The organism is Pseudomonas aphyarum, assembly GCF_028657055.1.
In the GTDB taxonomy this organism is placed as follows: Bacteria; Pseudomonadota; Gammaproteobacteria; order Pseudomonadales; family Pseudomonadaceae; genus Aquipseudomonas; species Aquipseudomonas aphyarum.
On record NZ_JAMDGS010000015.1, the window covers coordinates 1 to 230,686 of the forward strand.

187 protein-coding genes, 2 tRNA genes, 2 pseudogenes and 1 riboswitch (1 of these 192 cut by a window edge) are annotated in these 230,686 nt (G+C 61.0%); of the genes and pseudogenes, 85 read left to right on the forward strand and 106 right to left on the reverse strand.

Going from position 1 to position 230,686, the window contains the following annotated elements; all coding sequences use genetic code 11:
- Positions 1–188 precede the first annotated feature (188 nt).
- The 14 genes from M5G18_RS23070 (at position 189) to ureC (ending at position 13,697) form a co-directional block, all read left to right on the forward strand.
- A complete protein-coding gene (locus tag M5G18_RS23070) occupies positions 189–977 on the forward strand; it encodes an ABC transporter ATP-binding protein (protein ID WP_273897084.1) in 789 nt (262 codons plus the stop codon).
- A complete protein-coding gene (locus tag M5G18_RS23075) occupies positions 974–1,921 on the forward strand; it encodes an ABC transporter substrate-binding protein (RefSeq protein WP_273897083.1) in 948 nt (315 codons plus the stop codon). Before M5G18_RS23070 ends, M5G18_RS23075 begins: the two co-directional genes overlap by 4 nt.
- Positions 1,918–2,928: a FecCD family ABC transporter permease gene (locus M5G18_RS23080; RefSeq protein ID WP_273897082.1), complete on the forward strand. Its 1,011-nt coding sequence runs from the start codon at positions 1,918–1,920 to the stop codon at positions 2,926–2,928. The genes M5G18_RS23075 and M5G18_RS23080 overlap by 4 nt, the downstream gene beginning before the upstream one ends.
- Before the next feature lie 205 nt (positions 2,929–3,133).
- On the forward strand, positions 3,134–4,399 hold the full coding sequence (urtA, locus tag M5G18_RS23085) for an urea ABC transporter substrate-binding protein (RefSeq protein WP_007950596.1): 1,266 nt from the start codon (positions 3,134–3,136) through the stop codon (positions 4,397–4,399).
- 329 nt (positions 4,400–4,728) lie between these two features.
- Complete coding sequence (gene urtB / locus M5G18_RS23090) at positions 4,729–6,231, forward strand: urea ABC transporter permease subunit UrtB (RefSeq protein ID WP_273897081.1); 1,503 nt, start codon at positions 4,729–4,731, stop codon at positions 6,229–6,231.
- Positions 6,231–7,310: an urea ABC transporter permease subunit UrtC gene (gene urtC / locus M5G18_RS23095; RefSeq protein ID WP_085667741.1), complete on the forward strand. Its 1,080-nt coding sequence runs from the start codon at positions 6,231–6,233 to the stop codon at positions 7,308–7,310. The genes urtB and urtC overlap by 1 nt, the downstream gene beginning before the upstream one ends.
- Positions 7,307–8,176: an urea ABC transporter ATP-binding protein UrtD gene (urtD, locus tag M5G18_RS23100; RefSeq protein ID WP_007950599.1), complete on the forward strand. Its 870-nt coding sequence runs from the start codon at positions 7,307–7,309 to the stop codon at positions 8,174–8,176. The genes urtC and urtD overlap by 4 nt, the downstream gene beginning before the upstream one ends.
- 13 nt (positions 8,177–8,189) lie before the next feature.
- Positions 8,190–8,888, forward strand: coding sequence for an urea ABC transporter ATP-binding subunit UrtE (gene urtE, locus M5G18_RS23105; RefSeq protein ID WP_007950600.1), 699 nt, complete (start codon positions 8,190–8,192; stop codon positions 8,886–8,888).
- 43 nt (positions 8,889–8,931) lie between these two features.
- Positions 8,932–9,771, forward strand: coding sequence for an urease accessory protein UreD (locus tag M5G18_RS23110; RefSeq protein WP_273897080.1), 840 nt, complete (start codon positions 8,932–8,934; stop codon positions 9,769–9,771).
- Positions 9,772–10,106: 335 nt separating this feature from the next.
- Positions 10,107–10,409 (forward strand): urease subunit gamma, encoded by a 303-nt coding sequence (gene ureA / locus M5G18_RS23115; RefSeq protein ID WP_007950602.1) that lies wholly within the window; start codon positions 10,107–10,109, stop codon positions 10,407–10,409.
- 9 nt (positions 10,410–10,418) lie between these two features.
- Positions 10,419–10,952, forward strand: a complete 534-nt coding sequence (locus M5G18_RS23120; protein WP_273897079.1) for a GNAT family N-acetyltransferase — start codon at positions 10,419–10,421, stop codon at positions 10,950–10,952.
- Positions 10,953–10,957: 5 nt separating this feature from the next.
- Positions 10,958–11,491: a GNAT family N-acetyltransferase gene (locus M5G18_RS23125; protein ID WP_273897078.1), complete on the forward strand. Its 534-nt coding sequence runs from the start codon at positions 10,958–10,960 to the stop codon at positions 11,489–11,491.
- Positions 11,491–11,796: an urease subunit beta gene (locus M5G18_RS23130; protein WP_007950605.1), complete on the forward strand. Its 306-nt coding sequence runs from the start codon at positions 11,491–11,493 to the stop codon at positions 11,794–11,796. The genes M5G18_RS23125 and M5G18_RS23130 overlap by 1 nt, the downstream gene beginning before the upstream one ends.
- A 200-nt stretch (positions 11,797–11,996) precedes the next feature.
- Positions 11,997–13,697, forward strand: a complete 1,701-nt coding sequence (gene ureC / locus M5G18_RS23135) for an urease subunit alpha (protein WP_085685440.1) — start codon at positions 11,997–11,999, stop codon at positions 13,695–13,697.
- Positions 13,698–13,731: 34 nt separating this feature from the next.
- Here the strand turns inward: ureC and M5G18_RS23140 are convergent, their stop codons facing one another.
- Complete coding sequence (locus tag M5G18_RS23140) at positions 13,732–20,775, reverse strand: NEL-type E3 ubiquitin ligase domain-containing protein (RefSeq protein ID WP_273897077.1); 7,044 nt, start codon at positions 20,773–20,775, stop codon at positions 13,732–13,734.
- 179 nt (positions 20,776–20,954) lie between these two features.
- Here M5G18_RS23140 and M5G18_RS23145 point away from each other — a divergent pair, with 179 nt between their 5' ends.
- Complete coding sequence (locus M5G18_RS23145; RefSeq protein WP_273897076.1) at positions 20,955–22,082, forward strand: sensor histidine kinase; 1,128 nt, start codon at positions 20,955–20,957, stop codon at positions 22,080–22,082.
- 4 nt (positions 22,083–22,086) lie between these two features.
- On the opposite strand, the gene M5G18_RS23150 is transcribed toward M5G18_RS23145, so the two are convergent.
- Together M5G18_RS23150 and M5G18_RS23155 are read right to left on the reverse strand one after the other, a co-directional pair.
- Entirely contained in the window at positions 22,087–22,392 is a 306-nt protein-coding gene (locus M5G18_RS23150) for a chaperone modulator CbpM (protein WP_007950609.1), read from the reverse strand.
- Positions 22,393–22,415: 23 nt separating this feature from the next.
- Entirely contained in the window at positions 22,416–23,366 is a 951-nt protein-coding gene (locus M5G18_RS23155; RefSeq protein ID WP_007950610.1) for a DnaJ C-terminal domain-containing protein, read from the reverse strand.
- A gap of 293 nt (positions 23,367–23,659) precedes the next feature.
- Here M5G18_RS23155 and M5G18_RS23160 point away from each other — a divergent pair, with 293 nt between their 5' ends.
- The gene (locus M5G18_RS23160) at positions 23,660–24,934 is read left to right on the forward strand and encodes an Hsp70 family protein (protein WP_207984882.1); all 1,275 of its coding nucleotides are present in this window, start codon (positions 23,660–23,662) and stop codon (positions 24,932–24,934) included.
- A gap of 114 nt (positions 24,935–25,048) precedes the next feature.
- Here the strand turns inward: M5G18_RS23160 and M5G18_RS23165 are convergent, their stop codons facing one another.
- From M5G18_RS23165 to M5G18_RS23175, 3 genes are all read right to left on the reverse strand, one after another.
- Positions 25,049–26,062, reverse strand: coding sequence for an AI-2E family transporter (locus M5G18_RS23165; RefSeq protein ID WP_273897075.1), 1,014 nt, complete (start codon positions 26,060–26,062; stop codon positions 25,049–25,051).
- A gap of 321 nt (positions 26,063–26,383) precedes the next feature.
- Positions 26,384–26,689, reverse strand: a complete 306-nt coding sequence (locus M5G18_RS23170; protein ID WP_007950613.1) for a PsiF family protein — start codon at positions 26,687–26,689, stop codon at positions 26,384–26,386.
- A 63-nt stretch (positions 26,690–26,752) separates the two neighbouring features.
- Positions 26,753–27,547 carry an AraC family transcriptional regulator gene (locus M5G18_RS23175; RefSeq protein WP_273897074.1) on the reverse strand — a complete coding sequence of 265 codons (795 nt, stop codon included), beginning with the start codon at positions 27,545–27,547 and terminating at the stop codon, positions 26,753–26,755.
- Between the two features lie 98 nt (positions 27,548–27,645).
- On the opposite strand from M5G18_RS23175, the gene M5G18_RS23180 reads away from it, so the two are divergent.
- Positions 27,646–28,539: a DMT family transporter gene (locus tag M5G18_RS23180; RefSeq protein WP_273897073.1), complete on the forward strand. Its 894-nt coding sequence runs from the start codon at positions 27,646–27,648 to the stop codon at positions 28,537–28,539.
- On the opposite strand, the gene M5G18_RS23185 is transcribed toward M5G18_RS23180, so the two are convergent.
- From M5G18_RS23185 to M5G18_RS23195, 3 genes are all read right to left on the reverse strand, one after another.
- Positions 28,536–29,426 carry an esterase/lipase family protein gene (locus M5G18_RS23185; RefSeq protein ID WP_273897072.1) on the reverse strand — a complete coding sequence of 297 codons (891 nt, stop codon included), beginning with the start codon at positions 29,424–29,426 and terminating at the stop codon, positions 28,536–28,538. The genes M5G18_RS23180 and M5G18_RS23185 overlap by 4 nt on opposite strands.
- Positions 29,427–29,517: 91 nt before the next feature.
- Entirely contained in the window at positions 29,518–29,823 is a 306-nt protein-coding gene (locus M5G18_RS23190) for a DMT family transporter (RefSeq protein ID WP_011332220.1), read from the reverse strand.
- Positions 29,824–30,462: an FMN-dependent NADH-azoreductase gene (locus M5G18_RS23195; protein WP_273897071.1), complete on the reverse strand. Its 639-nt coding sequence runs from the start codon at positions 30,460–30,462 to the stop codon at positions 29,824–29,826.
- Between the two features lie 119 nt (positions 30,463–30,581).
- Between M5G18_RS23195 and M5G18_RS23200 the strand changes: the two genes are divergently transcribed.
- Together M5G18_RS23200 and M5G18_RS23205 are read left to right on the forward strand one after the other, a co-directional pair.
- Positions 30,582–31,484 carry a LysR substrate-binding domain-containing protein gene (locus M5G18_RS23200; RefSeq protein ID WP_273897070.1) on the forward strand — a complete coding sequence of 301 codons (903 nt, stop codon included), beginning with the start codon at positions 30,582–30,584 and terminating at the stop codon, positions 31,482–31,484.
- A 98-nt stretch (positions 31,485–31,582) separates the two neighbouring features.
- On the forward strand, positions 31,583–32,113 hold the full coding sequence (locus M5G18_RS23205; RefSeq protein ID WP_064379129.1) for a ferritin-like domain-containing protein: 531 nt from the start codon (positions 31,583–31,585) through the stop codon (positions 32,111–32,113).
- A gap of 101 nt (positions 32,114–32,214) precedes the next feature.
- Here M5G18_RS23205 and M5G18_RS23210 read toward each other — a convergent pair whose 3' ends face one another.
- Positions 32,215–34,290: an AsmA family protein gene (locus M5G18_RS23210; RefSeq protein WP_273897069.1), complete on the reverse strand. Its 2,076-nt coding sequence runs from the start codon at positions 34,288–34,290 to the stop codon at positions 32,215–32,217.
- Between the two features lie 382 nt (positions 34,291–34,672).
- Between M5G18_RS23210 and M5G18_RS23215 the strand changes: the two genes are divergently transcribed.
- From M5G18_RS23215 to M5G18_RS23245, 7 genes are all read left to right on the forward strand, one after another.
- Entirely contained in the window at positions 34,673–35,179 is a 507-nt protein-coding gene (locus M5G18_RS23215) for a hypothetical protein (RefSeq protein ID WP_273897068.1), read from the forward strand.
- Between the two features lie 171 nt (positions 35,180–35,350).
- On the forward strand, positions 35,351–35,983 hold the full coding sequence (locus tag M5G18_RS23220) for a TetR family transcriptional regulator (RefSeq protein WP_007950628.1): 633 nt from the start codon (positions 35,351–35,353) through the stop codon (positions 35,981–35,983).
- A gap of 204 nt (positions 35,984–36,187) precedes the next feature.
- Positions 36,188–36,688: an urease accessory protein UreE gene (gene ureE, locus M5G18_RS23225; RefSeq protein WP_085746523.1), complete on the forward strand. Its 501-nt coding sequence runs from the start codon at positions 36,188–36,190 to the stop codon at positions 36,686–36,688.
- Positions 36,685–37,359, forward strand: a complete 675-nt coding sequence (locus M5G18_RS23230; protein ID WP_273897067.1) for an urease accessory protein UreF — start codon at positions 36,685–36,687, stop codon at positions 37,357–37,359. The genes ureE and M5G18_RS23230 overlap by 4 nt, the downstream gene beginning before the upstream one ends.
- 22 nt (positions 37,360–37,381) lie before the next feature.
- Positions 37,382–37,996 carry an urease accessory protein UreG gene (gene ureG, locus M5G18_RS23235; RefSeq protein ID WP_007950645.1) on the forward strand — a complete coding sequence of 205 codons (615 nt, stop codon included), beginning with the start codon at positions 37,382–37,384 and terminating at the stop codon, positions 37,994–37,996.
- Between the two features lie 27 nt (positions 37,997–38,023).
- Positions 38,024–38,596 (forward strand): HupE/UreJ family protein, encoded by a 573-nt coding sequence (locus tag M5G18_RS23240; protein WP_064379124.1) that lies wholly within the window; start codon positions 38,024–38,026, stop codon positions 38,594–38,596.
- 199 nt (positions 38,597–38,795) lie between these two features.
- Complete coding sequence (locus M5G18_RS23245; RefSeq protein WP_273897066.1) at positions 38,796–39,923, forward strand: AGE family epimerase/isomerase; 1,128 nt, start codon at positions 38,796–38,798, stop codon at positions 39,921–39,923.
- Between the two features lie 30 nt (positions 39,924–39,953).
- Here the strand turns inward: M5G18_RS23245 and M5G18_RS23250 are convergent, their stop codons facing one another.
- The 9 genes from M5G18_RS23250 to amaB form a co-directional block, all read right to left on the reverse strand.
- Positions 39,954–40,859 (reverse strand): cation diffusion facilitator family transporter, encoded by a 906-nt coding sequence (locus tag M5G18_RS23250; RefSeq protein ID WP_273897065.1) that lies wholly within the window; start codon positions 40,857–40,859, stop codon positions 39,954–39,956.
- A 129-nt stretch (positions 40,860–40,988) separates the two neighbouring features.
- A complete protein-coding gene (locus tag M5G18_RS23255; RefSeq protein WP_007950653.1) occupies positions 40,989–41,753 on the reverse strand; it encodes an SDR family oxidoreductase in 765 nt (254 codons plus the stop codon).
- A gap of 739 nt (positions 41,754–42,492) precedes the next feature.
- A complete protein-coding gene (locus M5G18_RS23260; protein WP_007950655.1) occupies positions 42,493–43,209 on the reverse strand; it encodes an ABC transporter ATP-binding protein in 717 nt (238 codons plus the stop codon).
- On the reverse strand, positions 43,206–44,078 hold the full coding sequence (locus tag M5G18_RS23265; protein WP_007950657.1) for an ATP-binding cassette domain-containing protein: 873 nt from the start codon (positions 44,076–44,078) through the stop codon (positions 43,206–43,208). Before M5G18_RS23265 ends, M5G18_RS23260 begins: the two co-directional genes overlap by 4 nt.
- Positions 44,075–45,376 carry a high-affinity branched-chain amino acid ABC transporter permease LivM gene (livM, locus tag M5G18_RS23270; protein WP_115076361.1) on the reverse strand — a complete coding sequence of 434 codons (1,302 nt, stop codon included), beginning with the start codon at positions 45,374–45,376 and terminating at the stop codon, positions 44,075–44,077. The genes M5G18_RS23265 and livM overlap by 4 nt, the downstream gene beginning before the upstream one ends.
- Before the next feature lie 3 nt (positions 45,377–45,379).
- The gene (locus tag M5G18_RS23275) at positions 45,380–46,294 is read right to left on the reverse strand and encodes an ABC transporter permease subunit (RefSeq protein WP_007950661.1); all 915 of its coding nucleotides are present in this window, start codon (positions 46,292–46,294) and stop codon (positions 45,380–45,382) included.
- A gap of 229 nt (positions 46,295–46,523) precedes the next feature.
- Positions 46,524–47,657, reverse strand: a complete 1,134-nt coding sequence (locus M5G18_RS23280) for an ABC transporter substrate-binding protein (RefSeq protein WP_192563309.1) — start codon at positions 47,655–47,657, stop codon at positions 46,524–46,526.
- 364 nt (positions 47,658–48,021) lie between these two features.
- On the reverse strand, positions 48,022–49,305 hold the full coding sequence (gene amaA / locus M5G18_RS23285) for an L-pipecolate oxidase (protein WP_273897064.1): 1,284 nt from the start codon (positions 49,303–49,305) through the stop codon (positions 48,022–48,024).
- Between the two features lie 167 nt (positions 49,306–49,472).
- On the reverse strand, positions 49,473–50,963 hold the full coding sequence (gene amaB / locus M5G18_RS23290; protein WP_127796763.1) for an L-piperidine-6-carboxylate dehydrogenase: 1,491 nt from the start codon (positions 50,961–50,963) through the stop codon (positions 49,473–49,475).
- Positions 50,964–51,124: 161 nt separating this feature from the next.
- Between amaB and M5G18_RS23295 the strand changes: the two genes are divergently transcribed.
- The 3 genes from M5G18_RS23295 to nadE all read left to right on the forward strand — a co-directional run bounded on the left by M5G18_RS23295 (position 51,125) and on the right by nadE (position 54,193).
- On the forward strand, positions 51,125–52,030 hold the full coding sequence (locus M5G18_RS23295) for a LysR family transcriptional regulator (RefSeq protein ID WP_007950669.1): 906 nt from the start codon (positions 51,125–51,127) through the stop codon (positions 52,028–52,030).
- Positions 52,031–52,137: 107 nt separating this feature from the next.
- Positions 52,138–53,361: a nicotinate phosphoribosyltransferase gene (gene pncB / locus M5G18_RS23300; RefSeq protein ID WP_085685119.1), complete on the forward strand. Its 1,224-nt coding sequence runs from the start codon at positions 52,138–52,140 to the stop codon at positions 53,359–53,361.
- A 4-nt stretch (positions 53,362–53,365) separates the two neighbouring features.
- Complete coding sequence (gene nadE / locus M5G18_RS23305) at positions 53,366–54,193, forward strand: ammonia-dependent NAD(+) synthetase (RefSeq protein ID WP_273897063.1); 828 nt, start codon at positions 53,366–53,368, stop codon at positions 54,191–54,193.
- 55 nt (positions 54,194–54,248) lie between these two features.
- Here nadE and azu read toward each other — a convergent pair whose 3' ends face one another.
- Positions 54,249–54,695: an azurin gene (gene azu, locus M5G18_RS23310; protein ID WP_064593127.1), complete on the reverse strand. Its 447-nt coding sequence runs from the start codon at positions 54,693–54,695 to the stop codon at positions 54,249–54,251.
- Positions 54,696–55,036: 341 nt separating this feature from the next.
- Here azu and M5G18_RS23315 point away from each other — a divergent pair, with 341 nt between their 5' ends.
- Together M5G18_RS23315 and M5G18_RS23320 are read left to right on the forward strand one after the other, a co-directional pair.
- Complete coding sequence (locus tag M5G18_RS23315) at positions 55,037–55,624, forward strand: LOG family protein (protein WP_192563304.1); 588 nt, start codon at positions 55,037–55,039, stop codon at positions 55,622–55,624.
- A 68-nt stretch (positions 55,625–55,692) separates the two neighbouring features.
- The gene (locus M5G18_RS23320) at positions 55,693–55,872 is read left to right on the forward strand and encodes a hypothetical protein (protein WP_007950694.1); all 180 of its coding nucleotides are present in this window, start codon (positions 55,693–55,695) and stop codon (positions 55,870–55,872) included.
- Positions 55,873–55,936: 64 nt separating this feature from the next.
- Here M5G18_RS23320 and M5G18_RS23325 read toward each other — a convergent pair whose 3' ends face one another.
- From M5G18_RS23325 to rnr, 11 genes are all read right to left on the reverse strand, one after another.
- Positions 55,937–56,827: a transglutaminase family protein gene (locus M5G18_RS23325; protein ID WP_007950695.1), complete on the reverse strand. Its 891-nt coding sequence runs from the start codon at positions 56,825–56,827 to the stop codon at positions 55,937–55,939.
- Positions 56,827–59,313 (reverse strand): circularly permuted type 2 ATP-grasp protein, encoded by a 2,487-nt coding sequence (locus tag M5G18_RS23330; RefSeq protein WP_273897062.1) that lies wholly within the window; start codon positions 59,311–59,313, stop codon positions 56,827–56,829. The genes M5G18_RS23325 and M5G18_RS23330 overlap by 1 nt, the downstream gene beginning before the upstream one ends.
- 88 nt (positions 59,314–59,401) lie before the next feature.
- Positions 59,402–62,677, reverse strand: coding sequence for a transglutaminase family protein (locus M5G18_RS23335; RefSeq protein WP_273897061.1), 3,276 nt, complete (start codon positions 62,675–62,677; stop codon positions 59,402–59,404).
- 440 nt (positions 62,678–63,117) lie between these two features.
- Entirely contained in the window at positions 63,118–65,421 is a 2,304-nt protein-coding gene (locus M5G18_RS23340) for a YgiQ family radical SAM protein (protein ID WP_007950699.1), read from the reverse strand.
- Between the two features lie 112 nt (positions 65,422–65,533).
- Positions 65,534–66,931, reverse strand: a complete 1,398-nt coding sequence (gene dnaB, locus M5G18_RS23345; RefSeq protein ID WP_179692852.1) for a replicative DNA helicase — start codon at positions 66,929–66,931, stop codon at positions 65,534–65,536.
- A 120-nt stretch (positions 66,932–67,051) separates the two neighbouring features.
- Positions 67,052–67,498 (reverse strand): 50S ribosomal protein L9, encoded by a 447-nt coding sequence (gene rplI, locus M5G18_RS23350; RefSeq protein WP_003186385.1) that lies wholly within the window; start codon positions 67,496–67,498, stop codon positions 67,052–67,054.
- A 19-nt stretch (positions 67,499–67,517) separates the two neighbouring features.
- Entirely contained in the window at positions 67,518–68,408 is an 891-nt protein-coding gene (locus tag M5G18_RS23355; protein ID WP_273897060.1) for a YybS family protein, read from the reverse strand.
- Between the two features lie 36 nt (positions 68,409–68,444).
- A complete protein-coding gene (rpsR, locus tag M5G18_RS23360) occupies positions 68,445–68,675 on the reverse strand; it encodes a 30S ribosomal protein S18 (RefSeq protein WP_002551829.1) in 231 nt (76 codons plus the stop codon).
- Between the two features lie 28 nt (positions 68,676–68,703).
- Entirely contained in the window at positions 68,704–69,132 is a 429-nt protein-coding gene (rpsF, locus tag M5G18_RS23365; RefSeq protein WP_007950702.1) for a 30S ribosomal protein S6, read from the reverse strand.
- A gap of 306 nt (positions 69,133–69,438) precedes the next feature.
- Positions 69,439–70,206, reverse strand: coding sequence for a 23S rRNA (guanosine(2251)-2'-O)-methyltransferase RlmB (rlmB, locus tag M5G18_RS23370; protein ID WP_007950704.1), 768 nt, complete (start codon positions 70,204–70,206; stop codon positions 69,439–69,441).
- The gene (gene rnr, locus M5G18_RS23375; protein ID WP_273897059.1) at positions 70,203–72,833 is read right to left on the reverse strand and encodes a ribonuclease R; all 2,631 of its coding nucleotides are present in this window, start codon (positions 72,831–72,833) and stop codon (positions 70,203–70,205) included. The genes rlmB and rnr overlap by 4 nt, the downstream gene beginning before the upstream one ends.
- 225 nt (positions 72,834–73,058) lie before the next feature.
- Between rnr and M5G18_RS23380 the strand changes: the two genes are divergently transcribed.
- The 4 genes from M5G18_RS23380 to M5G18_RS23395 all read left to right on the forward strand — a co-directional run bounded on the left by M5G18_RS23380 (position 73,059) and on the right by M5G18_RS23395 (position 76,181).
- Positions 73,059–73,145: transfer RNA gene (locus tag M5G18_RS23380), tRNA-Leu, on the forward strand.
- A gap of 181 nt (positions 73,146–73,326) precedes the next feature.
- A tRNA-Leu gene (locus M5G18_RS23385) sits at positions 73,327–73,413 on the forward strand.
- A gap of 192 nt (positions 73,414–73,605) precedes the next feature.
- On the forward strand, positions 73,606–74,616 hold the full coding sequence (locus tag M5G18_RS23390) for an iron ABC transporter substrate-binding protein (protein ID WP_273897058.1): 1,011 nt from the start codon (positions 73,606–73,608) through the stop codon (positions 74,614–74,616).
- Positions 74,616–76,181, forward strand: coding sequence for an ABC transporter permease (locus M5G18_RS23395; RefSeq protein ID WP_273897057.1), 1,566 nt, complete (start codon positions 74,616–74,618; stop codon positions 76,179–76,181). Before M5G18_RS23390 ends, M5G18_RS23395 begins: the two co-directional genes overlap by 1 nt.
- 41 nt (positions 76,182–76,222) lie before the next feature.
- On the opposite strand, the gene M5G18_RS23400 is transcribed toward M5G18_RS23395, so the two are convergent.
- The 12 genes from M5G18_RS23400 to M5G18_RS23455 all read right to left on the reverse strand — a co-directional run bounded on the left by M5G18_RS23400 (position 76,223) and on the right by M5G18_RS23455 (position 91,214).
- Complete coding sequence (locus M5G18_RS23400) at positions 76,223–78,157, reverse strand: methyl-accepting chemotaxis protein (RefSeq protein WP_273897056.1); 1,935 nt, start codon at positions 78,155–78,157, stop codon at positions 76,223–76,225.
- A gap of 140 nt (positions 78,158–78,297) precedes the next feature.
- On the reverse strand, positions 78,298–79,587 hold the full coding sequence (locus M5G18_RS23405; protein WP_273897055.1) for an adenylosuccinate synthase: 1,290 nt from the start codon (positions 79,585–79,587) through the stop codon (positions 78,298–78,300).
- A gap of 54 nt (positions 79,588–79,641) precedes the next feature.
- On the reverse strand, positions 79,642–80,829 hold the full coding sequence (locus M5G18_RS23410) for an ATP phosphoribosyltransferase regulatory subunit (RefSeq protein ID WP_007950716.1): 1,188 nt from the start codon (positions 80,827–80,829) through the stop codon (positions 79,642–79,644).
- 312 nt (positions 80,830–81,141) lie between these two features.
- Complete coding sequence (gene hflC / locus M5G18_RS23415; protein WP_007950723.1) at positions 81,142–82,011, reverse strand: protease modulator HflC; 870 nt, start codon at positions 82,009–82,011, stop codon at positions 81,142–81,144.
- On the reverse strand, positions 82,011–83,180 hold the full coding sequence (hflK, locus tag M5G18_RS23420; RefSeq protein WP_039766653.1) for an FtsH protease activity modulator HflK: 1,170 nt from the start codon (positions 83,178–83,180) through the stop codon (positions 82,011–82,013). Before hflK ends, hflC begins: the two co-directional genes overlap by 1 nt.
- Before the next feature lie 96 nt (positions 83,181–83,276).
- Positions 83,277–84,578: a ribosome rescue GTPase HflX gene (hflX, locus tag M5G18_RS23425; protein WP_007950725.1), complete on the reverse strand. Its 1,302-nt coding sequence runs from the start codon at positions 84,576–84,578 to the stop codon at positions 83,277–83,279.
- 12 nt (positions 84,579–84,590) lie between these two features.
- A complete protein-coding gene (hfq, locus tag M5G18_RS23430; protein WP_007902656.1) occupies positions 84,591–84,851 on the reverse strand; it encodes an RNA chaperone Hfq in 261 nt (86 codons plus the stop codon).
- Positions 84,852–84,944: 93 nt separating this feature from the next.
- Positions 84,945–85,916 carry a tRNA (adenosine(37)-N6)-dimethylallyltransferase MiaA gene (gene miaA / locus M5G18_RS23435; protein WP_011332183.1) on the reverse strand — a complete coding sequence of 324 codons (972 nt, stop codon included), beginning with the start codon at positions 85,914–85,916 and terminating at the stop codon, positions 84,945–84,947.
- Complete coding sequence (gene mutL / locus M5G18_RS23440; RefSeq protein ID WP_273897054.1) at positions 85,916–87,823, reverse strand: DNA mismatch repair endonuclease MutL; 1,908 nt, start codon at positions 87,821–87,823, stop codon at positions 85,916–85,918. Before mutL ends, miaA begins: the two co-directional genes overlap by 1 nt.
- Entirely contained in the window at positions 87,820–89,205 is a 1,386-nt protein-coding gene (locus M5G18_RS23445) for an N-acetylmuramoyl-L-alanine amidase (protein ID WP_371857334.1), read from the reverse strand. Before M5G18_RS23445 ends, mutL begins: the two co-directional genes overlap by 4 nt.
- Before the next feature lie 51 nt (positions 89,206–89,256).
- Positions 89,257–89,727: a tRNA (adenosine(37)-N6)-threonylcarbamoyltransferase complex ATPase subunit type 1 TsaE gene (gene tsaE, locus M5G18_RS23450; protein WP_273897053.1), complete on the reverse strand. Its 471-nt coding sequence runs from the start codon at positions 89,725–89,727 to the stop codon at positions 89,257–89,259.
- Positions 89,715–91,214: an NAD(P)H-hydrate dehydratase gene (locus tag M5G18_RS23455; RefSeq protein WP_273897052.1), complete on the reverse strand. Its 1,500-nt coding sequence runs from the start codon at positions 91,212–91,214 to the stop codon at positions 89,715–89,717. The genes tsaE and M5G18_RS23455 overlap by 13 nt, the downstream gene beginning before the upstream one ends.
- Positions 91,215–91,277: 63 nt before the next feature.
- Between M5G18_RS23455 and queG the strand changes: the two genes are divergently transcribed.
- A complete protein-coding gene (gene queG / locus M5G18_RS23460; RefSeq protein WP_273897051.1) occupies positions 91,278–92,339 on the forward strand; it encodes a tRNA epoxyqueuosine(34) reductase QueG in 1,062 nt (353 codons plus the stop codon).
- Between the two features lie 87 nt (positions 92,340–92,426).
- Here queG and M5G18_RS23465 read toward each other — a convergent pair whose 3' ends face one another.
- The 6 genes from M5G18_RS23465 to orn form a co-directional block, all read right to left on the reverse strand.
- Positions 92,427–97,196 (reverse strand): RHS repeat domain-containing protein, encoded by a 4,770-nt coding sequence (locus tag M5G18_RS23465; protein WP_273897050.1) that lies wholly within the window; start codon positions 97,194–97,196, stop codon positions 92,427–92,429.
- Positions 97,197–97,295: 99 nt separating this feature from the next.
- Positions 97,296–98,237: a hypothetical protein gene (locus M5G18_RS23470; RefSeq protein ID WP_273897049.1), complete on the reverse strand. Its 942-nt coding sequence runs from the start codon at positions 98,235–98,237 to the stop codon at positions 97,296–97,298.
- A gap of 363 nt (positions 98,238–98,600) precedes the next feature.
- Complete coding sequence (locus M5G18_RS23475) at positions 98,601–101,108, reverse strand: leucine-rich repeat domain-containing protein (RefSeq protein ID WP_273897048.1); 2,508 nt, start codon at positions 101,106–101,108, stop codon at positions 98,601–98,603.
- Positions 101,109–101,294: 186 nt separating this feature from the next.
- The gene (locus M5G18_RS23480; RefSeq protein WP_273897047.1) at positions 101,295–102,329 is read right to left on the reverse strand and encodes a hypothetical protein; all 1,035 of its coding nucleotides are present in this window, start codon (positions 102,327–102,329) and stop codon (positions 101,295–101,297) included.
- A 180-nt stretch (positions 102,330–102,509) separates the two neighbouring features.
- Positions 102,510–103,121 (reverse strand): trimeric intracellular cation channel family protein, encoded by a 612-nt coding sequence (locus tag M5G18_RS23485; protein ID WP_064593093.1) that lies wholly within the window; start codon positions 103,119–103,121, stop codon positions 102,510–102,512.
- Positions 103,122–103,204: 83 nt separating this feature from the next.
- Positions 103,205–103,747 carry an oligoribonuclease gene (gene orn / locus M5G18_RS23490; RefSeq protein WP_197869922.1) on the reverse strand — a complete coding sequence of 181 codons (543 nt, stop codon included), beginning with the start codon at positions 103,745–103,747 and terminating at the stop codon, positions 103,205–103,207.
- Positions 103,748–103,854: 107 nt separating this feature from the next.
- Here orn and rsgA point away from each other — a divergent pair, with 107 nt between their 5' ends.
- Complete coding sequence (gene rsgA / locus M5G18_RS23495; protein WP_273897046.1) at positions 103,855–104,886, forward strand: small ribosomal subunit biogenesis GTPase RsgA; 1,032 nt, start codon at positions 103,855–103,857, stop codon at positions 104,884–104,886.
- Positions 104,887–104,942: 56 nt separating this feature from the next.
- Here the strand turns inward: rsgA and motB are convergent, their stop codons facing one another.
- Both motB and motA read right to left on the reverse strand, forming a co-directional pair.
- Positions 104,943–106,022: a flagellar motor protein MotB gene (gene motB / locus M5G18_RS23500; protein ID WP_273897045.1), complete on the reverse strand. Its 1,080-nt coding sequence runs from the start codon at positions 106,020–106,022 to the stop codon at positions 104,943–104,945.
- 3 nt (positions 106,023–106,025) lie between these two features.
- On the reverse strand, positions 106,026–106,877 hold the full coding sequence (gene motA, locus M5G18_RS23505) for a flagellar motor stator protein MotA (protein WP_007952169.1): 852 nt from the start codon (positions 106,875–106,877) through the stop codon (positions 106,026–106,028).
- 166 nt (positions 106,878–107,043) lie between these two features.
- On the opposite strand from motA, the gene M5G18_RS23510 reads away from it, so the two are divergent.
- Genes M5G18_RS23510 through asd form a run of 3 tightly spaced genes read left to right on the forward strand, consistent with a single transcriptional unit; the run spans position 107,044 to position 110,316 of the window.
- Entirely contained in the window at positions 107,044–108,582 is a 1,539-nt protein-coding gene (locus M5G18_RS23510) for an HDOD domain-containing protein (protein ID WP_273897044.1), read from the forward strand.
- A 39-nt stretch (positions 108,583–108,621) separates the two neighbouring features.
- On the forward strand, positions 108,622–109,437 hold the full coding sequence (locus M5G18_RS23515; RefSeq protein ID WP_064379082.1) for a rhodanese-like domain-containing protein: 816 nt from the start codon (positions 108,622–108,624) through the stop codon (positions 109,435–109,437).
- 18 nt (positions 109,438–109,455) lie between these two features.
- The gene (gene asd / locus M5G18_RS23520; RefSeq protein ID WP_064379081.1) at positions 109,456–110,316 is read left to right on the forward strand and encodes an archaetidylserine decarboxylase; all 861 of its coding nucleotides are present in this window, start codon (positions 109,456–109,458) and stop codon (positions 110,314–110,316) included.
- Between the two features lie 60 nt (positions 110,317–110,376).
- Here the strand turns inward: asd and M5G18_RS23525 are convergent, their stop codons facing one another.
- A complete protein-coding gene (locus M5G18_RS23525) occupies positions 110,377–110,778 on the reverse strand; it encodes a lectin OAA family protein (RefSeq protein ID WP_007952165.1) in 402 nt (133 codons plus the stop codon).
- Positions 110,779–110,998: 220 nt separating this feature from the next.
- Between M5G18_RS23525 and M5G18_RS23530 the strand changes: the two genes are divergently transcribed.
- Positions 110,999–112,753, forward strand: a complete 1,755-nt coding sequence (locus M5G18_RS23530; RefSeq protein WP_273897043.1) for a molecular chaperone — start codon at positions 110,999–111,001, stop codon at positions 112,751–112,753.
- A 39-nt stretch (positions 112,754–112,792) separates the two neighbouring features.
- On the opposite strand, the gene serB is transcribed toward M5G18_RS23530, so the two are convergent.
- Positions 112,793–114,007, reverse strand: a complete 1,215-nt coding sequence (gene serB / locus M5G18_RS23535) for a phosphoserine phosphatase SerB (protein WP_007952163.1) — start codon at positions 114,005–114,007, stop codon at positions 112,793–112,795.
- Between the two features lie 134 nt (positions 114,008–114,141).
- Here serB and M5G18_RS23540 point away from each other — a divergent pair, with 134 nt between their 5' ends.
- Positions 114,142–115,650 (forward strand): AhpA/YtjB family protein, encoded by a 1,509-nt coding sequence (locus M5G18_RS23540; RefSeq protein ID WP_085608487.1) that lies wholly within the window; start codon positions 114,142–114,144, stop codon positions 115,648–115,650.
- Positions 115,651–116,036: 386 nt separating this feature from the next.
- Here the strand turns inward: M5G18_RS23540 and M5G18_RS23545 are convergent, their stop codons facing one another.
- The 9 genes from M5G18_RS23545 to M5G18_RS23585 all read right to left on the reverse strand — a co-directional run bounded on the left by M5G18_RS23545 (position 116,037) and on the right by M5G18_RS23585 (position 125,343).
- Positions 116,037–116,747 carry a PqiC family protein gene (locus M5G18_RS23545; protein WP_007952202.1) on the reverse strand — a complete coding sequence of 237 codons (711 nt, stop codon included), beginning with the start codon at positions 116,745–116,747 and terminating at the stop codon, positions 116,037–116,039.
- Positions 116,748–116,924: 177 nt separating this feature from the next.
- On the reverse strand, positions 116,925–119,189 hold the full coding sequence (gene parC, locus M5G18_RS23550) for a DNA topoisomerase IV subunit A (RefSeq protein WP_273897042.1): 2,265 nt from the start codon (positions 119,187–119,189) through the stop codon (positions 116,925–116,927).
- Positions 119,190–119,196: 7 nt separating this feature from the next.
- Positions 119,197–119,721 (reverse strand): retropepsin-like aspartic protease family protein, encoded by a 525-nt coding sequence (locus tag M5G18_RS23555; RefSeq protein ID WP_273897041.1) that lies wholly within the window; start codon positions 119,719–119,721, stop codon positions 119,197–119,199.
- Positions 119,718–120,707, reverse strand: coding sequence for an esterase-like activity of phytase family protein (locus M5G18_RS23560; RefSeq protein ID WP_273897040.1), 990 nt, complete (start codon positions 120,705–120,707; stop codon positions 119,718–119,720). Before M5G18_RS23560 ends, M5G18_RS23555 begins: the two co-directional genes overlap by 4 nt.
- Positions 120,707–122,614, reverse strand: a complete 1,908-nt coding sequence (parE, locus tag M5G18_RS23565) for a DNA topoisomerase IV subunit B (RefSeq protein ID WP_273897039.1) — start codon at positions 122,612–122,614, stop codon at positions 120,707–120,709. Before parE ends, M5G18_RS23560 begins: the two co-directional genes overlap by 1 nt.
- A gap of 42 nt (positions 122,615–122,656) precedes the next feature.
- Positions 122,657–123,265 (reverse strand): YqiA/YcfP family alpha/beta fold hydrolase, encoded by a 609-nt coding sequence (locus M5G18_RS23570; RefSeq protein ID WP_273897038.1) that lies wholly within the window; start codon positions 123,263–123,265, stop codon positions 122,657–122,659.
- Positions 123,266–123,361: 96 nt separating this feature from the next.
- Entirely contained in the window at positions 123,362–124,177 is an 816-nt protein-coding gene (gene cpdA, locus M5G18_RS23575; protein WP_273897037.1) for a 3',5'-cyclic-AMP phosphodiesterase, read from the reverse strand.
- A 105-nt stretch (positions 124,178–124,282) separates the two neighbouring features.
- On the reverse strand, positions 124,283–124,735 hold the full coding sequence (locus M5G18_RS23580; protein ID WP_007952222.1) for a DUF1249 domain-containing protein: 453 nt from the start codon (positions 124,733–124,735) through the stop codon (positions 124,283–124,285).
- The gene (locus M5G18_RS23585; RefSeq protein WP_007952223.1) at positions 124,726–125,343 is read right to left on the reverse strand and encodes an NUDIX domain-containing protein; all 618 of its coding nucleotides are present in this window, start codon (positions 125,341–125,343) and stop codon (positions 124,726–124,728) included. Before M5G18_RS23585 ends, M5G18_RS23580 begins: the two co-directional genes overlap by 10 nt.
- A gap of 221 nt (positions 125,344–125,564) precedes the next feature.
- On the opposite strand from M5G18_RS23585, the gene M5G18_RS23590 reads away from it, so the two are divergent.
- The gene (locus M5G18_RS23590; RefSeq protein WP_273897036.1) at positions 125,565–126,311 is read left to right on the forward strand and encodes an RsiV family protein; all 747 of its coding nucleotides are present in this window, start codon (positions 125,565–125,567) and stop codon (positions 126,309–126,311) included.
- Here the strand turns inward: M5G18_RS23590 and cytX are convergent.
- The gene (gene cytX, locus M5G18_RS23595) at positions 126,280–127,572 is read right to left on the reverse strand and encodes a putative hydroxymethylpyrimidine transporter CytX (RefSeq protein ID WP_273897035.1); all 1,293 of its coding nucleotides are present in this window, start codon (positions 127,570–127,572) and stop codon (positions 126,280–126,282) included. The two genes, M5G18_RS23590 and cytX, sit on opposite strands and share 32 nt — an antisense overlap.
- A gap of 181 nt (positions 127,573–127,753) precedes the next feature.
- Positions 127,754–129,643 (reverse strand): phosphomethylpyrimidine synthase ThiC, encoded by a 1,890-nt coding sequence (gene thiC / locus M5G18_RS23600; protein ID WP_011332157.1) that lies wholly within the window; start codon positions 129,641–129,643, stop codon positions 127,754–127,756.
- 146 nt (positions 129,644–129,789) lie between these two features.
- A riboswitch (TPP riboswitch) is annotated at positions 129,790–129,895 on the reverse strand.
- Positions 129,896–130,091: 196 nt separating this feature from the next.
- On the opposite strand from thiC, the gene M5G18_RS23605 reads away from it, so the two are divergent.
- Entirely contained in the window at positions 130,092–131,525 is a 1,434-nt protein-coding gene (locus M5G18_RS23605; RefSeq protein WP_179692872.1) for a TolC family outer membrane protein, read from the forward strand.
- A 155-nt stretch (positions 131,526–131,680) separates the two neighbouring features.
- On the opposite strand, the gene M5G18_RS23610 is transcribed toward M5G18_RS23605, so the two are convergent.
- From M5G18_RS23610 to M5G18_RS23635, 6 genes are all read right to left on the reverse strand, one after another.
- Positions 131,681–132,604 carry a hypothetical protein gene (locus tag M5G18_RS23610; protein ID WP_273897034.1) on the reverse strand — a complete coding sequence of 308 codons (924 nt, stop codon included), beginning with the start codon at positions 132,602–132,604 and terminating at the stop codon, positions 131,681–131,683.
- 7 nt (positions 132,605–132,611) lie between these two features.
- Positions 132,612–134,519, reverse strand: a complete 1,908-nt coding sequence (locus M5G18_RS23615; protein ID WP_273897033.1) for an ORC-CDC6 family AAA ATPase — start codon at positions 134,517–134,519, stop codon at positions 132,612–132,614.
- Positions 134,516–135,745 (reverse strand): metallophosphoesterase family protein, encoded by a 1,230-nt coding sequence (locus tag M5G18_RS23620; protein WP_273897032.1) that lies wholly within the window; start codon positions 135,743–135,745, stop codon positions 134,516–134,518. The genes M5G18_RS23615 and M5G18_RS23620 overlap by 4 nt, the downstream gene beginning before the upstream one ends.
- Entirely contained in the window at positions 135,738–136,547 is an 810-nt protein-coding gene (locus tag M5G18_RS23625) for a DNA adenine methylase (RefSeq protein ID WP_273897031.1), read from the reverse strand. Before M5G18_RS23625 ends, M5G18_RS23620 begins: the two co-directional genes overlap by 8 nt.
- Positions 136,548–136,738: 191 nt before the next feature.
- A complete protein-coding gene (gene waaA, locus M5G18_RS23630; protein ID WP_273897030.1) occupies positions 136,739–138,025 on the reverse strand; it encodes a lipid IV(A) 3-deoxy-D-manno-octulosonic acid transferase in 1,287 nt (428 codons plus the stop codon).
- A gap of 11 nt (positions 138,026–138,036) precedes the next feature.
- Entirely contained in the window at positions 138,037–138,939 is a 903-nt protein-coding gene (locus tag M5G18_RS23635) for a LysR family transcriptional regulator (RefSeq protein ID WP_273897029.1), read from the reverse strand.
- A gap of 102 nt (positions 138,940–139,041) precedes the next feature.
- Here M5G18_RS23635 and M5G18_RS23640 point away from each other — a divergent pair, with 102 nt between their 5' ends.
- The 4 genes from M5G18_RS23640 to M5G18_RS23655 all read left to right on the forward strand — a co-directional run bounded on the left by M5G18_RS23640 (position 139,042) and on the right by M5G18_RS23655 (position 142,488).
- Positions 139,042–139,374, forward strand: coding sequence for a DMT family transporter (locus M5G18_RS23640; RefSeq protein ID WP_085608473.1), 333 nt, complete (start codon positions 139,042–139,044; stop codon positions 139,372–139,374).
- Positions 139,375–139,503: 129 nt separating this feature from the next.
- Entirely contained in the window at positions 139,504–140,679 is a 1,176-nt protein-coding gene (locus M5G18_RS23645) for an NAD(P)/FAD-dependent oxidoreductase (protein WP_273897028.1), read from the forward strand.
- Positions 140,676–141,488, forward strand: coding sequence for an aldo/keto reductase (locus M5G18_RS23650; protein WP_039766580.1), 813 nt, complete (start codon positions 140,676–140,678; stop codon positions 141,486–141,488). The genes M5G18_RS23645 and M5G18_RS23650 overlap by 4 nt, the downstream gene beginning before the upstream one ends.
- 31 nt (positions 141,489–141,519) lie before the next feature.
- Positions 141,520–142,488, forward strand: coding sequence for a hypothetical protein (locus M5G18_RS23655; RefSeq protein WP_007952240.1), 969 nt, complete (start codon positions 141,520–141,522; stop codon positions 142,486–142,488).
- A gap of 66 nt (positions 142,489–142,554) precedes the next feature.
- Here M5G18_RS23655 and hldE read toward each other — a convergent pair whose 3' ends face one another.
- Complete coding sequence (gene hldE / locus M5G18_RS23660) at positions 142,555–143,979, reverse strand: bifunctional D-glycero-beta-D-manno-heptose-7-phosphate kinase/D-glycero-beta-D-manno-heptose 1-phosphate adenylyltransferase HldE (protein WP_273897027.1); 1,425 nt, start codon at positions 143,977–143,979, stop codon at positions 142,555–142,557.
- 188 nt (positions 143,980–144,167) lie between these two features.
- Positions 144,168–145,970 carry a lipid A export permease/ATP-binding protein MsbA gene (msbA, locus tag M5G18_RS23665; protein WP_273897026.1) on the reverse strand — a complete coding sequence of 601 codons (1,803 nt, stop codon included), beginning with the start codon at positions 145,968–145,970 and terminating at the stop codon, positions 144,168–144,170.
- Positions 145,971–146,124: 154 nt separating this feature from the next.
- Here msbA and M5G18_RS23670 point away from each other — a divergent pair, with 154 nt between their 5' ends.
- The gene (locus M5G18_RS23670) at positions 146,125–147,987 is read left to right on the forward strand and encodes a bifunctional O-antigen ligase/aminoglycoside phosphotransferase family protein (RefSeq protein ID WP_273897025.1); all 1,863 of its coding nucleotides are present in this window, start codon (positions 146,125–146,127) and stop codon (positions 147,985–147,987) included.
- Entirely contained in the window at positions 147,987–149,204 is a 1,218-nt protein-coding gene (locus M5G18_RS23675) for an acyltransferase family protein (protein WP_273897024.1), read from the forward strand. The genes M5G18_RS23670 and M5G18_RS23675 overlap by 1 nt, the downstream gene beginning before the upstream one ends.
- 18 nt (positions 149,205–149,222) lie before the next feature.
- Here the strand turns inward: M5G18_RS23675 and M5G18_RS23680 are convergent, their stop codons facing one another.
- From M5G18_RS23680 to M5G18_RS23760, 17 genes are all read right to left on the reverse strand, one after another.
- Positions 149,223–150,107 (reverse strand): glycosyltransferase, encoded by an 885-nt coding sequence (locus tag M5G18_RS23680; protein WP_273897131.1) that lies wholly within the window; start codon positions 150,105–150,107, stop codon positions 149,223–149,225.
- A 14-nt stretch (positions 150,108–150,121) separates the two neighbouring features.
- Entirely contained in the window at positions 150,122–151,276 is a 1,155-nt protein-coding gene (locus M5G18_RS23685; protein ID WP_273897023.1) for a glycosyltransferase family 4 protein, read from the reverse strand.
- On the reverse strand, positions 151,273–152,718 hold the full coding sequence (locus M5G18_RS23690; protein WP_273897022.1) for a PIG-L deacetylase family protein: 1,446 nt from the start codon (positions 152,716–152,718) through the stop codon (positions 151,273–151,275). The genes M5G18_RS23685 and M5G18_RS23690 overlap by 4 nt, the downstream gene beginning before the upstream one ends.
- 8 nt (positions 152,719–152,726) lie before the next feature.
- Positions 152,727–153,623: an antimicrobial resistance protein Mig-14 gene (locus M5G18_RS23695; protein WP_273897021.1), complete on the reverse strand. Its 897-nt coding sequence runs from the start codon at positions 153,621–153,623 to the stop codon at positions 152,727–152,729.
- Positions 153,623–154,753, reverse strand: coding sequence for a glycosyltransferase (locus tag M5G18_RS23700; RefSeq protein WP_192563260.1), 1,131 nt, complete (start codon positions 154,751–154,753; stop codon positions 153,623–153,625). The genes M5G18_RS23695 and M5G18_RS23700 overlap by 1 nt, the downstream gene beginning before the upstream one ends.
- On the reverse strand, positions 154,737–156,494 hold the full coding sequence (locus M5G18_RS23705) for a carbamoyltransferase family protein (RefSeq protein WP_085608464.1): 1,758 nt from the start codon (positions 156,492–156,494) through the stop codon (positions 154,737–154,739). Before M5G18_RS23705 ends, M5G18_RS23700 begins: the two co-directional genes overlap by 17 nt.
- Before the next feature lie 225 nt (positions 156,495–156,719).
- Entirely contained in the window at positions 156,720–157,538 is an 819-nt protein-coding gene (locus M5G18_RS23710) for a DUF3800 domain-containing protein (protein WP_273897020.1), read from the reverse strand.
- Entirely contained in the window at positions 157,517–157,852 is a 336-nt protein-coding gene (locus M5G18_RS23715) for a YceK/YidQ family lipoprotein (RefSeq protein WP_273897019.1), read from the reverse strand. Before M5G18_RS23715 ends, M5G18_RS23710 begins: the two co-directional genes overlap by 22 nt.
- A gap of 159 nt (positions 157,853–158,011) precedes the next feature.
- Positions 158,012–159,463, reverse strand: a complete 1,452-nt coding sequence (locus tag M5G18_RS23720) for a lipopolysaccharide kinase InaA family protein (RefSeq protein WP_273897018.1) — start codon at positions 159,461–159,463, stop codon at positions 158,012–158,014.
- Positions 159,463–160,215 carry a lipopolysaccharide kinase InaA family protein gene (locus M5G18_RS23725; protein ID WP_273897017.1) on the reverse strand — a complete coding sequence of 251 codons (753 nt, stop codon included), beginning with the start codon at positions 160,213–160,215 and terminating at the stop codon, positions 159,463–159,465. Before M5G18_RS23725 ends, M5G18_RS23720 begins: the two co-directional genes overlap by 1 nt.
- Positions 160,212–160,946 (reverse strand): lipopolysaccharide kinase InaA family protein, encoded by a 735-nt coding sequence (locus M5G18_RS23730; protein ID WP_273897016.1) that lies wholly within the window; start codon positions 160,944–160,946, stop codon positions 160,212–160,214. Before M5G18_RS23730 ends, M5G18_RS23725 begins: the two co-directional genes overlap by 4 nt.
- Positions 160,946–161,752 carry a lipopolysaccharide core heptose(I) kinase RfaP gene (gene rfaP / locus M5G18_RS23735; protein ID WP_085608461.1) on the reverse strand — a complete coding sequence of 269 codons (807 nt, stop codon included), beginning with the start codon at positions 161,750–161,752 and terminating at the stop codon, positions 160,946–160,948. Before rfaP ends, M5G18_RS23730 begins: the two co-directional genes overlap by 1 nt.
- Positions 161,753–162,874, reverse strand: a complete 1,122-nt coding sequence (locus tag M5G18_RS23740; RefSeq protein WP_085685321.1) for a glycosyltransferase family 4 protein — start codon at positions 162,872–162,874, stop codon at positions 161,753–161,755.
- Positions 162,874–163,935, reverse strand: coding sequence for a lipopolysaccharide heptosyltransferase I (waaC, locus tag M5G18_RS23745; RefSeq protein ID WP_273897015.1), 1,062 nt, complete (start codon positions 163,933–163,935; stop codon positions 162,874–162,876). Before waaC ends, M5G18_RS23740 begins: the two co-directional genes overlap by 1 nt.
- A 1-nt stretch (position 163,936) precedes the next feature.
- The gene (gene waaF / locus M5G18_RS23750) at positions 163,937–164,971 is read right to left on the reverse strand and encodes a lipopolysaccharide heptosyltransferase II (RefSeq protein ID WP_039766536.1); all 1,035 of its coding nucleotides are present in this window, start codon (positions 164,969–164,971) and stop codon (positions 163,937–163,939) included.
- Positions 164,972–165,022: 51 nt separating this feature from the next.
- Positions 165,023–167,962: a bifunctional [glutamate--ammonia ligase]-adenylyl-L-tyrosine phosphorylase/[glutamate--ammonia-ligase] adenylyltransferase gene (gene glnE / locus M5G18_RS23755; protein ID WP_273897014.1), complete on the reverse strand. Its 2,940-nt coding sequence runs from the start codon at positions 167,960–167,962 to the stop codon at positions 165,023–165,025.
- Positions 167,959–168,084 carry a hypothetical protein gene (locus tag M5G18_RS23760; protein WP_255261909.1) on the reverse strand — a complete coding sequence of 42 codons (126 nt, stop codon included), beginning with the start codon at positions 168,082–168,084 and terminating at the stop codon, positions 167,959–167,961. The genes glnE and M5G18_RS23760 overlap by 4 nt, the downstream gene beginning before the upstream one ends.
- A gap of 262 nt (positions 168,085–168,346) precedes the next feature.
- Here M5G18_RS23760 and aceE point away from each other — a divergent pair, with 262 nt between their 5' ends.
- From aceE to msrA, 5 genes and pseudogenes are all read left to right on the forward strand, one after another.
- Positions 168,347–170,992 carry a pyruvate dehydrogenase (acetyl-transferring), homodimeric type gene (gene aceE, locus M5G18_RS23765; protein WP_007952295.1) on the forward strand — a complete coding sequence of 882 codons (2,646 nt, stop codon included), beginning with the start codon at positions 168,347–168,349 and terminating at the stop codon, positions 170,990–170,992.
- 11 nt (positions 170,993–171,003) lie between these two features.
- Positions 171,004–172,965 (forward strand): dihydrolipoyllysine-residue acetyltransferase, encoded by a 1,962-nt coding sequence (gene aceF, locus M5G18_RS23770; RefSeq protein ID WP_273897013.1) that lies wholly within the window; start codon positions 171,004–171,006, stop codon positions 172,963–172,965.
- Positions 172,966–173,243: 278 nt separating this feature from the next.
- Positions 173,244–174,641, forward strand: a pseudogene (locus M5G18_RS23775) (alkaline phosphatase D family protein).
- Between the two features lie 238 nt (positions 174,642–174,879).
- Positions 174,880–177,576, forward strand: a complete 2,697-nt coding sequence (locus M5G18_RS23780; protein WP_273897012.1) for a putative bifunctional diguanylate cyclase/phosphodiesterase — start codon at positions 174,880–174,882, stop codon at positions 177,574–177,576.
- A gap of 104 nt (positions 177,577–177,680) precedes the next feature.
- Complete coding sequence (msrA, locus tag M5G18_RS23785) at positions 177,681–178,346, forward strand: peptide-methionine (S)-S-oxide reductase MsrA (protein ID WP_273897011.1); 666 nt, start codon at positions 177,681–177,683, stop codon at positions 178,344–178,346.
- A 125-nt stretch (positions 178,347–178,471) separates the two neighbouring features.
- On the opposite strand, the gene M5G18_RS23790 is transcribed toward msrA, so the two are convergent.
- The 5 genes from M5G18_RS23790 to putP all read right to left on the reverse strand — a co-directional run bounded on the left by M5G18_RS23790 (position 178,472) and on the right by putP (position 184,885).
- Positions 178,472–179,311: a 23S rRNA (adenine(2030)-N(6))-methyltransferase RlmJ gene (locus M5G18_RS23790; protein ID WP_007952304.1), complete on the reverse strand. Its 840-nt coding sequence runs from the start codon at positions 179,309–179,311 to the stop codon at positions 178,472–178,474.
- Positions 179,312–179,812: 501 nt separating this feature from the next.
- Positions 179,813–180,130 (reverse strand): hypothetical protein, encoded by a 318-nt coding sequence (locus M5G18_RS23795; RefSeq protein WP_273897010.1) that lies wholly within the window; start codon positions 180,128–180,130, stop codon positions 179,813–179,815.
- Between the two features lie 330 nt (positions 180,131–180,460).
- Positions 180,461–181,168, reverse strand: a complete 708-nt coding sequence (locus tag M5G18_RS23800) for a DUF4123 domain-containing protein (RefSeq protein ID WP_420793303.1) — start codon at positions 181,166–181,168, stop codon at positions 180,461–180,463.
- Positions 181,158–183,173, reverse strand: coding sequence for a type VI secretion system Vgr family protein (locus tag M5G18_RS23805; protein ID WP_273897009.1), 2,016 nt, complete (start codon positions 183,171–183,173; stop codon positions 181,158–181,160). The genes M5G18_RS23800 and M5G18_RS23805 overlap by 11 nt, the downstream gene beginning before the upstream one ends.
- 227 nt (positions 183,174–183,400) lie before the next feature.
- Positions 183,401–184,885, reverse strand: coding sequence for a sodium/proline symporter PutP (putP, locus tag M5G18_RS23810; protein WP_273897008.1), 1,485 nt, complete (start codon positions 184,883–184,885; stop codon positions 183,401–183,403).
- Positions 184,886–185,342: 457 nt separating this feature from the next.
- Between putP and putA the strand changes: the two genes are divergently transcribed.
- Together putA and M5G18_RS23820 are read left to right on the forward strand one after the other, a co-directional pair.
- Positions 185,343–189,296, forward strand: coding sequence for a trifunctional transcriptional regulator/proline dehydrogenase/L-glutamate gamma-semialdehyde dehydrogenase (gene putA, locus M5G18_RS23815; protein WP_007952309.1), 3,954 nt, complete (start codon positions 185,343–185,345; stop codon positions 189,294–189,296).
- Between the two features lie 142 nt (positions 189,297–189,438).
- Positions 189,439–191,241 carry an acyl-CoA dehydrogenase gene (locus M5G18_RS23820; protein WP_273897007.1) on the forward strand — a complete coding sequence of 601 codons (1,803 nt, stop codon included), beginning with the start codon at positions 189,439–189,441 and terminating at the stop codon, positions 191,239–191,241.
- 233 nt (positions 191,242–191,474) lie between these two features.
- Here M5G18_RS23820 and M5G18_RS29110 read toward each other — a convergent pair whose 3' ends face one another.
- The 4 genes and pseudogenes from M5G18_RS29110 to M5G18_RS23835 all read right to left on the reverse strand — a co-directional run bounded on the left by M5G18_RS29110 (position 191,475) and on the right by M5G18_RS23835 (position 194,042).
- Entirely contained in the window at positions 191,475–192,320 is an 846-nt protein-coding gene (locus M5G18_RS29110) for a methyl-accepting chemotaxis protein (RefSeq protein WP_476453941.1), read from the reverse strand.
- 21 nt (positions 192,321–192,341) lie between these two features.
- A pseudogene (locus M5G18_RS29115) lies at positions 192,342–193,412 on the reverse strand (cache domain-containing protein); the annotation flags it as partial.
- A gap of 100 nt (positions 193,413–193,512) precedes the next feature.
- A complete protein-coding gene (locus tag M5G18_RS23830; protein ID WP_007952314.1) occupies positions 193,513–193,815 on the reverse strand; it encodes a cell division protein ZapA in 303 nt (100 codons plus the stop codon).
- A complete protein-coding gene (locus tag M5G18_RS23835) occupies positions 193,812–194,042 on the reverse strand; it encodes a hypothetical protein (protein WP_064592964.1) in 231 nt (76 codons plus the stop codon). The genes M5G18_RS23830 and M5G18_RS23835 overlap by 4 nt, the downstream gene beginning before the upstream one ends.
- 278 nt (positions 194,043–194,320) lie before the next feature.
- Between M5G18_RS23835 and M5G18_RS23840 the strand changes: the two genes are divergently transcribed.
- The 4 genes from M5G18_RS23840 (at position 194,321) to selO (ending at position 203,057) form a co-directional block, all read left to right on the forward strand.
- On the forward strand, positions 194,321–195,946 hold the full coding sequence (locus tag M5G18_RS23840; RefSeq protein ID WP_207984811.1) for a methyl-accepting chemotaxis protein: 1,626 nt from the start codon (positions 194,321–194,323) through the stop codon (positions 195,944–195,946).
- A gap of 468 nt (positions 195,947–196,414) precedes the next feature.
- On the forward strand, positions 196,415–198,157 hold the full coding sequence (locus M5G18_RS23845) for a potassium/proton antiporter (RefSeq protein ID WP_039766498.1): 1,743 nt from the start codon (positions 196,415–196,417) through the stop codon (positions 198,155–198,157).
- A 34-nt stretch (positions 198,158–198,191) separates the two neighbouring features.
- Positions 198,192–201,545 (forward strand): mechanosensitive channel MscK, encoded by a 3,354-nt coding sequence (mscK, locus tag M5G18_RS23850; protein ID WP_273897005.1) that lies wholly within the window; start codon positions 198,192–198,194, stop codon positions 201,543–201,545.
- Between the two features lie 48 nt (positions 201,546–201,593).
- Positions 201,594–203,057 (forward strand): protein adenylyltransferase SelO, encoded by a 1,464-nt coding sequence (gene selO, locus M5G18_RS23855; RefSeq protein WP_273897004.1) that lies wholly within the window; start codon positions 201,594–201,596, stop codon positions 203,055–203,057.
- A gap of 125 nt (positions 203,058–203,182) precedes the next feature.
- Here the strand turns inward: selO and M5G18_RS23860 are convergent, their stop codons facing one another.
- Both M5G18_RS23860 and M5G18_RS23865 read right to left on the reverse strand, forming a co-directional pair.
- The gene (locus M5G18_RS23860) at positions 203,183–203,584 is read right to left on the reverse strand and encodes a helix-turn-helix domain-containing protein (protein ID WP_039766491.1); all 402 of its coding nucleotides are present in this window, start codon (positions 203,582–203,584) and stop codon (positions 203,183–203,185) included.
- Positions 203,581–203,877, reverse strand: a complete 297-nt coding sequence (locus M5G18_RS23865; RefSeq protein WP_007952335.1) for a type II toxin-antitoxin system HigB family toxin — start codon at positions 203,875–203,877, stop codon at positions 203,581–203,583. Before M5G18_RS23865 ends, M5G18_RS23860 begins: the two co-directional genes overlap by 4 nt.
- A gap of 195 nt (positions 203,878–204,072) precedes the next feature.
- On the opposite strand from M5G18_RS23865, the gene trxC reads away from it, so the two are divergent.
- Complete coding sequence (trxC, locus tag M5G18_RS23870) at positions 204,073–204,507, forward strand: thioredoxin TrxC (RefSeq protein WP_064592954.1); 435 nt, start codon at positions 204,073–204,075, stop codon at positions 204,505–204,507.
- A gap of 7 nt (positions 204,508–204,514) precedes the next feature.
- On the opposite strand, the gene M5G18_RS23875 is transcribed toward trxC, so the two are convergent.
- Complete coding sequence (locus tag M5G18_RS23875) at positions 204,515–205,285, reverse strand: ParA family protein (RefSeq protein ID WP_207984806.1); 771 nt, start codon at positions 205,283–205,285, stop codon at positions 204,515–204,517.
- Between the two features lie 369 nt (positions 205,286–205,654).
- Here M5G18_RS23875 and M5G18_RS23880 point away from each other — a divergent pair, with 369 nt between their 5' ends.
- The 21 genes from M5G18_RS23880 to M5G18_RS23980 are packed head-to-tail and all read left to right on the forward strand — an operon-like array spanning position 205,655 to position 224,105.
- Positions 205,655–206,380 (forward strand): beta-ketoacyl synthase chain length factor, encoded by a 726-nt coding sequence (locus M5G18_RS23880; RefSeq protein ID WP_273897003.1) that lies wholly within the window; start codon positions 205,655–205,657, stop codon positions 206,378–206,380.
- Entirely contained in the window at positions 206,356–207,165 is an 810-nt protein-coding gene (locus tag M5G18_RS23885) for a lysophospholipid acyltransferase family protein (RefSeq protein ID WP_273897002.1), read from the forward strand. Before M5G18_RS23880 ends, M5G18_RS23885 begins: the two co-directional genes overlap by 25 nt.
- Positions 207,146–207,406: a phosphopantetheine-binding protein gene (locus M5G18_RS23890; RefSeq protein ID WP_007952344.1), complete on the forward strand. Its 261-nt coding sequence runs from the start codon at positions 207,146–207,148 to the stop codon at positions 207,404–207,406. Before M5G18_RS23885 ends, M5G18_RS23890 begins: the two co-directional genes overlap by 20 nt.
- 9 nt (positions 207,407–207,415) lie before the next feature.
- On the forward strand, positions 207,416–207,670 hold the full coding sequence (locus M5G18_RS23895; protein ID WP_007947135.1) for an acyl carrier protein: 255 nt from the start codon (positions 207,416–207,418) through the stop codon (positions 207,668–207,670).
- Positions 207,667–208,212, forward strand: a complete 546-nt coding sequence (locus M5G18_RS23900) for a COG4648 family protein (RefSeq protein ID WP_007952346.1) — start codon at positions 207,667–207,669, stop codon at positions 208,210–208,212. The genes M5G18_RS23895 and M5G18_RS23900 overlap by 4 nt, the downstream gene beginning before the upstream one ends.
- Complete coding sequence (locus M5G18_RS23905; RefSeq protein WP_273897001.1) at positions 208,209–209,888, forward strand: acyl-CoA synthetase family protein; 1,680 nt, start codon at positions 208,209–208,211, stop codon at positions 209,886–209,888. The genes M5G18_RS23900 and M5G18_RS23905 overlap by 4 nt, the downstream gene beginning before the upstream one ends.
- Positions 209,881–210,615, forward strand: coding sequence for a glycosyltransferase family 2 protein (locus M5G18_RS23910; protein ID WP_273897000.1), 735 nt, complete (start codon positions 209,881–209,883; stop codon positions 210,613–210,615). Before M5G18_RS23905 ends, M5G18_RS23910 begins: the two co-directional genes overlap by 8 nt.
- Complete coding sequence (locus M5G18_RS23915; protein WP_039766474.1) at positions 210,612–211,559, forward strand: LpxL/LpxP family acyltransferase; 948 nt, start codon at positions 210,612–210,614, stop codon at positions 211,557–211,559. Before M5G18_RS23910 ends, M5G18_RS23915 begins: the two co-directional genes overlap by 4 nt.
- Positions 211,540–213,084 carry an HAL/PAL/TAL family ammonia-lyase gene (locus M5G18_RS23920; protein WP_273896999.1) on the forward strand — a complete coding sequence of 515 codons (1,545 nt, stop codon included), beginning with the start codon at positions 211,540–211,542 and terminating at the stop codon, positions 213,082–213,084. Before M5G18_RS23915 ends, M5G18_RS23920 begins: the two co-directional genes overlap by 20 nt.
- Positions 213,077–213,502 (forward strand): acyl-CoA thioesterase, encoded by a 426-nt coding sequence (locus M5G18_RS23925; RefSeq protein WP_273896998.1) that lies wholly within the window; start codon positions 213,077–213,079, stop codon positions 213,500–213,502. The genes M5G18_RS23920 and M5G18_RS23925 overlap by 8 nt, the downstream gene beginning before the upstream one ends.
- Positions 213,499–214,101 carry an outer membrane lipoprotein carrier protein LolA gene (locus M5G18_RS23930; protein WP_273896997.1) on the forward strand — a complete coding sequence of 201 codons (603 nt, stop codon included), beginning with the start codon at positions 213,499–213,501 and terminating at the stop codon, positions 214,099–214,101. Before M5G18_RS23925 ends, M5G18_RS23930 begins: the two co-directional genes overlap by 4 nt.
- Positions 214,085–216,424: an MMPL family transporter gene (locus M5G18_RS23935; protein ID WP_273896996.1), complete on the forward strand. Its 2,340-nt coding sequence runs from the start codon at positions 214,085–214,087 to the stop codon at positions 216,422–216,424. Before M5G18_RS23930 ends, M5G18_RS23935 begins: the two co-directional genes overlap by 17 nt.
- Positions 216,421–217,581 (forward strand): cation:proton antiporter, encoded by a 1,161-nt coding sequence (locus M5G18_RS23940; protein ID WP_273896995.1) that lies wholly within the window; start codon positions 216,421–216,423, stop codon positions 217,579–217,581. The genes M5G18_RS23935 and M5G18_RS23940 overlap by 4 nt, the downstream gene beginning before the upstream one ends.
- Positions 217,568–218,815, forward strand: a complete 1,248-nt coding sequence (locus tag M5G18_RS23945) for an NAD(P)/FAD-dependent oxidoreductase (protein ID WP_273896994.1) — start codon at positions 217,568–217,570, stop codon at positions 218,813–218,815. Before M5G18_RS23940 ends, M5G18_RS23945 begins: the two co-directional genes overlap by 14 nt.
- Positions 218,812–219,537, forward strand: coding sequence for a class I SAM-dependent methyltransferase (locus M5G18_RS23950; RefSeq protein WP_273896993.1), 726 nt, complete (start codon positions 218,812–218,814; stop codon positions 219,535–219,537). The genes M5G18_RS23945 and M5G18_RS23950 overlap by 4 nt, the downstream gene beginning before the upstream one ends.
- A complete protein-coding gene (locus M5G18_RS23955) occupies positions 219,537–220,019 on the forward strand; it encodes a hypothetical protein (protein WP_273896992.1) in 483 nt (160 codons plus the stop codon). The genes M5G18_RS23950 and M5G18_RS23955 overlap by 1 nt, the downstream gene beginning before the upstream one ends.
- Positions 220,016–221,212, forward strand: coding sequence for a beta-ketoacyl-[acyl-carrier-protein] synthase family protein (locus tag M5G18_RS23960; protein WP_273896991.1), 1,197 nt, complete (start codon positions 220,016–220,018; stop codon positions 221,210–221,212). The genes M5G18_RS23955 and M5G18_RS23960 overlap by 4 nt, the downstream gene beginning before the upstream one ends.
- Positions 221,209–221,688, forward strand: a complete 480-nt coding sequence (locus M5G18_RS23965; RefSeq protein ID WP_007952360.1) for a hotdog family protein — start codon at positions 221,209–221,211, stop codon at positions 221,686–221,688. The genes M5G18_RS23960 and M5G18_RS23965 overlap by 4 nt, the downstream gene beginning before the upstream one ends.
- A complete protein-coding gene (locus M5G18_RS23970) occupies positions 221,681–222,409 on the forward strand; it encodes a 3-ketoacyl-ACP reductase FabG2 (protein WP_273896990.1) in 729 nt (242 codons plus the stop codon). The genes M5G18_RS23965 and M5G18_RS23970 overlap by 8 nt, the downstream gene beginning before the upstream one ends.
- Positions 222,409–223,644, forward strand: coding sequence for a beta-ketoacyl-ACP synthase (locus M5G18_RS23975; protein ID WP_085611127.1), 1,236 nt, complete (start codon positions 222,409–222,411; stop codon positions 223,642–223,644). The genes M5G18_RS23970 and M5G18_RS23975 overlap by 1 nt, the downstream gene beginning before the upstream one ends.
- Before the next feature lie 20 nt (positions 223,645–223,664).
- Positions 223,665–224,105 carry a hypothetical protein gene (locus M5G18_RS23980; protein ID WP_007952363.1) on the forward strand — a complete coding sequence of 147 codons (441 nt, stop codon included), beginning with the start codon at positions 223,665–223,667 and terminating at the stop codon, positions 224,103–224,105.
- Between the two features lie 48 nt (positions 224,106–224,153).
- Here the strand turns inward: M5G18_RS23980 and M5G18_RS23985 are convergent, their stop codons facing one another.
- Positions 224,154–224,441: an addiction module antidote protein gene (locus M5G18_RS23985; RefSeq protein WP_011332089.1), complete on the reverse strand. Its 288-nt coding sequence runs from the start codon at positions 224,439–224,441 to the stop codon at positions 224,154–224,156.
- A gap of 170 nt (positions 224,442–224,611) precedes the next feature.
- Here M5G18_RS23985 and M5G18_RS23990 point away from each other — a divergent pair, with 170 nt between their 5' ends.
- Positions 224,612–225,049 carry an excinuclease gene (locus tag M5G18_RS23990; protein WP_273896989.1) on the forward strand — a complete coding sequence of 146 codons (438 nt, stop codon included), beginning with the start codon at positions 224,612–224,614 and terminating at the stop codon, positions 225,047–225,049.
- On the opposite strand, the gene M5G18_RS23995 is transcribed toward M5G18_RS23990, so the two are convergent.
- Positions 225,050–225,946 carry a LysR family transcriptional regulator gene (locus M5G18_RS23995; RefSeq protein WP_039766450.1) on the reverse strand — a complete coding sequence of 299 codons (897 nt, stop codon included), beginning with the start codon at positions 225,944–225,946 and terminating at the stop codon, positions 225,050–225,052.
- Between the two features lie 118 nt (positions 225,947–226,064).
- On the opposite strand from M5G18_RS23995, the gene M5G18_RS24000 reads away from it, so the two are divergent.
- On the forward strand, positions 226,065–227,339 hold the full coding sequence (locus M5G18_RS24000; protein ID WP_273896988.1) for an MFS transporter: 1,275 nt from the start codon (positions 226,065–226,067) through the stop codon (positions 227,337–227,339).
- Between the two features lie 71 nt (positions 227,340–227,410).
- Here M5G18_RS24000 and hemE read toward each other — a convergent pair whose 3' ends face one another.
- The 3 genes from hemE to gltB all read right to left on the reverse strand — a co-directional run.
- Positions 227,411–228,478: a uroporphyrinogen decarboxylase gene (hemE, locus tag M5G18_RS24005; protein ID WP_007952372.1), complete on the reverse strand. Its 1,068-nt coding sequence runs from the start codon at positions 228,476–228,478 to the stop codon at positions 227,411–227,413.
- A 254-nt stretch (positions 228,479–228,732) separates the two neighbouring features.
- Positions 228,733–230,151: an FAD-dependent oxidoreductase gene (locus M5G18_RS24010; protein ID WP_007909438.1), complete on the reverse strand. Its 1,419-nt coding sequence runs from the start codon at positions 230,149–230,151 to the stop codon at positions 228,733–228,735.
- Between the two features lie 33 nt (positions 230,152–230,184).
- Positions 230,185–230,686 carry the 3' portion of a glutamate synthase large subunit gene (gene gltB, locus M5G18_RS24015; protein WP_273896987.1) on the reverse strand. It continues 3,944 nt past the right edge of the window, so the window shows 502 of its 4,446 coding nt (coding positions 3,945–4,446); the start codon falls outside the window, past its right edge; it ends in the stop codon at positions 230,185–230,187.

The window sequence follows — 230,686 nt, forward strand, 5'->3', positions numbered from 1 at the left end:
GGGGGGGGGAGGGGAGGGGGTTGGGGGGCTTTTTTAAACCGGGGGGTGAAAGCGGGGCTCCCGGTGGGTCGACAGAAGAGCAGAAACGCCGCCCCTTCCCCCCCCCCCCCCGGGGGGGGAGAGGGCTGGGGTGAGGGGGATGGATCTACCGGAAAAAACACAGAAATCGAGATCACACTGAACGCTCTATGACATCACTCACCCTCACCCATCTCGCCTGGACACCTCTGGGCCACGGCCACTGCCATCACCAGTTCCAGCTGCGTGACGCCTCGTTGCAAGTGGCCGCCGGTGAGTTCGTCGGGCTGATCGGGCCCAATGGCAGCGGCAAGACCAGCCTGTTGCGCTGCGCCTACCGTTTCAGCCAGCCGGAACACGGTGAGGTCAGACTCGATCACCACAACGTGTGGAAGCAATCTTCACGCTGGTGCGCGCAACGCATCGCCGTGGTGCTGCAGGAATTCCCCGACGCCTTCGGCCTGACCGTCGAAGAAGTGGTCGCCATGGGCCGCACGCCACACAAAGGCCTGTTCGACGGCGACACGCTGGAAGACCGTCAGCTCGCCACCCAGGCACTCAAATCCGTGGGACTCGACGGCTTCGAAGACCACGCGTTCGCCACCCTGTCCGGCGGTGAAAAACAACGCGTGATCCTCGCCCGGGCCCTGACCCAGCAACCGCAACTGTTGATCCTCGATGAGCCGACCAACCACCTCGACCCGCGCTATCAGCTGGAACTGCTGCAACTGGTCAAGCGTTTGCAGATCGGCACCCTGGCAAGCATTCACGACCTGAACCTCGCCGCCGCGTTCTGCGACCGTTTGTATGTGATCAACCACGGTCGCATCATCGCCAGCGGCACGCCGCAAGAAGTCCTGACCGTCGAACTGCTGCGCGACGTGTTCGGCGTCGAAGCATTGATCGACCCCCACCCCCTCCACGGCTACCCGCGAATCACCTGGATAACCCGACCATGACTGTGCGCTCCCTGCTTTGCCTCGCTCTGCTGCTGGGCACCACCCACGCCTTTGCCGAGGCCACCAAGTACCCGCTGACGATCCAGAGCTGCAACCGTGAAGTCACCTTCAAGGAAGCGCCGAAGCACGCGGTCAGTCACGACATCAACATGACCCAGATGATGCTCGCCCTCGGCCTCAAGTCGAAGATGGCCGGCTACAGCGGCGTCAGTGGCTGGAAGTCGGTAACGCCTGAAATGCAGAGCCTGCTCGACGGTCTGCCGGAACTGGCAGCCAAGTACCCGTCGGTGGAAACCCTGCTCAACGCCAACGTCGATTTCTTCTTCGCCGGCTGGGACTACGGCATGCGCGTCGGTGGCGATCTCACGCCGCAGACCCTGCAACCGCTGGGCATCAACGTCTATGAACTGACCGAGTCCTGCGCCTTCGTGATGAAGCGCCCCGCCGCCACGCTGGACGACACTTACAACGACCTGCGCAACCTCGGAAAGATTTTCGACGTGCAGGATCGCGCCAACGCGCTGATCGCCGACATGCAAAGTCAGGTCGCCGAAGTCCGCAAAGACCTGCCCGCCGAGAAACCACGGGTGTTCCTGTACGACAGCGGCGAAGACCGCGCCATGACCTCCGGCCGCCTCGGCATGCCGCAAGCGCTGATCGACGCCGCCGGCGGGCGCAACATTCTCGATGACGTCGAAGCGAGCTGGACCCGGGTCAACTGGGAAACCGTGGTCGAGCGCAATCCGCAGGTGATCGTGATCGTCGACTACAGCGAAATCACCGCCGAGCAGAAGATTGAATTCCTGCTGAAGAACAAGGCGCTGCAATCGGTGGACGCGATCAAGAACCAGCGCTTCATCGTCATCCCTTACGTGCAGGCCACGCCGGGGATCGACAACGTGCTGGCAGTTGAAACCTTGGCCAAAGGTTTCCACGGCGAATGATCAATCGTCGTTACGGCTGGCTGCTGATTGCCCTCGGCGCGGTGTTGCTGGTGTCGTGCGTGGTGTCGCTCGGTTTCGGCCCGGCGCGGGTGCCGGTGGACGTGGTGTGGCGGATTCTGCTGCACAAACTGTTCGGCCTCGGCGTACCGGACTGGAGCGCCGGCCAGGAACACATCGTCTGGCTGATCCGCGTGCCGCGCATGTTGCTCGGTGCATTGGTGGGCGCCGGGCTGGCGTTGATCGGCGCGGTGCTGCAAGCAGTCACGCGAAATCCGCTGGCCGATCCGCACCTGCTCGGCGTCACCTCCGGCGCCACCCTCGGCGCGGTGATCGTGGTGCTGCACGTCGGTGAAATCGTCGGCCTGCTGACCTTGCCGATTGCCGCGTTCATCGGCGCATTGCTGAGCATGTTTCTGGTGCTGGGCATCGCCAACCGGCAGGGTCGGCTGGACAGTGATCGTCTGCTGCTGTGCGGTGTGGCGGTGTCGTTCGTGATGATGGCGATCGCCAATCTGCTGTTGTTCATGGGCGATCACCGCGCCAGTTCGGCGGTGATGTTCTGGATGCTCGGCGGCCTCGGTCTGGCACGCTGGGAATTGCTCGCGGTGCCGGCGCTCAGCGTGTTGCTCGGGTTGATTTTGCTGCTGGGCCTGGCCCGGCCATTGAACGCCTTGATGGCCGGCGAACAGACCGCCGTCACCCTCGGCCTGGATGCCCGGGCGGTGCGTCTGCGGGTGTTCGTGATTGCTTCGCTGATGACCGGGGTGCTGGTGTCGATCAGCGGCTCCATCGGTTTTGTCGGGCTGATGGTGCCGCACATTGCCCGGCGCCTGATCGGTGCCGAGCACCGGCGTCTGCTGCCGGTGTGCGTGTTGCTCGGCAGCGTCTTTCTCGTCTGGGTAGACGTCGCCGCACGCACGTTGATAGCCCCCGAAGACCTGCCCATTGGCGTCGCCACCGCAGCCCTCGGTGGCCTGTTCTTCATCGGCCTGATGCGCCGCCGCTGAATCCTCCGGGTGCGCCCCAATCTGGCGCACCCCGCTGCACCTTTGCATGCAACACGTCCTCTCATGGTGCGCCGACTCTGTGCGCAACCGCTCTAAACCGACATTTCCCTGCCCAAACCCGACCGGGCACAGCCCTTGCAAAACAGCCTTCAGTCGTTCGCATCTGCCAACCATAAAAAACTTTAACGTTCATGGAGATCGCACAATGAAGCGTCGCAGTTTGATCAAGGCTTTCACACTCACGGCATCCATTGCCGCGATGGGCATGACCTGGACCGTACAGGCCGCCGAGACCATCAAGGTCGGGATTCTGCATTCGTTGTCCGGCACCATGGCGATCTCCGAAACGTCGCTCAAGGACATGGCGTTGATGACTATCGACGAGATCAACGCCAAGGGCGGAGTGAACGGCAAGATGCTCGAACCGGTGGTGGTCGACCCGGCGTCGAACTGGCCGTTGTTCGCGGAAAAGGGCCGGCAGTTGCTGACGCAGGACAAGGTCGCGGTGGTGTTCGGCTGCTGGACCTCGGTGTCGCGCAAATCGGTGCTGCCGGTGTTCGAAGAACTCAACGGCCTGCTGTTCTATCCGGTGCAATACGAAGGTGAAGAGATGTCGCCGAACGTGTTCTACACCGGCGCCGCGCCAAACCAGCAAGCGATCCCGGCGGTTGAATACCTGATGAGCGAAGAAGGCGGCAGCGCCAAGCGCTACTTCCTGCTCGGCACCGACTACGTGTATCCGCGCACTACCAACAAGATCCTGCGTTCGTTCCTGCATTCCAAAGGCGTAGCGGATAAAGACATCGAAGAGGTCTACACCCCGTTCGGCCACAGCGACTATCAAACCATCGTCGCCAACATCAAAAAATTCTCGGCCGGCGGCAAGACCGCTGTGATCTCCACCGTGAATGGCGACTCCAACGTGCCGTTCTACAAAGAGCTGGCCAACCAGGGCCTTAAGGCGACCGACGTACCGGTGGTGGCATTCTCGGTGGGTGAAGAAGAACTGCGTGGCATCGACACCAAACCGCTGGTGGGCAACCTCGCGGCGTGGAACTACTTCGAATCGGTGGATAACCCGGCGAACAAGAAATTCGTCGCCGACTGGAAAGCCTACGCGAAGAAACACAACCTGCCGGGCGCCGACAAAGCGGTGACCAACGACCCGATGGAAGCCACTTACGTCGGCATCCACATGTGGGCGCAGGCGGCGGAGAAAGCCAAATCGACCGACGTCGACAAGGTCCGCGAAGCGCTCGGCGGCCAGACCTTCGCCGCGCCGTCCGGCTACACCCTGACCATGGACAAGACCAATCACCACCTGCACAAACCGGTGATGATCGGCGAGATCCAGAGCGACGGTCAGTTCAACGTGGTGTGGCAGACCGAGGGGCCGATTCGGGCGCAGCCCTGGAGTCCGTTCATTCCGGGTAATGACAAGAAGCCGGAGTATGCGGTGAAGAGCAACTGAGTCAGGTCTGGAGTGAGGGAACGGCTTGAGATCCATCCCCCTCACCCCAGCCCTCTCCCCAAGGGGGCGAGGGGGAAAGGGAGCCGATCTTCAAGCCTTTCAAAGCCTGAGTTCGACTCGAATCTGCAAGTTGCAGCACATCGCTCAAGCACCTCGGTCAGTCCCCTCTCCCTGAGTGAGAGGGGAAAGGGAGTAGATCTTCAAGCTTTTCAAAGCCTGAGTTCGACTCGAATCTGAAGGTTGCAGCACATCGCTCAAACACCTCGGTCAGTCCCCTCTCCCTCCGGGAGAGGGTTAGGGTGAGGGGGCGGTTGAACAGGACACCACCAATGCCAACTGCCATCTACCGCTTTATCTGCGCCATCGCACTGCTGCTGCCGATGGCCGTCCATGCTGGGGATGCGGAAGACTTCGTCGCCGCCAACCCCACCCAACAGGCCAAACTGCTGGAAGCCTGGGCCGCGCAGCCCGATCCGGCCCGCATCGAACTGATCAACGCCCTGCAACAAGGCGAACTGACCGTCGACGGCCAACCCAAAACCCTGCGCCTGAACAATCGCCTGCGGGGTCTGATCGACACCGCACTGGCCAGCCACCAATTGCTCGCCGCCGACGCCAAAACCCGTCTGACTGCCGCGCAGCAATTGCAGAAAAGCGCCAAACCCGCGCAGCTGAAATTCCTCGACCAGCAACTGGCTGGCGAAACAGATGAAAGCGTCCACGCGGCCCTGAGCCTGGCGCTGGCCAATCTGCAACTGGTCGACACCGACCCGGCGGTGCGCCTCGCGGCCGTGCGTCTGCTCGGTGAAACCGGCGACCCATTGGCTCGTACTCGCCTCGAAGGCTTGCTCGAACCCGGCGTAGAAACCGACGCCAACGTGCGCACCGCCGCCGAAACCAGCCTCGCCCAGGTCAAGCGCAAACTGCTGGTTGGCGAACTGCTCGGCCAGGCCTTCAGCGGCATGTCCCTCGGTTCGATTCTGTTGCTCGCGGCGCTGGGGCTGGCGATCACCTTCGGCCTGCTCGGTGTGATCAACATGGCCCACGGCGAAATGCTGATGCTCGGTGCTTACTCGACCTACGTCGTTCAGTTGATGTTCCAGCGCTACGCACCGCAGGCCATCGAGTTCTATCCGCTGATCGCGCTGCCGGTGGCGTTCTTCGTCACCGCCGCCATCGGCATGGCCCTGGAGCGCACGGTGATCCGTCATCTCTACGGCCGCCCACTGGAAACCCTGCTCGCCACCTGGGGCATCAGCCTGATGCTGATTCAGCTGGTGCGCCTGGTGTTCGGTGCGCAGAACGTTGAAGTGGCGAACCCGGCGTGGCTGTCCGGCGGGATTCAGGTGTTGCCGAATCTGGTGCTGCCGTACAACCGCATCGTGATCATCGCCTTCGCCCTGTTCGTGGTGGTGCTGACCTGGTTGCTGCTGAACAAGACTCGCCTCGGTCTGAACGTGCGCGCCGTCACCCAGAACCGCAACATGGCCGCCTGCTGCGGCGTGCCTACCGGTCGCGTCGACATGCTCGCCTTCGGCCTCGGCTCGGGCATCGCCGGACTCGGTGGCGTGGCCCTGAGCCAGATCGGCAACGTCGGCCCGGACCTCGGCCAGAGCTACATCATCGACTCGTTCCTGGTGGTGGTGCTCGGCGGTGTCGGCCAACTGGCCGGCAGCGTGTTCGCCGCGTTCGGCCTGGGCATCGCCAACAAGATTCTCGAACCGCAGATCGGTGCGGTGCTCGGCAAGATCCTGATCCTCGCGCTGATCATTCTGTTCATCCAGAAACGTCCGCAAGGCCTCTTCGCACTGAAAGGACGGGTGATCGACTGATGAACCAGCCTCTACTTGTCACGGCCACACAAAAGGCCGGCCCCAAAGTCACCCTAGCCATCGGCGCGGTGGTTCTCGCGTTGCTGATCGCCCTGCCGCTGCTGTCGCTGTTGCCGGCGGACAGTGCGCTGCACGTTTCCGCTTACACCCTGACGCTGGTCGGCAAGATTCTCTGCTACGCCATCGTCGCCCTCGCACTGGATCTGGTCTGGGGTTACGCAGGTCTTTTGTCGCTGGGTCACGGTCTGTTCTTCGCCCTCGGCGGTTATGCGATGGGCATGTACCTTATGCGCCAGGCTGCCGGCGATGGTTTGCCGGCGTTCATGACCTTTCTGTCTTGGACGGAATTGCCGTGGTACTGGAGCGGCACCGGCAACTTCCTCTGGGCGATGTGCCTGGTAGTGTTGGCGCCGGGATTGCTAGCGCTGGTGTTCGGTTTCTTCGCCTTCCGTTCGCGGATCAAGGGCGTGTATTTCTCGATCATGACCCAGGCCCTGACCTTCGCCGGGATGCTGCTGTTTTTCCGCAACGAGACCGGCTTCGGCGGCAACAACGGTTTCACCAATTTCCGCACGATCCTCGGTTTCGGCATCACCGAACCCGGTACTCGCGCGGTGCTGTTTCTGGCGACGGTGTTGCTGCTGGTGGCGAGCCTGTTCATCGGCTGGCGCCTGGCCCGCAGCAAGTTCGGCCGGGTGCTGACCGCGTTGCGCGATGCGGAAAACCGCCTGATGTTCTGCGGCTACGATCCGCGCGGTTTCAAGCTGTTCGTCTGGGTGTTGAGCGCGGTGTTGTGTGGTCTGGCCGGCGCGCTGTACGTGCCGCAGGTGGGGATCATCAACCCGAGTGAAATGTCGCCGACCAACTCGATCGAAGCCGCCGTGTGGGTGGCCCTTGGCGGGCGCGGCACGCTGATCGGCCCGCTGCTCGGCGCCGGTGTGGTCAACGGCATGAAGAGCTGGTTCACCGTGGCCTTCCCCGAATACTGGCTGTTCTTTCTCGGCGCGCTGTTCATCGTCGTGACGTTGTACCTGCCCAAAGGCGTGATCGGTCTGCTGAAGAAACGAGGTGAATCATGAGAGTCACGGCGAGCGCTGAATTCATGCTGGAACCGGCGTTTTTCCCGGTGGAGCCGAACAAGGACGAAGGCACCAGCCGCGACTCGATCGGCCTCGGGCAACGCGTCGGTCCGGGCCTCGACACCCGTCACGGCACGATCCTGACCCTGGAAGACATCAGCGTCAGCTTCGACGGTTTCCGGGCGCTGAACAATCTGAACCTGTACATCGGCGTCGGCGAACTGCGCTGCATCATCGGCCCCAACGGCGCGGGCAAGACCACGCTGATGGACGTGATCACCGGCAAGACCCGCCCGAGTCATGGCAAGGCGTGGTTCGGCGAAACCCTCGACCTGACGCAGATGAGCGAAGTGCAGATCGCCCAGGCCGGCATCGGTCGCAAGTTCCAGAAACCCACAGTGTTCGAAGCGTTGAGCGTGTTCGAGAACCTGGAACTGGCGCAGAAAACCGACAAGTCGGTGTGGGCCAGTCTGCGGGCAAAGTTGAGCGGCGAGCAGAAAGACCGGATCAGCGAAGTGCTCGACACCATTCGCCTGACCACTTCAGTCAACCGTCCGGCGGGGCTGCTGTCCCACGGGCAGAAACAGTTTCTGGAAATCGGCATGTTGCTGATGCAGGACCCGCAATTGCTGCTGCTCGATGAACCGGTGGCGGGCATGACCGACGCCGAAACCGAGTTCACCGCCGAGCTGTTCAAGTCGCTCGCGGGCAAGCACTCGCTGATGGTGGTGGAACACGACATGGGTTTCGTCGGCTCGATTGCCGACCACGTCACGGTGTTGCATCAGGGCAGCGTGCTGGCCGAAGGATCGCTGGAACAGGTGCAGGACAACGAGCGCGTGATCGAAGTCTATCTCGGCCGCTGAAGAGGAATTGAACATGCTGCAAGTCGACAAGCTGCACCAGTACTACGGCGGAAGCCACATCCTGCGTGGCCTGAGCTTTGACGTGAAGGTCGGCGAAGTGACCTGCCTGCTCGGGCGTAACGGCGTGGGCAAGACCACGCTGCTCAAATGCCTGATGGGCCTGTTGCCGGCCAAGGAAGGCGCGGTGAACTGGGAGGGCAAACCGATCACCACGTTCAAGCCGCATCAACGGGTGCACGCCGGGATCGCCTACGTGCCGCAGGGTCGGGAGATCTTCGGCCGGCTGACTGTGGAAGAGAATCTGCTGATGGGTCTGTCGCGATTCCCCGGCAGCGAAGCCAAGGAGGTTCCGGCGTTCATTTACGAGCTGTTCCCGGTGCTGCTGCAAATGAAACAGCGGCGCGGTGGTGACTTGTCCGGCGGTCAGCAACAGCAGCTCGCGATTGGCCGCGCACTGGCCAGCCGTCCGCGACTGCTGATCCTCGACGAACCCACCGAAGGCATCCAGCCGTCGGTGATCAAGGAGATCGGCGCGGTGATCAAGAAGCTCGCGGCCCGTGGCGACATGGCGATTCTGCTGGTGGAGCAGTTTTACGATTTCGCCGCGGAACTGGCCGATCAGTACCTGGTGATGTCCCGGGGCGAGATCGTGCAGCAGGGCCGTGGCGAAAATATGGAAGCCGAAGGTGTACGCGGGCTGGTGACTATTTGAGGTTACGGTCTAATCTGTAGCGTCCTAACGATAATCAGAAAACATGAACTTACCTGTTGCGACTGCCCTGTTTACCCCGAGCTGGCACGCCGAGCTGGAGCTGGCCTACGCCCGCTTCGGCGATTGCACGCGGCCGACCCGACGCCGGCACCTCGGCCCGCTGCGGGTGCAAAAGCATCTGTACGCCGAAGGGCCTGAGGTCTGTCAGCACATCATCGTCCACCCGCCGGGCGGGATTGCCGGGGGTGACCGGCTGGACATCAGCGCTCGCGTCGAACAAGGCGCCTGGGCGCAGATCACCAGCCCCGGCGCGGCCAAGTGGTATCGCGCGGCGGGGCCCGCTTATCAGTCGCTGAACCTGCATGTCGCCGATGGCGCGACACTGGAATGGCTGCCTCAGGAGACCATCGTCTACAGCGCCGCCCAGGCTGAACTCACGACTGCGATCGAGCTTGAAGGCGATGCGCGGCTGTTCTACTGGGACGTGGTGGCACTCGGGCGTCCAGCCAGTGGCGAGCGCTTCGATCTTGGGCATTTCCAGGCGCATCTGGATATTCGCCGTGATGGCCGGTTGTTGTGGCATGAGCGCCAGCGCATCGTCGGCGATGACGGTTTGCTTGATTCGCCGATCGGGCTGGATGGCAATCCGGTTTTTGCGACGTTGCTGGTGACCGGTGAAGTCGATGCTGAATTGCTGGAGCGCTGCCGCTCGCTGGAGCACGACGTGCGCGGGGATCTGACGCAGTTGCCCGGTCTGTTGGTCGCCCGTTGCCTGGCCAGTGAAGCGTTGCTGGCGCGTGGGTGGTTGATCGATCTGTGGCGATTGCTCAGGCCTGCGCTGCTCGGCCGTGAAGCTCAGCCGCCGAGAATCTGGAGTACTTGAGGGCCAGCCCCTCACCCCCCGCCCTCTCCCCGGAGGGGAGAGGGAGCCTGACCGAGGAGCCTGAAAAGAATTTGTTAACTCAAGAATGTTGCTGACTGACCCGGCCATGACAAAAAACCGAAATCAGTCCCCTCCCCCAGAGAAAGAGGGAGCCTGACCGGGGTGACCGCTGGAAATGTTTCAGACACAAGAATTCAACTGACTGAACTGGCCATTGAAAACGACCGAGTTCAGTCCCCTCTCCCTCCGGGAGAGGGCTAGGGTGAGGGCTGGGTCTGACTGACACCCCTCAAACCGAAAGAACCACACAAATCTGCCCAAATGGATTTCAAACGATGGACCTGACCCCACGCGAAAAAGACAAGCTGCTGATCTTCACCGCCGGCCTCGTTGCCGAGCGGCGACTGGCCCGTGGCGTGAAACTCAACTACCCGGAAGCCATGGCTTTCATCTCGGCGGCGCTGCTCGAAGGCGCCCGTGACGGCCAGACCGTGGCCGAACTGATGCACTACGGCACCACCCTGCTGACCCGCGATCAGGTGATGGAAGGCATCCCGGAAATGATCCCGGAGATCCAGGTCGAAGCGACGTTCCCCGACGGCACCAAACTGGTCACCGTCCATCAACCGATCGTCTGAGGCCGCGCCATGACTTACACCATCCGCGATGCACTGCACGCCGACCTGCCGGCGATCCGCGACATCTACAACGACGCCGTGCTCAACACCACGGCGATCTGGAACGAATCCCCGGTCGATCTCGGCAACCGTCAGGCGTGGTTCAGTGCGCGCCAGGCCCAGGGTTATCCGATCCTGGTGATCGTCGACGCCGACAACACCACCCTCGGCTACGCTTCGTTCGGTGACTGGCGGCCGTTCGACGGTTTCCGCCACACCGTCGAGCATTCGGTCTACGTGCGCAGCGACCAGCGCGGCAACGGCCTCGGCCCGCAACTGATGACCGCGCTGATCGAACGCGCGAAGACCTGCGACAAGCACGTCATGGTCGCCGCCATCGAAAGCGGCAACGCCGCGTCGATCCGCCTGCACGAGCGCGCCGATTTCATCACCACCGGGCAGATGCCGCAAGTCGGCACCAAATTCGGCCGCTGGCTCGACCTGACCTTCATGCAACTGACCCTCAATCCTGGCGCGGAGCCGCCGCCCGCCCACAAGGAGTGACACCGATGAACCCCGCCCAACTGCGACGCGTCAATGCTGAAAGTTTTGCGCACTATCGTCAGGGCCTGATCGACCTGCTGCTCGACGCCGTGGGTTATGGCGCCAGCGTCGGCTTCATGGCCGATCTCGATGCCACACAGGCCCGCGCTTATTTCGACGATGTGCAGGACAACCTGAACAAGGGCAGCGTCTTGCTGTGGGTGGTGGTCAAGGACGAACAGGTGCAGGCCAGCGTCCAGTTGAGCCTGTGCCAGAAGGCCAACGGCCTGAACCGCGCCGAGGTGCAAAAACTGCTGGTGCGCGAACACGCCCGGCGGCGCGGCCTCGGCCAGCAGTTGATGGAAGCGCTTGAGCTGGCAGCCCGCCAATACAAGCGCGGCATGCTTTACCTCGACACCGAGGCCGGTTCCCCCGCCGAAGATTTCTACAAGGCCCTGGGTTACACCCGCGCCGGGGAAATTCCCGACTACGCCTGCGACCCGAACGGCACCTATCGCCCGACGGCCCTCTACTACAAAGTCCTGCAAGGAGCGAACTGATGATTCCCGGCGAGTACAAAATCCAGCCCGGCGACATCGAACTCAACGTCGGTCGTCGCACCGTCAGCCTGAAAGTGGCGAACAGCGGCGACCGGCCGATCCAGGTCGGCTCGCACTATCACTTTTTCGAAACCAATGACGCCCTGACCTTCGACCGCGCGGCCAGCCGTGGCATGCGCCTGAACATTCCGGCGGGCACGGCCGTGCGCTTCGAGCCGGGACAAAGCCGCGAAGTGGAACTGGTGGATTACGCCGGACATCGCCGGGTGTTCGGGTTTGCCGGGCGGGTCATGGGGGACCTCTGAGTCCGCGTGTACCGCTGCCCCTCACCCCAGCCCTCTCCCAGGGGAGAGGGAGCCGATTGGGGGCATTTCAAACCCTGAGCTCGACTCGACATCTCAGGTCGATGTATGTCGAAAGAAACACGCGATCAGTCCCCTCTCCCTCCGGGAGAGGGTTAGGGTGAGGGTCAATGGCTCACCGCGATTTCTCTGAAGGACGCTAGATGAAGATTTCCAGACAAGCCTACGCCGACATGTTCGGCCCCACCGTCGGCGACAAGGTGCGCCTGGCCGACACCGAGCTGTGGATCGAGGTCGAACAGGACTTCACCACCTACGGCGAAGAAGTGAAATTCGGCGGCGGCAAAGTGATCCGCGACGGCCAGGGCCAGAGCCAGTTGCTGGCGGCCGAAGTGGTCGACACCGTCATCACCAACGCGCTGATCATCGACCACTGGGGCATCGTCAAAGCCGACGTCGGCCTCAAGGACGGACGCATCGCCGCCATTGGCAAGGCCGGCAACCCGGACGTGCAGCCCGGCGTGACCATCGCCATCGGCGCCAGCAGCGAAGTGATCGCCGGCGAAGGCATGATCCTCACCGCTGGCGGCATCGACACCCACATCCACTTCATCTGCCCGCAGCAGATCGAAGAAGCGCTGATGAGCGGCGTCACCACCATGATCGGCGGCGGCACCGGGCCGGCCACCGGCACCAATGCAACGACCTGCACTTCTGGGCCGTGGCACCTGGCGCGGATGCTCCAGGCCGCCGACGCGTTCCCGATGAACATCGGCCTCACCGGCAAGGGCAACGCCAGCCTGCCGGAGCCTCTGATCGAGCAGGTCAAGGCCGGCGCCATCGGCCTCAAGCTGCACGAAGACTGGGGCACCACCCCGGCGAGCATCGACAACTGCCTGAGCGTCGCCGACCAGTACGACGTGCAAGTGGCAATTCACACCGACACCCTCAACGAGTCCGGTTTCGTCGAAACCACCCTCGGCGCGTTCAAGGGCCGCACCATCCACACCTATCACACCGAAGGTGCCGGTGGCGGCCATGCGCCGGACATCATCAAGGCCTGCGGTTTCGCCAACGTGCTGCCGAGTTCGACCAACCCGACCCGGCCGTTCACCCGCAACACCATCGACGAACACCTCGACATGCTGATGGTCTGCCACCACCTCGACCCGAGCATTGCCGAAGACGTGGCGTTCGCCGAAAGCCGCATCCGCCGCGAAACGATTGCCGCCGAAGACATCCTCCACGACCTCGGCGCGTTCTCGATGATCAGCTCCGACAGCCAGGCCATGGGCCGCGTCGGCGAAGTCATCACGCGCACCTGGCAGACCGCCGACAAGATGAAAAAGCAGCGCGGCCCACTCGCGCAGGACGGCGAAGGCAACGACAACTTCCGCGCCAAACGCTACATCGCCAAGTACACGATCAACCCGGCGATCACCCACGGCATCAGCCATGAAGTGGGTTCGGTGGAAGTCGGCAAATGGGCCGATCTGGTGCTGTGGCGCCCGGCATTCTTCGGCGTGAAACCGACGCTGATCCTCAAGGGCGGCGCCATCGCCGCCAGCCTGATGGGCGACGCCAACGCGTCGATCCCGACGCCACAACCGGTGCACTACCGCCCGATGTTCGCCAGTTACGGCGGCTCGCTGCATGCCACCAGCCTGACCTTCATCAGTCAGGCGGCGCAGGCGTCGGGACTGCCCGAAGCGTTGGGTTTGAAGAAGAAAATCGCCGTGGTCAAAGGTTGCCGCGACGTGCAGAAGACCGACCTGATCCACAACGATTACCTGCCCAACATCGACGTCGACCCGCAGACCTACCAGGTCAAGGCCGACGGCGTGTTGCTCTGGTGTGAACCGGCCGAAACCCTGCCGATGGCGCAGCGTTACTTTCTGTTCTGAAGTGAAGCCCCGGTCGCCCCGGGGCTATCGCTGACTAGAGAGAAGAGCTGTCCATCAGATACCGCGAAGGCCCAGGCTGATTGCCATCGAGTCCGACCGTCGCCGGCTCGCCGGTTTCCAGACGCGACAAGGCAATCAGCTGCTGATTGCGCGCGATGCTGCGCTCAACCTCAAGCATCTGCACCGCCTCGTGATACGCCGTGCTGGTGAGGTCCTCGTGCTCGTCCTCCAGCCGTTCGAGTTGCACGTCAGCACTGCGCTTGAGCGCGCCGATTTCGTCCGGGTATTTCTCGGTCAGGTACTGCACCCAGTAATCACGACTGATCAACTCCTCATAGAACCGCTCACTTTTTTCGGCCTGTACCACTGCAGCACGGGCGGTTGCCAGTTCATCGCCGCGGATGGGTCGGGCAAAGCGCATGTGGCTTGGTTGCCCCGGCAACTGCAGTCCATCATCCCAGCCTGAGGTCAGGCCGATTCGATATTGCAGGCGCACCTCCGCAGGATCAGCGTGACGCTCCATGCTGCGCGCGGCGAGTTTTTCCACCTCGCCCAGTCGGAACAGTTGTCGCGACAGATCAAGCAACACGCGACCGCGCTGGGCAAGCCCCGGCTGCAGGTGACGCAGCGCGTTGTACTCGAACACCTTGACCTCGATTTCACTGAGCGCCAGGGTTCGCCCGTCGACGCAAGTGGTGTGGGTGGTGGCCATGGAAAACAGCGTGTCGCGCAGTTCCTGACTGCCATCGGCAGCCTCGACAATTTCCCAGACCCGCCGCGTCAGATCGGCGCGAAACACCCGGAACTCTTCACTGTCCGGCATTCGCGACAGCAGATGGAAGAACGCGCCATTGTCAGGTTCGCCGGCCAATCGCTGCCACATCGCCCGATAGCGTACGGCGTCCTCCGGCGCGATGTTTTCGATCCACGGCGTCGCCTGCTGTTCGAGGACATCTTCGGCGAGTGTCGGCACCACCTCATCCGGTTCCAGCTCACTGTCTACAGGCTCGATATCACTGTCAGTGCTGCTGTCCAGGTCGTCGATCATCCGGTCGATATCGGCATACGTCAGGCCCAGCACATCGCGTCGTCCATGCGCGTCGGCGTAGTCACGCAGAGCGGCCAGGCTGAGTTGGGATATTTCGTAGTTTTCCGCAAGATTGCTGCCGGCGAGCAATGCTGCGTAGGCAGGGTCATACAGCTGCGCGGGAATCGACGAAATTTCATTGTTGCTCAGGTCGATGGCTCGCAGGTGCGCCGATTGCAACGAGCCATCAGGCCATTGCGTCAGCAGGTTATCCCGTAGATCCAGGCGTTCCAGACGCCCGAGTCGGGTGACACTGAACGTGCGCAGACTGTTATGGCTCAGATCCAGCCATTGCAACTGCGCCAGACCTTCCAGCGTCGGATACAGCGGTGCGACATCGGTCAGACCGGTAAGCGCCATTTCCAGCCGTTCCAGCGAGTGCATCTGTGCCACCGGTTCGGGGATCGTCTGCAAATGATTGCCGCTGAGGTTGAGTCGGCGGACCCGGGTAAAGGACTTCAGAAAACCATTGGAACCGCTGGCCGACAGCTTGACTCCAGCCAGGTTGAGATTGCTCACTGCCGGCATCGCTTCGCCCAGTTCCGGCAAGTCGCCCACTTGCAGGCCGTCGAGGCTCAACTCGCGGTCGGTGAGGCCGTTCCAGTCGATCGTGCCGTCGCGCCAGCATTCGATGATGCGTTGCGCAGCCAACTGACGAGTACGCGATGACACCACCCAGTCCATGCCCCGGGTCTCATGCGTGAACAGCCAATTGTTCAAGCGCCGCGTCAGCGACTCGAATGAACGTTCCCAGTGCTCGATCCGCTCGCCAATCTGTGCCGGGCTCAACCCGGCGTCCTGCATACGCTCAATGCTTGTCTGCGCGCGCACTTGATCGTATTCCGGGCGCAGACGCTGGATCCGCCGCACCTGGAGCAGCGCGTCTTCTCCCACCGGCAACGGCGGTAATGGCAACAAGCGCCGCGCGATGACCGAGCCGCTTTCTGCGGGCGGTGTGCGATGGCGCGGCTCCTCCAGGGCAAAACGCTGCAGCGAGCCTGAGCCCAGACCCAGCGTGTTTTCAACCCGCTGTCGTGCAGTGGCAAGGGCCGTTTCGCTCTCCTCGCTCAGCGGGTTGCCCGTCAGACTGGTATCGAGCAGCCGCGTGTCACGCGTCAGCAGCGCCTGTGGCAACGAGGTGAGTTGGCTGTCACTGAGATCCAGCCAGGTCAACTCGGGCAAATCCTCGACCCCGCTCGGCCACTCGCGCAGCGCGGTCGCGCTCAGGTCCAGCGCCTTCAGGCGATTCATGCCACGCACGTCGACACGGGTCAGCGGGTTGTTGTGCAAGTTCAGGCTTTCGAGTGCCGGCAGGGCATTGGCGTCCAGTGGCAGTTCGTTCAAGCCACAATGGCTGAGGTCCAGGGTATCGACCGCTGAAAAGGTACTGATGAAGCCGCGCAGCTGCTCGACAGGAGCCTGCAACCCTGCCAGATGCAGACTTCTGACATGGGTAAAACCTTCGGCGGATAAAGCCGGCAAGGTCTCAATAGGAGTACCGAGAATATCCAGCACTGAAGCATCGTTGGGCAGGCTGACATACAGGTTGAAAAACACGCTTTCGGTGCGCGCGCCATACCGCTGGAACAATCCGCCGCGCCAGCTCGCCTTCAAGGCTTCAGCCACTGCCGAGCGCGCGTCGCCGCCGTTGAGCACGGTTGGCTGGGGACCGACCCACTCGTCCAGCCGGTTGAGCTCGCTGAATTGCTCGCTCAAGGTTTCTATCGCCGTGAGCCGGCTGCCGACGTCCGTCCACTGCGCCCTGAACCCGGTGCTCAAGACATCGAACAGACTCGGTTGCATGCCGACAAACCGCTTGAGTTCACCGCGGCAGTAGTCGCTGACCATCTCGTCCAGATCGATCAGGTGTCGCGGCTGACTGCGCACGAACTCGTAGATCGGCTTGAACACCCGACGCGGGAATTTCGACCAGTCCAGCGACAGGCCCGACAACAGGCGCTGGTGGCCTTCGTAGATCTCCATCGGCAGGGTATTGATCGATGTCCTGCGCAGATTCAAGCGCTCAAGCCTGGGCAAGTCCAGAACGCCGCGCGGCCACTGTTGCATCTGCACACTGACGACTTCGAGCTTGCGCAACTGGCGCATGCCACTGACATCAAGCGTCACGGGAACCACCGGATTCATGCCGCTGCTGGTGCAGTGCAGCTCCAGCTCTTCGAGTCGCGTCAGATCCCGCAGCCTGGAAGCGACCTGGCCGGTAATGGGCGTCGAGAGCTTCAGGCGGGTCATCTGCCGCAGCGACTTCAGCAGGGTGAGTACCTTGTCGAATTCCGAGGCGCCGGCGCTGAGAGACAGCTTCTCGACGTTGGGAAACCCGGCGAGTGTGTCGGCGACCATCGGGGCGCGGAGCGTCAGCTCGCGCACGTGGGCGAAGTTGGCCGTCAACGGCGGCAACGGTGTATCACTGATGATCGAGAGGCGCGCCGCGTGTGCGCTGTGTTCGGCCAATGGCGCGTTGCGCCAGCAATCCTTGATGTTCTGCACCACGCCGACGAACTCGTCACGGGCAGCGCGCAGGCGCAGGTTCTGCGACATCAACCATTGATCAAGCGTTGTTTCCAGCTCTCGCCATTCGCTCAATCGATTGTTGAGCAGATGAAAGATCTGTTGGTCAGTCTTGCCCAGCCGCCATTGCTCAAGAATGAAGCCCCGGGCCTGGACGTCGGTCAGCCCCGGATAGACGTTCTGCACGTGCCCGGTCAGCACCGGATCCGGCCCAGGTCCATCGCCGCTGGCGCGATAACCGAACAGTCTGGGGGCAATGCGTTGCGGCGGTTTGAACCATGGTTTTTCTGCGGCGCCTGAACTCAGGATCCGCGCCGACTGACTGCGTTCGGCGAGCGCCCGGTCAATGATCGCGTCACGCAACTCGATGCTCTGCCCGACATTCGGCCAACCCAGCGCATGACGTGCCTGATCGGGCAAGGCGTGCATCAGCGAAGCGAAAAAATTGTCGCCACTGACCGGAACACTGTTGAGCGGCTCGCCACGCTCATTGGCGGCTTGATAGGCGTCACCGTACTTGACCAGATACTTGTGCGTGGAGGCCGTTTCACTGCCGATGGCGTCCAGCATCGGACCGCTGATACTGCCCTCGCGGATTTCCAGACGCACGTCATCGGACCAGCCCGGCAGTCGCCCCAGCGTTTGCAACGCGAGATGGTCGCTGTCGGCAGAAGCCATGGTTTCACTGCGCAACCCGGCCAGGGCCCGGCTCAAGCGCCCTGCCTGACCATACCAGCGACCGAGTTCCTGCAAATGCGACGGGACCTTGGCCGCGCTGTCCAGCCGCGCCAGTTCCCCAGCATCGGCTTGTCCCAACACGGCGGCTGCCGCCCGCTCGGTCAGGCCTGGGACGACTCGTTGCAGCTTTGCTGTCCGGTGATCGACAGGTTCGGTTCCCTTGAGAAGGCTGTCGAATAACGCGGGCTGATGCGCGCTGGCGAAGTCGGCGATCTGTCGGGAGAACTCCTGCGCCCGGGCCGATCGGATGCGTGCAGGCTCGCCACCCAACAGGCGAACCGTCTCCGCTTCATCCAGCGCCGCGAGTATGCGCGTCGGCAACTCACCGTTCAGCACCTCGGCCCGGCTGATCCGGATCGGTGCCTTGCCGCCGCGCTTCGTCCCATAAGCGAGTGCCTTCCCCGAGAGGTCAGGGCTGTCGTGGATCTGCAGCTTGCGCCCGAACGGCCAGCGTGGCATCTCGGGCAGCAGCGGCAACAGATGCATGAATCGACTGTCGATTGCCTGGGTACCTGCGGCCTGCTCGACGATCAGTCCGGCATCCCGTTCAGCACTGAACAGGCGCATGGCATCCGCCAGTTCCGGCGGCGGCAAAGCGTTGTCCAGGTGCATCTTGCGCAAGGCGTTGTCGCTGACACCGGCGACATCGGCCAGCGATAGCAGCTGCGTGTCACCGAAGGATTCGGTGCTGTGGCCGATGCGCCGCAACAGGGTCAATCGATCCCAGTCCTGCGGACGCTCCAGGGTATGCCGCCATGCGCCGGCGCCGTTGTGCGTCAGGGCCGGCTGATAGGCGTGCGGATCGCTCGGATGCTGGATGCGCCAGGCCTTGAGCGACTCGTCGTAAGTCTTCTGGTAGGTCTTGCCGTCGAGCCGGATGCAGGTTCCTTGTCCGGCCTCGTATTGCCCCAGTGCATTCGGCATAGCGTGCGGATCCGGTGTGACCGGGCTCTCGTAGCCACTCAGGTCAGGCTTCCACAAGCGGGTCGTGCCGTCGGGCATTTCTACCTGATGCAGGTTTTCGATGACCGGCACCGGTCTGGCAGCCATCAGTCGAGCGAGCCCCTTACCGGCCCCCGCCATCAAGGCAATCAACGCAAGATTTTGCGCGACATCGATCAGATGTGCCTTGGCAGCCTTGCGATCACCTTCGCTCCACTCGATGGCACCTTCAAAGGTTTCTTCGAACAGTTGCCCGGCCATCACCACCGTCATCACTTCGCCGAGCACCGGCACGAACATCGAGACGCCCATCAGCACCAGCATGCCGATGTTCAACAACGCGGCGAGTTTCTCCGAACGGGCTTTGGCGTCGACATCCGCCGTGGGCACTGCGTGGCTGCGGGCGTCGGCGATCAACCGGTCGCGATGCTGCTCGAAGTGATAGCTCCACAGGTCAATATTGTCCGACCAGATCCCGCCACCCTTGCGAGCCATGGGGAGCGGATTCAGATAGGGGTCAGTATTGGGCACCTGTTTGATCGGCGGCGGGGGCGGCAACTCGCGGATGCCGGTCAGCGCCGCGTTGATCGGGTTGAGCGCCTTGAGAAATTCGTTGAACAGCGGTTCGTAGGGCGCCAGCCTCTGTATGAGCGTGCGGTCTGGTGTGTCGTCGGTGAACTGGCCGAAGTAGCGCGGCCGGTCGGCATACGCGACGAACTGGCTGAAGAACCGTTGGTAGGCGTTCGGCTCGGCAGGATGAGCCTGAGTGGCATCGGGCGTGGTGAAGCGCTGCTTGAACATTGCGGCGATTTCCCGGCCCTTGTAGCGTTTGAGCGGATGGTGGGGATCACCCGGGATGTACAGGATCGAGTCGTCGCTGTAGCGATACTTCTCGCAGATCGTGAACATCACGCAGCCGTTCATGCGCCGACCCATCAGGCCCAGGTCACGGAACCAGATCTGCCGATGGCCCTGACGCGGCGCCAGTTCGCCGTTGAGGATCGAGCGAATCGAGGCGTAGTCTTCGCGCCCGATATCGCCTTTGACCAACGCCAGTTCGGCCGCCGCACGCAGCGCGGTTTGATGCGCGTCGATGAATTTTTCGCGCAATACCTGTTCGGCCACCGCGTCCTTGGGGTGCAGGAAATCCTCGAGGTAAGCCTGATATTTCGCCCCGATGTCCAGCGATCGGCACAGACCGGTGAATTGCTCGACGGTCAGGGCCGTGCTCAGCGGTGCAAGCGTGCCGGGTTTCAAGGTTTCACTGCGAAATCCCGAGGTTTCATGAAAGGCGCCACTTTTACATTCACGGGCTTCGAAGTTGTGCAGAGCCGCTTGCAGCAAAGGCAGCTTCAAGACTTCGAAAAAATCGATGTCGATGGCAAAAATCCCCATCTCCACCGGTTTGTTCAGCAACAGCCAGGTCTTGTTGACGTCCAGCGTCACGTTGAAGCGATCCTTGAGGGCTTTGGCCAGCAACGGCGCGGCAAAGCTGTCGATGTCCTGGAAGGTCGACATGGCCTTGTCCAGACGAGCCTGGGCGGTGAGGCTGGCGGTGACTGCATCGCCCACCGCCTTGCGTTGATCGCGCGTTGCAAGCCTGTACCAGTCCGGAGCGGCGGTATCGGCACTTTTCAACGCTTCGCGCTGGTGAGCCGGTGCGTTGATCAACCACCCAGGGCTGACCTGCTGAAGAAAATCGGCGTGCAGACTTTGCGTCACGACCCGCCCTGGCGGCGGTGCAAGATTATCTGGCGAAGACGAGGTGACAGAGATTTCGGGCATGGTTTCGCTCCTTGAAAGGGAGCAAAAGCAGACCATGGCGAACCCCCGTGGCTGCGGTACATATATCTCGCAGCACGGCGTCTCGTCAGCGAAAGTTTCAGGCCCGAGCGGCGCTTTCTTTCCCGCCCAAACGGACTACTATTCGACACGCCCCGCCTTGATTTTTCAGGAACCCGGTCATGCGTTTATCCGACTTCATCAGGCAACACGCGGATCACATCGTCGAGGAATGGGAGCAGTTCGCCCGCACGATCACGCCGGCGGCCGACACCATGGATCAGGCCGCACTGCGCGACCATGCCAAGGCCATCCTGCTGGCCGCCGCGCGGGACATGGACACCGCACAGACCGCCCGCGAGCAAATTGCCAAGGCCAAGGGCGAAGGCCCGGAAAAAACCCCGAGCCTGGACAAGGCCGGTGCCAGCCATGGCGAGCTGCGACACACCGTCGGTTTCGACCTGGTACAGATGACCTCGGAATTCCGCCACCTGCGGGCCTGCGTGATTCGCCTTTGGGTCAACAGTCTGGAATCGCCGGACATGGCGTACTTTCAGGACATGATCCGCTTCAACGAAGCCATCGATGAAGCCCTCGCCGAATCGACGGCTGCCTACGCCGAGCAGGTCAATCGCTCGCGCGACATTTTCCTCGCGATCCTCGGTCACGACCTGCGCGCACCGCTGCAAGCGGTCAGCATGTCCACCGAATTGCTGATGCGCAAAACAGCGCTTGAAGGCGATGCGCTGACCTGCGCTCTGAACATCAAGCAAGGCGCGCGGCACATGGCGGCGATGGTCAGCGACCTGCTGGAACTGGTGCGCAGCCGCCTGGGCAAGAGCCTGCCGATCGAACCGGCACCGATGGATCTGGCCGACGCCGCGCGAGCAGCCATCGCCGAAGCCTGCGCCGGCAATCCTGAGTGTGATCCGACCCTGAAAACCGAGGGCGACACCCGTGGTGCCTGGGATGCCGGACGAATCGATCAACTGCTGCAGAACCTGATCGGCAATGCCTTGCAGCATGGCGCCGATCCGCGCGAAGTGAACGTGACGTTGAAGGGCGAAGCCAGGCACGTGCTGCTGACCGTGCACAACTACGGCAACCCTATCCCCGAAGAGACCATCGGCACGATTTTCGATCCATTGGTGCGCAGTGCCGACGAAGAACTCGGCCAGCCGTCGACCAGCCTCGGTCTGGGCCTGTTCATCGTCAAGGAAGTGGTGACCGCCCACGGTGGGGCGATCGAAGTCAGTTCAAGCGAAGCCGACGGAACGCTGTTCAGCGTGACGCTGCCCAGACAGGTTTGAAGCGCTACTCGACCACCAGCCGCGCCAGACGCTGACGGAGCATGCGGTTCTCGGCCCGCAGCTCCTGCACTTCTTCCAGCAGGTCCAGCGCCAGGGCGACGCCTTCCCATTCCAGATCAAGGTCGCGCCGCAGCTTGGCGGCGCGTTTGGCCAGGGCCAGTTCGTAGTCGGTGAAGCGCCATTCCCGGGGCTGCGCGCCCTGAGGTTCGAGGATGCCGTGTTCGACGATTTCGATCACGTAGACGTCCGACAGGTCGGCCGCCTCACAGAATTCTGCCATGTCCAGTTGAACGATCAGGGGGCTGCTCATGATGGGCTACTCCGTCGTCAGTATCAGAAGTTCTCTCGCGGGTTGAAGGCGGCCTTCTTCGCCAGTTCCTGCCACAGCGCCTTGACGTCATCGCCGTTGGCTTTCGGCATCACGGCCTTCAGCTGGACGAACAGATAACCGCGCTCGCCGGCCTTGTTCTGCAAGCCGTGACCCTTGGCACGCATGCGCTGGCCGTTCTGGCTGCCGGCCGGCACCTTGAGGTTGATCTTGCCGGTCAGGGTCGGCACGGCCACTTCGGCGCCCAGCGCCAGCTCCCAGGGAGCGAGCGGCAAGGTGATGATCAGGTTTTCGCCTTCGACGTCGAATTTCGGGTGCGGCGCGAAACGGATGGTCAGGTACAGATCGCCATTGGCGCCGCCACCGATGCCCGGTGCGCCCTGGCCCTTGAGGCGGATACGCTCGCCGTCGGTCACGCCCGCCGGGATCTTCACGTTCAGGCTCTTGCTGGTGTTGCTGACGTGCTGGCCCGAACCGTTGTATTGCGGCACCTGGAAGCTGATCTTTTTCGATTCGTTCGAAAGCGTCTCTTCCAGAAAGATCGGCAGTTCCAGTTCCACGTCTTGCCCTCGCCGTCCGGCGCTGCGGGATTGCCGGCCGGCGCCGCCACCGAAACCGGGGCCGCGATTGCCGAAAATCGAACTGAAGAAGTCCGAGAAGTCACCGGTGTCACCACCGCCGCCGCCAAAACCGCCACGGCTCTGCCAGCCCGGTGGGCCCTGGAACGGCTGACCGTGCTGGCCATAACGGCGCAAGTCGTCGTATTCGGCGCGTTTGTCAGCGCTTTTCAGCGCTTCATAGGCTTCCGAGGCGTCCTTGAACTTGGCCTCGGCGTCTTTTTCCTTGCTGACATCGGGGTGGTATTTGCGCGCCAGCTTGCGATAGGCAGCCTTGATTGCCTTGTCGTCAGCCGTCGGCTCCACGCCGAGTATCTTGTAATAGTCTTTGAAGTCCATCGAAGGAGTCACCATCCGTTATCGATTTCGCGCCGCCGTCAGCCTGCGCCGATTCGCGCGAGCCGGGTTGACCGATCTCAAGGTTGTGACCGGGTGGCGCAGCAGAAGTTTATCGGCAGTGGACGGCGGTTCTTGCGACCGCCGGTATGTCTGCCGGCCCATGCCAGCAAGTTTGGGGCAAAGCGGCGAGTTTCAAGCAAGCTTAGTCGTGAAATAGCAGATGACCGGCCTTCGAATCTGTCGCGCACTGACATACACTGCGCGGCCGTTTTTTTGACCGGAACCGAAAGACCATGAAAGACGCCTCTCCAGCCCGTGCCTGCGGCATCGACTTCGGCACGTCCAACTCCACCGTCGGCTGGCTGCGCCCCGGCGTGGAAACGATGATCGCGCTGGAAGACGACAAGATCACCCTGCCGTCGGTGGTCTTCTTCAACATCGAGGAACGCCGCCCGGTTTACGGCCGTCTGGCGCTGCACGAGTACCTGGAAGGCTACGAAGGCCGGCTGATGCGCTCGCTCAAGAGCCTGCTCGGTTCCAAGCTGATCAAGCACGACACCAGCGTCCTCGGCACCGCGATGCCGTTCAAGGACTTGCTCGGGCTGTTCATCGGCCAGCTCAAGAGCCGCGCGGAAACTGCCGCCGGTCGTGAGTTCGAGCAAGTGGTGCTGGGCCGTCCAGTGTTCTTCGTCGACGACGATCCACTGGCCGACCAGGAAGCCGAAGACACCCTGGTGGAAGTGGCGCGCAAGCTCGGCTTCAAGGATGTTTCGTTCCAGTACGAGCCGATTGCCGCGGCCTTCGACTACGAGTCGACCATCGAAAAGGAAGAACTGGTACTGATCGTCGACATCGGCGGTGGTACGTCGGACTTCTCGCTGGTGCGCCTGTCGCCCGAGCGTCGCGGTGTGGATAACCGTCACGACGACATCCTCGCCACCGGCGGCGTGCACATCGGCGGGACCGACTTCGACAAACAGTTGAGCCTGCAAGGCCTGATGCCGCTGTTCGGCTACGGCAGCCGCATGAAGAGCGGCGCGTTCATGCCGACCAGCCACCACATGAACCTGGCGACCTGGCACACCATCAACTCGGTGTACTCGCAGAAATCGACCCTGGCCCTGGGCAGCATGCGCTACGACATCGAAGACACCGGCGGCATCGACCGTCTGTTCAAGCTGATCGAACAGCGCGCCGGGCACTGGCTGGCGATGGAAGTGGAAGAAACCAAGATCCAGCTGACCCACAACGACAGCCGCCATGTGCCGCTGGATCGCATCGAGTCGGGCCTGAGCGTGGAACTGACCCGAGCGTTGTTCGAGTCGGCCATCGAGTCGCAACTCGAGCGCGTGCGCGGCAGCGTCACCCAGTTGCTGGCGGACGCCAACGTGGCGGTGGGTCAGGTCGATACGGTGTTCTTCACCGGTGGTTCGAGCGGTATTCCGGCACTGCGCAACAGCGTCTCGGCGATGCTGCCGAACGCGCGGCATGTGGAAGGGAATATCTTTGGCAGCATTGGTAGCGGTCTGGCGATTGAAGCCATGAAACGCTATGGCTCGGTGAACTGATCCAAAATTGGCGGTGCGCCCTTCGCGAGCAAGCCCGCTCCCACAGGTTCAGTGTGATCCTGTGGGAGCGGGCTTGCTCGCGAAAGGGCCGGTTCAGACGCTACGAAGTCTGGATCAAACCATCCCGCCCAGCTTCAACTCACTCTTCAGATACGCGTAATAAATCGGCCCCGCCACCACTCCCGGCAGGCCGAACGCGGCCTCGAACACCAGCATTGCCAGCAGCAACTCCCAGGACTTGGCACTGATCTGCCCGCCGACGATGCGCGCGTTGAGAAAGTATTCGAGCTTGTGGATAAAGATCAGGTAACCCAGCGCCGCAATCGCCACCCAGATCGACAGCGACAGGCCGACGATGGTGATCAGCGTGTTCGACATCAGATTGCCGATCACCGGCAGCAGACCGAGCAGGAAGGTCAGCACGATCAGGGTCTTGGTCAGCGGCAGCTTGATCCCGAACATCGGCAGTATCACCGCCAGGAAGATCCCGGTGAAGAAGGTGTTGAGCAGGGAAATCTTGATCTGCGCGAACACGATGTTGCGAAAGGCCTGAACCAGCAAGTGGAGACGGTCGAACAGCGCGGCGGCCAACGGCTTGCGCTTGGTGACGTCCGGCACGCGCTGCAAGGCGATGATCGCGCCCAGCACCATGCCGATCAGCAGCGTCACGAACATGTGCGCCGCGTCTTTGCCCACCAGTTGTAGGTCGGACAGGTGTTTGCTCATCCAGTCGCCGATGGCCACCCGGAATTCGGCAGCGCTGGCCGGCAGGTAGGCGTCGATAAACGGCGGCAACTGCCCGCGCGCGCGGTCGACCACGCCCATGAATTTGTCGAGGGAAGCACCGGGATTTTCCGCCTCATGCAGCAGGAAACTGATGGCACCGGCGAAAATCAGCGTCAGCACACTCACCACCAGCGTGCCCAGCAGCGCCACCGCCAGCCAGCGCGCGCGACGACCTTCGATCAGCCGTTGCAGTTGCGGGGTGAGCATGTTGACCAGTTCGAACACCAGCAGCCCGGCCAGCAGGCTGGGCAGCAGACGCAATGGCAACACCAGCAACAGACCGCCGAAAATGATGATGCAACTGACCCAGAACACTACATGACGCTCAGAAAACGTTGGCATACAGCCTCAAAACGAACGGCGTAAAAGGATTGGCAGTCTGCCAGCGATCCTTGGGGAGCACTAGGGATATGCGGTGTTTGCGGGTTTGGGGCTTGGCTTGAGAACCACCCCTCACCCTAACCCTCTCCCGGGGGGAGAGGGAACTGACCGAGTAGATTTGGAGAACTCCCGCAACCTGAAAGACCTGGTCGATTCCGGATTCAGCACCGCTCGTTCAGGTCGGCGCAAATAGCAGCCATCCCCGAATCGGTCCCCTCTCCCCCTGGGAGAGGGTTAGGGTGAGGGCCGGTTCTCGAGTCGAGCCCATCCCGCGGCGTCACCTCATTTCTTCTTCAGACAATCACTCATGAACGTCTTGCGCGCATCGCCCGTCAGCGCCTTGGTCTTGGCATCGGCATTACAGGTTTTCATCTTTTCCTGCTGCGGGGTCAAAGCCTTCGCATCGTTGGCCGCCGGCGCTGCCTTCAGGCAAGTGCTCATGAAAGTCTTGCGCTCGTCGCCCTTGAGGCTCTTGGCCGTGGCGTCGGCGTTGCACGTGGTCATCTTGTTCTGTTGCGCCGTGGCGGCGAAACCCTGGGAGCACAGCAGCAGACCGATCATCAACAAAGGGACACGCAGCATCTTCATGGAGTTTTCTCCTTGGCGCCGCCTCGATGGAGGCGGCCTCCGGCTGAGTGTAGTCAAAGCTTGTTACACCTTCCTGCCTTCAAGGTGGCTGCGCCGGTATTGTTCGGGGGTACATCCAGCCTGCCGGGCGAACATGGCGATGAAGGCCGAGCCGCTGCTGTAGCCGAGATCGAAAGCGACTTCCTGCACGCTGCGCGCCGACTCCAGCGCCTCGATCGCCGCGAGATAACGCAGCCGCTGACGCCACTCGCCGAAACTCATCCCCAACTCCCGCACGAATTGCCGGGCCAGGGTGCGCTCGCTGACATGCACCTGCGCCGCCCAGTGCGCCAGCGGCTCGTTGTTGCCGGGCTCGGCCTGCAGGGTTTCGAGAATGGTCAGCAATCCGGGGCTGCTGGCGTAGGGCAAATAGCATTGGTGAACCTGCGCCTGGCGCAATTGATCCACCAGCACTTGGGCCAGACGCTGGTCGGCTTCGAACGCGGGGATCTTCACATCGCGAGCGGCGAAGTCCTTGAGGATCGCCTTGAGAATGTCGCTGATCGCCAGGGTACAGGCCTGCGCCGGCAAGTCAGAACAGACATCGGGCGCCAGGCACACCGCCCGATAATTGACCGGCTGATGACTGTAGAAACTGTGCTCGACCTGCGGCGGCACCCACACCGCGTATTGCGGCGGCGACATGAAGCGGCTGCCGTCGACATCCATGTGCAGCACGCCGTGGGCCGCGTATTCCAGAGTGCCCCACGGATGGCGGTGCGGCGCGGCGTATTCATGAGCGTTGAAGTCTGCATAGCGGAAATACACCGCTGACGGCAATTCGCTGAAATCCAGCAGATCGATGTGTTTACTGTTCATGCTGTCCGGAATCAGGGGCGGGTTGTCCGGTTCGCAGTATAGGCCTGCATCCAGACAGGGGATAATCACCGTTCATCAACGTACTGGTTTCTCCTCCCATGCAATACGCGTTTCCCCTGCTGGCGATTTTCATCTGGGCCGGCAACACCGTGATCAACAAGCTGGCCGTTGGCGCGATCTTCCCCGCCGAGATCGGCTTCTACCGCTGGCTGCTTGCCGGCCTGCTGTTCACGCCGTTCATGCTCAAGAAGGTGATCGCGCACTGGCCACAGATTCGCCCGAACCTGGGCAAGATTTTCATCCTTGGCGTGCTCGGCATGGCGGTCTATCAGAGCCTGGCCTACTTCGCCGCGACCATGACCAGCGCCACCAACATGGGCATCATCCTCTCGCTGATGCCGTTGATGTCGCTGGCCATGGCGATCATCAGCCTCGGCCAGCGCCTGACCGCCGGTGCGCTGGTCGGTGCGGTGCTGTCGTTCGCCGGTGTGCTGGTGGTGGTGTCGTCCGGCAGCCTCGGCGCACTGCTGCAACACGGGGTGAACCTGGGTGACGCGATGATGCTGATCGCCACCCTCGCCTACGCGATCTACAGCACCCTGCTGAAAAAATGGCAGCTGCGCCTGCCACCGCTGGTGTTGCTGTATTTGCAGGTGCTGGTGGCGGTGGTGGTGCTGTTTCCGCTGTACGCCGCGTCGCCGAAAACCGGCCTGACCCTGCAGAACATTCCGCTGGTGCTGTACGCGTGCCTGCTGGCCTCGATGCTCGCGCCGCTGGCCTGGATGCAGGCGGTGCAGCGCCTGGGCCCGAGCCGGACCACGCTGTTCTTCAACCTGCTGCCGTTGATCACCGCACTGATTGCAGCGGTGGTATTGAAGGAGCAACTGGCGATGTATCACCTGGTCGGTGGCTTGCTGACGCTGGGCGGGGTGATTCTTTCCGAGCGCTGGACCACCGTCCTCGGTCGCTCCCGCACCCCGAGCGCCGCCTAGACTCCGGCGGCTTTCAACCGCGCGGCATGCTCGACGAACAGCCGCACCGGGTCCGCGCCTTTGCCGACCAGTCCCAGCGACTGGTTGACGATGTCGAAGTGATCCATCGGGTAGTCATCGCCGATGACCGTGCCCAGGTGCGAGCTGTAGCGTCCGACCATGCCGTCGCACTGCCCCGGCTCGCGCACGAAGGTTTTGGCGAACAACCGGCAACTGCGGTTGGTGCCGTCGAACAGGTTGCCGCCGCGATCGGTCTTGCCCGGCTGCAAGGTCCCGGACCACGAGTAATACCGCACCCCGTTGACCTCTTCCGGCCCGTGCCCGCCCCAGGCATCAGGCAAGCCCTGTGGATAACGCTGGTTGAACAGCGCCACGCCTTCGGTGGTCAGGGAATGGTGCGAAGCGTGGATATCCACCGGCAGTTTCGGCCCGTGGTAACCGGTCTCCATAAGCGCCATCAGCCAGCCGACAAAACGTAACAGCGCTTCCAGAATACGACCCCGAGCGCTGTCCGCCGGATAGTGTTTCGCCAGATAGTCGGCCAGTTCCGAACCATGATTGGGCCCGGCCACCGACGTGACTGAAGCCACCAGATCCGGTCGCTTGGCCGCCGCATAACGCGCCGTCAGCGAGCCCTGGCTGTGGCCGAACAGATTGACCTTGGCCGCGCCGGTCTCACGCAGGATTTCATCGATGCGCGTCAGCAACTGCTCGCCGCGCACTTCGGTGGAATTGAGCGGCGACACCTGCACCGCAATCACCGTCGCACCACCCCGGCGCAACGCTTTGATGATCCCGTACCAGTACGGGTACAGCACCAGACGGATGAAACCGAGCATTCCCGGCACCAGCACCAGTGGATAACGTGTGGCCGAATCTTGCGACATGGGCAAACATCCTTGTGGTCGGTGAGTGGATGCAGGGCGTGCAAAACGCCCGCCAAGCATCCTCCTCGATGATGACAACTCCACGACCAGCCTACTTCAGCCCCACCACGCCCGCCACAATCAGCCCCACCGACAACAACTTCACCAGCGTCAGGCTCTCGCCCAGCAGCGCGAAACCGAGAAACACCGTGCCCAATGATCCGATGGCGGTCCAGATCGGATAGGCGATGCTCACCGGCAACTCGCGCATCGCCAGAGTCAGGAAGTACACCCCGCCCACCGCAGCGACGACCGTAATCAGCGACGGCCAGAGCCGGGTGAAACCTTCGGCGTACTTCATGCCCATGGCGAAGGTGACCTCGAACCCGGCCGCGATCAGCAGAAACAGCCAGGCCACCTAGAACTCCCGGGCCAGGTCGAGCAAGCGCTGCTCGGCCGCGGCCACCGACACCGCGAAGGTGCGCTCGGCGGATTCCTCGCCCTCGGCGGCGACCACCGTGACGTCGTTGATGCCGATAAAACCCAATGCCGTGCGCAACCATGGATCGGCGTGGTTAAGCGCCTCCAGCTCACCGCCCGGGCCGAACCCGAAACCGCCGCGACTGGTGACAATCAGCGCCTTCTTGCCGTGCAACAGCGGTGTGTATTGGGCGATGCCGTTGTCCAGGGTGTGGTCGAACGTCAGGCCCAGACGCACGATCTGGTCGACCCAGGCCTTGAGGCCGCTGGGCACGTTGAAGTTGTACATCGGCGTGGAAATCAGCAGCAGATCGTGATCGAACAACTCGCCCACCAGTTGATCGCTGAGCGCCAGATCGGCCTGCATCGTCAGCGGTCGTGCCTCGGGCTCCGGATAAAACGCCGCCGCGACAAACGCTTCATTCACTGCCGGAATCAACGCCCGCCCCACTTCACGGCGAGTAACCTGAGCCTGTGGATGACCGACTTGCCAGGCGCTGAGAAAACTTTCCGCCAGACGACGCGAATGGGAGCGTTCACCGCGTGGGCTGGCATGGATCGCAAGAATCTTGCTCATCTGAATCTCCTTGGGACTAGACTTGAGTGACTGTGTGGCGCCAGATTGCTGCCATTCAGTCGTCGCCTCAAATGAGCAAAAATCAGTCGGGATGAATTAATTTCATCCGTGGAGTTTTCATGTTCGCTTCATTGCCGCTGACCGCCCTGCGCGCGTTCGAATCCGCCTCACGCCTGCTGAGCTTCAAGGCGGCCGCCGAAGAACTGGCGGTGACGCCGACGGCGATTTCCCATCAGATCCGCTCGCTGGAGGACTGGCTCGGCGTGGCGCTGTTCGAACGCCTGCCGCGTCAGGTGCGCCTGACCGAGGGTGGTGAGCGGTTGTTCCGCAGCCTGCACGGCGCGCTGCTGGAAGTGGCGCAAAGCGTCGACACCCTGCGCCCGCAACGCAGCGGCAGCAGCCTGACGCTGTCGACCACCGCTGCTTTTGCCGCGCTGTGGCTGGTGCCGCGACTGGGGCGGTTTTACGCGAAGCATCCGAACATCAATGTGCGACTCGACACCCATTGCGAAGTGATCGACCTGCATCAGGACGCCAGCGTCGATCTGGTGCTGCGCTACAGCCTCGACGATTACCCGAACCTCTACGGGTTGTGCCTGTTCGATGAATCGTTCGGCGTGTACGGCTCGCCGGAACAGGTGGCGCTGGCCGCCCGCCGCACCCCGGCGTTGATCAGCGTGCGCTGGCACAACTCGAAACTGTACGCCCACGGCTGGGAAGCCTGGTGCGCGCAGTCAGGCGAGAATTGGTTGAATCAGCATCCGGCCGTCCGCGAATACGACGAAGAGCATTACGCGCTGCAAGCGGCCATCGCAGGGCAAGGGCTGGTGCTGGCGAGCAATATTCTGGTGTCGGAGAGCGTCGCCAGCGGTTTGCTGGTGCCGTACAAGGGCGAAGTGCAGGTCGACGGCGCCGGTTACAGCGCGCTGTGTGTGCCGGGCCGCGAGCGGCATCCACCGGTGAAAGCGTTTTTTGCCTGGCTGCGCGAAGAGGCGCTACTTTCCGGGCATGTCCCGCGCTGAATCCGACAAAACTTTTTGCAGCGTTCATCACTCACAACCTGGTAACGATCACGTCAGCAGAACGTGACGCCAATCGGATTAGCCTCCAGGAGACTGAAATGAGTGACCTGCATTTGTCTGATGTTCAAACCCTGCGCGAGCGCGCACGCCAGCACGTGGAAAACGGCGCGGTGACCGAAAGCTACAGCGCCAACCGTGAAGAAGTGCTGCGCCTGCTCAACGAATCGCTGGCCACTGAGCTGGTCTGCGTCTTGCGCTACAAGCGCCACTACTTCATGGCCAACGGCCTGAAAGCCAACGTCGCCGCCGACGAGTTCCTCGAGCACGCCACTCAGGAAGCCGAACACGCCGACCGTCTCGCCGAGCGCATCGTGCAACTGGGCGGCGAGCCCGAATTCAACCCTGACCTGCTGTCGAAGATGTCCCACGCGCAATACGTGGCCGGCAACACCTTGAAGGAAATGGTCTACGAAGACCTGGTGGCCGAGCGGATCGCCATCGACAGCTACCGCGAGATCATCCAGTACATCGGTGAAAAGGATCCGACCACGCGCCGGATCTTCGAAGACATCCTGGCTCAGGAAGAAGAGCATGCGGATGACATGGCCGACATTCTGAAAGACCTCTGAGTCTTCCAGATCCAATCGCGGGCAAGCCCGCTCCCACAGGATTTCACTGAACCTGTGGGAGCGGGCTTGCCCGCGATTGCTTTCTTGTAAACGCTAGAAAATCATTTGGTGGGTTTGACGGTCACCGGTGCCTTGCCCGCCTTCATCTGCTCCAGCAATGGCGCGCACTGGCTAGGCTCGCCACCACTCGGCGCCACCAGCGCCAGCAGTCCCGCCGCCGGTGCAGCGATCACGCCCAGCGCCACCATCCCCGCCCCGCGCAGAATCAACGGCACCGCTTTGACCCCGGCATCCGGCTTGATGAACTTGCCACGCACGTACAGCGGCGAACGCAGGGAAATCAAACGCCAGCCCTTGGATTCCGGGGTCACCGTCAGATCCAGTTGCTCAGTGGCCATGTTCGCCGTGCCGTCGATGTAGATGATTGCGTTCTCGGTATCGAACACAAACAGCCGCGTACTCGCCAGGCCGGTCTTGATGTCAAAGTCCGCGGCCGCGCAGTTGATCTTCACTTCCTTGTCGCCAAAGATCTTGCCGACCACGTAGTTGCCGACGTTGAGCCCTGCCAGCTCCATCAACTCGCGGCTGATGGCGCCGTCGTTGATCAGCATCTTCAGATTGCCGTTGGCGCCGCCCAGCAGTTTGGCCACCGAGTTGCCGCGTCCGGCGATATCGGCATCGCCGTTGAGCTCGCCGAAACTGGTCTTCATCGGTTCGAAGGTCGGGAACAGCTGTTTGAGCTTGAACTTGCGCGCGGTCAATTTGGCCCGGCCTTCCAGCGGCTCGGTGCGTCCGTTGAGGCGAATCTGCGCGTCGAGGTTGCCGCCGGCCACTCCGAAGCGCAGCGGCTCCAGGCTCAGTTCGCCGTCGTTGAGTTTGAGGTGGGTATAGAGGTCGGTGAACGGCAGTTCTTCGCTGTGGACGATGCGCTTGCCGGTGAATTCGACGTCAGCGTCCATGTCGCGCCAGCGCTCGGTCTTGAATTCTTCCACCGGCAACACCTTGTCCGCCGGCTGCTTGCTCTCGCCGCCACGGGCCTTCTGCTTGGCATTGGAGTCGGCACCGATCAGTGGCGCGAGGTCGGCGAACAGCAGTTGGTTGGACAGCAGCGCGCCACTCAGCTTGGGCCGTGGCTGACTGGCGACGTAAGCCAGATCACCATGGATGTCGCTGCTGCCGATTTTGCCGTTGAACTGTTCATAGCGAAATTGCGCGCCGCCCGGCTCATGCAGCTTGGCGATCAAATGGCCGTCGGTGGCATAAGGCGGGGTGTCCGGCAGGGTCACGCCGGTCAGCGGATACAGATTGCCGAGGCTGGCGCCCGCCAGTTTCAGGCGCAGGTCGAGGGCGCCGAGATTCAGCGGATCGGTCAGGGTGCCGGCGAGTTCGACGCTGGTATCGCCGATCTTCGCCTGGGCCTGCAACGGGAACGGTTTGCTCGCGTCCTGCAGGGCCAGAAGGCCGCCGATCTTGCCCTGGCCAGCGAGTTTCTGGCCGTGGTACTGGCCGGTGACTTTCAGGCCGAAGGCGTAATCCTGGGGTGCGCCGCCCTTGTCCTGCGCAGTTTTCGCGGCTTTGTCGCCGACGATGTCGCTGAACGGAATTGGCTTGCCCAACGGATCGATCAGCAGATCGAGGTTGGTCTTGAGGGTCTGGTCATCCAGGGTGACGTGGCCCTTGTCGAAGCCGATGGCGCCGATGTCGACCACCCAGTTCGAGGGCTCGGCATTCGGGTCCTTGGGATCGAACTTGAAGGTCCAGTTGGCGCGGCCGTCGGCCAGGCGCTGCAATTGCGCGTTGGGTTCGGTCAGGTCGATCCGTGGAATCGTCACCCGTTGCGCCAGCAAGGCCAGCGGCGAAATGCGCAGCTCGACCCGTTTGAGGGTGACCATCTGCGGCTGTTTCGACCAGTCGGGATTGCCCAGCGTCAGGTCTTCGGCCACCACGTGCGGCCACGGCACCCAGGCGCGCCAGCCGCCCTCGTCGAGTTCACGCCGCCAGACCACCGACAGGTTGCCGTTGATGGCGAACGGTCGATGCAGTTCTTCCGAGACTTTGGCGTTGAGCGGCGGTTTGATCCGGCTCCAGTCGAAGAACACGATGATCAACACCAGAACTGCCAGAAGCAGCACGAGGGTGGCGAAGGTCCAGGCGAAGATTTTACGCGTGCGCGTCATTGCACAAAGCTCCTGAAGACGACTGCATCCATTGGCACGACGCAGCTGAAACGGCGGGCCGTGATGGCCCTCATGAAATCTGTGACTGACAAACAGCCCGCAGGTTTAATCCAAAGCCCCATCGAGGGGAAAAAACGGTCGCTATTCTGACCGATCGGTCGAGTTGGCGTTACCGGACCCGCACTTTTGCGGGGCGCGAGTGGGTGGAAAATACCCACCGCAGTGCAAAACCGCCCGCCTGAAACGCCCGAGCTAGAGCCTCCCAAGCGAACAATCAATTCTGTTGATTATTACCATTGTGTTTATGAACTTTTATATCGACTTATCGAGAGTAGCATTGCCCTCGTACCCACTTTATCGCCCTCCCAAGGAGCAACCCATCATGAAACGCCAACTTCTGTTCAGTCTTACCCTCTCGATGCTGGCCAGCACCGCTTTCGCCCTGCCAGCTGCCGAACAGGCTACCCCGCAAGTGAAATCCAGCCACTCGGTGTTCAGCCAGACTGTTGCCGCTGATGGCTCGGACCGCACTCCACAAGGCCAGACCCTGGCTGAAAACGGTCGTAACCGTCTGGAAGAAAAAGGTCTGGTTCAAGATGGCTATGACAAAACCCCACAAGGCCAAACCGTAGCTGAAGGCGGCCGTGATCGTCTGGAAGAGAAAGGTCTGGTTCAAGACGGTTCGGATCGCACTCCACAAGGTCAAACTCTGGCATCTGATGGTTCCGATCGCACCCCACAAGGCCAGACTCTGGCTTCTGACGGCGGCGACCGTACCCCACAAGGTCAAACCCTGGCTGCTGACGGCTACGACAAAACCCCACAAGGTCAAACTCTGGCCGAAGGTGGTGGTGACCGTGTGATCGAACGCAACAGCGCTTTGAGCTAAGCCCATGGCGGCCTGGAAAAAAAGCCCAATCCCCGGATTGGGCTTTTGACTTTTCAGCAGCCTCTATAAAGAAGTCGCGATTCCCCGCTGTAATCCCCGCTGCCGTTCGACGCCGACAAAGCCGATTTGCTAGAGTGCGGCGCTTGTCTTGCCTAAGAACACACCCTTGCGATGCTGCCCCGCGCCGAACAGAAACAACAGACCCGCAACGCCCTGATGGACGCTGCCCGCCACTTGATGGAAAGCGGCCGAGGATTCGGCAGCCTGAGCCTGCGTGAAGTGACGAAAACCGCCGGCATCGTGCCCACCGGTTTCTATCGGCATTTCGCCGACATGGACGAACTCGGCCTGGTACTGGTCAGCGAAGTCGGCCAGACCTTCCGCGAAACCATCCGCCTGGTGCGCCACAACGAATTCGTCATGGGCGGCATCATCGATGCGTCGGTGCGGATCTTCCTCGACGTGGTCAGCGCCAACCGTTCGCAATTCCTGTTTCTGGCCCGCGAGCAGTACGGTGGATCGTTGCCGGTGCGTCAGGCCATTGGCCGTTTGCGTGAGGACATCAGCTCCGACCTGGCGGCGGACCTGGCCTTGATGCCCAAGCTCCAGCACCTCAATCGCGAAGGCCTGAGCGTGATGGCCGACCTGATCGTCAAGTCGGTGTTCGCCACCCTGCCGGACATCATCGACCCGCCCGCCGAAGCCCTGCCCGAACATCTGACGCCACAGGCGAAGATCACCCAGCAGTTGCGCTTCATCTTTATCGGGTTGAAGCACTGGCAAGGGCTCGGCAGTACCGAGTGAGAAAGCAAAAAATCGCAGCGTGGAGCTGCGATTTTTTTTGCGCCGCAAATTGGTGCATGTAAAAAACTTCATGCACCAAAACACCCCACAATCCTGCAACATCTTGAAACATCCACTAGTCTCCGACAGGGTTTTCCTACGCTTCGTCCGATTGGCAAGCCCCTTGCTCTAGCCTGAGCATTGTCCACTGCTGGAAGCTTTCCGATGCTGGTGATTCATCGCAGAATCGACCCCCAACCCGTCTGGGCCGCCGAGTTGCACCTGACCTTCGAAGCCAGGAGCAAAAGCCGCCTGCGCTGTTTCAGTGCCGAAGGTGAAGACGTCGGACTGTTTCTGGAGCGCGGTCAGCCGCCGCTGTTCGACGGCGAATGCCTACAAGCCGAAGATGGCCGGATCGTCCGGGTCTGCGCCCGTCCCGAACAATTGCTGCACGTCACCTGCGCCAACGCCTTCGAACTGACCCGCGCGGCCTATCACCTGGGCAATCGCCACGTCGCGCTGCAAGTCGGTGACGGCTGGTTGCGGCTGCTCGACGATTACGTGCTCAAGGCGATGCTCGAACAGCTCGGCGCCGCCGTGGAATCGATCGAGGCCCCGTTCCAGCCGGAACACGGCGCCTACGGCGGCGGCCATCACCATTCGCGACACGGTGACGAAGATTTCAACTACGCGCCGAAACTCCATCAGTTCGGCGTCCGTTTGTGAACCCGGCCTGGGCGCTGCTGCGCCTGGCCAGTCCGCAATTGCCGATTGGCGGCTACAGCTATTCCCAGGGCCTGGAAATGGCAGTGGATAACGGCCGCGTCGACAGCCCGGACAGCGCCCGTCGCTGGATCAGCGATCAATTGCTGCTCAACCTCGCGCGGTTCGAGGCGCCGCTGCTGCTCGCCCATTGCCAGGCTGCAGCGGACGAAAACTGGGATGAATTGCGCAAGCTCTGCGAAAGCCATCGCGCCAGCCGCGAAACCCGCGAACTGCATCTGGAAAGCCGGCAGATGGGCTACTCGTTGCAGCAATTGCTCAACGGCCTGCCCGAACTCGATCAGCCCGCGCGGGACTTTCTCGAACACTGCGCCGAACCGCACCTGGCCCTGTGCTGGGCCTTGGCGGCGCGCGCCTGGCAGATCAGCCCGCAGGACGCCCTCGCCGCGTGGCTGTGGAGCTGGCTGGAAAACCAGCTCGCGGTGCTGATGAAAACCTTGCCGCTGGGCCAGCAAGCCGCCCAGCGCCTGACCAGCGAACTGCTGCCGCTGCTGCAACAGGCGCAGCAGGACGCCACCCGAATCAATCCCGAACACCTCGGCAGCGCCGCGTTCGGTCTGTCTCTGGCGTGCATGGCCCATGAGCGCCAGTACAGCCGCCTGTTCCGTTCCTAGGGCCTTTTATCTGGAGAATCACATGAACACACAACCCCTGCGCGTCGGCATCGGCGGCCCGGTCGGTTCCGGCAAAACCGCATTGACCCTGGCTCTGTGCCTGGCCCTGCGCGAACGCTACAACCTGGCCGTGGTCACCAACGACATCTACACCCGCGAAGACGCCGACTTTCTGGTGCGCAACGAAGCGCTGGCGCCGGAACGCATCATCGGCGTGGAAACCGGTGGCTGCCCGCACACCGCGATCCGCGAAGACGCTTCGATCAACCTTGAAGCGGTGGATCAACTGAACCGGCGTTTTCCGGGGCTGGACCTGATTCTGGTGGAGTCCGGTGGCGACAACCTGTCCGCCACCTTCAGCCCGGAACTGTCAGACCTGACCATCTACGTGATCGACGTTTCGGCCGGCGACAAGCTGCCGCGCAAGGGCGGGCCCGGCATTTGCAAATCCGACCTGCTGGTGATCAACAAGATCGACCTCGCGCCGCTGGTCGGCGCCTCGCTGGAAATGATGAACAGCGATACCCAACGCATGCGCAACGGCAAGCCGTTCGTGTTCAGCAACCAGAAAACCGGTCAGGGCCTGGAAGACATCATCGCTTTCATCGAACGCCAGGGCCTGCTGACCGCAGCCTGATTCACTGATCAACAAGGAAGCTTATCCATGACACTCAAACGCATTCTCGGCGCTGTTGCGCTGCTGCTGACTCCGGCGCTGGCCTTCGCCCACCCCGGCCACGGCGACTCTGGGCTGGTGGCCGGCATCAGCCACCCGATCGGCGGCCTCGACCATTTGCTGGCGATGGTGGCCGTCGGTTTGTGGGCGGCGCAACAGCAAGGCGCAGCACGCTGGGCGCTGCCGTGCACGTTCGTCGGCACCATGCTGATCGGCGGCCTGCTCGGCTTTGAAGGGCTGGAGCTGCCGGCGCTGGAAAGCGGGATTGCCGCCTCGGTGCTGGCGCTGGGCCTGGCCGTAGCGCTGGCGGTGCGTCCACCGCTGGTGATGGCGGTGGCGGCGACGGCGCTGTTTGCGCTGTTCCATGGCGTGGCCCATGGCCTGGAGTTGCCGGACATGTCGAGCCCTTGGGCGTATGCCGCAGGTTTCGTGGTCGCAACGGCTGCACTGCATGCGGCGGGTTATGCCGTCGTGCGTTTTCTGCCTCAGGCGGCCGCGCCACTGGTTCGACTGGCCGGAGCGGCTTCGGCGGTGACCGGTGCGTGGTTGCTGGCTGGCTGATTTTTATCGCCTGATCCGGCCCCATCGCTGGCAAGCCAGCTCCCACAGGGATCTTCGGTGATCACACGATTGTGGCTACACCGAGTAATTTGTGGGAGCTGGCTTGCCAGCGATGACGGCCGATCAGACACCAAGCCGCTAATGGTTGTCGCTCTGTTAACATGTCGCGCAATCGCCCCTGCCGTGACGACGTCCGCCCATGCCCCACGCTTCTCGCTCCACCTCCCTGCCTGAATTGACCGCCCTGTTCGGCGAAGTGCAACAGCACTTTCTGAACGTGATCGTGCCCCTCTGGCAAGGACCGGGCTGGAACGCCGACATGGCGTTGCCTTACGAGGCGCTGGACGCCGCGCATCAGCCGCTGCCACCGCAGCGCTACCGGGCAATGGCCTGCGCACGGCAGCTTTACCTGTTTTCCAGCCTGATCGGGGTTGTGAATAACGCCGAAGTCCGCGCGGCTGCGCTGTTTCGCTCCCTGCAACGGCACTTCCACGATGCCGAGCACGGCGGCTGGTTCTACAGCATCGATCCGCAGGGCAAACCGCTGGATCAGCGCAAGGACCTCTACACCCACGCCTTTATCCTATTCGCCTGCGCCCACTATTGGGACAAGTCTCGTGAGCCGTTGGTGGAATCGACCCTGAACGCTGCGCTGGAAGTCATCGGCCGACGTTTCGCCACCGGTGACGGCCTCTACGAAGCCTGCCTCGATCGCGACTGGCTCACGCTGCAAACCGGCCCGCTGCAAAACCCGCTGATGCACCTGGCCGAAGCCTTCCTGGCCACGTTGGCCGTGCGCGAAGATCCCCAGACGCAGCGGGCGCTGAGCGAGTTATGCACAGCCATGCACAAGCGCTTCATCGAACCGCAACAGGGCGTGTTGATGGAAAAGCCGCTGGGGGCTGTGGATAACTGGTTTGAGCCGGGGCATCAGTTCGAATGGTATTTCCTGCTCGAATCCTCTCCACTGCTGCGAGGGTCGAAGCTGCACGCGGCACTGGATCGTGCGTTTGCCTTCACCGAACAGCAGGGCGTCGAGAGCGACACCGGTGCGGTGCTGGCCATGCTCGATCCGCAAGGACACGGGAAGGATTCGACCCAGCGCATCTGGGCCCAGGCCGAATACCTGCGCGCCCTGACCTTGCGTCCGGGCAGTGAAAGCGCGGTGCTGCGCCAGTTGCAGGCGCTGCAACAGCGCTTCCTGCACGCCGGCGGCTGGCACGAATGCCGTGACGATCAGGGCGAGGTCAGCCGCAAGGACATGCCGTCGACCACGCCGTATCACCTGGCGACCTGCTATCGCGGCATCGCCGACTATCTGAGCTGACGTCGTGGCGAGCCTGCGCGCTCGCCCAAGTCAGGCAATCCACTTCCTGTCACCAGTGAAGCTGATGGTCAGCCAGCGCGCCGCGTCCGGTTTGCCCAGCTTCGCGGAAATCTCCTCACGCAGCACATCCAGCTGGCCGACGTTCTGCAGCCGGTAATCCGCCGGCAACACCACATGAATCTCGATGAACCGCGCCCGCCCGTGTTTCTGCACATAGGACACGTAGTCGTCGAAACCATGCTCGACCTTCGCCGCCTCCATCACCTCGCGCACCTGCTCATCCAGCGTGTCCGGCGCAATGCCGAGCACGTCCCGCAGCGCCGGGCCGAGGATCTTGAAGGCCGGCGGCAGCATGGTCAGGGCCAGCACGATGAGAATCAGCGGGTCGACGAACCTCGCCCACTCGCCATAACCCTGGGACTTGAGCAGCAGCGCCGCGAGGAAACTGATCAACAGGCCCACCGACAGCATCGCGTCCACCAGCCAGCTGATGTTATCGAACTGGATCAGGCTCGACTTGAGCTTGCGGTTACGGTGGCGCACGTAGAAGAAGTAGGCGAACTCGACAACGGTGAATACCGCCGCGTAGATGATCACCAGCCCCAGTTCGATCTCACGACCGCCGTTGATGATGCCGAACACACCGTTGAGAAACGCGTAGATCGCGATCAACAACAGAAAACTGCCCTCGATCAGCAGCACCATCGGCTCCAGGTGCCAGAAACCGAACTGGAAACGCTGGTTGCTTTGCTTGGCAATCAGCTTCGCGGTGATCAGCATCAGGACTTTGATGAACGTGGCAATCAACGAAAAAAAGCCATCGAACAGGATGGACTGGGAACCCGAAACAAAACCGGTGGCGATCCCGGCGATCGACACGGCCAACATCAGGATGGTCGATTGTTTGAGCAGCGACTGCTCACCTCGGTTACTCACTTTGACTCCTCGAAAACCTTGAAAACCGCTGGGTGCGGTGGGGTTGTTGAGGAGTGAGTCTACCTTACTGCCAGAATTTGGCCGATTTGCCCTCTTCGCCAGCAGACTGGCGAAGAGGGCAAAACCGTATCAAGCCTTGTTACGCTCAATGGCAAAACCGGCCCAGGTCTGGCTCACCGGCATCAGCTCCAGGCTGTTGATGTTGATGTGCGCCGGCGCATTCAGCACCCAGAAGATAGTCTCGGCGATGTCCTGCGGCTGGATCGGCTCGGCACCGGCGTAGGTCGCGTCGTAACGCGCCTGATCGCCGGCGAAACGCACCAGCGAGAACTCGCTTTCGCACAGGCCCGGCTCGATGTTGCTGACGCGCACGCCGGTGCCCTGCAGGTCGCAACGCAGGTTCAGCGAGAACTGTTTAACGAAGGCTTTGGTTGCGCCGTACACGTGGCTGCCCGGGTACGGGTAGTTACCGGCGATGGAGCCAAGGTTGACGATGCCGGCGCCACGACCGTGGGCGATCAGGCGTGGCAGCAGCAGACGAGTGCTGTACATCAGGCCTTTGACGTTGGTGTCGACCATGGTGTCCCAATCGTCGAGGTCACACTTCGGTGCCGGGTCCACGCCCAGCGCGAGACCTGCGTTGTTGATCAGCCCACGCAGCTTGGCGAACGATGGCGGCAGGTTGGCAATCGCCTCCTCCATCGCCTTGCGATCACGCACGTCCAGCACCAGGCCATGCACTTCGGTCTGCTTCGACAGCTCGGCGCACAGCGCGTTGAGGCGTTCTTCACGACGACCGGTCAGCACCAGTTTCCAGCCGGCCTCGGCGAAACGACGGGCACAGGCTTCACCAAAACCGGAGGTCGCGCCGGTGATAAACAGGGTGTTGGACATCGTGTTCTCCTTGCTTCGGCCGCCGGGGCAGCCATTGGAATAGAAAATCAGCGGGCAGCATGCCCGGCCCCGCTTTAACCGGCAACCACCGAATCCTGCTCATTAATTGATCAACGGCCGCTACGCCATACGCGCCGTGGCCTGTAGCCATGTGCACGCACGTTATCCACAAGCCCTTCCACAGTTTCCGGGGGCAAGTGGAAAAGCGCAAAGCCGCGCCACACAAGGCTTTGCGGGCGATTTGCAAAGTTTTTTGCTTGACCCTGAACAACCAGTTGTGCCGGGCAGGGCATTTTGCACGACCGGCCGGTCATGGCCATGATTGCGCGAGGCCAGCAATTACGGCCCTTAGCCGAGTCTTTCCAGAGTTTAATCACAGACTTATCCACAGGATTGACCACAGCCAACCGCGTTGTTTTGCACGCCCATAAAAAGGTTGACAAACAGGCCTGCCCCTCAGCAAAAACACACTGTTCAAAAAACAACCATAGCGCTGCAAGCCACGGTTTCAAAGGCTTTCAGCCAGCTACACCCACGTTATTCACAGCCAGCTCCACAGCAAACGGGGACAAGTCAAAACTGTGGAAAAACAGCCATTTGCAGCGGCTTTATGTCGCGCTTTGGCAGGTTGGCGATTTTGTTTTCCACAATTTCCCGAAAGTCCTGGTTTTCAGTGAACGAGCAGACGCAAAAAAGCCCCGACACTCACGCATCGGGGCTTGTGGACAACTTCAAACGATCAGTGACCGCCGAGGTAAGCGTTACGCACCTCCTCGTTCACCAGCAGCTCTTTGCCGGTGCCCGTCAGGCGGATCTCGCCGTTGACCATCACGTACGCCCGGTCGGACAGTTTCAACGCATGGTTGGCGTTCTGCTCGACGAGGAAAATGGTCATCCCGGTTTTCGCCAGTTCCCGCAGGGTGGCGAAGATCTGTTTCACCACGATCGGCGCCAGGCCCAGGCTCGGTTCGTCCAGCAGCAACAGCTTGGGCCGGCTCATCAGCGCCCGGGCGATGGCGAGCATTTGCTGCTCGCCGCCGGACATGGTCATCGCGCGCTGGGTACGGCGCTCTTCGAGCCGCGGGAACAGCTCGAACATGCGCTGCATGTCTTCCTTGGCGTACTTGTCGCCGATCGGAATGGTGCCCATCAGCAGGTTTTCCTCGACGGTCATGTCGGGGAACACCCGCCGCCCTTCCGGCGACTGCGCGATGCCATTGGAGGCGATGTAGTGCGATGACTTGTGGGTAATGTCCACGCCTTGATAGAGAATCTGCCCGCCCGCCGCCCGTGGCTGACCGAAGATCGACATCAGCAGGGTGGATTTGCCGGCACCGTTGGAGCCGATCAGGCTGACGGTTTCCCCTTCGTTGATCTGCAGCGAAACGCCTTTGAGGGCCTGGATCGGGCCGTAGAACACGTCCAGATCCTTGAGTTCGAGGATGGGTTGCGTCATACGACTTCCTCTTCGTCGGCGCCCAGGTAGGCAGCGATCACTTTCGGATCGTTACGAATGGCATCCGGCCCGCCCTCGGCGATGACGATGCCGTGGTCCAGCACCACGATGTGATCGGAAATGCTCATTACCATGCCCATGTCGTGTTCGATCAGCACCACGGTCAGATCGTGCTCGTCGCGCAGCAGCCGGATCATCGCGCTCAGCGCTTCGGTTTCCTGAGGGTTGAGGCCGGCGGCCGGTTCGTCGAGGCAGATGATCTGCGGCCGCGTGCACATGGCCCGGGCGATCTCCAGACGGCGTTGCTGGCCGTAGGACAGTTCACCGGCCAGACGGTTGGCGCAGTCCACCAGATCCACCACTTCCAGCCAGTAGAACGCGCAGTCCAGCGCGTCGCTTTCAGCCTTGCGATAGCCCTTGGTGTTGAGGATGCCGGCCAGCATGTTGCGGTTGACCCACATGTGCTGGGCCACCAGCAGGTTTTCCAGCACCGACATTTCCTTGAACAGGCGAATGTTCTGGAACGTCCGGGCGAGGCCCGCGCGGTTCACCAGATGGGTGCCGCCGAACATCTTGTAATACAGGCGACTGGCAAAGTTTTTCGGCGAGACGAAGTCGGTCGGCTTGAACGACTCACCCAGCAGCTGGATGACGTTGGTCTGCTGGCCGCGCACGTTGAGTTCGATCTTGCCGCCGGAAGCCTTGTAGAACCCGGTCAGGCAGTTGAACACCGTGGTCTTGCCGGCGCCGTTGGGGCCGATCAGGGCGAAGATCGAGTTGCGTTTGACCTTCAGGCTGACGTCGCTCAAGGCCTTGATGCCACCGAAGTGCATCATCAGTTTTTCAACAGAGAGTACGACTTCACTCATGGCGCAGTCCTCTCATAGTGAATGGCACCTTTGCGTGGAGTGACCCCGGTACGGCTGATGCGGATCAGCCCGCGAGGTCGCCAGATCATCATCAACACCATCAGGATCCCGAACAGCAGCACGCGGTATTCGGCGAAGCCGCGCAGCAGTTCCGGAGCAACGGTCAGCACGAACGCTGCGATCACCACACCGATGGTCGAGCCCATGCCGCCGAGCACCACGATGGCGAGGATCAATGCCGATTCGAAGAAGGTGAACGAGGTCGGGTTGACGAAGCCTTGGTAGGTGGCGAAGAACACACCCGCCAGACCCGCCGTGGACGCACCGATGGTGAACGCCGAGAGCTTGACCAGCACGTGGTTGAGGCCCATCGAGCGGCAGGCAATCTCGTCTTCACGCAGCGCTTCCCAGGCGCGACCGACCGGCATCTTCACCAGACGGTGCTTGATGTACAGCACCGCCAGCACCACCAGGAACAGCACCGCATAGATGAAGTAATACTTCACGTCCGGGTTGTAGGCGATGCCGAAGAACTCGTGAAACGGTACCCCGCCATCCTTCGCCCGCTTGCCGAATTCCAGACCGAAGAAGGTCGGCAGTGGCGCCGGCATGCCGTTCGGGCCGCCGGTCAGGGACAGCCAGTTGTTGAGCACCAGACGAATGATTTCACCGAAGCCCAGGGTCACGATCGCCAGGTAGTCGCCGTGCAGGCGCAGCACCGGGAAACCGAGGATGCAGCCGGCCAGCCCGGCGGTGATCGCCGCCAGCGGCAGCACGGTCCAGAAGCCCAGGCCGAGGTACTGATAACCGAGCGCCAGACCGTAGGCACCGATGGCGTAGAAAGCCACATAACCGAGGTCGAGCAGGCCGGCCAGACCGACCACGATGTTCAGCCCCAGACCCAGCAGCACGTAGATCAAACCGAGGATGACCACGCCCAGCAGGTAGGAGTTGGACACGAACGGCACGGCCACGGCCAGCACGATCAGCAGCGGGATGATCCAGCGCAGGCGGGATTTGTGATCGGCGGGCAACACATGCACGCCGGAACCGGTGCTCTCGAATCCTTCGAGGATGCGCAAGCCCTTGGGGGTTTGCAGGAACAGGCTGAGGGCAAAGCGGCCGACCATGACGATGGCGATGATCCACGCCACGCGGGTCGGTTCAAGGTTGAAGCTGTAGCCGTCGAGAACCACGCCGACAATTGGCCCGAATACGATCAGGGCAATCAGACCGGCGAGAATCGCCTCAACCAGGCTTTTTTTGACATCGATGGATTTTGTAGTGGTTGAAGACATCGCTTACACCTTCGACACAAGAGGACGGCCCAGCAGGCCCTGAGGCCGGAAGACCAGAACAAGTACGAGCAGCGAGAAGCTGAATACGTCTTTGTAGTCGGAGTTGACCAGGCCCGAGAACAGCGACTCGGAGATCCCGAGGATGATCCCGCCGAGCATGGCGCCAGGCAGCGAGCCGATCCCGCCGAGCACCGCAGCGGTGAACGCCTTGATGCCGATGACGAAGCCTGCGTAGAAGTCGAACGTGCCGTAGTTCATGGTGATCAGCACGCCGGCCAGGGCCGCCATCGCTGCACCGATGATGAACACATAGGAAATCACCCGGTCGGTGTTGATCCCCAGAATCGAGGCCATCTTGCGGTCTTGCTGGGTGGCGCGGCACATGCGGCCGAGCTTGGTGTACTTGATCACGTAGGTCAGCAGGCCCATCCCGACGAACGCCGCGACGAGAATGAAGATCTTGGTGTAGGTCAGCTGGACGAAGCCCGAACCGACGTCGATGCGCCAGGCACCGGTGAGCAGCGTCGGAACACCCTGTTGGCGGGCGCCCTGGCTGATCTGGGCATAGTTTTGCAGGATCAGGGAGATACCGATGGCGCTGATCAGCGGTGCCAGTCGGGTGGAGTTGCGCAGTGGTTTGTAGGCGATGCGTTCGATGACCCAGCCATACACCCCCGTGACGACGATGGTGAAGACCAGTGTGCCGAGCATCAGCAGCGGGAAGGATTCGATACCGAAGTAAGCCAGCAGAGCCAGACTGATTGCCGCGAGGTAAGCGGAAATCATGTAAACCTCGCCGTGGGCGAAGTTGATCATGCCGATGATGCCGTAGACCATTGTGTAGCCGATGGCGATCAGGCCATAGACCGACCCGAGGGTCAGGCCGTTGACCAGTTGCTGCAGGAAAATACCATCCATAACGCAATCTCACGCAGTGAGAACCTGCACACCCTGGGGCGCGCGGTTCTTCTAGGAAAAATACAGATTTACGTCGGAACAATGTCAGACAGGCCACCGCAGCCCCCTTGTGGGAGCTGGCTTGCCAGCGATAGCGGTAGAACATTCAACAATGTTGTCGACTGTCAGGCCGTCATCGCGGGCAAGCCCGCTCCCACAGGGAATGTGGCGTCCGGTTGATCAGGTGCCGTTATTTCTGTTTTTCCAGCTGGTGATATTTGCCGTCCTTGTCCCACTGGTAAACCACGTAGTCGGAGACTTTCAGGTCGCCCTTGGCGTCCCAGGTCTTCTCGCCCATCACGGTTTTCACAGGGTTGGCTTTCAGCCACTTGGCAGCATCTTCGCCCTTGTTGGACTTGGCGCCGTTGAAGCCGGCGGCCAGTGCCTGAACCGAAGCATAGGCATACAGGGTGTAGCCTTCAGGCTCGGTGCCGGCCTTGCGGAAGGCGTCCACGACAGTCTTGCTTTCCGGCAGCAGGCGCGGGTCAGCGCCGAAGGTCATCAGCACGCCGTCGACGTACTGTGGGCCGCCAGCGGTGGTCACCAGTTCGTCGGTCACGATGCCGTCGTCAGACATGAACTTCACGTCTTTCAGGCCTTCGGTACGCAGTTGCTTGACCAGTGGACCGGCTTCCGGGTGCAGGCCGCCGAAGTAGACCACGTCGGCACCGGCCGCACGGATCTTGGTGACCACGGCGCTGAAGTCTTTCTCGCCACGGGTCAGGCCTTCGTACAGCACCGGCTTCACGCCGCGTTTTTCCAGTTGAGCCTTGGTCGCATCGGCCAGGCCCTGACCGTAGGTGTCCTTGTCGTGCAGCACGGCCACTTTCTTGCCCTTGAGCACGTCGACGATGTAGTCGCCGGCCACGATGCCTTGCTGGTCGTCACGGCCGCACATACGGAACATGGCGCTCAGGCCGCGCTCGGTCACTTGCGGGTTGGTGGAACCCGGGGTGATCGCGATGATGCCGGCTTCGTCGTAGATCTCCGACGCAGGAATGGTGGAAGACGAGCAGAAGTGGCCGACCACACCGGCGACTTTCTGGTTGGTGAGGTCCTTGGCGACCGTCACCGCCTGTTTCGGTTCGCAAGCGTCATCGCCCTTGACCAGAACGATCTTCTCCCCGTTGACGCCGCCCGCCGCATTGACCGCGTCGGCCGCCGCTTGTGCCCCTTTCATGTACTGTTCGCCAAATGCCGCGTTGGCGCCCGTCATCGGACCCGCCACACCGATTTTCACATCAGCTTGTGCAAACGCAGAAACACCCAACGCAGTAGCCACTGCGAGGGCCAGAAAGCCTTTCTTGTAAAACGTCTGGGACATGAGGTGGTGCTCCAAGGTTTTTTTTAGTTGGCACTGCGACTTCACTTGAATGCTCAGAGCAAGGGCCGTGCCATCGGTTTTTTATTCTTCAAAAAGTCGCTGCTTTCTTGTTATTTCGACTGTTTCGTTCCCATTTTCATTGGGCGTGCAACCGTCTAAACCGCGGAAGGTGAAACCAATTATTTTTTCAGGCGCAACCCGCACGCGCCATCATTGCAACCGCGGCGCCAAACGACGTGCAACCAGCCTGTAACAGCCCGCGTCACCGAACTGCACACTGCTGGTGCGGGACTGCTACAACCCGCACCATTACAGGCTAGTCGCTACATCGAAAAGCGCCGCTTCCGGCAACATATTTCAACACTCAAATGACGATCCGCAGGCACTGGCCCGCGTGATACAGCGAGAACCCGGCCTCGTACAGACAACTGCGCAAACCCACACCCGCCAGAGGCTGCATCGGTGCGAAGGGAATCGGCAACGCCTGAGGATTTCCGTTACACAGGTAATCGGCGAAGGCCTTGCCGACCACGGTGCCGGTGGTCACGCCACGGCCGTTGTAACCGGTGACGGCCACCAGTCCCGGTGCAGGCTCAAACAGGCGCATCAGGTGATCGGGAGTGAAAGCGATGCGCCCGGTCCAGGTGCATTCCCACTCCACGGGTTTGAGGTTGGGGAAGTAATGCTGCTGCACCCGGTCGGCCCAGGCCTTGAGGAACCAGGTCGGTTTCTGATTGCCGTTGCCGAGGCTGCCCAGCAACAGACGTCCGTCCTTGTCACGGCGGATGCTGCTCAGCACCTGACGGGTATCCCACGAGCCCTGCCCCCCTGGGAGAATTTCATGGGCGGCGTCTTCGGTGAGCGGCACCGAAGCGACCTGATAGTAGTAACCGGGGAAGAAGTTGCGCTTGAGTTCGGTCCAGTCGCCTTCGGTGTAGGCGTTGGAAGCGATCACTACCTGTTCGGCGAGCACAGAACCCTGCTCGGTCTGCACCGACCATTTCTGCCCCTGGCGTTCGAGACGCGCGACCGGGGAGTGATCGAACATCTGCCCGCCAAGGCTCATTACAGCGTTGGCCAGCCCGGTGACATAAGCCATCGGATTGAGCGTACCGGCGCGCCGGTCGAGCAACGCGGCGGCGATCTTCTGTGTACCGGTCGCCTGCTCACAGGCCTTGCCGGTCAGCAGTTCAACCGGCGCACCCCGGCGTTTCCACTGTTGTTCGCGACTGCGCAGATCCGCTTCACCCTTGGCGTTGTGCGCCATGTGCAGGGTGCCTTCGCGGCGCAACTGGCAATCGATGTTGTACTTATCCACAAGGCTGAACACCAGCGCCGGCGCCGCACCGAGCATGCGGTTGAGCTGACTGCCGACCGCCTCGCCGAAGCCGGCTTCGATCTCGTCCGGCGGAATCCACATCCCGGCGTTGACCAGCCCGACGTTGCGCCCGGAGCCACCATGCCCGGCGCGATGGGCTTCGAGCACGCAGACGCTTTTGCCCTTTTCCAGCAGATGCAGCGCCGCCGACAGCCCGGTAAACCCGGCGCCGATCACGCAGACATCGACTTTGACCTCGCCCCTGAGCGCCGTGTTATCCGGTCGTTGCGGCGTGAGTTTTTCCCACAGACATTCTTCGCGTAACGGCATTGCCAGACTCCAACAGAAACCTAACAAACACACAGTTCAACAATGTGGAAGCGAGCCTGCTCCGGGCGGCGCTCCGACGAAAGCGGCGTATCAGCCAACATTGATGTCGACTGACACACCGCTATCGCGAGCAGGCTCGCTCCCACATGGGACTTACCGCTCAATCATTAATCGAAGGTAATGCCCTGCGCCAGCGGCAACTCCAGCGAGTAGTTCACGGTGTTGGTCTGGCGACGCATGTACGCGCGCCATGCATCCGAGCCCGACTCGCGACCGCCGCCGGTTTCTTTCTCGCCACCGAACGCGCCGCCGATCTCCGCGCCACTCGGGCCGATGTTGACGTTGGCGATGCCGCAGTCACTGCCGACCGCCGACATGAATTTCTCGGCCTCACGCACATCGGTGGTGAAGATGCACGACGACAGGCCTTGCGGCACGGCGTTGTTCAGGCGCAACGCCTCTTCGAAATCGCTGTAACCGACCACGTACAGGATCGGCGCGAAGGTCTCGCTGCACACCACATCGCTCTGCTCCGGCATTTCAACGATGGCCGGCGCCACGTAGTAGGCATTCGGGAATTGATCTTCCAGTTGGCGCTTGCCGCCGAACACCCGACCGCCCTCGCTCAGCGCCTGCTCGAGCGCGTCCTGCATGTTTTCGAAACTGTGCTTGTCGATCAGCGGGCCGATCAGATTGCCTTCCAGCGGGTGACCGATGCGGACTTTGGAGTACGCGGCTTTGAGACGGGTGACGATTTCTTCCTTCACCGACTCATGGGCGATCAGGCGACGCAACGTGGTGCAACGCTGACCGGCAGTGCCGACGGCGCTGAACAGGATGGCGCGCACGGCCATGTCCAGATCGGCACTCGGGCCGAGGATCATCGCGTTGTTGCCGCCCAGCTCGAGAATGCTGCGGGCGAAACGCGCGGCGACTTTCGGCGCCACTTCGCGGCCCATGCGAGTGCTGCCGGTGGCGCTGATCAGCGCGACACGCGGGTCATCGACCAGCGCTTCGCCGGCATCGCGGCCACCGATGATCACCTGGCTCAGGTGCGCCGGGGCATCGCTGAAATTCTTCAGTACGCGCTCGAACAGCGCCTGACAGGCCAGCGCGGTCAGTGGCGTTTTCTCCGACGGTTTCCACACCACCGGGTTACCGCAGACCAGCGCCAGCGTGGTGTTCCACGCCCACACCGCGACCGGGAAGTTGAACGCACTGATCACGCCGACCACGCCCAGCGGGTGCCAGGTTTCACGCATGTGGTGGCCCGGGCGCTCGGAGGCGATGGTCAAACCGTACAACTGACGGGACAGGCCGACGGCGAAATCGCAGATGTCGATCATCTCCTGCACTTCACCCAAGCCTTCCTGAGTAATCTTGCCGGCCTCCCAGGAAACCAGTTCGCCAAGATCATTCTTGTACTCGCGCAGGACTTCGCCGAACTGACGCACCAGCTCGCCGCGACGCGGGGCCGGCACCTTGCGCCATTGTTCGAACGCATGATCTGCGCGACTGATGTGCTGCTCGACTTCGGCCGGGCCTTCCCAGTTCACGGCGCCGATGCGGCTGCCGTCGATGGGCGAATGCACCGGCACTTTGCCGTTCTGGTACAGGGCCGGGTTCACACCTAGACGATCAAGCAATGCGGCAACCATGGGTCACTCCTCAAGCAAAAAACTGAATGTGTGCGGGCGCGATTTCACGACCGGGCAGACCTTTAGTTGTAGCGTCAGGAAGGCTGTGCAACAAACGACCTTTACGCGAGATATCATTCCGTTTATTCATGCTGCGCAGAAAGACAAGAAAAGGATCGCCCATGCTGAACAAACGCCACTTGCCGTCGATCACCGCGTTGCAGTGCTTCGAGGCCGTGACCCGGCACCTGAGTTTCACCCGGGCCGCCGAGGAATTGAACCTGACCCAGAGCGCTGTCAGCAAACAGGTGGCGCAGCTCGAAGAATTGTTACAGCACTTGTTGTTCCGCCGGGTACGTCGTCGTTTGCAAATGACCCCGGCTGGCGATCTGTACCTGGTGGAAGTCAGAAAAATCCTGACCCAGGTCGAGATGTCGACCCATTACCTGCGTTCCTACGGCGGCGAAACCGAAGTCCTGCGCGTCTCAACGCCCTCGACTTTCGGCGCACGCTGGCTGGTGCCGCGCCTCAAGGGCTGGCGTTTGCGCCATCCGTCGATTCATCTGGACCTGTGCAACGAGCAAGAGGCCGATGACCTGCTGCAAGGGCGCAGCGACCTGGCGTTCTATTTCGGCCAGGGCTCACGCCCCGGTACCGAATGCCTGAAGCTGTTCGGCGAAGAACTGGTGCCGGTCTGCGCGCCGAGCAGCCTGCCGGACACTCCGTTGACTGATCCAACGCAACTCACCGATCTGGTGCTGCTGCAGAATGCTTCGCGCCCGCAAGCGTGGCACGACTGGTTCGACAGCCAGGGCTATCAGACCGAACACAGCTACCACGGCCCGCGCTTCGAAACCTTTTATATGTGCATCCGCGCCGCGCAGGTCGGCTGCGGCGTCGCCCTGCTGCCGAGGTTTCTGGTGGAAGAGGAATTGGCCGACGGCAAACTGGTCATTCCCTGGCAGCATGCAATGCCCAGCACCGATGCCTATTACCTGGCCTACCCGGAACACGCGGCGGAAGTGCCCAAGGTGCGGGATTTCGTGAAGTGGATGCTGGAGCAGATCGACAGTCCCGATGCGGTCTGAGGGCCGGTACCGGGATAAAAATCACTGGCAATCCCCACCCCGGATATGCGCCACTAGCGCCATTGATTGATACCGCGCCAACGCGCGGCCCGTCTGGAGACCCCGTTATGAGCGAGAGTGTGTTTGCCGATCGCATCGTGCAGAACCTGCTCGACACCGACTTCTACAAACTGACGATGATGCAGGCGGTGCTGCACAACTACCCGAACGTCGAAGTCGAATGGGAGTTTCGTTGCCGTAACAGTGAAGATCTGCGCCCGTATCTGGCGGAGATCCGCTTCCAGGTCGAGCGTCTGGCCGAGTTGAGCCTGAGCGCCGATCAGTTGAGCTTTCTCGAGCGCATCTCGTTCCTCAAGCCGGATTTCCTGCGCTTCCTCGGTCTGTTCCGCTTCAACCTGCGCTACCTGCACACCGGCATCGAGAACGGCGAGCTGTTCATCCGCCTGCGCGGGCCGTGGCTGCATGTGATCCTGTTCGAAGTGCCGCTGCTGGCGATCGTCAGCGAAGTGCGCAACCGCTATCGCTACCGTGAAACGGTGCTGGAACAGGCCCGCGAACAGCTTTACCGCAAGTTCGACTGGCTGACCGCCAACGCTTCGGCCGAAGAGTTGTCGCAGTTGCAGGTCGCCGATTTCGGCACACGCCGGCGGTTTTCCTACCGGGTGCAGGAGGAAGTGGTGAACGTGCTCAAGCACGATTTCCCCGGGCGTTTCGTCGGCACCAGCAACGTGCACCTGTCCCGCGAACTGGACATGAAACCGCTGGGCACCATGGCCCACGAATGGATCATGGCGCACCAGCAACTCGGCCCGCGACTGATCGACAGCCAGATCGCCGCCCTCGATTGCTGGGTCCGCGAGTACCGCGGCCTGCTGGGGATCGCCCTGACCGACTGCATCACCACCGACGCGTTCCTCGGCGACTTCGATCTGTTCTTCGCCAAGCTGTTCGACGGTTTGCGTCATGACTCCGGGGATCCCGTGCAGTGGGGCGAAAAATGCATCGCCCACTATCACAAGCTCGGCATCGACCCGATGAGCAAGACCCTGGTGTTCTCCGACAGCCTGACGCTGCCCAAGTCGCTGGAGATCTTCCGCGCGCTGCGCGGCCGGATCAATGTCAGCTTTGGCATCGGCACCAACCTGACCTGCGACATTCCGGGTGTCGAACCGATGAGCATCGTGCTTAAAATGACCGCCTGCAACGGCCAACCGGTGGCGAAGATCTCCGACGAGCCGGGCAAGACCCACTGCAAAGACCCGAATTTCGTCGCCTATTTGCGACACGTTTTCCAGGTTCCTGCCGTTTCCAGCCTTTCTAGCAAGGAGTGAATTCATGCAAGCCGTACAGCGTGAGATTGCTGAACAGCTCAACGTTCAGCCGCCGTTCGCCGATTACCAGGCCCTCGAAGCGGAAGTCGCCCGACGCATCACCTTCATCCAGGATTGCCTGACCAGTTCCGGGCTCAAGACCCTGGTGCTGGGCATCAGCGGCGGGGTCGATTCGCTGACCGCAGGGCTGCTGGCCCAGCGCGCCATGCGTGAACTGCGCGAGCGCACCGGTGACGAGGCCTACAAGTTCATCGCCGTGCGCCTGCCGTACGACGTGCAGTTCGATGAACACGACGCCCAGGCTTCGGTGGACTTCATCGCCCCGGACGAGCGCCACACCGTCAACATCGGCCCGGCAGTGAAATCCCTGGCCGCCGAAGTCGCAGCCTTCGAAGGCAAGCACGCGGTGTCGGTGGATTTCGTGCTCGGCAACACCAAGGCGCGGATGCGCATGGTCGCCCAGTACACCATCGCCGGCGCGGCTCATGGCCTGGTGATCGGCACCGACCACGCGGCGGAGGCGGTGATGGGTTTCTTCACCAAGTTCGGTGACGGCGCCTGCGATCTGGCACCGCTCAGCGGTCTGGTGAAAAACCAGGTCCGGGCCATCGCCCGCAGCTTCGGCGCACCGGAATCACTGGTGGAAAAAGTGCCGACGGCGGATCTGGAAGACCTGTCGCCGGGCAAGCCGGACGAGGCGTCCCACGGCGTGACCTACGCCGAGATCGACGCGTTCCTGCACGGCGAGCCGGTGCGTCAGGAAGCGTTCGACATCATCGTCAACACCTACAAAAAGACTCATCACAAGCGGGTCATGCCGTTTGCGCCTTGAATCCGGGGCATAAAAAAAGCGTCCTTCGGGACGCTTTTTTTTGACCTTGTGTTGCTTACTTCAGGGTCACGGTGCCTTTCATCATCGAGATGTGGCCCGGGAACGAGCAGAAGAAGCCGTACTTCTCGTCAGCCTTGAGCTTGGACACGTCGAAGGTCACCGAGTCGGTTTCCTTGGCGCCGATGATCTTGGTGTGAGCGATAACGCGCTCGTCACCGTCCTTCAGGTAGTTCTTGTCGATGCCGGCGGCCAGGCCGTCGGTGGCGATCGGCTGCATGTCGGCTTCTTTGCTGATCACCAGGTTATGGCCCATGACGTTCTTCGGCAGGCTGCCGGAGTGGGTCAGCTCGACGGTGAAGGTCTTGCAGCTCTTGTCGATTTCGATGGCCTTGGTGTTGAAGGACATCTGGTCGGTGGAATCAACGGTGGTTTTGCACTCGGCAGCCATCAATTGGCTGCTGGCCAGCGCCAGCAGGGATACCGCAACAACTTTGGAAAACATGGTGAATCTCCAAGGCAGGGTTAACAAAAACACGAATGGTTGGAAGACTGCCTGAAATCTTCGCAAGTTCCTATGACTTGAGTCAAAAATTGTATACAACTTTCAGGCTATGACACTCATCGAAACAATCTAACAGCCAGACGTTTGGCCGGGCCGTATCTTCAGGGCTCAACGTCCATCTGGAGCATCCGTCATGTCCTTCAACAGCCTGTTGTGCAGTCTGCTCGCCGCCTACGCCTGTGGTGCCAGCGGCACCTATGAAACCCCGAAACGCGAAGTCTAGCCCTTGGATCAAGGCGTGCCAGCCATTACCCTGTGACCGATTGACCCAGGAGGAAGGCATGTCTCTCACATCCGTTTGTGTATTTTGCGGTGCCAACGCCGGCACCACCCCGGCGTACACCGAAGCCGCGATCGCCCTCGGCACAGCTCTCGCCGAGCGTAAGCTGACGCTGGTCTACGGCGGTGGCGCTGTCGGCCTGATGGGGATTGTTGCCGACGCCGCGCTGGCGGCCGGCGGTGAAGTGATCGGCATCATCCCGCAAAGCCTGATGGACAAGGAAATCGGTCACAAGAGCCTGACGCGTCTGGAAGTGGTCGACGGCATGCACGCGCGCAAGGCGCGGATGGCCGAACTCAGCGATGCGTTCATCGCCCTGCCCGGTGGCCTTGGCACCCTGGAGGAGCTGTTCGAAGTCTGGACCTGGGGCCAGCTCGGCTACCACGGCAAGCCGCTGGGCCTGCTGGAAGTGAACGGTTTCTACAGCAAACTCACTGCATTTCTCGATCACATCGTCGGCGAAGGCTTCGTTCGCGCGCCGCACCGTGACATGCTGCAAGTGAGTGAATCGCCGCAAACGCTGCTCGAAGCCCTCGACAACTGGAAGCCCACCGTCACGCCAAAATGGGTCGACCAGAAACCCGGTTAACCGCCGGGCACCGATACAGGGCAGAATACGCGCCGCTCAACCTCACCTTCGACCCCAGAGGATCGCCCATGGCCAAACCCAATTACTCCTTCGCCAAACGTCAACGTGACCTGGCCAAGGAACAGAAGAAAGAGGAAAAGCTTCAGCGCAAGAAACAGATGGCTGAAGAAGCGGCACTGAACCCTGACGGTGAAGTGGCGACCGATGATGATGTTGAGGCACCGAAAGACCAGGCACCCGACGCCTGAGCTGAATCGCGAAATTGAACACCCTCCATCGTGGGAGCTGACTGGCTCCCACGATGGATCGCAGTTATTCCAGCGGCATTACCGTGACCCGCACCTCCGGATCATGGCTCCCTCCCCCCAGAATCACCCCGCGCAACGGCGAGACATCGGAGAAATCCCGGCCCCAGGCCAGGGTGATGTGCTCCAGCGCCGGCTGCACATTGTTCGTCGGATCAAAATCCACCCAGCCCAGCACCGGGCAAAACACCGAAACCCAGGCATGGGAAGCGTCGGCGCCGATCAACCGTGGCTGCCCCGGTGGCGGCTGAGTCAGGAGGTAGCCGCTGACGTAACGCGCCGCCAACCCGCGTGATCGCACGCAGGCAAGCATCAGGTGCGCGAAGTCCTGACAGACCCCGCGCCGGCGCTCCAGCACTTCGACCAGCGGCGTCGCGACTTGTGTCGCTTCGGCGTCGAAGGTGAATTCGCTGAAGATCTTCTGCATCAGGGCCTGCACGCCCAGCATCAACGGTCTGCCGGCCGGGAAACAGCTCTCCGAGAACTCGACGAAACTGCGCTTCAGATGCACGTAAGGCGACTGGAATCGATAGCGACAGGCTTCCAGCAACGAGGCGGACAGCGGCTGGCTGCTGTAAGTCAGCGCGTTGCGCGTCAGTTCCCAGGCCGGCGACTGGTGGAAATCCACCACGGGCCGCGCCAGCACCTCGACCGTCAGCCGTGCGTTGACCTGCAACTCATCGTGGGGCCGTTCGAAGGCCAGGCGGGTCAGCGGATTGCCGAACACATCCTGCTCGTCACGGCGGGTGGTCGGCTCCGGACTGATCAGCAATTGCTGTTCGGTGCAGCGCTGCCACTCGCATTCGCGCGGCCACAGATGCGCCAGTTGCTGGGCCAGGGACACCGGGCTGTCGTAGCGATAGCAGGTGTCGTGAAGGATCTGGTAATGGGCACTCATCAGACGGACACCGTGCGCTGGCTGACATCATCGACATGGGCGAAATGGCGCAGGGCCAGACGATCCGACACCTGACTGCTGGCGTCGGCGATCTCCTGCAGCAGGTCCGCCAGACCGTCGAGGGCCGCGCGCACGCTGGATTCGCCGAACAGCGGATTCTCCAGACAGCTCAGGTCGAAGCGCGCCAGACGCTCGACCAGCGGCGGCAAGCCAGCCTCCCTCGGCACACCGAAGTCATCATTCAGCCGCTTCAGGGTGCGAGTCACCAGCTTCAACTGGAACAGCACCGCATGGGGGTTCTGCTCGTCCAGCAGCAACAGGTCGAGCACCGGAATCAACTGCGCCACCGCCAGATAACGCGAGCGATAGGTGATGCTGCTGTTGCCCAGCTCCAGCAACCACTCAAGTCCGGCCTGATCGAACGCCCCGGCGCCACGCAGGAAACCTGCGAGGCTGCTGCTGAGAAATTGCAGGCGCTCGATCCGCCGGCCGATCATCAGAAAGCGCCAGCCTTCGTCACGGGTCATGTCGTCGAGGGCAAACCCGGACAGCGCCGCCAGCGACATCACCAACCGGTTGAGAAAATCCAGCAGCTCGCCAAAATCCGGCTCGTCGGTGTCCAGCTCCGAAGCCTCACGCTGCAGCTCCACCAGCGCCTGCCAGTTTTCCCGGGACAGCTTGCCGCGCACTTGCGATGCCGCCCACTGCAAACGTTGCAGGTTGGAACGCAGGCTGAACGACCAGTCCTCGCCAAGCAGTGCCGCGAGCAAACGCTCCGGCAGCTCACCTTCATCCGGCAGCAGCATCAGCCGCTCGCCCAGATCCACGGCGGCCTGCAAGGCTTGCGGGTCATCGCCGTCGACGTATCGCGCGAGCATGATCCGCAACAGCCGCGCGCTGTCGTCGCAACGCTCGCAGTAACGGCCGAACCAGAACAGGTTTTCCACCACCCGCGAAGGCAGATACGGATCGCGCCGCACCAGATCAGGCACGCCGATATTGCGCTGGGCTTTCCACTGTTCACCGCTCGGCGGTCGATCTCCTAGCACCCAGGTGTCCTTGCTCGCGCCACCGCGCTGCATCGACACCACTTCGGCATCGGCTTCGGCCGCGACCCGGGTCAGGCCACCGGGCAGCACCCGATAACCGTCGTGACTGGCGACTGCGTACATGCGCATGCCGATTGCCCGGGGTTGCAGTTGCCCGCCTTCGGGCTGCCAGATCGGCGCCTGGGACAACTGGGCGAGTTCTTGCGCGACATACGCATAAGGCCGGGCCTGCATGCGCGCGGCGAGACTTTCACGCTGTTTTTCGCTCAGATCCCGACCAAACGTCGGTGTGAAGCTTTGCGACGGGAACGCCGGTTTGATCAGCAGCTCCGGCAGTTTCTCCAGGGCCTGTGCCAGCACCGGCGCTTCGCCGCACCACCAGGTGGCAATGGACGGCAGGATCAGGTCTTCGCCGAACAGGTACTGATTGATCTTCGGCAGGAAACCCAGCAACCCCGGCGACTCCAGCACGCCGCTGCCAAGGGCGTTGGCCACCAGCACCCGGCGCTGACGCACCGCCTCCAGCAATCCAGGAACGCCCAGTGCCGAATCCGTGCGCAACTCCAGCGGATCGCAGAAGTCATCGTCGAGCCGACGCATGATCGCGTGCACCCGGCGCAGGCCGCTGAGGGTTTTCAGGTAGACCGTGGCATCACGCACCGTCAGGTCACCGCCCTCCACCAGCGGATAACCGAGCTGGCGGGCGAGATAGAGATGTTCGAAATAGCTCTCGTTGAAGCGCCCCGGGGTCAGCAGCACCACCAGCGGCGCGTCATCGTCGCAGGGGGCCTGACGGGCCAGGGTTTCCTGCAAGGTGCGGAAGAAACCGGCCAGGTGCTGCACTTTCAGATCCCGGTACAACTCGGGGAAGGCGCGGGACACGATGGTGCGGTTTTCCAGCGCGTAACCGGCGCCCGATGGCGCCTGGGTACGATCCGCCGTCACCCACCAGCGCCCGTCCGGCGTGCGCGCCAGATCCACGGCATACAGATGCAGAAAGGCCCCGTCCGGCGGCGCAATGCCCTGACAGGGCCAGAGGAAGTTGTTGTGGCCGAACACCAGCTCCGCCGGCAACAAGCCTTCGCGGATCAACTGCTGCGGGCCGTACAGATCCGCCAGCACCGCATTGAGCAAACGTGCACGCTGGGCAATTCCGGCCGACAGTTGTTGCCACTCGTCAGCGGCGATCACGTGGGGCAGCAGATCCAGTTCCCACGGACGATCCGCGCCCTTGGGGTCGGCATAGACGTTGTAGGTGACGCCGTTTTCCTGAATCTGCCGGGTCAGCAACGCCTGACGCTGCACCAGTTGCGCCGGGGTGCTGCGCTGCAATTGGTCGACCAGTCGCCGCCAGTGCGGGCGCACCGCCCCGCTGTCGTCGAGCAGTTCGTGATAGGTGCCCGCTGTCAGCGGGTAGCGGTCAAGCAGGTCAGGCATGGAAAGCTCGGCAGCCGGCAAGGAACGGTCAGACTAACGCAGGCACATGACGCCCGGATATACGAAAAATCCGGGCGTCGCGTACGACTTAGAAACGTCGTAAATCGAGTGTCATCGGCAGCTCGTCGGAGGTTGTCAGGTTTGGTATAGGAAGTTTCCCCGGCGTATGTCCGATGCGGAAAAATCGCGCCATGCGCCGGCTCTCCGCTTCGTTGGCGTTGACCGGCAGCGTCTCGTAATTGCGCCCGCCCGGATGCGCGACGTGGTACTGGCAGCCGCCCAGCGAGCGTTGCATCCAGGTATCGAGCAAGTCGAACACTAGCGGTGCGTGCACCGGGATCGTCGGTTGCAGGCAGTTGGCCGGTTGCCACGCGCGGAAACGCACGCCGGCGACAAACTCGCCCACCCGCCCGCTCGGTTGCAACGGCACCGGGATGCCATTGCAGGTCAGCAGGTAACGCTGCGGCGGCAGCCCAGTAAGCTTGACCTGCAAGCGCTCCAGCGATGAGTCGACGTAACGCACCGTGCCGCCCGCCGCGCCCTCCTCGCCCAGCACATGCCAGGGTTCAAGGGCCTGACGCAATTCCAGCTCGATACCGTTGACCGCGTAATCGCCGACCTTGGGGAAACGAAACTCAAGGTGCGCCGCGAACCATTCGGCGCGCAGGGGATAACCGGCGTTGTTGAGTTCGACGATGACGTCGGCGAAGTCCTGCTCGATGAAATGCGGCAGCAGGAAGCGGTCGTGTAGCTCCGTGCCCCAGCGCACCAGTTTCGGTGGCACATAAGGCTCGCGCCAGAACCGCGCCACCAGCGCCCGCAACAACAGCTGCTGCGCCAGGCTCATGCGCGCATGGGGCGGCATCTCGAACGCACGCAACTCCAGCAGACCGAGGCGTCCGGTGGCGCCATCCGGTGAATACAGTTTGTCGATACAGAACTCGGCGCGATGGGTGTTGCCGGTGACGTCGATCAGTAGATTGCGCAGCAAGCGATCGACCAGCCACGGCGGACAGTCTTCTCCCGGCGCCGGCATCTGCGCGAACGCGATTTCCAGCTCATACAGCGCATCGTTGCGCGCTTCATCGACTCGCGGCGCCTGGGAGGTCGGGCCGATGAACAGGCCGGAAAACAGGTAGGACAGCGACGGATGGTTGTGCCAGTAGCTGATCAGACTGCGCAGCAGATCCGGACGGCGCAGAAACGGTGAATCGCCCGGTGTCGCGCCACCGAGGACGAAATGGTTGCCGCCGCCGGTTCCGGTATGTCGTCCGTCGACCATGAATTTCTCGGTGGACAGTCGGGTCTGGCGCGCTTCTTCGTACAGAAATTCGGTGCGCTCGACCAACTCGTCCCAGGTTGCCGACGGCTGCACGTTGACCTCGATCACGCCGGGATCCGGGGTGATGCGGAAATTGCTCAAGCGCGGATCGCTCGGTGGCTCGTAGCCCTCCAGCAATACCGGGCAATGAAGTTCCTCGGCGGTGGCTTCGATGGCGGCCACCAGCTCCAGATAATCTTCGACCCGCTCCAGCGGCGGCATGAACAGGTACAACCGACCCTCCCGGGCCTCGGCGCAGAACGCGGTGCGGGTCAGCCAGTCGGCGGACTCGTCGATCTTCGGCACACGCTCGTCCGCCGGAGCGGGCTCACGGTGATCGTTGAGCTGCGATGTTTCGGGCAGCTCGGGGAAATCCTGATTCGGATCGTTCGGATGAATGAACGGATACTCCGCCGCTTTCACCCAAGGCTGCGAACCCAACGGAAGGCGATAGCCCAGCGGTGAATCCCCCGGCACCAAGCGACAATGCTCATCGCGCAGATACCAGCGCCCGCTCTGCCATTGATCGCCCTTGGCGGTGCGCGCCAGCGGCAGCACCTGGCCGATGACATTGTCCAGCCCCTGACTGAACACCTTGCGCAGTCGCGCACGTTCCAGTGGCTCCTCCAGACGCGAGTCTTCAGCGCTGACGTTGCTCGGCAAGGCGCCTTCGCGCCAGAGGTAGTAGAAATTGTCCTCGTAGGCCGGAAACACAAAACGTGTCGGCAGCTTCAGGCGCTCGGCGACACTCGCCAGAAAGCGCCCGGCCAGTTCACCCGTGGCGCCGTAATCCTGCTGCTCATCGGCGATCAACGCGTTGTTGTGCCAGATCGGCACGCCGTCGCGGCGCCAGTAGCAATTCAGCGACCAGCGCGGCAGTTGTTCTCCGGGATACCACTTGCCCTGACCGAAATGCACCAGCCCCTTGGGCGCGTAATGTTTGCGCATGCGCTGGAACAGTTCGGCGGAGAGCCGGCGCTTGTCCGGGCCCAGCGCGGCGGTGTTCCATTCGGCGCCGTCGGGGTCGTCGATCGACACGAAGGTCGGTTCGCCGCCCATGGTCAGGCGCACGTCGCCTTCCAGCAGATCGGCATCGATCTGCCGGCCCAGCGCCTGGATCGCCAGCCATTGCTCATCGGTGTAGGGCTTGGTGACTCGCGGGGCTTCCCAGATCCGCTCCACGGACATTTCGTGGCTGAACTCGCACTCGCAAGGTTCCACCAGCCCATTGATCGGCGCCGCCGAGGATGGATCGGGACTGCAGGCCAGCGGGATATGCCCTTCACCGGCGAACAGTCCGGAGGTCGCATCAAGGCCGATCCAGCCGGCGCCGGGCAGATACACCTCGCACCACGCGTGCAGGTCGGTGAAGTCCACTTCGGTGCCGGACGGGCCGTCGAGGCTTTTCACGTCGGCGGTCAGTTGAATCAGGTAACCGGAAACGAAACGCGCTGCCAGTCCAAGGTTGCGCAGCAGTTGCACCAGCAGCCACGCCGAATCCCGGCAGGAACCGGAGGCATGCTCGAGGGTATGCTCCGGGGTTTGCACCCCCGGCTCCATACGAATCAGGTAATTGATGTCTTCGCTCAGACGCTGGTTGAGCGCCACCAGGAAGTCCACGGCCGGCAACGGCGTGCGGTCGATGGCGTCCAGATAGGCCTTGAATTTCGGCGTCAGCGGCAGGGTTTCGAGGTACGGCGCCAGCTCCTTGCGTTCATCGGCGGCGTAGGCGAAGGGGATTTTCTCGGCGTAGGGTTCGAGGAAAAAGTCGAACGGGTTGAACACCGCCATCTCGGCCAGCAGGTCGACCTCGATCCGCAGTTCGGCGGTTTTCTCGGGGAACACCAGCCGTGCGAGGTAGTTGCCCTGAGGATCCTGCTGCCAGTTGATGAAGTGCTGCTCGGGCGAGACTTTCAGTGAATAGGACAGAATCCGCGTGCGGCTGTGGGCAGCCGGGCGCAGCCGCACGATCTGCGGGCCGAGTTCGACAGCGCGGTCGTAGCGGTAATGCGTGACGTGATGCAATGCGACATGAATCGACACGGCGTGCCTCCTGCGAGCCCAAGCGTATTCGAAAGCGCGCAAGACTTATGCCATGCAGAGGCTTGGGCGCTTTCCCGGAATGCTTAGGGCAGTACAGCACCAAAATCGGGCGATGCGGTGAAATGGTTTGGCACAGTTGCACGCAAATGTTGCGAAGAGCCCCTCACCCTAACCCTCCCGAAACGTCGGACCGCCCGTAGGGAGAGGGAACTGACCGAGGTGGATGTTGGAAGTACGCCGACTTGAAAGTCTTCAGTCGAACTCAGGTCTGGAAAAAAGATCCCCGATCTGCTCCCTTCCCCCTCGCCCCCCTTGGGGGCGGTCCGACGTTTCGGGAGGGTTGGGGTGAGGGGGATGGATCTTGCAGACAACAAAAATCCAGCCTCAGAAATGCAAAACGCCAACCCGAAGGTTGGCGTTCTGTTCAGCTCAAATGCGTTTCAGCGCGGTACGACCGGCTTGCGTGCCGGTTTCGGCCCTTTGCCTTTCGCCGCTTCCTTGCGCTCCTTGGCGGCCTGCTGGTTGCGGGCGAATGCCGCGGCCTTGGCCTGCTCACGCTTGTCCCAAGGGTTGCCGCCGTCGCTGGCACGTGGAGGCAGACCGGTGTGCTGGGTGAGGATCTTGGTGGTCTTCTCTTTCGCGACCTTGTGGCTGCCGGCCGGCGTCGAGTTCTTGCGACGGGCACTCTGGTAGCTGTCGGTGGCCGGCTGGTGCAGCGGGATCAACTGGTTCTTGCCCGGCCCGATCAGGTCGGCGCGGCCCATGCGGGTCAGCGCTTCACGCAGCATCGGCCAGCCCTTCGGGTCGTGATAACGCAGGAACGCCTTGTGCAGACGACGCTGCTCTTCGCTCTTGACGATGGTTACGCCGTCGCTCTTGTAGGTGACCTTGCGCAGCGGGTTCTTGCCCGAGTGGTACATCGCGGTGGCGGTGGCCATCGGCGACGGGTAGAACGCCTGCACCTGGTCGGCACGGAAACCGTTGCCCTTGAGCCACAGGGCCAGGTTCATCATGTCTTCGTCGGTGGTGCCCGGGTGCGCGGCGATGAAGTACGGAATCAGGTACTGCTCTTTCCCGGCTTCCTTGGTGTACTTCTCGAACATGCGCTTGAAGCGATCGTAGGTGCCGATCCCCGGTTTCATCATCTGGTTGAGCGGACCTTCCTCGGTGTGTTCCGGGGCGATCTTCAGGTAACCGCCAACGTGGTGGGTCACCAGCTCCTTGACGTACTCCGGCGACTCGACCGCGAGGTCGTAACGCAGGCCGGAGGCGATCAGGATCTTCTTCACACCCGGCAACGCACGGGCGCTGCGATACAGCTGAATCAGCGACGAGTGGTCGGTGTTCAGGTTCGGGCAGATGCCCGGGAACACGCAGGACGGCTTGCGGCACGCGGATTCGATTTCCGGGCTCTTGCAGGCGATGCGGTACATGTTCGCGGTCGGGCCGCCGAGGTCGGAAATGACGCCGGTGAAACCCGGCACCTTGTCGCGGATCTCTTCGATTTCGCGAATGATCGACTCTTCGGAACGGTTCTGGATGATCCGGCCTTCGTGCTCGGTGATCGAGCAGAAGGTGCAGCCGCCAAAGCAGCCACGCATGATGTTCACCGAGAAACGGATCATGTCGTAGGCCGGGATCTTTTCCTTGCCATACGCAGGGTGCGGAACACGTGCGTAAGGCATGCCGAACACGTAGTCCATTTCTTCAGTGGTCATCGGAATCGGCGGCGGGTTGAACCAGACGTCGATCTCGCCATGCTTCTGCACCAGCGCACGGGCGTTGCCCGGGTTGGTTTCCAGGTGCAGCACGCGGTTGGCGTGGGCGTACAGAACCGGGTCGTTACGCACCTTTTCCATCGACGGCAGGCGGATCACGGTCTTGTCGCGGGTCATTTTCGGGCTGGCCAGGATCTGCACGACCTTGGCTTCTTCCGGATCTTCAACCGGACCCTTCTCCTGCTCGATCGCGCAAGCCTGAGTGTCCTGGGTGTTGACGTACGGGTTGATGATCTTGTCGATCTTGCCCGGACGGTCGATGCGCGTGGAGTCGACTTCGTACCAGCCCGCCGGAGTGTCGCGACGGATGAACGCGGTGCCGCGCACATCGGTGATGTCTTCGATCTTGTGACCGTAGGACAGACGCTGGGCGACTTCGACAATCGCCCGCTCGGCGTTGCCGTACAGCAGGATGTCGGCGCTGGCGTCGATCAGGATCGAGTTGCGCACGCGATCCTGCCAGTAGTCGTAGTGGGCGATGCGGCGCAGGGAGGCTTCGATGCCGCCGAGCACGATCGGCACATGCTTGTAGGCTTCCTTGCAGCGCTGGCTGTAAACCAAGCTCGCGCGGTCCGGACGTTTGCCCGCCATGCCGCCCGGGGTGTAGGCGTCGTCGGAACGGATTTTCTTGTCCGCGGTGTAGCGGTTGATCATCGAGTCCATGTTGCCGGCCGCGACGCCGAAGAACAGGTTCGGCTCGCCGAGCTTCATGAAGTCGTCTTTGGACTGCCAGTTGGGCTGCGCGATGATCCCGACGCGGAAGCCTTGCGACTCCAGCAGCCGGCCGATGATCGCCATGCCGAACGACGGGTGATCGACGTAGGCATCTCCCGTCACAATGATGATGTCGCAGGAATCCCAGCCAAGCTGATCCATCTCCTCCCTGCTCATCGGCAGGAATGGCGCCGGCCCGAAACATTCGGCCCAGTATTTTGGATAGTCAAATAACGGCTTGGCTGCTTGCATGTCGATGACCGGTGTTGAGGTGCAAAATCGCGGGCGCGGAATATAGCACAAAAAATGACCAATTCCGACGGCTGTGGTCGGAAATATCAGGCGCTTTCAGATGACGACAGACTTACTCGTCGTCGTCGAAGTTATAGCTGCCCGGCGCGAGGTTTTCGAAGCGCGTGTACTTGCCGATGAAGGCCAGGCGGATGAAGCCGATCGGGCCGTTCCGCTGCTTGCCGATGATGATCTCGGCGATGCCCTTGTGTTCGGTTTCCGGGTGATACACCTCGTCCCGGTACACGAACATGATCACGTCGGCGTCCTGCTCGATCGCTCCGGATTCCCGCAAGTCGGAGTTCACCGGACGCTTGTTGGGACGTTGTTCCAGGGAACGGTTGAGCTGCGACAGGGCGACTACCGGGCAGTTGAATTCCTTGGCCAGGGCTTTCAGGGATCGGGAGATCTCGGAAATCTCGTTGGTCCGGTTGTCACCGCTGGAGCCCGGGATCTGCATCAGCTGCAGGTAGTCGATCATGATCAGGCCGATGTCGCCGTGCTCGCGCACCAGACGCCGGGTTCGGGCGCGCATTTCCGAAGGGCTGATGCCGGCGGTGTCATCGATGAACAGCTTGCGGTCGTTGAGCAGGTTGACCGCCGAGGTCAGGCGCGGCCAGTCGTCGTCTTCAAGCTGGCCGGAACGCACCTTGGTCTGGTCGATACGGCCGAGGGACGACAGCATACGCATGATCAGCGATTCGCCTGGCATCTCGAGGGAGTACACCAGCACCACCTTGTCGCTGCGCAATACGGCGTTTTCCACCAGGTTCATCGCAAAGGTGGTTTTACCCATCGACGGACGACCGGCGACGATGATCAGGTCGGAAGGTTGCAGGCCGCTGGTCTTCTCGTCGAGGTCGGTGTAGCCGGTGGACAGGCCGGTGATCGCGTCGGCGGTGTTGAACAGGGTATCGATACGGTCGATGGCCTTGGTCAACAGGTCATTCACGCCCACCGGGCCGCCGGTTTTTGGCCGGGCCTCGGCAATCGCGAAAATCTGCCGCTCGGCTTCGTCGAGGATTTCCTCGGCGGTGCGACCTTCGGGGTTGAAGGCGCTGTCGGCAATTTCGGTGCTGATACCGATCAACTGACGCAACGTCGCACGCTGGCGGACGATCTGCGCATAGGCCTTGATGTTGGCGACGGACGGCGTGTTTTTCGCCAACTCGCCAAGGTAGCCGAGGCCGCCGACCTGCGAGGTCTGACCTTCCTTGTCCAGTTGCTCGGCAAGGGTCACGACGTCGATCGGCAGGTTCTGATCGGCCAGTTTGGCGATCGCACGGAAAATCAGACGGTGGTCATGTCGGTAGAAATCGCCGTCGGAGACTTGATCGAGCACGCGTTCCCAGGCGTTGTTGTCCAGCATCAGACCACCGAGCACGGCCTGTTCGGCCTCGATGGAATGCGGCGGCACCTTCAGCGCGGCGGTTTGCAGATCGTATTGCTCGGGAGCGGAGATTTCGTTCATGGCCACTTTTTAATCAGGAAAAGCAGGGAGTGCAGAAAGACAAAGGGCACGACCTGTAAACAGGATCGTGCCCGATGTTAACCGTCTGACGGACAAGCCGCCAGTCGATCAGGGTGTTGCTTAAGCTGCTACCACGACAACGCGTACGGTGGCTTCAACTTCGGCGTGCAGGTGCACAGCCACGTCGAATTCACCCACGTTGCGGATGGTGCCGTTCGGCAGACGAACTTCGCTTTTCGCAACTTCAACGCCGGAGGCGGTCAGTGCGTCAGCGATGTCGTGAGTACCGATCGAACCGAACAGCTTGCCTTCGTCGCCAGCGGTGGCAGTGATGGTCACTTCCAGCTCGGCCAGTTGGGCAGCACGGCTTTCAGCCGATGCTTTACGGTCTGCGGCGGCTTTTTCCAGCTCAGCGCGACGCTCTTCGAACGCAGCCAGGTTGGCAGCGGTCGCAGCGGTGGCTTTGCCGAAAGGCAGCAGGTAGTTACGGCCGTAACCGGCCTTAACGTTTACTTTGTCGCCCAGGTTGCCCAGGTTGGCGATTTTTTCCAGAAGGATCAGTTGCATGTGGAAATCCTCTTAACTTTTAACCTTCACCGTTCGCGTTATCGGTGTCTTTCGACACCCGACCGCGAAAATCAATCAGGCTGTCGACAATGGCCAGAACCACGAGCAACGGATAGATCAGCTGCATGAACAGCAACAGCGTCACGTACAACCCCACCAGCCAGAAACCGGCCAGTCGCCTTTGCGCCACCAGCCCGTGAATCAGGGCCAGCCCGGCGAACACCAACGGTACACTGCACAACGGCGTCAACATGGCCATCTGTGCACCGAGATTCGGGCCCAGAAGCATCAACGCCAGCAGTAACATCGCCGGCCCCAGCGGGATCCGGATGGCGCGAAACTCGCGACCAAAACCACCCGGGTTGTACAACAACGCCTGCCAGTAACGCCCGACAATCAGGCTCAGCACGCTGACGATCTGCAACAAAGCCGCAATCAGGCCGGTCAGGACCGGTGCGATCAGCGACGCGAAACGCGCCTGCTCGTCTACCGACAAATGTTGGTAGGCATCACCGAGAAGCGCGGGCATGACCTTTATCAAGGCCTGCGCCAGCATCTCGATCTGGGGCGCAAACGCCGCCCCGAGCACCACTGAAAACACCAGCCCCATGGCTACGCTGACCAGCAGCGTGCGGACCCAGGACTCGCTTGCGCGCAACACCAGCGCAAGCCCCGAAGACCCCAGCAGCACCAGAAGTGCCCGTGGGTCATCGGCATACAACCACCAGATCAATGCCGGCAGCAGTCCCAGCGACACGACGCCCAGGGCGTCGGTCAATCCGCGCCGCAGAAGCACCAGGCTCCCGGCGGCAGCACCCAACCAATACAACAACGGCAATGTTGCACACCCGGCCACTACGAGAGTGGCCTGCATACGGCCGCGCATGATGAACTCAGCTAAGGCACGCATGCATTCAATCCTTTGCTACTTGTCGACTGCCCGGTCTCAGCGGCCGTGGCTGTCGGTGTAGGCCAGCAGGGCCAGGAAGCGGGCGCGCTTGATAGCGGTGGCCAGCTGACGCTGATAACGAGCTTTGGTACCGGTGATGCGGCTTGGAACGATTTTGCCGGTCTCGGATACGTAGGCTTTCAGAGTGTTGAGATCTTTGTAATCGATCTCCTTCACGTCTTCAGCGGTGAAGCGGCAGAATTTACGACGACGGAAGAAACGTGCCATTTGATAGGCTCCTTAAAAGGTCCGTGGATTACTCGTCAGCGTTATCGCTGTTGTCGCTGTCGCTATCGCTGTCATCGCCATCGGCGCTGCCATCGTGCTCAGGACGTTCGCGACGCTCACGGCGCTCACTGCGGTTTTCTTCAGCCTTGAGCATCTCGGACTGGCCGGTAACGGCTTCGTCGCGACGGATGACCAGGTTACGGATCACTGCATCGTTGTAGCGGAAGTTGTCTTCCAGCTCGGCCAGGGCCTTGCCAGTGCACTCAACGTTCAGCATCACGTAGTGAGCCTTGTGAACATTGTTGATTGCGTAGGCCAGTTGACGACGGCCCCAGTCTTCCAGACGGTGGATTTTGCCGCCGTCTTCTTCGATCAGCTTGGTGTAACGCTCAACCATGCCGCCGACTTGCTCGCTCTGGTCAGGGTGGACCAGAAAGATGATTTCGTAATGACGCATGAATGCTCCTTACGGGTTGTAGCCTGCCGCTCAAAAACGGTCAGACAAGGAGTGAATGACACTTATGGACTTGCTGGCGCGGGGCACATGCATGCCTGCCGCCACAGCAAGGGGCGCAATTGTAGAGAAGGGACTGAAGAGGTGCAAGGCAATTGGTGATTATTTGAACAGTCACACTTTCTGCCACACCAGAAAACACTGTGGGAGCGAGTCTGCTCGCGATGGCGGCTTAACATCCAACAATGATGCTGAATGTAACTCCGCTTCGCGAGCAGGCTCGCTCCCACATTTATGACGGTGTAAAGCTTAAGCCTTCTTGGCAGCCGCCTTGGCCTTGGCGCCACGCTGGCGCTGGGCCTCGAACAGACACACGCCAGTTGCCACGGAAACGTTGAGACTGCTGACGCTACCGGCCATCGGCAGGTGCACCAGGTAATCGCAATGCTCGCGGGTCAGGCGACGCATGCCTTTGCCTTCGGCGCCCATGATCAGGATGGTCGGGCCGGTCAGGTCCTGGTCATAGATGCTGACTTCGGCCTCACCCGCTGTGCCGACAATCCACAACCCGCGCTGCTGAAGCTTTTCCAGGGTGCGCGCAAGGTTGGTGACGGCCACCAGCGGAATGACTTCCGCCGCGCCGCAAGCCACTTTACGCACCACAGGGGTCAGGGTGGCCGACTTGTCTTTTGGCACGATGACCGCCAGCGCACCGGCAGCATCCGCCGAACGCAGGCAGGCGCCGAGGTTGTGCGGGTCGGTCACGCCGTCGAGCACCAGCAACAGCGGCGCGCCTTCGGTGCGATCGAGCAGCTCGTCGAGCATCGCTTCGCCCCAGACCTGGCTCGGGCTGACGTCCGCTACCACACCCTGGTGCACGCCTTCGACCCAGGCGTCCATTTCGCGGCGCTCGGCCTGACCGATCTGGACCCGGTTTTCATTGGCCAGCTCGATCAGTGTCTGCACGCGCGGATCGTTGCGGCTTTCAGCCAGCCAGATCTGCTTGACGCGTTTAGGGTGGTGACGCAGCAACGCTTCTACCGCGTGAACGCCGTAGATTTTTTCCAACTGACTCATGACTTCGCCTTCGGTTTACGCGCCCCGCCACTTTTGGCTGGAGCGGAACCCGCTTTCGGCGGGCCTTTACGGTGTTTGCTCGGTTTGGCTGGCTTGCCGCCGGAGGCCTTTTCAGGCGCCGACCGTCCGGTCTTTCCCCCGGACGCCGCTTTACCACCGTTTTTGGCGTCGGCCAGCAAGGCCTTCTTCATTTCACGGCTTTTGCGCAGTTCGGCGTTTTTCGCCACGGCATCGCTCGGGCGATAAGCCTCGGCAACCTTTTCCTTGGCCGGACGACGGCTGGCGGTTTTTGCCGGAACCTTTTCTTCCACAACCTTGGCTGCAGGAGCAGTCGTTTCAGCGCCACGCTTCTTGCGGCCGATCGGCGCGCTGATGGTTTTTTCAGCCATCTCGAAGTCGATCTTGCGCTCGTCGAGATCGACGCGCATCACGCGCACTTCAACGGTATCGCCAAGACGGAAGCTGCGTCCGGTGCGCTCGCCCGCCAGGCGGTGGTGCACAGGGTCGAAGTGGTAGTAGTCGCCCGGCAGTGCGGTGACGTGCACCAGACCTTCGACGTAGATGTCGGTCAGTTCGACGAACAGCCCGAAACCGGTCACCGCAGTGATCACGCCCGGGAACGATTCGCCCACGCGGTCTTTCATGAACTCGCACTTGAGCCAGTTCACCACGTCGCGGGTCGCTTCGTCGGCACGGCGCTCGCTCATCGAGCACTGCTCGCCGAGCTGCTCCAGTGCTGCTTCGTCGTACGGATAGATGCGCGCCTTCGGAATGGTCATCGCCCCGGCACGACGAACGTGCGGAGTGTCCTGTTTCGAATGGATCACGCTGCGGATCGCCCGGTGCGTGAGCAGGTCCGGGTAACGACGGATCGGCGAGGTGAAGTGGGTATAGGCTTCGTAATTCAGGCCGAAGTGGCCTTCGTTCTGGGCGCTGTACACCGCCTGGCTCAGGGAGCGCAGCATCACGGTCTGGATCAGGTGGAAATCCGGACGGTCCTTGATGCTGGCCAACAGGGCCTGATAGTCCTTCGGCGACGGACCGTCCTTGCCTTTGTGCAGGGACAGACCGAGCTCACCGAGGAACGCGCGCAGTTTTTCCAGGCGCTCCGGTGGCGGGCCGTCGTGGACGCGGTACAGCGCAGGGATTTCGTGCTTCTTCAGGAATTCGGCAGTGGCCACGTTGGCCGCCAGCATGCATTCCTCGATCAGCTTGTGCGCGTCGTTACGGGTGGTCGGACGGATCTCGGCAATCTTGCGCTCGGAACCGAAGATGATCCGGGTTTCCTGCGTTTCGAAATCGATCGCGCCACGTACGTGACGGGCAGCCAGCAACACCTTATACAGCGCGTAGAGCTGCTTGAGGTGCGGCAAGACGTCGGTGTATTCACCGCGCAGCTTGCGACCTTCGGTAGCCTTCGGCGTTTCCAGCATCGCACTGACCTTGTTATAGGTCAGACGGGCGTGGGAATGGATCACTGCTTCATAGAAGCAGTAGTCGGTCATTTCGCCGGACTTGGAGATGGTCATCTCGCAAACCATGGCCAGACGATCGACATGTGGATTCAACGAGCACAGGCCGTTGGAGAGCTGCTCCGGCAGCATCGGCACCACGCGCTCGGGGAAATACACCGAGTTGCCGCGCACCTGGGCTTCATTGTCCAGGGCCGAACCGATCTTCACGTAGCTGGAAACGTCGGCAATCGCCACGTACAACTTCCAGCCGCCGGAGAACAGGCGCAGCTTGCCGGGTTTGGCTTCGCAGTAGACCGCGTCGTCGAAGTCGCGGGCATCTTCGCCGTCAATGGTGACGAACGGCAGATGGCGCAGGTCGACGCGCTTCTCTTTGTCTTTCTCTTCGACTTCCGGCTTGAGCTTGCCGGCCTCCTTCAGAACGGCTTCAGGCCAGACGTGCGGAATGTCGTAGGTGCGCAGGGCAACATCGATTTCCATGCCCGGCGCCATGTAGTTGCCGACGACTTCGATCACATCGCCTTGCGGCTGGAAGCGCGGAGTCGGCCAGTGGGTGATTTTCACCTCGACGAACTGACCGATCTGGGCGTTGGCGTTGCGGCCCGGGGTGACCAGCACTTCCTGCTGGATCTTCGGGTTGTCCGCGACGACGAAGCCGATACCGCCTTCTTCGAAATAGCGGCCGACGATGCTTTCGTGGGCACGGGACACCACTTCGACGATCACGCCTTCGCGACGACCGCGACGGTCCAGACCGGACACACGAGCCAACGCACGGTCGCCATCGAACACCAGACGCATTTGCGCCGGGCTCATGAACAGGTCGTCGGAGCCGTCATCCGGCACCAGGAAGCCGAAGCCGTCGCGGTGACCACTGATGCGACCGAGGATCAGGTCGAGCTTGTCCACCGGCGCATACGTGCCACGGCGGGTGTAGATCAGTTGAGCGTCGCGCTCCATGGCGCGCAGGCGGCGGCGCAGGGCTTCGATCTGGTCTTCTGTGGTCAGACCAAACTCTTCGACCAGTTGCTCGCGGGCAGCAGGCGAACCCCGATCAGCAAGGTGCTGAAGGATCAGTTCGCGGCTGGGAATAGGGTTTTCATATTTTTCCGCTTCACGAGCGGCCTCGGGATCGAGGGACTGCCAATCGGCCATTAGAGAGTTTTCACCTTGTCTATATGCGGGTTAGTTTGGCATAGGCGCCATCAAACGGGAAATTTCCGACTATATAAGACGCGTCTGGAGCCTTGTATCGACGCCTGGAGGGCGTTTTGAACACCGCTGGTAAAAAAAATCATTTTTTTTGCTGGCAGGGGTTTACAGTTAAAAAGGCGCTCCGTATAGTGCGCGCCATCGACGACGTACACACGTTGACGAGATGCCCAGGTGGTGAAATTGGTAGACACGCCAGCTTCAGGTGCTGGTGACCTTACGGTCGTGGAAGTTCGAGTCTTCTCCTGGGCACCAATTTCGAGTTTGAGACTAGATCAGTTTCAAGACTCACACAAAAACCCGCGAAAGCGGGTTTTTTGCATTCTGCGCCCCGCCTTTTTCTGAAAATGATTTATTAAAATCAAATCAGGGGTTTACAGATCAAAAGGCGCTCCGTATAGTGCGCCACATCAACAGCGGCAACGCTGAAGATGAAGCCCAGATGGTGAAATTGGTAGACACGCCAGCTTCAGGTGCTGGTGACCTTACGGTCGTGGAAGTTCGAGTCTTCTTCTGGGCACCAATTCAAATTCAAGGTCACGATCTTGAATCTCACAAAAACCCGCGAAAGCGGGTTTTTGCGTTTCCGGGGTCTGGAAAATCCTGGAGCCCAACGTCTACCAGACCCACCTCCTCCCCGCAAGGCGCACTTGAGAAACAATATCGTTTATCATTGTTGCAAGTTTTTGCAATGCGACAGTGAGGAACCCTGCGAATGATGTTTCGAAATACCCTGCGCCGCGGCTTGACCTTCACCCTGCTCGGCCTGGCACTCGCCACTCCCCTCACCCAGGCTGCCGACGCGGTTTCCCTGACTCTCTACAACGGTCAACACAAGGAAGTCGGCGACGCGATCGCCAAAGCCTTCGAAGCCAAGACCGGCATTCACGTCAATGTACGCAAGGGCAGCAGCAATCAGCTGGCTAGCCAGATCATCGAAGAAGGCGACCGCTCCCCTGCCGACGTCATCTACACCGAAGAATCCCCGCCGCTGAACAACCTCGGCGAACAAGGCCTGCTGGCCAAGGCCGACGACGCGACCCTGGCTGTTCTGCCGAAAGAATACGTCGCCGGCAACGGCACCTGGATCGGCGTCACCGCCCGGGTTCGCGTAGTCGCCTTCAATCCGAAACTGATCGACGAAAAAGACCTGCCGAAATCGGTGCTGGATTTCGCCGACCCGCAGTGGCAAGGCAAGGTCGGTTTCGTCCCGACCAGCGGCGCCTTCCAGGAACAGGCTGTCGCCATCATCAAAAAACACGGCCGTGAAGCCGCCGAAGAATGGCTGACCGGCCTGCGCGCCTTCGGCAAGACCTACAGCAACAACATGGTCGCCCTCAAAGCTGTGGAAAACGGCGAAGTCGCCACCGTGCTGGTGAACAACTACTACTGGTTCGCCCTGCAACGGGAAAAAGGCCAGCTTGATTCCAAATTGCACTACTTCACCGGCGGTGACGTTGGCGGCCTGATCACCGTTTCCAGCGCAGCCGTGCTGAAATCCAGCAAACATCCAAAAGAAGCCCAGCAATTCCTCGCCTACATGGCCAGCGAAGAAGGCCAGCGCGTGATCACCCAGACCACCGCCGAATACCCGCTGCACAAAGGCATGGAATCGGATCGCGGCCTCAAGCCGTTCAGCGAACTGGAAGCACCGGACGTCACGCCGGCCGATCTCGGTAATGCCGAAGAAGCGCTGGATCTGGAACGCGAAGTTGGCCTGAACTGATGACCGCAACGTTATCCGCCCCCGCTACACGCGGAGGTTACGTGCCACGGCGCAAGCGGCCGTCGATCTGGCTGGTGCTGCCGGTGTTGTTGCTGGTGGTCATGAGCCTGTTGCCGCTGGCCTATGTCGGGCTCAAAGCCTGGCAGGCGGGCTGGACCGAGGCGCTGCACTTGCTCTGGCGCCCGTATGTATTCGGCCTGCTGCGCAATACGCTGGCGCTGATGGTTGGCGTAACCGTGACCTGTGGCGTGATCGGCCTGTCGCTGGCCTGGTTGCTGGAGCGCAGCAATCTGCCGGGCCGACGGCTGTGGGGCGTGATTCTTTGCCTGCCGTTCGCAGTGCCGGCATTTGTCAGCAGCTTTACCTGGGTTTCGCTCAGCGCGCAGTTCGAAGGACTCGGCGGGGCGATCCTGGTGATGAGCCTGTCGAAGTACCCGCTGATCTTTCTGCCGGTGGCCGCCACACTGCGCAATCTTGATCCTTCTCTTGAGGAATCGGCTCGCACGCTGGGCCAGAATCGCTGGGGTGTGTTTTTCCGCGTCACCCTGCCCCTGCTCTGGCCCTCGCTGCTGGCCGGCTCGTTGCTGATCGCATTGCACATGCTCGTGGAATTCGGCGCACTGTCGATCATTGGCCTGCAAACTTTCACCACCGCGATCTATCAGCAATTCGAACTGGAATTCAGCAATGCCAACGCGGCGATGCTGTCGGCGGTATTGCTGGCGCTGTGCTTGTTGCTGTTGTGGCTGGAGCTGCGCATTCGCGGCAAAGGCCGTCATGTGCGCACCGGCCAGGGCGCGGCGCGTCAGGCTGAACAAGTGCGACTCGGGCCCTGGGCGATCGCCGGTCAGCTTTATTGTCTGATGCTGGCGATTGTCGGCAGCGGGATTCCGCTGGGCATGCTGGCTTACTGGCTCGCCGTGGGATCGTCAGCGGCATTCCCGATTGCGGCGATCACCGAAGCCTTGCTGTCTTCATTGGCGCTGTCGCTGGGTGGCGCGGGATTGTGCCTGGTGCTGGCAGTGCCGGTCGGGTTGCTGGTAGTGCGCTACAAAGGCCAACTGGCGATCTGGGCCGAGCGCCTGCCCTATCTGCTGCACGCCCTGCCGGGATTGGTGATCGCGCTGACGCTGGTGTATTTCGCCCTGCATTACGTGCCGGCGCTGTACCAGACCTCCGCGCTGTTGCTGATCGCCTATGCACTGCTGTTTTTGCCGCTGGCTCAGGCACCGATCCGCACGGCGCTGAACAAGGCGGCACCGCAACTCGAAGAAGCCGCCCGCACGCTGGGTGCCTCTTCGTTCACGGCGTTCTGCCGAGTGACCCTGCCGATCATCTTCCCGGCACTGGGCGCAGCCTTTGCGCTGGTGTTTCTGGATGCAATGAAGGAACTGACGGCGACATTGCTGCTGAGCCCGACCGGGCTCAACACATTGGCGACTGAAGTCTGGGCGCACACCGCGAATGTCGAGTTCGCAGCGGCGGCGCCTTATGCGGCGTTGTTGATTGTGGTGTCTGGACTGCCGGTGTATCTACTGACGACCCGGATGTATTTGAGCCGATAAAAAAATCGCAGCCGAGGCTGCGATTTTTTTTGCCCACACTATCAGGCCCGGAACTGCCCCAGACTGGCCTTGAGCTGCGCCGCCAGACCATCCAGCACCTTGCCGCTGGCCGTGGTCTCGACCACCGCCTGTGCAGCTTTTTCGGCCTGGGCATGAATCGTCTCGACACGCCCACGCACAGCCTGCGCGCCCTGCGCCTGATGCGCCGCGGCCTGAGTCGCCAGGCCAATCGCCGCATGCACCTGCTCGACCGACGCCTGCACCGACTGCTGCAACCGCGCGCTGTCACGCAGCACCAGCAAGCCTTCGCTGGCCTGACGCCCGGCCTGACCGATCGCCTCCACCGCCTCACGGGCGCCCTGCTGCAAGGCCACGATGTGCGCCTGAATGTCGCCGGTGGAGCTTTGAGTCTTGCTCGCCAGCGCGCGGACTTCATCCGCCACCACTGCAAACCCGCGTCCGGTTTCACCGGCCCGGGCCGCTTCGATGGCCGCGTTGAGCGCCAGCAGGTTGGTCTGCTCGGCGATGCCGTGAATCACGGTCAGCACCACTTCGATCTGCTCGCTCTGCTGCGCCAGCCGCTCGATAACTTTCGCCCCGGTATCGACCTGCCCCGCCAGCGCCTCGATCAGGCTGCCGACCTTGGCCGAAGTGCGAGTGTTCTCGTCAGTGGCCTGACGAATATCCACCACCTGCTTCAACGCCGCCTGCATCGCATGGCTTTCCGATTGCGCTTCGTCGGCCATTTGCGACAGAGCCCGCAGACTTTCGGCGACTTCATCACGCTGCATCCCCGCCGCTGCGTCAGCGCCAGCATTGCGCAGAGTCATCGCGCCGATTTCCACACCGGTACGCTGAGCCACATCCCCGGCCTCGCGCACGATCGGCTGCAACTTGTCCACAAAGCGATTGACCGCCGAGGCCATGTCGCCGATTTCGTCCTTGCTGTTGATCTGCACGCGCTTGGTCAGATCGCCCTCGCCCGCTGCCAGATCATCCATGGCGGCGTTGAGCATTTTCAGGCGATTGACCACTCGATGACCGAGCACCACCGCCAGCAGCAACAGCACCCCGGCACCGACCAGCGCCAGGCCCATGCCGATGCGCCAACGCAGGGTTGCCGCAGCGTCCTGTACGGTACTGGTGGTGTTGGCCTTCATTTCGGCAGCCGTGGACTGCGCCGATTGCAGGCGCGCACGCATGGCGGTGGCGCTGTCGGCAGCGGCGCCCTTGAGGCTGTCGCCGACCAGTTGATCGCTGCTGGCAATCAACGCCGTGAAGCGCTGATCGAGCGCCGCCAGATCGGTTTCGACCGAAGCGGTCGAGACGCCCATCAGCACCTTGCCGATTTCCACGCCATTGGGGTTGATCGAGGCTTCGAGGTAGTAGACCGACGGATCGTTCTTCGCCGCATCCAGCACTTTATCCAGCGCCCGCTCGCCCTGGCCTTTTTCCAAAAGGGCCTTGTTGATCGGGTTTTCGCGGTTGAGGTAGCGGGTCAGATGCTGGCCGGTGGCGTCGTCATACACCACGAACAGCACGTTGGGATTGCGCTGGGCCCGGCGGGCGAATTCGGACAGGGTCGGCACGTCGCTGTCCCACATGGCGCGAGGCGCCACCGAGGCCAGCAACTGGGCCATGTCATTGGCCGAATCCTTCAGGTCTTTTTCCAGAGTCGCACGCAACTGCACCTGCTCTTCCTTCAGACGCGAGGAAAGACCAGCGGTAAGACGCTGACGAGTACTTGAGGAGAGATTGTCGAGGCTCGACGTGACTTCGCGCCCGGCCTGCTCCAGCTCACCGGACAACTTCTGGCTGTCGGCGCCCAGGCGAGTGCCGAGATCGGCTTCCAGCGCGGTGACGGTGCTCCGCGTCAGGGCGACGGCCACCAGCACTTGCACCAAAAGGGCGATACCAAGGGTAACGAACACAGGCCGCAACAAACGGCTTTGTAACAGTGAGAGAACGGCTGACACTTTGAATCCCTCTACTTCTGACGCCATTAATTTGATGGCACTCTTGTAGACAGAATCACAGCAAAGGTCATGCCGTCCAACAGGCATAAACGACAAAGGCCCCGATGAAGGGGCCTTTGTGTTTTTACATCAACGACTTATCAAGCGAACGGATGACGCAGAACGATGGTTTCGTTGCGGTCCGGGCCCGTCGAAATAATGTCGGTCGGCGCGCCGATCAACTCTTCAACGCGTTTGATGTAGGCACGAGCGTTAGCCGGCAACTCTTCCAGGGTCTTGGCGCCCACGGTCGATTCGGTCCAGCCTGGCACTTCTTCGTACACAGGCTGCAGGCCCACGTAGCTGTCAGCGTCAGTCGGGGCAACAGCGTTGCCTTGTGCATCTTTGTAGCCGACGCAGATGTTGATGGTTTCCAGGCCGTCGAGCACATCCAGCTTGGTCAGGCAGATGCCCGAGATGCTGTTCACATCGATAGCGCGACGCAGGATAACGGCGTCGAACCAGCCGCAACGACGGGCACGGCCGGTGGTAGCACCGAACTCGTGACCTTGCTTGGCCAGGTGCGCACCGACTTCGTCGAACAGCTCGGTCGGGAACGGACCCGAACCTACGCGAGTGGTGTAAGCCTTGGTGATGCCCAGGATGTAGTCCAGGAACATCGGGCCAACGCCCGAACCGGTCGCCACGCCACCAGCGGTGGTGTTGGAGCTGGTCACGTACGGGTAGGTGCCGTGGTCGATGTCGAGCAACGAACCCTGGGCGCCTTCGAACATGATGTCTTTGCCGGCGCGACGCAGGTCGTGCAGCTCGGCAGTCACGTCCAGCATCAGCGGCTTGAGCAGCTCGGCGTATTCCTTGCACTCGGCCAGGGTCTTTTCGAACTCGATGGCAGGCTCTTTGTAATAACCGACCAGCATGAAGTTGTGGTAGTCCACCAGTTCACGCAGCTTGTCTTCAAAGCGCGGCATGTTGAGCAGATCGCCAACACGCAGACCGCGACGTGCAACCTTGTCTTCGTAAGCCGGGCCGATGCCGCGACCGGTCGTACCGATCTTCAGCTCGCCACGGGCCTTTTCACGGGCCTGGTCCAGCGCCACGTGGAAGGACAGGATCAGCGGGCAGGAAGGGCTGATACGCAGGCGCTCGCGCACCGGTACGCCTTTCTCTTCCAGCTTGGTGATCTCGCGCAGCAGGGCGTCAGGTGCAACCACCACGCCGTTGCCGATCAGGCACTGCACGCCTTCGCGCAGCACGCCCGACGGGATCAGGTGCAAGACGGTTTTTTCACCGTCGATCACCAGAGTGTGGCCGGCGTTGTGGCCACCCTGGTAGCGCACTACGGCGGCAGCATGTTCGGTCAGCAGATCAACGATCTTGCCTTTGCCCTCATCACCCCATTGGGTGCCCAGGACTACGACATTCTTACCCATAACACTTGTCCTCATTCGCGCAAACTTGGTGCCGGCGTCAGCCGGCAGGAAAACTCAAGAAGCCAGTGGCGATACTTGCCAAAGCCCGTTCTGCTGGATCAATTGCCGGTCGCAGTCCGCATCACGGGCGGCGGCCAAAGGTTGTCCAGGCAATGCCTGAACGACACGCTGACCCTCACTGCGCAACTGGCAAACCTGCTGCCAGAGTGCCGCATCCGTACTGTCAGGCATCCAGATACCGCCAGACGGTAGCTCGATCTCAGCACGCCCCAGGGTCACCAGGGTTTTCAAATCGGTGGAGAAGCCGGTGGCCGGACGGGCGCGACCGAAGTCGGCGCCGATGTCGTCGTAGCGACCGCCCTGGGCGATGGACTGACCAACACCCGGCACGAACACCGCGAACACCACACCGGTGTGGTAGTGATAACCACGCAGCTCGCCCAGGTCGAAGTACAGCGGCAGCTCCGGGAAGCGCACCGACAGACGCTCGGCGATCGCCAGCAAATCTTCCAGTGCCGCCAGTACCGGCGCCGGCGCATTGGCCAGACGCTCACGGGCAGCGGTCAGTACCTCACGGCCGCCGCACAGGTCGACCAGCGCGCGCAACATGCCCGACAGATCGGCCGGCAGGCCTTCGGTCAAGGTAATGACCTCGTCGATGGCCTTGCGTTGCAACGCATCGAACAACTGCTGCTCGACTTCACCCGACAGACCGGCCGCCTGGGCCAGACCGCGGTAGATGCCGACATGCCCGAGGTCCATGTGCACGTCCGGCACGTCGGCCAGTTGCAGCATGGCCAGCATCAGGCTGATGACTTCGACGTCGCTGCTCGGGCTGGCATCGCCGTACAACTCGGCACCCAACTGGATCGGGCTGCGCGAGGATGACAAGGCACGCGGCTGGGCATGCAGCACACTGCCGGCGTAGCACAGACGGCTCGGGCCTTCGCGACGCAGGGTGTGCGCATCGATACGCGCCACTTGCGGCGTGATGTCGGCACGGAAACCCATCTGCCGGCCCGATTGCGGGTCGATGACCTTGAAGGTACGCAGATCCAGATCCTGGCCCGCGCCGGTCAGCAGGGATTCCAGGTACTCGATATGGGGAGTCACGACAAACTCGTAACCCCAGCTCTGGAACAGATCCAACACCTGACGACGCGCGACTTCAATGCGCGCCGCTTCCGGTGGCAGTACTTCTTCGATGCCATCTGGCAGCAGCCAGCGGTCTACCGTTGCCATTACGCCATTCCCCTTAGATCCGGGCGGCCAGCCCGAGGGCGAGCCTTGAGTGAAGCAGAAAATGACCGGCCCGTTCAAAACGCACGCGCATGAACGACGCGGCGAAAGGCCGTTACCGGCTTCGCCCATCACTTTCCTCGAAAAACTGTCGGGCCATTCAACCCGATCTTCTGCAACAAAAACAGCAATCAAACGTGCAGACGCAAAAAAGCCGGGAATTTCCCGGCTGCCGCATCATACACACGTTTTCCCAAAGGATCACCCCGCCCGAGGTATTAGCCGCCGGGCGGAATGATTCAGGTCAACGTCGTATCAAGGCTTGGACTTTTCCAGGTAACGGAAGAAGTCGCTGCTTGGGTCGAGGACCAGGACGTCGGATTTGTTCGCGAAGCTTTCACGGTAGGCACGCAGGCTACGGTAGAAACCGTAGAACTCCTGATCCTGACCATAGGCCTTGGAGTAGATCGCAGCGGCCTGGGCGTCACCGTCACCGCGAATCTCTTCGGATTCACGATAGGCTTCAGCCAGCAGCACGCGGCGTTGACGATCGGCGTCGGCACGGATGCCTTCGGCCAGCTCGTTACCCTTGGCGCGGTGCTCGCGAGCTTCACGCTCACGCTCGGTGCTCATACGTTCGAACACACTGCGGTTCACTTCTTTCGGCAGGTCGATGGCCTTGACCCGGACATCGACGACTTCGATACCCAGCTCTTTTTCCGCCATCTTGTTCAGCGACGCGGTGATGTCAGCCATCAGCGCATCACGCTCACCCGACACGACTTCGTGCAGGGTGCGCTTACCGAACTGGTCACGCAGACCTGATTCCAGACGACGGGACAGACGCTCGTCGGCGATCTGCTTGAGGCCGGACGTTGCGGTGTAGAAGCGCTCGGCATCTTTCACGCGCCACTTGGCGTAGGCATCGACCATCACGGCTTTCTTTTCCAGCGTCAGGAAGCGTTGTGTCGGTGCATCCAGCGTCATCAGACGTGCGTCGAATTTACGCACCTGGTTAACGTAAGGAACCTTCACATGCAGACCCGGCTGAACGTCAGCCTGAACCACGCGACCGAATTGCAGCAACACCGCGCGCTCGGTTTGAGCAACGATGTAGAAGCAGTTCCAGCCAACCAGTACCACAACAACGCCAACGATCAGGGCGATCAGCGATTTATTGCTCATCAGCGGGTCTCCCTTGTACGCGACTGCGGCACGTCAGTGACATGCGGCGTGACGTCCGTGTTGTTGCTGGCGGCAGCCGAACCGGTGACCGGTGCATTACTGCCCGAACTGTTCTGAATCATCTTGTCCAGCGGCAGGTAAAGCAGGTTGCTCTGGCCGTTCTTGTTGCCGGTCACGAGTACCTTGCTGGTGCTGCTGAAGACTTCCTGCATGGTGTCCAGGTACAGACGCTGGCGAGTGACCTCGGGCGCCTTGCGATACTCGGCAACCAGTTTGGTGAAGCGATCCGCCTCACCCTTGGCGCGCGAGACCGTTTCGTCACGGTAACCGTTGGCATCTTCAAGGATGCGCTGGGCCTGACCACGGGCTTCCGGCACCACGCCGTTGGCGTAGGTTTCAGCCTGGTTGCGCGAACGCTGCTCGTCTTCACGGGCGCGGATCACGTCATCGAAGGCTTCCTGCACTTCACGCGGTGCCGCTGCGCTCTGTACGTTGACCTGGGTGACGGTGATACCGGTGCGATAGGTGTCGAGGAAACGTTGCAGACGTTCCTTGATCTCGCTGGCCATCAGCTCACGACCTTCGGTCAGCACCTGGTCCATCGCGGTGGAACCCACCACATGGCGCAGCGCACTGTCGGTCGCGTGTTGCAGGCTGATTTCCGGCTGGTCGACGTTCAGCACGAAGTCCTGCAGGTTGCTGATCTTGTACTGCACGGTCAGCGGCACTTCGACGATGTTCTCGTCTTCGGTCAGCATCTGGCCCTGCTTGGTGTAGGCACGCTCACGCGTGACGTTCTCCATGTACTTCTTGTCGATCGGCGGGAAGTAGATGTTCAGGCCGGGACCGACAGTCTCGTAGTACTTGCCGAAGCGCAGCACCACGGCTTGCTCCTGCTCGTCCACGACGTACACCGCGCTGTACAGCCAGACGGCCGCCAGCACGACAAGGCCGATGCCGAGCAGGCCGCCGAAGCCGCCGCTCTTGCCCGAGCCACCACCGTCGTCACCGCGTTTTTTTCCACCACCGAACAACCCGTTCAGGCTTTCCTGCAGCTTTCGGAAGGCCTCGTCGAGATCCGGCGGTCCCTTGCGGTCGCCGTTGTTGCGACGCTTGCCACCCCAAGGATCCTGATTGTTCGAGTTGCCACCCGGCTCATTCCAAGCCATAGCGCTCTCCATCTGATAAAGCAAAGACGCACCCACGGCGCGCCGACCAATGCTACAGAATGCCTGCCGTTGCGGCACAACCGCTTTGTCAGGCTTTTATTGCAAAGTGTGTTGCTCGATGAACTCCGTCGGCACAACGCCTTCACGACTGACCAGTCGATTGAGCTCCGAGCGTGGCAATCGAACGGCCAGCAAGCTGACCCCTTCTTCGTCGTGTTCTTCTTTCTGTACCGCGCCCAGTTCGAAGAACTGTGCACGCAGACGCGCGAACCGCTGAGGCAGGCGCAAGGTTCCCACGAACAGGTCACTGCCCAACAACTCGGCAATCGCCTGCTCGAGCAATTCCAGACCGGTGCCATCACGCGCCGACAGCCAGACCCGCTGGGGCTTGCCGTTTTCATCGCGCTGGATTTGTGGCTCAACGCCTTCAAGCAAATCGAGTTTGTTATAGACCTCGAGGATCGGCAAGTCCTGGGCACCGATCTCGCCCAGCACCACCATCACCTGCTCGATCTGCAACATGCGATCCGGTTCGGCCGCATCGATCACGTGCAACAGCAGGTCCGAGTTGCTCGACTCTTCGAGCGTAGACCGAAATGCCTCGACCAGTTTGTGCGGCAAGTGGCGGATGAAACCCACGGTGTCGGCCAGGACAATCGGCCCCAGGTCGTCCAGATCCAGACGGCGCAGGGTCGGGTCGAGCGTGGCGAACAGCTGGTCAGCCGCGTACACGTCGGACTTGGTCACGTTATTGAACAGCGTGGATTTACCGGCGTTGGTGTACCCCACCAGAGACACGGTAGGGATATCCGCACGCGAGCGGCCGCGACGCGACTGTTCGCGCTGGCTGCGCACCTTTTCCAGCCGGCCCTTGATCTGGCGCAGGCGAACCCGCAGCAGTCGCCGGTCGGTTTCGAGCTGGGTTTCACCCGGGCCGCGCATGCCGATACCGCCACCCTGACGCTCAAGGTGAGTCCAGCCGCGAACCAGCCGGGTGCTCATGTGGTCAAGCTGGGCCAGTTCTACCTGGAGCTTGCCCTCATGGGTACGGGCGCGTTGGGCGAAAATATCGAGAATCAGACCGGTACGGTCGATCACGCGACACTCGAAAACCCGTTCGAGGTTACGTTCCTGACTGGGCGTGAGGACGTGATTGAAGATCACCAGATCGGCTTCTTCGGCGTGGACCAGGTCGCGCAGTTCCTCGACCTTGCCGCTGCCAATCAGGTATTTGGCGGTTGGCCGATGACGCGGCACGTTAAAAAACGCAACGGTCTCGGCGCCAGCCGAATTTGCCAGTTCCTGAAACTCCTGCGGATCTTCGCGCGCCTCAGGGTCCTGTCCATCCAAGTGAACGAGGATGACTCGTTCACCACCACCGTGGCGCTCAAAGAACAAAGGAGACTCCTATCAGGCGTTACCTGGCTCAGCGTCACCTGCTTCGGATTCGGTTGCGCTTGGCAGACGAATTGGACGAACCGGCACGACTGTAGAGATAGCGTGTTTGTAAACCATCTGGCTGACGGTGTTCTTCAGCAGGATAACGAACTGGTCGAACGACTCGATCGTGCCTTGCAGTTTGATCCCGTTCACCAGGTAGATGGAAACCCCCACTTTCTCTTTACGTAAAGTATTCAAGTAAGGGTCTTGTAGCGAATGCCCTTTTGACATGTGCCGCACTCCTTTAAGGATTCAATATAAAAAATAGGTAAACAGATGGCTTTTGCCGCCACACCCCCAAGGATAGACGGCAATTGCAAGGACTCAGCTCAATATGGAGATCGTCCCAAGGTATTTCAAGGCGCGTGGCAGATTGTCGCAATCCAGACTGTCGAGCCAGTGTAAATCTTTCCAGCTGCGCAGCCAGGTGAACTGGCGTTTGGCCAATTGGCGCGTGGCGATGATGCCCCGTTCCTGCATCTCGGCCGACGTCAGCTTGCCATCCAGAAAGTCCCAGACCTGGCGGTAGCCTACCGCACGTATAGACGGCAACCCGGCATGCAGGTCACTTCTATTACGCAGGGCTACGACCTCGTCGATGAATCCCTGTTCCAGCATATTTGTGAATCTTTGTTTAATGCGCTCGTGCAGTACCTGCCGATTAGTTGGAGCAATCGCCAGGTTCGCGACAGTATAGGGCAATTGTTGCAGTCCCGATGCGGCCGCTTCGGTACTTTGTACAGATTGTTTCAGCCGCAGTTCAGTCATGCTCTGACCGCTGACCCGGTAAACTTCCAGCGCACGACTCAGTCGTTGCGGATCGTTCGGATGGATGCGTGCCGCCGACTCCGGATCGATGGCCGCCAGTTGATCGTGCAGGGCTTGCCAGCCAAGGCGTGCAGCCTCTTCTTCGATCTGCGCGCGAACCTCGGGATCGGCCGCCGGCATGTCCGCCAGACCTTCGATCAAAGCCTTGTAATAGAGCATCGTGCCGCCCACCAGCAGCGGAATTTTTCCGCGTGCGGTGATCTCGGCCATGGCCTCCAGCGCATCACGACGGAAATCCGCTGCCGAATACGCTTCGGCCGGGTCGAGAATGTCGATCAACCGGTGCGGAAACTCGGCCAGCAGTTCTTTGGACGGTTTGGCGGTGCCGATGTCCATGCCGCGATAGACCAGCGCCGAATCGACGCTGATCAGCTCGCACGGCAACACCTTGGTCAGCTCGATGGCCAGGTCGGTCTTGCCCGCAGCGGTCGGGCCCATCAGGAAAATCGCTGGAGGAAGCTGGCTCATCAACGACCGCGCAGGAACAGTTTGTCCAGATCGTCCAGGCCCAGTTGGGTCCAGGTCGGTCGGCCATGGTTGCATTGACCGCTGCGCTCGGTGTTTTCCATGTCACGCAGCAGGCCGTTCATTTCCGGCAGGGCCAGACGCCGGTTGGCGCGGATCGCGCCGTGGCAGGCCATGGTGCCGAGCAGTTCGTTCAGATGCGCCTGAATCCGGTCGCTGGTGCCGTATTCCATCAAGTCCGACAGCACATCGCCCACCAGACGGTTCGCTTCAGCCTGCTTGAGCAGGGCCGGGATCTGCCGGATCGCCAGGGTTTCCGGGCCAAGGCGCTGCAATTCAAAACCGAGGCGCTGGAACCACGCCGCATGCTCTTCGGCACAATCAGCCTCGCGCTGACTGACCGCCAGCGACTCCGGCACCAGCAGCGGCTGGCCGCTCAGGCCCTCGCTGGCCATGGCGATCTTCAGACGTTCGTACATAATCCGCTCGTGAGCGGCGTGCATGTCCACCAAAACCAGGCCTTGAGCGTTCTCGGACAGAATGTAGATGCCCTTGAGCTGCGCCAGCGCGTAACCCAGCGGCGGAATGTCTTCCTGACCGGCCGGCAGCGCATTGGCGTTGGCCTCTGGCAGCGGCGCGAAAAACTCGCGGTACGCAGCCTGCGCCTCGGCAACCGGCACGGCGGATTGCGGACGCGGCGTGTATTGATACTGATAAGCGCCGCCAGCGCTGGCACCCGACGAGGTATTGAACGCCGGTTGCGCCTGCGGTTGCTCCAGCAGCGCGTTGGCCGCCAGGCGCATTTCACCCTGCGGCCCGAATTCACCGGCTTCGAGGCCGGTCGGCCGAACGATCGCGGTGGTGACCGAACCGGCAAGCTGATCTTCCGGTCGTACATCGCCGAGAGCACGGTGCAAGGTGCCATACAGGAAGTCATGCACCATGCGCCCGTCACGGAAGCGCACTTCGTGTTTGGTCGGGTGCACGTTAACGTCGACCGCTGCCGGATCGACCTCGAAAAACAGTGCGAACGTCGGATGCCGGCCATTGAACAGCACATCGCGATAAGCCTGACGCACCGCGTGAGCCACCAGTTTGTCGCGCACCGCACGGCCGTTGACGAAGAAATACTGCAAGTCCGCCTGACTGCGGTTGAAGGTCGGCAGACCGACCCAGCCCCACAGGTGCAAACCGTTGCGTTCGATTTCGATCGGCAGCGCCTGCTCCAGGAAACCCGAACCGCAGATTGCCGCCACGCGTCGGGCGCGGGCCGCGTCATCGTGGGCTTCGTGCAGGCTGAGGATGGTCTTGCCGTTGTGGCGCAAATGGAACGCCACGTCAAAACGCGCCAGCGCCAGACGCTTGATCACTTCTTGCAGGTGATCGAATTCGGTTTTTTCGGTCTTGAGGAATTTGCGTCGCGCCGGGGTGTTGAAGAACAGGTCACGGACTTCCACCGAAGTGCCGACCGGGTGCGCCGCCGGCTGCACGCGGGGCGCCATGTCGCGGCCTTCGGTCTCGACCTGCCAGGCTTGATCGGCATCGCGGGTGCGGGAAGTCAGGGTCAGGCGTGCCACGGAGCTGATCGACGCCAACGCCTCGCCCCGGAAGCCCAGGCTCATTACCTGCTCAAGGTCTTCCAGGTTGCGGATCTTGCTGGTGGCGTGACGGGCCAGGGCCAGCGGCAGGTCATCGGCGGAAATGCCGCTGCCGTCGTCACGCACTCGCAGCAATTTGACGCCGCCCTGTTCGACATCGACGTCGATACGCCTGGCACCGGAGTCGAGGCTGTTTTCCAGCAGCTCCTTGATCACCGAGGCCGGGCGTTCGACCACCTCACCAGCGGCGATCTGGTTCGCCAGCCGCGGGCTGAGCAGTTCGATGCGGGCAGCGTTCAGGACCTGATTCATTCTTTGGACGCCAGTTCGGTGCCGGGAATGGTCAGGTGCTGACCGACTTTCAGATCATCGCTTTTCAGATTGTTGGCGCTGCGCAGCGTGGCCGGCGAGATCTGATACCGCACGGCAATCATCGCCACGGTTTCACCCGGACCTACCCGGTGATCACGCGGCCCCTGAGCGATCTTGCCCGAATCACGCAGCCAGGCAATGTAAGTGCCCGGTGGCGGATTCTGCTGGAAGAACTGGCGCACGCCGCTGCTGATCGAACGCGCCAGCGCCTGCTGGTGGCTCGCTGCCGAGAGCTTGTTCGCTTCGTTGGCGTTGGAGATGAAGCCGGTTTCCACCAGGATCGACGGAATGTCCGGCGACTTCAGCACCATGAAACCGGCCTGCTCCACGCGCTGTTTGTGCAGCGGTGTGACCCGGCCAATATTGGTCAGGACTTTCTGGCCGACGTTGAGGCTGGAAGTCAGCGAGGCGGTCATCGACAGGTCGAGCAGAACGCCGGCCAGCATCCGGTCCTTGTCATCAAGACTGACGTTGCCGGCACCGCCGATCAGGTCGGAACGGTTTTCGCTGTCGGCCAGCCAACGGGCGGTTTCCGAAGTGGCGCCACGGTCGGACAGGGCAAACACCGACGCACCAAACGCGGCGGCAGACGGCGCGGCGTCGGCGTGGATCGAGACGAACAGGTCGGCGCCTTTCTTGCGGGCGATTTCGGTACGGCCGCGCAGCGGGATGAAGTAGTCGCCGGTACGGGTCAGTTCGGCGCGGAAGCCTTTCATGCCGTTGACCTGACGCTGCAACTCGCGGGCGATCTGCAGTACCACGTCTTTCTCGCGCTGACCGCGCGAACCGGACGCACCCGGGTCTTCGCCACCATGGCCGGCGTCGATGACCACGATAATGTCGCGCTTGCCGGCCGGGGCCGGTGGCAGTTTGATCGCAGGCTCGGCCGGCGTGACCGGCACCGCAGGAACGGTCGCAACCGTCGGGGTCGGGGCAGGTGTGGGTGGCGGAGCGGCGTCAGCCGGGTTGTCGAACAGGTCGACCACCAGACGGTTGCCATATTGCGCATTCGGCGCCAGCGAGAAGCTTTTCGGGGTAACCGCTTTTTTCAGGTCGATGACCACCCGCAGGTCGGTCGGCGTGCGCTGGGCCGAGCGCATGGCGGTGATCGGCGTGTTGGCAGTCTGCACATTCAGCGGCGCGCCGAGGGTGGCGCCGTTGATGTCGATCACCAGACGATCCGGTGCGGTCAGCGTAAAGACGCTGTGCTGCACCGGGCCTGTCAGGTCGAACACCAGTCGCGTGTTGTCCGGCGCCCGCCACAGGCGCACGCTGTTGACCTTCGTCTCGGCCACAGCGTTGACGGTTACTGCCATCAACATCAGTCCAGCGGCAGCCACCAACGCGCGAAAGCGCATACCTAACCCCATCATTCAATTGGTTTCCAATGCCAAAGCGGCACACCAGGCCTCGCCGCGCGAGCCCTGGGATAAAATGGTCAGCGAACGTCCGCTGTCTTGCGGGCTAATGGTAATGGTCAGGTCAGGCTTTGGCAAAAAGCCTGCACCTTTATCGGGCCATTCGATCAGGCACAGGGCGTCGTCTTCGAAATAGTCGCGGATCCCGAGAAACTCCAGCTCTTCCGGATCGACCAGACGATACAGGTCGAAGTGAAACGCCCGGACTTCACCGATCTCGTAGGGCTCGACCAGCGTGAAGGTCGGGCTTTTCACCGCCCCGACGTGCCCCAGACCGCGAATGATGCCCCGCGACAGCGTGGTTTTGCCCATCCCGAGGTTGCCTTCGAGAAAGATCAGGCCATGGCCCTGTGTGATACGGGCGATGCGTGCGCCAAAGTCGCTCATGGCCTGTTCATCGGCCAGGTACAGGGTTACTTCAGACACGGTGCATGCTCCTCCAACAACTGACGAATGGCTGGAATCAGATCACTGGCCGCCAGCCCACGGCCGAATTTACCTTGTTGCAGACCCGCGTTGGCGTGCAGCCAGACCGCCAGACACGCCGCGTCGAACGCATTCATGCCCTGGGCCAGCAGCGCGCCGACCAGACCGGCCAATACATCGCCGAGACCGGCGGTGGCCATGGCCGGATGGCCTTGATGACACAGCGCCAGACGACCATCGGGATGAGCAATCAGACTGCCTGCGCCTTTGAGCACCACCACCGCTGTATATTTTTTGCTCAACGCCAGCGCCGCCGCCGGACGATCGGCCTGCACCTCGGCGGTACTGATCCCCAGCAGCCGCGCCGCCTCACCCGGATGCGGCGTGATCACGCAATCCTTGGGCAGGCTGACGAAACCGCAGGCCAGCAGGTTCAGTGCATCGGCATCCCACACCTGCGGCAGCGAGGCATTGGCAGCAGCCGACAACAGCGCCCGCCCCCAACTCGCCTGCCCAAGCCCCGGCCCGACCACCAGCACGGACACCTTTTCCAGCAGCCCCATCAATTGATTGGCCGAAGAAGTGCCCAGCGCCATGGCTTCCGGCACCCGGCTCAATGCCGCCGGCACATGTTCCGGGCGAGTCGCCAGCGACACCATTCCAGCCCCACTGCGTAACGCGCTTTCAGTACTGAGAAGAATCGCCCCGCCAAAGCCGTGATCGCCGCCGATCAGCAGCACATGGCCGAAACGCCCCTTGTGCGCAGCCGGCGCACGGGCCGCCGGACGCGGCAGGTTAACCGCGTTGAGCCGTTGAGCGGCGGCAGGAATGTCACTGAAGTTTTCGGCAGAGGCCTGCAGATCGTTAAACAGCAGTTCGCCGACATGATCCGCCGCCGCGCCCGTGAACAGCCCGAGTTTCAGGCCGATGAAAGTCACGGTGAGGTCAGCGCGCACCGCATCACCCAGCGCATGGCCGGTATCAGCGCACAATCCGGAAGGGATATCGACCGCCACCACCGGCAGTCCGCTGGCATTGATCGCCGCAATCGCAGCGGTGTAGGGCTCACGCACTTCGCCGCTCAGGCCGGTGCCGAGCAACGCGTCAACGACGATGCCGTGCAATTCGCAGGACAGATCCCACGGGGCAATCGAGACGCCGTCGGCCACGGCTTCGGCGTGCGCCACGGCAGCATCGCCCTTCAGACGCTGCGGGTCGCCGACAGCCACCACCTGAACCTGCCAACCCGCCCGATGCGCGAGCGCCGCCACCAGATAACCATCGCCGGCGTTGTTGCCGTGCCCGGCCAGCACCGTCATTTCATTCGCGGCCGGCCATTGGCGTACCAGTGCGCGCCACGTGGCATGGGCGGCACGCCGCATCAATTCGAAGCCCGGCGTGCCGGCGGCGATCAGCCGTGCATCGAGCTCGCGCACCTGCGCGGCACGGTACAGCGCGTCGGGTAATTGATCTTTAGTGTGCGGCATGCGTCTTCGGGCTCCGTTGTCTGGCAGAATTATACGCACCTCAGCTCCGGTTTCTCTCGCCTCATGTCCGCCATCACCACAGATCTGCCAGCCCTCGCCCAATCCATCAAGGACTGGGGCCGCGAGCTGGGCTTCCAGCAAGTCGGCATCAGCGGTCTGGACCTGGCCGAGCACGAGCAGCACCTGCAACGCTGGCTCGAGGCCGGCTACCACGGCGAAATGGAGTACATGGGCGCCCACGGCAGCAAACGCTCGCACCCCGAAGAGCTGGTGCCGGGCACCTTGCGCGTAGTGTCGCTGCGCATGGACTACCTGCCGGGCGACACGCAAATGGCGCAATTGCTGGCCAAACCGGAAAAGGCCTACATCTCGCGTTATGCCTTGGGCCGCGATTATCACAAGTTGATCCGTAAACGCGTTCAACAACTGGCGGACAGGATTCAATCCGAGATCGGTCCGTTCGGCTTCCGCGCCTTCGTCGACAGCGCACCGGTGCTGGAAAAGGCCATTGCCGAACAGGCCGGCCTGGGCTGGATCGGCAAAAACACCCTGGTGCTGAACCGCAAGGCCGGCAGTTATTTCTTTCTCAGCGAACTGTTCGTCGACCTGCCCCTGCCGGTGGATGAACCCCACAGCACCGAACATTGCGGACGCTGCACCGCGTGCCTCGACATCTGCCCGACCAACGCTTTTGTCGGCCCGTATGTGCTGGACGCGCGACGCTGCATTTCCTACCTGACCATCGAGCTGAAAAACGCCATCCCCGAAGACCTGCGGCCACTGATCGGCAATCGGGTGTTCGGCTGCGACGATTGCCAGATCTGCTGCCCGTGGAACCGTTTCGCCCGCCCGTCCGGCGAAAGCGATTTCAAGCCACGGCACAATCTGGACAATGCCGAACTGGCCGAACTGTTCTTGTGGGATGAAGACAAATTCCTCAGCAGCACCGAGGGTTCGCCGCTGCGCCGCGCGGGTTACGAGCGCTGGCTGCGCAATCTGGCGGTGGGATTGGGAAATGCGCCTTCAACGATTCCGGTGCTGGAAGCGTTGAAGGCGCGACGGGATCATCCGTCAGAGTTGGTCAGGGAGCATGTGGAGTGGGCGCTGCGTCAGCACTCGACATGAAATCATCTCCGTCTCGGCAACTGATCTTGCTGATGGACGAAAACAATGATCTGCGAGCCCGCGCTGAAGGCGGGGCCAATCTGGACCTCACCATTTCGGCTCGTGATTTCCGATCTGCTTGATGATGATTTGCTTGGTGTTGTCATTGACCAGGAAGAAAGCCCGGTGCTCATACGTCAAACGTATGTGCGCATGCATGAAGTCCTTATGCACGCCTTTTGGATCGAAGCTTTTGTAATTCGGGTAGTTCTCGTACAAGGCTGTCGGGAATACCTTGGCGGCCTCTCGAGGGTGGGTATTGTGTCCAGTAATTTCCGCCTTGTATTCCGCGTACTTCGCCCTCTGAGCGTTGCCGCGCCTGCCAGCCTCGATGTAGTCGTGCGCGCCGATATCTTCAACCACGGTCCAGTTTGCCGGCGGCTCGACTCGAGCGGCGGCACCTGCGGCCTTGTTCTTGAACGGCATACCGAACGTCGCGTATTCCATTTCGACGATCCTGGCCGGCGGCTCGTCGACCACGTCGGCCAATTTCAGAAGGTAGGGGCGTGGCCTGATGCTTTGCGCGACAGCCTGTCGAACGGCAAGAACCCCCGCTGCGGCCGACGCGATGCCAAGGCCAAGGCTGATCCAGCCAAGTATTGCCCCGACTTGAGACTGAGGCGCCAGCTCATTCGCCAATTCACTGCCGATGCCAGCCACTCCCGACGCGATGCCCAAACCCATGGCAAACAGTGCCAGAGGCGTAGCCGCGCCCAAGGTCACAATGCTGGCAGCAATCCCGATAACCCCCAGCGCAATCCCGGCAATCGACTGCCAGGAAACATGCCCCGTGGGGTCAACACGATTGACCGGATCGCCAATGCAGTAAGCGTATGTATTCAAACCGCCCGCACCGAACGGACTCATGCTGTCGGGGCTGGTGAACCGCATCAGGGTCGGGCTGTAGGCCCGGTAGCCGTTGCCCAGCAGATACAGGCCAGTGACCGCATCCAGTTGCTCACCGTTGAAGCCCGCCAGGCTGAAGAACCCGCCTTCGGCCTGGCGATGACCATAGGGGCTGTAAGCGTTGTCCTCCCACTGCTCGCCATGTAGTTGAGTCAACACACTTTGCTGCTGATCCGTACCGAAGATCCGGCTGCCTGCATCGGCGCCTGATTGTTGCTGCCCCAACACCAACCCGCCGTTGCGCACAATACTGCGTGAATCCTTGTCGCGGATTTCGCTGCTGACACTGGCGTTGTGATAATAGCGCTGCACATCCAGCATCCGAGGCTGCGAAAGCTCGACCAGCCGGTCAAAGCCGTCGTAGTGGTAACCACGTACCACCTCGCCTCGTGCATTGCTCACCTGAATCAGGCGTCCGAAGGCGTCATATGCCAAGGTGCGCGCCTGATCATCCTTGATCATCCGGCCGTCGGCGTCGTACTCCAGGGTGACAGGCGCGGGATAGTCGGCATGGGAGTGAGTAACCCCGACGAGCTGCGCCGGATCAATCTGGCTGAAACTGAAGGTCGTTACGTTGATCCCCTGCGGGAAGGTGGTTTGCAGGGAAAGAATGTTGTCCAGCGCATCGAAGGTGAATTTTTGCTGAACGATCTCTTTGCCATAAGGATCCTTCGGCCGCTGGCTGCCGGCGCAGTCGTACTGACTGAGTCGACCACGCACGTCATAAGTGAATCGTTCGTCGCGCAACACGAAAGTGCCACGCTTCAAAACTTTCTGCGCCAGTTTGCCGCCCATGGTGTAGCTGGAGGTCAGTGTCTGGGTGGGGAGACCCTTGGCCTCGTAACTGCGGGTCACTTCACGCCCGATATCATCGTAGGCCAGGCGGGTCGTCAACAGGCGACCGGATGAGGTATCGCGTGTTTCGATTTTTTCCAGCAAACCGCGCTTGTCATAGAAAAAACCAGCCTGCACCGAACCCTGCCTGAAAGAGGTTCTGCGCCCCCAAGTGTCGTACTCGGTCGTGTGCTTTGTGCCCAGCACATCCACGTACGTCAGAGGCAGGCCTGCGAAAGAATAGGTATGGGAAACGGTCTTGCGTTGTTCGCCATATCGGGTGGTTTCGGACTTCAGCCGCCCGGAAGGAAAGTATTCGAAATGACGCTCGCGACCTTGTTCGATGCAGCTTTTGGTTTTCCCGTTCAGGCCATCGTAGGTGAAGCGGGTGACCAAACCTTCGTCGTCGCCCTTGTTCACGGCCTTTCGCTCGGTCAACTGCCCCCCATGTTCAGGCGCATGCACGAATTCGGTCTTCTGACCTGCGGGGTTCGTGTGTGATTTGGGCTGACTGCGGCCAGCCTCGTAACGGATGACCGACTTACGCCCACCCACCGAACTCTCGATCACACGGTTCAAACCATCGAACGTCTGCTGGCCCAGTTGCAGGCCGGCCACTTTGATTTCCACCGGCAGCTCATCGGTGCTGTGGGCTGCAAACGTAGTTTCCACGGCATGGCCATCCGGCAGAATAGTGCGAACCATACGGTCGAACACGTCGTATTCATAACGGGTGGTGTTGCCCGCCGGATCGGTCTGACTGAGTGTTCGGCCCAGCCCGTCATATTCATTGACCGTTTTACCCAGGCTCAGGTCTTTCAGATCGAAGATCTCGACGCTGTCAGGCTTGCCGAAAGCGTTGACGACAGTGACGGTTTTACCCAGGCCCTGCTGCCAGCTCTTTTGCTGGCGGCTGATCGGGTCAAACTCACTGTGCTCGACTCGCCCATCGCCATGGCGGGTCTCCTTGACCTGCCCCCAGTCATCGTAAAGAAATTCCGATTTGACCTCCCGCACAAGCCCTTCCCCCCAGTCGCGGTGGGTGACCTCAAAAGGCCGCCCCGTGCTGTCATGAACGGCGGTATAGATTGCGCGCATCGGAAACTGGCCCTGGGAGTCCGGATTGTCACAATCTTTTTCCTGAACCTCGGTGATACGCCCCAGTGCGTCGTAGGTAATTTTTTGCATACCGCCTGACGAATCTGACGTGATCACCGTCGCCGGCTCGTTCCCCTTGGCGGCCTCATAACGCCAATGAGTAGAGGAGGTATGCGCCGTACCGGGCGCGAGGGTCTTGCGCAGACGTCGGCCAAGCTTGTCGTATTCGAATTCGGTTACACCTTCGTCAGCATCGCGCTCGGAGATCATCAGTCCGCTCAAGGTCGAGAGCGTATGTTCGGTCGAGCTTGTCGTACCGTCAAAACCGTGCACGGTTTTCTTCAGCACCCGCGTGGTGGCGTCGGGTACGTACGAGTATTCGATACGTGTGACCTTGGCATTGCGGGTGACGCTTTGCTGTTGCAAGAGGCTGTGCGTGGCAGGGTTTTCGGGCGTGTTCACGTAGGTCAAATCAACCTTTGAACGCAGAATCTCCCCCCCGTCTACCCGCTCGAAAAAACTTTCCTGGACGGGTACAACACTGGCCAGCGTTGCGCCTTCAAGGGCGGGGTGAAGCCCATAGCGATAGCGTGTAACGGTGGAAGCACCACCGCCATCTGCTGGCACCACGGTTTTACTTTTCAAAAAACGGATAAAGCCCAAAGGATCTTTCGGGCAATCCACTGACTCGATGTCTGGATAATATTCGTACTGCGTGGTTACGCCGTTGGCCTGCACCTGCTTCACCAGGTTGCCGGCAGAATCGAACTCAGTGGTGGATACTTCAGTACGTTTGTTCTTGGTGGCGCTATTTTCGTAACTGCGAGTCTGAGCTTTCGGCATCTGAAATTGCGCCGGCTGCTCAGTAAACGGCTTATTGACGTCACCATGGTACTCGGTAGAAACCGAAGCCACCGACTCACCACTGATGGTCACTTCAGAAACCAACAGGTGAAATTTGTTGTAAGTACGGTTGATCCGGGTATGCGTTTTCTCTCCCACAATCAATCGCTCGGTGGAACTGTACTGATAGCTCCCGGGTGCGCGATAAAGCGGGTCACCGTCATCAACGGGATCTGACGGTACGCCATGACCCAAGTAATTGTGGTCTGAATATGCGTAGGTCTTGACGACTTTCGGCTGCCCCTGCCTGGCGAAAATGTCGTGGGCTATCACATAGGGCAGACTCTGTACGCCCTCAAGCGTGGGAAGCAGATGTCCGACCTGCTTGTAGCGAATGATTTCCACCGCGCCGAGTGGCGAATCCACTCGCCTCAGATAGCTGATGCCATCAATGACTTCGTACTGCAGATCCCAGCCCCTGCCGACCGGCAAACCTATAGCAGTGACTCGATCGTTCTTGAACGTCATCGAGAACTCGGCACTGGATGGCGTGCCCGGATTCTGAGTCATCGTGAGCCGACCAGCCGTACGGCTGACGTTGAGCAGAACTCTTTTTGCATCCGCGATTTCAATCAGCATGGGTTGCTCATTGAACGTTGTGTACTTCAAGTTGATGCTTGCCCCGTTCGCCGCAAAGATTCGCACGGGCACTGCGACATTGGTGGCACCGTGGACTTTAAGCTCCTCCCGCCGACCATCCTTGTAACGGACTTCATAAAGTCCGGTGCCGACCTTCAGGACTTTGGCACTCTCAAGTTTCATTTCCCTGAACAACAGAGCATTGCTGGTTTCAGAAGCTTTATAGGTTTCACCGGTGGCCAATGTCATGACCTTGCTGCGCAAGTCATATCGACTGGAGGATAACGACCATCCGGTACCATAGCCGGCGTTACGTGTATTGAGTGGATTGAAGCCCAATGCAAGATTGAATGAGGGCCCATTGAGATCTGCAGACCGAACAGTTCCAAGTTTCAAGGCACAGGTATATATGCCTGTTCGGGGATCAACTCCCCCGGAAACAAAATCACTAAAATTGAAGGCATTAGAGCTCACGAAATCGGAGGCTTGATAACTCATGAAATAATATCCAGAAACCTGCAAAGTAAAATATGAAAACGAGAGCTCTGCTGACTTGATCGAGCGAGCAAGGAAAGCAATGAGCCCTCAAAACCCGCATCAACTTATTTTATAAGTGCGATTGGCAATATCAGGACTGATACGAATTATGTGTTCTGTACCGAACTCATCAAAAACGTGCAAATCCACTTGCCCCGTTCGTTCAGGCTTATTGGGATGTTCAGCTGTCAAATAGCTGATTATCGATATTGTTCCAGGATCTTGAGATACGGTTCGAAAGCCTTGAGAGGTTCGTGCCGTCACTTGCGCACCATAAATCGGAGCAATGTAGCCGACATAGCTTTTCAGCCCGCTCGAGACCTTTGTGGCATCACCAGAAGAGAAGAATTCGGTTGCAAACTCTGCATCATATTTAACCTGCAGACTTTTCCAATCAAGCAGATTGATCTGCCGTCCTTCGCCGTACAAGACCAGGCTGTACTGCTCTACCTTTTCAAAGAGGCTGGGTGAATCGAGGACTCTGGTCCTGTTCAGCATGAAATTTGAAACCGGATACAGCTTGGGTGCAATCGCCTGCAGCGAAACGCTGCTGTCATGGCCTTCAAACCCATTGCTACGATATTTTTTACCTTCCAGGGTGATTTCAGCGGCAATCTGGATCGAGCCCGGGCGGCGGCAAGTCACCCAGAACTCGAAAACCTGAATACTTTCCGATGGATCGGAAAGTCGATTACCCACCGCCGGTACCAACGGCATAACGCGAGCAGTCCCTCCTGCAATGTCGTGGGCATAACGGTTTTCTTGTGCGTCGACGTTCCAGTCGCCGCCAAGCGGAGCAGAGGTGTTATAGCTGATCAACTTCAGCGTCTCCAGAGCGGGATGCCCGTGGAGCGAAACTTCCTCTGCTTGAGCGTTTTCTCCCGAAACCAGCACCAGCACCCGCACCTGCATGCGGCCGTTGGCATAAAGTACTTTTTGACGTTCAGTGGACGACTCGAACTTTACCTCGAGGCGTTGAATATTCAGATCATTCTCAAACATATTAACTTTCTCCGAAAAAAACTGGACAAGCGCCTTATTGCGCAGACCAATTAGTACATTTCCGAGAGATAAAAAAACAGAAGCACCCCATATCAAAATGTGATCAAACGAGAATAGATATTAAAAAACAGAAACCCTGAAAAATTAAGAACACCTGAAAACTCACAAACACCAGTCAAAGCACGCCAGCCCTTCCTAAACCAACTTCCCGGACAACACCAAAATCATCAATCAAGTTACATTTATTCACCCACAAAAAAGCCACCTTCACGCACTCGCCAGAAAACGAGGGAACAGGTGGCCAAAACAAAAAACTACCGCCAGGTAAAAACTCACATCACTCGTGATTACCCAAAACTGCCATCAATCGCTTTCAGACTCCACACCACTATCAGAAGAGTCGGAAAGATCTGAAATATCATCAAACACAGGCTCTCGGACTCTGATATCGATCTTGCTATCCATACTCGCATTCTGAAGATATTCGTTGATACGAGATCTTGCAGACTCCCCAAGTGGATTGTCGATGAGATTGATAAACAAATTCTGCGTATCCGGTATTTCAAAAAGCTCCTCGCTGACATCGACAATATTGTTATCGTGCAAATCAAGCAGCTTCAGGCTTTCCAGATGCTCCACGCCGGAAGGAACCCGAACAAGGCCGGAACCACTCAAGTACACCTCTTTCAACTGGCGCATGAATCCCAGATGCGGAACAACACCCAGCGGATTATCGTCAAGTCTCAACAGCGTCAGGGTTTCAATTCTCGCCAATCCTTCCGCTTCGTTGTCAGTCAGTCGAAGTGAGCAATCCCTCAAGACCAGATGCCGCAGGTTGCGCATCTGAAAAATACCCGGGGCGAATTCCTCCATCCGCACCTTTTCAAGGATCAGATAGCGAACGTTGGGAAAGCTGTCGAGCAACTTGCCCAGTTTCACATTCGGGTTGCGGGCCTCCAGTACCAACTCTGTCACGTACTCAAATCTGGCGGCGATATGCGGCAGTTCGCCGGTGAAATCGATGAACGCCGAAAAGCTTTCACCACCGCAGTCATAGGGTGTTATCTGCTTTCGCTGCCAGATGGCCTGCAGGTTTTCACTGAACTGTTGGCGCAACTGAAGTTGATCGGTCAGAACTTCGGGTCTCCATTGCAGGCCCTCTCCAGGAGGAGGGGCTACTTCGGCGCACCATACTTTCAAATCCTGGCACAATGTCGCGAACTCTTTTTCCAGTCGGGTCAGTACTCCGTTGGGATCACTCTTCAAACGCTCGTTGATAAACGTCGTCCGCTCCCCGTCCGATAGCTGCGGATAAAGATCACGTACGCGATCCGCAACCGTCCTTGTCATTGCCGGGTCGTTTTCGCCCCCCCCTCGCAACCCTCCCGTTTGCCTGTATTGCACGGCGGTGGGATCGGCAGAAACCGGAAGCGGCGCCAGCCCCAGCGCTTCGCTCACGACCTGGCGCGGTGGCAACGGTTGTGCACGAATCAGATGTTGCAGCGCTTGCCCTCCTCCATCCATCACACCGAGCGCCTGGCGCTGCTCGGGCAGTAACAGTCCCCAGACTGTCGAATACAGATCGCCCTCGGCTTTTGACGACAAGCCCTCGGGGCTGTGGACGACATAGCCTGCTTCCTGCCGAACAAGGATGTAATTGAATGGTGCGCCGGTACCGGCCTCCACCAAACCCTGGCGAATCCCGATACAAACGTTTTGCGGCCATCGCGCAAGTCGCCCGATCATATGCAACGCCAGTCGGTCGCTGTCCAGGCTGGATACCGAATCCAGATACAAACCTTCACAGGCTCTGGCGAGACGAAAATCGCGCAGCGCCACCAGCGCGTCTTCTGCCATTCGCCGCGGTATTCCCGGTTTGTTGTGCATGTGCAGACGATCGCCAGCGCTTGCATGGCTCCACAATGCCTGGGCCAATGCTTTGGGCAGGTCAGGAAAAATCCGCCGCATCTGCAACGTATTTTCTTCACAGTCGAGTTCGAACGCACGCTCATGTTCCTCAAAGAGTGCCGTGCGGTCCCGGTAAGCATGGCGTGCGCCAGGATTGCCTTCGCGCAATGGTAGAAGAGCCTGCAGTTGCGGATCGATCCGGGCACGCTCCAACGGATCGGGATGTTGCATTTGGGTGGTGAGCGCCTGGATTTTCTGATCGAGGCTGAAGCGCCTGGCGGTGTCATGCAACAAGGCAAGTGACCAGGGATACATGCGGGGATCGCGCGTCAGCGCTTCATTCATGCCACTTGCTGCAAGGATGCGTGCAATCGTGACATCGAAAAAGTCGTCGGCTGGATGCCCCATGGAGCGCAGCAAATCTGCCGTTCGCCCCCGCAGCACTCCGAGCCTGGCCAGGTGACTGCGCGAATCGCTGCTGTCTAGCGGGAGCCAGAACCTGCCCTCGCTGTCCGGTTTCAACAGCGGGCCGGAAGGGTTGAGTTCCCTGGCCAGGGTGGCGCGAAAAAGGCCACTTTCGGCATCGAGCACCACTTGCACGAAATGGGCATCATCGACAGCGACATACTGACGCTGCTTGAACGTCCGGATGCCCTGCGCATCAGCTTCGCCGAGGTTTTTGGGTGTGGGTATCCGGTAATCTGCCAGCGAGGACGTCACGGCAAGCGCCGCAAACTCGTCGATCACGGAAAACATCGGGCTCGCACTCAAACCGACCGCGTGCGTCAGTGCGCTCAAGTCTGGTGGCCGGATGCCAGGTTGCAACGGTTCCAGACGATGCGACAGAGGTAGATGCGGCATGGATGGAACGGAGGGAGGTGACCGATACGAGCCAACAGTGCTGGAGTCGGGTGTTTTGTCTGAAACAGGTACAGGTTTGACCTTTGGCGGTTTGCCAGCCATGTATGCTCATCCTTGACGTGAAGTTGCGTTGACCCCGCATCACTGAAGGGTCAACGCCGCAAAGAGGTAAAAGCACTTCTGATGCGATTACCGGGGAATTGAACATCACAGTTTATTGGCAGATGCAGATCCCAAGGGCATAGATATCTACTACACCCGGGAAACCTGCATCAGCAAAGTTTGGAATCAGCCTCGCTCCAGATAGATATTGCGCTCCTGGAAGTTTATGCGGATTGCCAGCCTGTGTTCCGTACCATGTTGATCAATGGCACGAAAGCGAAAAACGTCGCCGAACCTGGATGCCGGCGCAAGTGACGAGTACTCGGACAGTGCCTGGACGACGGTCAACTCTCCGTCGTGATCATTGACTCTGACAGAGTAAAGTTTTTCATTCCTGGTAATGGCGTCAGAAAAAAAAGCAAATGCAACTGGATTGCCATTAAACGGCAACTTCACACCCAGCGTACTTCGCTCAGGACGGACAAGCGTGGCCCGCATGTAGTTGGTTTTCGATTCCTCAAGTTTGTTGCCCCCTGCAAAATCATGATCAACATGAGCACTTACTCCATCTGCAACCCAGTCGACCAGTTTGATCTGCTGCCCCTGCGGATACAGACCCAGATAGTAGTTCCAGATGCGATTGCCGGGTTCCTCATTGCCGCGCCGGGTTTGATACCAGCGGAATTGTTCAATGGCGTAGGTCTGAGGCAATTGTGCTTCGAGAGTGACACTGCTGTCATGGACACTGGAAAGCGTGGTGCCGTTACTCAGAACCCGCTGCCCGTTCAGATCAAGGCGTGCGGCGATCTGGGTCGTCCCGGCGACCGACGAAGATACCCAGAAGGTGCGCACCTGAGGATGGACGCTGTCATCTTCCACATCGTCGTCATTAACGTCTGCAGCTGTGAACGAAGTTTTTGCCTCAAGGGTATACCGCCCTTGTTCAGTACTCGCGGCCCAGCCGTCACGCAACGTTTTTCCAGTGCCGTAATGAATAAGCTCGATGCTGTCCATCACTTCCGCCGGTACGTGCATGGTGTTGCCGTTGGCGTCTACCCCGGAAACCAGAACTTGCACTTTCACCTGCATGCGGCCATTACCGTACAACGACTTACTGCGAGTGCTGTCGCTGGCATCAAACTTTACTTTGAAACTGGCAAGACCCTGGAGGACGGGCGGGATAGTTTGTTGATTCGGCGTTGCTTCCGTGTTTTCACTCATGATGCATATCCTTTGAAGAGCTTTTAATTGAAGATGGATATCGAACATTCCATCAACAAAAGAAATAACATGCCCTTCAAAAAACCGGCAAAGCGAAATATGTAAGAAACATACACTTGCAAGTCCTCAGCGACTTACAAACCTGTTACCTAGCAAACAAATACCTGAATACAACAAATATCAATGTTCGTCGTTATAAACAAACTTCGGCATTTCCCAGTGAAAACGGATTGCCAGCAGGCGCAAAAGGAAACCACCGAACAACGTGATCAGAATCGCCTGTTCGCTCGGCACGTTCAGGAACAGACACAGCATGTAGCACCACGCCGCAGCGAACGAGACGCTGGCATAGAGTTCGCGACGGAAGATCAGCGGAATGTCGTTGCAGAAGATGTCGCGCAGGATGCCGCCGAATACCCCGGTGATCACGCCGCTGACCGAGGCCACCAGCATTCCGTGGCCCATTTCCAGGGCGGTCATGCAGCCGATCAGGGTAAACGCCACCAGACCAACCGCGTCGAGCACCAGAAACAGCGAACGCAGGTGACGCATCCAGCGTGCGGTAAACACGGTGATCATCGCGGCGACCGTCGTCAGCACCAGGTATTCCGGGTGTTTGACCCAGGTCAGCGGGTAGTGCCCGAGCAGCACGTCGCGCACCGAACCACCGCCCAAGGCCGTGACGCAGGCAATCAGTACCACGCCGAACCAGTCCATGCCGCGACGGCCTGCAGACAGGGCGCCGGTCATGGCTTCGGCAGTAATGGCGACGAGGTAGAGCATCAGCAACATGGTGGCGATCCTGGCAGGAAGGCGCGCAGTCTACTCACTTCGCCGAGGCACCAAAAGAGGGCGCCCCGGCGTGGGTGCCGATCTCAGAACTTGATGAAATGCTTGCGGTAGTGCTGCAGCTCAGCGATGGATTCACGGATGTCGTCCAGTGCCAGGTGAGTGCTGCCCTTCTTGAAGCTGTCACGCACGTCCGGCGCCCAGCGCGCGGCCAGTTCCTTGAGCGTGGAAACGTCGAGGTTGCGGTAGTGGAAGTAGCTTTCCAGCGCCTTCATGTGGGTATAAAGGAAGCGGCGATCCTGACAGATGCTGTTGCCACAGATCGGCGACTTGCCCTTCGGCACCCACTTTTCCAGGAAAGCGATGGTTTCGGCTTCGGCCTCGGCCATGCTCACGCGGCTTTCACGCACGCGTTGGGTCAGGCCGGAGTTGCCGTGAGTGCGGGTGTTCCACTCGTCCATGCGGGCGAGGACTTCGTCGCTGTGGTGGATGGCGATCACCGGGCCTTCGGCCAGGGTGTTCAGGTCACTGTCGGTGACGATGGTCGCCATTTCGATGATCACGTCGTTTTCCGGATCCAGACCGGTCATTTCGAGGTCGATCCAGATCAGATTCTGCGGGTTTTGCATATTTCGGCTCCTGAGCAATGCTGCGCAGTTTAGCCTAGGCAGCCTGCCGGGCGTGCTAAACTCGCGGCCGTTTTACCTAATCGCTGCATTCTTCAGACGGAACACCCATGGCCAAACGCCAACTCAATCGTCGTCAAAACTGGCGCATCGAAAAGATTCAGGGCGAGCGCGCCGCCCGCGCCGCCAAACGCGAGTCCTCGGCCGTCGAGGCGCTCGAGGGCGGCGATCTGGGCCCGGAACAGCACGGCCTGGTGATCGCCCACTTCGGTGTGCAGGTCGAGGTCGAGGCCGTTGACGGCGAACTGGCCGGCCAGGTCTTCCGCTGCCACTTGCGGGCCAACCTGCCAGCGCTGGTGACCGGCGATCAAGTGGTCTGGCGTGCCGGCAACCAGGGCATCGGCGTGATCGTGGCGCAACTGCCGCGCACCACAGAACTCTGCCGCCCGGACAGCCGTGGCCAGCTCAAACCGGTGGCCGCCAACGTCGACATGATCGTCATCGTGTTCGCCCCGCTGCCCGAGCCCCATGCGAACCTGATCGACCGCTATCTGGTCGCCGCCGAGCACGCCGGCATCCGTCCGTTGCTGCTGCTGAACAAATTCGACCTGATCGACGAGCAGAACGCCCCGGCGCTGAATGCGCTGTTGGCGGTCTACCGCACGCTGGGTTACCCGGTGCTGGAAGTCTCGGCGCACCACGGCAACGGCATGAAGCAACTGCAGAAACAGCTCGACGGGCGCATCAGCGTGTTCGTCGGCCAGTCCGGTGTCGGCAAATCGTCGCTGGTCAACAGCCTGCTGCCGGAAGTCGAAACCCGCGTCGGCCCGCTGTCCGAGCTTTCCGGTCAGGGCACGCACACCACGACCACCGCACGCCTGTTCCACTTCCCCGGCGGCGGTGAATTGATCGACTCCCCGGGCATCCGCGAATTCGGCCTGGGCCACGTCAGCCGCGCCGACGTCGAAGCCGGCTTCATCGAGTTCAACGACCTGCTCGGCACCTGCCGCTTCCGCGACTGCAAGCATGATCGCGAACCCGGTTGCGCACTGCTCAAGGCCCTGGAAGACGGCCGTGTGCAGCAACAGCGAATGAACAGCTACCGCTCGATCATCGCCAGCCTGCCGGAAAACGGTTACTAGGCTTTAAAATAGCCAGACACAAAAAAGCCGCGATCATCTCGCGGCTTTTTTGTGGGTCACTGTTTCGGCGCTGGCGCCGGAGCAGTGGCCGGTGCAGCAGGCGCCGTGGCCGGTGCCGCTGCACCCGGTTCGGTCGGTTTCGGCAGCGGGTCGTCGAACAGGTTCAGCCGTTCGCGCAGCTCGTGGGCCGGCACCGGCTGCTGATCCGCCGGCAAGGCGTTCGGGTCGACCGGGGTGGCCGGCGCGGCGCCGTTCTGGCCTTGATCTGCCGGTTGCGACGGGTCGGCACCTTGCGAACCTTCGATGGCCGCCTGGGCCTTCTTGGTCAGCACCACGATGTCGATGCGGCGGTTGACCGGGTTGAACGGGTTCTCCTTGTCGAACAGTGCCGACGAGGCGTAACCAACAACCCGCGCTACTTGAGCATCCGGATAACTGCCCGCCACCAGCGCACGCCGAGCGGCGTTGGCACGGTTGGCCGAGAGTTCCCAGTTGCCGAAGTCGCCGTTGCCCACGTAAGGCTTGGCATCGGTGTGACCGCTGATACTGATCTTGTTCGGCACCGCCTTGATGGTGTCGGCCATGGCCAGCAGGATATCTTCGAAGTACGGTTTCAGACGTGCGGAACCGGAGTCGAACATCGGCCGGTTCTCGGCGTCCATGATCTGGATGCGCAAGCCGTTCGGCGTGATCTCGAACAGGATCTGGTCCTTGAACTTCTGCAGCTGCGGGTTCTCGTCGACCTTGTTCTGCAGTTCTTGCAAGAGCAGTTCCAGGCGTTCCTTTTCGACCTGCTCGGCCATGCCTTCAACCTGTTCGGTGTCGACCGTGACCTTATCCGGCTGCGGCTGAGACTTCACCTCAGGGTTGAGGGTGTTTTCCGGCGCGAGGGTCGGCGTGCCGCCCAGGTCGATGATGTACGGCGTGCCGCTCTCGGAGAAACCGACCGGGTCCTTGAAGTAACCGGCGATGGCGATCTTCTGTTCCGGGGTCGCGGTGGACAGCAGCCACAACACCAGGAAGAACGCCATCATCGCCGTCGCGAAGTCGGCGAAGGCGATCTTCCACGCCCCGCCGTGATGCCCGCCGGCGATGCGCTTGACGCGCTTGATGATTATCGGCTGGTTATTTTCCATGACTTAGCGACCGCGAACGGCTTGTTCCAGCTCGGCAAAGCTTGGACGGTGAGCCGGGTACAGAACCTTGCGACCGAACTCGACAGCCAGCGACGGCGGCATGCCGGAAGCCGAAGCCACCAGCGAGGCCTTGATGGCTTCGTAGACGTTCAGCTCTTCCTTGGCATCGTGGGCCAGGGAGTGCGCCAGCGGGCCGAAGAAACCGTACGCCGCGAGAATACCGAAGAAGGTACCCACAAGTGCCGCACCTACGTGCAGACCGATGGACTTCTGATCGCCTTCACCCAGGGAGGCCATGGTCACCACGATACCCAGTACCGCCGCGACGATACCGAAACCCGGCATGGCATCGGCAATGCCGTTCACCGCATGGGACGGATGCTCGAGGTCTTCCTTCAGGCTGTACAGTTCCATGTCGAACAGGCCTTCCAGCTCGTGGGGAGCCATGTTGCCGGACGACATGATGCGCAGGTAATCGCAGATGAACGCGGTCATGCGTTCGTCTTTCAGGACCGCCGGGTACTTGGCGAAGATCGGGCTCGCGGCGGCGTCTTCGATGTCGCCTTCGATGGCCATCATGCCTTCGCGGCGGCTCTTGTTGAGGATCTCGTAGATCAGGCCCAGCACTTCCAGATAGAACGTGTGGCTGAAACGCGAACTGAACATGCTCAGGGATTTCTTGAGCACGTGCATCGTCATGTAGCCGGGGTTGGCCTGCAGGAATGCACCGAGTGCAGCACCACCGATGATCATCACCTCGAAAGGCTGGATCAGGGCGGCAATCTTGCCGTGGGAGAGCACGTATCCGCCGAGCACGCTCGCGAATACGACGATGATGCCGATAATTTTAGCCATAGGTAGAAAGTACTTATTTAAGTCGGGTTCAAGGTCATATTCGGAAGTTAAAAAATCTCTTCTTCTACTTATCGGCAAAACTGCGCCAGACTATAGCCAGTTCAGGCGAAAAGCCAATTTAGCCCATGCCGGGCGCGTCTACAGTCAGTGAAGATCTCGTCCAGACATGGCTAATGAAACGAACGTCCCACACGTAAAACCGACCACACTCGATGGCTGGGTGAAGCTGCTCGACAGCGTTCGCCTGCCGGTGCCGCAAGACGCCCATGACCGGGTCTGCCGGGCGATTCGCGATGACCGCAGCTCGTTGCGCGACATCGCCGACCTGATGCAGGACAGCCCGGCGCTGGCCCTGAGCATCATCCGCGAAGCCAACCGCCACACCCACGGCAACATGACCGCGCCGGCGGAAAACCTCGAAGTGGCGATCAATCGTCTCGGCCTTGGCCGTACCGAAGAACTGCTCGCTCGCCTGCCCGCCGAACCTGCCGCACAGATCCCCCAGGCCCTGCGCCAGTTGCAGATGATCAGCCAGCACGCCACGCAACAGGCCAACGGATTTTTTGCCAGCCGCCTCGCGCGCCTGTGGCAGGACATTCATTGGGGCAGCCTGCTGTTTCTGTCGCCGCTGTGGCCATTGGCACTGACCTTTCCCAAATTGCTTGAAGAGTGGGAAGTGCGGGTTATCCACAAGGGCGAATCGGCGCGAGTCGTGGAAAAGCAGCTGTTCGGTGTGCGCCTGCTGAAAATCGGCGAAGCGCTGGTCGAAGCCTGGCGTCTGCCGATCTGGGTCCAGCAAGGTTACCGGCTGCTGCTGACCGAGCAGCGCGAACTGGTCAAAGTCCTGCGCATTGCCCGCGACGTCGATCATCCGCTGCGCCAACAGAATCGCCTCGATGACGACCCGACCCTGCGCCGCTGGCTCAATCAGCCGGCCAACACCGTGCTGCTGGCCAACGGCCTGGCACTCTCGGCGCAACAGGCCTGGGACAGTCCGCACAGTGAGCGCTGGCAATACCTGACCAGCCTTTACCTGCAAATCTCGATGGACGAGGTGCAACAGCAGTTGCACCAACAGGCCGCCGTCAGCGCCCGTCATCATTCCATGCCGGACCTTTGGCACCCGGCGGTTTCGCTACTCTGGCCTTGGGGCACCCGTCGCCTGCCCGCCGGAATGCTCCCGGCTGCGGCGCCGTCCGCTGAAGACCTGACCCAGTGGCGCCGCCAATGCGCCGAGCTGCTGGCCGTGCCAAGCCGCTTCACCAATGCCATGAGCCTGACCGTCGCCGCCCGCGATGCGCTGGTCGCCAGCGGCATGCGCCGGGTGATGATCCTGATGGCCGACCGCAGCCACGCCAATCTGCGCGTCCATCAAACCTCGGGGCTGCCGAAGGAAGCCGCTGCGCTCAATTTCGTCGTCAGCCAGAGTTCGGTGCTGCAACGCTTGCTCGCGCAGCAGGCACAGGTGCGAATCACCCCGGACAACAACGCCCAGTTTTCCGCCCTGCTGCCGCCCTCGCTGCGCACGTTGTTTCGTGGCGAACACCTGTTCCTGCGCTCGCTGGTGAACAACGGCCGGGTGATCATGATCGTGGTCGCCGACCAGGGTGGCGGGCCCTTTGCCGACATCACGGTGCAAGCCTTCGGCAAAACCGCGCAATGCATCGAGAAAGCCCTGCACAGTTTTAGCCAGCGCGGCCAATGACAGCTACAATCCTTCCCCTTTGTGCTCTGGAGACCTCACATGTCTGATTTCTCTGGCCTGGCCCTGGTGATCGAGCCGAGCGACCTGCTGCCGCGCCTCGAATCCCGCGATCTGATTCTGGTGGATCTGACCAGTGCCGCCCGCTACGCCGAGGGACATATTCCCGGCGCACGTTTTGTCGATCCGAAACGCACCCAGCTGGGTCAGGCGCCGGCTCCGGGCCTGTTGCCGAGCAAAGAAAAACTCGAAGAACTGTTCGGCGAGCTCGGCCATCGCAAGGACGCGGTCTACGTCGTCTATGACGACGAAGGCGGCGGCTGGGCCGGGCGCTTCATCTGGCTGCTCGACGTGATCGGCCACGACAAGTACCACTACCTCGACGGCGGTCTGCCGGCGTGGCTGGCGGAAGGTTCGCCGATGTCGATCCAGATTCCTCCGGCGGCGGGCGGCCCGGTTGCCCTCACGCTGCACGAGGAACCGACCGCCACCCGCGAATACCTGCAGAGCCGTCTCGGCGCCGCTGACCTGGCAATCTGGGATGCTCGCGGCCCGCTGGAATATTCCGGCGAGAAAGTCCTGGCGGCCAAGGGCGGGCACATCCCCGGCGCGGTCAATTTCGAATGGACGGCGGGCATGGATCAGGCGCGTCAGCTGCGCATCCGTACCGACATGCCGCAGATCCTCGAAAACCTCGGGATCACCAAAGACAAAGAAATCATTACCCACTGCCAGACCCATCACCGGTCCGGTTTCACTTATCTGGTGGCCAAGGCCCTCGGTTATCCGCGGGTCAAGGGCTACGCCGGTTCCTGGGGCGAATGGGGCAACCACCCCGACACCCCCGTCGAGCTTTAAGGATTTTTAAGGACAGTCATGAAAGAGCGTTTGTTTATCATCAGCCAGTACCTGCTGCCTCATCACCTGCTGTCGCGCCTGGCCGGCTGCGTCGCCGAGTGCCGCGTGCGCTGGTTCAAGAATGCCTTCACCACCTGGTTCGCCAAGCGTTATCAGGTGGACATGTCGCAGGCACTGGTTGAAGACGTGACCGCTTACGAGCACTTCAACGCCTTCTTCACCCGCGCCTTGAAAGACGGCGCTCGCCCACTGGATCAGACCCCGGGCGCGATCCTCAGCCCGGCCGACGGTGCGATCAGCCAGCTCGGTCCGATCGAACACGGTCGCATCTTCCAGGCCAAGGGCCACAGCTTCAGCGTGCTGGAACTGCTGGGCGGCGATGCGGCCAATGCGGCGCCGTTCATGGGCGGTGAATTCGCCACTGTTTACCTGTCGCCGAAGGACTACCACCGCGTGCACATGCCGTTGGCCGGCACCCTGCGCGAAATGGTCTACATCCCGGGCCGGATCTTCTCGGTCAACCAGACCACCGCGGAAAACGTTCCGGAGCTGTTCGCCCGCAACGAGCGTGTAGCGTGCATTTTCGACACCGAGCGCGGGCCGATGGCCGTGGTGCTGGTGGGCGCGATGATCGTGGCATCGATCGAAACCGTTTGGGCCGGTCTGGTCACGCCACCGAAGCGCGAGCTGAAAACCTTCCGTTACGACGAAGCCGCCCGTGCACCGATTCATCTGGAAAAAGGTGCGGAACTGGGTCGCTTCAAGCTGGGTTCGACCGCGATCGTGCTGTTCGGGCCGGATCAGGTGAAATGGGTTGAAGAATTGAAAGCCGGCTCGCCGGTACAGATGGGTCAGGCCCTGGCACAGTCCAACGCCTGAACCTGTTGATCCGCCCTTTCGCACGTCTGCGAAGGGGCGGACACGACCTGAGTGGCGCCGTTACTCTATCTGCCCACGGAAGCCGATCGGCCCTTCGTTGGCGTAGGTATTGGTGCCGCTGAGGTTTTTCCCTCCGTCATTGGACGTGACGCTCAACGCGATAACGTTCTGGTTATCTCGCCCGCCGATCACCCATTTGCCACCTGGATGCCACGGGGCATCGTTGCCACCCCACTGGTTCTCGACGTTGTACTGGTTCTGGCCAGTGCGCTGAGCCTTGAAGCCAATAGGGCCTTCGCCGGCGTAGGTCATGGTGCCGGTGAAGCTTTTGCCACCGTCGCCGGACTTGATCTCGATCGCGACGACGTTCTGGTTGTCCCGCGCGCCCAGCACCCAGGTTCCACCCGGATGCCAAGGTGCCGAACTACCGCCCCATTGATTTGCCACTGCGTATTTAGACATGAACCTCATCTCCTTGAAGTTTTAAAGAGACCTGCCCGACGTTGCGGCAAGCCGTGCAACCGTGCGTTTCCGATCGCACGCCTGAGAGCCTAGTAGCGCCTGCCGAAATGGCACCCCGCCAGCAGACCAACGGTAAAAAGCCTGACAATCGCCTGCGAAACAGAGCACAACTGCTAGAGTTTTTGGCATTGCCCAATTCGCCGCCGGAGCTTGTCACGGCATGAGTGAGCCACGATACCAACCAAAACTGAGCGCCCCGACGCCCACACAGTTGCGCCTGTCTTTCTGTGAAGCCACCCCGCGTGACCTCAAACGCTGGATCGCCGGCCTGCCCAAGGCCAACATCGGCGAAACCGCGCGCCTGCTGTATCAAGGCCTCGGTGAACTCAATCAACTGCTGACCCCCAGCGACAATCGCCTGCATCTGCTGGAACTGCTGCGACCCGAGGTTTACTTCGTCTGCCAGCATCTGGAGCGACATTTTCTGCATCAGGCAATCATGCTCGATGAGCGCTCTCGCAAGATCAGCAACCTGTGCCAGGCCCTGCAAAATCAGCTGGCCATCGGTTACAAACAAATCATTGCGCGGATCGCGCCCAAGTACTCCCGGGATCGCGCAGCCCTGGTGAGCGAAGCGCTGCAACGCGCAGCCCATGCGCTGAAAGGGCAACTGGTTCGCGCCACGCAGTTGTACAGCGCCGCACCGGAGCAGCTGTGGTTCGAGCTGCATCAATTGTTTCGCTGTGCCTGCGAGCTGCAACTGCAACATCGCCGGGTACGCGACGACCTTGCCAGCCTGACCGGCGAGTTGAGCGTCGAACAGACCTACCTCGCCGCCCTGCTGCTGGGCAGCGCCCGCTGCAATCAGTTGCGCCAGAACCAGATCGCGCGTCTGGCCCAAGTTGTGGAGCCATGGAGTGCGTGGCTGAAACTGCATCCCGCCCATCCGGGCGAGGGGTTGTTCGCGGTTTCGGCAGAGATCGACGCTGGCCCGCGCTACCGCTCCCAGTTTCGCAGCGAGCAACAGGCCAGCCTGCTCGGTTTCGATCCGCAACCGCTGGTGAATGCCATCGAGGCCCACCTGCTGCATCAGGATGCGACTACCCCGCTGCCCGTGCCGGCCGGGCTGACTCTCGACACCCTGCAACACCTGCATGCCACCTGGGGCGAGGCCGCCGAACGCAGCTTCCAACGCACCGTCGGCCAGGGCAACCTGACCGTGTGCGTCGGCATGAGCGCCCTGCACTTCTACCTCGGCGGCGAGCGCACCTTCAGCGAACTGCTCAAGCACCCCGGCGCCCGTGCGGCGAATTTCAGCCGCGCGGTGGTTCAGGGCGAAAAGGACAGTTGGAGCCAGGCGTTCGACGCCGCACCACAGAGCACGTCCGATGAATTGTTGCCTTACGAGGAAATCCGTTACGAACCGCTGATCGACGATGAAGGCGACGCCGACAGTCCGCCGCATTACCCGACCTACGCCTTGCCCGTCATCAACCACAGCCCCGGCGGTTATTGCCTGGCTTGGCCAAAGGAGGTTCCCGCCGAATTGCAGGCCGGGGAAATGGTCGGAATTCAGGACAGCCTCAATCAAGGCTGGAGCATTGCCGTGGTGCGCTGGGTCCGCCAGGTGCGCGGCGCCGGTACGCAAATGGGCATCGAACTGGTGGCGCCCCATGCCCGGCCGTGCGGGCTGCAACTGGTGCGTTCGCGGGATGATCACAGCCAGTATCTGCGCGGTTTGCTGTTGCCGGAAATCAGTGCGATCGACTTGCCGGCGACGTTACTGGCGCCACGGCTGCCGTTTCAGGAAGGTAATAAAGTGCTGATCAACACTCAGGGCGAAGAGCACCGCGCCGGGCTGGATCGGCGGGTGGCCAGCACTCACAGTTTCAATCAGTTTGCCTATCGCTCGCTTGAAGCCGCCAGGAATGGCGGGAGCGAAGAGGATTTCGACTCGTTGTGGAAGTCCCTTTGAGCCAGGACCGCAGCCGAGGGCTGCGATCCCGTGCTTATATCAAAGCTGCCCGTCGCGATCCCGGAAGCCCAGCAGGTACAGCACGCCATCCAGACCGAGGGTCGAGATCGCCTGCTTCGCCGACTGCTTGACCAGCGGCTTGGCGCGGAACGCCACGCCCAGACCGGCAATCGCCAGCATCGGCAGGTCGTTGGCGCCGTCGCCCACGGCGATGGTCTGCTCCAGACGCAAACCTTCTTTTTCAGCCAGCTGTTTCAGCAGATCGGCCTTGCGCTGGGCATCGACGATCGGCTCGATCGCCACGCCGGTGCACTTGCCGTCGACCACTTCCAGTTCGTTGGCGAACACGTAGTCGATCCCGAGTTTGGCCTGCAACTGTTTGGCGAAATAGGTGAAGCCGCCCGACAGGATCGCGGTCTTGTAGCCCAGACGCTTGAGTTCGGCGAACAGGGTTTCGGCGCCTTCGGTCAGGCGCAGCGAGGCGCCGATCGAATCGAGCACGCTGACATCCAGGCCCTTGAGCAGCGCCAGACGCTCTTTGAAGCTGGCGCGGAAGTCCAGCTCGCCGGCCATTGCCCGCTCGGTGATTTCCGAAACCTGATCGCCGACGCCGGCGGCTTTGGCCAGTTCGTCGATGACTTCGGCCTCGATCAGGGTCGAGTCCATGTCGAACACCGCCAGACGACGGTTGCGACGGAACAGCGAATCTTCCTGGAAGGCGATGTCGACGTTCAGTTCCTGAGCCACGCTGAGGAATTCGGCGCGCAGGGCCTGCGGGTCGGCCGCTTCGCCACGCACGGAGAACTCGATGCAGCCCTTGCCCTTGTCAGCCGGGGTGTCCAGCGGCATGCGACCCGACAGACGGTCGATATGGTCGATGTTCAGGCCGTATTTGGCGGTGATCGAGCTCACGGCCTGCAACTGGCCGGCGGTGACCTTGCGGGTCAGCAGGGTAACGATGTGGCGTTTCTTGCCCTGATTGCCCACCCATTGCTGGTAATCCTCTTCGGACACCGGGGTGAAGCGCACCTGCTGGTCGAGCTCATAGCCCTTGAACAGGATGTCCTTGAGCACCGACTTGCCTTGCTCGGAATCGGGGATTTCCACGAGGATGCCGAACGACAGCATGTCGTGAATCACCGCCTGACCGATGTCGAGGATATTCACACCACCCTGGGCCAGAACACCGGTAATGGCCGCCGTCAGACCCGGACGGTCGACTCCCGTGATGTTAATCAGGACGATTTCGCGCAACGCGCACCCCCGCAACTGGAAAAAAACCGCATTCTACCCACTTTCAGTGACCATCGGGCACCGCCAGCGCTTTGCCGGTCTAGGGCCTGTCGCTATACTGCGCGTCAACTTCACGGACAAAAGAGCCGAGCTCAGTGAACCGGCCCACGCCAGTTAAAACCGATAACTTCTTTCTGCTGATCTTCCGTGCACTGCGCCACCGCCGTGTACCGATTGCATTGCGCATTGCCAGCCATAACGTGATCCTGGTCGCCCTGGCCCTGGTGATCTATGCCTGCGTGATGGGCCTGCAGTTCAAGCAGGCCATGCACGAGCAGGCCGATGCGCTGGGCGAAAGCCTGACCACGCAGACCGCCACCTCCGCCACCGAACTGCTGGTGTCCAACGACATCCTCAGCCTCAACGTGCTGCTCAACAACCTGACCAAGAACAAGCTGGTGGCCCACGCCGCCATCTACAGCGTGGACAACCGCATCCTCGCCGAGTCAGGTCAGCGGCCCAAGCACGGTCTGTTGGGCGAAGCCGAGGGCATGTACGAGAGCAAGATCACCTTCCAGGACGTGACCGCCGGGCAACTGCGCATCAGCCTGGACATGGATCAGTTCCAGCAGCCGATGACCATCAGCCTGCAAAGCATGGGCATCCTGAGTGCGATCCTGCTGGCACTGTCCCTGGCCCTGAGCCTGCGTCTGGGCCGGCACATCTCCACGCCGCTGCTGCAATTGCGCGTGTGGCTGCGCCGGATCGACGAATACACGCCGGGGATCGAGCGTCAGGACGAGATCGGCGATCTTGCCCGCCAGTTGCACGCCAACTATGCCCCGGAGCCGGCTGAACCGGAGCCCGAGCCGGAACCCGAGTTCGAGGACGACGAGCCGGAATTCGAAGTGCGCAACCTGCGTGATCCGAGTTTCGACGAGAGCCGCCCGATGGCTGCGCAGAAGCCTGCGCCACGCCATGTGGTCAGCACCGTTGAAGACGACGATGACGAAGATCCGTTCGCCGATCTGCGTGACGAGTCGCTGGACGAAGCAGCACAACCGGCCGTGCGCCGACCGACCCCGAGCGTGCCGCAACACACGGCGGTGCTGGCGGTACAACTGGGCTCGCAGGAACAACTGCGCCGTTTGCCGCGTGCACGTCTGGAAGAGTTGCAGGATCGCTATCGCGACTGCCTGGAACAGGCCGCGTCGCTGTATCAGGGCGAAATCGAAACCCTGAACGATGGCAGCACGCTGATGCTGTTCCACACCGAAGACAGCGGCGACGACTACCTGACCAACGCCATCTGCTGCGGCGAGCTGCTGCGGGCGCTGGGCCACCAGTTGCAGATCGAAGTCGCCGACAGCGGCATCACCCTGCAATTGCAGCTGGGCCTGACCCTCGGCGATGAGCTGTTTGGTCTGAGCCAGATCGACCTGTTGCTGACCGATTCCGCCCAGGACGCCCTAGCCCTGTCGCAGCACAGCCGCAACCTGCTGCTGGTGGAGCGCAAGATCGGTGACGACGCGCTGATCCGTCAGCGTGCGCGGATCCGGCCGATTGCCAGCCCTGAGGGGGCTTGCTGTGTTGAGCGGTTGATGGAGCCTTATCCGTCGATGCTTGAGCGGCAACTGGCGCGGATGCATGAGCGTCGGGCCTGAGGCCCTGATGTGAAGAAGCCCGCAGATGAGTGATTGTCTGCGGGCTTTTTTGTGTGTGGTGGTTTTGAGGTTGCGCTAGAAGCTGAAGAACCCCCTCACCCTAGCCCTCTCCCGGTGGGAGAGGGGACTGATAGGGGGATATTCGGGATCTACACCGACCTGAACGTGCTGTGCCGAATCCAAAATCCAAGCAAGCAACCGAACGTGTGCCCTCCCAAAATCCAATCGCCACGGTCATTCAGGTCGACGTATAGCGCCAGACACATCGGTCGGCTCCCTCTCCCTCCGGGAGAGGGCTGGGGTGAGGGGGCTTTTGATCTTCTACCCAGAACCCCAGACACAACAAAGCCCGCACAAGGCGGGCTCTGTCCTGACTCGTTCCAGCCTTAAAAGCGAAACACTTCCATATCCGTACGAATCGGCGAAGCCATCGGAATCTTCGGCTGCTTCTCGGCTTCCGCCGCCGGTGCTGCCGGCTTCGGTGCCGGTTTGCGCGGTGCCTCGGCCACCGGTGGCTGATTGGCCAACGGCTTGAGCGCTACCGACAGCTGCTCGGCCAGACGCTGCAACAACACGCCTTGCGCCTGCACCTGTGCGGCGGTGGTGCCGGCATGCTGTTCCTGCAGATGGACGATGCGGTTATCGCGCACCTGGCCACGGCGGTCGATCAGACGCCATTGCGCATCGAGGATCGCCGGTTGCGACTGACCCGAGTCCAGACGCGTAATGGTCAACAGCACCTGCACGTCCGGGGTGAAGCCCACGGTGGCCGGCGCCAGCACGACACGCTGACTGTCCAGATGCCCGGCAACCTGACGCAACAGCAACTGATCGATGTCCGAAGACAGGCTACCGGCCCAGCGGCCATCGACCGAGGCTTGCAGGCTGCCGTCCGGTTGACGCTGCAACAGGGTTTCACGTTGCAGGTAATCGGCAACGATTACAGGGCCCAGCAAAACTGCCATGCCTGAGCTTTGCGCAGGCTGAGCCGGACTTCCGCTGTCCAGCTGATACAGCGACACCGGCTGGTGAACGCTGCAACCCGCCAGGCCAAGAACGCCGGCGAGCAGGAAAATAAGGGGGCGCAGAGAAGTCATCATCCCGTCCAGGTGGCCGCCACAAGGCTGACCACAGTGAAAATACTCAATAAATATGAAGAACGCTCGGCCACGCCGGCGCTTGGAAAGGCCATATCATCCGTGAATATGCGTTCCGACTCCAGCGCCAAAGCGCCGATCTACGGGTTAAATCGTAGATACGGCGCTCTAGGACGCCTAATTGAGGTTTTCGACGAGCAGCGCATCCACCCTCTGGAAGCCACGTGGCAGTTTGTTGCCACGGCGACCACGTTCACCTTTGTAGTGTTCGAGGTCGTCGGCTTTCAGCGACAAGGTGCGTTTTCCGGCCTGCAGCACCAAGGTGGCGCCTTCCGGAAGAACGGCGATGTCCGTGACATATTCTTCGCGACTGGCCACACGCTCACCGGAAATACCGATGATCTTGTTGCCTTTGCCCTTCCCTAATTGTGGCAGATCGCTGATCTTGAAGATCAGCAGGCGACCCTCGGTCGTCACCGAAGCCAGCCAGTTGTGCTCGCGGTCGGCGACCGGACGCGGCGCGATCACCTTGGCGTTGTTCGGCAGGCTCAACAGGGCCTTGCCGGCCTTGTTCTTGGCTTGCAGGTCTTCGCCTTTCACCACAAAACCGTAGCCGGCGTCGGAGGCGATCACGTACAGCGAGTCCTCCTCAGGCATCAGCACGCATTCGAATGTTGCGCCCGGCGGCGGCGTCAGACGGCCGGTCAACGGCTCGCCCTGGCCCCGTGCCGATGGCAGGGTGTGGGTGGCCAGCGAGTAACTGCGGCCCGTGGAGTCGATCACCACGGCGGACTGGTTCGAACGCCCCGCCGCCGAGGTCTTGAAGCCGTCACCGGCCTTGTACGACAGGCCGGTCGCATCGATCTCGTGGCCCTTGGCCGAACGGATCCAGCCTTTTTCCGACAATACGACAGTGACTTTCTCGTTCGGCAGCAGATCGTGCTCGGTCAGCGCCTTCGCTTCGGCGCGCTCGACGATTGGCGACCGACGGTCATCTCCGTAGGTTTCGGCATCTTTCAGCAGCTCGCTGCGAACCAGCTTCTTCAGCTTGGCTTCGCTGCCCAGCAGGGCTTGCAGCTTGGCTTGCTCCTTGAGCAGTTCGTCCTGCTCGTCGCGCAGCTTCATCTCTTCCAGTCGCGCCAACTGACGCAGACGGGTGTCGAGGATGTAGTCGGCCTGGATTTCGCTGAGGGCAAAACGCTCGATCAGCTTGGCTTTCGGATGTTCCTCGGTGCGGATGATATGGATCACTTCATCCAGGTTGAGGTAAGCGATCAGCAAACCGTCCAACAGGTGCAGGCGACGCTCGACCTTGTCGAGACGGAATTGCAGGCGGCGACGCACGGTCAGCACGCGGAATTCCAGCCACTCCACCAGCAACGCACGGAGGTTTTTCAGCTGCGGCTTGCCGTCCAGACCGATGATGTTGACGTTGACCCGATAGGTCGACTCCAGCTCGGTGCTGGCGAACAGGTGCTGCATCAGCGCTTCGTGATCGACGCGGCTGTTGACCGGGATGATCACGATGCGACAAGGGTTTTCGTGGTCGGATTCGTCGCGAAGATCGGCGATCTGCGGCGCTTTCGACGGTTTGGCCTGCATCAGCGCGGCGATCTGCTCCAGCACCTTGGCCCCGGAGACCTGATGCGGCAGCGCGGTGACGATGATATCGCCGTCCTCGACGTGGTACACGGCGCGCATGCGCACCGAACCCTTGCCGGTTTCGTACATTTTCAGCAGGTCGGCGCGCGGGGTGATGATTTCCGCTTCGGTCGGATAGTCCGGGCCCTGGATGTGTTCGCAGAGCTGTTCGACCGTGGCTTTCGGCTCGTCGAGCAGGCGCACGCACGCAGTGGCGACTTCGCGCAGGTTGTGCGGCGGCACATCAGTGGCCATGCCCACGGCGATACCGGTGGTGCCGTTGAGCAGGATGTTCGGCAAACGTGCCGGCAACACCAGCGGTTCCTGCAGGGTGCCGTCGAAGTTCGGGCCCCAGTCTGCGGTGCCCTGGCCCAGTTCGCTGAGCAGCACTTCGGAATAACGCGACAGCCGCGCTTCGGTGTAACGCATGGCGGCGAAGGATTTGGGATCGTCCGGCGCACCCCAGTTACCCTGACCGTCCACCAGCGTGTAGCGATAGCTGAACGGCTGGGCCATCAGCACCATCGCTTCGTAGCACGCCGAGTCGCCGTGCGGGTGGAACTTGCCGAGCACGTCGCCGACGGTACGCGCCGACTTCTTGTGCTTGGAATCGGCATCCAGCCCCAGCTCGCTCATGGCGTAGACGATACGCCGCTGTACCGGTTTCAGACCGTCGCCGATATGCGGCAAGGCACGGTCCATGATCACGTACATGGAGTAGTTGAGGTAGGCTTTTTCGGTGAAGTCAGCCAGCGACCGGCGTTCTACGCCATCTAAGCTGTCTGCAAGGTTGTCGCTCATGCGGGCCTCATCGGTTCGTTGTCTGGCGCAGCAGCATAGTGCCGCCGCGCTGAGTAAATTCAAGTTTGTTCAGGGCGCTCATGCCGAGCAGCACCTCATCGCCATGCAGACCGGGCGCCACCAGTGCGCGGACGTCCCGCAGCACGATGTCGCCCAGTTGCAGGCGGTCGATACGGGTGCGATAGCCCTGGCTCAGGCCATTGGCCGTGCTCAGGGTCACACCGAAACCTTCTTCCAGCCGGAGGTTTTTCGCCACCTGGGCCGGGATTGCCACGTCGGTCGCGCCGGTGTCGAGCATGAACTCCACCGGCTGACCATTGATCTGGCCACTGGCGACAAAATGCCCTTGGGCATTACTTGCCAGTTTCACTTCAATAAAACCGTCGCCCTGTTCCGAGCTGACCACCACATTCGGGTTCTGCTGGCGCTCTTCCCACTGGCCGAAAAACCGTGTGGCCAGAAACAGCGCCGCGCACCACGCCAGAATCATCAGCACCCGACCGGCGCGTTTGCCCGGCGGTTGCGGGCTCATGGCTTGGCGCTCCAGCCACCCTCTGGCGCGGCGAAACGCCAGATGATCGGGCGAACCTCGCCATCGGCGCGCGGGCCGAAATTGTTGTCAACACCGATCCAGGCACCTTGAGCATCGACCACCAGCGCCTCTTCCAGCCCGAAGTTCTGCGAATAACGCCGATTGGCCTGCAACAGCTCGGCCGCATACGACCAGCAGAGCTCGACCTTGGCTGTCTGCGCATCGCGGCGACAGATCTGGTACGCGTTGCGCTCAAGGGTAAACAGCTTGCCGTTGAACAGGGAGATATCGGAGAAATCCCGATTGACCGGACGGGCTTTCGGGAACTGCGGCGGTTGCATTTCCATCCCGCCCTCGCTGAGCAACACGCAGCGACCGTCACAATCCCACACCGTCTGCTGGCGCTTGATCAGCAACAAGCCACGGCTTTGCCGCTCGGCGGCCAGCCACATCTGATCGCCCGCCGGGTTGATCGCCAGACCTTCGAATATCGCGTTGAATTGCAGCAACATCCCGCTGGCCCGCGCTTCGCGCACCATCATCGGCGAGATTTTCAGCCACGACGACGGCCCCTGCGGCGGCACTTGCAACACAGCCGCGTGGGCTTCGCTGACGATGTAGCGATTGCCGGCGCTGTCGCAGGTGATCCCTTCGAAATCCAAGTCACCGCCACGAACGAACGACGCCGCCCAGGTGCGCGAACTGATGCCCCACGGCAAGCCGCTTTCCGGCACTTTCGGCGGATCGACGCGCACGGCCGTGGCCTGCCAGACCCGGTCGCGGATATCGAGACGGTAGATCTGATCATCGTCGCGGTCCGAAACGGTCCACAGGTCATTGCCGCACAAGGCCAGCCCCGACAGGTTGCCGCCGCGCATGCCTTCGACCGGGTGTTCGGCGAGCACGCGCAGCTCTTCTACAGGCTCCGCCGACGCCGTCATCGACCCCAGCAGCACCGCACCCGCCAAGACCCAGCCAAACCGCATCAGGCGAGGATCTCGGCGAGGTTGCCATAGGATTCGAGCCAGGTCTTGCGGTCGCCTGCGCGTTTCTTCGCCAGCAGCATGTCCATCATTTCCGAGGTCTCGGCGAAGTCGTCCCCGAGGGTCAACTGCACCAGACGGCGGGTGTTCGGGTCCATGGTGGTTTCACGCAGTTGCGGCGGGTTCATTTCACCCAGACCTTTGAATCGGGTGACCTGCGGCTTGCCGCGCTTCTTCTCGGCCACCAGACGGTCGAGAATCCCGTCGCGCTCGGCGTCATCCAGGGCGTAGAAAATCTCTTTGCCCAGGTCGATACGGTACAGCGGCGGCATCGCCACGTAGACGTGACCGGCATCCACCAGCGGGCGGAAATGCTGGACGAACAAGGCGCACAACAACGTTGCAATGTGCAGACCGTCGGAGTCGGCGTCGGCGAGGATGCAGATCTTGCCGTAGCGCAGCTGGCTCATGTCCTCGGCGCCCGGATCGACACCGATGGCCACCGCGATGTTGTGCACTTCCTGGCTGGCCAGCACTTCGCTGCCGTCGACTTCCCAGGTGTTGAGGATCTTGCCGCGCAACGGCAGGATCGCCTGGAATTCCTTGTCCCGCGCCTGTTTGGCCGAACCGCCGGCGGAATCACCTTCCACCAGGAACAGCTCGGAACGCATCGGGTCCTGCCCGGCGCAATCGGCCAGTTTGCCCGGCAATGCCGGCCCCTGAGTGATGCGCTTGCGCTCGACCTTTTTGCTCGCCTTCAGGCGGCGGCCGGCGTTGCTGATCGCCAGTTCGGCCAGCGCCAGACCGGTTTCCGGGTTGGCGTTGAGCCACAGGCTGAATGCGTCCTTGACCACGCCGGAAACGAAGGCCGCCGCTTCACGGGACGACAGACGCTCTTTGGTCTGGCCGGAGAATTGCGGTTCCTGCATCTTCATCGACAGGACAAAAGCGATGCGCTCCCAGACGTCTTCCGGCGCCAGCTTCACGCCGCGCGGCAGCAGGCTGCGGAATTCGCAGAACTCGCGCATCGCGTCGAGCAGGCCCTGGCGCAGGCCGTTGACGTGGGTGCCGCCCTGCTCCGTCGGTATCAGGTTGACGTAGCTTTCAGTGACCGAGGTGCCGCCTTCCGGCAACCACAACAGCGCCCACTCGACCGCTTCCTTGGTGCCGGCCAGGTTGCCGCAGAACGGCGCGTCCGGCAGGCGCTCGAATTCGCTGACCGCGTCTACCAGGTAGGAGCGCAGGCCATCTTCGTAATGCCACTCGACCTTTTCGCCAGTGCCTTTGTCTTCGAAGCTGATCAGCAGCCCCGGGCACAGAACAGCCTTGGCCTTGAGCACGTGCTTGAGGCGGCTGATAGAGAATTTCGGCGAATCGAAGTATTTCGGGTCCGGCGCGAAATACACGCTGGTCCCGGTATTGCGCTTGCCGACGGTGCCGATCACTTGCAGATCGGTGGCCTTGAACCCGTCGGCGAAGGTCATTTCGTATTCGTTGCCGTCACGCTTGACCCGTACCCGTACCTGGGTCGACAAGGCGTTGACCACGGAAATACCCACCCCGTGCAGACCGCCGGAGAACTGGTAGTTCTTGTTGGAAAACTTGCCGCCCGCATGGAGCTTGGTGAGGATCAGCTCAACGCCCGAAACCCCCTCTTCCGGGTGGATGTCGACCGGCATGCCACGGCCGTCGTCGCAGACTTCCAGCGAGTGGTCGGCGTGGAGGATGACCTGGATCGATTTGGCGTGGCCGGCCAGGGCTTCGTCGACGCTGTTGTCGATGACTTCCTGGGCAAGGTGGTTCGGCCGACTGGTGTCGGTGTACATGCCGGGGCGTTTGCGCACCGGGTCGAGGCCCGAGAGGACTTCGATGGCGTCGGCGTTATAGGAGCTAGCGCTGGGAGTGGCCATAGGGTCTCGTCGTCAGTGATTCAATGAAAATGGGGCAAGACTTCACAGTGTGGTGAAATCGATTGCCTGATAGGTATCGGCGCCAATCCCGGCAAAGCTGAGCAATGCCGGCAATTGTGTAACAAATCCCTGGAAACTGTGGTCGCCGCCGGCCTGAATGCGCAAGGCACAGGCCCGGTAATACTGCTGGGCAAGGCGATAATCCAGCGTTTCATCCCCGGTCTGCAACCATACCTGATAACGCTGCGGATCCTGTGGCGCCGGCACTTCCAGCTCGGCCAGGGCCGTCACGTGGTCGTGGGTCAGCTCCCAGGTTTCGTCGGTGTACAGGTTTTTCTGGGTGCCCAGGTATCCGTCGAACATCCGGTGCGGACTGACGGCCGGGTTGACCAGCAGGGCTTTCAGGCCATGGCGCTCGGCCAGGTGAGTCGCATAGTAGCCGCCGAGCGAGCTTCCCACCAGCAATGGCCGGCCGAGTTCGGCGATTGCCTGTTCCAGCTGACCGATGGCTTGGCGCGGGTGATGGTGCAGCGCCGGCACACGCAGTTGATCGCTCAAACCCAGCCGCTCCATCACCTCGACCAGCTGACAGGCCTTCTTCGAGGCCGGCGCGCTGTTGAAACCATGGATATAGAGAATCGAACCGGACATTTGAGCTCCCTGGGCGTCGGCTGAAGAAAGCGGAGTTTACAGGGAGTCGAGGGGTGTTGGGCCAGCACCCGAGGAAATCAGCGCTGCGCCCTTTGATCAGTAACCGTCGGAGCCGTAATCAACAGTGAACCGGAAACCGGTGACACGCTCCACACCGGTCTCGATCCGCCCATCCGGCAACAATCGCAACCAGCGATACCCCGGTGCCTGTTCGCCGACCTTGAAGTCTTCGCTGCCTGGCTCGAACTGGATGCAGGTCGACGGCGACGCCATCAGCCTTACGCCGTTGCGCTCGCGGTTGATTTCCTGATGCACATGGCCCCACAGCACCGCGCGGGCCTGCGGGAAACGGTCGAGCACGTCGAAGAACGCTTCCGGATTGCGCAAGCCGATCGGCTCCATCCAGGCGCAACCGATCGACACCGGGTGATGGTGGAAGCACACCAGATGATGGCGATCCGGCGCTTCGCTCAGGGAGCGGGCGAGCAGCTGCAGTTGGTCATCCTGCAAATACCCCGGCACCGATCCGGGCACTGCCGAATCGAGCAGGGTCACGCGCCAGTTGCCGACATCCACAACAGACTCCAGCAGCGCGCTCTTCACAGTCGCCTGAGCCATGATCTGCGGTTCGTCGTGATTGCCGGGAATCCAGCGGGCCGGCGCGTCGATTTGTGCCGTCATCTGGCGGAATTGCTGATATGACTCCAGCGTACCGTCCTGGGACAAGTCGCCGCTGGCAACGATCAGGTCGATCCGCGGTTGCTGTTCGAGCACCAGCTCGATGACTTTTTGCAGGCTCTCGCGGGTGTTCATGCCCAGCAGCGTTCCGTCCGCCTCGGCGAACAGATGACTGTCAGAGAGTTGCACCAGCAACGCCGTGTCGGCGGTGGTCAAAGTCGATACGCTCGGCAAGGCGTTCTCCCCCGGGATCGCGGGACTGGAAAGGTGCGGCAATTATGCGGGGGGACAGCGCAAAGAGAAACCGGCGAACCGGACGCAGTTCACAACTTGCGGTGGTTATCGGACCGCCGCGTATTCGTGCCCGCACGCCAGACAATGACTCAGCCATTCGCCCAGGAACAGATTGAGCTGGGCCTTTTCGTCCGGCTGATGCATGGCCGCATTCGGGTAAGGATAGACGCCGCGAAAACGTCGCGCATGCTCGGCGCTGATCACCTCGGCCATGCGCGCGTCGTGATAGACCTGCACTTCCAGTTGCGGCACCGGCAGCCACGGCAGGCTGTGTTCCTGACGCACCTGGAGGGTCGTGGTGTACGGACAGGCCTGCAGCACTTCCAGCGTCAGCACGCCGAGCATCTGGTCGCCCTGGGTCACGGCGATGCGCCGCGCTTCTGGGTCGCTGCGCATGTCCGGCAACAGTCGCATCAGGCGCGCGTAGTTCGCCTCGCAGGCGGCTTGCAGGCCCACGAGGTCGACGCGGTAGCGATCGCGCAGCTTGTTTACGACCATAGCCCCCTCACTTCGGCGCGATTGAGCGCCAGCCACTGCAAGGCGATGATGCTCGCCGCATTGGCAATCCGTCCGTCACGTACGGCCTGCAAGGCATCTTCAAAGGCCCAGACCGTGACGCGAATATCTTCAGCTTCTTCCTCCAGCCCATGCAGGCCGCCCGCGCCTTCGGTGCTGCAACGCCCCAGATACAAATGTACGAATTCGTTGCTGCCGCCCGGCGATGGAAAGTATTTGGTCATCGGCCACAGGGCCTTGATGTCCAGCCCAGCTTCCTCCTGTGCCTCGCGGTGAGCAACTTCTTCCGGCTGTTCGTCCTTGTCGATCAGACCGGCGACCAGTTCCACCAGCCACGGGTTGTCCGCCTTGCCCAGAGCGCCGACGCGAAACTGCTCGATCAGCACCACTTCGTCGCGCTGCGGATCATAGGGCAGCATGCACACGGCATCGTGGCGCACGAACACTTCACGATTGATTTCGCGGCTCATGCCACCGGCGAACAGTTCGTGGCGCAAGTGCAGACGGTCGAGCTTGTAGAAGCCCTTGTAGCACTGCTCGCGTCGCACGATATCGACGGCGGTCGGAATGGCTTTGGCAAAATCGGTCATGAGCATCCTCTTTACTGCAAATCCAATACGAGGCGCCTTACCTGCGACCTCGACTTCGCGCCATCCTAACGCGCCGGTGACGTTTGATGCAGCCCCTTTACTGTCAGCGGGATAGACGGTGGAGGCGAAACCCACTCTAATTAGCTTAGTGGCGAACTGACCGCTTCGTTGAGAGTCGAAGCGGTAACTTTTTGCCTTCCCCTGCTTCAGAAAGGACGCCCATGTCGCTTTTCAAAATTGCCTCCGTGGCCGCCATCGCCCTGACCCTGGGCGCCTGCGCCAGCCTGTTCCAGCCCAACCTGCGCACGCCGCTGGAAACCACCCGCGACGCCTCGGAAACGCTGAAACCCGGTTGCTCCAACCCGGACTGCCCGCTGGTGAACATCGATACGTTGCGCTTCCCGGCAGAACCGGCGCTGGACGGCATCATCGAAAAACGCCTGCTGCAAATGACCCGCACCGCACCGAACGCGCCGGTAGCGCCGACACTGGCAGCGTATCGCGACCAGTTCCTGGCCAACGCCGGCCCGCGCAACAGCAGCTATTTGCAGGCGAAAGTACGCGAGCAGCATGACGGTCTGGTGATCATCGAAACGTCGAGTTACCTGGACACCGGCGGTGCCCATGGCACACCGGGACGTGGTTTCATCAACTATTCGCGTCAGCAGCACAAAGTGCTGACCCTGGCGGATATGTTGCTGCCAGGTCAGGAAGAGGCATTCTGGAAAGCCGCGCAAGTGGCGCACAACAGCTGGCTGATCAGCACCAAGCTCGATCAGGAACCGGAGTTCGTGAAGAGCTGGCCGTTCGTCAAAACCCCGAACGTGGCGCTGACCTACGGCGGCGTGATCCTCAAGTACGACGTGACCACCATCGCGCCTTATGCGCTGGGCCACGTCGAACTGAAGATCCCTTACCCGCGCCTGAACGGCATTCTCAAGCCCGAGCTGTTTCCCGGCCGTAACTGAAAGCCCGACCGAGCACCAGTTGCAGCAGCCCTGCCAGCACCAGCGCCGGCAGGGTCGCGCCGACATCCGGATACAGATTGGCCAGCAAGTGATAGGTACTGATGCCACCCAGCCAGGCCAATAGTGCCGGCCAGCGCAACGCGGCCGATGCCACCTGGGCACTGCGCTTGCGCAGGATGAAGTGATCCACCAGCACCACGCCGAACAGCGGCGCAAACACCGAACCGATCAGCAGCAGGAAGTTCTGGTATTGCGCCAATGGCGCGAGCAAGGCGATCAGGGTGCAGATCACACCGATGGCCAGCGCCAGATGCTCGACTTTCAGACGCAACAGAATCCCGCTGGAAACCGCTGCCGAGTGAATGTCGGCGAAAGCGTTTTCCGACTCGTCCAGCAGAATCAGCAGCAGCGGAATGCCCAGACCCGCGCCAGCCAGTGCCAGCAGCAGCGCGTTGACTTCACCGCTCGGCGCGAAGGCCAGGGTGTAGGCCACGCCGAGGCTCATCAGCCAGAAGTTGCCGATGAAGAAACCGATCGCCGTGCCGCCGAACACGTTCTTCGCCCGCTGGCCGAAACGCGAGTAGTCGGCGATCAGTGGCAGCCACGACAGCGGCATCGCAATCGCAATGTCGAAGCCCACGGCGAGCGACATCGAGCCATCACCGGCCTGTGCCCACAAGGCGGCAAGATCAGCCTTGGCGAACAGGTTCCAGGTCAGCCAAATGCACGCGGCCAGAATCAGCCAGATGCCCCACTTGCGCAGGATCTTGCGCACAAACGTCAACGGCCCGCTGATCGCGAGCAAGGTCGCCAGCGCACCGAAGCACAAAGTCCACAGCATCGGACTGGCCCACAGCGAACCTTCGCTGAATGCGCGGGTGCCGAGCAGGCTGGCGGCATCGCGCATGACGATGATTTCGAACGAACCCCAACCGATCAGTTGCAGCAGGTTGAGCAGCGCCGGCAGGCTCGCGCCTTTGCTGCCGAGGCTGAGCTTCAGCGCCGCCATCGACGACAGGCCGGTGTCGCTGCCGATCACGCCGACGGCAGCCAGCAACAGGACGCCGACCAGGGTGCCGAGGAAGATCGCCAGCAGCGATCCCGACAGGCCCAGACCCGGCGCCAGCAATGCACCGGTCTGCAAAACCATCAGGCCGATGCCGAGGGAAAACCACAGGGAAAACAGATCGCGACCGCCGAATACACGCTTGTCGGCGGGCACGGCGAGGTCGGGGGAATAAGTACCGGGTTGAATGCTCAAGGGTGTTATCTCAGAGGGACATTTGTTGTTTTTTTGATCGCCATCGTCGGAACGCCGCCCGGGGCAAGCCCGCTCCCACAGAATCCTCGCTGAACACAAATCCTGTGGGCAACGCAAAACACTGTGGGAGCGGGCTTGCCCGCGATGACGGCGGCGCGAGCGCCGCCGGACTCAGGTCAGATCAAACTTTCTTGTACAGCTGACTGCCTTCCTTCTTGAACCGCTCGGCCTGTTCCGCCAGGCCCTGGGCGACGTCCACGTCGACCGCGTCGATCCGCTGGTTGGCCGCGTATTCGCGGACTTCCTGAGTGATCTTCATCGAGCAGAATTTCGGCCCGCACATCGAACAGAAATGCGCGACCTTCGCCGAATCCTTCGGCAGGGTTTCATCGTGATACGAACGGGCGGTGTCCGGGTCCAGACCGAGGTTGAACTGGTCTTCCCAACGGAATTCGAACCGCGCCTTGCTCAAGGCGTTGTCGCGGATCTGCGCGCCCGGATGCCCCTTGGCCAGGTCCGCCGCGTGGGCGGCGATCTTGTAGGTGATGATCCCGGTCTTCACGTCATCCTTGTTCGGCAGACCCAGGTGTTCCTTCGGCGTCACGTAGCAGAGCATCGCGCAACCGAACCAGCCGATCATCGCCGCACCGATGCCGGAGGTGATGTGGTCGTAACCAGGTGCGATGTCGGTGGTCAGCGGGCCGAGCGTGTAGAACGGCGCCTCGTCGCAGCACTCCAGCTGCTTGTCCATGTTCTCTTTGATCAGCTGCATCGGCACATGGCCCGGGCCTTCGATCATGCATTGCACGTCGTGCTTCCAGGCGATCTTGGTCAGCTCGCCAAGGGTCTCCAGTTCGCCGAATTGCGCTTCGTCGTTGGCGTCGGCAATCGAGCCCGGACGCAGGCCGTCGCCCAGCGAGAAGCTGACGTCGTAGGCCTTCATGATTTCGCAGATTTCGTCGAAGTGGGTGTAGAGGAAGTTCTCTTTGTGGTGCGCCAGGCACCACTTGGCCATGATCGAACCGCCACGGGACACGATGCCGGTCACGCGTTTAGCGGTCAGCGGCACATAGCGCAGCAACACGCCGGCGTGGATGGTGAAGTAGTCGACGCCCTGCTCCGCCTGCTCGATCAGTGTGTCGCGGAATAGCTCCCAGGTCAGGTCTTCGGCGACGCCATTCACTTTTTCCAGCGCCTGATAAATCGGCACGGTGCCGATCGGCACTGGCGAGTTACGGATGATCCACTCGCGGGTTTCGTGGATGTGCTTGCCGGTGGACAAGTCCATCACGGTGTCCGAGCCCCAGCGAATGCCCCAGGTCAGTTTCGCCACTTCTTCTTCGATGGACGAACCCAGCGCGCTGTTGCCGATGTTGCCGTTGATCTTCACCAGGAAATTACGGCCGATGATCATCGGTTCCAGTTCGACGTGGTTGATGTTGGCCGGAATGATCGCGCGGCCCCGGGCGATTTCTTCACGCACGAACTCAGGGGTGATTTCTTTCGGGATGCTCGCGCCGAAGCTGTGGCCGGCGTGCTGCTGCTTCAACAGACCGGCAGCGCGGGCCTCTTGCAGCTTCATGTTTTCGCGGATGGCGACGTATTCCATCTCGGCGGTGATGATGCCTTTACGGGCGTAGTGCATCTGGCTGACGTTGGCCCCGGCCTTGGCGCGGCGCGGGTTGTTGACGTGGGCGAAGCGCAGCTTGGTCAGCTCCGGATCGGCCAGACGCTCCTGACCGAAATTCGAACTCAGGCCTGGCAGGCGCTCGGTGTCGCCACGGTCGTCGATCCACGCCGAACGCACGTCGCCCAGACCTTTGCGCACGTCGATCACCACGTTCGGATCAGTGTACGGGCCGGAGGTGTCGTAGACGGTGACCGGCGCGTTGATTTCGCCGCCGAAGTCGGTCGGGGTCACATCGAGGGTGATTTCGCGCATCGGCACGCGGATGTCCGGGCGGGAGCCCTGAACGTAGACTTTTTGCGAACGGGTGAACGGTTGAACCGACTGCTCGTCGACCTTGGCCGAGTCACTCAGGTTGATCGCGTTTTTAGATTTTGTAGTCATCACGGGCTCTCCAGACAGCATCCAGGCAGTGGATTGTCGGAGCAGAACCTGAAAGGCACGGACGCACCAGGACTGGTGCTGTGCATCGTCGTCGAGCGTTCGATTGTCGAACAATATCCCGGACGAAGCACAAGAGGACTCGCCGGGTGACGAGAAATCTTGTTCCCTACGCAGGCGCTAACCTGATCAGGTTCAACGGGATCCGAAATTATTCGATCTCAGCCTCATAGCAAGGCACCCCGACAAGAACCCGGCCAGTCTAGACACAACCGGCAAAGAACGCCAACACCGCTGCAAACACCATGATGAATGGCGCAATTGGCAGATTGTTGCCTGCCGCCTGCGCAACTACACTCGCTACGCCATGCTGCGCCTTGACGCTGCATGGGCCGCGCCTTACCTTTGGCGCCCGGATTATTTCCATAATATTCATGCTAGGGATCGCCTCATGCTGCGCAAACTCTCACTGGCTGTCGCCGTGTCTTGTGCGTCCACCACAACGGTCTGGGCAGCAGAAGCGCCTTTATCGACCAGGACTGATCTGGTCAGCGTCTATCAGGAAGCGGTCGACAACAACGCCGACCTGGCCGCCGCCCGCGCCCAGTACGGCGCGCAGAAAGAAGTCGTGCCCCAGGCCCGCGCCGGGCTGCTGCCGAACCTGTCCGGTGGCGCCCAGGTCGCCAATGTCCGTACCGACATCGATCAGCCGTCGGCCGTCGCCAACCGCAGCGCCCAGTCGTATCAGGCGACCCTGGCGCAACCGCTGTTCCGCGCCGATCGCTGGTTCCAGTACCAGGCCGCCAAGGACGTCAACGAGCAGGCCGCGCTGCAACTCTCGGCCACCGAACAGAACCTGATCCTGCAGACCGCCGAGAGTTACTTCAACGTGCTGCGCAGCCAGGACAACCTGGCCTCGACCAAGGCCGAGGAAGCCGCGTTCAAACGCCAGCTCGACCAGTCCAACGAGCGCTTCGATGTGGGCCTGTCGGACAAAACCGACGTGCTGCAATCGCAAGCCAGTTACGACACCGCACGCGCCAACCGGATCGTCGCCCAGCGTCAGGTCGATGATGCGTTCGAAGCGCTGATCACCCTGACCAACCGTCAGTACAACTCGATCCAGGGCATCGTCCACACGTTGCCGATCCTGCCGCCGGCGCCGAACGACGCCAAGGCCTGGGTCGATACCGCCGCGAAACAGAACCTCAATCTGCTGGCCAGCAACTACGCGGTCAGCTCCGCCGAGCAGACCTTGAAACAGCGCAAGGCCGGCCACCTGCCGACTCTCGACGCCGTGGCGAAGTACGAGAAAGGCGACAACGATTCGTTTGGCTTCAGCAACCCGAATGCTTTCGGCACGCCGTATGGCGGCAACGTCGAACAACGCACCCTGGCGTTGCAGGTGAACATCCCGATCTACAGCGGTGGGCTGACCAGCTCCCAGGTGCGCCAGTCTTACGCGCAACTGGATCAGACCGAACAGCAACGTGAAGGCCTGCGCCGGCAGATCGTCGAGAACACCCGCAACCTGCACCGCGCGGTGAACACCGACGTCGAGCAGGTACAGGCGCGCCGCCAGTCGATCATCTCCAACCAGAGCGCAGTGGAAGCCACGGAAATCGGTTATCAGGTGGGGACGCGCAACATCGTCGACGTACTCGACGCCCAGCGTCAGCTGTACACCTCGGTGCGCAACTACAACAACACCCGCTACGACTACATCCTCGACAACCTGCGCCTGAAGCAGGCGGCGGGGACGTTGAACCCGGGTGATTTGCAGGATCTGACCCGCTACCTGAAGGCCGACTACAACCCGGACAAGGATTTCCTGCCGCCGGATCTGGCCAAGGCTGCGGAAGCCCAGCTCAAGGCCCGGCCTTAACAACGTAAATATTGACCGTAGCAGCCCCTAAATGGATCCTATTTAAGGGCTGCGAAGTTTTAAACGTTAGTGTCGGACACAGCAACTTCCTTTGTAACTGAGAGGTTTTTATTACACTCACTCACCTCATCTCGTCCTCCTACAGTAAACTAGACCTAACTAAAAACTGCAGCCCCTGCAGAAAAGCAACAATCCAAACCACAAGAATAATCCGACGCCGTACTCGACAACACATCTTCTGGATGATTTCCAGTTACACACCAAACGCCAACTTCTGGATGGCATCGACTTTGTATTAAACATAATAAAAATAATATTTTAGGACCAAAAGGCATTAACACTGGATTAGTCGACTGGCTGAGCAAGCTGACTACCTGCTCCAGCTGCCCAAAGGTCAGTTCTGGATCATCAACTTTATAAAATATAGTTTTACCATCATCAGCAGACCTAAATAGCAGCTCTTCATTATTTTTGAGTACCATTGGTAGATACTCTTTTACCGGTGATTCCGGAACAAAAACCCACTGATCATATGGTTCGAAATATTCTGAAGCCCCTTCAGCTTTAAATGGCTCATATCCTAAACCCAATATCAAACTTGTAGGTTTTGAATCAGCATAAGACCATCCAGAAAAATCACCATGAACAGCCTCAATACTCTCATTTGCGCTTATATCCAACGGAGGGAGAGAATACTGAGCAATCGTGTAATTGACTCGTAATTTCACTTCAACACAGTTCGACGCAGCGAACATTGCTGACATAAACTCCGCCATACAGTGGCGAGACATACAAGAAATATCTACCAAGATGGAAAGCCGGCCATGCTTAGCTAGCGAAACTTCAGAAAAAATACCGGCCAACTCTTTAACATCGACTATAGAAAAACCCAGTTCTCCTGGAACCTGGCCACCCCATTGTTCACTTTGACAAACAACAATTTTCCTTTCACAAAAGCTATCCATTTTAGTAGCGTAATCTATAGATCGCTTTTCTGAGTTAAAAAAAGCTAAAAATATATCGTAGGTGGCGTCGCCATGCTCATTAGAATTCCAATTCACTAACGTTTCTAGATTCATAACAACCTCAAAAAAGATCTATTTGCTCTTTAATATTAGATCTTGGCAACTCAGCAGCCACACTCAAAACTTCCACCCGTTTCTTATTTACCGGCTCCTTTATAGCTTTTTCTTTCAATGCAGAACTCAATCTTAACTGCTTATTGGCGCGCAGTGGTAAAAAGAACAATGGTGCCAGCCGATAACAAATCCGTACTTTCCTATCCTGAAGTGCCCGACCACCCAAAAGCAAGCTTGAGTCATCAGAAGACGTCGGATCAATAATTACTAAAGCGCCGAGATGAATGCAAGTCTCAATCAACTCACCATAGTTCTCCGCCGCATCCCTATCAACAACAAATGAAAGGGAGGGATCTGCGGCGAAGGAACCTTCATAAATTTTTGCATTAAGGTACTTCGCCAAACCTTCAATAAAACTGAATATCGTTACATTTTTTGAGGCCACCTTACCTACTGGGTATACTTTTAGCATCGACATAAATCGTCTGGCAAAAGATTCGATGGCCGAGTTTTGTACGCCAGGCTGCCTTATACTTGAAGCTTTAGTCTTTGCTTCGGCAGCCAATGTATCGGAAAGATTTAGAATCCAGCGAGGATTACCTTCGGTAAGATCTAGCAGATTCGGAAACCCATAATATGGTTGGTTTGAAATTTTTGAGCGACGTACTACAGAGTTCTCATCCCAGCTTTTTAAAACGTGGTTACGAAAATAAACCAAAGGGGCGATTTTTCTAACCAATGGGCCATTAGTTGCATCATCGGAAGTAGATAGTTCTGATATTAAAATATTCTTTTTATTTAAAAAATCTCTAAAAGAAGAATCCTTTTTTGACAACTCGGAAAACTGCTGTCGTTTTTGCTCGAGTGACAATTTACCTTCAGCCGCTTCATCCTCAGCACTCTTTGACCATTCCAAAGCATCTTCTATTGCTTCAGAAGCCTCAACTAATCCTCTCGAAACTAATGAAGCTTTAAGAAGCCTACTAGAAAAAATCCTAATCTGGTCTCTATCAGTATGCCAAAGCCTAATAATTTTAAAATCGTTCCCTGGTGTAGGGTCGGAGGCATCAAGCTTCGAGAGCAGCTCAGTTTTTGTTCCAGTAGGACTTATCGAGTACTTAAATAACAAGTTTGCAAATGTTGAACGAAGTGGCGCCGTTATCAAATGCAACAGCTCTTCGGGAACAATCTCTAGCTCATCAACAAGCAATGCCCACTTTTGAGACTGACAACCGAAAGTATCATTGACCGTTTCAACCGCATTCCCCAGCGCATCGAGCCAACTAATACCAAGAAACCTGTTCTCCAAAAGCAAGGAATCGACTGAGTTACCACTTTTTAACGCTAATGCTATTCTCGGAAGCAATGTCTGGCAAAATCGAAGTTCATGCTTTAGAGCTTTAAACGAAGGAATCGCCACTTCGACCCCCCAAATTCTTGAAAGCGCTTTGACCGTATCGGCTTCCTCATTTCTCGAGATAGAATTTGTATCAGTACTTGATGAATTCACTTCACCTAAAGCAATTGCTTGCTCCAGAGTATCAATAAAAGAAATACAAACCGACCCAGTAAATGCGGCCTCACACAGCATTGAGCGTTCCGCTCGTGAAACAATCCCATCAAGCTTTATAGCGAGTTGCTTAGCCCATCTGATATCAGCAGGCACAAATACCCCGATAAAATCAATGGTTCGGCTATCAAGATAGTTAATCTCTTTCCACTTCTTTAGTGCTTGTACCTGTAGCATTTTTAAAAGCGTGGTTTTTCCACTACCACGAGCACCAACTAGCAGACAATGACTATTATCTAACAACTGATCAAATTGCGGAGGTGGAATAAAGGCTGCTGCCACCTGCACAGATGTCAAGTGTCGAGCGTTGAAAGTTTCATTTGATGCAATATTTAGTTCATTCATTGTAATGATAGCTGCTCAGGAAACCAATGATGTTGCTCCGTCAACCCTTTAACCTTTAGTTTTCCAAGAGCAAGCTTTAATGACTTAATATCACTAGGCGTTAGATAGCTCAGCGCTTTTATCTGAGCTTTCAATTCAGCCCAAGTACACCAAGGAGCGTCCTGCGGAATGGTATCCCTTATCAAGACAGCCAATTGAGGTATATCTATTTTCTTGCTTAAATCGAAACCGCAAAAATTTGGTAGTCCCTGGGTTTCATCGACAACCGGCTTCCACTCAGTCAGGTCCCAGTAAAAGGAATTAAAGCTTGCCTTTAATCTTTCCTCACCGATCGCATCCAGTCCTACTTCAAGATCAATAATGTAGAATTGATTTTTTGTTTTCGTCGCAACAGCGCCTTTCAACCCTGCACCGAAACTTCCTGCACCGAATATCATTGGAGACCGATCGGAATCCCCAATCCTTACTAGTCGCTGAAAGTGTTTATGCCCGTGAATGACTAACCAGTCTAGCCCCGTATCCTCCAATATACGAAGAAACTTAATTCCGTTGAACATTGGCTCCCTGCCAAGCTCTACATCTGGTTCTTCATGGTTATTTGGAGGATGATGAATCAGCACAAAACGGAAAGCCTTTCCTTCAGCGACGTCTTTTAAATTCTGCTTCATTTCTTCAAGAGCAGACTCGCCAACCCGCCCGCGCTCAAATTCATTCGCAAGTTGAGTCGTATGAAAATGGCATGAATTGACAATTAGGACAATCCAATTCTCACCAACTAAAGTTTCATAACCTCTCCCCCAATAAACCCAGCGCTGATGAGCCTCGGTAAATACAGTGGGGTAATTCTTTGTCTGAAGTAGGTGTTCTTGCGGATCAACATGTAATTCTACGTTACCGGGCGTTTTGTTAATTTCTGCCGATCGGGAAATAATTTCATGATTCCCTGTTGACGCAATTAAGTATTCCGCCCCCAAGGATTGTGTAAGCCTATTCAAATCCCCCCAGCCGGATGTAAAGCTTTCAACACACGCCTTTGTTGTGATATCTCCAGGACACATCACTAAGTCAACACCACGGAAGTCTCCCTTTGATAGAAATCCGGATAGTCGCTCCATGGGATCAATTTTGTTACCGTTCGAACAGACCTCTGGCTTGGGGCTTGAGCCCCCATCCTTGACATAATGAAGATCCGTTATAACTGCAATACGTAATTTTTTATTATCCATTGTCGAAATTCTTAATTAGAACCTCATTAACGATCATTCTTCCCTTAGAGAAGCCAGATACACTTCTCCCCACTGAAACAGTCTCAATTCTCCATTCAGAAAACACTTCTCTAATCAATGGAATATCTGCATATGAAAGCAGTATTTTTGCCCCTCGCTCCGAAGCCCTTAGCAAAGAGCGATGCAACCTTTCAATATCCACTTCGGCAAACTTAACTTGCCCGTACTCCCCGCGATCCTTAACATTTCTACCAGCATAAGGAGGGTCCAAGTAAATAAAATCGTTAAATCCCGCCTTATTTATGACTCTTTCAAAATCGCTTTTTTCAAAAGTAGCATTTTTTATAAAACGACTGAAATCCATTACTTCACAAGCAGAAGGCACACTACTTAACTTAGAGCCATACGGTACGTTGAACATTCCTTTTTGATTTGTTCGATAAACACCATTAAAGCAATGCCTATTTAGATAAAAAAACCGAACAGCCCGCTCTTTCCTTGTCAAGGCCTCAGGATTAAGCCCCCTCACTCTATAATAATTTTCTTTTGAGGATTCGAGCTTCGCAAGCTCATCGGAAATATATGTCGGACTTACTTTCACAACATTGTAAAAATTTATCAACTCTTCATTGATATCTGAAAGTATTGCCTTAGAGGGAGGAAGCTCAAGAAATAAACTTATCGACCCACAAAACGGCTCAATATATCTATCAAAATTTAAAGGCACGCTTTTTTTTATGACAGGAATAAGCTTTTTTTTGCTTCCAGCCCATCGAATTAGTGCGCGCTTAGGGGTCTTCATTTGGTTTCTGATTCTTAAAATTGCAAAACGTTAAGCTCAAGAAGCGCCCCCTAATGGAACTTTGCGATAAACCGCACTTTTCATGAGCACTCTCTTCAAAAATACAATACATCAGCGAGCGTTACGAAAACTGACTTATACAGATTTCCGTGAATTCATGCGAATAGCTTTAGATCAGTGCACTTTAAAGGTCAAGATAGCTTCGTGGTTAGTAACAAATCCAGGCCATCAAGCAAGCGCTGCAACGCGCCCTGATTGCGGCGCATCACGCTCAGCCCGGCGTCGGCCATGCGCTGTGCGTCGCGCGGCAGTTCAAACAGACGCTGCACTTCTGTCGCCAGCCCTTCGGCATCATCCACTTCGGCCAAGGCTCCGGCGCTGCGCAGTTGCGCGGCGATGTCGAGGAAGTTGAACAGGTGCGGGCCGCTGATCACCGGTTTCGCCAAGGCTGCCGGCTCCAGCAGATTGTGTCCGCCGTTGGGCACCAGACTGCCGCCGACAAACGCGCTGTCGGCCAGGGCATAGAGAAACAGCAATTCGCCCATGGTGTCGCCGAGCAGCACCGAAGTCTGCGCATCGACGCTCACGCCAGTGGAACGACGCACCGTGGCGAAACCTTCACGCTGGCACAACTCGAACACCGAGTTGAAACGCTCGGGGTGACGCGGCACCAGAATCAGCAGCGCATCGGGATGGTTGGCCAGCAAACGACGGTGAGCGTTCAGCACCACCTCGTCTTCGCCTTCATGGGTGCTGGCAGCGATCCACACCGGGCGCTCCAGCGCCTGCCATTGGCCACGCAGTTCAGCAGCGCGTTGCAGCAGTTGCGGGTCGATGGTCAGGTCGAACTTGATCGAGCCGGTGACTTCGACCGTCTCCGGGCGCGCGCCGAGATCGCGGAAACGCTGGGCTTCGGCTTCGGTCTGCACGGCGAACAGGCTCATCTCGGCGAGCATCGGCGCGGTCAGTTTGCTGAACCGGCCATAGCCTTTGGCCGAACGCTCGGACAGGCGCCCGTTGGCCAATGCCACCGGAATCCCGCGTTTGGCGCATTGGTGAATATGGTTGGGCCACAGTTCAGTTTCCATGATCACCGCCAGTTTCGGCTGCACGCGATCCAGAAAACGCGCCGCCGCGCAGGGCAAGTCGTAGGGCAAGTAGCAGTGCTGGATGCGTGGTTCGTTGGCGAACATCGCGTGGATGCGCTCCGAACCGGTCGGCGTCATGCAGGTCACGGTGATCGGCAGCTGTGGATAACGTTGCAGCAGCGCACGGATCATCGGCGCGGCGGCGATGCTTTCGCCCACCGACACGGCGTGAACCCAGATGCCGCCCGGTTGCAGCGTCGGCATGCCGTAAGAGAAACGTTCACCAATCCGCTTGGCATACGCCGGCGCCTTGCGCGAGCGCAGCCACAGCCGAATCGCCACCAATGGCAGCCCCAGATAAAACAGCGCGGTGTAGAGAGTTCTATTCATGGCGGCGGAGTTTATCGGCTTTTGCCGCCGATCGCCCGCAGGTGTATGGCAAATCGCTCCGCCAGCCAGCGAGCGGCCGGCCCCAGCGGTTCGTCGCGGCGCCAGACCAGTTCCACCACCAGTGCCGGCGGTGTCCATTCGCTGTCGAGCTCCACCATCAGGCCCTGGTACGCCGAGTACTGCACCACATGGCGCGGCAGCCAGGCCCAGCCGAGGTCACGCACCAGCCATTCAGCCATCACGTAGAAACTGTCGGCGCGCCACACCTGCGGACTGGCCGGTTCGCTGCCGGGATAGACGCTGCTCTGAGTCGACATCAACAGTTGCCGATGCTGAGCAAGTTGCTGGCAGTTGACTCGGGATTGCGCGGCCAGCGGATGATTGATGCCGCAGACCGTGACCATTTCCACGCTGCCCAGCACCCGGCGCTCCAGCGCTTCGGGAATTTCGTCGTGATAGAACAGCAGCCCGAGATCGGCCCGGCGCTCCACCAGTTTGCGCGAAACTTCACCCTGGGCGGCGCTGGTCAGCTGGACTTCAAGACTGGGAAACTGTTCGGCCAGTGCGCCGAAACTTTCCACCAGCGCCTGATAAGGCATCGCCTCGTCCTGGGCCACCCGCAGCTGCGCTTCCTGCCCGCGCATCATGGCCACGGCCCGTCCGTTCAGACGCTCGCATTGGCGCAACACTTCACGCGCCTCTTCCAGCAAGGCTTCACCCGTTTCGGTAAGACTCGGCTGGCGACCACTGCTACGCTCGAACAGACTGACACCGAGATCGTCCTCGAGCATGGCAATCGCGCTGCTGATCGCCGACTGCGCCTTGCGTTGCTGACGCGCCACGGCGGAAAACGAACGCTGTTCGGCCACCGCGACGAACACCCGCAACTGCTCCAGATTCCACTGCATGCTCATCGGCCAACCCATCTTGTAAACAGATAGGTAATGACTTTACCCCATCTGGGGAGTCACTAGAATGCCGCCTCAGAAAGCAACGCTACACACGAGGATTTGAACATGAACGCTTACGTCTACCTGGCCATCGCCATCTGTGCCGAAGTGATCGCGACCGTTTCGATGAAAGCCGTCAAAGGCTTCAGCACGCCTTTGCCACTGGTGCTGGTCATCGTCGGCTACGCCATTGCATTCTGGATGCTGACCCTGGTGGTACGCAGCGTGCCGGTGGGCGTGGCCTACGCGGTGTGGGCCGGCATGGGCATCGTGATGGTCAGCGTCGCGGCGCTGTTCATTTATGGGCAGAAGCTGGATGTCCCGGCGATGCTCGGGATGGCGCTGATCGTGCTCGGCGTGGTGGTGATTCAGCTGTTCTCGAAAACCGCCGGCCATTGATCCTGAGACGAGCCCTTGCAGGCACTCGCTCCTGTAAGGGTTCATGCATTCTCTCTGTTGATCATCGACAAATCCCCTTTTCCCCGAGTCTGTATACTGCGCCCTCGTCTTGAACACTGAGGTCGTTGCATGCCATCTCCAATTTCCACCGACGTGCTGATTGTCGGCGCGGGTGTCGCCGGTCTCTGGCTGAACGCGCGCCTGCGTCGCCAGGGTTTCTCGACCGTGCTGGTGGAAAGCGCCAGCCTCGGCGGCGGGCAGAGTGTGAAGTCCCAGGGCATCATCCACGGCGGCGCCAAGTACGCGCTGCACGGTGCGCTGACCGGCGCCTCGGAAGCCATCGCCGACATGCCGCGTCGCTGGCGTGAAGCCCTGGCCGGCAACGGTGAACTGGACCTGACCGGCGTGCGCCTGCTGTCCGAAGCCCATTACCTGTGGTCGCCGGGCACCCTGGCCGGCAACCTCACCAGTTTCTTCGCCAGCAAAGCGGTGCGTGGCCGGGTCGATCAGGTCAAGGGCGATCAACTGCCACCGGCCCTGCAAGACAAGCGCTTCAAGGGCAAGGTCTACCGCCTCGCCGAACTGGTGATCGACGTGCCGAGCCTGATCCAGCGTCTGGCCGACCTGTCGGGTGACGGCTTGCTCGCCGGCCAGACCATCGAGCCGTTGCTGGAAAGCGGCGTGCTGGTCGGCCTGAAGGTCGATGGCCGCGAGATCCGCGCCCAGCGCATCGTGCTCAGCGCCGGTGCCGGTACTGCCGACCTGCTGACTGCTTTGGGCCTGACTCATCCGGCCATGCAACGCCGACCGCTGCACATGATTATCGCCAAGGGCCCGGGCCTGAAGCCGCTGTACGCGCACTGCCTCGGTGGCGGCACCAAACCGCGCATTACCGTGACCACTCACCCGGCCGCTGACGGCCAGTGGGTCTGGTATCTGGGCGGCGACATTGCCGAATCCGAAGGCGTGGCCCGTGAGCCGGCTGAGCAGATCGCCACCGCCCAGAAAGAGCTCGGTCAGTTGTTGCCGTGGATCGATCTCAGCACCGTGCAATGGGCGACCCTGCGCGTCGATCGCGCCGAACCGCTGCAAACCGGCCTGACCCGTCCGGACAACGCCTTCCTCGCAGAAGAGGGCCGCCTGCTGGTGGGCTGGCCAACTAAACTCGCCCTGGCGCCGGACTTCGCTGATCGCGTGATCGCGTCCCTCGAACGCGACGGCATCCGCCCAAGCCACCCTGCCCCGCTGCCAGAATTGCCAAAACCACCGATGGGCGTTCCCGCCTGGGAGCAATTGCTGCCATGAGCCTGCCGACCCTGCACGATCTGCATCGCCCGCTGGGCAGCACCGGCCTGCTGGTTTCACCGCTGGGCCTGGGCACCGTCAAACTCGGCCGCGACCAGGGTGTGAAATATCCCAACGGCTTCCAGATCCCCGACGATGACGCCGCGCGCATGCTGCTCAAGCAGGCCCGGGAGCTGGGCATCAACCTGATCGACACCGCGCCGGCCTATGGCCGCAGCGAAGAGCGCCTCGGGCCGCTGCTGCGTGGCGAGCGTCAGGACTGGGTGATCGTCAGCAAGGTCGGCGAAGAATTTGTCGACGGCCAGTCGACCCACGATTTCAGCGCCGCTCACACGCGGATGTCGGTGGAGCGCAGCCTGCAACGTCTTGAAACCGATTTTATCGATCTGGTGCTGGTGCACTCCGACGGCAACGATCTGGCGATTCTCAACGACAGCGAAGTCTACGCAACCCTCGCGGCACTCAAGGCCGAGGGCAAGATTCGCGGCTTCGGCTTCTCCGGCAAAACCGTCGACGGTGGCCTCAAAGCACTGGAGCAAGGCGACTGCGCCATGGTCACCTACAATCTGAACGAACAAAACGAGAAGGCGGTCATTGACTATGCTGCTGCCCACGGCAAAGCCATTCTGGTGAAGAAGGCGCTGGCCAGCGGTCACGTGTGCCTGAGTCCCGGTGTGGATCCGGTGCGCGCCAGCTTCGAATTGCTGTTCGCCCAGCCCGGCGTGGCCAGTGCCATCGTCGGGACGATCAATCCGCTGCACCTCGCCCATAACGTTGCGACCGTTGCCCAGGTCCTTCGTGGTCACTGACGCCGCCTCGCGGCCTTAAGCAGGAGCCGACATGCCGCGTACGCTCATCAGAAAGAACCCGAGCAACTTCAAGACGCTGCCGCTGTTCGTCGAAGCCACGCCGGAAGGCCTGACCTACCAGAGCGTGGGCATGCCGCTGAATTTCGCCCAGACCCTGCAACGGCGCAAACCGGTCAGCGTGGCCGACGCCGAGCGCTTTGCGCTGGAGCTGGCCAACCTCGGCGTCTCGGTGCGCCTGACCCTGCACTGGCAGAATCGCGATTACTGGGTGCTGGTGCGCCAGCGGCGGCAGGATCGCGGCGACGTCGTGCTCAAGCTGATTTCCGGCTACGTGCCGGCCCATGAACTGAATATTCCGCTGCACACCGCAATCCAGGAGATCGCCGAAGAATGCCTGCTGGAAACCCCGGAAGGCTGGCTCGGCGGGCGCTTCAACGACACCTGGTTGCCGGCTCCGTACGCCTCGGCGCTGCATTATCGTGAGGCCCTGCCCTTTCGCCTGACGCCGCTGTCCGGTTCGGCCCGGCCGGTGCGCTGCGCCAATCTGCAATTGCTTGAACGGCCGAGGGCTTACGTACATTTGCCGACCGCGTCCCTGCAATTGATCTACGACCTGCGGCTGGACGTGCCCAAGGAAGCCAAGAATCTGAGCCTGTTCCATGTCGATGAACGGCTGGAAGGCGATCAACTGGTCGCCCGGCTCGACCGCAAGCGCCCCGATCTGTACTTGATGCCGTTGCAAGACGGCGAGCCGCTGCCCGAGCTATACACGCTGAAGAAAGGTCAGTTGTACCCGGCGGGCACTCGCGGTCTGTATCTGGCGGAAAGTTTCGCCCGGCAGGACGGCTGGCTGGTGCGCGATGAGCGGATTCGCTGGAAGGACTGGCTGCGCCAGCAGGGTTTGACGCCGCCACCCAAGGACACGGGGTTGGCACGGTTGCGCGGCAAGGCCAAGCAACTGCTGAAGAAGATCGTGCCACGCAAGAAAGTGAATTCCTGAACGGCAAAAGACCGCGCCAGCGAGTGACTCCAGAGAGTCGTCGCAGGCGCGGTCTTCATGTTTGCATCACTCGGACTTGCGGATCTTTTCCACAATCGCCGTGGTCGAGCTGTTTTCCACCAGCCCCAGCACTTTAACGGTGCCACCGTAGGCTTTGACGATGTCGGCGCCGACAACCTGGTCGATGCCATAGTCGCCGCCCTTCACCAGCACGTCCGGCTTGACCTCGCGCAGCAGGTTTTCCGGAGTGCCTTCGGCGAAGCTGATCACCCAGTCCACCGCACCGAGACCGGCGAGAACCGCCATGCGCCGGTCGACGCTGTTGATCGGCCGGCCCGGCCCTTTCAGGCGGCTGACCGAGGCGTCGTCGTTGATCGCGACGATCAGGCGATCGCCCTGGGCCCGCGCCTGCTCGAGGTAGGTCACGTGGCCGGCGTGCAGGATGTCGAAGCAGCCGTTGGTGAACACGATCCGCTCGTTGTGCGCACGGGCATCGGCGACTGCCAGCAGCAGTTGCTCCAGACCCAGCACGCCACGCTCGGAACCTTCTTCACGCTGAATGGCGCGACGCAGTTCCGGTGCGCTGATCGCCGCTGTACCCAACTTGCCGACCACGATGCCCGCCGCCAGGTTGGCCAGCGCTACCGCGTGCGGCAGTTCTTCGCCGGCGGCAATCGCGGCCGCCAGGGTGGAAATCACTGTGTCGCCGGCACCGGTCACGTCGAACACTTCACGGGCCCGGGCCGGCAAATGCAGCGCCGGATGATCCGGACGCAACAGGGTCATACCATGTTCGCCACGGGTCACCAGCAGCGCGCCGAGATCCAGGTCGTGCATCAGTGTCGCACCCTTGGTCACCAGTTCGTGCTCATCGACGCAACCGCCGACGATGGCTTCGAACTCGCTGAGGTTCGGGGTGATCAGGCTCGCGCCACGGTAGATCGAGAAATCCTTGCCCTTCGGGTCGGCCAGCACCGGAATGCCTTTGGCGCGCGCGGCCTGGATCAACGCCTGATGGTTTTTCAGGGCGCCTTTGCCGTAGTCGGACAGCACCAGCACCTTGATCCCTTCGAGCAGGTCGTCGACCTGCGCGCCGAGGGCCAGTGCGTCGGTGGCGAACGGTTCTTCGAAGTCGATACGCAGCAATTGCTGGTGCCGGCTCATGACCCGCAGCTTGACGATGGTCGGCTGGTGCGCGATGCGCTGGAACAGAGCCCGCACGCCCGCACCCTTGAGGCTGTTGCTCAGGCTGTCGGCGGCTTCGTCATCACCGGTCACACCGACCAGCGACGCCGGCGCACCCAGCGCGGCAATGTTCAAGGCAACGTTGGCGGCACCGCCCGGGCGGTCTTCGATTTGCTCGACTTTAACGACAGGAACCGGCGCCTCAGGGGAAATCCGTGAGGTACCACCATGCCAGTAACGGTCGAGCATGACATCGCCGACCACCAAGACAGGGGCTTGATCGAATCGCGGCATGGACAACTTCATGGAGCAACCCACATACAAAATGAACAGGGGCGCGATATTAACACAGGGTTGGCGAAGGCTTGTGCGGCGGCTGCAACAGGATGAAACGACAGGCTTTTTTGCTCACTTTTTGAACAAAAATACACTGAGGGCAGGGCCTGGATACAAATCGCCGGGCGCATTGCACGCCCGGCGTTCTCGAGGCGGGATCAGGCGATGTCTTCGGCCGGGGCGTCGAGGCCCATGGCGTTGAGACGCGCGTAGTAGCCGTTCTGTGCCAGCAGCTCGTCGTGAGTGCCGCGCTCGACGATCCGGCCCTGATCCATGACCAGAATCAGGTCGGCCTTCTCGATGGTCGACAGACGGTGAGCGATCACCAGCGTGGTGCGACCCTTCATCACTTGATCCAGGGCGGCTTGAATGTGTCGCTCGGACTCGGTGTCGAGAGCCGAGGTGGCCTCGTCGAGAATCAGCAACGGTGCGTTCTTGAGCAAGGCCCGGGCAATCGCCAGACGCTGGCGCTGACCGCCGGAAAGCAGCACACCGTTCTCGCCGACCTGGGTGTCCAGGCCTTCGGGCAGTTGCGCGATGAAGTCCATGGCATAGGCGTCACGCGCCGCTTTCTCGATATCCTCGCGCGGCGCCCCGGCCAGATCGCCATAGGCGATGTTGTTGGCCACGGTGTCGCTGAACAGCGTGACGTGCTGGGTCACCTGGGCAATATGCCGGCGCAGGTTAAGCAGCTTGTATTGCTCCACTTCCACGCCGTCGATCAGGATCTCGCCCTTGTTGTGGTGATAGAAGCGCGGAATCAGGTTGGCCAGGGTCGACTTGCCGCTGCCTGAACGCCCCACCAGTGCCACCATCTGCCCCGGCTCGACCGAGAAGCTGATGTCGTCGAGCACCTGACGCTCGGTGCCAGGGTAGGTGAAGCTCAGGTTGCGGACATCGAGGCGACCGCTGACCGAATCGCGCTCGACCGTGCCGGTATCGACTTCCGGCTCGACGTCCAGTTGCTCGAAAATGCTTTCGGCACCGGCCACGCCCTTCTGGATGGTCGAACTGACTTCGGACAGCTGACGGATCGGCTTGGGCAACAGGCCGGCCAGGGTGATGTAGGCCACCATGTCACCGGCCGACGCGTCACCGCGCAGGAACAGCACCAGGAACATCAGTACCGCCATGGCGCTGTAGATCACCAGTTGCAGCATCGGCGTGTAGATCGCGCCGGTGCGGGTCATGCGCAGTTGCTTGTCGGTATTGCTCTGGCTGGCGTCGAGGAAGCGTTTCTCCTCGTAGGCTTCACCACCGAAGCTGCGCACCACGCGATAGCCCTGGATGGTTTCGGACGCGACGTGGGTCACGTCACCCATGGCCAGCTGGATCTTCTTGCTCTGCTTGCGGAATTTCTTGCTCGCGGTGCGCACCATCACGGCGATCAGTGGCAGGATCGCGACCATCACCAGCGTCAGCTTCCAGTTCATGAACAACAGGGAGGCAAACAGGAAGATCACGGTCATGCCTTCACGGATTACGACCTTGATCGCATCTGTTGCCGCCCCCGTGACCATGGTCACGTTGAAGGTGATACGCGAAATCAGATGACCGGAGTTATGCTTGTCGAAATACCGGTTCGGCAGCACCAGCAGGTTATTGAACAGCTGCACCCGCAGATCGTGCACCAGACCCAGGGAAACCTTGGCCAGGAAATAGTTGCCCAGATAAGATCCCAGGCCCTGCCACGCGGCGATCAGGATGATCAGCAGCGGTACGGCCTGCAGCAGCTGCAGGTCGCGCAGATAAGGCACGGTGGGAAACAGCACGGCCTCGGGATTGGACAGTCCATCGACAAAATACTTGAGGATGTAGCCGAGCATCGGCTGGGTCGAGGCAAAAATCAGAAAACCGACGATGCTGATCAGGAACAGACTGATGTACGGCCGGACATAGCCGAGCAGGCGGAAGTAGATTTTCAAGCTCGAAGGGCTTGCGGCGGGACTGGAGTCGGTCATATCACGCGAAAGTCGATAAAAAGGACGCTGACTTTAGCACAGCTTCTTCAGGGTTCTGGCAATCGGGCAAAGGCTGTTATTGTTAGGCATCTTTTTCAGCATCAAATAGCCATCATCGAAATGGCCGATCAACTTCAGGATTGAATCTCTCAGCATGCAACTTCGCGGCTTCAGCAGTACGTCCAATCGGATCTTCGATTTCATCAGCCTGTGGATACTTCCCGCCGGCTACTTCCTGCTCTTGTGCGCGCTGTTCTTCCTGCCGGGCCGCAGTATTCACCACAAACTGTTTTACGGCCTGTTCAGTATTCCGACGCTGATCGCCCTGTGCCTGCGCCCACGGGAACTCAAGGAAATGCTGCGTGAACCGGTGTTCATCGCGCTTCTGCTCTTTGCTGCCTGGGCATTGCTCAGCCTTTGCTGGGGCCCGCAGGACGAGCCGATTGGTGGCATGTTCAAGCCTCCGTTGCACACGCTGATGCTCTTCGCCGGCTGTTTCCTGCTGGTGCGCTACCGCAGCGACATCCTTTCGCCGCTGATGTTCGTCGCCGCCCTGGTGGCATTGATTGCCACAACCTGCTTCCTGATTCCATTTGCGCTTCACTACGAGCCCGGCGCGCGCCTGATCGGGGGAGGGGCGTTCGACAATCCGCTGCTCAGCTCCCACCTGTTTGGTTTTTTCTGCGCCTACTGGCTCAGCATGAGCATGACTTGCAAAGATGGCCGGCTGTACTGGATCAGCGTACCGGCGATGCTCATCATGTTCATGGCGGTCGTCGGAACCGGTTCCCGAACCCCGCTGGTCGCGCTGACCATGGCGGCACTGTGGCTGGGGTTCATTTGCTGGAATCGCCGCTCGCTTGTGCTATTGGGCGCACTGGCACTCAGCGGCCTGACGGTAGTCCTGCTGTTCTCGAAAATGATCATCGAGCGCGGCGACTCCTATCGATTCGAAATCTGGCAACTCGCACTGCAGAAGATCGCCGACCATCCCTGGATCGGCCACGGCTACAACGCGGCTCTGGAGATTGATCCGGGCGTCGGCTACAACTTCCAGGAGCCGCACAGTTTTGCTCTGGGCGTGCTTTATTATGTCGGCATCCTCGGTCTGCTGCCCTGGTTGTTCTTCCAGGCCTGGGCGCTGCTGAGCAGTTGGCGGCTGCGGGTTCAGCCATTGCTGATAATCGCCTCGACCTGGCTGGTGTTCGGCATCGGCGCTGGTCTGACCGAGGGCGGCGGCATCATTTCACGGCCCAAGGAGCACTGGTTCCTGCTGTGGATTCCATTGGCACTGATCGCGGCCCTGAGCATCAATCAACGCGCCCGCCGCCTCTTGACCCTGCCGATACAGAAATTGTCGGTATCCGGCCTGCAACGACTGAGTGCCGACGCCCAGGTGATTGAGGAGGACGGCCTGGGGCCGAAGGTCCTGCGCCTGAACGATGGCAGTTTCCTCAAACTGTTCCGCCGGCGTCGCTGGTACACCTCGGGGAGTTTCAATCCCTATTCCGAGCGCTTTGCCGTCAACAGCGAACAACTGCGCCAGATCGGTATCCCCACGCCGCAAGTGCTGAATCTGTATCGCCTCAAAGACGGCAGCAGTGCCGTGCATTACACCCCGTTGCCCGGCCATACACTGCGTCAGGTCCTGCAGAGCATCACTGCGCCGGCTGTGCGTCAGGCGCTGGTGGAACGATTCGGCAAATTCATGGCCAGACTGCATGAGCAAGGTGTGTATTTCCGTTCGCTGCACCTGGGCAACGTACTGGTGCTGGAAGACGGTGAATTCGGGTTGATTGATCTGGCCGACCTGCGGGTCTACCCTTCGTCCCTCAGCCTTTCGCTGCGCCAGCGCAACCTGCGCCACATGCAACGTTACACCGTCGACAAACGCTGGCTGTTCGAAGATCACCTCGAGGCATTGCTCCAGGGATACGCCATGACGGCGTCGAAAATCGCAGCAGACAATCTGCACAGGCAAGTGCTGGCCGGCAACAACCCGGCCCGGGTTCATTGATGATTGAAACCAGTCCGTTCATCGCGCTGATCGCTTATCTGCTGGCCATTCTGACTGCCACACTGTTGTTGCGTGCCGTACCGAAGATTGCACGGCACCTGCAGCATTCCGGTGAAAGTCGCTATGCCAGCATCGATGGCTTGCGCGGTTATCTGGCGTTCGGTGTGTTCGTGCACCACTCGATCATTACCTGGATTTTTCTGCGCACGGGGGTGATCGGGTTTCCACCAAGCAACTTTTACTCGATGCTCGGCCAGGGTAGCGTGGCCCTGTTTTTCATGATTACCGGTTTCCTGTTCTGGAGTCGCCTGCTGATCCAGGGACGTCAACACGACTGGCTGGCGTTCGGTGTGTCGCGGGTGTTTCGCTTGTATCCGCTCTACCTGCCGTTGATGCTGGCGGTGTTTCTCACGGTGTTTTATCTGCAGGGCTGGCAGCTGATAGATTCCGTGCCGCAGCTGATCAAACAGGGGCTGTTGTGGTTGACGTTCGATCGCCCCGACGTCAACCAGTACCCGCAAACCGGGATGCTGATCTCCAACGTCACCTGGACTCTGGCCTACGAAGTGTTTTTCTATCTGGCGCTGCCACTGGCGGCCCTGATATTCGTCTACCGCGGCAATTGGCGACAAGTGGTGTTGTGCCTGATCGGGATTTACACGCTGTATCAACTGGTCGGCTGGGAGCATTCACTCAAGAAGCATTTTCTGGCCAGTTTCCTCGGCGGAATCGCCGCCGCCTACTGGGTGCGGCGCCCGCAACTGGCAGCCTGGAGCCGCACCACGCTGGCCAGCGTGGTCGCCCTGGTGGCTCTGGCGCTCGCCTTCACTGTGTTCAATCGGGCTTTCAAGACCGCGCCGCTGTTTCTGCTGGCGCTGTTTTTCGTGATTGTGGCTTCGGGCAATACCTTGTTCGGCACCTTGAAACCCCGCAGCATCCGCTGGCTGGGAGAAATCAGCTACAGCACCTACCTCCTTCACGGCTTCGTGCTCTGGCTGATGGTGCAGCGCCTGCCACTGCTGCTGCACCTGGATGCCCGGGAAACCTGGATCTTCCTGCCATTGATGGTGGTAAGCACCTGCCTGCTGATTCTGATCAGCAGCGCAACGTTCCTCTACATCGAAAAACCCGGCATGAATGCAGGCAAGCGGGTCGTGCAGTGGATTCGCCAGCGCCAGAAAGGCAACAAGCCCTTGACGGAAAAAGTCGCTCGCTGAAGGCGAACGACAACGACCTCAGTCTTTTTCCAGCGGCGAAAACAGCAACCGGCCCAGCCCGCGCCAGGTCTTCTTGTTCCAGGCCTTGAACGGGATTTGCGCCAGCAACTCCCGCGCCAGTTTGCGATCGCGGTTGGCGGTTTTCAGGAACATCGAGTTGAGCGACTTGTAGCGCACTTCGTCGTACAGCGGATGATCGCTGAACAACGCGTAGGTGCGCAGGATATTCTCGATCATGAAACGGTGATTCTTGTACGAGTTGGTAGCGTGCTTGCGGTAGCGCGCCATCACTACGTTCAGACCATCGATAAAGTAACCGGCGCGGGTCACTTTCAGTTCGATGTACAGATCCTCAAGACGAATTGACGGGTCAAACCCACCGACCTTGTCCAGCGCCTCACGGCGGATCATCAGGGTCGGTGCCGGCGGATACGGCTTGCGTTCCAGAAACATGTCATCGAAATCCAGGCGACGGAACGGCACATCCCGGCGCTGACGCTTTTCCGGGTAGAGGTTGCCGTCGGCGTCCATCAGCTCGATGTTACCGGCGCATATGCCCACTTCCGGCTTGCCGTCCATGTAGGCGACCTGGGTAGCGATCCGGTCCGGGTACATGATGTCGTCGGAACCGAAAGGCACGATCAGGCTGCCTTTGGACCGTGCGATGGCGCCGTTGAGCGTATTGGTCAGGCCCTGGTTCTGCTGCACCCGAAAATCGAAGCCGTGCTTTTCCTGCAAGGCCTGGATGCGCTCGACACTGTCATCCTTCGAGCCATCATCGACCACCAGCAGCTCGATGTTGCGGTAGCTCTGATTGATGACGCTGAGGATGCTTTCCTCGATGTACGGACCGTGGTTGTAAGACGCGATGATCACGGTGACGATGGGTTGCGCATCGCTCAGGGCGGCGACCTCATTCATGGCTGTTCCTTGCGGGCCTGCTCCAGGCCGGAGTCGATCAGATTCAGGTATTCCTGGCGGAAGACTTCGATGTCGTGCTGTTCCTGCAAATAGCGGTAGGCCTGCTCGCCCTTGGCCTTGAGCTCGTCATCCGACAGCGCGAGGTAGGTGTCCAGCGCCGTGACCAGGCTTGGCACATCCTTGGGCGTGATCGACAAACCACCGGCACCTTCGATCAGCGGCAGCATGGCCGGCACGTTCGAAGCGATCACCGGCAGATGCCCACTCATGCCTTCCAGCAAAGCCAGGCCCAGGCCTTCGGCCAGCGACGGCATGGTCCAGATGTCGAACGCGCGCACGTATTGCAGGGCGTTTTCCTTGAAGCCCAGCAGGTGCGCCCGGCCGCCAAGGCCCAATTGTTCGATCTCGGCGGCCAGCGGCGCCTGCAGGCGTCCGGCACCAATGATTGCCAGTTGGGTGTTCGGGTATTTGTCTTTGAGTTGGGCGAAAGCCTGCAACAGGTAAGTATGGCCCTTGACCGAAACCAGTCGCCCCAGCGCCCCGATCAGCCGCACATTCGGGTCGATGCCCAGCAATTCACGCGCGCGTTCGCGACTGTGCTGCAAACCCTCGGCCTGTTCGATGTCGATGGCGTTGGTGATCGCGTACGTGTTCTGGTCAGTGAAACCGCAATCGCAATCCAGCAGATACTGTTTGACCGCCGGCGACACGCCGACGAAACGCCAGTGCCGGTCGATCAGGCGCTGAGTCTGTCGACGGCGGTAGAAGCGGTCGTACTCGCCGAAACCGTGGGAAATGCCGATGCACAACGGCACTTTCAACCAGCGGTTCAGCGTCAGCATCATGTTCACCGGTTTGAAGCGGTTGCAGATCACCACATCGAATTTTTCCCGGCGGCAGAACTTGTAGAGCTGCCACATCGCCCGCAGGCGCATGCCCTTGAGGGACTTGTCGGAAAACTCGAAATACACCGAACGGTCGGCCCGACTGACGGCCTCGCCCGGCCCCGGTTTGCCACGCAGGAAGGCTGCGGTCACTTCGTAACGATCGGTCGGCAGCGCCTTGACGATTTGCTCGGCAAGGTCGGCGAAATCATGGGATTTGACGTTGTAATCGGGCTGCAGCTGCAGCACCTTTGCGCGTTGACTCATACCTCTCCCCGGTGCGATCCCGTCGCACCTGCTTCGCTCTGCTTCAGTACCCAGAACAACTCCTGGCGTCTGACCGCTTTGCGGAAAAATTCATTCTCGCCGTAGACCGACGGACGCCGACCGGCCAGCAGTCGCTGAAACAACCGGCGCAGGCGACGCTTGAACGGGGCCGGTGGCTGCAGGTCATGCATCATGCCCAGCGCCATGGCCTTGTCCCGTTGCAAGTCGATCGACAGCGGCAGGCACAGCGGCTGCATCGCGAGTGCCGCGTCGAACGTCGGCGGCAAGGCAATGCCCTGCCCGCTGTCGCCCATCGGCCAGCGATCGTTGTCGTGCAAGTGGTTGGCGTAACCGAGCAGGGTCGGTTGGTAATCGAGGCTGCGCAAGGCTTCCAGCACTGCCTCTTGAGCGCAGATATGGTCGGGATGCGGATCCAGCGTCGGGTGCGGCAACACGATCACATCCGGGCGGGCGCGGGACAGCACGTCACGCAGGTCGGCCAGCAGGTTGTTCCAGGTCGGCGCGCCATCGGCATCGCCGGGCAAGGCAAACGGATTCAGCTGACGGAACAGGCGCGTGTCGCTCAGATCGGCTTCCCGCGAGCCCACCGGTTGATTCGGCGCAGCCTGCATCGCCGCCAGTTGCAGGCAGAAATACCCGAGCTGCACGCAATGTTCCTGCGGCACGCCGGCCCAGCGCGGCACGGCAAGACTGTCCCAGGCACGCAAGCGACCCTTGAGCCGCGCCGCCTCGACCTTGTTCAGGCCCATCTGTTGATAGTGTTCGGCTTCGATCTCGCCGGCAGTCAGGGTCACGATCCAGGCGTCCTTGGCCTGGCTGTACAGACCGTAGGCGGCCAGTTCGGCATCGTCGGCGTGCGGCGCGATGACCATCACCCGCTGCTGGCGGTAGTCCGGTTGTTCCAGCGCCCACAGCACCGGCTCGCCGGACACCCGGCAAAAGCGTCCGCGCAGACGCAACTGGCCTTGTGACAAGGCTTGCGCCTGTCCGCTGAGGTTCAGATAACGCAGACCGTTGACGCCACGTTCGAACGTCTGCGCATCGGGATGGGTGCCGCCGGCCAACTCGACCCGAGGGTCGAAGAAGCGTCCCAGAAAGCTGCTTTTGACCTTCACGGCGAGGATCAGCGTGGCGTCGTCCACCAGCATCACGCCCTCGTCGAGGCGTAGTTGCTCACCGTTCAAATGCACTTTTGGCTGCGGGGTGAACGGTGGAAAGCTGTATTGGTAATCGTCTTTCGGCGAATAGAACAGGTGATCGGCGAACCACGCTTCGTGAGCGACCCAGCCAATCAACGCCAGCACCAGCGGCAACCACCAGGCCACCAGCACGCCGAGGGCGATCAACACGATCAGTGCGATCAGCAGGCCGATGCGTTTATTGCGCCGGTGACGCTTGAGCAGTTGCTGTTTGCGACTCATGGGCTGACTCATACGGTGAAGACCGGCACAGGATTACACCAGCGATCCTTGTATTCACGGTCGGCGCGACCGAAGGAAAAGCGCAGCGGCTTGTTCAGGGCCCGCGCGTGCTCCCAGGCAGATTGCGTATTGAGGAAACTCAGGACGCTGCCGGGGCTGAATTCACGGGTTTCAGGATCGACACCACCGTTGATGTACTCGACGCTGATCCACTCAGGCGCTTCGACGCGATACACCAGTTGAATGGCGATCGGCGCATCGTTGAGGAAGATCACCGAGCCGATCAACAGCTCGCGCAACAGCTCGATAACTTCGGCCATGCGTGCCGCGCCAGTGGCCGGGAAACCCCAGCGACGCTGGAACAGATCGCAATAAATGGCTGCCAGTTCGGCACTGGAAAAATCGCTGACCGGCCGCACGACACCGCCCGCCTCTTCCAGCAGGCGCAGCTCACGGCGCTGGTTGTAGCGAAACTTCTTCGACAGCTCTTCGGGAGTGCGGGCCATGGCCAGTTGCTCGGTCTGCAACTTGAGGCCACTGAAGCGGTTTTCGTTGAGCGCCGACAGATAGCGCCCGCGATGGCGCAGCGGGGCCTGGGCATCGGCGGCGGCCGGCAGGATCAGCTCGGCGTTGCCGAGGTCGAACAGGCCTTTCTTGCCGTTGCGTTTGAGCACGTCCTTGGACAGGGCCAGATCACGGCCCCAGGTCGGGATCGCGGCTTTGATTTCGCCCTGCTGTTCCCAGGCCAGATAGCGCACCGGGATGCCGGCCAGATTCGCCAAACGCTCGACCACCATGGGATGAGTCGCGACGCTGCCGCCGAAACGTTGCCAGGTCTGTGCATAAGTTGAGGCGTCAACGGGCGACCAGCCACGTTCGCGCCAGCCTTGAAATCGGTTGAGCATCAGCCCCTCGGTGCCAGATCGGTAACTTGCGGCAAATGCCAGAAGGTGTCGCGTACGGCGCGGTCGGAGAAGCGCTCGCGCAGGCGATCAAACATCATCTCCGCGCATTGACGACGCTGCTGCTCGTCCATGCCGGCCAGATGTTTCAGGCCCTGGGCCAGATGCTCGGCATCGCCCAGCGGGAACAGAATGCCCACGCCCTCGACCACTTCCTTCGCCCCGCCACACGCAGTCGCCAGCAACGGCACGCCGGCGGCCATGGCCTCCAGCAGCACCATGCCGAACGGTTCGTGGTCGGAGCTCAAGGCAAACACATCGAATGCGCGGAAATAATTGCGCGCGTCCGGCACCTGACCGAGAAACAGCACGCGGTCCCCGACACCCAGCTCACGGGCCTGCGCCTTGAGCTCATCCTCAAGCCGGCCCTTGCCGAGAATCACCAGTTGGCTGTTGGCCGGCAGACCGGGCAATGCCGCCGCAAAACCGTGCAGCAGCGTAGCCTGATCCTTGTCCGGGTGCAGGCGACCGACGTTGCCGACAATGAACGCATCCGCCGACAGACCGAGGGTCTCGCGGGCTTCACGGGCCGATACCTGACTCATCTGCAACGCCGAGACATCGATGCGGTTGTAAAGGGTCTGGATACGCGCCGCCGGCCATTTCGGCAGGCAACGACGCATGTCGTCGCGCACCGCATCGGACACGCCGAGCAGGCTCAGACGCTTGCGGAAAATGTGCGCAAAGAGTTTGCGCGAGCCGCGCTTGTAATCGCCAAACGCGTGGTGCACGCCAATCACCGGCAGCGAAGTGCCGAGCAAGGCGATGTAGATCGGCTTGAAGCGATGGGCGATGCAGAAACTGAAATTGCGTGAAGCGGCGATCTTGCGCAGATCGCCGATGGCACCCAGCTTCAGGCCACGAATGGCCTTGGAGCTGTATTCCATGAACAACACTTCATCGGAGGCGCAGGCCGCGGCCACCTCGCTATCGGCAGCCCCGGTCAGAAAGACCGTGGTGACCCGATAACCGGTGCCCGCGAACAGGCTGGCGTACTGCCGCGCGCAGTCGAGGAACGGCCCGTCATAGCCGTGACAGAACTGCAGCACATGGCGTTCAGCCGAGCGTGTCATAAGCGTTTGCGCCTTCTTTGACCACCAGGATGTCTTCCATGATCAGGTACTGCAGATCCGAGCCGAAGAACATGTTCAGGGCGTCGGTCGGCGAGCAGATCATCGGTTCACCACGGCGGTTGAGCGAGGTGTTCAGGGACACGCCGTTGCCGGTCAGCACTTCCAGCGCCTTCATCATGTCGTAGTAGCGCGGGTTGTATTCGCGCTTAAGCACCTGGGCCCGGGAAGTACCGTCTTCGTGGACGACTTCCGGCACGCGGGTCTTCCACTCCTCAGCCACTTCGAAGGTGAAGGTCATGAACGGCGCCGGGTGATCGATCTTGATCATCTGTGGCGCAACGGTGTCGAGCATCGACGGGCAGAAAGGCCTCCAGCGCTCGCGGAACTTGATCTGGTGGTTGATGCGGTCAGCCACGCCAGCCACGCTCGGGCAGCCGATGATCGAACGACCGCCCAGTGCGCGTGGACCGAACTCCATGCGGCCCTGGAACCAGGCCACCGGGTTGCCATCGACCATGATCCTGGCGATCTGCTCCGGCATGTTGTCGAGCTTGCGCCAGGTCGGCTTGTTCTCGTGACGGGCGCACGCGGCGATCACGTCTTCGTTGCTGTAAGACGGGCCGAGGTAGACGTGTTCCATCTTCTCGACCGGTACGCCACGGGCGTTGGACACGTAGGCCGCTGCGCCGACTGCGGTGCCGGCGTCGCCGGAGGCAGGCTGCACGAACAGCTCCTTGACGTCGTCACGGGCGATGATTTTCTGGTTGAGCTTGACGTTCAACGCACAGCCGCCAGCGTAAGCCAGCTTGCCGGTTTCCTTGAGCACGTCGCCCAGGTAGTAGTCGATCATCTGCAGCGCGATTTTTTCGAACAGCGCCTGAATGCTGGCGGCGTAGTGGATGTACGGCTCGTCGGCGATGTCGCCTTCGCGCTTCGGACCCAGCCACTCGATCAGCTTCGGCGAGAAGTAGTAACCCTTGCCCTTCTCTTTATAACGACGCAGGCCGATCACGTTGGCGTAGTCGGTGTTGATCACCAACTCGCCGTTCTCGAACGAGGCCAGGCGCGAGAAATCGTATTTGCTGGCGTCGCCGTACGGCGCCATGCCCATGACCTTGAACTCGCCGTCCAGCATGTCGAAACCGAGGAACTCGGTGATCGCGCCGTACAGGCCGCCGAGGGAGTCCGGATCGAAGAATTCCTTGATCTTGTGGATCTTGCCGTTTTCGCCGTAACCGAAGAAGGTCGTGGCGTACTCGCCCTTGCCGTCGATGCCGAGGATCGCGGTTTTCTCTTTGAAACCCGAGCAGTGATAGGCGCTGGAAGCGTGGGCCAGGTGGTGTTCAACCGGCTCGATCTTGATTTTCTTCGGATCGAAGCCCAGTTGCTCCAGACACCAGACGATCTTGTTGCGATAGCGCTTGTAGCGACGGTTGCCCATCAGGATCGCGTCGAGTGCACGATCCGGGGCGTACCAGTAACGCTTGGCGTACTGCCAGCGAGCCTTGCCGAAAATGCTGATCGGGGCGAACGGAATCGCGACCACGTCAACGTCGGACGGCTTGATGCCTGCCTGCTCCAGGCAGAACTTCGCCGATTCGTAGGGCATGCGGTTCTTTGCATGTTTATCGCGTACGAAGCGCTCTTCCTCAGCCGCCGCGACCAGCTTGCCGTCGATGTACAAGGCTGCTGAAGGATCATGGCTAAGGGCGCCGGACAGGCCAAGAATCGTCAATGCCACAGGGGTCTAGCCTCTTTAGTCTGCATTCAGGCGCGATGCGCCTTGAAAAATGATGTGCCCTCGCACCGGGCGAGAGACAGCTAAAGGGCGGGATTATAGCTTAAAAGCGCCGACAAACCTCTAGCGGAACTGGCCGGCCGGTGCGTTGACACTCAAGTGGCATCGACATAGACTCCAGCACAAATGGACTGGGAGATCCCGGTCGGCGCTAATGCCTCGGTGAGATCATCGGGGCTTTTCGCTTTCTGGGGATGGGAAAATCTTCAAACCCCAATTCTCGAAACCCTCCCCAACTTTGCTCCGCCCCCCGTTGCAATAGAACTTGCGCTTGAGCACGTCAAAAGCACGGTTTCCCTGACCCGCCCTCAACACGCTCATGCCAATGGGCCTCGCAACAAGATCGGCTAGCTGCAGGCCGGTTGAATTCACCTGTTTGGTTGCAAAGACGATGTCAAACGGCAGTTGAATACCCCATCGATTCGCGCCACCACACATCCTGCGAAACTCCAACTCAAGCTCGTTATCCTCTCGCTTTCCTCGGCGCTCGAAAATCACGTGCGTCAGTGCCCCTTGTTGATTCTTCTCCTGCAAAAACTCATAGAGCGTTTCCAGACAAAAGCCGATAGCGAGGTGATAAGGATTGTGTCCCGTGCCTTGTTTTTCACGAAGGGAAGCCTTGTCTACGACGCAACTGATCAGAACGAAGTTGCTGGCTTCAATGATGCAAGTCAGCTCCTCAAGAAAAGCATTCTTGTGTTCTCTGGACATGAAGAGGCCAGAAAACGCTCCTTTTTCTTTACGAATTTCGAGCTCATGCAGACCGATCAGATCGTGTCCCATATGGGCAAACTTGAATTTCTGTAGAGCAGGAATGACTTTCTCGCAGTAATGCCTCTTATGAAAGACACAAAACGCGAGCACGAAGACTGGATAGTTGGGATCCAGTGTCTGCATCCCATGATCACCGCTCTCATCGACATAAACGATGACATCGCTGTATTCACTGGTTGGGGGCAAGGTAATTACCCCCGGCTCGGCCGCCAATAAACACTGATATTCCCGTCCACCGCCTGGCGATAGATCGTATACGGCAGAAAAGCCGTATCGAACGCACCGGACAGGGTCAGGTCGAGCAGGACGACCGGCACCAGAATGCCGGTGGGGTCGGGCGGCGCGTGCAGCAGGCAGAAATCGTGGGCGAGCCCGCTGTAGATGCGCGGAATCGACTGACAGTAGGTCTTCTGTTTGCGCAGGCCGCGCGTGGCATCTTCATCGTCCTGCAACACCGTGACGGCGGTGCCGCAGCCGGACAGTGCCAGGGAAAATGCGCCGATGGCGATAGCGTTTTTGATGCTCAAGGTTTGCCCTCCGGGAACGTCGGGGCAAACTAGCATCGGGGTTTTGCGAGGGGCAGTTCATGGATTCCGGGAAGGCCGTAGGACAAGTCACAAGGATTTGTCGCCACAACCCTCACCCGGATTCAACTGCAGAAATATCTTACGCGCTGGCGAAAACAATCACGCAGTGCCCGCTACATCCTTGGGCAATCGCTGATCGATCACTCGATACAGCGCACTGCTCTCAGGCCAGTTGCGCATGAACCGTGCGCGATCCCGGGCATAGGCCGGGGCGAAGTTGCCCACCGAACCGTGCTGGCACATCGAATCCAGATCGATCAGCGCCCAGCGGTCTTCCTGCCAGAACAGGTTATGCCCCTTGAAGTCGCCATGGCTGATGCGTTCGGCGATCAACCGGGCAAACAGCTGATCCAGCGCCTGCAACTCGGCTTCCGGCGCCGCACCGCTTTCAACATACGGCGCAAAACGCTCGATGATGTCCGGCCCGGCCAGGTGTTCGGTGATCAGATAGGCCTTGCTGCGCAGCCAGAGAAAACGGGTTTCCAGCACTGCCAGCGGTTTTGGCGTGGCGATGCCGAGGAACGCCAGGCGATTGCCTTCACGCCAGGAATGCCAGGCGCGGCTTGGACGCCAGAAGCGCTTGAGCCAATGGGCAAAATTCTTGATGTTGTAACGTTTGATCACCAGAGGACGCCCGGCAACCTCGACCTTGCCGACACTGGCCGCACCGCCAGTCTTGTACAGATGCCCCTGATCGAGCAAGGCATCGGCCTGCTCCAGCACCGGCAGCATGGCGGACTCTTCCTCGCGGCGAATCGACCGCAGACCAAATGCGCCGCGCTTGACGCTGAACAACGTGCATTCACGACCGACCTTGATCAGGTAATCCTTCAAGCGCCAGGCGCGCACCTTGTCGATCTGCTTTTGCAGAGCTTCCAGCGGCAGCGCGTGTTCGCTGTTGCTCAGCAGGTAATACACCAGCAATTCTTCGGTGAACGGCTCGAGCGACTTGGGCAACTGGGCGAAGAACACCCCGAGGTTTTCCAGCACTTTCTGCCGGGACAACGGTTGGCCGGCGTTTTCCGCACAGATGCCCGCGCCATCGATCAGATACAGCTGACCGCCGTGGCGCAGCAGGTTGTCCAGGTGCAGGTCTTCCTGCCACATGCCTTTGCCGTGTAACTGGCCAATGGCGCCGAGCGCTTCGGCCAGCACCGCCGACTGCTCGTCAGCCAGCACCGGCAAGGATTCGACCTTGTTCCAGGCATCGCCCAGGCTTTCGGCGCCTTCGAGGAACTCGAACAGCAGCCAGCCACCTTCGCCGTCCTTCAGGCCGTCGGCCAGCAACAACGGTGTGGTCATGCCCTGAGCAGCGAGCAGTTTCACACCTTCCAGTTCACGCTGAAAATGCCGCGCAGCCTTGTTGCCGACCAGCAATTTGGCCAGCACCGGACGCCCCCGCCACACACCGGCACCGACGTAACGCTGCCCCGGCAATACCCGCAACAGACTGAGCAACTGCAAATCGGCAGCGCCCGCCGCATCGGCCAGCGAAACCGTCAGCGGCAGACTCGGCGTACGCCCGGCATTTTTCAGGTCGGACAGCTGCATCAGCGGGTCTCCTTGCGACTGCGCCGCGCGGTCAGCCGCGTGACCCAGCTGTCGACCAGCGAACTGTCCGTCGATTGATCGAGATACGCCTCCAACAGCTCACGCAATTGCGCTTCGCTCCACTCCGGCGCACGGCGCAGCAGCGGTTCCAGATCCTTGACCCGGTCACGCATACCGAACAGCAACGGCCGAGTCTTTTCCAGATCGATCAACTGCGCCTGATAGCCATCGCCCTCGGCGCGCAGGAAAATGTGTTTTGGATAGAAGCAGCCGTGCACCTGGCGCATGCCGTGCAGATGGCGCGCCAACAGGCCGCAAGACTTGAGAATCGCCGATTGCTGCGCGGCATCGAGTTCGGACCAGCGCTGTAACAGCGAATCGAGATCGTCCCAGCCGTCCAGCGCGCGGGTCAGCAGGATCGCACGGACTTCTCCGTTGACCTTGCGCTCGCCAAAGAACGCCGCCTGCAACGCAGGAATACCGAGTTTGTTGTAACGACTGATGTTACGAAATTCCCGGGCAAACGTCGGCTCGCCAAACGGCGCGTGCAGGGTGCGGGTCAGGTAATTGCACTGGCGCTTGAGGTAGTAGCCACGCCCTTCCAGCTCCAGACGAAACACGCTGCTCCAGCCGCCGCCATCGGTGTTGGGCTCATCCACAGCGTCGAGCTGCTTGGACCACAGCGCATCGAACGTGCCGAGACCGTGGCGCTCCAGCAGCGCACGGTCCTCAGCGGCCAGAAAATCAGTCATTCGCGTCCCTCGAAAAATCTCACCACGTGGCGAATCCGTTGCTTGTCGGCGGCATTCAGCCGATCACGTCCACGGTATTGCAGGTAGAAGCGCAGGCGCTGGGTGTTCGACAGGTGATACTTGGCCACCTTGTCGAGGCAGGCCAGATCCTTGGTGATCCGGTACTTGAGCCAGAAACCGCGCCAGAAATCGCCGTTCGGGCAGTCGATCAGAAACAGCTGCGCCTGATCGTCGATCAGCAGATTGCGCCACTTCAGATCGTTATGGGTAAAGCGGTGGTCGTGCATGACACGCGTATAGGCAGCCAGCTGCCGGCTGACGCCGTCGACCCAGGCGCGATCCTTGAGCTTTGGATCGTTGCGCTCGGCCAGCGCCGACAGGTCTTCGGTGCGCGGCAGTTCACGGGTAATCATCGCCCCGCGATCGTAGGCCATGCCGTTGCGCTCCAGGCCCCACGCCACCACTTCGGCGGTGGGAATGCCCCACTTGGCGAAGCGTTTGAGGTTCTGCCATTCCATCTTCACCCGGGGTTTGCCCAGATAACGCCGCAGGCCCTTGCCGGCACCGCTGTAGCGCTTGACGTAATAATTGACGCCGTTGAGCTGCACGCGAATGACTTCGGACAATGGATCGCGGGTCAGGCGCTCGCCCTGAAGGGCAAATACCGCTTCGAGGCTACCGAAATGCTGCGCAAGTTCACGGTACTCAGGCTCCAGATTCCAACCCGCCATCAGAGCGCATCCCCGTAACGTTGCTTGCGCGCGTAGAGCTTGTTGGCCTTGCCTTCGAGCCAGCTCAGCAACGGCGCTTCTTCGGCCAGGATCTGGCGCAGCGGTTGCTGGAAGTAGCCTTTGAGGAAGCGCAGCTTGTCGCGGCGGGTCAGGCCGATATCCAGTGCGGAAAAGTACAGCGCCGCCAGATCCTTGTTGCGCCAGCGCTGGGTGATCGCCGGTCGGGTCTGGGCGCGGTGCAGGTCGATAACCGAGAGTTTGAAGTCTTCCGGGGTCACCGGTTTGTCGGTGTGCAGCAGAAAGTGGCAGATGTAGCAGTCGCGATGGTTGACCCCGGCACGGTGCATCATGCCGGTCATCCGCGCGACCTCGGCGATCAGCGCCCGCTTGAGTTTCGGCTGCGGCGGCTGCTTGACCCAGTCGATGCTGAAGTCTTCAAGGCTGATGGTCGGCGCCAGCTCTTCGGTGACGATGAACGAATGCTGATCCGCCGGGTTGCTGCCCTTCTCGCCGTACGCGACGGCGGTCATGGTCGGTACGCCTACTTCCTGCAAGCGCTGGATGGCTTTCCATTCCTGACCCGCGCCGAGCACCGGCAGTTTGGCGGTCAGCAGGTTCTTGAAGATCTCGCCCCAACCGATGCCCCGGTGAATCTTGACGAAAAAGCCGTTGCCGTCGACTTCCGTGCGCAACGTCCGGCGGGCTTCCAGCTCGCGGTACACCTCGCCCTGCAAGCCTTCGACTTCCACGAACGCATCGCGGCCAGCCCACAGGCTCTTGAACGGTTCAGCCAGCATCAACTTCATTTAAGCGTGCTCCGCCAGAATCACATCGGCCGCGTGCTGCGGCATGCTGTAGAGGTCGGCCGTCTCGGCGAAGGCCAGACCGTTGCGGCTCCAGGCCGCCCGTGCAGCGTCGTCGTTCAACATGTCAGTCAGGTATTGCGTCAGTTGCGCCTGATCGAACGGTTCGTCCAGCACTCGCCCGGCGTCGGCCTCGGCGATGTAATGGGCATAACCGCAGACCGCGCTGACCAGCACCGGCAACCCGGCGACCAGTGCTTCAAGCAGCACCGTACCGGTGTTTTCGTTGTACGCCGGGTGGATCAACAGATCGGCGCCGAGCAGGAAACGCGGGATATCGCTGCGCCCCTTGAGGAACGTCACGTTGTCGCCCAGGCCCAGCGTCGCACTCTGCATCTGGAACAATTTGGGGTCATCCTGGCCGATTACAAACAGCCGGGTGCGTTTCTTCAGCTCGGCAGGCAAGGCGGCCAGCGCTTTCAGGCTGCGATCGACACCCTTGGTCTTGAACCCGGAACCGATCTGCACCAGCAGCAGTTCGTCGTCCTTCAGATTGAATTCGGCGCGGAAACCGGCACGAATCTGGTCGGCATCCGCAGGGCGGCGACGATCCTGGGCGATACCCGGCGGCAGCAGGTGAAAGCGTTCCAGCGGCGTGTCGTAATGCTTGATGAACAGCGGCTGCTGCACTTCGGAAATCATCAGCACTTCGGTCTTCGCGTCTTTGGCGAACACCGCGCGCTCGTACTCGGCGAAGTGGCGGTAACGGCCCCAGCGGCGATACAGCGAATTGCGCAGGTTCTGCGCCTTGTCTTCGAAGCAGCCGTCGGCGGCGTAGTAGACGTCCAGCCCCGGCATTTTGTTGAAGCCGATCAGGCGATCCACCGGACGCTTGGCCAGGTCCGCTTCCATCCACGCGCTGAGCTTTTCGTTGCGGCGGTGATTGAAGAACGCCTTGACCGGCGCCACCAGCACTTCGAAACCGGGCGGCACGTCGCCTTCCCAGATCAGGGTGTAGACGCGGATCTGGTGCCCGCGCTTCTGGCATTCGAGGGCGATGCGCATGAAGTCGCGCTGCAAACCGCCGAACGGGAAATATTTGTACAGGACAAAAGCCAATTGCATCAGCGCAGCTCCTCAGCCATCAACAACGTGCTCAGTCGGCTGGCAACACGCTCGGGATTCAGACGCGTGAAGCACAAAGGCAACTCGCGTTTCAGGTCAAACTGACGGGCATCCTGCGCGGTCGGTTGATACGTACATTTCTTTTGCAGGCACGGCGCGCACGGGAAATCGCTGCCGAGGTGAATCTGCAGCTTGCCGTAGGCACCGGTCAGGCCCGGATTGGTCGGGCCGAACAGGGAAATCGTCGGCACATCCAGCGCCGCGGCCAGATGGCCGAGACCGGTATCCACCGCAACGCAGGCCTGGGCGCCGGCCAGCACCTTGCCGACCCCGGCCAGGTTCAGCTTCGGCAGCACTTCGGCGTGTTTGAAACCGGCGGCGATGCGCTCGGCCCGGGCCTTCTCCAGCGGGTTGCCCCACGGCAGCTTGATCCCGACGCCAAGGTAGCCGACCCGTTCGGTCAGCTCGCGCCAGTAGGCTTCCGGCCAGTGCTTGGTGTCCCAGGTGGTGCCGTGGAGGAACACCACGTAGGCATTCTTGCGCGGCAACTCGACCAGACGCTCGACGTTGAGGCCGTAATCGCCCAGGCCTTTGGGCAAGTCGTACCCCAAAGCAATCGCGAACAACTGGCGCACACGCTCGACGGCATGCTGCCCACGGGCCACCGCCAGTTTGCGGTCATAAAAGCGCGCGGCGATCGGCTCGCGGGCCGAGCCCTTGTCGAGACCGGCCACCGGGGCTTTGACGTAGCGGGTCAGCCAGGCGCTTTTCAGCAGGCCCTGAGCGTCGATCACCAGGTCATATTTGTTCGCCCGAACAGACTGCTTGAAGCGCTTCCACTCGCCGCTGGTGATGGTTTTCCAGATGTTTTTGCGCCAGCGGCGGATCGCCACCGGAATCACTTTGCCTACGGCCGGGTGCCAGGTCGGAATCTCGGCGAAGCCTTCTTCCACCACCCAGTCGAACTTGATCCCGGGAATCGCCCGGGCGGCGTCGGTTAGCGCCGGCAACGCGTGAATCACGTCGCCCAGCGATGAAGTCTTGATCAGCAATACCCGCAAGTTAATGAACCTCGACCACAGAGCCCTGCAAACGCTGCAAGGCATCGTTGACCGCGTCCGGCATCAGCTGGCGCAGGCAGTTGTAATGGCCGAAACGGCAGGTGCGGTCGAAGCAAGGGCTGCAATCGAGGCCCAGGCGGACGATTTCCACGTGCTCGGCCAGCGGCGGGGTGAAACCCGGCGAGGTCGAACCGTAAACCGCCACCAACGGGCGATTCAGCGCAGCGGCCACGTGCATCAGGCCGGAATCGTTGGAGACGACCGAATCGGCGCAGGACATCAGGTCGATGGCCTCGGCCAGCGAAGTGCCGCCGCTGAGGTTCACGGACTCTTCACGCAGGCCCGGGATCAGCCGCGCGCGAATGTCTTCGCCCACGGCGTGATCGTTCTTCGAACCGAACAGCCAGACCTGCCAGCCTTCGCGGATGCGGGCCTCGGCGACCTTGGCGTAATGCTCGGACGGCCAGCGTTTGGCTTCGCCGAATTCGGCACCGGGGCACAACACCAGCACCGGACGGTCGAGGGTCAGACCGAACTTGGCCAATGCGGCCTCGCGGGTCACCGGATCGATCTGCAGGCTCGGGCGCGGATAAGGTTTCGGCAACTCGGCGTTCGGCTCATAGGCCAGCGCCATGAAACGCTCGATCATCAGCGGATAACGTTCTTTATCCAGCGTGCGCACGTCATTGAGCAGGCCGTAGCGGAATTCGCCGCGCCAGCCGGTGCGTTTCGGGATGCCGGCGAAGAACGGCACCAGCGCCGACTTCAACGAGTTCGGCAGCAGGATCGCCTGGTCGTACTGGCCGGCCAGGGATTTGCCGATCCGCCGACGGGTCGCCAGCTCCAGCGCGCCGTGACCGAGCGGGAAGCTCAAGGCCTTGCGCACTTCGGGCATGCGTTCGAGGATCGGCCGGCTCCACTCGGGGGCCAGCACGTCGATTTCGCACTGCGGGTGGCGCTGCTTGAGACACTGAAACAGTGTCTGCGCCATCACCATGTCACCGACCCAACTGGGCCCAACGATCAGAATATTCATGTGGTTTCCATAAACGAACCGGGGAGGCTTTACGCCTCCCCGTCTCGAGAATCAGCTTAGCCCCAGCTCACGCCAGATCCGCATCACCTGCCGCCGTTCGTCCGCGAACTGATCGCCCGGTATCACCCCGGCGTCCTTCTGCAAGGCCTGCCGGTGGGCGGCGGAACGATAGGCCTTGTAGGCCTCGCGCAACAGGCTGGCGTCTTCGGCCGGCATCAGCCCTTCGTGCTCCAGCTCTTCCAGAATGCGGATATTGTCCGTCCAGCGCAGCAACGGCGGGTGGGTTTGCGACCACGCCAGAGCCGCGTATTGCACCATAAATTCAATATCGACGATACCTCCGGCGTCCTGCTTGAGGTCGAACGGCGCCGTGGCCTCGAAGGCATTCGCCCCGGTACCGGCGGCGGTGCTCTTGCTGCCGAGGTTGTCGCGCATCTTGGCGCGCATCTCACTCACTTCCTGTTGCAGTTTCGCCAGATCCCGCGCCTTGCCCAGCACCTGGGCCCGGACGTTCTCGAAGGCCTGGCCGACATCCTTGCTGCCCACCAGCACCCGCGCCCGCACCAGCGCCTGATGTTCCCAGGTCCAGGCTTCATTTTCCTGATAGCGCGCAAACGCGCCGAGCGAACTGACCAACAGCCCGGACGCCCCGGACGGTCGCAGGCGCATGTCCACTTCGTACAACTGACCGGAGTTGGTCTGCGCCGTCAGCAAGTGAATGATCCGCTGGCCGAGCCGGGTGAAGAACTGCGTGCCATCGATGGGTTTTGGTCCATCGGTTTCGGCCTGCTGATCGCCATCGTGGATGAACACCAGATCCAGATCCGAACCATGCCCCAACTCGATCCCGCCGACTTTCCCATAACCGACAATGATGAAGCCGGGATCGCACAGCGTGCCATCGGTGCGCAGCGGCGTGCCGTACTTGGCCACGGTCTGGCGCCAGGCCAGGGCCAGCACTTGCTCAAGAATCGCTTCGGCCAGCCAGGTCAGGTAATCGCTGACCTTCATCAACGGCAGACTGCCGGCGATTTCCGAGGCGGCGACGCGCAAGCGGTGCGCCAGTTTGAAATGACGCAGGGCTTCCATCTGTTGTTCGAGGTCGTCTTCCGGGATTCGCGTCAGGCGCTCGCGCAACTCGGCGGCCAGTTCCGGCGCCAGCGGCGGCTTGAACAGCCGGCCTTCGTTGAGCAATTCATCCAGCAGCAACGGGAAGCGGGTGATTTGCTCGGCGATCCACGGACTGGCGGCGCACAGCGTCAGCAAGCGACGCAACGCGCCGGGGTTTTCGGTCAGCAGCACCAGATAAGCCGAACGCCGGGCCACCGCTTCGACCAGCGGCAGAACGCGCTCAAGCACCAGATCGGGATTTTCGTGCTCCACCGCCTGGGCCAGCAGGCGCGGAATAAAGGCATCGAGACGTTCGCGCCCCAGACGCTGCATCGCCCGTAACTGCGGACTGGCACGCAGACTCGCCAGCGCCTTCAGGGCCTTGGTCGCGTCAGCGAAACCGCCCTCCTCCAGCTGGCGACAGGCCGCTTCTTCGTCCTGAGCCTCTTCCCACAGCGGCAGCCATTCACCGCCGACCACCACTTCGCTCTCGACGCCTTCGTCCTCATCGGGATCGGCGATCACTTGCGCAAAGTGCCAGGCCACCCGGCCGCGCCAGAACATCAGCTTCTCGTGGAATGCCTCCCAGTCGGCAAAACCGAGCATGAACGCAATGCGCGCCTGATCCTGAGCGCTGTCCGGCAGCATCTGGGTCTGGCGGTCGGCAATCGCCTGGATCGCGTGCTCGGTGTAACGCAGGAATTCGTAACCTTCGCGCAGTTCGCTGATCACCGCTGGCGGCAGATAGCCCTGCCCTTCGAGCGTGCTCAACACCTTTAATAGAGGGCGCTGTTGCAGACTCAGGTCGCGACCGCCGTGAATCAGTTGAAAGGCCTGGGCAATGAACTCGACTTCACGGATACCGCCGGAGCCGAGCTTGATGTTGTCGGCCATGCCTTTGCGCCGCACTTCCTGCTGAATCAGCTGCTTCATGGTGCGCAGCGCTTCGATCGCCGAGAAGTCCAGATAGCGCCGATAAACGAATGGCCGCAGCATTTCCTGCAACTGCTCGCCCGCCACCTGATCGCCGGCCACCACCCGCGACTTGATCATCGCGTAGCGTTCCCAGTCGCGGCCCTGATCCTGGTAATACTGCTCCAGTGCATTGAAGCTCAGCACCAGCGCGCCGGACGAGCCGTACGGGCGCAGGCGCATGTCGACGCGGAACACGAAACCGTCGACGGTGATCGGGTCGAGGGCCTTGATCAGGCGCTGGCCGAGGCGGATGAAGAATTCCTGGTTATCCAGCGGGCGTTTAACGCCGACGGTTTCGCCGCCCTCGGGGTAGGCGAAGATCAGGTCGATGTCCGAGGACAGGTTCAGCTCGACCGCGCCGAGCTTGCCCATGCCGAGGATGACCATCTGCTGCGGTTCGCCGCTGCGCCGGCCGGTCGGTGTGCCGAACTGGTCGCAATGGCGGCGGTACAACCATTGATAGGCCTGATCGATGCTGGCGTCGGCCATGTCCGAGAGATCGCGGCAGGTCTGCACCAGATCGGCCTGGCGGTTGAGGTCGCGCCAGATGATCCGCACCTGATGTCGGGTGCGCTGACGACGCAGGGCCCGGCCCAGTTCATCTTCGGTCTGGGCGAGGCTGACGGCGGCGGCGATCTGCGCGCACAACTCACCTTTGGCGAACGGCCGGTCCAGCTCGCCGGACTGCACCAGCGACAACAACATCAAAGGGTCACGAACGCTCTGTTCAATGACGAAATCGCTGGCGGCGCTGACGCGGGCGAACTGCGCCCAGCGTTCCGGCGTCCAGGACGAGAAGCCGTGATCGTATTCCAGTTGCGCGACGGCCGCACGGAACGACTGCTCCGATCGGCTGACCAACGGCAGGAGAATGGCGGGCAGTTCGGCAAGCGCGGGCAGGGTCATGGTCTATCCTTGATCGGCGTGTAAATGGCCGCTTGTAGTGATGATTGAAAAACCGCTACGCGAAGGACTGTCGAACAAAAGTGAGAAATAGCTGAAATTTCTTTTTCTTTGGCAGCCAGCATCAAACTTTCACCTTTTTCGGATGGCTAAAGACCAACCTTAACGATTATTCTCACAACGCAGTCGGAGGCCACAAGCCTTTCATCTGTAGTTTTACTACTCGTCTATACATTCGAAAGGCTGAAATGCCGGATGATTTGTAGTAAAACTACACGCCGCCGGAACAACCTGTCGGCAATCCAAGAATTTTAAATCGTCTGCCCACAAGGCCAGTCGCAAACTCAGGCAACCGATTCTGGAAGCCTTTCCGCCCTGGAGCAAGCCATGCAAGACCTCGATCCCGTCGAAACCCAGGAATGGCTGGACGCCCTGGAATCGGTTCTCGACAAAGAAGGCGAAGACCGTGCTCACTATCTGATGACCCGTATGGGTGAACTGGCGACCCGCAGCGGTTCGCAGCTCCCTTACGCCATCACCACGCCTTACCGCAACACGATCCCCGTTACCCACGAAGCACGCATGCCTGGCGACCTGTTCATGGAACGCCGCATTCGCTCGCTGGTACGCTGGAACGCGATGGCCATGGTAATGCGTACGAACCTGAAAGATTCTGACCTGGGTGGTCACATCTCCAGCTTCGCTTCCAGTGCGACCCTGTACGACATCGGCTTCAACTACTTCTTCCAGGCCCCGACCGACGAACACGGCGGCGACCTGATCTACTTCCAGGGCCACACCTCGCCAGGCGTTTACGCCCGTGCATTCATGGAAGGCCGCATCACCGAAGACCAGATGAACAACTTCCGCCAGGAAGTCGACGGTCAGGGCCTGTCGTCCTACCCGCACCCTTGGCTGATGCCTGACTTCTGGCAGTTCCCGACCGTTTCGATGGGTCTGGGCCCGATCCAGGCGATCTACCAGGCTCGCTTCATGAAGTACCTGGAACACCGCGGTTTCATCCAGCCGGGCAAACAGAAAGTCTGGTGCTTCCTGGGCGACGGCGAGTGCGACGAGCCGGAATCCCTGGGCGCCATCTCCCTGGCCGGCCGCGAGAAGCTGGACAACCTGATCTTCGTCATCAACTGCAACCTGCAGCGCCTCGACGGCCCGGTTCGCGGCAACGGCAAGATCATCCAGGAACTCGAAGGCGTGTTCCGCGGTGCTCAGTGGAACGTGACCAAAGTCATCTGGGGCCGTTTCTGGGACCCACTGCTGGCCAAGGACGTCGACGGCATCCTGCAACGTCGCATGGACGAAGTCATCGACGGCGAGTACCAGAACTACAAAGCCAAAGACGGCGCGTTCGTGCGTGAACACTTCTTCAACACGCCAGAACTCAAGGCGATGGTTGCTGATCTGTCCGACGACGAGATCTGGAAACTCAACCGTGGCGGCCACGACCCGTACAAGGTCTACGCGGCGTACCACGAAGCGGTCAACCACAAAGAACAACCGACCGTCATCCTGGCCAAGACCATCAAGGGTTACGGTACCGGTGCGGGCGAAGCGAAGAACACCGCGCACAACACCAAGAAAGTCGACGTCGACAGCCTGAAGCTGTTCCGCGACCGCTTCGACATCCCGGTGAAAGACGAAGAGCTGGAAAACCTGCCGTTCTTCAAGCCAGAGCCAAACAGCGCCGAAGCCCGTTACCTGGCCGAGCGTCGCTCTGCACTGGGCGGTTTCGTGCCTCAGCGTCGCGCACAAAGCTTCAGCGTACCGACTCCGGATCTGGACACCCTCAAGGCAATCCTCGACGGTTCCGGCGACCGTGAAATTTCCACCACCATGGCCTTCGTGCGGATCCTCGCGCAACTGGTCAAGGACAAGGAAATCGGCCCGCGCATCGTTCCGATCATCCCGGACGAAGCCCGTACCTTCGGTATGGAAGGCATGTTCCGTCAGCTGGGCATCTACTCGTCCGTCGGCCAGCTCTACGAGCCAGTCGATAAAGACCAGGTGATGTTCTACAAGGAAGACCAGAAAGGTCAGATCCTTGAAGAAGGCATCAACGAAGCAGGCGCCATGAGCTCCTTCATCGCTGCCGGTACTTCGTACTCCAGCCACAACCAGCCAATGCTGCCGTTCTACATCTTCTACTCGATGTTCGGCTTCCAGCGTATCGGCGATCTGGCATGGGCCGCTGGCGACAGCCGAACCCGTGGCTTCCTGATCGGCGGCACCGCCGGCCGTACCACCCTGAACGGTGAAGGCCTGCAGCACGAAGACGGTCACAGCCACCTGCTGGCTGCCACCATCCCGAACTGCCGCACCTACGATCCGACCTACGGCTACGAGCTGGCGGTGATCATTCAGGACGGCATGAAGAAGATGACCGAAGAGCAACAGGACATCTTCTATTACATCACCGTGATGAACGAGTCCTACCAGCAGCCAGCCATGCCGGCCGGTGCCGAAGAAGGCATCAAGAAAGGCATGTACCTGCTGGAAGAAGACACCCGCGATGCGGCGCACCACGTACAGCTGATGGGCTCCGGCACCATCCTGCGTGAAGTCCGTGAAGCGGCGAAGATCCTGCGTGAAGAGTTCAACATCGGCGCCGATGTGTGGAGCGTCACCAGCTTCAACGAACTGCGTCGCGACGGCCTGGCCGTAGAGCGCAGCAACCGTCTGAAACCTGGCCAGAAGCCTCAGCGCAGCTACGTCGAAGAATGCCTGAGCGGCCGCAAGGGTCCGGTCATCGCTTCTACCGACTACATGAAACTGTTCGCCGAGCAGATCCGTCAGTGGGTACCGTCCAAGGAATTCAAAGTCCTGGGCACCGACGGTTTCGGCCGCAGCGACAGCCGCAAGAAACTGCGTCATTTCTTCGAAGTCGACCGTCATTTCGTGGTGTTGGCAGCCCTGGAAGCACTGGCTGACCGTGGTGATATCGAACCTAAAGTCGTGGCCGAGGCCATTACCAAGTTCGGCATCGACCCGGAAAAACGCAACCCACTGGACTGCTGAGGAGAAACTCTGTGAGCGAACTCATTCGCGTACCTGACATCGGCAGCGGTGAAGGTGAAGTAATCGAACTGTTTGTGAAGGTCGGCGACCGTATCGAAGCCGACCAGAGCATCCTGACCCTGGAATCGGACAAGGCCAGCATGGAAGTGCCGGCCCCGAAGGCCGGCGTCATCAAGAGCCTGAAAGTGAAGCTGGGCGATCGCCTGAAAGAAGGCGACGAACTGCTGGAACTGGAAGTCGAGGGCGCCGCGCAAGCGGCCCCTGCTGCGGCTGCTGCTCCTGCCGCCAAGGCTGAAGCTGCACCGGCTGCCGCGCCTGCACCGGCTGCGCCAGCCGCAGCTCCGGCTGCCGCTTCGGCTCAGCAAGTGCACGTGCCGGACATCGGTTCGTCGGGCAAGGCCCAGATCATCGAGATCCAGGTCAAGGTCGGCGACACCGTCGAGGCTGATCAGTCGCTGATCACCCTGGAATCCGACAAGGCGAGCATGGAAATCCCGTCGCCTGCCGCTGGCGTGGTCAAGGCCATCAGCGTCAAGTTGAACGACGAAGTCGGCACTGGCGACCTGATCCTGGATCTGGAAGTGGCGGGTGCTGCGGCCCCTGCTGCGGCCGCTCCGGCCCAGGCTGCTGCTCCGGCCGCTGCACCGGCGCCTGCCGCCGCGCCAGCTGCACCGGTTGCCGACAGCGTTCAGGACATCCACGTTCCGGACATCGGTTCGGCCGGCAAGGCCAAGATCATCGAAGTGTTGGTCAAGGCTGGCGACAGCGTTGAAGCCGACCAGTCGCTGATCACTCTGGAATCCGACAAGGCGAGCATGGAAATCCCGTCGCCTGCCGCTGGCGTGGTGGAAAGCGTTTCCATCAAGCTGGACGACGAAGTCGGCACCGGCGACCTGATCCTCAAGCTGAAAGTCAAAGGCGCCGCTCCGGCTGCTGCCCCGGCTCCAGCTGCCGCTGCTGCTCCGAGCGCTCCGGCGCCGGCCGCTGCTGCTGCTCCGGCTGCCGCTGCACCTGCTGCTGCCGCTCCGGCCGCTGCTCCAGCCAAGCCTGGTGCGAAAGTTCACGCCGGCCCAGCCGTGCGTCAACTGGCTCGCGAGTTCGGCGTCGAGCTGAGCGCTGTCGGCGCCAGCGGTCCGCACGGTCGCATCCTGAAAGAAGACGTGCAGGTTTACGTCAAAGCCATGATGCAGAAGGCCAAGGAAGCACCGGCCGCTGCTGCTGGCGCAACCGGTGGCGCGGGCATCCCGCCGATTCCGGTCGTCGACTTCAGCCGTTTCGGCGAAATCGAAGAAGTGCCGATGACCCGCCTGATGCAGGTCGGCGCCGCCAACCTGCACCGCAGCTGGCTGAACGTGCCGCACGTAACGCAATTCGACTCGGCGGATATCACCGAGCTGGAAGCGTTCCGCACCGCACAGAAAGCTGTCGCAGAGAAGGCCGGCGTCAAGCTGACCATCCTGCCGCTGCTGCTCAAGTCCTGCGCACACCTGCTCAAGGAACTGCCGGACTTCAACAGCTCGCTGGCACCAAGCGGCAAGGCGATCATCCGCAAGAAATACGTGAACATCGGCTTCGCCGTCGACACCCCGGATGGCCTGCTGGTACCGGTCATCAAGAACGTCGACCAGAAGAGCCTGCTGCAACTGGCCGCCGAGGCTGCTTCCCTGGCTGAAAAAGCCCGGACCAAGAAGCTCTCGTCGGACGAGATGCAAGGCGCCTGCTTCACCATTTCCAGCCTCGGCCACATTGGCGGCACCGGTTTCACGCCGATCGTCAACGCGCCGGAAGTGGCGATCCTCGGTGTTTCCAAGGCAACCATCCAGCCAGTCTGGGACGGCAAAGCCTTCCAGCCGAAACTGATGCTGCCACTGTCGCTGTCCTACGATCACCGTGTGATCAACGGCGCCGCTGCTGCACGCTTCACCAAGCGTCTGAGCGACCTGCTGGCAGACATCCGCACCATCCTGCTGTAAAGCGCTCGGCCCTCCGGCAACGGAGGGCCGACCGCGTTCCACGTTTTCGAGCGCCACACGCTCGTACCTCAACCCCGTCAGTTTGGCGGGGCTTTTTTTTGCCTGAAAAAACTGCTGCACGCACTTTTCCCACAACTTGCGCTGATATAAGCCACGACTTTAGTCCACTTCCTGTCGATATTTTTCAGCAACAGGCAACTAACCTTGGCGCATCAAAGTTGCGCCAACAAGCCGGGCAACTTTATTACTCACCAACACTTATTCGAATGGATTCGAACATGCTTAAACCTACTGTCGGCCCGATCATTGGCCATACAACAACTAATCAGGCGCGGATCTTTATTCGCGGCGGACTGCAACATAACGCGGCCGTATTTGCCGGTATTCGCTACCGGATATTGGATTCGAAACAATGGCAGACGGGCCAGTTTGTAAAACTTGACTCAACTCGCGACATGACTGAAGTGCTGGTGCTCGATCATTTGCAAGCCGACACCGAGTACGAATACCAGACCGGCTGGTTCAGCCCGATGAGTCCCGTCCACACCATCCACAGCGTGGCGGAGTTACCGCTGCAATAGCCACGGGAGACTTATCGCCTGCGTACCCGCAGCGGCCAGCCTTTACAGCCCCGCGCCTACATCCTCGGTTCCTGTCGCTACCTGCGCCTGACCGCCGGCATCCCGTCACTTCCGCATCTGGGTGACCGGATTTTCGCTTCGATCAGTCAGTTGATCGAAGGCGCACAACCGGCGATCAGCGCAATCATGATGTGTGGCGATCAGGTCTACGCCGACGATCTGAACCTGTTCGCCCCGGACCGCGACTATGACGACTTCATTGCAAAATATCGCGCGGCATTTTCCCTGCCCAATATTCGACGACTGATGTCGGAGACTTCGACTTACATGATTCTTGATGATCATGAAATTAAAGATAACTGGCCGATGAACGCCAACAAGCCCGATAAAATACTGTTTAGCAATGCGATGAAGGCTTACGAACTCTATCAAGCCAGTCATAGCCCTGTTTATTCAGCAACAACTAACGGCACAATCGACCGTACTTCACTGAAGCACTACTGGTATCAATTCAGCGACGGCGATATCGAATGGTTTGTGACGGACAGTCGAACTCGCCGTGACTTGTCGAACGATAACCGCCGCATCCTCGATGAAGAACAGGAACAGGCCTTGTGCACGTGGCTGGTCGAAAGCACGGCACGGGTCAAGTTCGTGGTCACCAGCGTCATGTTCTACCCCGACCGCAAAATCAACGGCAATGATGCCTGGGCGGGTTTTCCCGAACAGCGCCTGCGCCTGCTGGAAACCATTCGCGGGCATCGGCTCAGGAACGTCGTGTTCATTTCCGGCGATGTGCATGGCTCGCTGACCAGTCGCCTGACACATAGCGAAGACCCGGACTTTGAAGTGCACACCGTCGTGTCTTCGCCGCTGAGCAACAGCAAACTGCTGCCCTACGCCACCGCCGCGACGTTCAGGCTGGACCAGCCGCTGGCGCAGTCCGAGGCAGGCGCATACCGGCACGAACTGACCAGCCAGGTCGTCAGCCAGGACAACTTTGCACACATGGTGGTCGAGGCCGGGAGGATCCAGGTCAACTATCACGACCGGGATGGCAGGCACCTGCAATCCATCGATATTCCGTTGCGATGAATTCAGCGGCACGACCGTTCCGGATGCTGGAAGGCTCTGGAACGGGCATCTTCGCGCCTAATAGCATTAGTTTCCCGCAAGTGCTGGAGAAATGTTCACTGCAGCCGACATATTCTTATAGCACTTGGCCTTCATGTCTCTTGTCAGTCGGTGCCGCAATGATGCAACCTTGCCGCAGGCAACAGTAAAGAGGGCGAGAGCCCGGCGCGTTCAGCAAATTTCCAAGCGAGTTCCCTTCATGAAGAGCCAACCCGATGCCGCCAGCCGTATGGTGGCCGAGGTAGTGACGCAGTTGCCTGTGCCCTCGCGGCTCGGCATGCTGCGTTTCGAGCGCCTGAATGAAGCCAGCTGGGCGATGCTGTTTCTCGATCCCAACTGCGAACGCCAGTTCGGCCAGCCCGCCGTTGAACTCTGCGCCCTGGTCGGCTCGCCCTACGCCAGCCTGATGGAGCCCGAGGCACGCTATCAGCTGCACGACGCGATCCAGCAACAACTCGGCGAAAGCCCGCATTATCTGGTGCGCTACACCCTGCACACCGCCGCCGGCGCGCTGAGCATTCTCGAACTCGGCGAAGCCTACAAACAGCACAACCGCCACTTGCTGCGCGGTTACCTGCTGGCGGTCGACGACGTATTCGACGAAGCACCACCGCTGCCGTCCGTCGACCTGGAAACCCAGAATTCACGCCTGCAAATCGCCCTGGAACTCAACCAGCGTGCCCAGCAAGAACAACTGCAACATCTGGAGCGGGTGCGCGCCCAGCAGGACCTGATCCTGCTGCTGGCCCGCCAGCGCTACAGCAGCCAGAACTCCCTGCAGGAAGCCGCCGAACTGATCACCCGCTGCGCCTGCGATATCTACGAAATCGACTGCGCCAGCCTGTGGAACCTCGAAGGCCAGAAGCTAGTGCCGATCTCGGCGTACCACCGCGCTACCCAGGAATACATCCTGCCGGACGTGATCGACGTTAGCGGTTTCCCCGATTACATGGACGCGCTGCACGGCAGCCGCGCCATCGACGCGCACAACGCGATGCGCGACCCGCGTACCCGGGAAATGGCCGAAGCCCTGCGCCCGCGCGACGTCAACGCCATGCTCGACGCCAGCATCCGCGTCGACGGCCAGGTGGTCGGCGTGTTGTGCCTGGAGCAGACCGGCGTCACCCGCGCCTGGCAGTCCGACGAAATCGCCTTTGCCGGTGAACTGGCCGACCAGTTCGCCCAGGTCATCAACAACCACAACCGCCGCACCGCCACCAGCGCCCTGCACTTGTTCCAGCGTGCGGTCGAGCAAAGTGCCAACGCCTTTTTGCTGGTCAATTGCGACGGCGTGGTCGAGTACGTCAACCCGAGCTTCACCGCGATCACCCAGTACACCACCGAGGAAGTCCACGGCCAGCGCCTGTCGGAACTGCCGGCCCTGGAAAACCTCAGCGAGCTGCTGTTCGACGCGCCCTCGGCGCTGGCCAAGAGCAACAGCTGGCAGGGTGAATTCAAGAGCCGCCGCAAAAACCTCGAACCCTACTGGGGCCAGTTGTCGATCTCCAAGGTCTACGGCGACAACCGTGAGCTGACGCACTACATCGGCATCTACGAAGACATCACCCAGACCAAGCTGGCGCAGCAGCGCATCGAGCGCCTGGCCTACACCGACAACCTGACCAACCTCGGCAACCGGCCTGCATTTATCCGCAATCTGGATGAACGCTTCGCCCGAGATAGCGATACCCCGATCAGCCTGCTGCTGGTGGACATCGACAACTTCAAGCGGATCAACGACAGCCTCGGTCACCAGACCGGCGACAAACTGTTGATCAGCCTGGCCCGACGCCTGCGCAACAGCCTGAGCCCGAGCGGCAGCCTGGCGCGGTTCGCCAGTAATGAATTCGCGGTGTTGCTCGACAACACCGACCTCGAAGCCGGGCAGCAGATCGCCAGCCAGCTGCTGATGACCCTCGACAAGCCGATGTTCGTCGACAACCAGCTGATCAGCGTGACCGGCTCCGTGGGCCTGGCCTGCGCGCCGCTGCACGGCCGCGACCCGCAGACCCTGATGCGCAACGCCGGTCTGGCCCTGCACAAGGCCAAGGCCAACGGCAAACATCAGGTCCAGGTGTTCACTGAAGCACTGAACGCCGAGGCCAGCTACAAGCTGTTCGTAGAGAACAACCTGCGCCGCGCCCTGACCCAGAATGAACTGGATGTGTTCTATCAGCCGAAGCTGTGCCTGCGCAGCGGTCGCCTGCTGGGCATGGAAGCGCTGCTGCGCTGGAACCACCCGGAGCGCGGCATGATCCGCCCGGACCAGTTCATCAGCGTCGCCGAGGAAACCGGCCTGATCATCCCGATCGGCAAGTGGATCGCCCGCCAGGCCTGCCGCATGAGCAAAGCGCTGACTGCTGCCGGCATGGGCAATCTGCAAGTGGCGATCAACCTGTCGCCCAAGCAGTTCTCCGACCCGGATCTGGTGGCCTCCATCGCCAACATCCTCAAGGAAGAAGCGCTGCCGGCCAATTTGCTGGAACTGGAGCTGACCGAAGGCCTGCTGCTGGAAGCCACCGAAGACACCCACTTGCAGCTCGACCAGCTCAAGCGCCTGGGCCTGACCCTGGCCATGGACGACTTCGGCACCGGTTACTCGTCGCTCAGCTACCTGAAAAAATTCCCGATCGACATCATCAAGATCGATCGCAGTTTCATCCACGAAATCCCGGACAACCAGGACGACATGGAAATCACCTCCGCCGTGATCGCCATGGCCCACAACCTGAAACTCAAGGTCGTGGCCGAAGGCATCGAGACCGCCGAGCAGCTGGCGTTCCTGCGCCGGCACCGCTGCGACGTCGGCCAGGGCTACCTGTTCGACCGGCCGATTCCAGGCGGCGAGCTGATCCAGGCGCTCAAGCGCTACCCGCGCGGCCCGCTCTGCCTGTAAATCCCAAGGCAGTACCCGCACATTTTGCCTAGTGATTAACCGGGCATCATTGGGCACACTGGCGGTCAGACTTTTACATCCCATCCTGACTGAGAGGAACGATCATGGTTCTGCGCTCGGAAATTCTGGTGAACAAAAACGTGCTACCGACTAAAGAACAAGCTCTGCCTGGCCGCGAAACCGCAATGACCCTGCCTGAAAAGCATTTCGTGTTCGAAGACACGCCGCTGCTCGGCCCGTTTTTCGAAGACGTCGACTTCGCAATCTTCGGCCTGGGCTGTTTCTGGGGTGCGGAACGCCGCTTCTGGCAGCGCGAAGGCGTGGTCAGCACCGTGGTCGGCTACGCCGGCGGTTACACGCCGAACCCGACCTACGAAGAAGTCTGCTCGGGCCTGACCGGCCACGCTGAAGTGGTTTTGGTGGTGTATGACAAGGCCAGGGTCAGCTACGAAGAACTGCTGGCGATGTTCTGGGAATTGCACAACCCGACGCAGGGCATGCGCCAAGGCAATGACATCGGCACTCAGTACCGTTCGGTGATCTACGCGACCCATCCCGAGCAACTGGATGCGGCGCTGAAGAGCAAAGCCGTTTATCAGGCTGAGCTGTCGAAGGCAGGTCTGGGTGAAATCAGCACCGAGATTGAACAGGCGCCGACCGTTTACTTCGCCGAGACCTATCACCAGCAGTATCTGGCGAAAAATCCGGAAGGCTACTGCGGGATTGGCGGCACGGGCGTTTGCATGCCACCGAGTCTGGCAGGCAACTAAGCCCTAAAAGCATCGCGGGCAAGCCCGCTCCCACAAGGTCGTGCGCGATTCCAGAATCTGCACGAACCCTGTGGGAGCGGGCTTGCCCGCGAAGGCGTCCGATCAGACACCGTTAAACCCACCGATCAGCTTTCGGCGATCAACCAATCCATCTGCCATCCACCCTGGGTCTGACCCAACTTCTTGGACAGCCACGGCAGCAGCTCACGCAATTCTTCCTCCAGCCCCCACGGCGGATTGGCAATCGCCAGGCCAGAGCCGTTCAGGCTGTTCGGCGTGTCCAGCGGATGCACCAGCAGCTCGACCCGCAGCAACTTCGGCGCACCGGTGCCGGCCAGATCCTGATAGAACCGACGCAACGCGCGCTGATCCTTCACCGGATACCAGATCGCGGCCACAGTCTGGCGCATCCGGCCAATGGCTTCTTTCATCGACGCCGCACAACGCTGCATTTCATCGAGCTGTTCGAACGGCGGATCAATCAACATCACCGCGCGCTTCTCCTGCACCGGCAACATCGCGCGGGCGACATGCCAGCCCTCGCCCAGATGCACCTTCACCCGACGATCGCCGGCCATGTTGTCCTTGAGCAACACGCCGTCTTCGGGGTGCTTCTCGTTGAGCATCACCCGATCCTGCGGTCGGGTCAGACGCCGCGCCAGCTCCGGCGAGCCCGGGTAATAGCGCAACTGGCCATCCGGGTTCATCTCGTGCAGCACTTTCATGTAGTCGGCGGTCAGCGCCGGCAGATCCGGCTGATCCCACAACCGCGCGATGCCTTCCAGGTACTCGCCGGTACGATTCGCCTGATCGCCCTGCAGGTCATACAGACCGATGCCGGCGTGGCTGTCGAGATAGGCAAACGGCTGCTCCTTGCGCGACATCAGGGCGATGAGGCGGGTCAAGGTCAGGTGTTTGAACACATCGGCGTGATTGCCGGCATGGAAGGCGTGACGATAATTCATGGCTGCTCCTGCGAGGGCCGTGGAGTTTACCTTTTACCGGGCGGCAAGTCAGGGGTTGGGGGCTGAGTGGGTGGTCTGCTGTCGGGTACATCCTTGAGAAGCCCCTCACCCTAACCCTCTCCCGGAGGGAGAGGGGACTGAACGAGGTGAGCTTCCGGCTTGCATCGACCTGAAAGATCACCGCGACCTCAGCTTGGCCAAACGAAGTTCTCCACCGAAGTCGCAGGTCGGCGTACATCACCCAAACACCTCGGTCGGTCCCCTCTACCCCTGGGAGAGTGCTAGTACATCCGTGAGAACCCCCTCACCCTAACCCTCTCCCAAAGGGAGAGGGGACTGACCGAGGTGATCTTTCGGCTTGCATCGACCTGAGAGATCACCGCGACCTCAGGCTTGGCCAAGCCAAGTTCACCACCGAAGTCGCAGGTCGGCGTACATCACCCAAACAACTCGGTCGGTCCCCTCTCCCTCCGGGAGAGGGTTAGGGTGAGGGGATGGGATCTAAGGCTGGTCACGCAATTTGCGGCCAATCACATCCAGCACATCACAACCATCACGCAACGGAATCACACAGAGCTGGGCGAAGTCGCTGAGGATGACCGAGTCGCACTCGACCGAGCCGCGCATGCACATGTTTTCCAGGACCTGGATGACGGCGCGGATGCGGTAGTTGGCGGCGTCCATCAGGATGTCGAGCGGGGCGTGGGTGTCGATGAACAGGGTGGGCATGTCGTTGCAGTTGCTGGTCAGCGCCATGAGGCGGTTGTCGGGGTGGGGGATGAAGGGTTCGTAGGGTGGATCGGGATGCAGATTTTTCATTTGTAACCTCCATGAGTGTGAATGCGGGCCACCGCCGCACCCTCCTACAGGTAGGGTGGCAGCCATACGCAGGAGTAGGAGAACCGAGCACTCATGGACCTCGGCCACGCCGAAGCGTGTCCTGCGCACAGCCGCCGCGAACGATGTTACGGACACGATCCAAGTGCCGCAAACAAACGACAAAGCCGTTGCACCATGAGGAAGGGGCTCCTACGCCCCGTCACCGATTTGCGGTGACAGCCAAAAGACTAACCTCACACCTCATCACCCACCAGTTCACGCAAACCGCCGCAACTCGCAGGAAACGTCCGAAGCCTTTGCCCGGAAATTTCACTCTGACTCGTCCCGCAAGTAGTCCAGCAATGCCGAAGCCGACGATTCGTCCGATGCCGAAACCGCAAAAAACCTGACAACCTTGCAGCGCAAAACATCGGCGGGAAATGCCTCGAACAACGCCGGCTGTTCCTCGCTCAACCACTGCAAGGCGTTGTTGATCCGGGCATCTTCGCCGAATTGCGCCAGCAGCTTTTCCGGCACCGACCACCAAGGAAATTCCCGATTCGAGACCCGCGCCCTGCCCCCGATCTCGGCAGCCTGTCCGTTGACCAATCCTCGCGTGAGGATCGGCAGCAATTGCCCGGCATCCACTTCGGACGACTCAAGGATCGGCAACAAAAACCGCCCATCCCAAAACCGGAAGAACACCGCTTTCCCGTCCGGCATCAGCACCTGGGTCAAACTGCGAAAGTGTTCGACCACCGCCTCAAACCCTGCCGAAGAAACCGCCAGCCAACCCCAGTCACGAGACTCCGTGGTCGCCACCCAATCCAGAAACTCACTGTCCGCGTCGACGATTCCCACGTAGGGCATCACCGCATCCCACTCGGCATAAATTGTTTCCGCCCAGACCGGTTTCGTCATCTGCGCTTTCAGCGGCCAGGCCTTCAGTGGCTCTGCCGCACTGGCGCTACTGAAAATCGCGAACAACTGCTCCGACGGCTTCAGCGGCACATCCTTCAACCATTGATCAGGCTGCACAGACACCGTCCTTGCAGCGCTCGCATTCTTCGCAGAACGGTGCGTCTCCTTTAAGGCTCATGATTTGCGCGGCAGTCAGAATCGCAGCCGGTGCCGCCACCAGTTTCTCCGGCAACCCCGGCACTGTCGGCGCCGCACTCATCGCCGCCATTGGCGCACCACCCACCACAATCGGCACGCTGCTGAAGATTCCGCCGGGGCCGATGTTGATCCACTGCCCGCCCGCCTGAATCGTCGCGCTCGCCCCGCCGTCGATTACTACCTGCTGGCCGGCGCGGACGTGGAATTGAGCACTGGCGTTGATCGCTTGATTGCTCACGCGGATGTGCCGGTCGCCGGTCACCGTGAGGTGGTCGTCCTGCTTCACCTCGGTCTGGCGCTGGCCGTGGGTGATGCGCTGCTCGTCGGCCTTCAGTTCGTGTTTAGCGAGGCCAGTCACGACAACACTGCGCTGGTTATCCACCTGCACCTGCTGGTCATTCAGCACATGCTGCGTCCAGTTTCGCTGGGCCCGCAGATAGATTTCCTCGGCGCCTTTGCGATCCTCGATGCGCAATTCGTTGTAACCGCCACCGCCCGGACTGCTCTGGCTGCGGAAAATACTGCGGGTCTTGTCGGCCGGCAGATCCAGCGGCACCGGCGTGGCGGCGTTCGGCAGGCAACCCATGACCAGCGGTTTGTCGGCATCCGAATCGATGAACCCCACCAGCACTTCCATGCCGACCCGCGGAATCAGCACGCTGCCGTAACGGTCATGAGCCCAACCGCTGGCGACCCGCAGCCAGCAGCTGGAATGCTCGTTGAGTTCGCCGTCGCGATCCCAGGCCAGTTGCACCTTGACCCGACCGTACTCGTCGCAATGGATTTCACTGTCTTTCGGGCCAGTGACCACGGCTGGCTGATAACCGAGCATCCGTGGTTTTTCCGGCCCCATCGGCGGGCGGAAGAACACGTCCCACGGCGTGGCGAGAAAGGTATTACGGTAACCCCGGAATTCGTCGCCATCGCTGGTCACCGATTCCTCCAGCACTTGCGGCTGTCGGCCATGGTGCTCGATAGCGGTCAGCAACCAGAGATCATTCAAATCCTGGCGCGGATGCTCGGTCAGTTGCAGGAAATGTCCGCTGACCAAGGCAGGTTGATCGCTGCGCCCCTCGGCCTGACGGTAGTCGGCGACATGCCGCTCAAGGGTGCGCTGGGCCAGTTGCTTGCCAGTGGCGCGATCGGTGAACTGGCCGGGGAAATGGTAATCCTCCAGCACCGGGCGCTGTTCGCTTTCCACCCAACTCTGCAGCGCCAGCCGCGGTTTGGTGAAGTCGTAATCACGTCGGGTGACCACGCTGGTGCGGGTTTCCACCCGAACGGTGAAGCGCTTGATCGCCGGTGCCGCCGCAGCCATGCCGCTGCCCGGCAGGTACAGCGTCGGCTCGGCCAGACGCGGGAACACCGTTTGATCGTCGCCGAACACCAACAGATGCCCGTCCGGGCTGTGCTGAAAGTGGAAGTGAATACCGACTTCTGCACACAGGCGCTGAATGAACGCCAGATCGCTCTCGGCGTACTGCACGCAATATTCACGGGACGGGTAATCGCTGCCGAGGCGAAATTCGAAGGCATCGCGCAGGATCGCGTGATCCTTGAGGATCTGCGTCACGATCTGCGGCACGCTTTGGTGCTGGAATATTCGCTGATTGATCCGGTGACCAAGGTAGGCCAGACGCGGAACGAGGCTGACGTGATAGCGGGTCAGACGCTTGCCGGAATCCCCCTGCCCGACCCGATAGATCTGACCGTGGATACCGGAACCGTCTTCATCAAAACTCAGAAACGCCTGACAGTGCAGCAGGCTTTGAAGATCCAGATCCGGCCGTTCACTGACCAGCTCCAGGTCAAAGCGGAAGGGTTGGCTGATGGCTTCCTTGCCCGTGAACTCAAGGACTTTGAGGTCAAACTGGGCGCCTTCGACGGTCAACGTGAAACGCGGTTGATTGGCAGGCGCGAACATCCGATGTCTCTCTGCAGAATGAGGGCGGGCGATTCTGCATGAGGGGCAAGGGGTGCAGGTTGGGTGACTGAAAAATCAGATTTCCCCTACTTGAAACTTCGATCTCCCCTTCAAGAATTGGCGCATTCGACTACAGACTTTGCCTTCAGAAAAATCGCAGGCAATAAAAAACGGCCCGCTTCCTGTAGGACGCGGGCCGTTTTCTTGTGAGCCTCAGCTCATTTCCATCACTTGTTCAGACGGAAATCTTTCTCTGCCGCTTCAAAGCGCTGAACCATGCCGGCGCTCGGCTGGCCCATCAGGCTGACGAAGTAGATCGCCAGGCTGGCGAAGATGAAGCCCGGGATGATTTCGTACAGACCCAGCAGCTCGAAGTGCTTCCACACGATCACGGTGATCGCGCCGACCAGGATGCCGGCCAGTGCGCCGTCACGGGTCATCTTCTTCCAGATCACCGAGATCAGCACGACTGGACCGAACGCTGCACCGAAACCGGCCCAGGCGTAGGACACCAGACCCAGCACGCGGTTGTCCGGGTTGGCGGCCAGCGCGATGGCGATCAGTGCAACCAGCAACACCATGGCGCGACCGACCCATACCAGCTCGACTTGCGAAGCGGATTTACGCAGGAAAGTCTTGTAGAAGTCTTCGGTCAGGGCGCTCGAGCACACCAGCAGCTGGCAGCTCAGGGTGCTCATCACGGCAGCCAGAATGGCCGACAGCAGCACACCGGCGATCCACGGGTTGAACAGCAGCTTGGCCAGTTCGATGAACACACGTTCGTGGTTCTCGGTGACCGGGCCAGCAACTTCCGGGTGCGCCGAGAAGTAAGCGATACCGAAGAAGCCCACCGCCACGGTGCCGCCCAGGCACAGGATCATCCAGGTCATGGAGATGCGACGGGCGTTGGCGATGGATTTCACCGAGTCAGCGGCCATGAAGCGCGCCAGGATGTGCGGCTGGCCGAAGTAGCCCAGGCCCCAGCCCATCAGCGAGATGATGCCGATGAAGGTGGTGTTTTTCAGCATGTCGAAGTTGCCTGGATCTTGCGCTTCGATGGCCAGGAACGTGGTATCGACGCCGCCGGTGGCCAGCAGCACGATGATCGGCGTCAGCAGCAGGGCGAAGATCATCAGGGTGGCTTGTACGGTGTCGGTCCAGCTGACCGCGAGGAAACCGCCGACGAAGGTGTAGGCAATTGTCGCAGCAGCACCGGCCCACAGCGCGGTCTCGTAGGACATGCCGAAGGTGCTTTCGAACAGACGGGCACCGGCAACGATGCCGGAGGCGCAGTAGATGGTGAAGAACACCAGAATCACGACCGCCGAAATGATGCGCAGCAGACCGCTTTTGTCTTCGAAACGGCTGGCGAAGTAGTCCGGCAGGGTCAGCGCATCACCGTTGTGTTCGGTTTGAACACGCAGACGACCGGCGACGAACAGCCAGTTCAGGTAGGCACCGACGATCAGGCCGATGGCGATCCAGCTTTCGGACAGGCCGGACATGTAGATGGCGCCCGGCAGGCCCATCAGCAACCAGCCGCTCATGTCGGAAGCGCCGGCGGACAATGCGGTCACCACGCTGCCCAGGCTGCGGCCGCCCAGAATATAGTCGGAAAGGTTGTTGGTGGAGCGATAGGCCATGAAGCCGATCAGCACCATTGCTGCGATGTAGATCACGAACGTGATCAGGGTTGGATTGCTTGCGCTCATTACGTACGTGCCCTGGCTTTGTTTTTATGTAGCGGCGGCGGTTGCACCGTTTGCAGACTGACGTCTGACAGACGATTCGCACGGCCGCGCATTTATGACCAATGTTTCCCCAGGAAAGCCATTGGCCGGTACACCGGGTTTTCCCCGGTTGCACCTTGGGCGCGAATCCTATTCAACAAACTAAAACAGGTGCAACCAGTTTCTTGAGAATTAGTTGCACCTAATCGGAATTATCCCGAAAAGGCGGTTTTTTGCTCCCTTTTAGCGCAGTCAGGGACCTTTGCTAGAAGCAAAAGCACCAAGCAGGAGCAGCACTTTCGTACCAGAAATTATTTCCTGACGAGTTGCCGAATATTCCGACAAAAAAGGGTTGCACCCGGTTGCACCTCTTTCGGCTCGCGGCTAATCTTGCCGCCAGCTGTTGTCGCGCAACTGCGGCACCTATGAGGATAAAAATATGGCTACCACCACCCTTGGGGTCAAACTTGACGACCCGACCCGCGAGCGTCTGAAGGCCGCCGCAACCTCGATTGATCGCACACCGCACTGGCTGATCAAGCAGGCAATTTTCAATTACCTGGAAAAACTCGAGGGTGGTGCAACCCTGACCGAGCTGAACGGTTTGACTGCCAAGGACGCCGACGACGCGGGCGAAGTCCACACCGATCACGCTCACCAATGCTTCCTCGAATTCGCCGAAAGCATCCTGCCGCAATCGGTGCTGCGCGCCTCGATCACCGCCGCTTACCGTCGCCCTGAGCCGGAAGTCGTGCCGATGCTGATCGAGCAGGCTCGCCTGCCGGCGCCGATGGCCGAAGCCACCAACAAACTCGCCGCAACCATCGCGGAAAAACTGCGTAACCAGAAGAGTGCCGGCGGTCGTGCAGGCATTGTTCAGGGCCTGCTGCAGGAATTTTCCCTGTCATCCCAGGAAGGCGTGGCACTGATGTGTCTGGCCGAAGCGCTGCTGCGTATCCCGGACAAGGGCACTCGCGATGCACTGATCCGCGACAAGATCAGCACCGGCAACTGGCAGCCGCACCTGGGCAACAGCCCGTCGCTGTTCGTCAACGCCGCGACCTGGGGCCTGCTGCTGACCGGCAAACTGGTCTCCACCCACAATGAAGCCGGCCTGACTTCGTCCCTGAGCCGCATCATCGGCAAGAGCGGCGAGCCGATGATCCGCAAGGGCGTCGACATGGCCATGCGCCTGATGGGCGAGCAGTTCGTGACCGGCGAAACCATCGCCGAGGCTCTGGCCAATGCGAGCAAGTTCGAAGCCAAGGGTTTCCGTTATTCCTACGACATGCTCGGTGAAGCGGCGCTGACCGAACACGACGCCCAGAAGTACCTGGCCTCGTACGAACAAGCCATTCACTCGATCGGCAAAGCGTCCCACGGTCGTGGGATTTATGAAGGCCCGGGCATCTCGATCAAGCTGTCGGCCCTGCACCCGCGTTACAGCCGCGCCCAGTACGAGCGCGTGATGGACGAGCTGTACCCGCGCCTGCTGTCGCTGACCCTGCTGGCCAAGCAATACGACATCGGCCTGAACATCGACGCCGAAGAAGCCGACCGCCTGGAGCTGTCGCTGGATCTGCTCGAGCGCCTGTGCTTCGAGCCGCAACTGACTGGCTGGAACGGCATCGGTTTCGTGATCCAGGCCTACCAGAAACGTTGCCCGTACGTGATCGACTACGTGATCGACCTGGCTCGCCGCAGCCGTCATCGCCTGATGATCCGCCTGGTGAAAGGCGCGTACTGGGACAGCGAAATCAAGCGCGCCCAGGTCGAAGGCCTGGAAGGCTACCCGGTCTACACCCGCAAGGTGTACACCGACGTTTCCTACATCGCCTGCGCCCGCAAACTGCTGTCGGTGCCGGAAGTCATCTACCCGCAATTCGCCACGCACAACGCCCACACCCTGTCGGCGATTTATCACATTGCCGGTCAGAACTATTACCCGGGCCAGTACGAATTCCAGTGCCTGCACGGCATGGGCGAACCTTTGTACGAGCAGGTTGTAGGCAAAGTTTCCGAAGGCAAGCTGAACCGTCCGTGCCGTGTGTACGCCCCGGTCGGCACCCACGAAACCTTGCTGGCGTACCTCGTACGTCGTCTGCTGGAAAACGGCGCCAACACCTCGTTCGTCAACCGCATTGCCGACCAGTCGATTTCGATCCAGGAACTGGTGGCCGATCCAGTTGCGCAGATCGAGCAGATGGCGACCGTGGAAGGTGGTTTCGGCCTGCCGCACCCGCGCATTCCGCTGCCGCGTGACCTGTATGGTTCCGAGCGCGCCAACTCCAGCGGCATCGACATGGCCAACGAACATCGTCTGGCCTCACTGTCCTGCGCCCTGCTGGCCACCGCGCACAACAACTGGAAAGCCGCACCGATGCTCGGTTGCGCCTCCAGCAACGAAGCGCCGGCACCGGTGTTGAACCCGTCCGATCTGCGTGACGTGGTCGGCCACGTGCAGGAAGCCACCGTCGAAGATGTCGACAACGCCATTCAATGCGCCCTGAACGCCGCACCTATCTGGCAGGCCACCCCGCCGGCCGAACGTGCCGCGATTCTGGAACGTGCCGCTGACTTGATGGAAGGCGAGATCCAGCCGCTGATGGGCCTGCTGGCCCGGGAAGCCGGCAAGACCTTCGCCAACGCCATCGCCGAAGTCCGCGAAGCCGTCGACTTCCTGCGTTATTACGCGGTGCAGGCACGCAACGATTTCAGCAACGACGCCCACCGCCCACTGGGCCCGGTGGTCTGCATCAGCCCGTGGAACTTCCCGCTGGCGATCTTCAGCGGTCAGGTTGCCGCCGCACTGGCCGCCGGTAACCCGGTGCTGGCCAAACCGGCCGAACAGACTCCGCTGGTCGCCGCACAAGCCGTGCGTCTGATGCTCGAAGCCGGGATCCCGGAAGGCGTGCTGCAACTGCTGCCGGGTCGCGGTGAAACCGTCGGTGCCGGCCTGGTGGGCGATGAGCGCGTCAAAGGCGTGATGTTCACCGGTTCCACCGAAGTCGCCCGTCTGCTGCAACGCAACATCGCCGGTCGCCTCGATAACCAGGGCCGTCCGATTCCGCTGATCGCCGAAACCGGCGGCCAGAACGCGATGATCGTCGACTCTTCGGCACTGACCGAACAGGTGGTGATCGACGTGGTGTCGTCGGCCTTCGACAGCGCCGGCCAGCGTTGCTCGGCCCTGCGCGTCCTGTGCTTGCAGGAAGATTCCGCAGATCGCGTCATCGAAATGCTTAAAGGTGCGATGGCTGAAAGCCGTCTCGGCAACCCGGAGCGCCTGTCCGTGGACATCGGCCCGGTGATCGACGCCGAAGCCAAGGCCGGTATCGAGAAGCACATCCAGGGCATGCGCGACAAAGGTCGCAACGTGTACCAGGTGGCCATCGCCGATACCGAGGAAGTCAAACGCGGCACCTTCGTCATGCCGACCCTGATCGAGCTGGAAAGCTTCGACGAGCTGCAACGCGAGATCTTCGGCCCGGTGCTGCACGTGGTGCGCTACAAGCGTAAAGAGATCGACCAGTTGATCGCCCAGATCAATGCCTCCGGTTACGGCCTGACCCTCGGCGTGCACACCCGCATCGACGAAACCATCGCCAAGGTGATCGACAACGTCAACGCCGGTAACGTCTACGTCAACCGCAACATCGTGGGTGCCGTGGTCGGCGTCCAGCCGTTCGGTGGCGAAGGCCTGTCGGGTACTGGCCCGAAAGCCGGTGGCCCGCTGTACCTGTACCGTCTGCTGTCGACGCGTCCTACCGATGCCATCGAACAATCCTTCGCTCGCGGTGATGCTGCCGTGGCACCGGACGTTCGTCTGCGCGACGCCATGAGCAAACCGCTGACCGCCCTGAAAGCCTGGGCCGACAGCAACAAGTTCGCTGACCTGAGCACCCTGTGCGTGCAGTACGCAGCGCAGTCGCAAAGCGGTATCACCCGCGTACTGGCCGGCCCGACCGGCGAGAAGAACAGCTACGCTATCTTGCCGCGCGAGCACGTGCTGTGCCTGGCGGACATCGAAGGTGATCTGCTGACCCAACTCGCGGCGGTACTGGCAGTGGGCGGTTCGGCGGTCTGGCCGGAATCCGACACCAGCAAGGCATTGTTCGCACGCCTGCCGAAGGAAATTCAGGCGCGGATCAAACTGGTTTCCGACTGGAACAAGGACGACGTGGTGTTCGATGCGGTTCTGCATCACGGCCATTCCGACCAGCTGCGTGCGGTCTGCCAGCAGATCGCCAAGCGTGCTGGCGCCATCGTTGGAGTTCAGGGCCTGTCCCAGGGCGAGACCAACATTGCGCTGGAGCGCCTGGTGATCGAGCGTGCGCTGAGCGTCAACACCGCGGCTGCGGGCGGTAACGCCAGCCTGATGACCATCGGTTAATCAGCGACTCCGTCAGCAACATAAAAATGGGCGCCCTCACCGGCGCCCATTTTTTTGGCCTCTTCATCACCGTTATCAATCTTCCTGTTCAGCCTTTATTCGCACGCCTAGACTCGGCCCATTCCAAAAAAGGTAGGCCGCCATGTCCGAGACGCTGCTCAGTTCCCGCAATCTGGCTTTCGAGCTGTACGAAGTCCTCGATGCAGAGGGCCTGACCCGGCGCGAGCGGTTTGCCGAGCACAACCGCGAAACCTTCGATGCCGCCATCGGCACGGCGCGCAACATCGCCGAAAAGTACTTCGCACCGCACAACCGCAAGGGCGACGAGAACGAACCGCGCTACGAGAACGGTCAGGCGATTCTGATTCCCGAGGTGAAACCGGCAGTGGATGCCTTCCTCGAAGCCGGATTCCTCAACGCTGCGCGCAGTTTCGACGCCGGCGGCATGCAACTTCCTACACTGTTGTCCCAGGCCTGCTTCGCCCACTTCCAGTCGGCCAACGCGGCGTCGACCTCGTATCCGTTCCTGACCATGGGCGCCGCCAACCTGATCGAAAGTTTCGGCACCGAAGAGCAGAAGCAACGCTTCCTGCAACCGATGATCGACGGCCGCTTCTTCGGCACCATGGCCCTGACCGAACCTCATGCTGGTTCGTCGCTGTCGGATATTCGTACCCGCGCCGAGCCTGCGTCCGACGGCACTTATCGCCTCAAGGGCAACAAGATCTTCATCTCCGGCGGCGATCACCCGCTCTCGGAAAACATTGTGCACATGGTGCTGGCCAAGCTGCCGGACGCGCCGGCCGGGGTGAAGGGTATTTCGCTGTTCATCGTGCCCAAGTTTCTGGTCAACGATGACGGCAGCCTCGGCAAGCGCAACGACGTGCTGCTCGCCGGACTGTTCCACAAGATGGGCTGGCGGGGCACGACTTCCACGGCGCTGAATTTCGGCGATAACTGCGAGTGTGTCGGCTATCTGGTGGGCAAGCCGCATCATGGCTTGAGCTACATGTTCCAGATGATGAACGAGGCGCGGATCGGCGTCGGCATGGGCGCGGTGATGCTTGGTTATGCCGGTTACCTGTACTCCCTGGAATACGCTCGCGAACGTCCGCAGGGGCGAGTGCCGGACAGCAAGGACCCGACGACGGCGCCGGTGGCGATCATTCAGCACGCCGATGTCAGACGCATGCTGCTGACGCAGAAATCCTACGTTGAAGGCGCATTCGATCTCGGCCTGTATGCGGCGCGACTGTTCGATGACACCACCACGCTGGAAACCGAGGCCGAGCGCAAACAGGCCCATGAACTGCTGGATTTGCTGACGCCGATCGTCAAATCCTGGCCGTCCGAGTTCTGCCTGAAAGCCAACGAACTGGCGATCCAGATTCTCGGCGGCCACGGTTACACCCGCGAATACCCGGTGGAGCAGTACTACCGCGACAACCGTCTGAACCCGATCCACGAAGGCACTCACGGCATTCAGTCGCTGGACTTGCTCGGGCGCAAACTGGCGCAGAACGGTGGCGCCGGGCTCAAGCAGCTGATTCGCCTGATTGCCGACACCGCCGAGCGCGCGGTGGCTTACGAATCATTGACCGCACTGCGTGAGCCGCTGGAGAAACTGGTCGCGCGCCTGCAGAGCGTGACCATCGGACTGCTGACGGATCTGGCGCAAGGCAAGGTCAACAGCAGCCTGGCGAATTCGGCGTTGTACCTGAAAGTGTTCGGGCACACGGTGATTGGCTGGCGCTGGCTGGAGCAGGCGATTCGCGCGGAGGAAGGGTTGGCCAAGGGGAATGCGGCGGATGCCGACTTCTATAAGGGCAAGTTGCAGGCGGCGCGGTATTTTCTGACGTGGGAAGTGCCGGGATGCCAGCATGAGCTGGCGTTGCTGGAGGCGCGGGATGATACGTGTCTGGGGATGCAGGATGCGTGGTTCTGATCATTGACCGAGTGAAGCCTGGCCCTCACCCCAGCCCTCCCGAAACGTCGGACCGCCCGGAGGGAGAGGGAGCCGAATGGGGGATGCTTCAAAAGTACATCGACCTGAAAGTGCTTTGCCGAATCCATAATCGACTCGGTTTTTCAGGTCGATGTCTAGCGCAAGACAACTCGGTCAGTCCCCTCTCCCTCCGGGAGAGGGCTAGGGTGAGGGGGCTTTTGGCGCTCACTACATCAGGTAAGTTTGAAACCACCCATCTGCCGCGCCAGATCATCCGCCAAGCGCTGCAACATCTGACAATCCTCGCGACAAGCCCGAACCTCCCCCGCCGTCGCCCGCGCCAGATCGGAAATCCCCTGCACGTTGCGGTTGATCTCTTCTGTAACCGCCGACTGTTCCTCAGTCGCCGTCGCCACCTGATGGTTCATGTCACTGATACGCTCGACCTGCCCGGTAATCGCGGTCAAAGACGCCCCCGTACGCTGGCTCGACTCAACCCCAGTCCCCGTTGCCGCCTGCCCGGTGCGCATTGAAGACACAGCATTCTCCGCCCCCTGCTTGAGGCTGCCGATCATCTGCTGAATCTCGTCGGTAGACGCCTGAGTCCGTCGCGCCAATGTCCGCACTTCATCAGCCACCACCGCAAAACCACGCCCCATATCGCCGGCTCGAGCAGCCTCGATCGCCGCGTTCAACGCCAACAGATTGGTCTGCTCGGACACCCCGCGAATCACCGCCAGAACCTGATCGATCGACGCCACCTGATGCGCCAGCTCTCCCACTGCGCCGGCGGCAACGCCAATTTCATCGGACATGCTTTCTATATGGCGAATCGAGCCACCCACCACCTCCCGCGCCTGCATCGCTTCATCGCGCGCCGTTTGCGAGGCGAGCGCAGCGTTGCCGGCGTTCTGGGCGATTTCCTGCACGGTCAGGCCCATTTCATGGACGGCGGTGGCGACCATGTCGGTCATTTCCTGCTGACGACCGGAACGCTCGGCGGTGTTATCCACAACCCTGGCCACCTGACCTACGGCAACGCGCAGACGCTCGCTGGTGGTCAGCACTTCACCGATCATCCCGCGCTGGCTGTCGAGGAAACGGTTGAAGCCCCGAGCGAGGTCGCCCAGTTCATCGGCGCGGCTGGAATCTAACCGATGGGTCAAATCTCCACCACCGCTACCGATTGCTACCAGCGCAGCTGTTACCTGACGAATCGGTCGCACCAATCCCTGAGCCAGCCAGATCACCAGCGCCAGGCAAACCAGCGCCACCGCCAGACCGATGCCGCTGCTCATCCACATCGCCCGGCGGGCTTCGGCGTAGATCTGCGACTGTGGCACTTCGGCCACCAGGGTCCAGCCGAGGTCGCGCAAAGGCAGGCTGAAGGCGAGGAAATCTTCACCGTCGCGCTGGAAGCTGCTGTTGGTCGCCACTTTGTGGCCCATGACCGCTTGTGCCGCCGAGCCGCCGATTTGCTCGCTCAAGGTGCGCTTGCCGCTGAACTGTGCTTCGGGATGGACCTGGATCAAACCGTCGGAACGCACGAGATAGACCTTCCCGCGTTCGCCGAAGCTGAAGTTGTGGATCAGCTCCGACAGCTCTTTCATGCTCAGCCCAAGGCCCGCGACACCGACCACTTTGCCGGCCTGCTCCACCTTCAAATCGATGAACAGCGCCAGCTCTCCGGTGGCCCCGTCGTTGTCGATGTTCAGGGTTCGCGGCTGATTGCTGTCGAGGAAGGAGTAGAACCACGCATCGGCCGGTTTGTCGCGACTGAGGGTGCGATCCAGGCCTTTTTCGGTGATGTAGTGATTGGATTCGGTGCCGATGATCAGCGCGGTAAACGCCTTGTGTTCGGCGCGGATGCCTTCCAGATACTGCGCGAAGCCCGCCGTTTTGGCGGAGTCTTCACCATTGGCCAGCCAGTCGCGGACCATCGTGTTGCTGGCGATGTCCTTGGCGGCGGTGAGGGGCTGAACGAGGATTCGTTCGATGTCGTTGCGCGTCGCTTCGATGCTCGACGGCAGCGCCTGTTCGACCAGATAGCTCTGGGCGAGGCGGTTGACCACCAGGGTATAAATGCCAACCACGATCAGAATGCTGACCAGCAGGGCGGTGCCCATACCGAGGATCAGCTGCCATTGAATACTGCGACGCCAGAACTGCATGGAGCACCCCCAAAGAATAAGAGGCTGAAACACTGCAACAGCCGTGCCGATTGTATACAACGCAATCGACAATCTTATTCTTTGGTTGTGCGCAACCCCATCAACCCTGATTGATGGTCTTGGCGATGGTCTCGACCGTGGCGCTGACTTGCTCTTGGTAACGCTCGAGTTCTTCCTGATGCTGCTTCTTCATTTCAATCTGCTGCGAGCACAGATTCATCGCCGCCAGCACCAGCAGGCGATCGCCGATCAGCGTCGGGTATTTGCGCTTGGTGTCGGCCAGTGCAGCCTTGAGCATCAATGCGGCGTCCAGCAGGGTCTGTTCTTCCCCGGCCGGTGCCTTGATCGAATAGTCCTCCCCCATGATGGAGATGACTTTTACCCCTGCTGTGCCGTGGTTCATGCGCTGACAGGACCTGCGTTGACGCGATCAACCAGGGCCTGGATGCGCGCGGCGGTGGCGCCGTGCTTTTCTTCCTGTTCCATCAGGCTAAGTTGCAGGCTTTCGTTTTCATCCTTGGCCTGGGCCAGTTCCGTGGACAGGGTCTGGTTGGTTTGCGACAGGGTCTGGTTCTGTTGCACCAGGTCGCTGACGAGCTGTTCCAATTGGCTGAGGGATGCTTCCAACATTTTGATCTTCCAGGGCTTTTTCAAAGGGCGCGTACGATAAAGAAAAGTCGTCGTTGACGCCAGGGTTAAACCGGCGCAAGGCCTTGATTTTCCTGGCGGCTCGACCGTTCTTGCGAGTCTTAGAGACTGTCATCTGCCGATCTGGTTCCTGCACTTCGTCGCTTGCGTGCGGATGCGACAAATACGCGCACCGACTCAAGACTTTAGTCGTATGACCGATAAGTCATCCAACAGCAGTCTCAGCCCGCATGGATGCGGCCCTTCCTGGTATACGCCCCATGTCCCTTCGCAATATGAATATCGCCCCCCGGGCGTTCACCGGCTTCGCCCTGATTGGCGGCCTGATGCTGATTCTCGGAGTGTTCGCCCTGAACCAGATGAGCAAGATCCGCGGCGCCGCCGAAAACATCACCACCACCAGCGTGCCGAGCATCAAGAACCTCGACGAGTTCACCCAGCTGACTCTGCGTCTGCGCGTGCTGTCGTACCGCTTGCTGGTGAACCGCGAGCCGGACGTCCAGCAAAAAACCGTCGAACTGCTGGAAATGCGCAACCAGCAGATCCGCAAGGCCCAGACCGATTACGAGCCGTTGATCGGCAGCCCGGCCGAGCGTGCGGCCTACGATCAGTATGTGCAGTTGCTGGGTCAGTACCGCCAGATCGAAGACCGGATGAAAACCCTGTCGCGCAACAATCAGGTGGATGAGCTGCGCAACCTGCTGAACACCCAGTTGCTCGACAACTCCGAAGCGATGAACACCGTGCTCAACCGCCTGATGCAGATCAACGGCGAGCAGATCAGCAATACCAACCAGCAAGCTGCCGAGCAATATTCTTCGGCCTTCAATCTGGTGGTGACCCTGCTGGTGATCGCGACCGGCCTGACCTTCCTGTTCGCCTGGTTGCTGACCGTCAGCATCACCAAGCCGATCTCCAAAGCACTGGATGCAGCGGAAACCATCGCTGAAGGCAACCTGACCCAGCCGATCCACGTTGACGGCACCGACGAAGCCGGGCGCCTGCTGGCGGCCATGGCCAAAATGCAGTCGAAGCTGCGCGATACCCTGCAGCGGATTTCCGGCTCGGCCACCCAACTGGCCTCCGCCGCCGAAGAGCTGAACAGCGTCACCGACGAAAGCGCCCGTGGCCTGACCCAGCAGAACAACGAAATCGAGCAAGCCGCCACCGCGGTCAACGAGATGACCAGCGCCGTTGAAGAGGTCGCGCGCAACGCGGTCAGCACCTCGGAAGCCTCGAAGAACGCCACCACCTCCGCCGGCGACGGTCGCGATCTGGTGCAGGAAACCGTCAGCGCCATCGAACGCATGAGCGCCGACGTGCAGAGCACCGCGACCCTGATCGGCGATCTGGCCAACGAATCCCGTGACATCGGCAAGGTGCTGGACGTGATCCGTGGCCTGGCTGACCAGACCAACCTGCTGGCGCTCAACGCTGCGATTGAAGCGGCCCGTGCCGGTGAAGCCGGTCGTGGTTTTGCCGTGGTGGCTGACGAAGTCCGTGCCCTGGCGCACCGCACCCAGCAGTCAACCAGCGAAATCGAGCGCATGATCGGTAGCATCCAGAGCGGCACCGAACACGCCGTGGATTCGATGCGCAACAGCACCGAGCGCGCCGAGTCGACCCTGAACATCGCCCGTGGCGCCGGTCTCTCGCTGGACACGATCAACACGGCCATCGTCGAAATCAACGAGCGCAACCTGGTGATCGCCAGCGCCGCCGAAGAACAGGCGCAAGTGGCGCGAGAAGTGGATCGCAACCTGGTGAACATCCGCGATCTGTCGGTGCAATCGGCGACCGGCGCGAATCAGACCAGTGCGGCGAGTAATGAGCTGTCGCGATTGGCGCTGGATCTGAACAATATGGTTGGGCGGTTTAGCCTTTGATTTTTTAGATCAAGGTCAAGATCAAAAGCTACCCCCTCACCCCAACCCTCTCCCCCAGGGGGGCGAGGGGGAAAGGGAGCAGATCTTCGTGCTTTTCAAAACCTGAGTTCGGCTCGGAATTTCAGGTCGATGTAACTTGAGAGAGCCACTCGATCAGTCCCCTCTCCCTCCGGGTGTATGTACCGGCGGGAGAGGGAGCAGATTGGGGGCTTTTCAGATCCTGAGTTTGACTCGCTATTTCAGGTCGATGTAACTCGAAAGAACCACTCGATCAGTTCCCTCTCCCTCCGGGAGAGGGTTAGGCGGGCGGCGTGCCGATGAGGGCAGCGGTCTGAAGCCAGGCACAACCTCTAATGACTCCGCCGCAAAAAGCTTTTTGACAGCATCACATTTCAACAGGTTAGAATCGCTGGCACGCAGACTGCATGGTCAGTTTGTGCCCGTCTTTCCGCTTCTGGAGTACTGCCTTTGAATGCGACGACCATCAACAGCCTGTTCTTGATCGGCGCGTTGCTGGTAGGCGCAAGCATTCTTGTCAGCTCCCTTTCTTCCCGTCTCGGCATCCCGATTCTGGTGATCATCCTCGCGGTCGGCATGACTGCCGGGGTCGATGGCGGCGGCATCATTTTCGATAACTACCCGACCGCCTATCTGGTCGGCAACCTCGCACTGGCAGTGATCCTGCTCGACGGCGGCTTGCGCACCCGGGTGTCCAGTTTCCGCGTGGCCTTGTGGCCGGCCTTGTCGCTGGCCACGGTCGGAGTGCTCATCACCACCGGCCTCACCGGCATGGCCGCCGCGTGGCTGTTCGATCTCAATCTGATTCAAGGCCTGCTGATCGGCGCCATCGTCGGTTCCACGGACGCCGCGGCGGTGTTCTCGCTGCTCGGCGGCAAGGGCCTGAACGAGCGGGTGACCGCCAGCCTGGAAATCGAATCCGGCAGCAACGACCCGATGGCGGTGTTCCTCACCGTGACCCTGATCGATATGCTCGCCAGCGGCCAGACCGGCCTGCACTGGAGCCTGCTGACCCACCTGATCCGCGAGTTCGGCATCGGTGGCGTGATCGGTCTGGGCGGTGGCTGGCTGATGCTGCAACTGGTCAACCGGATCAATCTGGCGGCCGGCCTGTATCCGATTCTGGTGATCGCCGGTGGTCTGGTGGTGTTCGCCCTGACCAACGCCCTGCACGGCAGCGGCTTCCTGGCCGTGTACCTGTGCGGTCTGGTGATCGGCAACCGGCCGGTGCGCAGTCGTCACGGCATCCTGCACATGCTCGACGGCATGGCGTGGCTGGCGCAGATCGGCATGTTCCTGGTGCTGGGTTTGCTGGTCACCCCGCACGACTTGCTGCCGATCGCCGTGCCTGCCCTGGGTCTGGCGCTGTGGATGATTCTGTTCGCTCGGCCGTTGTCGGTGCTGGTCGGGTTGCTGCCGTTCAAAGCTTTCCATGGTCGCGAGAAAGCCTTCATTTCCTGGGTCGGCCTGCGTGGCGCGGTACCGATCATTCTGGCGGTGTTCCCGCTGATGGCCGGGCTGCCGAATGCGCAGCTGTACTTCAACCTCGCCTTCTTTATCGTGCTGGTGTCGCTGCTGGTGCAGGGCACGAGCCTGCCGTGGGTGGCCAAGCTGCTCAAGGTGACGGTGCCGCCGGAGCCGGCGCCGATCTCCCGCGCCGCCCTCGAAGTGCACGTCACCAGCGAGTGGGAGCTGTTCGTTTACAAGCTCGGCGCGGAAAAGTGGTGCATCGGTTCGCCCCTGCGCGAGCTGAAAATGCCCGAAGGCACACGTATCGCCGCCCTGTTTCGCGGTCAGCAACTGCTCCATCCGTCGGGTAGTACGGTGCTGGAAGTCGATGATTTGCTGTGTGTTATCGGTCATGAACACAATCTTCCGGCCCTCGGAAAACTGTTCAGCCAGGCGCCGCAACGCGGCCTCGATCTGCGCTTCTTCGGCGACTTCGTACTCGAAGGAGACGCCCAGCTCAAAGCGGTTGCCGCCCTGTACGGCCTGCCCGCCGAAGGCATCGATCCGGACATGACCCTGGGCCACTTCATTGCCCAGAAAGTCGGCGGTGCACCGATCGTTGGCGACCAGGTGGAATGGAACAACACCCACTGGACGGTTGCGGTCATGGACGGGAACAAGATCGGCAAAGTGGGCGTCAGATTCCCCGAAGGAAGTCGCCCGGGCCCCGGGCTCTTCCTCTAAACTGCGTCCACTCTCACTTGCTTGACCGGTCTCTATGCCTACCCTGCGCTCCTTTTTCGTCGCGGCCCTGCTGGGCCTGAGTCTTTCCGTCGGCCCGCTGCAAGCCGCCGAACCGCCGTCCAGCGAAGCCGTGCAGGCCAGTCTGGACAAGATCGCCGACAGCAAATTGCCCGACGCCGATAAAAAGACCCTGCAAACGGTCCTGCAAAACACGCTGAACCAGCTCAACAACCGGCGTGACTATGAGCAGAAGCTCATCGACCTCAAGCAGCAACTGGCCACTGCGCCGAAGCAGACCATCGAGAACGCACGGGAACTGACCCGCCTCAAGGCCAGCGCCGTGGTGCCGGTGGCGCAGCGCTTCCCCAAGGAAAACATCCAGCAGCTGGAGCAGATGCTCACCGAGCGCTCGACCCAGCAAAGCGATCTGCAAAAGGCCCTGGCCGATGCCAACAGCCTGATCATTACCGCCCAGACCCGCCCCGAGCGCGCCCAGGCGGAAATCGCCAGCAGCCAGACGCGCATCCAGCAGATCAACAACATCCTCAAGACCGGCAAGGACGCCGGCAAGACCGTGAGCGCCGAACAACGCGACCTGCTCAACGCCGAGTTGGCCGCCCTGAACGCGCTGATCCCGCTGCGCCGTCAGGAACTGGCCGGCAACAACCAATTGCAGGATCTGGGCAACAGCCAGCATGACCTGCTCTCGGAAAAATCCGACCGTCTGGACCGCGAGATTCAGGAACTGCAAACCCTGATCAACCAGAAGCGTCTGACCCTCTCGCAGGAGACCGTGACGCAGCAGTCGATCGAGGCACAGAAGTCCGGCAGCAGCACCCTGCTCGCCACGGAAAGCGCGGCCAACCTCAAGCTCTCTGACTACCTGCTCAAAAGCACCGACCGCCTCAACGAACTGACCCAGCAGAACCTGCAGACCAAGCAGCAACTGGACAGCGTGACCCAGAGCGATTCGGCCCTCGACGAGCAGATCAACGTGCTCAAGGGCAGCCTGCTGCTGTCGAAGATTCTCTATAAACAGAAGCAGGCCCTGCCGCGTCTCAAGGTCGACCGCGATCTGGCGGACCAGATCGCCGACATTCGCCTTTACCAGTTCGAAATCAACCAACAACGCGAACAGCTGAGCAATCCGGCGACGTACGTCGACAACCTGCTGTCCACCCAGCCGCCGGAGCAAGTCACGCCGCAACTGCGCAAGAGTCTTCTGGAACTGGCCAACACTCGCGTCGACCTGCTGGAGCGATTGAGCCGCGAATTGAGCGCGATGCTCAACGAATCGATCACCCTGCAACTGAACCAGAAACAATTGCTGAGCACTGCGCAAAGCCTGCGCGCGACTCTCGACGAGCAGATGTTCTGGATTCCGAGCAACAAGCCGCTGGACACCGAATGGATGCGCGGCGTGCCGGAACGCCTGAAGCGTCAGATCGACACTTTGCCGCTGGCCTCGAGCTTCAGCGAACTGACCGACGGCCTGACCCAGCGACCGCTGTTGTTCCTGCCGCTGGCGCTGCTGATCGGTGCGCTGCTGTGGCGGCGCAAGCAACTGTATTCGCGCCTGAACAAGGTTCACCAGGACATTGGTCACTTCAAGCGTGACAGCCAATGGCATACACCGCAGGCGATCCTGATCAATATTCTGCTGGCGATGCCGGTGGCGCTGGGCCTGGCGCTGTGCGGGCTGGCATTGCAGATCGACGCCCGCGGGCAGAACGCCAACATGGGCGCGGCGCTGCTGCAAATGGCCCAGGCGTGGCTGGTGTTCTACACCGCTTACCGGATCCTCGCGCCGGGCGGCGTGGCCGAATTGCACTTCCGCTGGGAAAAGCCGCAGGTCGAATTCCTGCAAGGCTGGGTCCGTCGCCTCGGATTGGTGGTCATGGCGCTGGTGGCCGTGGTGGCGGTCGCCGAGCTGCAACCGGCGGCGCTGGCCGACGATGTGCTGGGCATGCCGGTGGTGCTGACCTGCTATGCCCTGATGGCGTGGCTGCTCAGCCGCCTGCTGATCAGCAGCCCGACCCACGAAAACGCCTCGCTGTTCCGCAAGGCCGTGGGCGTGATGTTCACCCTGCTGCCCATCGCGCTGTTCGTCGCGGTGTGCTTCGGCTACTACTACACCGCGCTGAAGCTCAGCGACCGCTTGATCAACACCCTGTACCTGCTGATGTTCTGGCTGGTGATCGAAGCCACTTTCGTCCGTGGCCTCGCGGTTGCGGCACGCCGTCTGGCTTACCAGCGCGCCCTGGCCAAACGTCAGGCCGCGAAGGAAGCCGGCGACGGCGAAGCGGTGATCGAAGAACCGACCCTGGACATCGAAAAGGTCAACGAACAGTCCCTGCGCCTGATCCGTCTGGCACTGCTTGGCGGTTTCATCGCCGCGCTGTACTGGGTCTGGGCCGACCTGATCACGGTGTTCTCGTACCTCGACAACATCACCCTCTACGAATACACCAGCGGCACCGGCGCCAACATGAGCATGGTGCCGATCAGCATCGGCGACATGCTCGGCGCGCTGATCATCATCGGCATCACCTTTGCGCTCGCCCGCAACTTGCCGGGTCTGCTTGAAGTGTTTGTGCTTTCGAAACTCAACCTGGCCCAGGGCAGTGCCTATGCGACCACGACGCTGCTGTCGTACGTGATCGCCGGGGTCGGTTTCGTCTCGACCCTGTCGACCCTTGGCGTGAGCTGGGACAAGTTGCAATGGCTGGTGGCGGCGCTATCGGTCGGTCTCGGCTTCGGTATGCAGGAGATCTTCGCGAACTTCATCTCCGGCATCATGATCCTGTTCGAACGCCCGGTGCGGATCGGCGACACCATCACCATCGGCAACCTGTCGGGCACAGTGAGCAAGATCCGCATCCGCGCCACGACCATCACCGACTTCGACCGCAAGGACATCATTGTCCCGAACAAGACGTTCATTACCGGGCAACTGATCAACTGGTCGCTGACCGATACCATCACCCGGGTGACCCTGAAACTGGGCGTCGATTACGGTTCGGATCTGGATCTGGTCAAGGAACTGCTGCTCAAGGCCGCCCGGGAAAACCCGCGCGTGCTCAAGGAACCCGAGCCGCACGTGTACTTCCTCAACTTCGGCGAAAGCACCCTCGACCACGAACTGCGCATGCATGTGCGCGATCTCGGCGACCGCAACCCGGTACTCGATGAGGTCAACCGCTTCATCAACCGCGAGTTCAAGAAGCAGCACATCAACATCTCGTTCCGCCAGATGGAGGTTTACCTGAAGAACCTCCACGGCCAGGAATACAAGATGGTGCCGATCGAACCGGAAACCAAAACCATCGTGCCGGTCAGCGACGACCAGAAACCGTTGCAGGAACCGCCGCCGGCCAAACTCGACTAACCCGGCCATTCCCAGCAGAATGCTCGGACATTCTGCTGGAGCCGGCCCTTGAAAGCCCTCGACGAACTGACCTTCGACAACCGCTTCGCCCGCCTGGGCGATGCGTTCTCGGCCCATGTACTGCCCGAACCGATCGACAATCCGCGACTGGTGGTGGCCAGCCCTGCGGCCCTGGCGCTGCTGGATCTCGACCCGGCGGTGGCCGACACCCAGGAATTTGCCGAACTGTTCGGCGGCCACAAGCTGTGGGCCGATGCCGAGCCGCGGGCGATGGTCTATTCCGGGCATCAGTTCGGCGGTTACACCCCGCAACTGGGCGATGGCCGCGGGTTGTTGCTGGGCGAGGTCTACAACGCGGCCGGCGAGCACTGGGACTTGCATCTGAAGGGCGCCGGGCAGACGCCGTTCTCGCGCATGGGCGACGGTCGCGCGGTGCTGCGCTCGTCGATCCGCGAGTTTCTCGCGTCCGAAGCGCTGCATGCGCTGAACATCCCGTCTTCCCGCGCCGCCTGCGTGATCGGCTCCGACACTCCGGTGTGGCGTGAGAAACAGGAGCGCGCCGCGATGGTGCTGCGCCTGGCGCCGAGCCACATCCGTTTCGGCCATTTCGAATATTTCTATTACACCAAGCGTCCCGAACAGCAGAAGCAGCTCGGCGAACACGTGTTGGCGATGCACTACCCCGAATGCCTGGAACAGCCGGAACCGTATCTGGCGATGTTCCGCGAGATCGTCGAGCGCAACGCCGAACTGATCGCCAAATGGCAGGCCTACGGCTTCTGCCACGGCGTGATGAACACCGACAACATGTCGATCCTCGGCATCACCTTCGACTTCGGCCCGTTCGCCTTCCTCGACGATTTCGACGCAAACTTCATCTGCAATCACTCCGACGATCAGGGCCGCTACTCCTTCAGCAATCAGGTCCCCGTTGGCCAGTGGAACCTCAGCGCCCTGGCCCAGGCCCTGACGCCGTTCATCAGCGTCGAAGCCCTGCGCGAAACCCTTGGCCTGTACCTGCCGCTGTTCCAGGCCCATTACCTCGACCTGATGCGCCGCCGCTTCGGCTTCACCACCGCCGAGGACGACGACCAGCAACTGCTGGAGCAACTGCTGCAACTGATGCAGAACAGCGGCGTCGACTACACGTTGTTCTTCCGCCGCCTGGGCGAACAGTCAGCCGAACAGGCCGTCGCTCGCCTGCGCGATGACTTCGTCGATATCAAGGGTTTCGATGCCTGGGGCAAGCGCTACGTCGCCCGTGTCGCACGCGATGGTGCAACCGATCAGGAACAGCGCCTCGCGCGGATGCATGCGGTGAATCCGCTGTATATCCTGCGCAACTATCTGGCGCAGAAGGCGATTGATGCTGCCGAGCAGGGTGACTATTCAGAAGTGCGCCGGTTGCATACGGTGCTGAGCAATCCATTCGAGGAACAACCTGGAATGGAGAGCTATGCGGAACGGCCGCCGGAGTGGGGCAAGCATTTGGAGATCAGTTGTTCCTCATGAAGCGCACGGTCTCCTGTCTCGGAGCCGTGCACCCTCGCGTCAGGCTAGATGACAGCGCCGGCTGAAAAAGCCGCGCAACATGCTCAGAGTGCCAATGCCACGACTCTGGACACACTGGTTTGCTTTCAGATAAACACGTCAACAGGTAGCTTGAAGTGCTCGGCCAGCCAGCGGACCTGCCGCAGATTCAACTGGCGCTTTCCACTGAGGATTTCCGAAACAACAGACTGAGTGCCCACACCCGGTAAATCGCTCTGGGTCAAACCATGCTCACGCATCAAATACCCCAGCACTTCAAAACCGGGCGGTTTAGGCGTCGGGTGATGCACGCGATCCCATTCTTCAATCCAGTCACCGATGATATCTACCAGACTCATTAAAGGATGAGACTCATCATCGCCCGTCATTTCGAGCAGCTCGTCAAGGGCTTGAACGAGCCTGTCGTAGTCGTCTTCGCTTTTCGGCTTGCGCAGCAAAGGCGAAACGAACTCCCAGTGCTCAGCGGCTTTTTTGATCAGAACACTCATGCCTTAGCCTCCTTCCATTTACCGCGGTCATATTCGCGATGATCCAACACATGTCTGATGTACAACTTTTGAGGTCGATATCTGACATAAGCGATCAACCTGAGCTTGTTACCGCCAATATCAAAAACGTGAAAATCACCCACTTTGTCGACAGCTGGAAACAAGGCCTTCAGCGCCGCAAAATCTGGCGATTTGCTCCCTTTCGCCACTTCCAGCCAGTGGTCCAGTGCTGTAGCTGCGTTAGGCCATTTGGCCTTCGCTTCTCGTATTCGTTTTCCGGTGATGACATGCATGCAACATCCTTATCGCATTCTGCTATGGGGAGTTAATCACAGATCAAAATTATCGCAAGTTGCGATATGACCGAGCAGACCAACGGGTCTCGACCGGTCCATCTCAGCCTAGGCTCACAGCCAAACACTGCACGATTGAAAATATGAGCAAACGTCTCCAACTAGGAGTTATCAGCTCTCCACCGGATCCCGATCATGACCGACCCACTCCTCATCCCCTGCCCCTCCTGCAACGGCCTCAACCGCATCCCCGCCGAGCGCCTCAACGATCACCCGAAGTGCGGGCGCTGCAAGTCCGAGGTGCTGTTGAACAAGCCGTTTGAACTCAAGCAAGGCGATTACGCCAGTCAGATCAAGGGTGATCTGCCGCTGCTGGTGGACGTATGGGCGGACTGGTGTGGGCCGTGCAAGTCGTTTGCGCCGGTGTTCGAGCAGGCGGCTGCGCAGTTGGCGGGCAAGTGCCGGCTGGCCAAGCTGGACAGCGAGGCCAATCAGCAGTTGTCGGCGCAGTTGGGGATTCGTTCGATTCCTAGCCTGATTCTGTTCCGCAACGGCCGGGAAGTGGCCCGTCAGAGCGGGGCCTTCCCGTTGCCGCAGTTGATGGCCTGGCTGCGCAGCCAGGGAATCTGACAGGGGTTCAGGCGTCTTCGAGCAGGTTATGCAGCTCGACGAACTGCTGCGTCAGCTTGTGCCGTGGGTCGAGGTGGATCAGCGGCGTGTTGGCCTGATGCGACTCGCGCATGCGCACTGAACTGGCGAGGTAGACCGGCAATACCGGCAGGCCCTCGGCGATCAGTTCGTCGAGGATCTGCTGCGGCAGACTGGCCCGGGCCTGGAACTGGTTGACCACAATGCCTTCGACTTCCAGGCCTTCGTTGTGGTCTTCCTTCAACTCGTCGATCTCGGCGATCAGACCGTAGAGGGCCTGACGCGAGAAGCTGTCGCAGTCAAAGGGAATCAGTACCCGATCAGCGGCAATCAGGGCCGAGACCGCATAGAAATTCAGCGCCGGCGGCGTATCCAGATAGATCCGGTCGTAATCTTCCGACAACTCGTCGAGCAGCTTTCGCAGCTTGTTGATCTTGTGTTTGGCCTCGAGCTTGGGCTGCAAGTCGGCCAGCTCCGAAGTGGCTGTAATGATGTGCAGGTTGTCGAACGGCGTTTCGTAGATATCCGCCTGATTCTTTTTTGAGAATGGCCCGGAAGACAGGGTCTGCTTGAAGAAGTCGGCAATGCCCATCGGAATGTCGTCACCCGTGAGCCCGGTCAGATACTGAGTGGAATTGGCCTGGGCATCGAGGTCCACCAACAGCGTGCGATAACCCTCGCTGGCGCTCACCGCCGCCAGATTGCAGGCAATGCTGGATTTGCCCACGCCACCTTTCTGATTGAACACCACGCGCCGCATGACAAAACCTCCGTGTATCAAAGAATGACCGAGTGTAGTGGTGCCCGGTGCCGGTTCGCTACCTCGATGGACACGGACTACAGCGTCAAGCGCCAATATCCCAATGAATACGGCGCAAAGACACCCATTGATCGCCGATTCGCCCGACAGACAGACACCCGACAATCTGGATAATGGCCAAGTGACAGTTTTTGCTGCGTACCATTCGGTCCATTTCACCGCGCAAAATGTAACCAGCATTTGCTACACACTCGTCGCACCGGGATAATGCGCGCCACCCGGCGCCACGCGCCATGCCATTTCCGGCTAAATCAGCTCAGCGGCGACGTTGGCGAAACCGCGTCAAATCAGCCCGCAGGGGCGGGATAAATGTCCGTGATCAACTTCAACATCGCCCAATGGCGCGCCTGGGCTCCCGGGCTCGACAGTGTGGAAGCCTGGCAAGCCTGGAGCCGACAGCCGGTCGTGCTCGAAGGCAGCGATGCCGCACCCGATGTGTCGTTTCTGCCGGCCATGCAGCGCCGTCGTCTCAGTCGTCTGGCGCGGATGGCGTTCAGTGTTGGCTGGCCGCTGGCCGACGGTCGGGAAAATCTGCCGCTGGTGTTCGTATCACGGCATGGCGAAACCCCGCGCACCTTTGAAATTCTCAGCGATCTGGCCAACGAACAGCCGCTGTCGCCGACCCAGTTCAGCCTGTCGGTGCACAACGCGATCATCGGCCTGTGGTCGATCATGCGCGGCGAAACAAGCGAAATGACCGCCCTCGCCGCGGCTGGCGACGGCCTTGAACACGGCATGCTCGAAGCGGCCACGTTGCTGAACGAAGGCGCCCCGGCGGTGCTGCTGGTGATCACCGAGGAACAGCCGCCCGAAGCCTATTCGACGTGGATCGACGACGTACCGTTTCCCTATGCCGTCGGGCTGTTGCTCACCCCCGGTACCGACTGGCGGCTGACCCTGAACAGCGCCCCCGAAGCACTGTCCAAAACGCAGTGGCCCCATGCGCTGAATCTGCTGCGAACCCTGCTCGGTCAGCAGCCCCTTTGCCAACATGCCTGGAAGACTCGTCTATGGACCTGGCAACGCAACCTGTAATCGGAAAAAACCGCGACGCCTATTACTGGCGTCTGCTGGCCACCGCCACCAGCTTCGCCCTGTTCGGGCTCGGTGGCCTGTGCCTGCGCCTGCTGGTATTTCCCTTGCTCGGCTGCCTGCCGGGCGATGCCAGGGCGCATCGCGAGCGGGCGCGCCAGACCGTCAGCCGGCTGTTCTGGTTTTTCGTTCGGTTCATGGCCCGTACCGGCGTGCTGACCTACGACATTCAGGGCGCCGAACGTCTCGGTCGCCCGGGGCAGATGATCATCGCCAACCACCCGTCGCTGATCGATGTGGTGTTCCTGATCGGTCTGGTGCGCCGGGCCAATTGCGTGGTGAAGAAAAGCCTGTGGGAAAACCCCTTCACCCGTGGCCCGTTGCGCAGCACCGAATACATCAGCAACGACGGCAGCATGGACATGCTCGACGCCGCCGCCGGCGCCTTGCAGAGCGGGCAGACCCTGATCATTTTCCCCGAAGGCACCCGCACCCAACCGGGTCAGGCGCCGGCCTTTCATCGGGGCGCGGCGGCCATCGCATTGCGCGGTGCGAAAATCGTCACCCCGGTGGTCATCCACGTCAGTCCGACCACCCTGACCAAGGCCGAGCCCTGGTATCGCATTCCGAGTCGCCGCGTGCACTTCAGTTTTCGCGTCGGGGCCGATATAGACCCACAGACTTTCGCCGCGCAGGGGCCAGCACCCCAGGCTTCGCGCAAGCTCAACGACTATTTGCACCAATTCTTTATCAAGGAGCTCGCCGAAGATGAGCGATCTAAACCGTGACATCAAAGAGCTGATCATCGACGCCCTGGGCCTCGAAGACATCAGCGCAGAGGACATCGGCGACGACCAGACGCTGTTCGGCGAAGGCCTGGGCCTGGATTCCGTCGACGCCCTGGAGCTCGGCCTGGCGATCCAGAAAAAGTACGGCATCAAGATCGACGCCGATGCCAAGGACACCCGCAACCATTTCTCCAACGTGGCGAGCCTTGCGGCGTTCGTCACGGCAAAACAGGCAGCTTGAGACCGGACCATGCAAACTCGTGACGACATTTTCAACACCCTGCGCGATGCCCTGGTCGAGCTGTTCGAACTGGATCCGGCCCGCGTGAGCCTGGAATCCAACCTGTATCAGGATCTGGAAATCGACAGCATCGACGCCGTCGACCTGATCGATCACATCAAGCGCCAGACCGGCAAGAAAATCGCCGCCGAGGAATTCAAGTCGGTGCGCACCGTCAGCGACGTGGTCGAGGCGGTCTACCGTCTGGTTCAACCAGCCGCATGAGCCGACTGATCGGCCTCGGCCTGCTGCTGGCAGGCCTGCTGTATCCCTTTGCGGTGTATTTCGGCATGGAGCATTTCGCGCCATGGCAGTTCGGTCTGCTGCTGGGCGGTCTGTGGCTGGCCCGGGCGCTGACCGGCGAACGCAAGCCCGGCAGTTTGTGGATGGCCTGTGTGGCGATCGTGTTCTGCCTGCTGCTGGCGGTGTTCGACAGCCCTTTGCTGTTGCGCTGGTACCCGGTGCTGATCAGCGGCTTCATGCTGGTGCTGTTCAGCCTGAGCCTGAAATACGGCCCGCCGATGGTCGAGCGTCTGGCTCGCCTGCGTGAGCCGCAACTGCCGCCGAAGGCGATTCGTTACACCCGTCAGGTCACCGTGGCCTGGAGCGTGTTTTTCTTTTGCAACGGTTTGTGCGCCGCCCTGCTGACACTGTGGGCGCCGCTGAACTGGTGGATGTTGTACACCGGCCTGATCTCCTACGGATTGATCGGCCTGATGTTTGCCATTGAATGGCTGATACGACAACGGGTAAGAGGTCGCCCATGAACTGGATAAAACTTGAGCAGCTGTTGCTCAAGGCCCTGCCGGCGCGTGTTGTCACGAGCGCACCGGTACTCGATCACGCACAACTGCGCGAACAGGCTCTGAGCCTGGCCGCCGGTCTGCAAGCGCGCGGCGTGCAACGTCTGGCGGTGCATCTGGAAGATGCCGCCGACCTGGCCGTCGCCCTGCTCGGCGCCTGGCGTGCCGGCGTCAGCGTGTTGCTGCCCTCGGATCTGCAAGCGCAGACCCGCCAGCGCTGGTCGAACGACGTCGATCTGTGGCTGACCGATCAGGCCGGTGACGCTCGCCTGAGCGATCTGCTGCAACCGGCCCTGCCCGCTGCCGAACTGGATCTAGACCAGTGCCGGTTGAGCCTGTGCACCTCCGGCTCCAGCGGCGAGCCCAAGCGCATCGACAAATCCCTGCGCCAACTGGCCAACGAAGTCGAAGCCCTTGAGCAACTGTGGGGCGCGGATCTCGGTGAGGCCTGCATCCTCGGCAGCGTCGCCACCCAGCACATCTACGGTCTGCTGTTCCGCGTGCTGTGGCCGCTGTGCGCCGGGCGTCCGTTCCTGCGCAAGCAACTGGCCTTTCCGGAAGACCTGCAACGCGCCAGCCGCGAGCACCCGGCCTTCGCCTGGGTCGCCAGTCCGGCGCTGCTCAAACGCATGGGCGACAACCTCGACTGGCCCGCGTTGAGCGTCGTGCGCCGGGTGTTTTCGTCCGGTGGCGCACTGCCGGCTGACGCCGTACAAAGCCTGCATCAACGCCTGGGACAGTGGCCGACGGAAATCCTCGGCAGCTCGGAAACCGGCGGCATCGCCTGGCGTCAGGGCGAATCGTTGTGGCAGCCATTTGCCGGCGTCGAGTTGAGCCAGGACAGCGACGATGCCTTGCTGATCGCTTCGCCTTATCTGCCCGCCGGGCATGTCGAACACACCGCCGATGCGGCGCGCATTCAGGCCGATGGCCGCTTTGAATTGCTCGGGCGGCTCGACCGGATCGTCAAACTCGAAGAAAAACGTATTTCCCTGCCGATGCTTGAACAGGCGCTGGTGGCCCACGACTGGGTCGCCGAAGCGCGTCTGGGCGTGGTGCAAGAAAACCGTGCGTCGCTCGGCGCGCTGCTGGTGCTCAGCGAATCCGGCCTGTTTGCCTTGCGCGAGCATGGTCGGCGCAGCCTGACCGAAACCCTGCGCCGTCATCTCGGCGACCATTGCGAAGCCCTCGCCCTGCCCCGCCGCTGGCGTCTGCTGCGACAGTTGCCGCTGACCTCGCAGGGCAAATTGCCTCAAGCCGACGTCGAAGCCTTGCTGCTGGCCCCACGGCCAAAAGCACCGGAAATTCTGGAGCAGGCCGAAACCGAGGGCGAATGGAACCTGCAATTGAGCGTTCCGCCGGACCTGGCCTACTTCAGCGGCCACTTCCCCAAGGCCCCGGTGCTGCCGGGCGTGGTGCAGGTCGAATGGGCGCTGAACCTGGGTCGGCAACTGCTGAACCTGCCCGGCGCGTTCGCCGGCATGGAAGTACTGAAATTCCAGCAACTGGTGCGCCCCGGCGATGAAATCCAGTTGCACCTGCGCTTCGACCCGGAGCGCGGCAAGTTGTATTTCGCCTATCGCAACGACACCGCCACCTGCTCCAGCGGGCGGATTCTGCTGGGGACTGGCGATGCATAACCCTTGCGCCGTCATCCCGGTCTACAACCACGAAACCGCCATCGGCACGGTGGTCGACGCCCTGCTCGCCCAGGATCTGCCGTGCATTCTGGTGGACGATGCCAGCAGCAAATCCTGCGCGGCGGTGCTCGACGTGCTGGCCGAGCGCGAGCGGGTGTATCTGGTGCGCCTCACCGCCAACCAGGGCAAGGGCGGCGCGGTGATGACCGGCCTGCGTGAAGCAGCGCGGCTCGGCTTCAGTCATGCCTTGCAGGTCGACGCCGACGGTCAGCACGACTTGCAGGATGTCGCGCGCTTCATCGAAGAATCCCGCGCTCACCCCAAGTCGCTGGTCTGCGGTTATCCGCTGTACGACGCCAGCGTGCCCAAGGGCCGTTTGTATGCGCGTTATCTGACCCACGTGATGGTGTGGATCAACACCTTGTCGCTGCAGGTTCGCGACTCGATGTGCGGCTTCCGGGTGTATCCGCTGGAACCGACGCTGGGCGTGATCGACTCCGCGCGGATCGGCAAGCGCATGGATTTCGACTCGGACATTCTGGTGCGCCTGTCATGGCGCAATCAGCCGATGCGCTGGTTGCAGACCAGCGTGCATTACCCGCTGGACGGCGTGTCGCACTTTCGCCTGTTCCACGACAACGTGCTGATTTCGAGCATGCATACGCGCCTGTTCTTCGGCATGTTGCTGCGCCTGCCCGTAATCCTCTGGCGACGGTGGCGCTCATGACCGTCGAGACCGACAAGAAGCACTGGGCCGACCGCGAAGAGCGCGGCAGTTTCCTGCTGATGAAATTCACCGCGTTCGCCGCCAAGGTTCTTGGCCGACGCCTGCTGAGCCCGTTGCTGTACGGCATCGTCCTGTACTTTTTCCTGTTTGGCCGCACCGCCCGGCGCAGTGCCTGGCAGTATCAGCAGCGCCTCGCCGACTGGAGCGGTCGCCACGAACTGCGCCCGACCCGGTGGCGGGTGTTCCGCCAGTTCATGGCATTCGCCGATTCGCTGCTCGACAAGCTCGACGTGTGGAACGGCAAGCTGAAGATCGAGCAGATCGAAATCATCGACCCGGCGCTGCTGCGCAATCAGTTGCGCGGCAGTCGCGGGCAAATGCTGGTGGGCGCGCATCTGGGCAACCTCGAAGTGTGCCGGGCGCTGGCGGAGCTGGGTGAAAAGGTCACCATGAACGTGCTGGTGCACACCAAGCACGCCGAGCAATTCAATCGCCTGTTGGGCGAAGCCGGGGCGACCAATCTGCGATTGATCCAGGTCAGCGAACTGGACCCGGTGATCATGCTGCAACTGCACGAACGCCTGGAGCGCGGCGAGTGGCTGGCGATTGCCGGCGACCGCGTGCCGCTGCACGGCGGGCGCAGCGTGACCGTGGACTTTCTCGGCCACCCGGCACCGTTCCCGCAAGGACCATGGCTGCTGGCCGGCCTGCTGAAATGCCCGGTCAACCTGCTGATGTGCCTCAAGCAACCTGACGGCCACTATCGTCTGACTCTCGAGCCGTTCGCCGACGCTGTGGTGTGGTCACGCCGCGAGCGCGAACAGGTCATTCATCAGTGGGCCACCCGCTATGCGCAACGCCTGAGTCACTATTGCCTCGAAGCACCGTGCCAATGGTTCAACTTTTACCCATTCTGGAAAACCGATGACAACGCCAACTCCTGAGCCGGTCACCTTCGGCGAACGCCCTTTGCGCATCGAAGACGTGCTGGCCCTGGCCAACCGTCAGGCGCCCGTGCAGTTGCAGAGCGACGCGCCTTATCGCGAACGCATCGCCAAGGGCGCGCGGTTCCTCGATTCGCTGCTGGACAAGGAAGGCGTGATCTACGGCGTGACCACCGGTTACGGCGATTCCTGCGTGGTCGCGGTGCCGCTGCATCACGTCGAGGCGCTGCCGCGTCATCTCTACACGTTCCACGGCTGCGGACTGGGCAAACTGCTCGACGCCCAGGCCACCCGCGCGGTGCTGGCGGCGCGTTTGCAGTCGCTGTGCCACGGCGTGTCAGGGGTGCGCGTCGAGTTGCTGGAGCGCCTGCATGCCTTCCTTGAACACGACATTTTGCCGCTGATCCCTGAAGAAGGTTCGGTGGGCGCCAGCGGCGACCTGACGCCGCTGTCCTACGTCGCCGCGACCCTGTCCGGCGAGCGTGAAGTGATGTTCCGGGGCGAGCGTCGCCAGGCTGCCGACGTGCACCGCGAACTGGGCTGGACACCGTTGGTGCTGCGCCCGAAAGAAGCGCTGGCATTGATGAACGGCACCGCCGTGATGACCGGTCTGGCCTGCCTGGCGTACGCCCGCGCCGATTACCTGCTGCAACTGGCCACCCGCATCACCGCGTTGAACGTGGTGGCGCTGCAAGGCAATCCGGAACACTTCGACGAGCGCCTGTTCGCCGCCAAACCGCATCCGGGTCAGATGCAGGTCGCCGCGTGGCTGCGCAAGGATTTGGCGATCGACGCACCAACCGCGCCGCTGCACCGCTTGCAGGATCGTTACTCGCTGCGCTGCGCGCCGCACGTGCTCGGCGTGCTGGCCGACAGCCTGAACTGGCTGCGTTCGTTCATCGAGACCGAGCTCAACAGCGCCAACGACAACCCGATCATCGACGCCGAAGCCGAGCGCGTGCTGCACGGCGGGCACTTCTACGGCGGTCACATCGCGTTCGCCATGGACAGCCTGAAAAACCTCGTGGCCAACGTCGCCGACCTGCTCGACCGACAACTCGCGCTGCTGGTGGACGAGCGTTACAACCACGGTTTGCCGAGCAACCTGTCCGGCGCCAGCGCCGACCGCGCGATGCTCAACCACGGCTTCAAGGCCGTACAGATCGGCGCCAGCGCCTGGACCGCCGAAGCGTTGAAAAACACCATGCCGGCCAGCGTCTTCTCGCGCTCCACCGAGTGCCACAACCAGGACAAGGTGAGCATGGGCACCATCGCCGCCCGCGACGCCATTCGTGTGTTGGAGCTGACCGAGCAGGTCGCCGCCGCCACGCTGCTGGCGGCCAATCAAGGCGTATGGCTGCGCGGTCGCGATGAAGACGCGCGTCCGCTGCCACCGTCGCTGGCGGCGATGCATGAACAACTGGCCCAGGACTTCCCGCCAGTGATCGAAGACCGTGCCCTGGAAGGCGAACTGCGCCTGTGCCTGCAACGCATCGCCGAACAACACTGGAGGCTGCATGCGTAGTGCCGGAGTGCTTCACGCCGATACGGAAATCCTCGTGCCGTTCTTTGACGTCGACACCATGCACGTCGTCTGGCACGGCCATTACGTGAAATACCTGGAAGTGGCGCGTTGCGCATTGCTCGACAAGATCGGCCACAACTACAACCAGATGGTCGACTCGGGCTATGCCTGGCCGGTGATCGACCTGCAACTGCGCTACGTGCGCAGCGCGGTGTTCGGCCAGCGGCTGAACGTGCGCGCCAGTCTGGTGGAATGGGAGAACCGCCTGAAGATTAACTACCTGATCACCGATGCGCAGACCGGCGAACGCCTGACCCGCGCCAGCTCGGTGCAGGTCGCCGTCGAAGTCAGCAGCCGCGAGATGCAACTGGCCTCGCCGAAAGTCTTCACCGATGCCGTGGAAAGGATGCTGCGATGAATGTGTTTCTGAAATCCCTTGGGGCCCTGGCGCTGCTGACACTGTCGTCGCTGGCCAACGCCTTCGACCTGCAACAGTTGAGCGAGCAACTGGCGAAACCAGACGTGATCCACGGCCAGTTCACCCAGGAAAAACACCTGCGCGCCCTGCCCCAGCCGCTGATCAGCAAGGGCAGCTTCGTGCTGGCGAAAAACCACGGGTTGCTGTGGCTGCTGAAAACCCCGCTGCAACAGGATTACCGCATCAGCGCCAAAGGCATCGCCCGGCGTGATGCCACCGGCTGGCAACTGCTGCCGAACAAGAGCGCCGGGGCCGAGCAGAACCGTTTGTTCCTCGCCGTGCTGCAAGGCGACAGCAGCGGTCTGCAACGGGATTTCGAACTGGCCCTGAGCGGCGATGCGCAGAAATGGCAACTGACCCTGACCCCGCGCTCGGTGCTGCTCAAGCAGGTCTTCAACCAAATCAACATCAGCGGCGGCACGTTGGTGAACACCATCGAACTGCTGGAAACCCAGGGCGACAGCACCGTGCTGCGCATGCAGGACAGCACTGCCGGCCAACCTCTGAGCGACGCGGAGCAACATGACTTTGCCGAGTGAACGCAGGCTGCCCTGGCTGTTCCTGATCCTGCTGCTGGCTGTCGTCGCACTGGGCGCCTGGCAGTGGCGCGACGGCGCGCCGCTGTCGGCCAACCTGATGGAACTGGTACCCGGCACCCACCCGGACGCCCTCGAACTGCGCGCTGAACAACGCATGCAGGAACCGCTCAACCGCGACATGCTGGTGCTGGTCGGTCACGCCGATCGCCAGCAAGCCGTTGCCATGGCCCAGACCTTGGGCGAGCAATGGCAGGCCAGCGGGTTGTTCGAAAAGGTTCAGTGGAACCTGCAAGCCGACCTGCCGGCCCTGCGCACGCAGTTGCTGCAAGGGCGGCTGGCGATGCTCTCGGCGGATGACCGGCAACTTTTGACCGAACATCCCGACGCCTTCATCCAGCAACGGGTGCAGGCGCTGTTCGACCCGTTCACCGGCTTCAGTCTGGTGACGAGCCAGGACGACTGGCTGGGCCTGACCGGGCGCATCCAGAACAGCCAGCCGCAACATGGCGCGGTGCAACTGGACATCGGCAGCGGCGCGTTGATCGCCGACGCCGACGGCAAAAGCTGGGTGCTGCTGCGCGCACGCACCACCGGCAGCGCCTTCGACATGAATCAGCCGCTGCAAGTCGCCGCCCTGTTGCAACACAGCCGTGAGCAAGCGGCGAGTGCCGACGTGCAATTGCTGGCCGCCAGCGGCCTGCTGTACGCCGCCAACGGCCAGCAACAGGCGACCCGGGAAATGACCTGGGTCGGCGGTGGCGCCACGGTCGGCATTCTGCTTCTGTTGCTGCTCGCCTTCCGCCGCTGGCGGGTGCTGCTGGCGTTCATCCCGGTGCTGGTCGGCATGCTGTTCGGCGCAGTGGCCTGTGTGGCGCTGTTCGGGCACATGCACGTGATGACACTGGTGCTTGGTTCCAGCCTGATCGGCGTGGCGGTGGATTACCCGCTGCACTACCTGTCCAAGAGCTGGAGCCTCAAGCCGTGGCACAGCTGGCCGGCGTTGCGCCTGACCCTGTCCGGGCTGACGTTGAGCCTGATCACCAGCGCCATCGGTTACCTGGCACTGGCCTGGACGCCTTTCCCGGCGCTGACCCAGATCGCGGTGTTTTCCGCCGCCGGTTTGCTCGGCGCCTACCTGTCGGCGGTGTGCCTGCTGCCGGCGCTGCTGAAAAACGTCGAACTGCGCCCGGCGCAATGGCCGCTGCAACTGGCCGAGCGTCTGGTGCGACTGCGGGAAACCCTGCTCGAACACGTCAGAACGCCGGTATTGCTGGCCCTGCTGATCGCCTTCTGCGTCGGTGGCCTGCTGCAACTGGAGAGCAAGAACGACATCCGCCAGTGGGTCGGTGCGCCGCAACGCCTGACCGATGAAGCGCAGACCATCGCGCGAATTACCGGCTATCAGCCGACCAGCCAGTTCTTCCTGGTGCGCGCCGCCGATCAGCAGCAATTGCTGGAACGGCAAGCGGCCCTGAGCGAGCGGCTGGATCAACTGGTCAACCTCGACAAGTTGCAGGGTTATCTGGCGCTCAATCAACTGGTCAGCCCGCCAGCTCAACAGCAACAGGTGCGTGAAGCGCTGAGCAAGTTGCCGCAGTTCTGGCAACCGTTGCTGGAGGTCGGCGTGCCGCTGGCGGCGCTGCAAACCGAACTGCAACAGTTGCAGACCCTGCCCGCCGAAGACATCGATGCGGCACTGGCCGGTCCGCTCGGCGAGCCGTACCGCACGCTGTGGCTCGGGCCGACCGAGGACGGCGTGGCAGCGATGGTCAGCTTGCAAGGCTTGAATAATCCGTCGCTGCTGCGGGTACAGGCGCTGGACCTGCCGGGCGTGATGCTGGTGGACCGGCTCGGCGATCTGAACAAGGTGTTCGCCCAGACCCAGATCAGCGCCGCTGAACTGAAACTCGCGTCCTGTGTGTTGATCGTGCTGGTGCTGATGCTGCCGTTCGGTATTGGTGGCGCGCTGCGGATCGTCGCCCTGCCGCTGCTCGCTGCGCTGTGCAGCCTCGCCAGCCTGGGCTGGCTCGGTCAGCCGCTGACCCTGTTCAGCCTGTTCGGCCTGTTGCTGGTGACAGCGATCAGCGTCGACTACGCAATCCTCATGCGCGAGCAGGTCGGCGGCGCGGCGGTCAGCCTGCTCGGCACCTTGCTCGCCGCCGCCACCACCTGGCTGTCGTTCGGCCTGCTGGCGGTGTCGAGTACGCCGGCGGTGAGCAACTTCGGCCTGTCGGTGAGCCTCGGGCTGGCGTTCAGCTTCATGCTCGCGCCATGGGCCGGGCGTCAGGCCCATGCGGTTACCGTCACGGAGCCTGCAGCATGATGGTGGTGATTTTCTGGCTGATGGCCCTGGCGCTGTTCTTCGTCGCCACCCGGGTCGGCCGGCATTTCGGACTGATCCCGATCGTCAGTCAATTGCTGCTGGCCAGCTTCGGCCTGCCGCTGCTGATGTACTTCTGGATCGAACCGGGCTGGCAACTCAACGGCGCCGAACTGATCGCGCCGGGCTGGCTGAAAAACCTCTACAGCCTGAGCTTCGCCCTACTGCTGGGGCACATCCTCAGCGACGTGATCGACCTGCGTCTGGACCGTCAGAGCGTGAAGATCGCCCTGCCGAGTTTCGCCGTGCCGTTCACCTGCGGCCTGGCGACGGCGTACTGGCTGTTGCCGACGCAACCGTGGATCAACTCGCTGGCCATCGGTCTGGTGTTCGCCATCACCGCGATCCCGGTGTTGTACCTGTACCTGCGCCACATCGACTATCCGCCCGCCGCCACCCGGCGTCTGGTGCAGACCGCAATCCTGATCGACCTGACCTGCTGGACCCTGTTCGGCCTCGCTCAGGGCAGCCTGCACCTGAGCAGTCTGTTGCTGCCGCTGGGGATGGCCTGCGTGCCGGTGCTGCTGCGGGTGTTCGGCATACGCCGGCCATTGACCTACAGCCTCGGCTTCTTTGCGCTGCTGGTGCTGGCCGAACACTACAAACTCAACGCTCTGATTTTCGGCATCGGCTATCTGCTGTGCATGGCCGCGCTCAAGGTGCCACTGGTGTTGCCGCTGCCGGCGCACTGGATGAACCGTTTGCAGACGTGGGTCGCGATTCCGCTGATCCTCACTTTCGGCATCGTCCAGATCGACGTGCACAGCGCCCTCGCCAGCCTCGGCGCCGTGCAATGGGCGGCGCTGCTGCTGTTGCCGATCACCAGCAAAATCCTGGGCAACTGGCTCGGCCTCGGCTGGGCCGGCGCGTCGTTCGCAGGCGCCAGTCGCTGGCGCGAAAGCGTGCTGCTGAACATTCGCGGCTTGAGCGAAATCGTTTTTCTCAACCTGCTGTTGCAACAACAGCTCATCAGCCCGGCGCTGTACTTTGCGCTGATGCTGATGGGTCTGATCGCGACGCTGTTGCCGGCCTTCATCGGCCTGCACCGGGCGTCACTGAACCCTATTGCCGTACCCAGGAGCTCGCGTGCCAATCGTTGAAATGGAATCCCGTCAGGTCGTGATCATCGGCGCCGGCCCCTCCGGCGCCATTGCCGCCGCATTGCTCAAGCGCAAGGGACACGACGTGCTGGTGATCGAGCGCCAGCATTTCCCGAGGTTCTCCATCGGTGAAAGCCTGCTCTGCCATTGTCTGGATTTCGTCGAAGAAGCCGGCATGCTCGAAGCGGTAAATGCCGCCGGGTTCCAGCGCAAGAACGGTGCGGCGTTCGCCTGGGGCGAGCGCTACAGCGCCTTCGATTTTGGTGACACCTTCACCGCCGGCAAGCCCACGACGCTGCAGGTGCAACGCGCCGACTTCGACAAATTGCTGGCCGATCAGGCGGCGTTGCAGGGCGCGGAAATCCGCTACGGCGACGCGATTGTCAGCGTCGATTTCGAACGCCCGCGACCGCAGCTGGATGTGCGTCGCGAAGACGGCAGCGAGTACCGCGTCGAAGCCGACTTTGTCCTCGATGCCAGCGGCTACGGCCGCGTGCTGTCGCGCCTGCTCGACCTGGAAGCGCCGTCGAATTTCCCGGTTCGTCAGGCCGTCTTCACCCACGTCGAAGACCACATCGATCATCCCGACTTCGACCGCGAGAAGATCCTCATCACCACCCACCCGCAGCATCGCGACATCTGGTTCTGGTCGATCCCGTTCAGCAACGGTCGCTGCTCCGTCGGCGTGGTGGCTGCCGCTGAACATTTCGCAGGTCGCGATACCGACCTCGACGCCTGCCTGCGCGGTTTCATCGCCGAAACCCCAAGCCTCGCCAAGGTGCTGAACAACGCCGTGTGGGACACCCCGGCGCGCACCCTCGGCGGCTATGCGGCCAATGTTAAAACCCTGCACGGCCCGGGCTTTGCGCTGCTGGGCAACGCGGCGGAATTTCTCGACCCGGTGTTCTCTTCGGGCGTGACCATTGCCATGCGTTCGGCGAGCATGGCCGCCGGTGTGCTTCATCGGCAGTTGCAGGGCGAAACGGTGGACTGGCAACGGGAGTTCGCCGAGCCGCTGAAACGCGGCGTCGACACCTTCCGCTGCTACGTCGAAGGCTGGTACGCCGGCACTTTCCAGGACGTGATTTTCCACGAGCAAGGCTCGCCGGAAATCCGCCGCATGATCTGCTCGATCCTCGCCGGTTACGCCTGGGACGAACGCAACCCGTTCGTCAGTGAAGCGCGCCGTCGGCTGAAAACGATCTCCGAACTCTGTGCAAGGGACGACACATGAATTACCTGAGCGACAACTACGTCGAGGAAACCCGCTTCGGCTTCCGGTTCCTGCGCAGCCACACCTGGCAGCACCATGTGTTGCGCGTGGCGATCAACGATCTGCGCGGACTGTTCAGCGAATCATTGCCGGCCAATCCGGTGCTGCTGGATGCCGGCTGCGGTCAGGGCAAGTCGTTCGGTCACCTGCGCCAGACCTTCGCGCCACAGCGCCTGATCGGGGTCGATGCCGACCCGCACAGCCTTGAACTGAGCGCCGCCGAGGCCGCGCGCCAGGGCTTCGACGTCGAGCTGATCGGCAGTGACTGCGCAACGCTCAATGTGCCGGACGCCAGCGTAGACCTGCTGTTCTGTCACCAGACCTTCCATCATCTGGTGGAGCAGGAAAAAGCCCTCGCCGAGTTCTATCGGGTGCTCAAGCCGGGTGGTTATCTGCTGTTCGCCGAGTCCACCGAGGCTTACATTGATACGTGGGTGATTCGCTGGCTGTTCCGCCATCCGATGCACGTGCAAAAGAGCGCGGCGCAGTACCTGGAGATGATTCGCCAGCAGGGTTTCGAGTTCGCCGAACAGAACGTTTCGTACCCGTACCTGTGGTGGAGCCGGTCGAAGGATTTCGGTCTGCTCGAGCGTTTTGGTCTGCGCCAGCCCAAGCCCTTTGGCCAGCGGGAAGAAACCCTGGTCAACGTGGTGGCCCGCAAACCCTTGAACGAGGCTGTCTGATGTTGCGTGTTCTGCTGCTCGCCTGCGTCTTGCTGCTCGGTGCCTGCGCCAGTCAGGCGCCGCTGCCGGCCGGCAACCCGAGCCTGCCGCTGCCGATGCAACTGCATATCGAGCGTCACCTGGCCGGGCAACAGCAAGACTGGTTGCTGGTGATCCAGTGCGAAGGCCCCGGCATCCGCTGGTCGATGATGGATCCGCTGGGCATTCCCCAAGCACGCCAGCAGTTGATCGACGGGCACTGGCAGGCCGACGGCCTGCTGCCGCCCAACCCGGAAGCCCGGGAGTTGTTCGCCGCGCTGCTGTTCGCCCTGACCCCGGCAGGCGAGCTGTCGCGCAACTACCCCGACGCGCAGCAACAGGGCGGCCAACGTTCCCTGCCGGCGCGCTGGGACATTCGTTACACCCAACCCTTGAACTTCGAATTGAACCTGCCACAAGGCCCGCACTATCGCGTAACGCCACTCGGTGAACCGACGTCATGACCGCCTACCTCAATGCCCTCGGCGTGATCTGCGCCCTGGGGCGCGACAAGCAAGCCGTGGCACGCAACCTGTTTGCCGGCGACTGCTCGGGCATGCGCCGCGAGTCCGGCTGGGTGCCGGAGCGCGAGCTGCCGGTGGCCGCCGTGCACGGCGATCTGGCGCCGATTCCCGAGGCGCTGGCCGACCAGCGCAGCCGCAACAATCAACTGTTGCTGGAAGCCGCGCTGCAGATTCGCGATGACATCGAGCAGGCGATCCAGACTTACGGGCGCGAGCGCATCGGTGTGGTGCTCGGCACCAGCACTTCGGGCATCGACGAGGCCAGCCGTGGCCTGGCGCGCTACATTCGCGACCGACAGTTCCCGGCCGATTACGACTATCGGCAACAGGAACTCGGCGCCCCGGCGAATTTCCTCGCCGACTGGCTGCAACTGAGCGGCCCGGCCTATGTGATTTCCACCGCCTGCACCTCCAGCGCACGCGCGCTGATGAGCGCCCGACGCCTGCTCGATCTGGGCCTGTGCGACGCGGTGCTGTGCGGCGGTGTCGACAGCCTGTGCAAACTGACCCTCAACGGTTTCAGTGCGCTGGAAGCGGTGTCGGACGAGCGCTGCAATCCATTTTCCGCCAACCGCAACGGCATCAACATCGGTGAAGCGGCGGTCCTGTTCGTGATGAGCAAAGAACGCGGTACAGGGCCGGGCATCGCCCTGCTCGGCGCTGGCGCCAGTTCCGACGCGCACCATATTTCCGCGCCGGAACCGACCGGCCGTGGCGCGCTGCAATCGATGCAAAAAGCCCTCGATCAAGCCCACCTGCAAGCCGGCGACATCAGCTACCTGAACCTGCACGGCACCGCGACCCAGCACAACGATGCCATGGAAAGCCTGGCCGTCGCCGCGCTGTTTGCCGAAGGCGTGCCGTGTTCCTCGACCAAACCGATGACCGGCCACACCCTCGGCGCCGCCGGCGCACTGGAAGCAGCGTTCTGCTGGTTGAGCCTGAGTGCCGACAACCCTGACCACGCCTTGCCGCCGCACGTCTGGGATGGCCAGCCGGATCCGGACCTTCCACCGCTCAAGTGGGTGACCGCAAACGAACGCCTGGCGTCCATTGCACCCCGCTACCTGATGAGCAACTCGTTTGCCTTCGGTGGCAATAACGTCAGCCTGATTATCGGAGACGCCCCATGACCCACTGGCCGCTCGCCGAATTGCTGCCCCACGCTGGCGACATGATCCTGATCGACCGGATCCTGAGCTTTGACGACGAACAGATCCACACCACCCTCACCGTCCGGCCCGGCGGCCTGTTCAGCCTGCCCGACGGCAGCCTGCCGGCGTGGGTCGGCGTCGAGTTGATGGCGCAAAGCGTCGCCGCGTTCGCCGGCTGCCATGCGCGGCAGAAAGGCAACCCGGTGGAGCTGGGCTTTCTGCTCGGCACACGCAAGTTCGAATGCAATGTCGCGGCCTTTCCGGTTGGCAGCGAACTGACCATCCATGGCCTGCGCTCGCTGGAAGACGACAACGGCATGGGTGTATTCGAATGCCACATCAACGCACCCGGCATCGAGGCCAGCGCCCGGCTGAACGTGTTCCGCCCGCCCCACGCGGCGGACTATCTAGAGCAATCCCGCAACGAAACAAACAAGGAGTCGAACGATGACTGAATCAATACTGGTCACCGGCTCCAGCCGTGGCATCGGCCGCGCCATTGCCCTGCGCCTGGCCAGCGCCGGCCACGATATCGTCCTGCATTGCCGCAGCGGCATGACGGAAGCCCAAGCAGTGAAAGCCGAAGTCGAAGCGCTCGGCCGCAACGCGCGCATCCTGCAATTCGACGTGGCGGATCGCGAAACCTGCAAAGCCATCCTCGAAGCCGACGTTGAAGCCCACGGCGCCTACTACGGCGTGGTGCTCAATGCCGGCCTGACCCGCGACGGCGCCTTTCCGGCCCTGAGCGACGATGACTGGGACGTGGTGCTGCGCACCAACCTCGACGGTTTCTACAACGTCCTGCACCCGGTGATGATGCCGATGATCCGCCGCCGCGCCGCTGGTCGCATCGTTTGCATCACCTCGGTCTCGGGGCTGATCGGCAACCGTGGCCAGGTCAATTACAGCGCGTCGAAAGCGGGTGTGATCGGCGCCGCGAAAGCCTTGGCGATCGAACTGGCCAAGCGCAAGATCACGGTCAACTGCGTTGCGCCGGGCCTGATCGACACGGCGATGCTGGATGAAAACGTGCCGGTGGAAGAACTGATGAAAATGATCCCCGCACAACGCATGGGCACGCCTGAAGAGGTGGCCGGTGCGGTGAATTTCCTGATGTCGGCGGAAGCGTCGTACATCACCCGCCAGGTGCTGGCGGTCAACGGAGGCTTGTGCTGATGAAGCGCGTCGTCGTCACCGGCATGGCCGGCATTACCTCGCTGGGCAGCGACTGGGACACCATCGCCGGCAATTTCGCCGCCAACCGCAGCGGCATCCGCCGGATGGACGAGTGGGATCGCTTCAGCGAGCTCAACACCCGTCTGGCCGGGCCCATCGATGATTTCCAGGTGCCGGCGCACTGGACCCGCAAACAGCTGCGCAGCATGGGTCGTGTTTCGCGGCTGGCCGTCGGCGCGGCGGAAAAAGCGCTGGCCGATGCCGGCCTGCTCGGCGACGAATCGATCAAGGACGGGCGCATGGGCGTGGCCTGTGGTTCATCCACCGGCAGCACCGACGAGATCAAGGCATTCGGCAACATGCTGCTCAACTCGGTCGCCGAAGGCCTCAACGCCAACTCCTACGTGCGGATGATGCCGCACACCACGGCGGCGAACATCAGCATCTTCTTCGGCCTCACCGGCCGTTTGATCCCGACCTCCAGCGCCTGCACCAGCGGCAGCCAGGGCATCGGTTATGCCTACGAGGCGATCAAGTTCGGACGCCTGCCGCTGATGCTCGCCGGCGGCGCCGAAGAGCTGTGCCCGACCGAGGCGATGGTGTTCGACGCGCTGTACGCCACCAGCCTGAAAAACGATGCACCGCACACCTCGCCACGCCCGTACGACAAGGGCCGCGATGGTCTGGTGATCGGCGAGGGCGGCGGTATGCTGGTGCTTGAAGAACTGGAACACGCCCTGGCACGCGGTGCGCACATTCACGCCGAGATCGTCGGTTTCGGCAGCAACGCCGACGGCCAGCACACCACCCGCCCCGAGCAAGTCACAATGCGCCGGGCAATGGAACTGGCGCTGGAAGACGCAGGCCTTGCGCCTGACGTCATCGGCTACGTCAACGGCCACGGCACCGCCACCGAGCAGGGCGATGTCGCCGAAACCCTGGCCACCAGTGCCCTGTTCGGCGAACGCATGCCGATCAGTTCGCAAAAGAGCTTCCTGGGCCACACCCTCGGCGCCTGCGGGGCGCTGGAATCATGGTTCAGCATCGAGATGCTCAACCGCGACCTGTACGTGCACACGCTCAACCTCGACGAGGTCGATCCGCACTGCGGCAAGCTCGACTACCTGCGCGGCGAGTTCCGCCAGATGAGCCACGAATACGTGATGAACAACAACTTCGCTTTCGGCGGGGTCAACACCTCGCTGATTTTCCGTCGCTGGCCACAACCGAATTAATCCAGGTCAAGGAGACCTCCATGCATTTCAAGAAACTCGCTGCCACCCTGCTCATCTGCGCCTTGCCGGCCGTCAGCCAGGCCCGTGACACGGCGGTGTACCTGCCGTTCGACAAAGCGGTCGCAGAGGCGACCCGCACCGGCAAGATCGACGGCAGCGTGAAATTCTATCTGGCGGGCAACGCCCCGGCCGGCAAAGTCACCGTCGTCAGCCCCGGCGCCGTGACCAACAAGAAGACCAACGCCTTCAACAAGACCGACCAGGAAGCCTGCGAGTGGGTCGTGCAATCGGCGATCATCAGCCTGCACCAGGCCGCCAAAAGCGCTGGCGCCAACGCCGTGACCAACATCGTCAGCTTCTACAAGAGCAACGAGCGCAAGGATGCGAAAACCTACGAATGCCACGCGGGCGCAATCATGGCCGGCGTTGCATTGAAGGGCGATCTGGCGACGGTTCAGTAACGGCCGGAAACGACAAAGGGCGCCTTTCGGCGCCCTTTTCAATTCAGATCATGTGCTGGCATGCAACTTCAGCCCCAGCGCTTTCATGACTTTGAGGATCGTTCCAAACTCGGGATTTACCTCACCTGACAGTGCGCGATAAAGGCTTTCCCGTGAAAGCCCTGCATCCCGCGCGACCTGGGTCATGCCACGCGCCCGAGCGATCGTGCCAAGTGCCTTGGCAATAAAAGCCGGGTCGTCCCCCGCCTCTTCCATGCAGGCATCCAGATAGTTGGCCATGTCCTCTTCTGTCTTGAGGTACTCGGCTGAGTCCCAACGAGTGAATTGTTCGGTCATGGGTTTTGCTCCTGCCAGGATTCCGCGATGAGCCTGGCTTGCTTGATGTCTCGAGATCAGCTGTAGCCGTTGAGCTACACGCACTCTACATGGACTTCTCTCTGTCCGATATACGGCGTCTACACTCGTCATACCCGTGATTTGCTGCGCGTTACGTCAAGGAGACGACCATGCAAGCGAAAGCCCTGATCACCGCCGCCCTGCTCAGCCTGCTGCCCAGCGCCAGCCACGCCACCAATCTGATGTACATGCCGTTCGAAACAGTCGTGTCGGATGCAGTGCGCGCCGGGCGGCTGGATGGCAGTGTGAAGTTTTATCTGGTCGGCAACGGGCCTCAGGGGACTCAGCGGTTGTTGCAGCGCGGGGTGGTCAGCGACTTGAAGACCAACGGTTTCAACAAGAGCGATCACGACTCCTGCGAGTGGGTGTTGCAGTCGAATCTGATCGCGTTGCAGGCCGAGGCCAAACGCGTCGGGGCGAATGCGGTGACCAATATCGTCAGCTACTACGACCAGCATGTGCGCAAGGATCTGAACACTTACGAATGTCGAGCCGGCATCTTTGTCACGCGGGTGGCGTTGAAGGGTGATCTGGTGCGGCTGCCCTGATCAACCGGCTTCAACTTTGCGCGTGAGCAGTTCGACAAACGCCTTGGCCATCGGTGATTTCTGATCCTTGCGCTGCACCAGCCACACCGCCGTTACGGCCTCGGGATCGAGCAGCGGCCGGTAGACCACGCCGTCGATGCGCATCCGCTGATACGACGCCGGCATCACTGACACGCCCAGACCTGCGGCCACCAGACCGATGATGGTCATGGCTTCGCCGGCCTCCTGGGCGAAGTGAGGACTGAAGCCTGCGTCGCGGGCCAGGCTGATCAACTGTGAATACAGACCGCTGCCGTAGCTGCGCGGGAAGAACACGAACGGTTCGAGGGCCAGCGCCGAGAGAAACAGCCCCTCTTCAGAGCCCTGCGCCAACGGATGTTTGGAGCTGAGCACGGCCACCAGCGGCTCGCGCATCAGTTCGACCACGCTGAGCGAATCCGGCAAACCCAGCGGGCGCATGATGCCGACTTCGATCGACTCGTCCACCAGGGCATCCGCCACCATGGTGCTGCTCATCTCCCGCAGGTTCAGGTGCACGGCCGGAAAGCGCTGGCGAAAAGAGAAGATCGCCTGGGGAATGGTCGAGTTGAACGGCGCCGAAGAGGTGAAGCCGATCTTCAGTTCACCCAACTCGCCGAGTTGCGCACGGCGCGCCACGTCTGCCGCCTTATCGACTTGCGCGAGCACCAGCCGCGCTTCCTCCAGAAACAGCCGCCCGGCCTCGCTGAGCTCGACCCGACGATTGGTACGCTCGAAAAGCCGTGCGCCGACTTCCTGTTCCAGCGCCTGAATCTGCTGGCTCAGCGGTGGCTGGGAGATACCCAGCACCTGTGCGGCGCGGCCGAAGTGCAGTTCTTCGGCAACGGCGATGAAGTAGCGCAGATGACGTAATTCCATGGGCACCCCATTAGGTCGTGAAAGCTATCAAACAGGTCGAACAATATATTGGATAGAAACATTAGCCAGCTATATGATTTTTTCATTGCCTGCCTGCCCGCACCCTCCGAGGTCTGATGTGAAAACCGCCGTCGCTCCACTGGCCCATGAAGTCCCGCCCGCTGCGGCGGACGATGTGCTGACCGAACTGCAAGAAATCTACATCGAGAAAGGCACGCCCGCGTTCATGCGCACGGTGCTCGCGCTGTTCAGCGGCGGCTTCGCCACCTTCGCTCTGCTGTACTGCGTGCAGCCGATGATGCCGCTGCTGTCCCACGAATATTCGATCAACGCGGCGCAGAGCAGTCTGATCCTGTCGGTGGCCACCGGCATGCTGGCGTTCGGTCTGCTGATCACCGGCCCGATTTCCGATCGGGTCGGGCGCAAGCCGGTGATGGTCGCCGCGCTGTTTGCCGCGGCCCTGTGCACCATCGCCAGTTCGATGATGCCGAGCTGGCACGGCGTATTGATCATGCGTGCGCTGATCGGACTGTCACTGAGCGGCCTGGCGGCGGTGGCGATGACGTACCTGAGCGAGGAAATCCATCCGCAGCACATCGGTCTGGCGATGGGTTTGTACATCGGCGGCAACGCGATTGGCGGCATGAGCGGGCGGTTGATCACCGGTGTGCTGATCGACTTCGTCAGCTGGCACACGGCGATGATGGTGATCGGTGGGCTGGCGCTGATCGCGGCGGCGGTGTTCTGGAAGATCCTGCCGGAGTCGCGCAACTTCCGCTCCCGCTCGCTGCACCCGCGCAGCCTGCTCGACGGTTTCACCATGCACTTTCGCGATGCCGGCCTGCCGCTGCTGTTCCTTGAAGCGTTCGTGCTGATGGGCGCGTTCGTCACGTTGTTCAACTACATCGGTTATCGCCTGCTGGCCGAGCCGTACCACATGGATCAAGTGTTTGTGGGGCTGCTGTCGGTGGTGTACCTGTCAGGCATCTACAGCTCAGCAAAAATCGGTTCGCTGGCCGACAAACTGGGCCGCCGCAAAGTGCTGTGGGCGACCATCGCCCTGATGTTCGCCGGCCTCGCCCTGACGATGTTCACACCACTGCCGCTGGTGATCATCGGCATGCTGATCTTCACCTTCGGCTTCTTCGCCGCCCACTCGGTGGCCAGCAGCTGGATCGGCCGTCGGGCGCTAAAGGCCAAGGGCCAGGCGTCGTCGTTGTACCTGTTCAGCTATTACGCCGGGTCGAGTATTGCAGGGACGGCGGGCGGGGTGTTCTGGCATATGGCGGGATGGAACGGGATTGGTCTGTTCATTGGCGCGTTGCTGCTGGTGGCGCTGTTGGTGGCGTTGAAGCTGGCGAAATTGCCGCCGCTGGGTGGCGTCAAAGCCTGATTCCCGCCCACAAAAAAACGCCCGGCATAAGCCGGGCGTTTTTGTTTTCTACCATTAGCGCTGAGCGCCGATTACTCGTGGTACTGCGCCGACAACTCGTGCACCGCGCGCAGGAACGCGCCGGCGTGTTCCGGGTCGACTTCCGGCGTGATGCCGTGGCCAAGGTTGAACACGTGGCCGCTGCCCTTGCCGTAGCTGGCGAGGATGCGCCCGACTTCGGTGCGGATCGCTTCAGGCTTGGCGTAAAGCACGGTCGGGTCCATGTTGCCTTGCAGCGCGACCTTGTCGCCGACGCGGGCGCGGGCGTTGCCGATGTCGCAGGTCCAGTCCAGGCCCAGTGCGTCAGCGCCGGCGTCGGCGATGCTTTCCAGCCACAGGCCGCCGTTCTTGGTGAAGAGGATCACCGGCACCTTGCGACCGTCGTGCTCGCGGATCAGGCCGCTGACGATTTTCTTCATGTAGGCCAGGGAGAATTCCTGATACGCCGCCGCCGACAGGTTGCCGCCCCAGGTATCGAAGATCTGCACCGCTTGCGCGCCGGCCTGGATCTGGCCGTTCAGGTACGACGTCACCGACTGCGCCAGCTTGTCCAGCAGCAGGTGCATGGCTTGCGGGTTGTCGTAGAGCATCGCCTTGGTCTTGCGGAAGTCTTTCGAGGAACCGCCTTCGACCATGTAGGTGGCGAGGGTCCACGGGCTGCCGGAGAAACCGATCAGCGGTACACGGCCGTTCAGTTCGCGGCGGATGGTGCTGACCGCGTCCATCACGTAGCCGAGGTCTTTGTGCGGATCAGGGATCGGCAGGGCTTCGATGTCGGCCAGGGTGCTGACGACTTTCTTGAAGCGCGGACCTTCACCGGTCTCGAAGTACAGGCCCTGGCCCATGGCATCGGGAATGGTGAGGATGTCGGAGAACAGGATCGCCGCGTCCAGTTGCGGATAGCGGTCGAGGGGTTGCAGCGTGACTTCGCAGGCGAATTCCGGATTCATGCACAGGCTCATGAAATCACCGGCCTGGGCGCGGCTGGCACGGTATTCCGGCAGGTAGCGGCCGGCCTGGCGCATCATCCACACAGGGGTGACGTCTACGGGTTGCTTGAGCAGGGCGCGGAGGAAACGGTCGTTCTTCAGGGCAGTCATGTCGGCATCCGGAAAAAAAGTGCGGGCATTTTCTCAGAGCGCGACGCAAAAGGCACGGATGCAGGTCAGCCTTTTGTCTATCGGGTCAATTTGTCGCGCTGGAAATGGGCTATCAGCAACACTGAGAAACAACTGTGGGAGCGAGCTTGCTCGCGAATAGGCCTGTACATCCAACGTTGAAGTTGACTGACAGACCGCTTTCGCGAGCAAGCTCGCTCCCACAGGGTTATTGCGTTTGGCTCAGGATCCGGGGTTTAAACGCCCAAGTAATCCAGGATCCCTTCAGCCGCATTGCGGCCTTCGAAGATCGCCGTCACCACCAGGTCAGAACCGCGCACCATGTCGCCACCGGCGAAGATTTTCGGGTTGCTGGTCTGGTGCTTGTACTGACCCTGCTCGGGCGCAACGACACGGCCCTGGCTGTCGGTCTGGATTTCGAACTGCTCGAACCATGGCGCCGGGCTCGGGCGGAAACCGAAAGCGATGACCACGGCGTCAGCCGGGATGATCTCTTCGGAGCCCGGGATCGGCTCAGGGCTGCGACGGCCACGGGCGTCCGGTTCGCCGAGACGGGTCTCGACCACTTTCACGCCTTCGACCTTGTCCTCGCCAACGATGGCGATCGGCTGGCGGTTGTAGAGGAATTTCACGCCTTCTTCCTTGGCGTTCTTCACCTCTTTGCGCGAGCCGGGCATGTTCGCTTCGTCACGACGATAGGCGCAGGTCACCGACTTGGCGCCCTGGCGGATCGACGTGCGGTTGCAGTCCATCGCCGTGTCGCCGCCGCCCAGCACCACGACCTTCTTGCCTTTCATGTCGACGAAATCTTCCGGCGACTTTTCAAAGCCCAGGTTGCGGTTGACGTTGGCGATCAGGAAGTCCAGCGCGTCATAAACGCCCGGCAGGTCCTCACCGGCAAAACCGCCCTTCATGTAGGTGTAGGTGCCCATGCCCATGAACACGGCATCGTATTCGGCGAGCAGTTGTTCCATGGTCACGTCCTTGCCGACCTCGGTGTTGAGGCGGAATTCGATGCCCATGCCGGTGAAGACTTCGCGGCGATTGCTCAGCACGGTCTTCTCGAGCTTGAACTCGGGGATGCCGAAAGTCAGCAGACCGCCGATTTCCGGGTTCTTGTCGAACACCACCGGCGTCACGCCGCCACGCACCAGCACGTCGGCACAACCCAGACCCGCCGGGCCTGCGCCGATGATCGCGACACGCTTGCCGGTCGGTTTGACCTTGGACATGTCCGGGCGCCAGCCCATGGCGAACGCGGTGTCGGTGATGTATTTCTCGACCGAACCGATGGTCACCGCGCCGAAGCCGTCGTTGAGGGTGCAGGCACCCTCGCACAGACGATCCTGCGGGCACACCCGGCCACAGACTTCCGGCAGGGTGTTGGTCTGGTGCGACAGCTCGGCGGCCTGGAGGATGTTGCCCTCGGCCACCAGCTTCAGCCAGTTCGGAATGAAGTTGTGCACCGGGCACTTCCATTCGCAGTACGGGTTGCCGCAACCCAGGCAGCGGTGGGCCTGGTCGGCCGACTGCTGGGGTTTGAACGGTTCGTAGATTTCCACGAACTCTTTCTTGCGTTGACGCAACAGTTTCTTCTTCGGATCCTTGCGCCCGACATCGATGAACTGGAAGTCGTTATTCAGACGTTCAGCCATTGTTAAAACCTCATCAAACTCTTCAGGCGCATATCACTGCGGGTTGGCACGGGTGCTGGAAAGCAACGACTTCAGGTTGGCAGCCTTCGGCTTGACCAGCCAGAAACGACGCAGGTAGTCATCGAGGTTCTCGGCGAGTTCACGACCCCACTCGCTGTCGGTTTCCGCGACGTACTCGTTCAGCACGTTCTGCAGGTGGCTGCGATAGGCTTCCATCGCCTCGCCGCTGATCCGCTGGATTTCCACCAGTTCGTGGTTGACCCGGTCAACGAAGGTGTTGTCCTGGTCGAGCACGTAGGCGAAGCCGCCGGTCATGCCAGAGCCGAAGTTGTAACCGGTCTTGCCCAGAACGCAGACAAAACCACCGGTCATGTACTCACAGCAGTGATCGCCAGTGCCTTCCACGACCGTGTGGGCACCGGAGTTGCGCACGGCGAAACGCTCGCCTGCGGTGCCGGCGGCGAACAGCTTGCCGCCCGTGGCGCCGTACAGGCAGGTGTTGCCGATGATGGCGCTTTCCTGAGTCTTATAAACG

What these genes read in the sequence shown, in the direction of transcription:
- M5G18_RS23070 (WP_273897084.1), top strand. Translation starts at nt 189, where the DNA reads ATGACATCACTCACCCTCACCCATCTCGCCTGGACACCTCTGGGCCAC.
- M5G18_RS23075 (WP_273897083.1), top strand. Translation starts at nt 974, where the DNA reads ATGACTGTGCGCTCCCTGCTTTGCCTCGCTCTGCTGCTGGGCACCACC.
- M5G18_RS23080 (WP_273897082.1), top strand. Translation starts at nt 1,918, where the DNA reads ATGATCAATCGTCGTTACGGCTGGCTGCTGATTGCCCTCGGCGCGGTG.
- urtA (WP_007950596.1), top strand. Translation starts at nt 3,134, where the DNA reads ATGAAGCGTCGCAGTTTGATCAAGGCTTTCACACTCACGGCATCCATT.
- urtB (WP_273897081.1), top strand. Translation starts at nt 4,729, where the DNA reads ATGCCAACTGCCATCTACCGCTTTATCTGCGCCATCGCACTGCTGCTG.
- urtC (WP_085667741.1), top strand. Translation starts at nt 6,231, where the DNA reads ATGAACCAGCCTCTACTTGTCACGGCCACACAAAAGGCCGGCCCCAAA.
- urtD (WP_007950599.1), top strand. Translation starts at nt 7,307, where the DNA reads ATGAGAGTCACGGCGAGCGCTGAATTCATGCTGGAACCGGCGTTTTTC.
- urtE (WP_007950600.1), top strand. Translation starts at nt 8,190, where the DNA reads ATGCTGCAAGTCGACAAGCTGCACCAGTACTACGGCGGAAGCCACATC.
- M5G18_RS23110 (WP_273897080.1), top strand. Translation starts at nt 8,932, where the DNA reads ATGAACTTACCTGTTGCGACTGCCCTGTTTACCCCGAGCTGGCACGCC.
- ureA (WP_007950602.1), top strand. Translation starts at nt 10,107, where the DNA reads ATGGACCTGACCCCACGCGAAAAAGACAAGCTGCTGATCTTCACCGCC.
- M5G18_RS23120 (WP_273897079.1), top strand. Translation starts at nt 10,419, where the DNA reads ATGACTTACACCATCCGCGATGCACTGCACGCCGACCTGCCGGCGATC.
- M5G18_RS23125 (WP_273897078.1), top strand. Translation starts at nt 10,958, where the DNA reads ATGAACCCCGCCCAACTGCGACGCGTCAATGCTGAAAGTTTTGCGCAC.
- M5G18_RS23130 (WP_007950605.1), top strand. Translation starts at nt 11,491, where the DNA reads ATGATTCCCGGCGAGTACAAAATCCAGCCCGGCGACATCGAACTCAAC.
- ureC (WP_085685440.1), top strand. Translation starts at nt 11,997, where the DNA reads ATGAAGATTTCCAGACAAGCCTACGCCGACATGTTCGGCCCCACCGTC.
- M5G18_RS23140 (WP_273897077.1), bottom strand. Translation starts at nt 20,775, where the DNA reads ATGCCCGAAATCTCTGTCACCTCGTCTTCGCCAGATAATCTTGCACCG.
- M5G18_RS23145 (WP_273897076.1), top strand. Translation starts at nt 20,955, where the DNA reads ATGCGTTTATCCGACTTCATCAGGCAACACGCGGATCACATCGTCGAG.
- M5G18_RS23150 (WP_007950609.1), bottom strand. Translation starts at nt 22,392, where the DNA reads ATGAGCAGCCCCCTGATCGTTCAACTGGACATGGCAGAATTCTGTGAG.
- M5G18_RS23155 (WP_007950610.1), bottom strand. Translation starts at nt 23,366, where the DNA reads ATGGACTTCAAAGACTATTACAAGATACTCGGCGTGGAGCCGACGGCT.
- M5G18_RS23160 (WP_207984882.1), top strand. Translation starts at nt 23,660, where the DNA reads ATGAAAGACGCCTCTCCAGCCCGTGCCTGCGGCATCGACTTCGGCACG.
- M5G18_RS23165 (WP_273897075.1), bottom strand. Translation starts at nt 26,062, where the DNA reads ATGCCAACGTTTTCTGAGCGTCATGTAGTGTTCTGGGTCAGTTGCATC.
- M5G18_RS23170 (WP_007950613.1), bottom strand. Translation starts at nt 26,689, where the DNA reads ATGAAGATGCTGCGTGTCCCTTTGTTGATGATCGGTCTGCTGCTGTGC.
- M5G18_RS23175 (WP_273897074.1), bottom strand. Translation starts at nt 27,547, where the DNA reads ATGAACAGTAAACACATCGATCTGCTGGATTTCAGCGAATTGCCGTCA.
- M5G18_RS23180 (WP_273897073.1), top strand. Translation starts at nt 27,646, where the DNA reads ATGCAATACGCGTTTCCCCTGCTGGCGATTTTCATCTGGGCCGGCAAC.
- M5G18_RS23185 (WP_273897072.1), bottom strand. Translation starts at nt 29,426, where the DNA reads ATGTCGCAAGATTCGGCCACACGTTATCCACTGGTGCTGGTGCCGGGA.
- M5G18_RS23195 (WP_273897071.1), bottom strand. Translation starts at nt 30,462, where the DNA reads ATGAGCAAGATTCTTGCGATCCATGCCAGCCCACGCGGTGAACGCTCC.
- M5G18_RS23200 (WP_273897070.1), top strand. Translation starts at nt 30,582, where the DNA reads ATGTTCGCTTCATTGCCGCTGACCGCCCTGCGCGCGTTCGAATCCGCC.
- M5G18_RS23205 (WP_064379129.1), top strand. Translation starts at nt 31,583, where the DNA reads ATGAGTGACCTGCATTTGTCTGATGTTCAAACCCTGCGCGAGCGCGCA.
- M5G18_RS23210 (WP_273897069.1), bottom strand. Translation starts at nt 34,290, where the DNA reads ATGACGCGCACGCGTAAAATCTTCGCCTGGACCTTCGCCACCCTCGTG.
- M5G18_RS23215 (WP_273897068.1), top strand. Translation starts at nt 34,673, where the DNA reads ATGAAACGCCAACTTCTGTTCAGTCTTACCCTCTCGATGCTGGCCAGC.
- M5G18_RS23220 (WP_007950628.1), top strand. Translation starts at nt 35,351, where the DNA reads ATGCTGCCCCGCGCCGAACAGAAACAACAGACCCGCAACGCCCTGATG.
- ureE (WP_085746523.1), top strand. Translation starts at nt 36,188, where the DNA reads ATGCTGGTGATTCATCGCAGAATCGACCCCCAACCCGTCTGGGCCGCC.
- ureG (WP_007950645.1), top strand. Translation starts at nt 37,382, where the DNA reads ATGAACACACAACCCCTGCGCGTCGGCATCGGCGGCCCGGTCGGTTCC.
- M5G18_RS23240 (WP_064379124.1), top strand. Translation starts at nt 38,024, where the DNA reads ATGACACTCAAACGCATTCTCGGCGCTGTTGCGCTGCTGCTGACTCCG.
- M5G18_RS23245 (WP_273897066.1), top strand. Translation starts at nt 38,796, where the DNA reads ATGCCCCACGCTTCTCGCTCCACCTCCCTGCCTGAATTGACCGCCCTG.
- M5G18_RS23255 (WP_007950653.1), bottom strand. Translation starts at nt 41,753, where the DNA reads ATGTCCAACACCCTGTTTATCACCGGCGCGACCTCCGGTTTTGGTGAA.
- M5G18_RS23260 (WP_007950655.1), bottom strand. Translation starts at nt 43,209, where the DNA reads ATGACGCAACCCATCCTCGAACTCAAGGATCTGGACGTGTTCTACGGC.
- M5G18_RS23265 (WP_007950657.1), bottom strand. Translation starts at nt 44,078, where the DNA reads ATGAGTGAAGTCGTACTCTCTGTTGAAAAACTGATGATGCACTTCGGT.
- livM (WP_115076361.1), bottom strand. Translation starts at nt 45,376, where the DNA reads ATGTCTTCAACCACTACAAAATCCATCGATGTCAAAAAAAGCCTGGTT.
- M5G18_RS23275 (WP_007950661.1), bottom strand. Translation starts at nt 46,294, where the DNA reads ATGGATGGTATTTTCCTGCAGCAACTGGTCAACGGCCTGACCCTCGGG.
- M5G18_RS23280 (WP_192563309.1), bottom strand. Translation starts at nt 47,657, where the DNA reads ATGTCCCAGACGTTTTACAAGAAAGGCTTTCTGGCCCTCGCAGTGGCT.
- amaA (WP_273897064.1), bottom strand. Translation starts at nt 49,305, where the DNA reads ATGCCGTTACGCGAAGAATGTCTGTGGGAAAAACTCACGCCGCAACGA.
- amaB (WP_127796763.1), bottom strand. Translation starts at nt 50,963, where the DNA reads ATGGTTGCCGCATTGCTTGATCGTCTAGGTGTGAACCCGGCCCTGTAC.
- M5G18_RS23295 (WP_007950669.1), top strand. Translation starts at nt 51,125, where the DNA reads ATGCTGAACAAACGCCACTTGCCGTCGATCACCGCGTTGCAGTGCTTC.
- pncB (WP_085685119.1), top strand. Translation starts at nt 52,138, where the DNA reads ATGAGCGAGAGTGTGTTTGCCGATCGCATCGTGCAGAACCTGCTCGAC.
- nadE (WP_273897063.1), top strand. Translation starts at nt 53,366, where the DNA reads ATGCAAGCCGTACAGCGTGAGATTGCTGAACAGCTCAACGTTCAGCCG.
- azu (WP_064593127.1), bottom strand. Translation starts at nt 54,695, where the DNA reads ATGTTTTCCAAAGTTGTTGCGGTATCCCTGCTGGCGCTGGCCAGCAGC.
- M5G18_RS23315 (WP_192563304.1), top strand. Translation starts at nt 55,037, where the DNA reads ATGTCTCTCACATCCGTTTGTGTATTTTGCGGTGCCAACGCCGGCACC.
- M5G18_RS23320 (WP_007950694.1), top strand. Translation starts at nt 55,693, where the DNA reads ATGGCCAAACCCAATTACTCCTTCGCCAAACGTCAACGTGACCTGGCC.
- M5G18_RS23325 (WP_007950695.1), bottom strand. Translation starts at nt 56,827, where the DNA reads ATGAGTGCCCATTACCAGATCCTTCACGACACCTGCTATCGCTACGAC.
- M5G18_RS23330 (WP_273897062.1), bottom strand. Translation starts at nt 59,313, where the DNA reads ATGCCTGACCTGCTTGACCGCTACCCGCTGACAGCGGGCACCTATCAC.
- M5G18_RS23340 (WP_007950699.1), bottom strand. Translation starts at nt 65,421, where the DNA reads ATGCAAGCAGCCAAGCCGTTATTTGACTATCCAAAATACTGGGCCGAA.
- dnaB (WP_179692852.1), bottom strand. Translation starts at nt 66,931, where the DNA reads ATGAACGAAATCTCCGCTCCCGAGCAATACGATCTGCAAACCGCCGCG.
- rplI (WP_003186385.1), bottom strand. Translation starts at nt 67,498, where the DNA reads ATGCAACTGATCCTTCTGGAAAAAATCGCCAACCTGGGCAACCTGGGC.
- M5G18_RS23355 (WP_273897060.1), bottom strand. Translation starts at nt 68,408, where the DNA reads ATGCGTGCCTTAGCTGAGTTCATCATGCGCGGCCGTATGCAGGCCACT.
- rpsR (WP_002551829.1), bottom strand. Translation starts at nt 68,675, where the DNA reads ATGGCACGTTTCTTCCGTCGTCGTAAATTCTGCCGCTTCACCGCTGAA.
- rpsF (WP_007950702.1), bottom strand. Translation starts at nt 69,132, where the DNA reads ATGCGTCATTACGAAATCATCTTTCTGGTCCACCCTGACCAGAGCGAG.
- rlmB (WP_007950704.1), bottom strand. Translation starts at nt 70,206, where the DNA reads ATGAGTCAGTTGGAAAAAATCTACGGCGTTCACGCGGTAGAAGCGTTG.
- rnr (WP_273897059.1), bottom strand. Translation starts at nt 72,833, where the DNA reads ATGGCCGATTGGCAGTCCCTCGATCCCGAGGCCGCTCGTGAAGCGGAA.
- M5G18_RS23390 (WP_273897058.1), top strand. Translation starts at nt 73,606, where the DNA reads ATGATGTTTCGAAATACCCTGCGCCGCGGCTTGACCTTCACCCTGCTC.
- M5G18_RS23395 (WP_273897057.1), top strand. Translation starts at nt 74,616, where the DNA reads ATGACCGCAACGTTATCCGCCCCCGCTACACGCGGAGGTTACGTGCCA.
- M5G18_RS23405 (WP_273897055.1), bottom strand. Translation starts at nt 79,587, where the DNA reads ATGGGTAAGAATGTCGTAGTCCTGGGCACCCAATGGGGTGATGAGGGC.
- M5G18_RS23410 (WP_007950716.1), bottom strand. Translation starts at nt 80,829, where the DNA reads ATGGCAACGGTAGACCGCTGGCTGCTGCCAGATGGCATCGAAGAAGTA.
- hflC (WP_007950723.1), bottom strand. Translation starts at nt 82,011, where the DNA reads ATGAGCAATAAATCGCTGATCGCCCTGATCGTTGGCGTTGTTGTGGTA.
- hflK (WP_039766653.1), bottom strand. Translation starts at nt 83,180, where the DNA reads ATGGCTTGGAATGAGCCGGGTGGCAACTCGAACAATCAGGATCCTTGG.
- hfq (WP_007902656.1), bottom strand. Translation starts at nt 84,851, where the DNA reads ATGTCAAAAGGGCATTCGCTACAAGACCCTTACTTGAATACTTTACGT.
- miaA (WP_011332183.1), bottom strand. Translation starts at nt 85,916, where the DNA reads ATGAGCCAGCTTCCTCCAGCGATTTTCCTGATGGGCCCGACCGCTGCG.
- mutL (WP_273897054.1), bottom strand. Translation starts at nt 87,823, where the DNA reads ATGAATCAGGTCCTGAACGCTGCCCGCATCGAACTGCTCAGCCCGCGG.
- M5G18_RS23445 (WP_371857334.1), bottom strand. Translation starts at nt 89,205, where the DNA reads ATGTTGATGGCAGTAACCGTCAACGCTGTGGCCGAGACGAAGGTCAAC.
- M5G18_RS23455 (WP_273897052.1), bottom strand. Translation starts at nt 91,214, where the DNA reads ATGCCGCACACTAAAGATCAATTACCCGACGCGCTGTACCGTGCCGCG.
- queG (WP_273897051.1), top strand. Translation starts at nt 91,278, where the DNA reads ATGTCCGCCATCACCACAGATCTGCCAGCCCTCGCCCAATCCATCAAG.
- M5G18_RS23465 (WP_273897050.1), bottom strand. Translation starts at nt 97,196, where the DNA reads ATGAGTTATCAAGCCTCCGATTTCGTGAGCTCTAATGCCTTCAATTTT.
- M5G18_RS23470 (WP_273897049.1), bottom strand. Translation starts at nt 98,237, where the DNA reads ATGTTTGAGAATGATCTGAATATTCAACGCCTCGAGGTAAAGTTCGAG.
- M5G18_RS23475 (WP_273897048.1), bottom strand. Translation starts at nt 101,108, where the DNA reads ATGGCTGGCAAACCGCCAAAGGTCAAACCTGTACCTGTTTCAGACAAA.
- M5G18_RS23480 (WP_273897047.1), bottom strand. Translation starts at nt 102,329, where the DNA reads ATGAGTGAAAACACGGAAGCAACGCCGAATCAACAAACTATCCCGCCC.
- M5G18_RS23485 (WP_064593093.1), bottom strand. Translation starts at nt 103,121, where the DNA reads ATGTTGCTGATGCTCTACCTCGTCGCCATTACTGCCGAAGCCATGACC.
- orn (WP_197869922.1), bottom strand. Translation starts at nt 103,747, where the DNA reads ATGCAAAACCCGCAGAATCTGATCTGGATCGACCTCGAAATGACCGGT.
- rsgA (WP_273897046.1), top strand. Translation starts at nt 103,855, where the DNA reads ATGGCCAAACGCCAACTCAATCGTCGTCAAAACTGGCGCATCGAAAAG.
- motB (WP_273897045.1), bottom strand. Translation starts at nt 106,022, where the DNA reads ATGGAAAATAACCAGCCGATAATCATCAAGCGCGTCAAGCGCATCGCC.
- motA (WP_007952169.1), bottom strand. Translation starts at nt 106,877, where the DNA reads ATGGCTAAAATTATCGGCATCATCGTCGTATTCGCGAGCGTGCTCGGC.
- M5G18_RS23510 (WP_273897044.1), top strand. Translation starts at nt 107,044, where the DNA reads ATGGCTAATGAAACGAACGTCCCACACGTAAAACCGACCACACTCGAT.
- M5G18_RS23515 (WP_064379082.1), top strand. Translation starts at nt 108,622, where the DNA reads ATGTCTGATTTCTCTGGCCTGGCCCTGGTGATCGAGCCGAGCGACCTG.
- asd (WP_064379081.1), top strand. Translation starts at nt 109,456, where the DNA reads ATGAAAGAGCGTTTGTTTATCATCAGCCAGTACCTGCTGCCTCATCAC.
- M5G18_RS23525 (WP_007952165.1), bottom strand. Translation starts at nt 110,778, where the DNA reads ATGTCTAAATACGCAGTGGCAAATCAATGGGGCGGTAGTTCGGCACCT.
- M5G18_RS23530 (WP_273897043.1), top strand. Translation starts at nt 110,999, where the DNA reads ATGAGTGAGCCACGATACCAACCAAAACTGAGCGCCCCGACGCCCACA.
- M5G18_RS23545 (WP_007952202.1), bottom strand. Translation starts at nt 116,747, where the DNA reads ATGACTTCTCTGCGCCCCCTTATTTTCCTGCTCGCCGGCGTTCTTGGC.
- parC (WP_273897042.1), bottom strand. Translation starts at nt 119,189, where the DNA reads ATGAGCGACAACCTTGCAGACAGCTTAGATGGCGTAGAACGCCGGTCG.
- M5G18_RS23555 (WP_273897041.1), bottom strand. Translation starts at nt 119,721, where the DNA reads ATGAGCCCGCAACCGCCGGGCAAACGCGCCGGTCGGGTGCTGATGATT.
- M5G18_RS23560 (WP_273897040.1), bottom strand. Translation starts at nt 120,707, where the DNA reads ATGCGGTTTGGCTGGGTCTTGGCGGGTGCGGTGCTGCTGGGGTCGATG.
- parE (WP_273897039.1), bottom strand. Translation starts at nt 122,614, where the DNA reads ATGGCCACTCCCAGCGCTAGCTCCTATAACGCCGACGCCATCGAAGTC.
- M5G18_RS23570 (WP_273897038.1), bottom strand. Translation starts at nt 123,265, where the DNA reads ATGTCCGGTTCGATTCTCTATATCCATGGTTTCAACAGCGCGCCGGCC.
- M5G18_RS23580 (WP_007952222.1), bottom strand. Translation starts at nt 124,735, where the DNA reads ATGGTCGTAAACAAGCTGCGCGATCGCTACCGCGTCGACCTCGTGGGC.
- M5G18_RS23585 (WP_007952223.1), bottom strand. Translation starts at nt 125,343, where the DNA reads ATGACCGATTTTGCCAAAGCCATTCCGACCGCCGTCGATATCGTGCGA.
- M5G18_RS23590 (WP_273897036.1), top strand. Translation starts at nt 125,565, where the DNA reads ATGTCGCTTTTCAAAATTGCCTCCGTGGCCGCCATCGCCCTGACCCTG.
- thiC (WP_011332157.1), bottom strand. Translation starts at nt 129,643, where the DNA reads ATGACTACAAAATCTAAAAACGCGATCAACCTGAGTGACTCGGCCAAG.
- M5G18_RS23605 (WP_179692872.1), top strand. Translation starts at nt 130,092, where the DNA reads ATGCTGCGCAAACTCTCACTGGCTGTCGCCGTGTCTTGTGCGTCCACC.
- M5G18_RS23610 (WP_273897034.1), bottom strand. Translation starts at nt 132,604, where the DNA reads ATGAATCTAGAAACGTTAGTGAATTGGAATTCTAATGAGCATGGCGAC.
- M5G18_RS23615 (WP_273897033.1), bottom strand. Translation starts at nt 134,519, where the DNA reads ATGAATGAACTAAATATTGCATCAAATGAAACTTTCAACGCTCGACAC.
- M5G18_RS23620 (WP_273897032.1), bottom strand. Translation starts at nt 135,745, where the DNA reads ATGGATAATAAAAAATTACGTATTGCAGTTATAACGGATCTTCATTAT.
- M5G18_RS23625 (WP_273897031.1), bottom strand. Translation starts at nt 136,547, where the DNA reads ATGAAGACCCCTAAGCGCGCACTAATTCGATGGGCTGGAAGCAAAAAA.
- waaA (WP_273897030.1), bottom strand. Translation starts at nt 138,025, where the DNA reads ATGAATAGAACTCTCTACACCGCGCTGTTTTATCTGGGGCTGCCATTG.
- M5G18_RS23635 (WP_273897029.1), bottom strand. Translation starts at nt 138,939, where the DNA reads ATGAGCATGCAGTGGAATCTGGAGCAGTTGCGGGTGTTCGTCGCGGTG.
- M5G18_RS23640 (WP_085608473.1), top strand. Translation starts at nt 139,042, where the DNA reads ATGAACGCTTACGTCTACCTGGCCATCGCCATCTGTGCCGAAGTGATC.
- M5G18_RS23645 (WP_273897028.1), top strand. Translation starts at nt 139,504, where the DNA reads ATGCCATCTCCAATTTCCACCGACGTGCTGATTGTCGGCGCGGGTGTC.
- M5G18_RS23650 (WP_039766580.1), top strand. Translation starts at nt 140,676, where the DNA reads ATGAGCCTGCCGACCCTGCACGATCTGCATCGCCCGCTGGGCAGCACC.
- M5G18_RS23655 (WP_007952240.1), top strand. Translation starts at nt 141,520, where the DNA reads ATGCCGCGTACGCTCATCAGAAAGAACCCGAGCAACTTCAAGACGCTG.
- hldE (WP_273897027.1), bottom strand. Translation starts at nt 143,979, where the DNA reads ATGAAGTTGTCCATGCCGCGATTCGATCAAGCCCCTGTCTTGGTGGTC.
- msbA (WP_273897026.1), bottom strand. Translation starts at nt 145,970, where the DNA reads ATGACCGACTCCAGTCCCGCCGCAAGCCCTTCGAGCTTGAAAATCTAC.
- M5G18_RS23670 (WP_273897025.1), top strand. Translation starts at nt 146,125, where the DNA reads ATGCAACTTCGCGGCTTCAGCAGTACGTCCAATCGGATCTTCGATTTC.
- M5G18_RS23675 (WP_273897024.1), top strand. Translation starts at nt 147,987, where the DNA reads ATGATTGAAACCAGTCCGTTCATCGCGCTGATCGCTTATCTGCTGGCC.
- M5G18_RS23685 (WP_273897023.1), bottom strand. Translation starts at nt 151,276, where the DNA reads ATGAGTCAACGCGCAAAGGTGCTGCAGCTGCAGCCCGATTACAACGTC.
- M5G18_RS23690 (WP_273897022.1), bottom strand. Translation starts at nt 152,718, where the DNA reads ATGAGTCGCAAACAGCAACTGCTCAAGCGTCACCGGCGCAATAAACGC.
- M5G18_RS23695 (WP_273897021.1), bottom strand. Translation starts at nt 153,623, where the DNA reads ATGCTCAACCGATTTCAAGGCTGGCGCGAACGTGGCTGGTCGCCCGTT.
- M5G18_RS23700 (WP_192563260.1), bottom strand. Translation starts at nt 154,753, where the DNA reads ATGACACGCTCGGCTGAACGCCATGTGCTGCAGTTCTGTCACGGCTAT.
- M5G18_RS23720 (WP_273897018.1), bottom strand. Translation starts at nt 159,463, where the DNA reads ATGCAGCTGTCCGACCTGAAAAATGCCGGGCGTACGCCGAGTCTGCCG.
- M5G18_RS23725 (WP_273897017.1), bottom strand. Translation starts at nt 160,215, where the DNA reads ATGACTGATTTTCTGGCCGCTGAGGACCGTGCGCTGCTGGAGCGCCAC.
- M5G18_RS23730 (WP_273897016.1), bottom strand. Translation starts at nt 160,946, where the DNA reads ATGGCGGGTTGGAATCTGGAGCCTGAGTACCGTGAACTTGCGCAGCAT.
- rfaP (WP_085608461.1), bottom strand. Translation starts at nt 161,752, where the DNA reads ATGAAGTTGATGCTGGCTGAACCGTTCAAGAGCCTGTGGGCTGGCCGC.
- M5G18_RS23740 (WP_085685321.1), bottom strand. Translation starts at nt 162,874, where the DNA reads ATGCAATTGGCTTTTGTCCTGTACAAATATTTCCCGTTCGGCGGTTTG.
- waaF (WP_039766536.1), bottom strand. Translation starts at nt 164,971, where the DNA reads ATGAATATTCTGATCGTTGGGCCCAGTTGGGTCGGTGACATGGTGATG.
- glnE (WP_273897014.1), bottom strand. Translation starts at nt 167,962, where the DNA reads ATGACCCTGCCCGCGCTTGCCGAACTGCCCGCCATTCTCCTGCCGTTG.
- M5G18_RS23760 (WP_255261909.1), bottom strand. Translation starts at nt 168,084, where the DNA reads ATGCTGGCTGCCAAAGAAAAAGAAATTTCAGCTATTTCTCACTTTTGT.
- aceE (WP_007952295.1), top strand. Translation starts at nt 168,347, where the DNA reads ATGCAAGACCTCGATCCCGTCGAAACCCAGGAATGGCTGGACGCCCTG.
- M5G18_RS23780 (WP_273897012.1), top strand. Translation starts at nt 174,880, where the DNA reads ATGAAGAGCCAACCCGATGCCGCCAGCCGTATGGTGGCCGAGGTAGTG.
- msrA (WP_273897011.1), top strand. Translation starts at nt 177,681, where the DNA reads ATGGTTCTGCGCTCGGAAATTCTGGTGAACAAAAACGTGCTACCGACT.
- M5G18_RS23790 (WP_007952304.1), bottom strand. Translation starts at nt 179,311, where the DNA reads ATGAATTATCGTCACGCCTTCCATGCCGGCAATCACGCCGATGTGTTC.
- M5G18_RS23795 (WP_273897010.1), bottom strand. Translation starts at nt 180,130, where the DNA reads ATGAAAAATCTGCATCCCGATCCACCCTACGAACCCTTCATCCCCCAC.
- M5G18_RS23805 (WP_273897009.1), bottom strand. Translation starts at nt 183,173, where the DNA reads ATGTTCGCGCCTGCCAATCAACCGCGTTTCACGTTGACCGTCGAAGGC.
- putP (WP_273897008.1), bottom strand. Translation starts at nt 184,885, where the DNA reads ATGAGCGCAAGCAATCCAACCCTGATCACGTTCGTGATCTACATCGCA.
- putA (WP_007952309.1), top strand. Translation starts at nt 185,343, where the DNA reads ATGGCTACCACCACCCTTGGGGTCAAACTTGACGACCCGACCCGCGAG.
- M5G18_RS23820 (WP_273897007.1), top strand. Translation starts at nt 189,439, where the DNA reads ATGTCCGAGACGCTGCTCAGTTCCCGCAATCTGGCTTTCGAGCTGTAC.
- M5G18_RS29110 (WP_476453941.1), bottom strand. Translation starts at nt 192,320, where the DNA reads ATGATCGGTGAAGTGCTGACCACCAGCGAGCGTCTGCGCGTTGCCGTA.
- M5G18_RS23830 (WP_007952314.1), bottom strand. Translation starts at nt 193,815, where the DNA reads ATGAACCACGGCACAGCAGGGGTAAAAGTCATCTCCATCATGGGGGAG.
- M5G18_RS23835 (WP_064592964.1), bottom strand. Translation starts at nt 194,042, where the DNA reads ATGTTGGAAGCATCCCTCAGCCAATTGGAACAGCTCGTCAGCGACCTG.
- M5G18_RS23840 (WP_207984811.1), top strand. Translation starts at nt 194,321, where the DNA reads ATGTCCCTTCGCAATATGAATATCGCCCCCCGGGCGTTCACCGGCTTC.
- mscK (WP_273897005.1), top strand. Translation starts at nt 198,192, where the DNA reads ATGCCTACCCTGCGCTCCTTTTTCGTCGCGGCCCTGCTGGGCCTGAGT.
- M5G18_RS23860 (WP_039766491.1), bottom strand. Translation starts at nt 203,584, where the DNA reads ATGAGTGTTCTGATCAAAAAAGCCGCTGAGCACTGGGAGTTCGTTTCG.
- M5G18_RS23865 (WP_007952335.1), bottom strand. Translation starts at nt 203,877, where the DNA reads ATGCATGTCATCACCGGAAAACGAATACGAGAAGCGAAGGCCAAATGG.
- trxC (WP_064592954.1), top strand. Translation starts at nt 204,073, where the DNA reads ATGACCGACCCACTCCTCATCCCCTGCCCCTCCTGCAACGGCCTCAAC.
- M5G18_RS23875 (WP_207984806.1), bottom strand. Translation starts at nt 205,285, where the DNA reads ATGCGGCGCGTGGTGTTCAATCAGAAAGGTGGCGTGGGCAAATCCAGC.
- M5G18_RS23880 (WP_273897003.1), top strand. Translation starts at nt 205,655, where the DNA reads ATGTCCGTGATCAACTTCAACATCGCCCAATGGCGCGCCTGGGCTCCC.
- M5G18_RS23885 (WP_273897002.1), top strand. Translation starts at nt 206,356, where the DNA reads ATGGACCTGGCAACGCAACCTGTAATCGGAAAAAACCGCGACGCCTAT.
- M5G18_RS23890 (WP_007952344.1), top strand. Translation starts at nt 207,146, where the DNA reads ATGAGCGATCTAAACCGTGACATCAAAGAGCTGATCATCGACGCCCTG.
- M5G18_RS23895 (WP_007947135.1), top strand. Translation starts at nt 207,416, where the DNA reads ATGCAAACTCGTGACGACATTTTCAACACCCTGCGCGATGCCCTGGTC.
- M5G18_RS23900 (WP_007952346.1), top strand. Translation starts at nt 207,667, where the DNA reads ATGAGCCGACTGATCGGCCTCGGCCTGCTGCTGGCAGGCCTGCTGTAT.
- M5G18_RS23905 (WP_273897001.1), top strand. Translation starts at nt 208,209, where the DNA reads ATGAACTGGATAAAACTTGAGCAGCTGTTGCTCAAGGCCCTGCCGGCG.
- M5G18_RS23910 (WP_273897000.1), top strand. Translation starts at nt 209,881, where the DNA reads ATGCATAACCCTTGCGCCGTCATCCCGGTCTACAACCACGAAACCGCC.
- M5G18_RS23915 (WP_039766474.1), top strand. Translation starts at nt 210,612, where the DNA reads ATGACCGTCGAGACCGACAAGAAGCACTGGGCCGACCGCGAAGAGCGC.
- M5G18_RS23920 (WP_273896999.1), top strand. Translation starts at nt 211,540, where the DNA reads ATGACAACGCCAACTCCTGAGCCGGTCACCTTCGGCGAACGCCCTTTG.
- M5G18_RS23925 (WP_273896998.1), top strand. Translation starts at nt 213,077, where the DNA reads ATGCGTAGTGCCGGAGTGCTTCACGCCGATACGGAAATCCTCGTGCCG.
- M5G18_RS23930 (WP_273896997.1), top strand. Translation starts at nt 213,499, where the DNA reads ATGAATGTGTTTCTGAAATCCCTTGGGGCCCTGGCGCTGCTGACACTG.
- M5G18_RS23935 (WP_273896996.1), top strand. Translation starts at nt 214,085, where the DNA reads ATGACTTTGCCGAGTGAACGCAGGCTGCCCTGGCTGTTCCTGATCCTG.
- M5G18_RS23940 (WP_273896995.1), top strand. Translation starts at nt 216,421, where the DNA reads ATGATGGTGGTGATTTTCTGGCTGATGGCCCTGGCGCTGTTCTTCGTC.
- M5G18_RS23950 (WP_273896993.1), top strand. Translation starts at nt 218,812, where the DNA reads ATGAATTACCTGAGCGACAACTACGTCGAGGAAACCCGCTTCGGCTTC.
- M5G18_RS23955 (WP_273896992.1), top strand. Translation starts at nt 219,537, where the DNA reads ATGTTGCGTGTTCTGCTGCTCGCCTGCGTCTTGCTGCTCGGTGCCTGC.
- M5G18_RS23960 (WP_273896991.1), top strand. Translation starts at nt 220,016, where the DNA reads ATGACCGCCTACCTCAATGCCCTCGGCGTGATCTGCGCCCTGGGGCGC.
- M5G18_RS23965 (WP_007952360.1), top strand. Translation starts at nt 221,209, where the DNA reads ATGACCCACTGGCCGCTCGCCGAATTGCTGCCCCACGCTGGCGACATG.
- M5G18_RS23970 (WP_273896990.1), top strand. Translation starts at nt 221,681, where the DNA reads ATGACTGAATCAATACTGGTCACCGGCTCCAGCCGTGGCATCGGCCGC.
- M5G18_RS23975 (WP_085611127.1), top strand. Translation starts at nt 222,409, where the DNA reads ATGAAGCGCGTCGTCGTCACCGGCATGGCCGGCATTACCTCGCTGGGC.
- M5G18_RS23980 (WP_007952363.1), top strand. Translation starts at nt 223,665, where the DNA reads ATGCATTTCAAGAAACTCGCTGCCACCCTGCTCATCTGCGCCTTGCCG.
- M5G18_RS23985 (WP_011332089.1), bottom strand. Translation starts at nt 224,441, where the DNA reads ATGACCGAACAATTCACTCGTTGGGACTCAGCCGAGTACCTCAAGACA.
- M5G18_RS23990 (WP_273896989.1), top strand. Translation starts at nt 224,612, where the DNA reads ATGCAAGCGAAAGCCCTGATCACCGCCGCCCTGCTCAGCCTGCTGCCC.
- M5G18_RS23995 (WP_039766450.1), bottom strand. Translation starts at nt 225,946, where the DNA reads ATGGAATTACGTCATCTGCGCTACTTCATCGCCGTTGCCGAAGAACTG.
- hemE (WP_007952372.1), bottom strand. Translation starts at nt 228,478, where the DNA reads ATGACTGCCCTGAAGAACGACCGTTTCCTCCGCGCCCTGCTCAAGCAA.
- M5G18_RS24010 (WP_007909438.1), bottom strand. Translation starts at nt 230,151, where the DNA reads ATGGCTGAACGTCTGAATAACGACTTCCAGTTCATCGATGTCGGGCGC.